We start from the raw sequence: 230,686 nt of genomic DNA, 5'->3' as shown, positions 1-230,686 counted from the left end.
AAAATGGATAGAGATTACATGAATAGAGGTTATTGCAGCGAAGCTATCGCATATACCATCCCTATTATTGCACGTGACCTTGGTATTCATCGCTTTGAAGCCTTAATCTTGCCTGATAACGACCCATCTATACACATGGTTAAAAAGTTAGGCTTCCAATTTGAAGGCGTCCTCCGCGATAAAATCATTATCAACGGACAACGCCTTGACCACTGTCTGTATGCATATCTTGCAAACAACTAACTATTTTAAAATCTTGCTACCATGAGGCTCCAGCACAAAGTCATAGTGCTGACCTCGATAGTCAAAGACCATTTGTTTTTCTTCGACTGTGTTATTTAATGCCACAATCACATATTCATCATTCCACACCCTGGCAAAAACTAAAGTTTCATTCTTAACCTGCACTTCCTCGTATACCCCTTGTTTCAGAGGATTTGAATTCTTTCTAATCTCCGCTAAGGTCTTTATATGATCAATTAAATCTGGATTACTCATTTTATTTGGATCTATTTCTGGGCGAAGAGCGTAGTCCCCATCTCCCGATTTTTTATCCCCTTCAATTGCCCACTCACTACCGTAATAAATGGATGGTATTCCAGGCATAGTAAATAGGAGAGTGTAAACAGGATAGATATTGGCCTTATCTGTCAGCAGATTATATATTCTATTTACATCGTGATTATCCACAAAGTTATATAGGTACTTACCTACATAGAGTCCACCTTGGCCCCACTGACGCTTCATTGCATAGTTTATCTCAAAATAATTATGATCATTGTGGCTCGAATATATTCCCTTCCAGCATTCATAATTTGTAACTGCATCTAGCATGTTTTCGTTTACATAAATATTGTAATCTCCATGGATTATCTCGCCCATTAGCCAGAAATTCGATGCCTTCTCTTCAGTGAAGTTCTTTAACCTATTAAAAAAGCCTCTCTCTATACAGTCTGCTGCATCCAGACGCAAGCCATCTATCTTAAAATCATCTATCCACATGCCTACAGCATTTAAAATGTGGTTATCCACATCGTTGCACCAATGATTCAACTTTACCAACTCTTCTGCACCGGACCAACATTCATATGACAAACCGTCTCCATGCCAGTTATTTCCCGACAGATTCAATCCTGCAATCCAATCTTTGTAGGTAGAGTTTTCCCGCTTTTCTAATACATCCTTGAACGCAATGTGGCCCCTACCCACGTGATTGAAGACGCCATCCAGGACAACCTTTATATCATTGTCATGACAAGCTTTTACGACCTTTTTAAAATCATCATTTGTACCTAATCTACTATCGATTTTATAGTAATCCCAGGTATCGTACCCATGGGTACCTGATTCCATAATAGGCCCCAGATATAACGCATTAACACCGATTTCTTTTAGATGAGGTATCCAGTCAATTAGCTGCAATATACGATGGCCTGCGGTTTCTTCGCCTTTATTCTCTCTAGGACAGCCAAACGCTCCCAGTGGATAAATATGATAAAAAACCGAATCTTTAACCCAACTAATATTTCTCATACAAACCTCCTATATGATGCAAAAAAGGGCAGGATTATCCTGCCCTCATCTTAGATCAATATACCTGATTTTTCTTTACTACTCTCAATTTTTTCATTTAATATTTTAAATGGATGATACAATGTTACTCCAATAAATACCGCAATAACGCCATAGATGATAAGTGTTAACATGCAGTTTCTATATGTATTTTCATAGAATCCTGCAATGCACTCTCTAAGTGCATTCATTGAATAGTTAAATGGCATAAACTTGTAGAGCAGCTGGAATACCTTTGGTAGTACTTCGATTGGGAATGTACCGCCTGCACCTGCAACCTGTATAACCATTAATACTACTGATAACGCTTCACCTACATTTCCAAATGAATATGTAAATGAATATAACAACAATGAATAAATCAATGATGTCCATGCACAAGCCAACCAGAAGTAGAATGGATGCTCACATTGAATTCCTACAAACAAGAATGCTCCTAGCACTGTGATGATTGTCTGAATCTGGCCTATCACAAAGGTGGTGAAATATCTTCCTAAGAAGCACTGCCAGTTCTTTAGGTTGTCCATACCTGTTGTGTCCTTAACAGTTGTCTTTAGAATGGTGGACATGATAAGTGCACCAACCCAAATAGAAAGGACGATGTAAAATGGCGCTGTCATTGAACCATTATTTTCCACTGGATAAATATACTCATCAGAAATATCTACCGGGCTACTAATAAAATCAGACAGCAAATCTGGATCTGACTGAAGCAATTCCATTATCTTTTGATATGCTTCGTTTTGACCAATGGCTTTTATCTCAGCTATCAATGCCGCTAATTGGCTTTCCATTTCCACAGCTTCATCTCTTGATTTTACTAGAGAATCCTTAGACTGCTCCATAATTACAGCGTAATTATCTAAGTTATCAGCTACCAAATCGATGCTTGTTGCATTGTAATTGATAAGCTTTTCTACTTCTTCAACTGCCTTTGATCCTGCATCGATTGCTTCCTGTCCCACTAAAGAAATTGCACCATAGTAATCACGAATGTTTTTTGTACATGCAAGGACTGCTGCCACATTATTTACTAATGTGTCTTTAGCTGCATTAAAATCCTCTTCGCCCTTTGTAGTGGCTGATTGTATATTTGCCACATCTTCATCTAATCCTGCAATCAAACCGTCTAATACATTGGCATACTCCGTGATTGCTTCTTTTGCTTTTGCTCCCTCTTCTGTATTAGGAGCATTTACATTTAATAATAACTGGTATAAACCTTGTTGGTCGGTTCCCCACATTTCCTGGATTGTGCTAACACTTGATTGTAGCTGTGTATAGTCAATATCAACGTCCAGGCTCAACCCCGCCACTTTTTCATTTAATGTATTTGCATCCGAATCTACAGCGCTTAATTTTTCATTCAGGTTTTCTATTTTTCGATCAGCATTTTTCTTACTTTGCTCAACATCATCTTTTACACCAGCTGCTTTGTTTTGTGAGTCCTCAGCCATTGAACCTGCCAGCTCTGTAATGCTATTTGCACTTTCTGTGATTGCTTCTCCAGCCTCTGATATGCTTTCTGTTGAATCCATAAGTGCAATATATGAATCCAAAATTGTAATCATTCCATTTAAGTCTGAATCAAGCTGTTCTAGCTTATTGATACCTGCGCCAGTGATATTGCCTTCTTCATCCAATGTTGCGAAATATTCACCGCCCTTAAGAAGAGATTCTGCCACTGTACTAACAAAGGCATGGTCCACCTCACGCTCGATTGTGGTCTTTACCTTTGCTGTAATCTTTGGTGCAATGGCATTTTTCTTTTCATTTTCGTAGTAAGTAATTACTGGATTCTCGATATCTCCGCTAAGGAAGCTTATCATGTTGGAACTAAACTCTTCGTCAATAACAAGAGCGGCATAGTAATCACCTGAATAAACGCCATTTACAGCATCCTGCGCAGTGTCTGTAAATACCCAGCCTATAGTGGTATTTTCTTTTAAATTGCTAATTATAATGTCCCCGACATTTAATTCCACACTGCCAATCATTATGCCTTCATCAGATGATGCAACGGCTACCTGCAAGTTTGATGTGGCACTTTCACCGTATGGATCCCAGTTAGATAGGATATTAAACCAGGCATATAGGCATGGAATTACTGTAAGTCCTATGATAACAACCATAGCAACTACATTTGTTGATAATCTTTTTATGTCTGAAACGATAATCTTAATAACGTTTTTCATCTTTTCAGCTTGTCTCCCATTGATTGAATATCAGTTTTAATCTCTTTTCTTAAATCCTTAATATCCTTTACCATTTCGTTTTTAGCGTTGTTTATTTCATCAATACTCTGGATAACTTCTTCACCAATAAGGGCTTGTGCCTCTGCCTCTTTTTCCATAATTCCAAGCTCCTTTAATTGCTCCTGAAGCTCAAAATCCATGTATTCCACATATAAAAGATAAAATGCAATGCCAAACAATGAAACAATCCAAAGTACTAAGAACACAAGCTTAGAACGGTCAGTGATAAAGCTTATTACCAAAAAGACAAGTGGCAATAAAATATTAACTTTTAACCCTACCTTTATCTTTTTCTGATTACGCTGATGAACCTGCTGCTGCAAATCCATGAACTTCTCATAAACGATTTCTTTTTCTTTTCCCAAAACTGCCTCCTACATCATTTCGGTATCTTCCATTCGCTCTTCCATGTAATGATTAAGCTTTTCAAATGGAATTCTTACCAAAAGACCTATCACAAGTGATATAGCCATAAATATAACGAGTGTACCTAAGTACTTTAGATAATCGCATTCGTAAGTTCCACATAAGCACTCTCGAATAGAGTTGATTGCGTATGGGAATGGGAAGAATATGTATACCTTTCTAAAGAACTCTGGCAAAAGCTCAATAGGATATGTTCCTGAACTACCTGCAATCTGGATAACTACAAGCACGACTGCAAGTGCCTTACCAGCGTCACCCCAAGTTGTTACAAGGGAATAGATTAGGATTGTAAATGTAGTAGCAATTACTGATCCAGCCAATAAGAATAACCAAGGATGCAAGCACTGCACATGCAATAGGAATATGTCTCCTAATACAATAATCACCGCCTGAATCTGTCCAAGCACCCAATATAAGACATATCTACCGAAATATAATTGTCTCTCAGACGCATTTGGATATTTGTTTTTATCTGGCTTGATTTTAATAATTGCCGTTAAAATCAATGCTCCTACCCAGAATGCCAATGTTGAATAGAATGGTGCTACTGCTGAACCATAATTCTCGATAGGGTATACAGCTTCTGTTTTCATTTCCACTGGTGTTGAGAAGAACTTTCCATATACTTCCGGGTCACCAGATAAGGCATTTACTAATACTTGAATCTTATCAGCTGAGCCGGCTTCTTCGATTTCGGCTATTGCATCAATCAATCTTCCATTTACGTATACGATAGCCTCACTTGTTTTTTGCAGGCTTGTATCTGCACAATCTACTGTGTTTCCAATTGCATCGAACATTACAACTAAATTGCCAAATGTTTCGCCAACAGTATTAAGAATCGCGCTTGAATTGTTAAGCATTCCCTCAAGTGAAGATAAGCCTGCATCGACCTTTTCTCTAAGTGGGCCAGATATTGTTTTATTTAACTCTTCACCCTTTGTTCGTGCGTCAGTAGCTGCTGACTTAAGATTCTCTGTACCAACTGATACTAATTCTTCTTCATTAACATTATTTAATGCATCTGTTGCTTCTTTGATAGCTTTGTCAGCTGCTGCTACCTGATTTTGATATTCTGTTGAAGATGGATTAATCGAATTTATAGCAGTCTGGACTGACTTTATCTTTGCTACCATCTCTTTCAAATTCGCTGGTATCATCTGCTCAGGAATACCATTTGTCAATTCTTTATAGGTGGCTAATATTTCATTAACAACAGTATTGAATTCTGTTTTTACCGCACTTAATTCTGTTTCATCAAGTCTAGTTGGCAGATATATAGCTACGTCAGCCATCTCTAAAGTATCAAGCATAGCCCCTTTTAGGCTTCTTGCCACTTCTGTTGCATCATCGCTTATCTTTGCTGTATCAAGGTTTTGATTCATAGAAGCTGCTTTTACTTCTATGAGAGTCATAGCTCTTTCAACAGTTTGTGAGTAAGAATTAATAGTTGTATCACTCTTGTCTGTAATATTCCCAGCTGTCTCAAGAGACTTAGCACTCTGCTCTGCCTGATTCTTTACGTTTGTTGCATCCTGCTCTGCAGCCTCTAAGGACGCCTTAAGCTGTGCATCATTTTCTATGATTGTAGTCATAGCATTTTGATATGTGGTTAAGTCTGCGCTAAGGCTTTCAAGCTTGTTTACAATCTCATCTACTCCGCCCTTTTCCTGCAAATCTTCTGACACATCTGAGGCACTAGAAAACACCTTGCTAACAACCACTTCTGTGAAGGCCACATTAATGTTATTCTGCAAGGACTGGGCTACTGTATCTGAAATTTTAGTCGCTACGGGATTCTTCTTTTGATTCTCATAGAAATGTAGAACCGGTCTTTTGACGTCGTCTGTAAGAACGTTGTACATGTTATATGTGAAATCTTCATCTACAACAATTGCTGCATAATACTCCCCGCTATAAACTCCATTTACAGCATCCTCCTCTGAATCGACAAACTGCCAATCCACAGAGGTATTTTCATGAAGGTTTTCAATTATGGTATCACCTTGATTGTGATACTCACCTTCTTCATCTGTGTATCCTTTGTCCAAAGATATAGCTGCGAACTTTAGCGCTCCTGTGTTGCCATATGGGTCCCAGTTAGAATAGATGTTGAACCATGCATACAGGGCTGGCAAGAAACAAATTCCTACCACAATAACAAGAGCGAAAAAATTCTTCACTAGACTGATAACATCATCAAAAAAAATCTTTTTAATGGTTTTCATTTTTATTCATCCTCTAGTTCTACTAAGTCTGTCGCATCGCAGATTTTAATTGCATTTCTGCTTTGCTGCTTAACCTCGTATAGCATTTTGTCTGCTCCCTGAAGATAACCAAACATGCTAGCATCTCTTTCTGGTATTCCATAACAGATACCCTGAGAAATGGTTACAATGTTGTCTGTAAGAGAAAACTTATGCTCCCACTTTTGCTGGTATATTCGATCTCTTAATTCATTTGCTTTGGCCTCCACCATTTCTTTGGTAAGACCTTCATAGATAACTACGAACTCATCTCCACCATATCTTGCTGTGAAAATGCCATCCTCTTTTGCCATCTCTATTAAAGTGCTGGCAATGAACTTGATACAATTATCACCTTCCTGGTGACCATAGTTATCGTTGTACTGCTTAAAGAAATCTATATCAAGGATTTCAACTGCTATACTAGATCTATTAATAAGGGCCTTTTCAAAGGCTTCCTCACTATACTCATTAAGCTTCAGTCTATTATACATTCCTGTTAATGGGTCTGTCTCTGAACGTTTCTGCAAGAATGTATTCTTCTCTTCGACTTTTTTATTGATTTGTGTAAGCTCCATATACGAATTACGCATAACGATCATATTGCTGACCATCAAGCGATTTTCACGTTCCATAAATTCTGATAGCTCGAAATACAAAACTGAAGCGATTTTATATTCTTCGATTTGTCCTACTCTTCTGTAGTAACGAATCTTAAGGGTAAGAAGCTTTCTTTCTAAGTTTTTGATAGAAGTGTGCTTTGTTAAATCATCAAGAACTGTGTAAGCTTTAAAGAAATCATCGTATTTTTCAATTTTAAGAAGCATGTGAAGATAATCATAGAAATCATCAAACACATCTAAAATAGGCATGCTTGTGCTGGCATGCTTATTAACCATTTCAATCCAATAGTCTCTTGCTTCATCCTCGCCTATTGCCTGATGAACTCGTGCAAAATAGCAATAGATGACTATTCTGTCCATCTCCATCAAATATGGAAGACAATCTGTTCTAAGCTTCTTCTCGATTTCAAGACATCTGTCCTCTCTATCAAGATTTAAGTAAGCTCGTCCCATGCCAAGTAGGATGGCTGTATAACTTTCAGTAAAACCATCCAAGCTCTTGTGATCAAGAATATATCTATATGCAATTTCAGTATGAGAAATGGATTTCTGGTATTCCTCGATGTTAAGGTACAATGAACCAAGATTCATGTGGATCATCCACTCTATATCTGGAAGTGAATAATCCTCACAAATACTGATTGCTTTAATGAAATAATCCAGGGCAAATGGAGCATTTCCGCGATTTAGAGAAACAATGCCTAGCATATTGTTTGCCATGGCAACATATCCCCACTCCTTTACGTGCTCCATAGGTCCCATGCAAGAAAGCATTTGAGAATAGAAATTTGATGCGTCATTTAAAAGATAATAGGTTTCGCCCTTTGAAAAATAAGCATACCCAATAAGGGCATCGTCCTTCATGCCCTTACCGTAAGCTAAAAGCTTATCGCAAGCTGATAAAACTGTACCTGAGTCCTTGCCCCTATTTTTTTGTATTTCACCTATGAGAAGCTGAACTTCTCTGCTGTAGCTACGGACATCCATTAATTAAGCTCTCCCTACTAGTCTGTTAATCTCCTAAGCCTGCTTTAATACATTTGTTAATTTGGCAAAATCTTCAAGTGATAACGCCTCTCCTCGTACAGTTGGTACAAAACCACACTGCTCTATAGCATCAGCAATTTGCTCCTTTGAAAAATGAAGCCCATTACTAAGACCGTTCAATAAAGTTTTTCTACGCTGATTAAATGAAGCTCTAATAATCTGGAATAAAAGCTTCTCGTCACATTCAACTGGCGGATTGTTGTGACATCTCAGCGATATTACTGTGCTTGATACCTTTGGCTGGGGCATAAAGCAACTTGGCGGAACCTCACATATTATCTCTGGATTTGAATAATACTGAACCGCTAAAGACAAAGCTCCGTATTCCTTGGAACCTGGTCCAGTTTTCATTCGGTCGGCCACTTCTTTTTGAATCATGATTGTAATTGACTCAAGTGGTACATGACTTTCAAATAACCCCATGATAATTGGAGTTGTAATGTAGTATGGCAGATTTGCCACTACTTTTATCGGCTTTCCACCGTTTTTCTCAAGGGCCAATTTGTTAATATCAACCTTTAAAATATCCTGATTGATAACTGTCCAATTCTTGTATGTAGATAGTGTATCATCCAAAATTGGGATAAGTGTTTTATCGATTTCCACTGCCACAACTTCCCTTGCTTCCTCGCAAAGACGTTGTGTCATTGTTCCTATACCAGGGCCGATTTCTAGAACAAAATCGTCCTTTGTAATGCCTGCTGCATCAATGATATTATCAAGGACATTGCCATCAATAAGAAAGTTCTGTCCATATTTCTTTTGAAATGAGAATCCATGAGCTTCCAAAACAGCTCTCGTATATGTTGGATTACTTAAATATGCCATATTTATTTCCTTTTGCTTTTAGTATACACCCTTAAGGCGTTTTCATAGGTAATATCTTCCACTTCTTTTACAGAAAGGCCCTTTAGCTCTGCAACCTTTTCAGCCACATGACTTAGATAGATTGAGCTGTTACGCTCGCCTCTATGTGGGACAGGCGCCATATATGGGCAATCTGTCTCAAGAACAATGTTTTCGATTGGAACAGCCTCTACTGTCTCAACTAGCTTTCTGCCGTTCTTGAAAGTGACTACTCCTCCAACACCAATATACCATCCCATTTTCACATATTCCATGGCTATTTCCTTGGAATATGAATAACAATGGACAATACCTTTTAATCCTTGTGTATTATACCTAATAATTGTGTTTAAAGTGTCTTCTGCCGCATCTCTAGAGTGAATAATTACCGGTAAATTCAACTCTAAAGCCAAATCCATCTGTCTGTCGAACCAAAGACGCTGTTTTGCTCTTTGTTCCGGCTCCTTCACCCAGTAATAATCAAGGCCGATTTCACCTATTGCAACAACCTTTGGATTTGATGAATTTTCCTTGAGCCAATTGATGACATCTTCGTTTATTTCATCTATTTCCTCTGGATGTATTCCTATGGCTGCGTATACATTATCGTATTCCTCAGCCAGTTTTATACTGTCCTTACATCCTCTAAAGGTTGCACCTACATTTACAATATTACCGATATTGTTTTCTCTCAATAAATGAGAAAGAAGTTCGACTCTATCCTCGTCGAACTTCTCATCATCATAATGAGCATGTGTCTCAAAAATCATATTAACAAATCTCCGCGCCTGATGGCATAGACTTCTCTGGTGTCATGAGTGAAAGGTTGCCTTCAGCATCCTCTGCGCAAAGTAACATTCCTTCTGAAAGAACACCTGCAAGCTTTGCTGGCTTAAGGTTTACAAGAACCATAACCTTCTTTCCAACCATCTCCTCTGGAGAGTAGTGCTTGCTGATACCAGAAACAATCTGCTTTGTCTGTGAACCAATCTTTACCTGTGAGCAAAGGAGCTTCTTTGAACCCTTAACTGCTTCACAAGAAACAATCTTACCAACCTGGAACTGAAGCTTCATGAAATCATCAAATGTGATTTCAGGCTTTGCTTCGATATCGATGCCTTCCTCATCATCAGCATCTGCTTCCTCTGGCTGTGCTGGATGAAGCTCTGCTACCTTTGCCATAACCTCATCAAGATCAAGACGTGCGAAGAGAATCTCTGGAGCATCTGTTACCTTGTCACCGTTTACATAGTGACCGAAAGTAGAAAGCTCATCGTAAGGAATTTCCTTAGCACCAATCTGAGCTAATACCTTTTCTGATGTCTCAGGCATGAAAGCCTTAAGAAGAGTAGCACCAATTGAGATACCCTCAACCAAGTTGTAGAGAACAGTAGCAAGTCTATCCTGCTTTGTCTCATCCTTTGCAAGTGCCCAAGGCATTGTCTCGTCGATATATTTGTTACATCTCTTGAAGAGATTGAATACTTCTGTAATAGCATCTGCAACACGAAGTTCAGCCATCTTTGACTCAACTGCTGCAACTGTGCCTGTAACTACAGCCTTAAGATCTGCATCAACATCCTCTGTAACACCCTTATCCTCAACAACTCCACCGAAGTACTTGTTGCTCATTGAGATTGTACGGTTTACAAGGTTTCCAAGTGTGTTTGCAAGGTCTGAATTTACACGCTCTACCATGAGTGGCCATGAAATAGCACCATCATTCTCGAATGGCATCTCATGAAGCACGAAATATCTAACTGCATCTACACCGAAGAAATCAACTAATTCATCTGCATAGATAACATTTCCCTTTGACTTAGACATTTTGTCATCGCCACCATCAGCTGACTTTGTAAGAAGCCATGGATGTCCAAATACCTGCTTTGGAAGTGGAAGATCAAGTGCCATAAGGAAAATAGGCCAATAAATTGTATGGAAACGGATGATATCCTTTCCGATGAGGTGAAGGTCAGCTGGCCATAAAGCCTTGAACTGATCAGATGACTCACCATCACACTCATAACCAATACCAGTGATATAGTTTGTAAGAGCATCAAGCCATACGTATACAACGTGCTTTGGATCAAAATCTACTGGGATTCCCCATGTAAATGATGTACGGCTAACGCAAAGATCCTGTAATCCTGGAAGAAGGAAGTTGTTCATCATCTCGTTCTTACGAGAAACTGGCTGAATAAACTCAGGATGTGTATTGATATAATCAATAAGCTTGTCAGCGTATTTGCTCATCTTGAAGAAGTATGCTTCTTCCTTTGCTGGCTGAACCTCACGACCGCAGTCAGGACACTTGCCATCAACAAGCTGTGACTCTGTCCAGAAAGACTCGCATGGTGTACAGTAAAGTCCTTCGTATGAGCTCTTGTAAATATCGCCCTTATCGTAGAGCTTCTTGAAAATCTTCTTAACCTGCTTCTCATGATCCTCATCTGTTGTACGGATGAACTTGTCATAAGATGTGTTCATTAAATCCCAAATATTTCTAACCTGACCTGAAACATTATCAACAAACTCCTTTGGAGTGATGCCTGCTTCAGCGGCCTTTAACTCGATTTTCTGTCCGTGCTCATCTGTTCCTGTCTGGAAGAAAACATCGTATCCTTCCTGGCGACGGAAACGAGCGATTGAATCTGCAAGCACGATTTCGTATGTGTTTCCAATATGTGGCTTACCTGATGTGTAAGCAATTGCTGTGGTGATGTAATAATTGCCTTTGTTACCCATTCTTAACTCCTACTCTTCAAAAATATCCTCTATTTTTTCTCCACATGCACTACAGTACATGGAGCCATTTTTGACTAATGCGCCACACTTATGGCAGGCTACACCGCCTTTAAGTGCCATGATATCATCTGATATCTCTTTGATTCGAAGAGTCACAGCGGTGATTCGTTTGATATCTTCGCTGTCCTCATCTTTGTGCTCTTGATAGTATTTCTTGCCAAGCTTTTCATAAAGCTTGATAAGTTCGCCTTCTTTGACCTTTTTGTCATACTGCAATTTGGTCATATCTGTAGCGTTTTGAGCTTTTTTTCCAAGGTCTTGGGTGGTACTTCTAATGCTATCTGAAAGATTGTCTAAAAGACCCATAAAATTACCTCCTTATTCAACCCTTTAAACTTTATGATTTTACCATAACACTGTACTTTTTACCACATTTAATCTATGCTACACCGCCATCTCTTACGATGATATAAGCAAGATATGCCACATAAAGTAGCAACATGATGATTCCATTAGCTCTATTAAGATTCTTTTTCTTTAAACACATGAGCCACACAACAGCTGAAAAAGCTACAAGAATCAATGTATCAATAGCGTTTACTGTAAGGTATGTCATAGGTGAAATAGCACCTGCTGTACCTAAAATCAAAAGAATGTTGAATACATTTGAACCAACAACATTTCCGATTGCCATATCAAGCTCGTTTTTCTTAGCTGCAACAATTGATGTTACAAGCTCAGGAAGTGATGTTCCAAGGGCAACAATTGTAAGACCAACAAGAGTTTCTGACATACCAAACTTAAGAGCTAAAGTTGTACATGAAGCGACAACCCAATCACCACCAAACTTAATTGCCACTGCACCACCAACGATATAGATAATGCAAAGCCATGTTGGAATATCTACAATTTCTTTTTCTACATCTTCTTCAGCAAGCTCTGCTTCATGTGCTCTGTGATTTTTTGCGGTCATTAGCATTGAACCAAGGAAAATAGCAAAAGCTACAAGAAGAATTGCTCCATCTAAATGTCCTACTGAGCTTCCGATTAATCCCATAACCATAAGAGCAATTGCACATGCTACTGAAAAAGGAAAATCCTTTTTAATAGTGTCATCAGCTACTTCAAGGGCTGAAAACAATGCGCAGCTACCTAAAACCACCATCAAATTAAAGATGTTTGAGCCAATTACGTTTCCAATTGCAAGCTGATTACTGTTTGCTAAAGAAGCTGTAACAGAAACTGAAAGTTCTGGAAGTGATGTTCCCATTGCAACGATTGTCATACCAATTACAAGTGCTGGAACATGAAGCTTTTTTGCTACTGCAGATGCACCTTCAACAAAGAAATCTGCCCCCTTAATCAAAAATACAAATCCTACTACCAAGAGAATCAAAGCTCCTGGTATTGTGCTAAAAAATGTCATTTATTCTCCTCCTTTAAAACCCAAATGATATTCCAAATAAATGCTCAAGCAAGATTTTAACGCCCAGGAAAATCAGGATAAATCCGCCTAATAACTGAGCCTTTGCCTTGAACTTATTACCAAAAATATTTCCCACATAAACACCACCTGCTGAAATAGCAAATGTTGTTAAACCAATAATTAAGATTGCACGAAGTATGTTAAATCCTTTATAGAATGAAAAAGTAACACCACAGGCTAATGCATCAATACTTGTGGCAATTGCAAGAAGTGTAAGCTCCTTGTAATCAAGTGGTGGATCCATGATTTCCACCTTATCCTCATCCTTCCATTCTTTGATTGCCTCAATAGCCATTTTGCCACCTATATACAACAGAAGTATGAAGGCTATCCAATGGTCATAGGCTGAAATCATATCAGCAAATGCACTTCCCAAAATGAAACCAATCAGTGGCATCAATGCCTGAAAACCACCGAAGAATAGTGCTATCATAAACATTTGCTTTTTGTTTACCTGCTTCATTGCCAGTCCTTTGCAGATTGCAACAGCAAATGCATCCATTGATAGACCTACTCCGAATAAAAATATGTCTACTACACTCATATTAAACTCCTTTTTTGTGAGGGCTAATATAACAAAAAAGACCCACGTGTAACCAAATCTATGGCTACACGTGAGTCTCACTATTTAATGTTTGCCAGGGTAAATCCCGAGTCTGTTGACAAACAACGCATTCGTTTAATAGCGCTAGCTACTCCCTCACGAGATGTATACAATATACTAAACATTCTCGCATGATGTCAACACCAGGATTTAGATTTCCCAAACACCTGCAAACCATGCTGGGACTCTCATCTCTTTTTCCAAATCCACATTATCGTAATTACGGATTAAGCATGCCTTTTCTTCCACCTCAAAATCCAGCTTGTATTGCACCTCATTGGCACTTACATTACATACAACAAGAATTTTTCTGTCCCCCAATTGTCTTGTGTATGCAAATATATTTTCATCTTCCTTATCCAAAAGCTGGTATGTTCCATATACGATAATGTCTGACCACTCGCTGTTTCTCCTTAGCTGGATAAGTTTTTGATAGTAATAAAAAACTGAGTTCTTATCTTCCAGTTCAGCCTTAGCATTTATTGTCTTGTAATTTGGATTTACCCCTATCCAAGGCTTTCCTGATGTAAATCCAGCTTCGCTGCTGTCATCCCACTGCATTGGAGTTCTGGCATTATCGCGGCCTTTTGCTCGAATGCCGTCCATTAAATCCTCCTCTGACATTCGGCCTCCGCCAACCAATTCCTTGTGAGCATTTAGTATTTCAATGTCTCTACATTCATCAATTGATTTGAAAGGATAGTTTGTCATTCCAAGCTCTTCGCCTTGATATATATAAGGCGTACCCTTCATCATGTGAAGAACTGTGGCGATGCACTTTGCTGATAATGGTGAGTCATCTCCAAGTCTTGATACGATTCTAGGCTGATCGTGATTATCCCAATACAACGAATTCCATGCCTGGCCCTCGAGCTCATTCTGCCATTTACTTAAGTTTGCCTTAAGATCTGGCAAGTAGAATCTTTTGGTGGTCCATTTTCCTCTTTCATCATAATCTAGCCCTGTGTGCTCAAACTCGAAAACCATATTCAGCTCAGAGTTATCAAGGCTTGCATATTTCTTTGCTTCCTCTATAGTTACGCCTGCGCACTCCCCAACTGTGATCAAGTCGTATTTTGAAAGCACTCGCTTTCTCATTTCCTGTAAATATTCGTGAACTCTTGGGCCGTTTGTTGTATTGGATAAATCCCCATATAAAGCACCCTCGCCCTTGTTTCCATCTGGCAATCCAGGTACTTTTGAAATCATGGAAATAACATCCATTCTAAATCCATCAATGCCCTTTTCGCACCACCAAGTCATCATGTTGAAAACTTCATCTCTGACTTTTTCGTTGTCCCAGTTCAAATCCGGCTGCTTTTTTGAAAAGCAATGTAGATAATACATACCAGTCTTTTCATCGTATTCCCATGCCGATCCAGAGAAACATGAGCCCCAGTTGTTTGGCTCTTTGCCATCCTTTGGCTCTCGCCAGATGTAATAATCTCTCTTAGGATTATCCTTTGAAGATCTGCTTTCGATAAACCATTTATGCTCATCCGATGTGTGATTAACTACCAAATCCATTACGATTTTGATTCCATGCTCGTGAGCCTCTTTTAATAGGGCGTCGAAATCGTCCATATTACCGAAATCATCCATTATGTCCTGATAATCTGATATGTCATATCCATTATCATCATTAGGAGATTTATATATTGGACTTAGCCAAATAACGTTAATTCCAAGCTTTTGTAAGTAATCTAATTTACTTCGTATACCATTTAAATCACCAATGCCATCACCATTTGAATCACAAAAAGATCTTGGATAAATCTGGTATATGACACTTTCTTTCCACCATGCCTTTTCCATTCTGTCCTCCTTTAGTTATACGAATAACCTTGTAACTAAAAATTAACCCAAGAATAATCTTGGGTCAAAGGTTATGCACATAACTATTACTATGTGACATATTTAGTTTTTAAAATTTATTAAAAATCTACAACTGCTTACAAGACTCTCTTACAACCAATTCTACAGGCAATTTTATGTTGTGCTCCACCGGCTTATTCTTTATCATTTTCATCATGCTATCTACTGCTGATTCTGCTTTTTGCTGCACATTTTGACGTATTGTGGTGAGCTCCGGCGTAGATAATTTTGAAAACAATATATCATCATAACCTGCTACTGAAATATCATCAGGTACTGTTTTTCCATGCTCGTTTAAATATTTTATTACTCTTAAAGCGTAAAAATCTGAAATACAAAATACAGCAGACTTTTTTATCAATGCAGGATAAATTCTATCTAATCCTTCCTGCAGTTCTTCCCTTTTCATATCGATAATAAAGTGAGAGCTTTCATCGATTTCAATACCATTATCGATAAAACTTTGTCTGAATCCACGCCATCTATGTCTTGTTTCTTCCTCATCATTGTCATCAAGCATGGCCACATTTGTATGGCCTATTGATGCCAAATAACTTCCAATTTTGTAGCCACCATCGTAATCGTCTATAAAGACCTGCACCAGCTTATCGTACTCATAAACAAAGGCGGCATCTATGGTAACTATTGGTTTTACAAACTCCTGGCTAATTGCAATCATAGCTTCTTTTGTGTAGTTGCTAAGGATAAGCCCATCTAAATTCCATCTTAAGGCATCCTTAACAACTCGTTCTGGAGACTGATCCAAAATTATTAAGATATATTTGTCTCTCTTTCTAAATTCCTTTTCAAGATAGGAGAAGAGAATACTAAAATATGGATCCCCCATAATATCCTTTTTATCGCTGGAGTCCATGACCGCTACGCCAATTAAGCCTGAGCATCTGCTTACCAGATTGATAGCAGATTGATTTGTAATATATCCGCTTTCTGCAATTTCTGCTTCAATTTTTTCTCTTACTTCCTTTGAGACCTTTTCATACTTTCCATGCAGCACATACGATACAGTTGCTGTACTTACCCCGCATGTTTTTGCAATGTCTTTGATTCTTACCATAGCATCTCCTCCTTGTTTTTAGTTATACGCATAACCTATTTACCTGTCAATATTTTTATGTTAGCGTTTACATAGAATAAACTAAGGAGTGGCTTTTACATGGAAAAAAAATGGTGGCACAACAAGGTAGCTTATCAAATCTACCCAAAGAGTTTTTATGATACCAATGGGGATGGTATTGGAGATATAAACGGAGTTATTGAAAAACTAGATTATTTGCGGGATCTTGGTATAGATATAATTTGGCTTTCACCAATTTATTGTTCGCCTTTAGCTGATCAGGGATATGATATTTCAGATTACTACGATATCGACCCACGCTTTGGCACTATTGATGATTTGGACCGTCTAATTGAAGAAGGGAAGAAGAGGGGTATAGGGATTGTAATGGATTTGGTGGTAAACCATTGCTCTGATGAACATGAATGGTTTAAAAAGGCCTGCGAAGACCCTGACGGAGAATACGGCAAATTCTTTTACATTGAAGATTACAAGGACGGTGATCCTTTGCCTTGCAATTGGCGTAGCTACTTTGGAGGCAGTGTATGGGAAAAATTGCCAGGACATGACGACAAAATCTATCTTCATGTATTCCACAAGAAACAGCCAGATTTGAACTGGGAAAATCCTAAGCTTCGCAAGGAAGTTTACAAGATGATTAACTGGTGGCTAGATAAGGGTATTGCTGGATTTAGAATCGACGCCATTATTAACATCAAAAAGAAACTTCCATTTTCAGATTATCCCGTAGATGGTGATGACGGACTTTCTTCAATCGACAATATGCTAAAAGAAGCAACTGGGGTAGGAGAATTCCTTAATGAATTAGCTGATGAGACATTCAGAAAGCATGATGCCTTTACCGTAGGTGAAGTATTTAATGAAAAGGATGATGAATTGCCTTTATTCATCGGGTCACATGGATACTTTTCTACCATGTTTGATTTTTCTGCTGAATCTACCAAAGAAGATATTTCGCCAGAGAATTATAAAAAGGCAGTCTTTAAGGCCCATGAGAGAGTAGATGGCATAGGTTTTCTTTCTAACATCATCGAAAACCATGACGAACCTAGAGGCGTTTCAAGGTTCATACCAAACGAAGATTTAGATGACACCAGCAAAAAGATGCTGGCAGGTATATATTTCCTTCTTCCTGGACTTCCATTTATTTACCAGGGGCAGGAGATAGGTATGGAAAACCTAGATAAAGTTAATGACATTAATGATTTGGATGACTGTGCAAATGCCAACATCTACGAAACAGCATTACATGAAGGCAAAACACATGCTGAGGCTCTTGCACATCTTATAAATGTGACAAGAGATAATGCCCGTACCCCTTTCCAGTGGGATGACTCTGAGAATGCAGGATTCACTGATGGTAGACCATGGCTTATGGTTAATCCAAAATACAAACATATTAATCTTGCTGAGCAGATTAATGATTCGGATTCTGTATTTTGTTTTTATAAGGAGCTCATTTCACTTAGAAAGAATCCAGAGTATGAATCAACTTTAGTATATGGCGAATTTGCTCCATACAAACCAGAGCAGAAAAACCTTCTTGCCTACAGTAGGGTAGGAGAGAAGAGTGTAATGGTTATTGCTAATTATCAGAAGGATGCCCAGACACTTAGTCTTCCTTCCAAAATAAAAAAGGTTTTGCTTTCCAATACAAGCAAAACCTTAGACAATTCTTCATCTAACAGCACAGAAATTGTGCTCTCTCCTTATGAATTGTTAGTTGTTGAAATGGTTTAGACACGGGCATCATCTAGACCATTTCTATTTAATTTTTTATAAATGAAATTCACAATGAAAAAGCTTGTGATTCCACCACAGATTCCTATCAAGGAACCTGCTAGCACATCTGTAGGCCAGTGTACAAACACATACAAACGGCTTATGGCGATTAAAGCTGCTAGTACAAGTGCTGGAATTCCAAGCTTTTTATTTCTTGTAAATATAGCAGTTGCCACAGCAAAGCTAGCGTTTGAATGTCCTGATGGGAATGAATAATCCTTTGGAATACTTACAAGCATCTGTACGTCTGGCTCAAGCCAACATGGTCGACATCTCATAATACTTGGCTTTAGAATCACATTACAGATAATAACTGTCATGATAAGTGATATTGCCGCCTGCACACCCATCTTTCTATTGAATGGCAAAATCAAGAGTAGGAGAGTAACAACTATCCAAAACCATCCGCCATTTCCTAAGGAAGTAATCTTTGGAACTATCCAGTCTAAAAATCCATTATGTATGCTCTGAAACCAGTGGAGTAAATCAAGCTCCCATTGAAAATAAAAAACGTTACCCATTATTTATATTCTCCTTTATACAAAAAAGTGCCAAGGTCTCTTGGCACTTTTATTATATCATTTTTAGATTTTATGCTTCAATCTTGCAGAACGATTTCTTGCCCTTCTTGAGAAGGAATTCCTCTGCAAATGCATCCTTTTCATATGATGTAAATGGATCAGCAACCTTATCTCCGTTAACTGAAACACCACCCTGCTGAACAGCACGACGAGCCTCTGCACGGCTAGCTGTAAGACCAGCAGAAACAAGGATTTGAAGGATATCTACCTTACCATCCTTGAAATCTTCATCTGAAAGCTTGTGGCATGGTACGTTTTCTGAGTTTGCTCCACCTGCGAAAAGTGCCTTAGAAGCCTCGCGAGCCTTGTCAGCCTCCTCTGTACCGTGAACCATCTGTGTAAGCTCATAAGCAAGGATATCCTTTGCTTCATTAAGCTGTGCACCTTCCCAGCTATCCATCTTTTCAATCTCCTCGATTGGAAGGAATGTAAGCATACGGATGCACTTAAGAACATCTGCATCACCAACATTTCTCCAGTACTGGTAGAACTCGAATGGTGAAGTCTTATTAGGATCAAGCCATACTGCGTTACCAGCTGTCTTACCCATTTTCTTACCCTGTGAATCAGTGAGAAGAGTAATAGTCATGGCGTGAGCATCCTTACCAAGCTTACGTCTGATAAGCTCTGTACCACCAAGCATGTTTGACCACTGATCGTCACCACCGAACTCAAGGTTACAATCATAGTGCTGGAACATGTGATAGAAGTCGTATGACTGCATAATCATGTAGTTGAACTCAAGGAATGAAAGTCCCTTTTCCATACGCTGCTTGTAGCACTCTGCACGAAGCATGTTGTTAACTGAGAAACATGCACCTACTTCTCTAAGAAGCTCAACATAGTTGAGGTCAAGTAACCAATCAGCGTTGTTAAGCATAAGAGCTTTGCCATCAGAGAAATCGATGAAACGCTCCATCTGACGCTTGAAGCACTCAGCGTTGTGATCGATGTCCTCACGTGTAAGCATCTTTCTCATATCTGTACGACCTGAAGGATCACCAATCATAGTAGTACCGCCACCGATAAGGGCGATTGGCTTGTTGCCAGCCATCTGTAATCTCTTCATAAGTGTGAGAGCCATAAAGTGACCGGCTGTAAGGCTATCTGCAGTACAATCAAAACCGATATAGAAAGTTGCCTTGCCCTCATTTATTAATTTTTTAATTTCTTCTTCGTTTGTTACCTGAGCAATCAGGCCACGAGCAACTAACTCGTCATAAATTGTCATTGCAAAATTCTCCTTTCTCACATTTTTGAATAGTTAGTTTTGTATAAACAAAAATCCCTCGCCCCCATTACTTAGGGTCGAGGGATTTAAATTAGAGGTGCCAACCAGATTTGAACTGGTGATAGAGGTGTTGCAGACCTTTGCCTTACCACTTGGCTATGGCACCTTATTAAGTAAAACGGAGAAGGAGGGATTTGAACCCTCGCGCCGGTTGCCCGACCTACACCCTTAGCAGGGGCGCCTCTTCGGCCTCTTGAGTACTTCTCCAAAGTTGTAGGTAAATTACTTATTTTGTTTCGACGCAAGTGTTATTCTACTAGAGTAAAGCACCATTGTCAACAATATTTTGGGGAAATCTTCACGATTTCCCCAAAAATTTTTCACACTTTAAAATCTAGTAAAAAGACTAGTTGATTGTTGCGTGATAGAAGTACTTCATTCCCTCTACAGTACCATATACACCATCTACATAATCCTTGATCATGTATGGATCGTTGTAGTAGTAGATAGGGATGATGCACCATGTATCCATAAGGTAATCCTCTGCCTCATGCATAAGCTCTGCACGTGCTGCAAGATCTGCCTCTGAACGGATATCAGAAATCATCTGATCATACTTAGCCCAATCAAGATCCTTGCTAGAATCCTTACCGAACTGTGGGTTGTTGTTTCCTGAAGATGTTGTGTACATTTCAAGCATGTTGATAGGATCGTTGTAATCCATGATCCAACCTTCACGAGCGAAGTCGTACTTACCAGCCTTACGTGTCTCCTGGAATACGTTCCACTCTTCCTGATCTATAGAAAGGTTGATTCCTACTGTTGCAAGGTCAGCCTGGATACACTCACCAATCTTTACGTTACCTTCTGAGTTGTTTGTAAGGTATGTTAAAGAAATATCCTGTGTAAGAGCATCTGAAGCTGTATCATATAAACCGATAGACTCAAGAAGTGACTTAGCCTCTTCTACGTTTGCTTCGTAATCTGTTGAGTAGTAATCCTTGTTCTTGAACTCACCACCGTTACCATCTGAGCATCCAGCTGGAACAAATGATGTAGCAACTTCCTGATTGTTCTGACCTACTGTGTCAATGATGTACTGACGGTCAATTAAAAGAGCGATAGCATGACGGAATACCTTTGCCTGCTCCTCATCAAGACCAAGCTCATCATAAAGATCTGTGTTGTAGTTGAATGATGCATAGTATGTACCAAGATTATCAAGTACTACATACTCTGAGCTTGTCTTAGCTGTTTCCATTTCCTCTACAGGAATATCATCGATGAAATCAAGATCTCCTGTTGTGTAAGCTGTGTAAGCAGCTGTTGTTTCAGCTGTAAGCATTACGTTAAGTGTTGTAACTGTTACTGAATCAGCATCCCAGTAATTGTCGTTCTTTACATATGTCATATCTGAATCATGGTTCCATGATGAAAGAACATAAGCACCGTTACATACGAAGTTTTCGCCTGCATCGTTAGCCCATGTACCAACTGGATCACCATCAGACATAGAAGCTTCTACAGCTTCCTGGTTAACTGGGAAGAAGAATGGGAATGCACATAAATCAAGGAAATATGGGCAAACTGCTCCAAGTGTTACTGTAAGAGTCTTACCATCTTCAGAAGCAACTACATCATCACCAAGACCTTCTTCATATGTGAAGCTTGGGAAGATTTCACAAAGGTAGCTGTAATCAGCTGCAACCTCTGGAGAAGCTGCACGCTTCCAAGAGTAAACGAAATCTGTTGCATCAAGATCATCACCGTTAGACCACTTTAAACCATCACGCATTGTGAATGTGTATGTAAGTCCATCATCTGATACCTCATAGCTCTCTGCGCAAGCTGGCTCAAGCTCGCCTGCTTCGTTGTAACGCATCAAACCTTCAAATGAGTTAACTGCAAGACATCCACCATCTACTGATGAGTTAAGAGCTGGATCAATGTGAGCTGGCTCACTAGACATCCAAATGTTAAGTGTTGTCTTATCTTCCTTTGTTGTTGCAACTGCTGGTGCTTCACCTGTAGATGAGCTCTCAGTAGATGCTGCCTTATTGCCACATGCAACCATTGAAAGTGCCATAGCAGCAACAAGTACTAATGAGACTAATTTCTTCTTCATACTATCCCTCCTATAATTTTAATCTCTTTATATTTCAATCCCTATAGGAATTAAAACCAATACCTTCTCTTATTTGTTCCAGCAAGCAACCATATGACCATTACCTCTATCTGTAAATGGAGGCATCTCACATGCACACTGCTCTGTAGCGTAGCGACATCTTGTTCTGAATGGACATCCGCTAGGCATCTTAAGAGGACTTGGAACATCGCCCTCAAGAATAATTCTCTGGCTCTTTCTAGCTGTCTCAGGATCTGGAATTGGTACTGCTGAAAGAAGTGACTGAGTATATGGATGAATTGGGTTGTCCATAAGCTCGTCTGCATCAGCAATTTCCATCATGTGACCTAAGTACATAACAGCAATTCTGTCAGAGATATGCTGAACTACTAATAAATCGTGAGCGATAAATAAGTATGATAAACCTCTTTGCTTTTGAAGGTCCTCAAACATATTTACAACCTGTGCCTGAATTGAAACATCAAGAGCAGATACAGGCTCATCACAAACGATGAATTTAGGATCTACAGCAAGGGCTCTTGCAATACCGATTCTCTGACGCTGTCCGCCTGAGAACTCGTGAGCATAACGTGTTGCATGCTCAGCATTAAGTCCAACTGTTTCCATAAGCTCCATAATTTTGTCATGGCGCTCTCCCTTTGATGTGTAAAGCTTATGCACATCAAGAGGCTCACCGATAATATCTTCTACAGTCATACGTGGGTTAAGAGAAGAGTATGGATCCTGGAATACCATCTGCATCTGCTTACGATATGGCTGCATTTTTACATCAATTTTTTTCTCGCTATCATAAAGAACATCGCCATCAAATACAATACGTCCGCTTGTTGGCTGGTAAAGACGTAGAAGAGTACGTCCAACTGTTGTCTTACCACAACCTGACTCACCTACAAGACCAAGTGTCTCACCTGGCTTGATTGTAAAAGAAATATCATCAACAGCCTTAAGAGGAACTGTTCTAAATCCATTTTTTACTGGGAAGTACTGCTTTAAGTGGCTTACTTCTAAAATATTCTCGCTACTCATTTACTACTTCCTCCTGCTTCATATTCTTAATATTCATCCAACATGATGCCATGTGTGTCTCGCCAACTCTGATTTCTTCTGGCTTTTCCTTTAAGCAAATCTTCATTGCTTCATCGCAACGAGGACAGAATGCACATCCTTCTGGCATGTTTAAAAGATTGATTGGTGTACCACCGATTGGTACTAATCTCTCTTTGCTGTTTGATTTTGTTGGAATAGAGCGGAGTAAGCCCTTTGTATATTCATGTGAAGGAGAGTAGAAGATATCATCTGCTGTACCTCTTTCACAAACACGACCACCATACATAACGATGATTTCATCACACATAGATGCGATTACACCAAGGTCATGAGTTACCATGATGATTGCCATACCAAGCTTTTTCTGAAGATCCTGCATAAGCTCAAGAATCTGTGCCTGGATTGTAACATCAAGGGCAGTAGTAGGCTCATCGGCAATAAGGATATCTGGTTCACAAGCAAGTGCCATGGCAATCATAACACGCTGTCTCATACCACCTGAAAGCTCATGTGGATACTGCTTGAGACGCTTTTCTGGCTCATTGATTCCTACAAGGCTAAGTAATTCCTTAGCTCTTTCGTTTGCCTGTTCCTTTGTTTTGTCTGTATGTAAAAGAATTGCTTCTTTTAACTGATAACCGATTGAAAATACTGGGTTAAGAGATGTCATTGGATCCTGGAAAATGATAGAAACGCATCTACCACGGAAACCTGCCATCTGCTTAGCATCCCAATCTACAATGTTTTCGCCTTTGTATAAAACCTTGCCCCCGGAAATGCTTCCGTTGTCAGCAAGAATCTGCATTATAGAATATGCAGTAACTGATTTACCAGAACCAGACTCACCTACAATACCAAGAGTCTTTCCTGGCTCAAGTGTAAAATTAACTCCGTTTACAGCACTTACATCACCGTTATCTGTAGTAAAGGTAGTATGTAGATCCTGTAACTCTAATATGTACTTATAATCTTCCATCACTATCACCTCTTATCTAGATAACTTTGGATCGAATGCGTCACGAAGACCATCGCCAAGTAAGTTTAATGCAAGTACAATCAAGCAGATTGCAAATGCTGGGAACAAAAGTCTTTCTGGATATGTCATCATACCGCTTCTTGCTTCGTTAGCAAGTGAACCAAGTGATGGCATTGGAGCAGAAACACCAAGTCCTACGAATGAAAGGTAGCTCTCTGTAAAGATAGCTGATGGAATCTGAAGGGCAGTAGTAATGATAATTACTGATAAGCAGTTAGGTAAAATGTGCTTCAAAATTGTACGTGATGTAGATGTTCCGATACATTTTGCAGCAAGAACATATTCATTCTGCTTGATAGTAAGAATCTGGCCTCTGATAAGACGTGCCATACCTACCCAATATAAAAGTCCAAATACGATAAACAAAGCAATCATATTTGTTCCAAGTTTTGCAAAAATAGTTCCTTTGATAATACTTCCAAGTGTTTCGTTTAAAACTACGGCAAGAAGAATTATCAACAACATGTCTGGTAAAGAATAGATGATATCAACAATTCTCATCATAACAAGGTCAACTCGTCCACCAAGATAACCTGAGATTGAACCGTAAAGCATACCAATCATTAAAACAAGGATCGATGCAAAGATACCAACTACAAGTGAAACTCTAGCTCCATAAATTACACGGATAAAATAATCTCTTCCAAGAGAATCAGTACCAAAGATGTGAGGGAATACGCTTTCCCCTTTTGCTATCTGCTTAAGCTCTGATGCACTGTATTCAAATGGATGTAAGTTTGCAGAACCCTTCATGATATCTGCATAACCGTAAGGAATAACAAGTGGTGCAAAAATAATAACTATGATAAGTGCTATAAGAATTCCAATAGCAAGCATTGCTAATGGATTCTTTCTAAGACGTCTCATACCATCCTTAAAGAATGTTGTAGATTCGCCCATAACATCCTGCTGTCTTTTTTCTTCGTCTGTTGCCTTTTCAAAATCCTGCATAGAAAACTTGCTAAGGTCAATCTGTGCAGAAAAAGGCGCCTTTTTAAAATTGTCCTTCATCGAATATAACTCCTTTTCAATTGATTCTTAGTCAAGCTTAATACGAGGGTCAACAATCTTATAAACAATATCTGTTATAAGGTTTGCAATTACCATAACTGTTGCAAGGAAGATGGTAGTTGCCATGATAAGTGTGTAGTCACGGTTTGTGATAGCACTTACGAACTTTGATCCAAGACCACCAAGGTTGAAGATTGCTTCTACTACCATTGATCCAGTAAGAATTCCAGCAACCATTGGTCCTACATAAGTAATAACTGGAATCAACGCATTTCTAAGACCATGAACGAAGATAACTTTTCTCGATGAAACACCCTTTGCCTTTGCTGTACGGATGTAATCCTGTCCAAGTGCATCAAGCATTGATGTCTTTGTAAGTCGAGTAATATATGCAAGTGGAGATAAACAAAGAGCAAGCACTGGTAAGAATACTAAGTTTTCTCCAGCAGAGAAGGCTTGTATTACACCAAGCTTTACACTAAATACGTAAAGCAAAATAGTTGCTACTACGAACGATGGCATCGAGGTAATTATCGTAATGAAGAAGATAATCAATCTATCCTGCCATTTATTTCTCTTAAGTGCTGCAATTGATCCAAGGATAATTCCAAAGATGATTGCGAAGAATGCTGCAATTAAACCAATCTTTGCAGAGATAGGAAAACTCTCTGCGAAAATATCTTTAATCTCACGACCGTTTTTAAGAGATACACCGAAATCGCCGTGTGCCATATTTTTCATATAAATTATGTACTGCTCCCACAGAGGCTTATCCAAATTATATCTAGCCTCAAGCTGTCTAATAACAGCTTCGTTGACAGCCTTTTCTTTATTGAAAGGACCGCCTGGAATAGCATTCATTGCGAAGAATGTAATCAAACTAATAATGATTACTGTAACGAATGCCAGCAAAACTCTTTTAACAACATATTTTGCCAATTTTTTATACTCCTTTTCTTGTACTACTTTATTTAAAAACCCCGCACAGTTTTTAAATCTAATTTAAAATTTGAAATTCCTTGATAGCTGTTTCGTATAGGTTGTTTCCATCAGAATCAATAACCACGATTACTGGAAAATCCTCTACATAAAGCTTTCGGATTGCTTCAGCTCCAAGGTCGTCGTAACAAATCACTTCTGAAGATTTGATACATTTTGATAGAAGAGCACCAGCTCCTCCAACAGCTGCAAAATAAACAGCTTTGTTTCTAACTATGGCATCTACAACTTCTGGATTTCTTTTGCCTTTGCCAATCATGGCCTTCATTCCAAGGTCAAGAAGCTGTGGGGCGTATTTATCCATACGGCTTGCTGTAGTAGGACCTGCCGACCCGATTGGTCTTCCTTCCCTGGCTGGGGATGGTCCCATATAGTAGATTGTAGAATTTTCAATAGGTATTGGAAGTTCTTCTCCCTTATCAAGAGCTTCTTTCATCCGCTTGTGAGCGGCATCTCTAGCAACATATATCTCTCCTGTTATGTAGACATAATCACCTGAATGAAGTGATGTTGCTATTTCTGAAGTTATTGGAGTTTGAATTTTATGCTCCATTAAATCTCCCTTGTAATATGCCTATTTACGTGGCAACAAATATTGATTGCCACTGGTAGTCCTGCAATGTGAGTTGCATATGTATTAATGTTTACTGCTAGAGCAGTAGTAGTACCACCAAGACCGCCTGGTCCAATGCCTAGATTATTAATCTTTTCAAGCATTTCATCCTCTAGGTCTTTCACCCATGGGGTTGATGGTCTATCGTCGAAGCTTCTTGTAAGTGCTTGTTTGGCCATGATGGCTGACTTTTCAAAAGTTCCACCTATGCCAACACCAACAACCATTGGTGGACAGGCATTTGGCCCAGCATCTTTTACCGCCGTAAGAATAGCTTCTTTAACTCCCTCGATTCCATCAGCTGGCTTCAGCATGAAAACTCTACTCATGTTTTCAGAACCAAATCCTTTTGGTGCCAATGTAATCTTTAATTTGTCCCCAGCTACATAATCGTAATGGATTACTGCAGGTGTATTATCTTTTGTGTTGATTCTTTCAATTGGATCTGAAACTACTGACTTTCTAAGGTATCCCTCAGTGTAACCTTTTCTAACGCCTTCGTTTATAGCATCTGTTAAAAGTCCACCGTCGATATGAACTTCCTGACCAATCTCCACAAAAAATACTGCCATTCCAGTATCCTGACAAATAGGAATCTGTTCCTTATCTGCTATATCAAGATTTTCTTGAAGCTGGTTTAAAATTTTCTTTCCAAGCTCAGATTTTTCAGTGTTAACAGAATTTTTTAATCGTGAATTCATATCATCAGATAGATAATGATTTGCTTGAATACACATTTCACTAACGATGTTAACAATATCTGCTGTTTTAATGTCCTTCATCACTATATCCTGTTAATGCTTTAATTTATCGTCACTTTAAATGAGTAAAGCAATAAGTTTTAAATAAAAAGGGCTGCTATTTTTAAAATAACAGCCCCATTGCTATTACACACTTTTATGATTCGGTTGTTGAACCTTCATTTAATTCTTCAACCTCTTCCGCAAGTATTGTATCACTTTTTCTAACTTTTGCAATACTAATTAACTTAGTATTTTCTTTTAAGTCGATTAATTTTACACCTGATGTAATTCTGCTAAGAAGAGCAGTACCGGCAACATTGATTCTGATGATTGTACCTGCATCATTAATGAGCATTACTTCATCATCTTTTTCTACTGCCTTTGCTCCGATAAGGTTACCAGTCTTTTCTGTAATCTTGTAACACTTAACACCCTTACCACCACGGTGGATTGTGTTGAACTCAGTCATAAGAGTACATTTACCAAGACCATTTTCTGATACAGTCATAAGGCTTTCACCCTGAGATATAAGCTGCATTCCAATAATCATATCATCTGCTGCAAGGTTCATACCGATAACACCCATTGTTGCACGACCTGTTGGACGAACCTCAGTCTCGCTAAAGCGTATTGCCTGACCATATTTTGTAACCATAATTACATCTTCATCGCCATCTGTAAGCTTAACCTCAATAAGCATATCATCATCACGAAGTGTAATTGCTGTAAGACCATTCTTTCGAATATTCTCGTATTCAGTTATCTTTGTCTTCTTAACAAATCCATCTGCAGTTGCCATGAATAAGTATTTATCTTCGCTGTAATCCTCAACAGGAATCATAGCAGTTACCTTTTCATCTGGCTGAAGCTGAAGGATATTTACTACTGCTATACCTCGGCTTGTTCTGCTGCTTTCTGGAATCTCGTATGCTTTGATTCTGTATACTCGACCCTTATTTGTAAAGAAGAGGAGATAGTCATGGGATGACATCATAAGCATTTCAACAACGTAATCGTCATCAATTGTATCCATTCCCTTGATTCCCTTACCACCTCTATGCTGAGTCTTGAAGTTATCCTCATTCATACGCTTGATATATCCAAGCTTTGTGAATGTAACAACTGTATTAGTAACAGGAATCATATCCTCCATATTGATATCGTACTCATCAAATCCGATTGATGTACGTCTATCATCGCCATATTTATCAGCGATTTCTGTAATTTCAGTTTTGATTACTGAAAGAAGTACCTTTTCATCTGAGAGAATAGCCTTCAATTTTCCGATTAATACCTGTAATTCATTGTATTCCTGCTGAATCTTGTCTCTTTCCAAACCTGTAAGAGCACGGAGACGCATATCAACAATGGCCTGAGCCTGAGCATCTGAAAGACCAAAGCGTTCCATCAATGTAGCCTTTGCTGTTGCTACATCAGCTGAACTACGGATAATCTGAATTACTTCATCGATATTATCAAGGGCAATAAGTAATCCCTCTAATATGTGAGCACGTTCCTCAGCTTTGTTGAGCTCGTACTTTGTACGACGAGTAACAACATCCTTCTGATGATTAAGGTAATGTACAAGCATTTCCTTAAGACTAAGAATCTTTGGCTGATTATCAACAAGTGCGAGCATGATAACACCGAAAGTATCCTGAAGCTGAGTGTGCTTATAAAGCTGATTTAAAATGATGTTAGGATTTACATCACGTCTAAGCTCGATACAGATTCTCATACCTTCACGAGATGACTCATCACGAAGATCAGTGATTCCGTCGATTCTCTTATCTTTGTGAAGCTCTGCAATTTTTTCAATAAGACGAGCTTTGTTTACCATGTATGGAAGCTCAGTAACAACAATTCTGTTTTTACCGTTGTCCATTGGTTCGATTTCTGAAACGGCACGAACTCTGATTTTAGCACGACCTGTACGGTATGCTTCTTCAATTCCAGCCTTTCCAAGAATTACACCACCTGTAGGGAAATCTGGTCCCTTTACAATATCAAGAAGCTCATCGATTTCTGTATCTCTATCTTCCTCGATTTGATTGTCGATGATTTTATTAACAGCACCAATTACTTCACGAAGATTGTGTGGTGGAATGTTTGTAGCCATACCAACGGCGATACCAGTTGTACCATTAACAAGTAGGTTAGGGTAGCGGGCTGGAAGAACTGTTGGCTCTTTTTCAGTCTCATCAAAGTTTGGCATGAAGTCTACGCCATCCATGTCAATATCTTTACCAAGGGTGAACTTTTCATCCTTGTAGTTGATACCAAACATTGTCATGGAAATCTTTGAGAGACGGGCCTCAGTGTATCGCATGGCAGCGGCGCCATCGCCATCCACAGAACCGAAGTTACCATGGCCATCTACCAGTGGATAACGTGTGTTCCATTCCTGTGCCATGTTGACAAGTGCGCCATAAATAGAACTATCACCATGAGGGTGATACTTACCCATTGTATCACCGACAATACGAGCACATTTTCTGTGTGGCTTGTCGGGACCATTATTAAGCTCAATCATAGAGAAGAGAACTCTTCGCTGTACTGGCTTAAGACCATCTCTTACATCTGGAAGAGCACGTGAGGCAATTACACTCATGGCATAATCGATGTATGAGGTTTCCATTGTTTGTTTCAGATCAACATCATGAATATTATCAAAAATTTTGTCGTCCATATTTTTCCTTCGTCTTTGCTATCGGGGCTTGCCCCGAAAATTTTTTACGATTAGATATCTAAGTTCTGTACGTATTTAGCGTTAGCCTCGATGAATTCACGTCTTGGCTCAACCTTGTCACCCATAAGAGTAGAGAATGTAACATTGATTTCAGAAGCATCTTCATCATCAATAACTACACGCTTAAGAATTCTCTTTTCAGGATCCATTGTTGTTTCCCAAAGCTGCTCAGCATCCATCTCACCAAGTCCTTTGTATCGCTGAATCTTGTTTGAGCTGTCACGGCCAACTTCTGTAAGAATCTGATTTAATTCTTCATCAGAATATGCATACCAAACCTTTTTGTTTTTCTCCAACTTGTAAAGTGGAGGAGTAGCAAGATATACATAGCCCTGCTTAATAAGCTCTGGCATAAATCTGTAAAGGAATGTAAGCATAAGTGTTGCAATGTGAGCACCATCAACATCGGCATCAGTCATGATAATGATTTTGTGATAACGAAGCTTTGAAATATCAAAGTCTTCGTGAATACCAGTACCGAATGCTGTAATCATTGCCTTGATTTCGGCATTGCTGTAAATTCTATCTTCACGAGCTTTTTCTACGTTAAGAATTTTTCCACGAAGTGGCAAAATAGCCTGTGTTGCACGGCTACGAGCTGTTTTTGCTGAACCACCAGCGGAATCACCCTCTACGATAAAGATTTCGCAGTTCTTTGGATCTTTGTCTGAGCAATCTGCAAGCTTTCCAGGAAGTGACATTCCTTCAAGAGCTGTCTTTCTACGAGTAAGATCACGAGCCTTTCTAGCTGCTTCTCTTGCTCGCTGCGCAAGCAGCGATTTTTCGCAGATATTTTTAGCAATTGTAGGATTCTGCTCAAGGAACCATGTAAGCTGTTCTGATACGATTGCATCAACAGCTCCACGAGCTTCTGAGTTTCCAAGCTTTTGCTTTGTCTGACCTTCAAACTGAGGCTCTTCAATCTTGATAGAAATAATAGCTGTAAGACCTTCTCTAATATCATCACCATCAAGCTGTGGATCAGAATCCTTTAAAATCTTGTAATCTCTAGCATATTTATTAAATACTTTTGTAAGAGCACCTCTGAAACCAGTAAGATGTGTACCACCTTCTGGAGTTACGATGTTATTTACATAACTGTAGGCCTGATCCTGATATCCATCATTGTGCTGCATAGCAACCTCAACATAGATATTGTCCTTTGTACCTTCGCAATAAATTACCTCATCGTAAAGTGCTTCGTTTCCACGGTTGATATACTGAACAAATTCCTTGATACCACCTTCGTAGTGGAAGCTTTCTTCGTGTGGCTCATCACCTCTTGTATCTGTAAGAGTGATTCTGAGTCCCTTTGTAAGGAACGCAGTCTCACGAAGTCTAACTTTAAGTGTTTTATAATCAAAAATTGTTGTTTCAAAAATTGTATCATCTGGAAGGAATGTTACTTTTGTTCCAGTCTCTTCAACAGGACATGTTCCAATTTCTTTAAGAGGATACATTGTCTTTCCACGCTCATATCTCTGCTTAAAGATTTTTCCTTCACGCTTGATTTCTACTTCAACCCAATTTGAAAGGGCATTAACAACTGAAGCACCTACACCGTGAAGTCCACCTGATACCTTGTATCCGCCACCGCCGAACTTTCCTCCGGCATGAAGCACGGTAAATACAACCTCTACCGCAGGGATACCTGCCTTACTGTTAATTCCTGTAGGAATTCCTCGGCCATCATCGACTACTGTAATCGAATTGTCAGGATTAATTGTTACTTGAATATGAGTACAAAATCCAGCAAGTGCTTCATCTACAGCATTATCAACTATCTCATATACTAAATGATGAAGACCTCTTTCAGATGTAGATCCAATATACATACCAGGACGCTTACGAACTGCTTCAAGTCCTTCCAAAATCTGTATTTGGTCTGCACCGTACTCCTGATTTACTTCCTTACTCACCTGTGTTCCTCCGTTATTAATTCTATAGAACCATCTGTTACTTTATAAACTGTGTTTAGCATAAATCTATTTTTTACAAATTCATCAAGACCTGTACAGGTAATGATAGTTTGTGTATCAATTAAATTATCAAGCAAATCACTTTGACGATTTTTATCAAGCTCAGATAATACATCATCTAAAAGTAATATTGGTTTATCGTTTATTGTATTTTCAACTAATTTTATTTCTGAAAGCTTCAGCGAGAGAGCGCAGGTACGCTGCTGTCCTTGACTTCCATATTTTCTAATATCAATTCCATCAACAGTAATTTTGATATCGTCCCTATGAGGACCAACAGAAGTTTGGCAAAACCTCATATCTTTTTCTTTGTTTTTTACTAATTCATCAAGGAAAAATATGTCCTCAATATTTGGATCATAGGTTACTTCAATGTTTTCCTTGCCAGAAGTAATCTTTGAGTGGATATCTTTGACAATAATGTTGATATCATTAATAAATTGCTGACGTCTTGTGATTATCTTTTTGCCATAGGATATTAGTTGTTCATCCCATAAGCTTAAAGTTTCTTTTAATTCAGGCTTATAAATCATCTCTTTAAGAAGAGCATTTCTTTGATTTAGAGCTTTGTTATAATTTGTTAAATCTGAAAGGTAGATTTTATCAATTTGGCAAAGCTCAGCATCCATAAATTTTCTTCTTTCTGAAGGACCATTTTTTATGATGTTTAAGTCCTCAGGAGAAAAGAAAATAATATTTATAAGTCCAAATAATTCGGCTGCTTTTTTTATTGGAACCCTATTAATAGCAATTCCTTTTGATTTGTTTTTCTTAAGGTGAATATCGATTTGATATTCCCTTTCGTTTTTTACAACAATTGTTTTGATATGACTTTCATCAGTATCAAACTTTATTATTTCTTTGTCACGACTTCCCTTATGGGATTTTGTTGTGCCACTTAAATAAGCAGCCTCTAATATATTTGTTTTACCTTGAGCATTATCTCCATAAAGAATAGTAGTATGATCATCAAAATTTATATTAAGTGATTCATAATTTCTAAAATTCTTAAGTTCAATGGATTTAATTATCATTAGTAACTGTTACGCTTTCTCCATTAAATTCAACAACATCGCCAGGATAAATTTTTTTGCCTCGACGAGTTTCTACTTCGCCATTATATTTAACAAGACCTTCCTCAATAACTTCCTTTGCCATCGCACCTGATTCAACAAGATTTGCAAGCTTAAGAAGCTGGCCAAGTTTTATAAATTCATCTCTAATTTGAATAGTTTCCATTAGTTTGCTCCTGGATTATTAAAGTTTACAGGAAGAACGATGTAAATAAATGAACCATTGTCATCCTTGATGAAACATGGGCTCTTTGCATTTAACATGTAAAGATTTATTTCTTCATCGTCTATTACCTTAAGGGCATCGATAACAAACTTTGGATTAAATCCAATCATGATATCTTTTCCCTCTTTTACAATATCAATATCTTCGTTCATTGATCCAATGAATGATGAAATAGAAAGTGACATTGTGTTGTTTGTTGCATTAACAATAATTGGCTTCTTGTCACCTTCGTTAACAAGAATAGTTGCTCTATCAATACAATCAAAGAATTCTCTTTTATTGATTTTGATTTTTGTTTCATAATCAGCTGAAAGCATCTGCTCAATTTTGAAGTACTCACCTTCAATAATACGAGATACAACAGTAGTCTGATCAAATTCAAAAATAATGTGGTTATCAGTAACAAAAATATTTACTTCATCATCAATACCACCATCAATGATTTTAACGATTTCATTAAGTGTCTTCTTTGGAACTACAACCTTTACATCAGGTGCATCGTTCTTTAATTCTACGTTTCTAATTGAAACTCTATGACCATCAAGTGCTACAACTTTAAGCTTATTATCTTTAATTTCAATAAGCTCACCAGTCATCATTTTATTATTATCATTATCAGCAACAGAGAAGATTGTCTGTCTGATGATATCTCTTAATGTAAGCTGTGATAAAACGATTGGCTGATTTCTAGGAATTACAGGAATATAAGAAAAGTCTTCTCCAGATTTTCCTACAATATCAAATTTAGCTTTTTCACATGTGATAGATGTTTTAAATGAAGAATCTGTTTCTATAGTAACTTCATTTTCAGGAAGCTTTCTTACAATCTCAGAAAACTTTTTAGCATCAAGAGCAATGATACCTCTTTCTAAAATGTTTCCATTAACAATAGTTTCAATTCCTATTTCCATATCATTAGCAGTGAGTTTGATTTCACCAGATGAAGCATCAATAAGAATACATTCAAGTATTGCCATTGTAGTTCTGGTTGGCACTGCCTTTGATACAATATTTACTCCTTTAACAAGGTCAGCTTTTTGACAAGTAATTTTCATTTGATACGCTCCCTTTCTTAAACATAAAAAATAAATAATTTTATTCTAAGTATTATTCTTATAGGTTGTTGATTTGTATATAACTGTGAAACACCAGTATTTATACGTAAAACATGAATTAATAACTCATGAAAAACTGTGAATTAAGTATTGATAATTTATGGATAAATTGTGAATAAAAAGTGTCTAAATTTTCAAATATTAACCGTTATGTGATGTAATAAACATGGTTTTAACAATTTATCCAAAGGGTTATCAACAAGTTATTAACATTAATTAGGATTAATCTTTTTCTTAATTGTTTCTACAAGGTTTCTTGTATTTTCATCTTTATCAATTTCATCCTCGATTTTATTAGCACCGTGAATGATTGTTGAATGATCTCTCCCTCCAAGAAGAAGACCAATTGCCTGTAAAGATGAATCTGTCATTGTGTTACATAAATACATGGCAATTTGTCTAGGTCTAACTACTGAACTAGAGCGGTTTTTAGATGCCATTTGATCAACTGTAATATTAAAATGCTCAGCAACAACTTCTATTATAAGCTGCGGAGTAATTTCTCTTGAAACATTAGGAGAGATGAAGTTTTGTAATTCTCTCTCTGCTATATCCATAGTAATATCAATCTTTTCAAGTCTTGAGAAAGCAATAAGCTTATTAAGAGCTCCTTCGATTTCTCTAATGTTTGATTGAATGTTTTCTGCAATATATTTTCTGATTGATTCATCAAGATTAAAGTTCTTTTCTTCAATCTTTTTATTAAGAATGGCCATACGTGTTTCATAATCTGGATATCCAATATCTGCCATAAGACCCATATCGAATCTTGATTTGAAACGATCATCTAATGTTTCCATATCCTTAGGAGGTTTATCAGATGAAATAACAATTTGTTTACCCATTGCATGTAAAGCATTGAATGTATGGAAAAATTCTTCCTGTGTAGATTCTTTTCCTATAATAAACTGAATATCATCTACCATTAAAACATCTACTGTACGATATTTATCGCGGAAGCGTTGCATAGCAGTAGCATTATTGTTTGTTCTAAGGTTTTCAATAACCTCGTTAGTAAATTCTTCTGATGTTACATATAATATGTGAGTGTTTGGATTTTGATTTTCGATGTAATTACCAATAGCTTGCATTAAGTGAGTTTTACCAAGACCTGGTCCACCGTAGATATATAGTGGGTTGTAAAATTCTCCTGGTGATTCAGCAACTGCAAGAGCTGCAGTTTGAGCAAATCTATTATTTCTACCAACGACAAAATTATCAAAAGTAAACTTAGGATTAATAGTAGAATTTCCCATTCTTTTTTCTTCAAAAGAAGGTGTTTCTTCTATTTTAATGTGTTCAATATTTTTTTCTTTTTTGATTTGGTTTGCATTGTCTTGAGATATAACTAAGATGTCATCATATTGAATTCCAGTAAGTTCTGCGATTGTGATACGAAGTGGAGTAGTAAACTTTCTGGTTACATAACCAAGTGTCATACTGTTTTGATCACCGTTATAGATGATATATAATTTGTTATCTTCTATTTGAAATAATTCTAGAGGTTTAAGCCAAGAATCATAAGAAACATCAGTGACTTTATACTCATTTTTTAAGTAGTCTAGGATTTCATCCCATTTTTTAACAAGTTCTTCCATATAATTTCCCTTTTATCCACATTTAAACTATTTTATATTCTACCCTAAATACGGCTTTTATTCAATAATTAGTGTAAAAACGTGTAGGGGGTAGTTTAAAGCCTAAAATGGCTTATTTTTTGAATTTGAGCGTTTAAAATTGATATTGTGAGTTATCCACAGTCATAGAAGAGAGTTTTCCACAATTTTAGCCTTTAAAATTCATATATTTTTCTGTTTTTTGTGGAAAAATGTTAATTATTACTATTTTATCCACATGGTTATCCACAGGCTGTAGATAAATAATAAATTTTTTTTTACGATTTTATACTACATTTAGTATTGTTTATTTTAGATTTCATTTATATCTTGTGTTTTTTAGTTATCCACATTCTTTCATTATTATAATAATGCTTTTTATTATTGACTTTATGGGCTTTTCCTTATATAATTTCAACTGATGTTTTCTCATAAAGAGGAGGTGGATATATTATGAAGATGACATATCAACCAAAAAAGAGACAGAGATCCAAAGTTCATGGATTTAGATCTAGAATGAGCACAGCAGGCGGACGTAAGGTTCTTGCTTCAAGACGTGCAAAAGGAAGAAAGAAATTATCAGCTTAGGCCACAGACCATGTGGTCTTTCTTTCTATTTTAAGGAAAATTTTTGTTATGGAATTTAGTGAATCTCTAAAAAAGAATAAAGACTTCACAACTGTATACAGAAGAGGTGTGTCTAAAGCTAATCGACAGCTTGTAATGTATATCTACCATAATAATACAGATCGAAATCGAATTGGAATTTCTGTTAGTAAAAAGGTTGGAAATTCAGTAGTACGACATCATTTGACGAGACTGATAAGAGAAAGTTATAGACTTAATGAAGAGATGTTCAATAGTGGTTTGGACATTGTAGTCGTTGCAAGAGAAGCCAGTGCATCTGCAACTTTTGATGAAATACAAAAATCTTTACTTCATCTTGCAAATCTTCACAGGGTAACTCGAAAATAAATGGAATCGTCGTTTCTATTATGTTGAAGAAGATATTTATATTTTTAATTAGGTTTTATCAAAAATATATTTCTCCAATGAAAACTACCAAGTGTCCTTATTATCCGACATGCTCTTGCTATGGCCTTGAGGCAGTTCAAAAGTATGGTGCTATTAAAGGCGGTGGATTAGCTCTTTGGAGAATTATCAGATGTAATCCTTTTTCTCATGGTGGATTTGATCCGGTTCCATAGTAACTGGAGGTTTTACATTGAGCGATTTATTTCTTACCGCTTACGGTGGATCTATCCTTGGACCTATTGCTAAGGTTTTAGGATGGATTATGGATAAGATTTATGTTTTTCTCGCTGGTTTAGGTGTTGAAAACATAGCTCTTACAATCCTTGTTTTTACTATTCTTATTTATGTTTGTATGTTTCCTATTACATACAAACAGCAGAAGTTTGCAGTACTTACTCGTAAGATGCAGCCTGAGATGAAGGCTATTCAGGATAAGTACAAAGGTTCTAGAGACCAGGCAACTATGCAAAAGCAGCAGGAAGAGACACAGGCTTTATATGATAAGTACGGCATTTCACCTACTGGTAGCTGTGTTTATATGTTAATTCAGATGCCTATTCTTTTTGCACTTTATAGAGTTTTCTATAATGTACCTGCTTATATTGGTTCTGTTAAGAACATTTTTACAGAATTAGTTAACGGTATTGTTGCTACTGATGGTTTTGCTACTACAATGCAGACTATTTACGATGAATCTGGAATCAGATTACAGCAGACACCTGAATTTGCATCTGCAGATCCTGATGCTGTTTCTAACTTTATCGTTGATGTTTTGTATAAGCTTCCTGCTTCAGGATGGGCTGAGGTCACAGACAAGTTCCCAAGCTTATCTTCATCAATCGATTCTGTTGTTGCAAAGCTTGAGCAAATCAACTATTTATTCATTTTAAATATTTCTGATACACCACTTAACCTTGTTAAGACTGGTTGGGCTGGAAAAGATTTTGGATTAATCATTGCAGCTTTAATGATTCCACTTCTTTCATATCTTTCACAGCTTGCTACAATTAAGCTTATGCCTACAAACACTGAAGGTCAGTCAGATCAGATGGCACAGCAGATGAAGACAATGAATCTTATGATGCCTTTAATGTCACTTTTCATTGGTTTCACTGTTCCTGTTGGTCTTGTATTCTACTGGATCGTCGGTGGTGTAGTTCGTATTACACAGCAGTACTTCTTAAATAAGCATTTTGAGAAGATTGATCTTGAAAGTATTATTGAAAAGAATAAAGATAAAGCATCTGCAAAGGCTGAAAAGCGTGGTATTCGCCAGGCTCAGATTTACGAAGCAGCTCGCATGTCTACAAAGTCTTCTTCTATGGCTGACAAGGCAAACCTTGTAAAAAATAATGAAGAAGCACTTAATGCAGCTAACGAGTTAAGAGCAAAAGCTAATGCTAATTCTCTTGCTGCAAAAGCAAATCTTGTAAAAGATTTCAATGAACAAAATAATAAGTAAGGGGGCAATAATCTTGGAATTCAAAGAATTTACAGGTAAAACTGTTGATGATGCACTTACTAATGCTACTGTTAGTTTAGGTGTTACATCTGATCAGATTAAATACGAAGTTATTGAAGAGGGAAGTACAGGTTTCCTTGGAATCGGTTCAAAGGATGCAATTATTAAAGTTGTAATTTCTGCAGATGAAGATCCAAAGGAAGTTGCTAAGGAATTCCTTGATGGAGTTTTTGAAGCAATGCAGCTTGAAGTTAATATTTCAATGTCATTTGATGAAGAAGATAAAACTCTTTCAATTGATTTAGCTGGTCCAGAGATGGGTGTTTTAATTGGTAAGCGTGGACAGACACTTGATTCACTTCAGTATCTTACAAACCTTGCAGTTAATCGTTCATCAGAAAATTATACTAGAGTAAAAATCGATACTGAAGATTACAGACGTCGTAGAAAAGAAACTCTTGAGAATCTTGCAAGAAATATGGCAAGCAAAGTTAAGAGAACAAAGAAGTCAGTTACTCTTGAAGCTATGAATCCTTATGAGAGACGCATTATTCATTCTGCACTTCAGAACGATAATAATGTTACTACTCATTCAGAGGGCGAAGAGCCATATCGTTATGTAGTTATTACTCTTAAGAAATAATTTTTGATTTTTTTAGGGTTAGTCTTTTAAATTGGACTAACCCTTCTCTTTGTTTTTAAAAGAATCTAGATAAATATCATTTTAAATAGTATTTTATAATTAAGTGTTATTTAAAATTATATTTATAATTTTTATGGAGGTTTGATTTGTACCAGTCAGATACTATTGCTGCAATCGCTACATCTATGAATAGTTCTGGAATAGGAATAATCCGTGTTAGTGGAGAAGATTCTATTTCTATAGTAGATACTATTTTCCGTGGTAAGAATAAATTAAAAGATTGCGATAGTCATACAATTCAATATGGTCATATTTATTCTGGTGATGAGATAATAGATGAAGTACTTGTACTAATCATGAAAGCTCCTCGTAGTTATACGACTGAAGATGTTGTTGAAATAGATTGTCATGGTGGTATTTTAGTCCTTAAAAAAGTTTTATCTCTTTTGGTTAAAGCTGGAGCTCGTATTGCAGAGCCAGGTGAGTTTACAAAGAGAGCATTTTTGAACGGACGTATAGATTTATCAGAAGCAGAATCTATTATGGATTTGATTTCTTCAAATTCAGAGCTTGCTATGAAAAATTCTATTAAGCAGCTTTCTGGATCATTAAATAAAATCATTGTTGATTTACGCGATAAGATTTTATATGAAACTGCTTATATTGAATCAGCATTAGATGACCCAGAACATTATGATTTAACAGGCTATCCGGAAGAACTTAAAGGTAAGGTTGAAGGAATTATTGATACTGTTGATGGATTAATAGATTCATTTAATTCTGGTCATATTTTAAAAGAAGGTATCAATACTCTTATTCTTGGAAAACCAAATGCAGGAAAATCTTCTTTGCTCAATACTTTATCAAGAAGAGAGAGAGCAATTGTTACAGATATTCCTGGCACCACTCGTGATACTTTGGAAGAGCAGATTACTATCAATGGTGTTAGTTTAAATATCATTGATACAGCTGGTATTCGTGAGACAGATGATGTCGTAGAGAAAATTGGTGTTGATAAAGCTATCGATTCTATTGATGATGCAGATTTAATTTTATTTGTATTGGATTCATCAAGACCGCTTGATGAAAATGATGAGTTCATTATCAATAAGATTTTGGATAAAAAAGTTATTATATTACTAAACAAATCTGACCTATCAACGGTAATTAGCGAGGAAGAAATATACAATAAATATAATAAATGCGTTATTTCATTCTCGTCAGTAAGCCTTGATGGACTTAAGACACTTGAATCTACTATTACTGATATGTTCTTTAGTGGTGAGGTTCGCAGTGATGATACTTTATACATTACAAACTCTCGTCAAGCAGCTTGTCTTTCTAATGCAAAGAGTAGTTTGGAAAATGTACTTTCTAGTATCGATAATATGATGCCAGAAGATTTCTTTTCTATTGATTTGATGGATGCCTATAGTTATTTAGGTGAAATTACTGGTGAAACAATAGATGATGATTTAGCTAATAAAATTTTCTCAGAATTTTGTATGGGAAAATGACACTTGAAATCGAGCTTTGCGATGATTTCGAGTGTCAGGAGGGCTTTGCCCGATTATAAGAAATAGAAGGAGTTATTTATGTCTGTAGTTGAAGAATCCTATGATGTAGTTGTTATAGGTGCAGGTCATGCTGGTTGTGAAGCAGCTCTTGCATCTGCTCGAATGGGATTAAATACAATTTGTTTTACTGTAAGCATGGATTCAGTTGCTTTAATGCCATGCAATCCAAATATTGGTGGTAGTTCAAAAGGTCATCTTGTTAGAGAGTTAGATGCACTTGGTGGACAGATGGGTATCAATATTGATCATACTTTTATTCAATCAAAGATGCTCAATTCTTCTAAGGGACCTGCAGTACATTCACTCAGAGCTCAGGCTGATAAGAGTGCCTATTCTCTTAGAATGAGAAAGACAATGCAAGATACAGATAATCTTACACTTAGACAAGCTGAAGTTACCGAATTAATTATGGATGGCAAAAAGGTTGCAGGTGTTAAGACTTTATCTGGAGCAATTTATCATGCGAGAGCAGTAGTAATATGTACAGGTACATATCTTAGAGCTAGATGTTTATACGGAGATGTAATTGAACATACTGGCCCTAACGGTTTAAAGGCAGCTAACCATTTAACTCAGTCATTATTGGATAATAATGTAGAAATGAACCGCTTTAAAACTGGTACTCCGGCAAGAGTTGATAGTCGTTCTATTGATTATTCTAAGATGGAAATCCAGCTTGGTGATAATCCTGTAGTTCCATTTTCATTTAGTACCAATAGAGAAGATGTTCAGATAGATCAGGTTCCATGTTATCTTACTTATACTAACGAAAAGACTCATGAAATTATTAGAGCTAATCTTGATAGATCACCAATGTATTCAGGTGTAATTGAAGGAACTGGTCCAAGATATTGTCCAAGTATCGAAGATAAGGTGGTTCGTTTTGCTGATAAAAATAGACATCAATTATTTGTTGAGCCAGAAGGTCTTAATACAAATGAGATGTATATTGGTGGTATGAGTTCATCAATGCCAGAGGATGTTCAGTACGCTATGTACCATACAGTTCCTGGTCTTGAAAATTGTAAAATTGTTCGTAACGCATATGCGATAGAGTATGATTGTATTAAAGCTACTCAGCTAAAAGCATCACTTGAGTTTAAAGATATTGATGGTCTTTTTGCTGCTGGTCAGTTTAATGGAAGTAGCGGTTACGAAGAAGCTGCAGCTCAGGGATTAGTTGCAGGTATTAATGCAGCGTTAAAATTACTTGGAAAAGAGCCAATGATTCTTGATAGATCAAATTCGTATATTGGCGTTCTTATAGACGACCTTGTTACTAAGGAAACTAAAGAGCCATATCGTATGATGACATCAAGAGCAGAGTATAGACTACTACTTAGACAGGATAATGCAGATTTACGCCTCTCTAAAATCGGTTACGAGGTTGGTTTATTACCTAAAAATCGCTATGATCATGTGGTAGAAAAAGAGCGTCAAATCGAAGAAGAGGTTGCTCGAGTTAAAGAAATTAATATTGGTGCTAGAAAAGAAGTTCAAAATCTACTTGAATCATATGGAAGTATTCCTCTTTCAAATGGTATTAAGCTAGTAGATTTGATTAGACGTCCAGAGCTTGATTATGACAAGCTTGCTCCTATTGATCCAGATAGACCAGAGCTTTCTGATGAGGTAAGAGAGGAAGTTAATATTTACATTAAGTATGAAGGATATCTTACAAGACAGGCTAAGCAAGTTGCTCAGTTCAAAAAGCTTGAGTCAAAGATGATTCCTTCAGATATCGATTATGATGATGTTTCTAGTTTACGAATTGAAGCTCGTCAAAAACTTACAAAACTTAGACCAGCTAACATTGGACAGGCATCAAGAATATCTGGTGTAAGTCCAGCAGATATCTCAGTACTTTTGGTTTATTTGGAAACTTATAAGAGTAAAGAAAAATAATCGGTCTGTTTTAAGGGTACTTCTATATACCCTCAAAACAATACAATTTTTTATTATAGGAGATTTATGAGTAGAGATTATTCATATTTGAAGAATACAATTATTGATTGGAATCTTACTTTAGATGACAAGCAAATAAATCAACTAGATTTATTCTATGAAATGTTAGTTGAAAAAAATAAGGTAATGAATCTTACTGCTATTACAGAGTTTGATGAAGTTATTGTAAAGCATTTTGCAGATAGTTTATCTATAGGTAAAATTATGCCATCAAACATTAATACTGTATGTGACCTTGGAACAGGAGCAGGTTTCCCAGGTATACCTATGGCTATAGCTTATCCTAATATTCAATTTACTTTAATCGATTCATTAAATAAACGTATCAAGTTTTTACAGGAAGTAGTAGATGCATTAGGATTAAAGAATGTTACTCTTATTCATGCAAGAGCAGAAGAGGCTGGTAGAAACAAACTATACAGAGAACAGTTTGATTTAGTTGTTTCTAGAGCCGTTGCTAATATTAGTACTTTATCTGAGTATTGTTTACCTTTGGTAAAACTGAATGGATATTTTATTAGTTTCAAATCAGGTGATATAAAAGAAGAGGTATCTTTATCTGGAAATGCTATTCAAAAATTAGGTGGCTCTATGGAAGAACCAGTTTATTTTTCTCTACCTGATACTGATATTAGTAGATCATTTATTATTATTGATAAGAAAAAATCTACACCTAAGGCTTATCCTAGAAAAGCTGGTACTCCTAGTAAGGAACCTTTAAAGTAATATTTTCACATGAAACATTAATATGGGGGATGGTTTATGGTAAATGACTTCCTAAAAAAATATCAGGAAGAACTTATTTCTGAAAAAATACAACTAAAAGAAGATATGGATTTATTAGAAACTAAGATAAAAGAAGAAAAAAAGTTTCTTAATGTATTAGAAGAATCTAATGAATCTTATTTTGTTGAGTTTACTCCTAGAGATATTAATGCCAAAAATAATGAAAAGGCAGCAGAAATACGTCAAATTCTTTCTGAGTTAGAATCACAAATGAGTAATAAAACTAAGCAAATGAAGTTTTATGATAGCAGATTAGTAGAACTTAATGCTTTAATAAACAATACTGCTGTTATAAATAGACCATCTGATACTAATAACAATCAAACTACTATTAACAATAGTATTGATGATAGTTTTAAAAATCAGCTTCTATCTATTAAAGATATTATAGTTTTGGACCCTTATAGAGCAAAAATTGAATTAGAAAAATTAATTTCTACACTATAAAATAGTTACCAAAACTAAATATAGAAAATGTTTCACGTGAAACATTTTCTATTTATTAGCATTATAAACACAAAATATAGTATAAGGATTTTTGAATCAACTTCTATATATTGCTATTTTTAACAATAATGTTTCACGTGAAACATTTCTAAAACAGATATAATTAATCAATATCTAGTAAATAAACATCCATATATCGTAAACCAAAACAGAAATTCTTGGTAGAATTGAATATATTGGAATGATATAATTTTACTGTTCACAAAATTAAATACTAAACTATAAAAGAGGGAGACAATAAATGAAGAGAGTAATTGCAATAGCTAACCAGAAGGGTGGAGTTGGTAAAACTACTACAAGTATTAATCTTTCAGCATGTTTAGCTGAAGCAGGAAAAAAGGTTCTTGTTATAGACACTGATCCACAGGGAAATGCAACAAGTGGACTTGGTCTTGATAAGGACGAATGTGAGAATACTGTTTATGATTTAGTTCTTGATCAATGTAGTATTAAAGAATGTATGTATAAGGTTGAAAATATTCCAAACCTTACTATTATTCCTTCAAATGTAGACTTGGCCGGAGCGGAGATTGAGCTTCTTGGTATTAATGAAAAGGAATATATTCTTAGAAATGCAGTTGACTATGTAAAGGATGACTTCGATTATGTAATCATTGATTGTCCACCATCTTTGAATATGTTAACTATTAATGCTATGACAACAGCTGACTCCGTACTTGTACCAATTCAGTGTGAGTATTACGCACTTGAAGGTATTAGCCAGTTGATTCACACAATCGATCTTGTACAGCAGAGACTTAATTCAAAGCTTAAGATTGATGGCGTTGTATTTACAATGTACGATAAGAGAACAAATCTTTCTTCTGATGTTGTTGATACAGTTAAGAATAATCTTAATGCAACAGTATATCAGACAATCATTCCTAGAAATGTAAGACTTGCTGAAGCTCCATCTCATGGACTTCCAATTAATTTATATGATGAGAAGTCTGCTGGTGCAGAAAGCTATCGTAATCTTGCAAAAGAAATCATTGGAAGAAAGGATTTATAATTATGGCAGCTAAAAAGGGAGGATTAGGTAAGGGACTTGATTCCCTTATTGTTAATAAGAACGAGGGTGTAGTAGTAGCAAACCCAGAGCAGCACGGTGCACCTGTTGAAGTAGAAATTGATAAGGTTGAACCAAATAAACTACAGCCTAGAAAAAACTTTGATGAAGATAAGCTTCAAGATTTAGCAGAAAATATTAAAATACACGGAATCATCAATCCACTTCTTGTTCAGGATAGAGGTTCATATTATGAGTTAATAGGTGGCGAGCGTAGATGGAGAGCTGCTAGAATTGCTGGTCTTAAGAAAGTACCAGTAATCATTATGAATCTTAGTGAGCAGGAATTCGTAGAGATTTCTCTCATTGATAATATTCAGCGTGAGCAGTTAAATCCAATTGAAGAAGCTATGGCTTTTGCAAGACTTATTGATGAGTTCAAGCTTAAGCAGGATGAAGTAGCAGAGCGAGTTTCAAAGAGTCGTACTACTATTACAAATGCTCTTAGATTATTAAAGCTTGATAAGCGTGTTCAGGATATGATTGTAGATGATAAGCTTACTACAGGTCATGCTAGAGCAATGCTTGCAATTACTGATTTAGATAAGCAGTATGAATTCGCTGAGAGAGCATTCGACGAAAAAATGTCAGTTCGTGATGTAGAGCGTGAGGTAAAGAAGCTCTTAAATGATAAGGCTGATAAAAAATCTAAGGCTGCTGGTCTTGATCCTCAGCTTGCTGCAGTATATCAGCAGACTCAGGAAAAGCTTAAGGGAGTACTTGGTACAAAAGTATTTATCAATGCAAAAGATAATAAATCAGGAAAGCTTGAAATCGAGTATTATTCTCAGGATGAGCTTAACAGAATCGTAGATTTGCTTGAATCTATAAAATAAACATATGTTCGATTGGAGAAATAATAATGATAGAACAATATCTTGGAATTAGTACAGACTACATTGTAATAGGACTTGCAGCACTAGTTCTGATAATGACAATACTTTTAATTGTATTTATCGTGCAAATGCATAAGCTTAAGAAGAGATATAAAATCTTTATGCAGGGCAGCGATGCAAAATCATTAGAGGATACACTTGTTTACAGATTAGAGCAGGTAGATGAGCTTATCGAAGCAAATGCTAGCAATGAAAGAAATATTGATGCAATCTTCAAGAACATGAAGGATTGCTTCCAAAAAATTGGTCTTGTTAAATACGATGCATTTAACGAGATGGGTGGAAAGCTTAGCTTTTCACTTTGCATGCTTAATGAAAAGAACTCTGGTTATATCATTAATGCAATGCACTCAAGAGAGGGTTGCTATACCTATGTTAAGGAGATTATAGATGGTAACTCTATAATTCAACTTGCAGAGGAAGAGGAGCAGGCTCTCAATCAGGCTTTAAATGTTTAATGGACGGTATATGATGCATAAATTTTTACCAGCAATTGGATTTAGTAAACTTAATAAAGAAACACTAGAAAATCTTATTCAAGAAATAATTCTTCGACCTGATTACCAGGAGTCTGCAATAGATTTCGAAGGTAATCAGTTTGTTGAGCTTAGATATATGGTGGCAGACAATGTTGGACTTGTTTTGCGTGGAATCTATAACGATAAAGATGAATTTATTTTAGATTACTATTATCCAACTTATCTTGGTGAGAGTATATCATCTAATAACGAGGTAGATGTAATAAAGCAATCTGATAAAGAATGCTATCATGTTATGGTGGATGAATTAAGATTAGGTGTTAATCTTATTTTTCATCTCCAAAACATGGGAGAGTATCTCAGAAGAAATACCACCAACGGTAAAGGTGTTAAGCGTGATATTAGATTGGCAGCATTATCTTTGGAGGGAAAAGTTATTCTTCCTCTTTACGATAATGAAAAAAGTCGTATAAAGGAGAAAATGAATAACAAGAAACGCATTGATCTTGTAGAGCAGGCTAGAGAGGGAAATGAAGAAGCTCTTGAAAGCCTTACAATGGATGAAATTGATTTATATCAGCGTATTACAAGAAGAGTTTCTCGAGAAGATATCTTGAGTGTTGTTACAAGTTTCTTTATGCCATATGGAATAGAGAATGACAAATACGAGATTATGGGTGACATTCTTGATGTTAAATCTGTTGTAAATCATCTCACAATGGAGGAATTATATCTGCTTGTAGTAGAAAGTAACGATGTAGTTCTTGAAGTGTGCATAAACAAGAATAATTTATATGGAGAACCTACAATAGGACGCCGTTTTAAAGGCACTATTTGGCTACAGGGAACTGTTGATTTTTCTTAAGCTTTAGATTAAAATCAAATAGTTGTCGAGTTTGAGTAGCTCAGCTGGATAGAGCGTCCGCCTCCTAAGCGGAAGGCCGTGGGTTCGAATCCCATCTCGAACATGATTGGAAGGAGTCTATGAAATAGGCTCCTTTTTTTAATTAGGAAATATAACACTTTGTCCACACAAAATTCGCAACTTTGGGGTAAAATACCTTTGTATGGAGAATTGTATATTGTATAATATAGAGGAATAACACAATTCTAGGAAAAGGGGGAAAATAAATTAGAGGAGGACGGTAGTGTATGGCAGATTTAAGTTTAACTAAAGAGCAACAGGATACTCTTGGAGAAATTGCGAACATCAGCATGGGTTCATCTGCAACATCTCTGAGTGCATTATTAAATAATTTAAAGGTAGATATCACAACACCCAAAATTGAATTAATTCGTAAAAGCGAATCGCTTGATGACTATCACAATGTTTGCGTGTTGGTACATATAAATTATATTAAGGGATTATCAGGAAGTAACGTATTAATCCTAAAAGAAAATGATGTAAAAATAATCGCTGACCTTATGATGGGTGGCGATGGAACAAATACAAGTGGTGAAATTGGCGAGCTTCAGCTTTCAGCTGTTTCAGAAGCTATGAATCAGATGATGGGAAGTGCAGCAAGCTCAATGTCACAGCTACTGAATAGAGTAGTAGATATTTCACCACCAAAAACAGATAATATCGACGTAGAAAGCGTAAAAATATTCGAGAGATTATTTGAATCACCTGAAATAGATTTTGTCAAAATAACATTTGATTTAAAAATAGGAACGATAATAGATTCAGTTATGGTACAGCTGTATCCTATTTCGTTTGCGAAGGATATGGTATCTCTATTTGAAAAAAAGGATTAACTAGGGGGCACAATGGACGAGAACACAAAGAAAATTCAAACAGAAATAGCCAAGGATAAGATTCAGATTATTCTATCCAGCATAGCACTTGCTGTGTTAATTATCATGGAGTTTTATATCATGATAAATTTCAAAAGCAATTTTATGGCTATGGCGGTAGGAATACTTCTGATGATAGTTGCTTTGTTTTTCCTTATAAGTGCCATGTTAGATATATCTCTTAAACAAAAGAACATGGAGCAGGAAAAGTATGAGGAAATTTACAATGCACAAAAGGCATCGTATCTCGTCATAAAGAAAAGCTTTGATGAAATGGATCAAAGACTTCGAGCAATTGAGGAAAATAGTGCTTTACCTGCAGAAGATATCATAAATGCACAGAAAGCAGTAGCAAAGGTTACTATTTCACGAAGCAAGGAAAATACAGATGCATTGATGAATTCAAATGATGAGTTGATCAATCAGTTGGTAAATATCCAGGAAAAGCTTGAAAACAGTAACAGCCAGATTCTTGAAAAACAGCAAACTTTATTAAAAGAAACAAACCTTGATATACAGCAAAAGATAGCAGCACTTACATCACAGATATCAAATATCGAAGGTAAAATTCAAAATGGAATTCCTGTTATGGCTCAGCCTATGCAGATGCAGATGACACCACCTCCAGTGATGCCAGTAATGCCTGAACCTGCAGTAGCACCTGAACCTGAACCAGAGTCAGTTATGGAAGAACCAATGGTTGAGGAAGTTCCATTAGAAGAACCAGTAGTAGAAGAAGCTCCAGTGGAAGAACCCCCTGCTGAAGAAATACCAACAGAAGAACCAATTGAGGATGTAGGCCTTGACTTAGACGCTGTAATCGAAGAAGAATCTACAGAAGAGCCAGTTGAAGACCTTGGTCTTGATTTAGATGCTATAGTAGAAGAACCTTCAGTGGAAGAGGAAATTCCAGTAGAGGAATTGCCAGAAGCTGAAGAACCAGTTGATGATTTAGGTCTTGATTTGGATGCAGTGGTTGAAGAAGAAGCTCCGATAGAGGAACTTCCAGAAGTAGAAGAGCCGGTAGAAGACTTAGGCCTTGATTTAGACGCTGTTGTAGAAGAAGAGCCAGTGGCAGAGGAAGCTTCAGTGGAAGAAGTAATTCCAGAGGAGCCAATAGTAGAGGAAGCTCCAGTTGAAGAAGTAGTACCAGAGGAACCAGTAGCTGAAGAAATCCCAGCCGAGGAGCCGGTTGTAGAAGAACCTGCAGCTGAAGAAGCTCCAGTAGACGACATAGGTGCAAACTTGGATGCTCTGTTAGAAGAGGTTGGAGATATTCCAGAAGAGGAACCAGAGCCGGAACCTGAACCGGAGCCAGAGCCTGAGCCAGAACCAGAAGATGATTCAATAGTTATTCCAGATGTAGGAATAGATTTAACTGATCCTAATAGGGTAATGAGTCCTGAAGAAATAGAAAAGCTATTTGCAAATATATAAAATTAAGATACCTGTCTCAAATCAGAGGCAGGTATTGTTATTTTTATAATCAATAAATTATAAAAAATAAGTGTGTTGGAATTTTCAGATAACTATAGTAAAAAAAGTTGTTAAAAAACGAAAAAAAATAAAAAAAAGACTTGCAAAAATGTTAATCAGGCTATATACTTATATTCGTTGCTGAGGCAATAACAAATAAATGAGCGCGATTAGCTCAGCTGGCAGAGCACCTGACTCTTAATCAGGGTGTCCAGGGTTCGAACCCCTGATCGCGCATTTGACCATCGAAGTTTCTTCGGTGGTTTTTTTATATCTAAAAAATATATAAAATAAAAGCCTTGATTGTAATAATCAAGGCTTTACTATTATCTACTTGTAATGAGCTTACAAATTGGATTTCCTTTACTAGAAAACTTTTCTTCATATTCAGTCATAATATTGCCGGCGTTCATAGTCTCATCATTATGTAAATCGTAAGTTACAGCATCAAGTTTCCATAAAGGATGATTGTCTATTTCTTCTACAGAAAAATCAAATAAATCTCTGTTGTCAGTTTTGAATTCAATATGTCCTTCTTTAGAAAGAATTGAATTATATCTGTTTAAGAAAGTAGAAGATGTAAGGCGACGCTTTGCATGTCTGTCCTTTGGCCATGGATCGCTGAAGTTAAGATAAATTCTATCTACTTCATGGCAAGCAAAGATATCAAGTATCTCAGCAGCATCAAAACAGATAAAGCGAAGATTAGGAATTTCTTCATCCTGCACCTTCTGAACGGCTCTAAGTAAAACAGAAGTATATCTTTCGATACCTATATAGTTGATATCAGGGTTCTCTTTTGCAAGAGTAGTGATAAACTGTCCTTTACCCATTCCGATTTCAATATGAATAGGATTGTCATTGCCAAATACTTCTTTTTTATATGAGCCCTTGAGCTTTGTAGGATTCTGAATGCAATAAGGACTATTTGCAACAACCTCATCAGCTCCTGGGATATTTCTTAATCTCATAATAACCTCCAAAAATAAAATCAAAATGGATTATAACATAAAAATCGTAAGATTAGTATTGCAACAGACTAAATAGAGAAGTTATACTAAATAGTCGTAAAGGAAAAAGAGTATGAATATAAAAAGAAAACTTGCAAAGGCATTAGCCTTTATTTTTATTGCTAATAGTATATTTACAATGAAATCAATCCAGGCCGAGGCTGCAGATTATTGGCCTAGTGGAGTTGATGTAGTGGCGGAATCAGCCATTGTAATGGAAGAGGAAACAGGAACAATCCTATATTCTAAGAATATGGATGATGTACATTATCCTGCTAGTATCACAAAAATAATGACTGCCCTTATCGTATTGGAAAACTGCGATTTGGATGAGACAGTCACATTTTCTGCAGAAGCGGTATATGGTACAGAGCTTGGTTCTTCCAGTATCGCCAGAGATGTTGGAGAGGAAATGACTGTTGAGCAGACGCTCTATGGAATGATGCTAGAATCAGCAAATGAGTGTGCATACGCATTAGGCGAGCATGTTGCTGGTGATATGGATAGCTTCGTTGATATGATGAACGCCAAAGCCAAGGAGCTAGGCTGCAAGAACACTCACTTCAACAATTCTAATGGTCTTCCTGATGAAGAGCATTATACAAGTGCTTATGACATGGCGTTGATTTCAAGAGCGGCATACAAGATTCCAAAGTTTGCAGAAATAGTTGGAACAAAGAACTACACAATCCCAGCTACAAATAAGCATTCAGATCCAACGCCACTTAATAACCACCATCAAATGCTTCATTACTACAAGACAAATCAGTATTTGTATGAGTATTGTCTAGGTGGTAAAACGGGATATACTGTAGTGGCAGGCGCAACACTTGTTACATATGCAAAGAAAGATGGAATGACACTTGTGTGTGTTGTAATGAAAGATACAACCACAGATGAGTATACTGATACAACAAACCTGTTTGAGTATTGTTTTGACAACTTTAGCAAATACGCAGTAGCGGATTTTGCTTCAATATCAGAGGATGATGTTAATGTAACAGGAATCCTTAGTGAAAACAGTGAATTAATAAAAGTAGATGAAGATGGAATAATCGTTATTCCAAAGACAGCCAGCATATTAGATGTAACCTCAACAGTAGTTCCTTATTCTGATTCAGAAGATTCGTCAGTTATAGGCCAGCTACAATACTCATATGCAGATAAGTCTGTAGGATATGCAAATCTGATATTTACAAACGCAGAAACAGCCGGAAGCTATCCATTCGATAATATTCCTGTAGAAAATGGTGGAAGCGGTAAAGAATATATACAAGTTGACTATCCAAAAATCGGATTAGTAATTCTTATAGTTCTTGCGGTTATTTGTTTGATTATGTTTATAAGAAGTAAATCAAGTGAGATACTTTTATTCAGACATCGATTCATGAGCAGACATCAAAAACAACCAAAGACCAATATGACTATCATTAGAGATAATGGTAAGAGAAGAAAAAGACGTAGATAAACGACAAGAAATGTCCTGATTCTTCATAATAACGACGAAGTATAATAAAAACGACAGCCTATATTTGTTAGACTGTCGTTTTGTATTTTTACAGACATTAAAATTATTTTCGCGTTTACAGAAAATATTTATCTATTTATCAGACTATTTATCAGAATTTCCAACTGATGCTTGTTGTTTGTAAACAATATGATTCCATTTGAAGAGTTAATCATGGTTATTACCTTGTCTGCAAATGTATCGGATTCAGAAAGAAGCTGGAATAGATAATCCTTATATTTTCCATCGGCCTTCAAAAATAAAGTTTCATAATTCTCAAAAGGAGTAAGCTCGCAATGAGACTTTGTCATAAGAAACGCAATTTCTTTATCCTGGCCAAGCTGTTCCTCAGTTTTGTTTATGATGAAATAGCCTCGATCATCCTTTGGCATACCAAGAGCTTTCACTGCACGTTGGACTTGCTTTGTTAAGCTGTCACTAGCAGGATATAGAGACTGGAAGTAGCTCATGAAATCAGAAGCGCTTTTGAAATGTTCATTTGTACCTCGCTCAAGGACCTCGGTCATTAGTATCTTCTTAATCACCTTCTCACATTCTTTACGAGAAGGATTTTTTCTAAGAGTGATTTTTTCTTCAGACATATATTCCTCCAAAAAGACAATATTAATTGCTATATTTGTATTATAGGACAATTATACGACAAATAGAAGACAAATTATAAAATATAATAGAACTAAGGATTAGTTGACACCTCAATAATAGAATGTGATAATGAAGAAAATAACCTCGTAAAGCAAGCAGGAGTGGAAAAAATGGAAAACTTATTTTCAAGAGATGAAAAGAAGCAGTATCAGCTGGAGCAGATTAATGATTTAGTAGAGGCTAACGGCGGATTAATTAAAACAAGTGAAATTGAAGCCCTGGGAGTAGACTATCGTCGCGTGCTTAAGTTCGTAGAAGAGGGATATTTAATCAGAGTAAAAAGCGGATACTACACTACAAAGTATTTTGAATGCAGTGAAGAGCAGTGGATTTATAAATTGTTTGGGGAAGATGGCATCCTCACAATCGAATCTGCATTGTGGGTGTATGGCTATTTGAAGGATAGACCATACAAGTGGAGTATTGCGATTAATAAAAACACAAGTAAATCCAGATTCCATATTGATTATCCAATTGTGGAGCCATACTATACAGAGCCAGAAGTTTTGGAGCTTGGTGTGACAGAGGCAGATTTCGCTGGTGGTCGTATGAAAATCTACACCAAAGAAAGATTAATCTGCGATGTACTGAAATATCAAGAAAAGATAGATAGAGAAATATTCAAAACAGGAGTATTAGCCTACATCATGGATGAGAAAAAAGATGTGGCGAAGCTTATGGAATATGCCAAGGAACGTAAGGTCCTTAAAAAAGTCCAGAATATGATAGGTGTGTGGTTGTAATGATTAACAAGGGCAATATAAAGGAAAAGTCGGAACAATTGAATATTCCTTTCAAGAATTTGCTTTCTGCAGCAGTATGTGAAATTGTAATAGAACTGCTTGCCAATGGAAAATATTGCAACGAGCTATATCTTTGTAATTCAGCAGAATTCAAATCCGATGTCTACAAAGATCTTTGCATCAGTAATATCTACTACGAGTATGTAAGAGACCTTGATGACAAAATGGCAATCCTTTACATGCGAGATATACTAAAAGAAATAATGGCTAAGGGTGCTTTAGAGGGTATGGTGGTAAACGGTTCTGTAGGTGAAACCGGAATCAGTTTAAAAATAACCATTGATGATATGTACATTCCGATAAATCTATATTTCAAAAAGCACGGGGCAAGCCATGAACCAGAAAAAATCACTTTGGAACTGATTGCATACGGAAATAGAAAAGTAGATGTGCTTATCAATCCAAAAGAGGAAGAATTGTCAAAGCATCTGCTTGAGATAATAGATAAACTAGAGCTTATAAATAACATGGATCATTATTATGATGCCTATGAAATCCTTACATCAAATCCAGTAAATGGGCGAAAGGTAAAGGATAGATTAAATGAGCTTGTAAAAGAAAAAGATATAGTCATCGATGACACAAGACTTAATATGCTCAAAAGCTACGGTGATTACACCTACATGAAAAGAAAGTGGAAGGTTGAGCTGAGGCAAAAAAAGAAGTCCGAGCCACAGTGGTCGGACGTTAATAATTGCATAATTAATTTCTTAAGCCCAATCTGGGACGCCATGGAAAAGAACATGGTCTTCCTTGGAGATTGGATGCCACAGCTTAAGCGATTCCTGGATTAAGGATTAGCAAACAAAGTTGTGTTTTAAAATGGAGAAAACAGCATAGTAATAAGACTTTCTGTCGTTTACTTTGTAAAACTGCTGCTCCATGGAAATAGAGGAAATGCTCTTAATAGTTTCCGTATCCACAAGATTGGTATAGCATCTAGCCTGAATGTAACTCTTGGTAGTTTTTTTGAAAAAGATACTTTTGAAAAGAGGGCCGATGCAACGCTTGTGATAAACACCACAGATGGTATCTAAAAATTCACCATCAAACTTAAAAGATGTGATGTCGTAATTATATGAATGGTCATAGAGATAAGCTGCAATGCGTGGATCCATAAATGGAGTGTCCACTGACATGAAAAATGCTCTATCTCCTGAAATCATTGTAAGGCAGGAAAGAATGGCGCCTACAGGGCCGGCGTTTCGATAGATATCAGGAATTTCCTGAGCATCAAGGCCCAAATGAGTAAGGTCACCACGCTCATTTACTGAAAGGTAAATCTTATCAAAAAATGGACTGAATTTATCGTAGATATATTCAACCATAGTTTTATCTTCAAAGGGTAAAAGTGCTTTCTTTGTACCCATGCGGGAACTATCGCCACCGCAAAGGATAACTAAAGTCCTATTCATAACATCCTCCTTGCTTTGATAAAATCCATTATATTGATTCTTTGTAGAAAATAAAAGCTAGAAAATGAGTTTAGAAAAAATATTAGAAGATTATTCAAAATCAAATATGTATCCATTCCACATGCCAGGCCATAAGAGAATGCTTGATGGACCATACAAAATAGATATGACAGAAGTGGACGGAGTGGATGATTTGCATGACCCGGAGGCGGTTATAGCGGAGGAGCAAGAAAGGTTAGCCAGAATTTATGGAGCAGATAAAAGCTTTATTCTGGTTGGCGGCTCCACGGTAGGAAACCTTGCTGCGATATATAGCTGTTGTTGTGAAAATGATTTAATTCTTATCCAGAGAAATTCTCATAAAAGTGTTTATAATGGTGCAATCCTAAGACACTTGAAGGTTGGATATATTAATTCTAGAGCAGATGAAAATGGAATATACAGGGCAGCAACTTTAGAAGAGATTAAATCTGCAGTAGAAAAATACGGTATGCCCAAAGCAATTCTTCTGACAAGCCCTACTTACGAAGGATATCATTGTAAGCTGGAAGATATTTCAAAATACTGTCACGAAAAAGGCATAATACTGATAGTTGATCAGGCTCACGGTGCTCATCTTGGATTTAATGAAGCATTCAAAGAATCCGCAGTAGGAAAAGCAGATATCACTATCCAAAGTCTCCATAAAACTTTGCCAGCGCTTACCCAGACAGCGGTAATGCACGTGAGTGGAAATAGAGTAGATAGCCGAAAGATTGCAGCAGCTTTGGATATTTTCGAGACTAGTTCACCAAGCTATGTACTGATGAATTCCATTAGTCACTGCATGGCCATTCTTGAACAATCCGAGGATATGTTTAGGAATTATGTGGATAACTTACAGGATTTCTACAAGATTAGTGGAAAATTAAAACACCTGAAAGTAGTGGTAGAATCAGGCGAAACAAAGGACCCAGGAAAGCTTGTAATAATTACAAAGCACACAAATATCTCTGGAGTAGAACTGGCTAGAATCCTTAGGGATAAATACGAAATAGAAACAGAGCTTTCAAGCTTTTCATACCTGCTTGCTATGACAAGCATTATGGATTCAAGAAAAGGCTTTGAAAGATTAAAAAAAGCATTGCTTGAAATTGACGAAGGTTTAGATGATGGCAATATTGATGTGCCAATGGTCTGGATTGATAGCGAAAAATTAATGGAGCCTTGGGAAGCTAAGAAAGGCGAAGGCCGCCAGGTCAACCTTTCAAAGGCCACAGGACTTGTATGTCAGGATGAGATTTGTCTTTATCCTCCAGGGGCACCTATTGTAGTACCAGGAGAAATCATTTCAGAGGAAGCAATCAAAATAATCCGCCAGGCAAAAGAAAGTGGAATACACGTAACGGGAATAAATAATGACTGTATCTACGTTGTCAATTAGCCTTGGCTGAATTATACTTTAGATACAAAAGAAAAAAGAGGACAAAATGGGAAGTATTTATTGCATAATGGGCAAAAGCTCATCGGGAAAAGACACTATATTTAAGCTTTTGCTAGACAAAGGGGATTTAGATTTAAAGCGAATTGTTTCATACACAACCAGACCAATCAGAAGTAATGAAAAGCCTGGAGATGAATACAACTTCGTTTCTATCGAAGAAAAGGATAAATTAGTAGAGGCAGGCAAGGTAATCGAAATTCGTAAATACGATACTGTTCACGGTCCATGGTTCTATTTTACAGTAGACGATGGGCAGATTGATTTATCGAAAAATGATTATCTTATCATTGGTACAGTTGAAAGCTTTGTAAAGATTCGTGATTATTACGGAAAAGACGCTGTTTTGCCGATATATATAGAAGTAGATGATGGTGTTCGTCTTTCAAGAGCACTTGAGAGAGAGCGCAGTCAGGAACACCCAAAGTACGAAGAGATGTGCAGACGATTCTTGGCTGACCAGCAGGATTTCTCACAGGAGAATCTGGATGCAGCGCAGGTTTCTAATGTTTTCAAAAACGATGATGATAGCAGAATCACTTGCGATAGAATCGCCACCTTTATAAAAGATAGAAGGGGTTAGCATGGATATTAGAGTAAATGATGTGAGCCAAGTTCAACCTACAGACCAGGCAAAATCCACAGCACCTGTAGATGACACATTCAAATTTACACTTGCAGCAGCCGTAGATGATGCTGAGCTTCAGGAAAAGCTCACAAATCTTTTAAACGACATAACCACTCAGGGAAAGCTTTTGTCTGAGCATATGGATATTCGTGACATGAAGCGCTACCGCGGATTGGTCAAGGATTTCCTTAACGAGGTTGTAAATCGAAGCCATAAGTTTTCACGAGAAAACTTTTTAGACAGACGTGGTCGCCATAGAGTTTATGGTATGATAAAGCTTGTAGATGAGCATATGGATGAGCTGGCAACAGCCCTCGTTCAAGATGAAAAAGACCACATTGATATATTAAATAGAGTAGATGAAATCAGGGGATTGCTCCTTGATATAATCACCTAGATTAGGAGAATTTTGTTAGATGAGCTTTGCGCAGATAGTAGGGCAGGAAGAGGCAAAGAGCCTATTAAGAAATGCAGTTAAAACAGGAAATCATAGCCATGCCTATATTTTCAGCGGTGAAAAAGGCTCAGGAAAGATGATGCTGGCAGAGGCATTCGCAGCAATGCTTCAGTGCGAGAATCCATCTGAAGATGACGCTTGTCTGGAGTGCCATTCTTGCAAACAAGCTCTATCGAGAAATAATCCTGATATTATTTTCGTTAGAAGAGAAGATGGCAAAAACAACATCAGCGTAGATGTAGTACGTGAGCAGATTGTAAATGATGTTGATATCAAGCCATACAGCAGCAAATATAAAATCTATATCGTAGATGAAGCAGAGCGAATGAATCCTCAGGCACAGAATGCCATTCTTAAGACTATTGAGGAACCACCAGAATACGCGATTATCATTCTGCTTACAGCAAATCATAATGCATTTCTTCAGACAATCCTGTCTAGATGCGTTCTTATCCAAATGAAATCCGTAGATACAGAAAGCATAAAGCGGATATTGCAGACACAGTATGAGACTGTTGATTATCAGTCTCAGATGGTGGCCAGCTTTGCCCAGGGAAATGTGGGAAAGGCCATTGCACTTGCTACAGATGTAACTTTCAATGATGTTAAAAATCGTGTTGTTGCCCTTTGTAAAAAAGCAAGCAAAATGGATGAGCAGCAGATAGCTGACGAAGTGAAATCCATCAAAGAGGACAACGATAGAGATAAAAAAGAAGATTCCGATAGTGAGAAATTTCAGCCATTTATCGAGCAATTGCTAGATTTAATAACTCTTTGGTATCGAGATGTGCTATTATATAAATCGACATCGAGGGATGATTTACTGCTATTTTCAGAGGATGCCTTCGATATTCACGACCAGGCACAGAGCCTGTCATATCATGGCCTAAACGAGATTTTCGATGCAATCTCAGAAACTAGAGCCAGACTTAATGCAAATGTCAATTTTGAATTGACCATTATGCTTCTTATACAGAGGATGAGAAATCCTGAAAACTAAAGGAGACACTAGATGATAAAGGTTATTGGAGTACGCTTCAGAGGAGGCGGAAAAGTATATTATTTTGATCCAAACGGCATAGAGCTTAAGCGTGAGGATCAGGTTATTGTTGAAACAGTTCGCGGTGTTGAAATCGGAACAGTTTTACTTGTAGACAAGGAGATTTCGGATGATGAGGTTCCAGGACCTATCAAGAAAATCATCCGCAAGGCTACAGAAGAAGATGCTAAAAAGGCTATCAAGAACATTGAAAAAGAAAAAGAGGCCATGCGAATTTGCGAGGAGAAAATCGCAAAGCGTGAGCTTGAAATGAAGTTAGTTGGTGCCGAGTACACATTCGACAACAACAAGCTTATTTTCTATTTCACAGCAGATGGACGTATCGATTTCAGAGAGCTTGTAAAGGATCTTGCAGCAGTGTTCCATACACGTATCGAGCTTCGTCAGATTGGTGTTCGTGACGAGACAAAGCTTATGGGCGGTATCGGAATCTGCGGTAGAGAGCTCTGCTGTAAAAGCTGGTTGGGAGATTTTGTTCCAGTATCAATCAAGATGGCAAAGGAGCAGAACCTTTCACTTAACCCTACAAAAATCTCAGGACTTTGCGGTAGACTTATGTGCTGCCTAAAGAACGAGCAGGAGACATACGAATACCTTAACAGCCGCCTTCCAGGAATCAATGATTCAGTTACAACTCCTGAGGGAATCAAGGGTACAGTTCAGTCAGTAAACGTTCTTCGCCAGACTGTCCGCGTTCTTTTTGAAGATGGCGATTTAAAAGAGGTAAAGGATTATCCTACATCAGTTCTTAAGTTTAAGCCTCGTAAGAAAAAGGTACAGGTTTCTAAGGAAGAGGCAAAGGAACTTGCCGACCTGGAGGATAATTAATGAATAATCTGTTGCAGGAAGACGAGCGACTAGATGATTTACAAATAAATGGATATCAAATAATTCAGCATCCTGACAAATTCTGTTTTGGCATGGATGCTGTCTTGCTATCGGGCTTTGCTAGTGTCAAGGAAGGAGAAAGAGTGCTGGATTTGGGAACGGGCACAGGAATTCTGCCTATTCTTCTTGAAGCCAAGACCGAAGGAAAGCATTTCACTGGCCTTGAAATTCAGCCTGAAAGTGCAGATATGGCACGACGTTCAGTATTGTTTAATCATCTGGAAGAGAAAATTGATATAATAGAAGGTGACATCAAAAGTGCTAGTGAAATCTTTGGGAAAGCTTCCATGGATGTTGTCACCAGCAATCCACCATACATGACAAATCATCATGGATTAAAGAATCCAAACGACGCAAAAGCTATAGCTCGACACGAGCTGCTTTGCACCCTGGATGATGTGGTGAGAGAAACAGCAGCTGTTTTAAGGCAGCGAGGCAGATGTTATTTTGTACATAGACCATCACGCATAGTAGAAATCTTTGAAGCCATGAGAAAGTACAAGCTTGAGCCAAAGAGGATGCGCCTGGTTTACCCATACGTGGACAAGGAACCAAACATGGTTCTGATAGAAGGTGTGCGTGGCGGCGGAGCCCAGCTTACAGTGGAGGCGCCATTGATTGTTTACAAGGAGCCAGGCCAGTACACAGATGAAATCTACGAGATATACGGATTAGATAAATAATTATCTTCCAATAGGAGATTATAAATGTCACAGACAGGAACAGTATATTTAGTTGCAACTCCAATAGGAAACCTTGAGGATATGACTTTTAGAGCAGTAAGAATCCTCAAAGAGGTGGATTTAATTGCAGCAGAAGATACAAGAAATTCAATAAAGCTATTAAATCATTTTGAAATAGACACACCTATGACCAGCTACCACGAGTTCAATAAAGTGGAGAAGGCCATCACTTTAATAGAAAAATTAAAAGAAGGTCAGAACATTGCGGTAATCACGGACGCAGGCACACCTGGCATATCAGACCCAGGGGAAGAGCTTGTTAGGATGTGTTACGACGAGGGAATCGAGGTCACATCGGTCCCAGGTCCAGCAGCATGTATCACAGCTGTTACCATGTCTGGCCAGGCCTGTAGACGATTCGCTTTTGAGGCATTTCTTCCAAAAGACAAAAAAGAACGTCGCAGAGTCTTAGAGGAGACCAAAAACGAGACAAGAACTGTCATTATTTACGAAGCACCACATCATTTGATAGGCACATTAAAAGAGCTTGCAGAGGTCCTTGGTGAGGATAGAGGCATCACTCTTTGTAGGGAGCTTACAAAGAAGCACGAAGAAAAAGAGAAGACCACAATCGGTGGAGCTTTAAAATCCTACGAGACCAAAGAGCCTAGAGGAGAGTACGTTCTTGTTATAGCTGGCAAATCTAAAGCAGAGGTTTTAGAAGAAGCAAGAGCGGCATATGAGGACATGACCATTGAAGAGCACATGGATATGTACTTAAGCAAGGGCATGGATAAAAAGGAAGCCATGAAGGCAGTGGCAAAAGATAGAGGAGTCAGCAAGCGAGATATTTACAACGCTTTGCTATAGGAGATAGGAGAATATAATGCATTTCATCGTGGATTTGTTTACAAACAAGATTTTTTTAGCACCTGCAGCAGGATGGTTTATTGCGCAGATTATTAAAATCATTATTGATACTGTAAAATCAGGTTTTTGCAAGGAGAGACTATACGGCGGAGGGGGAATGCCAAGCTCTCACTCAGCCACAGTTACAGCGCTTATGGTTGTGACTGGCGCAATTTACGGGGCTTCCTCATTTGAATTCGTAATGGCATTATTCTTTGGAATCGTTGTCATTTATGATGCAAGAGGAGTTCGATTTGAAACACAGCGCCAGGGCAAGGCACTGAACAATCTTAACGAAGAGCGTAAGGAAGAAGGCAAGCAGCCACTTGATATCAACAGATTTAAGGAAAAGATGGGTCACACCATTCCAGAAATTGCTGTTGGAATACTCATCGGAATCATCTGTGCTGCAGTTGTTTTACACCTTAACATTTAGAATTTAAGAAGGGGGGAAATGTTTTGGATAAAATTGAAGAACTGAAAAATATGATAGAAGATTCGTCGAAAATCGTATTTTTTGGCGGAGCAGGAGTATCCACAGAAAGTGGAATTCCAGACTTCAGAAGCAAGGACGGTTTGTACAATCAGCATGATGTCAGATTCGATATGTACCAGCCAGAGTATCTACTTAGTCACAGTTGTCTGATTAGGGAGCCAAAGGTTTATTTCGAATTTCATCGTCAAAAGATGGATACGCGAAACATCGAGCCAAACAATGCTCATAAATATCTGGCAAAGCTTGAAGAAATGGGTAAGCTCACAGGCGTGGTTACTCAAAATATCGACGGCCTACACCAGAAGGCTGGCAGTAAGAAAGTCTATGAAATCCACGGCAGTGCACTTCGTAATTACTGTATGAACTGTGGAACCAGCTATCCAGTAGATTTCATTTTCGATTCAGAGGATGAGATCCCAAAGTGCGATTATTGCGGTGGCACAGTCAGGGCTGATATCACTCTTTACGAAGAGGGATTGCCTGAGGATGCAGTGGAAGGCGCAATCAGAGCCATTTCAGAAGCAGATATGATGATAATTGGCGGAACATCACTTACAGTGTATCCGGCAGCATCATTTGTTAATTATTTCAGAGGAAAATATCTGGTAATAATCAATCAAACCGATTTATCCGTTCGCAGAGCAGAGAACACACTGGTGATTACCGACAGAATCGGACAGGTGTTTACAGAATTAGCAAAGCTTCAGGGAATAGAATTGTAATTCACTGAGAATAATACAAAAAATACAATAAAAATTCAGTTAAGCCTTGAAAAACGCACAGCTTCATGCTATTATCTTAATTCGTGGTATAAAACATTTATATCCTTGCTAGGCTAGCATTGCTAGTTTGGCCAATAGACCAAAAGGAGGTAGAAAGCATGAACAAGTATGAATTAGCACTCGTTGTTAATGCGAAGATCGAAGACGATGCAAGAACTGCCACAGTTGAAAAGGCAAAGGAGTATATCACTCGCTTTGGTGGACAGATCTCAGACGTCGATGATTGGGGCAAGAAGAGACTTGCTTATGACATTCAGAAGATGAATGAAGGATACTATTACTTCATCCACTTCGATGCTGAGCCAGGCGTACCTGCTCAGATCGAGGAGAATGTTCGCATCATGGACAACGTACTTCGATTCTTATGCGTTAGAGCTGACGAGGCTTAATAGTATAAGATAAGGAGATTAATTATGAATAAAGTTATTCTTATGGGACGTCTCACAAGAGACCCAGAAGTTCGTTACGGTGGAGCAAACAACAGCGCTGTTGCAAGATTTTCATTAGCAGTTGATCGTAGATTTAAGCGTGATGGAGATGAGCAGACAGCTGATTTCATTAACTGTGTTGCATTTGGCAAGACAGGTGAGTTCCTTGAGAAGTATGCTCGCAAGGGCACAAAGTTCGTAGTTGAAGGTCGTATTCAGACAGGCAGCTACACAAACAAGGACGGCCAGAAGGTTTACACTACCGATGTTGTATGTGAGAATGTTGAGTTCGCAGAGAGCAAGAATTCTCAGGGCGGCGGAAACAGCAGCTTCGACGGTGGCGCAGGTTTCGCACCAAGCTCAGATGCAGGCGACGGCTTCATGAATATCCCTGATGGAATTGACGAGGAATTACCGTTCAACTAAGTCAAGGCAACGAAAGCTTTGACTAACATCTATAGGAGGTTAAATCATGGCTTTTAATAAGACAGGCGATGGTCAGCAGAGAAGAAGACCAATGCATAGAAGAAAGAAAGTCTGTGTTTTCTGTGGTAAAGATAACGTTATCGACTACAAGGATACAGCAAAGCTTAAGAAGTACATTTCTGAGCGTGGAAAGATTCTTCCACGTCGTATCACAGGCACATGTGCTAAGCACCAGAGAGCTCTTACAGTAGCTATCAAGCGTGCTCGTCACGTTGCACTTATGCCATATGTACAGGATTAATTCTTGATATGATTATAAAGCACTTTCTAGGGAAACCTAGAGAGTGCTTTTTTATGTTTAAACATCTAAATCAGCCTTCCATAACTTGTTACTGGCTTTCTGAATTTTGCAGGATATAGCAAAGAAATAAGTGGTTAATATAATTATCGACTTTTTTATTCAAAGCCTAGTTTTTAGTAGGTCATAAATTTTCCTCAATTTTGTTGTACAATCACCATATACAATTATGTCCAAGGATGGTATCAACCTATGAAGCTTAGTCCTATGAGAAAAATTATATCTATAAATATTATTTCGCTAATTCTTGCTATCCCATTTTTTATATCCGGGGTTTCTTTTGCTGCTTCAAGCAATGAGAATACCATCATTGTCGGCGTTCCAGTGGATAGATGCCCTATGATTTATATAGATGATTCTGATGGTGCAATCATTGGAATTGGACCAGAATTACTTCGTATTGCCTGTGAGAATATCGGTTATAACGTAGAATTTATTGCTATGGAAGAATCTTCACTAAAGGATGCGCTAGATAATACCTCCTATGATATAGTCATGCCTTTAGGAAGCGAAATTGAAAGTGCATCTGGACAGTCATCAATCGTTTCTGACGATTTAATGCTAACTCCTCTCACTGTTGTAACTTCTGAGGGAGATAATGTATCAGACATTAATCATGCAAAAATTGGAATGCTTCAGTCTCAAGCTGGTATAGCAGACACAGTAAAAAGCCTATATCCAGATATTGAAGTCATACTGTATAAAGATATGGCCAAGTGTGTAGACGCCCTACGTAAAGACGAAGTTGACGCATTACTTCATAATTCCTACGTTTGGAGTTATGTCCTTCAGAAGCCTTCATATATCGATTTGCATGTTCAACCAACTACAATGCTTTCTATTGAATTTAGAGTTGGTGCTTTAGATACACCTGAAAATCAGGCTCTTATAGAAAAACTTAATGAAGGTATTGCTATGATTAGTGATACCCAGCGTCAGGCTGTTATTTTAGATTATACTTCTCGTAAACTGTACAAATATGATGTACAGGACTACCTTTACGCCGATAGATATGTCTTTATCATGTGTGCAATTGTAATTGTTCTTGTAGCACTTCACTTTCTAGCAAAGCAACAACTGTTAAAGAAAAGAACCAAAAATCAAATTCGCCAAATGATAGACTATGACTCACTTACTGGTGCTCTTAGTATGGCCGGATTCCGTGAAAAAGTAAAAGAACTACTACTGGAAAATCCTTCCACTCCATATATTATTTCTTACAACAACATTAAGAATTTCAAATTCATAAATGACAAAATGGGAATGAACTCTGCTGATGAACTTCTATGCTTCTGGGTAGAAAAATCATTGGAGTATTTCTCTGACAAAGAGGCTATGGCCAGAATTGATGCAGATCATTTTGCTGTTTTATGCTGCCTACCTGATGACAACGGTTTCGAAGCAATGGAAACAAATGTATTTGAACCAGTCAAAAAATATTATATTAATCAGGGCAACGACTATGAAGTTCAGATATCCAGTGGTCTTTATGTCTTAACTCCTGAAGATTATAAAAATATTAACGTTGATAAGATGCTAGACTGTGCTAGATTAGCTGAAAAGAAAGCACATCTATCTATTAACGGGGGGTACGAAGTATATAACATAGATCAATGGGAAGCAGGAAGACTGCTTTCAGATATCTGCGGTCATTTTTCTACTGCTGTAAAACAGAATGAAATAAAAGTCTGGTATCAACCTCAAGTCAACTATAGAACTGGTGAAATCATAGGCGCAGAAGCTCTCTGTAGATGGAACCACGAAAAGCTAGGTTGGTTGAGCCCAGGTCAATTTATCCCAATGCTAGAACAAACTGGTCTCATCTACGATTTAGATTGTCTAGTTTGGGAAATAGTTTGCAAAGATATTCATAGATGGAACGAGCAAGGATTTAAACGTTCTATATCAGTTAACCTATCTAGATTTGATATAGAAAAGAACAAAAACATCTCAAAGCACTTCAAGAATCTTATCGAAAAGTACGATATTGAACCTTCTCAGCTAAGAATAGAAATCACTGAGAGTGCCTATGCTGATGATAACGAATTACTATTAGAGACAACTGCTCAGCTACAGGATATAGGATTTGAAGTTGAAATGGATGACTTTGGCAGTGGCTATTCATCCCTAAATATGCTTACAGAAATTCCAGTTGATGGAATTAAACTTGATTATGTTTTCCTAAAAAATACTAAGAACTTTGAGAAAAGCAAAATTGTGGTCAAGCATATCCTACAAATGCTTCGTAACCTAAAATATAAATATATTGCTGAAGGCGTGGAAACTAAAGAACAAGCCGATTTTCTTATTGCTATAGACTGTGAACGAATGCAAGGCTTCTACTTCTACAAGCCAATGCCTGTAGAAGAATTTGAAATTCTCGATTTCGATAACATAAACAATAGACCACACTAATAAAAAATCTAATATTTTTCCATGGTCGGAATTAATTTTGCATTCACAGAGGCTGATTGCCTAAAGAAAGCACAAGCTCAATTCAAGAGAGACTACAAGAGCGTTGAGCTCACAGGTATCAGCATTTATATTAAGCCTAAAGAACATAGAATCTACTTTGTTGCTAACGGAGATAAAGTTGGTTCTACAGAGTTGTAATATTGTATTATAGGCTGCCGATGGCAGCCTTTTCTCATGGACTATCTTTCATTAATAGGATCAATACTGATATTCTGTGTGGGCTTAAATTTTTTTGGGGGCAAAGAGATTATGGGTTTTGTTATATTCTTGTAGGAAAATTGTAGGGTTTATGTAAGGGCCCAGAGTCTTTTTCTATGCAATAAATATATAAAAATATATGGGCATTACCATTTGGTAGTGCTCTTTTTTTATACAAAGGTTGTCATAGCAACAACCTTTTGTTGTCGGTTCATACATCGAACTAATAGGTATTACTGGTTATTATAAAGAAGTTAAGAAATCACTTTGAAATAGTCTTTAAATAGCTTTAAGTAGTTATACTGTCGTTATATATGGACATATGTATTCTTCAAAATAGTAAGCATAGACAAGTTGTGTTATCTAGGAGGAAGAAATGACAATACTAGTAGATTACGAAAATGTAACAAATCATAATGGACTCAAAGGATTAGAGTATGTGAATGATAAGGATATCTTGATAATTTTTTATTCTGCCGCGTGTAAGAGTATTAGGAAGGGTGACGTAACCTTAATTGAGCAAAGTGGTTGCAAATGGAGTACATATAAGTTACAAGCTCCTGGAAAGAATGCATTAGATTTTTATATATCAGTACAGGCTGGAATATTAGCGGAGCAGGGAGAAAGACATATTGCCATTATTAGTAACGACAAAGGCTTTAAGGCAGTTGTTGATTTTGTAAACATAAAATATAAATCAGATGGCATGATTATTGTTAAAGCACCAACAATTGAAGCTGCAATTTCTGCTATGAATGATCCTGATGATAATAAGCGAAAAGCCCTTGTAGATTCAAAAATGGCATTATTAAATATAGAAGAAGAGTTTGCCAAATATCAAGAAAAAGAGAGACTATGCCAAAAAATAAAGTATGCATTTGATGATACAGAATATGAAAATCTTGTAGATGAAATAATATCGTTTGTATCTATACATGATAAAGTCCAGAAAAAGCAAATGTATGCAGATTCTATGCATGTATTCGGAAGAGATAGCGGAAGAGAAATCTATAATATTATCAAAGAAGTGGTATAAAAAGAAGTTTAATAGGCAAGAGCAGATAATCATTTTATATGTTCTTATACAATAGATTCAATGATGGTATTAAGTTTTTTCATATGTGACGATATTATAACATGCTTCACATACAAAGCTGACTGAAAAACTTTATGATAGAAGAAAGATAAAAGAGAACTACCCTAAAGATTTTATGTTGGATATTGAAGAATTAAGAAGTTATATTATTGGAAATAGTAAAGAAGAATAGTTGTAGTTGCAAGTTGGCAGTCACAACATATAAAATATTTAGAAATGTAGCTAGAACAATTACTGGGAGGAAAAGATGTTAAGGCTTGAAAAAGTAAACGGGAATAATGTATGGGACATATTAAAACTTACTGTCAATGATTCGCAAAAAGAGTTTGTAGCTAGTAATGAGATAAGTATAATTGAGGCTTATACAGCTATTACTGCTCATGGATATGCTTATCCTTTTGGAATATATGATAGTGATGAGTTAGTTGGATTTCTTATGATTGGTTTTGATAAGGATGATTATTGGAATGATGCACCAGAAATAGCTACTAGTAATTATAATTTATGGCGATTGATGATAGATAAGGAACATCAACACAAGGGATATGGTAAACAAGCAGTAAAACTTGGACTTGATTTTATTAAGACATATCCATGTGGTCCTGCTGAATATTGTTGGTTATCTTATGAACCAGAGAATCAAGTTGCAAAGGATTTATATGCATCATATGGATTTGTTGAGACTGGTGATATGGATGGAGAAGAGATTATTGCAGTACTAAAATTATAAAAGAAAAGCATTAATTGTAAAGAATTAGGAAGTATATAAACATGGATCATTTTTATTTTATTAGACACGGAGAAACTGTTTGGAACGTAGAAAATAAGATTTGCGGTGAAACAGACATCGAGCTTACAGAAAAAGGGCATGAGCAAGCCATAGAAACTGGTAAAAAGATATTAGAGCAGGGAATTACTGCGGATGTAATCCTGGCATCACCTCTTGTAAGAGCAAAAGAAACAGCAAGACACATCTCTGAGATTACAGGAATACCTATGGAAATAGAGCCAAGGCTCAAAGAGCAGAATTTTGGAAGATATGAGTCTACGCCAAGAGATGGAGCAGAATTCCACGAAGCAAAAAAGGATATGGCAAGCAGATTTGGAACTGGTGAATCTATGCTTCATCTTGCTCAGAGAATATACAATCTTATAGATGATATAAAGGCATCAGATAGAGAGGTCATATTGGTAGCCCATAATGGAATTGCAAGAATGGTGGAATCCTACTTTACAGAAATGACAAATGAGGAGTTTTCATCTTGTGGAATCAAAAACTGTGAGGTTAAGAGATACGATTTTTAATATAAGTCAGTAATTATAACATCATGAAAGTTGAGGGGGATAGAATTATGAATAAGAAACTTAGCATAGCACATTTATTGATTATAGTAGCCTGGCTCATTCCTTATATTCCATTATTGGAACTACGTCAGATTGTAACGCCTTTCGTAGTAACGGTTGTTTTCATATTTATTGATGTAGTTAAAAGTAATGCACATAAGGAATATAATCAATATATTTTTAAAGTATTATGTGCCAATATCGTAGGAATGATAATTACGACATTAGAGTATGAATTCTCGAACTATGCATTTTGGCAGGATGCTAACTTTGGACCAGGGATGGGAATTGTCTTTGCTGGGATTTGGGATATTATATATTGTTTTTTATTGGCTATAGCACTTCTAATAGGTTATGTTGCAATCAAAATTAAGCTTAAAGCTTAATTGAATGAGTATAGTGTGTTATGGATAGGTGGCCATCAGAAGAATCAATGATGAAGCTCTCAAAGCTTACCAGGCTTCAAAACGTGGTGGATATGTACATTGCAGATTAGAGGATAATAATAGAATCACTATCAGTGGAGAAGCTACACTAGTTGCTATATCAGAGATTGCGGCTGAATTATAATTTACGAAGGGGCGCCTTATGAAAAGAACTAAAGCTATTTCCCTATATATCGCAGGAGCTTTAGGCCAGATTGCATTAGTATGTCTAGTTGTGTACCTGCTAAGGAATTTCGGATTTACGGTGGACTATACTTCACCATTAGGCATGATAGCTATTGCTATAGGTGGCATTTCATCAGCTTTATGGGGAATAATAGTTTCTTTAAAATATAGAAAAATAACTTTTAAAACAATCGTAGCTGATTTTTTCAATTTCAAGCAAAGCACAAAAGACTATCTACTGGTATTGATTTTTATATTCATCGATTTTCTACCAGTGATATTAGGTGGTGAATTTATAATTAATGCTTGGTATATTCCATTAATGATGTTTGTAAAACATATCGCATTTGGTGGACTTGAAGAGATTGGTTGGAGATATTTCTATCAGCCAGCATTACAAGAAAAGCTTAATTACATTTATTCAACGTTAATAACTTTTGTGTCATGGAGCATATGGCATTTCTTATACTTTTATATAGAAGGAACAATTGCTGGTGTAAGTGTAGTGCCTTTTCTTATTGGGTTATTAACAAACAGCTTTATTCTTTCAGCACTTTATGTAAAAACAAAGAATCTATGGCTATGCGTGATGACTCATTCTTTGATAAATGTATTCTCACAGTTAGCAATTGGTGGGGTTGAATATCTAGGCTATGTAAGTAAATTATTGATTATTTTAATAGCAATAAGAATTGCTTACAGTAGTAACAAAAAGATATAAGCCTGCAAGGAGTAATCTTTGCAGCTATTTACTTTACGGGGTGTGGCTCAGATGGTAGAGCGCTACATTCGGGATGTAGAAGTCGCGCGTTCAAATCGCGTCACTCCGATTATTAAAAAACTGGGAGGGAATTACTGATGGATATATCGACTCAAATCTATACTCCAAACACATTTGAATTCAAATATTTACAATGAGGTAAATCATGGCAGAAATCGATAGATTAAAAGGAATAGTAGAAACACTAAGAAGTGAAAATGGCTGCCCCTGGGATAGGGTACAAACCCATGAAAGCCTAAAGCCAGAAGTAATCGAAGAAGCTGCTGAGGTTGTCAGTGGAATAAACATCCTTGATAAAACGGGTGAGGCAGAAAATCTAAAAGAGGAACTTGGTGATCTGCTCCTTCAAGTAATGTTCCATTCTGTTATAGCAGAAGAGGAAGGCCTGTTTACATTTGAAGATGTAGCAAAGACTGTATCTGAAAAAATGGTCAGACGACACCCTCATGTCTTTGCTGGAGTAACCTATAACTCAAAGGAAGAACAGCATGCAGCCTGGGAAAAAATCAAAAAGGCTGAAAAAGCTGGTAAGGAATGGTACGCAGATTATCTTCCAGAAGCTTTTGAGGAAGCTAAAGAACTTATCGAAAAAGCTAAAGAGCGAAAGGGATATAAGTAGTAATGGAGATTATATTAGTAAATGAGAATGAGACATATTGGGATAAGCTAATAGCATTTTCTAGAAATTGCTCATGGAATCCAGGTAAGAATTTAGCTAATAGGATGGAAAAACATGACTTCAAAGATAAAGAGCAAATATTTGTTGCTATAGAGGCTAACCAGATAGCAGGATTTTGCGTTTTTGAAGAGAACGGATATATTCCACCTGAATATAATTACCACCCATTTATAAATCTAGTATTTGTAGATGAAGCATTTAGAGGAAAAAGAGTTTCAGAAAAGTTAATAGAAAAAGCCCTAAGTTATGGCAAAGAACTAGGATTAAATAAAGTTTATCTAAAAAGCGAACATCGTGGCCTATATGAAAAATATGGATTTAAAAAGATTGCAGATTTTACTCCTATTGTAGGTCTTGCAGATCAAATATTTGAAAAGAACCTATAAAAGAACTAAAAGGATTTTAAACACCCATATCGAAATTCATTCCAGAGAGGAGGCCAGCATCGGCTTCCTTTCTGTTTTTTTGATAAGGATTATCTTCGTTTGGATAGGCAATCTTAGTGTGGGTTGTGCCACCTGAGACATAGGTGCGGCCGCACTCAGGGCAGACAGCAGTATGGATAGAAACAGAGGCCTGAAGGACTTTGCCGCCACTTTCCTCAGCTTTGTCGTAGGCATTGTTTACGTGCTCTTGCTCATGGCCGCGGACACGAGCCGCAGCAGCATTAGGTGATATATGAGCAGCAGATTTAAAGGATACTTGCTCGTCAGATCCGTCTTGATATTTTCTGCTGGCGCAAGTTTCGCATTCAATTATGCCAGCTCGCTTTGCAGCGCGTTCGCTGGTAATATTCTTGGCCAAGGACTCATTTTTGCCCTCAGCACGCAGTTCATCTGCAATTTTAGAATCAACAGGAGTTGTAGCGCCAGAATTAAAAGAATTACTATATGGAGAAAAGTTAGTGTTTATGCCATTAATACCCAACATAGAATCACCACCTTAAAACGGACAAAGGTCATATATAAAGATAATAACATTAATGTACGTCTAAAGTATGAAGTTGTATAATAAGAGCTAAATTTAGCATTTTAGGGAGTTTGGAAGGAAAGCCAATGAAAAAAAGGATAGCTTTAACAATATGCTTGGCAATATTGCTTGCATCCTGTGGCAAGGACAGCACGCTGCAAGAGCAGGTGTCGGCCCAGGAGGCCAACTATAGCCAGCCACAGCCTGTGGAATCTACCACAGAAGATAATGGTGAATACGATTTCACGTTATGCTTCGCCGGCGATATCAACTTTGACGAAAATTGGGCCACAACCCAATATCTGAATACCTGCGCAAATGGTATTGCGGATTGCATTTCACCGGAGTTGATAAGTACCATGCAGCAGGCCGATATAATGTGGATAAATAACGAGTTTACATACAGCGACCGTGGACAACCACTGCCAGGAAAAGCCTATACTTTCAGAGCCAATCCGGCCAGAGTAGAGAACCTGAAGTTGCTTGGGGTTGATATCGTGGGCCTTGCAAATAATCATGTGTACGATTATGGAAAAGACGCATTGCTTGATACCATGAATACCTTGGATACAGCAGGGATTCCATATGTAGGAGCAGGCCATAATCTGGCCGAGGCTAGTGAGCCAGTATACATGGAAGTCCAGGGAAAGAAGATAGCATTCGTGGCTGCATCCCGTGCTGAAAAGAACAAGATGACACCACAGGCCACAGATACCGAGCCAGGAATTCTCAGATGCTATGACACAGCCCTCTTTGACGAAGAGATAAAAGAGGCTGATGCTAATGCGGATATTGTGGTGGCGCTACCTCATTGGGGCACGGAGTATTCCACAGTGCTTGAGCCGGTACAGACATCCACGGCCCACGAGTACATCGACGCCGGAGCAGATGTAATCATAGGCGCCCACACACATTGCCTTCAGGGCTTCGAGTTTTACAACGATGTGCCAATAGTCTACAGTCTTGGAAATTATTGGTTCAACGAAAAGACGTTAGATACCATGCTTATCACACTTCATTGCTATGGTGATAATGATGAGGAAAATATGGACGTTATCATTACACCAGCATTGCAAGCAAACTGCACAACACAGTACGTTGCTGATGAAGCAAAGCAGCGCCAGTTGTATGATAGGCTGGAAGATATTTCGGTGAATGCGCAAATAAGCGACGGCGGAATCGTTACACAAGAAAAGACAGAATAGAGGAGAATATCATGACAGAATTACAAACAGGAAGACCAGCGGACACAACAGGACGATTAGACAGGGAAGTCAGAGTATACGATTATTTGGATAACCTTGGAATTGAGTACAAGCGTATAGACCATGCACCCGCAGACACAATGGAAGTTTGCGCTGAAATAGATAAATCCTTGGGTGCATTAATTTGCAAGAATCTGTTTTTGTGTAATAGACAAAAGACAAACTTTTATTTGCTTATGATTCCAGGAGATAAAAAGTTCAAAACAAAGGAGCTTTCAAAGCAGATAAATTCAGCAAGGCTGTCATTTGCTGACCCAGAGGATATGCTTAAGTATCTGGATATCGAGCCAGGTTCTGTAAGTGTGATGGGGCTGATGAATGATAAAGATCATGCGGTACAGCTTTTAGTAGATGAAGATGTGAAAAACAGCGAGTTTATCGGCTGCCATCCATGCGTAAATACATCAAGCATGAAGATAGCGGCAAAGGATATTTTTGACGTATATCTTCCAGCAGTAGGCCATGAGCCAAGAATAGTTACATTGCTTGGTGAAGACTAGAATTTAAAGGATGGAGGAAATGACATGGACAAGTTGATACTTGGATATTTGGTCATTGTTAATATTGCAGGATTAGCTGTAATGGGAATCGACAAAGCAAAAGCCATCAAAGGAGCTTGGCGCATTCCAGAAAAGACACTGTTTTTATTCAGCCTAATCGGCGGCAGTATTGGAACTTGGGCAGGGATGTACCTGTTTCATCACAAGACAAAACACTGGTATTTTGTAATTGGCATGCCAGCTATTCTGATTATCCAGTTGGTTATAGCGGCATATTTTATGGGCTTGATATAGGAGAAAAATCATTAGTGAAATATAAAAATATAGTAGAAGCAAAGTTCATATCACGTCCAAATCGCTTTATAGCTCAGGTAGATATTGATGGGCAGGAAGTAACCGTTCATGTGAAAAATACTGGCCGATGCAAGGAATTATTGCTTCCTGGAAGGACGGTATACCTGGAAAAAGCCACAAATCCAGAGCGTAAGACCCCATATGATTTGGTTGCCGTTGAGACACCTATTGGGATAATCAACATAGATTCTCAGGCGCCAAATGCGGTGGTGAAGGAGTGGCTTGAAAAGCAGGATTACGATTATATTGATCCGGAGCATAAATATGGCGATTCCAGAATCGATTTCTTCATGAAAAAAGGTGAGGATGAATATCTTCTAGAAGTTAAAGGTTGCACACTCATTAAAGATGGTGTAGGCTATTTCCCTGATGCGCCTACAGAGCGTGGAGTAAAGCATTTGAGAGAGTTGGCAAAGGCTACAAAGCTTGGGTATAAGGCTATGGTGGCTTTTGTAATTCAGGTAGATGGAGTTACAGAAGTGCGCCCCAATGTGGAGACTCACCCGGAGTTTGGTATCGCTTTACAAGAGGCTCGGGACGCAGGCGTACAGGTGCTGTTTTTGCAGTGCCACGTAGAAAAAGATTTATTGGAGATTATTAATTAACAGATGAAACGTGATTATAAAGGAATATTGCTTACAATCTTGGGAGCCTCCTGCTGGGGGCTCTCAGGTTCTGTGGGCCAGTATTTATTTGATGTGCAGCAGATGGATAGTCAGTGGCTTGTGCCGATTCGTCTGGGCATGGCAGGAATTATCTTATTTATTTACTGTCTTATAAAATACAAAAAAGAAACCTTCAAACCATGGGCCACACCTGGTCAGTCTATAAACATGCTGATATATGGACTGCTAGGAGTTAGCTGCTGCCAGTTTCTATATTTCCTAACTATAGAGCTTTCAACCGCAGCTATAGGTACGATTTTGCAGGATTTAGCACCTATTTTCATCCTTCTCGTAACATGTATTCATGGAAAAAGATTACCAAGAGTCGGTGAGATATGCGCAATATTACTGGCAATCCTTGGTGTATTCTTCCTTACAACCCATGGAAACATCGAAAATCTTTCAGTAGCAAAGGGTGCGCTGATAGCCGGCATAGCAAGTGCGGTATGTGTAATGATTTACAATGTGCTTGCGCCAAGAATCACAAACGACACACCAGTAGTTATCGCCCAGGCATGGTCATTTTTGATGGGTGGCGCATTTGGATGCTTAGTCTTTAGAATATGGCAAATCCCTTACACACCAAATATTTACGGACTTCTTGGCATAGCCTTCGTAGTACTTGTTGGAAACATCGGAGCATTCACGCTATACATCAGCGGTGTTAAGCGAATCGGCCCAAACAAGGCCAGCCTTTACAGCTTCGCAGAGCCTATAACTGCTGCAATCATCGGAACTACAATCCTTGGAAATAAGTTCACATTGTACGATGCACTTGGTTTTGCGCTGATTTTCCTGATGCTGTGCAGTATTACGTTTTCTAAAAAAGAATAGAGATTATAAGACAACAGACAAAAACTGTTGTCTTTTTTATTGAAAAAATAGATGAAAGTGTCATACTAGAAAATGCAGAAAAAAGGAGACATAATATTATGAAAAAGAAAGCTTTGTTATTAATGTTAAGTGCAAGCCTTGTATTAACAGGCTGCAAAACAATTAAAATTTCAATTGAGGATGATGAGGATACACAGACTACAGAGTCAGCAGCGTCAGCGAATTCAGAATCAACAACTGATACAAAAGAAGGTTCAACTGAAACATCTGAATCTGCATTCGCAGATGATGATGAGCTTGAAAACAACGATGAAAATATCACAGAATCACCAGCAGCTATCACAATCAAGAATCCTTCATGGGATAAGTTTAATAACACTGGATTAAATGCTGATGATTACCCACATCTTTCCCTTACTAAGACAAAAGAGGAGAGTCAAGAGTGGCTTGATACCGATGTGTGGTGCCAAAAGAATGGTTTTGAGTATCAGAGACTTCCATACTCAGATGGAACATTTACATACATGGGGCTTTATCCAGATGATGATTATTCATGCACAGCACTTACAATTTCATCCGAAAGCACAGGGGATATCCTTTATTATTTGGATTTATACGAGCTTTGTTACGGCCCAGATGAATCAGGAAGATATTCACAGGCAGTACAGAATATTCAGTATGCAGTGATGGATGAAAATGCCAATATCCTTTATGTTTCAATCATGCACAATGGATATTCCAGCGAGAACCCATTATCAAGCCACATAGTAGCTATCGACCTTCAGAAAAATGAAGTGATTTGGCGAAGCGAGCCACTTGTATCAGGCCTTTGCAACTTCATCGTTGATGGCGATACAATCATCTGCGGATATGGTTTTACATCGGAGCCAGACTACATCTACTTGCTTGATAAGCACACAGGCGACAAGGTGGATGAGATTTCGATAAAATCAGCACCAGAGCAGTTTGATATCAAGGGTGACACACTTTATGTGGCCACATACAACACAGCCTACGAGTTCACAATTCAAAGATAAAAAAGGATAAATAAATGAGCGAAAACGAAAAACTTCAGTGGGAAGAGGTATCCTGCGAACATATCGTAAATGACGAATGGATAGATTTCAGAAAAAGCAGATACAGATTTCCAGATGGTAGAGAATTTGAGCCATACTACAGCTACAGCCGCCGCGACTATGTGGTAATAGTAGCCACAGATGAAGAAGAAAATTATATCTGTGTTAGACAGTATCGTCAGGGAATCAAGCGAGTGACCACAGAGTTTTGTGCTGGCGGAATTGAGCGAACAGATGGCAAAGAATACGGAAACCGCCAGGATGCTGGCAGCACAGAGGACGCTCTTGCGGCAGCAAAGCGCGAGCTTATGGAGGAAACAGGATACGAAAGCGACGACTGGAAGTTCCTTCTGACAGTTCCATCAAATGCTACTATGGCTGATAATTATGCCTATATCTATGTTGCAAAGAACTGCAGAAAGGTGAGCGGACAGAACCTTGATGAGACAGAAGTCTTAAACGTACATCTTTACAATAGAGCACAGATTGATGAGATGATTGCCTCGGGCGAATTCCCACAGGCTAATCACATTCTCGCGTTGCTCCTTGCAGATAAGGAAGAGAATAAATAATAAAAAAGTGATTACTCTGATAATACAGAGTAATCACTTTTTGAATTCCATAAAATCCATTCATCATAGCCGGCATCATAGACAGCTTGAATTTCGTTGTCGATGGCGGCTTTGTCATATTCTATGTGGCCTTCCACATTTTCAGCGGTGAAAGCCTGAAGCCATGGGCGAACGGTCGATTTATTCTCATCTGGGATGGAAGCAAGTGCATCTGCGGATCCAGATAAAGCAGCAAAGATGGTATCGTAAGGATTGGCATCAGGTACATCTAGACCGAAATCTCCGGCAGCATAATGAGATGGATAAATCATTGGGCTGATGCAATCAACAGTTGAGGCGAAGTCAGTGTAGCTTTGGCCGATGTGCTTTGCATCCACATCACTTGTAATAATTGTTCCGAAGACATTGGCGCTGACAGGAGTAAAAGCTTTTTCATGAACAGCAGAAGTGATTTGTGAAAGGAAGCTGTTGATGTATTCTTGTCTGCTTTCATCATCAGAGGCAACGCCATAAACAGCATCTTCCGAGTTCTGGCCTACTGGAAAACGAACATAATCAAGCTGAATCTCATCAAAACCGAGGAGAGCGCAATCTACGGCAATGTCTGTCACATAATCCCATACTTCCTGTTTGCATGGATTAACCCATGCATTTCCCATTGAATCAACCACTGGCTCACCAGTTGAATCCAGCAACGCCAGCTCAGGATGAGCCTCAGCTAAAACTGGGTCCTTAAAGCAAGAGATTCGGCCGATGACGTAAATATCGTTATCGTGAAGAGTTTGTAAAAGCGCTTTAATATCCTTTATGTATGGGATACAAGCTTTGGTTTCGTCGGTATCTGGATTGTCTAGATAAAAGGAGACGTTTCCGGAATCTTCCTTAATATCAAGTACAACAGCATTCAAATCAGTGGAGTTTATAAGATCTATTAATTCATCCATTTTTTCAGTGCCGGCAGTTGGCGCAGTCACATAGATGCCATGGACCTTAGGATGTGAGAAGGTATGTTCATCAGGTGAAATAATAGGAGCGGATCCATTATCATCACTATGTTCTTTGATAACGGTGGCTTTACTAACCGAACTTATAATCAGCACGGCAACAAGAATGGCCGCGGAAATTCCAAAAGCAATAGCTAAAGGTAAATATCGTTTAATATATTTCATAAAAAATCTCCCCAAATGTATGTTAGGTATAATAATACAACATATTTAAATAATTTTAAAACGCTCTGACAAAATAGTGTTAGAATTAGAACAAGAGATTTGTTGTAATGAGACCGATTCTATGATACAAAATATAGTAAAAATCTTAGGATAATAGGAGTGGATATGACGTATTTAACTTGTTTTTTTCTCGACAACGAGAAGGATATTATTGTAAATCTCTACAAGGATCTAGACAGGATGTACTATGTCCTGACCACGCCAAATCACAGTACAGGCAACCTTATTCGTAATCTTTCAAAGACCTGTAACCTCCCACTTTCACAGGATGACAATGGAATGCTTATCATCACAGATGAGATTCCATGCTTTATAGATGGAAATAATCAGGAGAGCTATATCTTCAAGCTGGCAGACACAGAGATTGCCAGCATTTATCCTGATGGCTCAGTAGATAGAAAAGCTACAATCCCAGCCATTGCAAAGACACTCATGAGCCAGACAAAGGATTTCAAGCTTCCTGCTGGAAAGACAATATTCAAGACATTCATCCGCAAGGATTTAAAATTCAGAGCAGATTTGCACACCCATATGAATGGCAATTTGACAGGCGATATCCTCATCGCACTGGGAATCGCTCATCAGATTCGCTATCCACTTTATTATGTAAAGAAGCTGGAGCTAGAGCTTACAGATGCTCAGTGGGAAAAGGTAAATGCCCAGCGTGAAAAGGTTGCCAGACAGTTCGTATCATCGGATTTGCAGGGCAAGTATTTGGACCGTAGAATCAATGATAATACGTTTATAAACTTCGCAGACCTAATCCTAAACAACCTGGACAATGCTGAGATGAACATCGTAAAGATTAGAAATTCTCTGGCAGTTATCAAGGATGGACAGGCCGTATTTACAAACCTGGAAAAGGTTTACCTGTATCGTTATGTATTCTGTAAAGGAAAGGAAAGCGAGGAGCAGATACCTTTTGCAAAGGTGGATATGATTCCAGATGAGGATGTTAAAAACGCCCTTAAACAGATGCTTCGTGATAGGGAAAATCCTGATTATTGCCACAATACAATCTTCCAGGATAAGCTTCTTTGGATTGCCAGAAGCTACAAAAAGCAGGGCGTTTGCTATGCAGAAATCAGTGACACAACCCTTGTTAAAAAGTACGAATCAATCGAAATGCTTAGACAGGTTCATGCCGTTATGCCAAGCATTTACCAGGAGACAGGTGTCATGATTCGATTCCTTGCAGCGATGCGTCGTATCCCTCTTACAATCGTTAAGGATGCCGTCACTCCAGCCAACTACCTGGAGCAGAACTTAGAAGTTCTTAAAGCAACAGCCCTTGATCCATATGTGGCAGGCTGCGATTTCGTAGGCGAGGAGATAAACGATATCATCACTCTAAAGCCTGCCTTCAAGGAAATCGTAAAGATTGCAAAGGCTGATCCAAGCTTTGTCATCCGTGTTCATGCAGGAGAAAATGATAGTCAAAAGGACAACATCGCCCATTCAATTGCCTGTGTAAAAGAATCATTGGAGCCAGGCCAGCAGATGCCAAGGATGCGATTAGGCCATGGACTTTATACATACAGCCTTGCTTCCAAAAAGGGCAAGGAGACATTAAAAGAGCTAAAGGAAAACAACGTGGTTCTTGAGTTCCAGATCACAAGTAACGTGCGTTTGAACAACCTGAACTCACTTCAGAATCATCCACTTAAGCAGTACCTTGAAAAAGGAATTTCCTGCGTACAGGGTACAGATGGTGCAGCCCTCTATGGTACAAACTCTATCGACGAGCAGCTTTCATTGGAGAAAATGCTTGGTCTTACAGACGAAGAGCTTAAACAAATGCACGATTCCGAAAGCAAGATAATCGAGGAGAGCCAGAAGGCATATTCTACTAAGAAGGCAGCCTTCGCCGAGCTTTTAGGTGACAGAGACATGGAGGAAGTTCTCCTTGAAAAGATGCAGGCCGTTACCATTTCAAAGGCAAAGGCCAAATCTGCACCAAAGCTTGATGCCAACACAGAGCTGAAGGACCAGATTGAGGAAATCACATGGGATAGAACACCAGTGGTTCTCTTGGGAGGAAGCTTTAACACTGAAAATAGAACTACAAAAATCAGCGCCAACGCTATAAAGCAAATGGACGACATGCTTGAATACATGAGCCCGGATGAAGTTTGCTTTGTCATAGGTCACAAGCTTTCTGGTTATGAAAAATATCTTTTAGACCACAACGACAAGGGCTTCAGAATCTATTCATTTGTGCCTGCTCTTATTACAAAGAAAGAGGCAGAAAAGATTAAGGAAGCTGATGTTAAGGTTCGAGTTTCAATCGAGTCTGAAGGAATGGGAATATACAAAAGTATTAACTATGAGATTTTCGAGCGTCGCCCATCAGTGGTAGTAGCCTTTGATGGAAATAGTGCAGCAGCCAATCTTATCCAGGAGGCAAAAAACGGAAAGGGCCGCTCAGCCATCCTTATTTGGAACCATTCCAAGACTCTTATGCAGAAGGCAAAATCCCTTCACGGTTATGTATATTCTTTCGATGGGGAGACACCTTTGACGGATATTTTTGATTCACTAAAAACTAAATTTAAAAGCAAATAAATAGCTCAAATTTATTTACTAAAAAATGCAAATGAGCTATATTTAAAGGAGCGAATTTTAGCGACATAATAACAAAAAGGAAGAATATTTGTTAAGGAGGAAAAAATGGGTTTTTTTGATGATTTTGGAAAAAAGATTTCCGATGCTAGTCAAGGAGCTATTGCTAAGACAAAAGATTTTGCAGATGTAGCAAAGCTAAACTCAAATATTTCAGATGAAGAGCGAAGAATCAACAATGCATATCAGCAGATTGGTAAGCTCTATTTTGAAATGCATCTTGAAGACTTTGAAGATTGCTTCAAGGATCACTTTGCAGCAATTAATGAATCACTTGGAAAGATTCAAGATTACAGACAGCAGATTACAAACATTAAGGGTGTTGTAAAGTGCCCTAACTGCGGAGCTGAGGTTCCTAAGGATTCAGCATTCTGTAGCTCATGCGGTACAGCAGTACCAAAGCAGGAAGCACCTGTCGATGTACCTGCAGCTGAGGCTGAGGTAGTATCAGCACCAGAGGTAGCTCCAGTAGAGGAAGCAGCTTCTGTTGAAACACCTGTAGAGGAGGCTCCAGCAGTAGAAGCCCCAGTAGAAAAGAAGTGCTCATCATGCGGCGCAACACTTGAAGACGGTGCATTATTCTGCACAAATTGTGGAACTAAAGTAGAGGAGAATTAATAGTTATGGAAAAGACAAAATTAGGTTTACCAGTAGGTTTATTTGGAGCATTTGCAATTGCAGCAGTTGGTTTTGGCGGATATGTAGCAACAGCTCTTGTAGTAGGATATGTTCTTCTTAGAGAAGAAAACACATGGTTAAAGAAGGCAGTAGTTAAGGCTGCAGCAACAATGGTATTCTTTGATTTCCTTATTGCATTAGTTGGACTTATTCCAGACGCTGCTGATTGGGTTGTATCTCTCATCAATGTATTTGGTGCAGATATCTACGGAAACTTTGTTTCAGATATCTTCAACCTTGTATGCCGTGTTCTTAGCATTTGCGAAGATATCATCTTCATCGGTCTTATCTTCAAGGCTCTTAACCAGGGCACAATCGCTATTCCATTTGTTGATGGTTTAGTTGAAAAGAATATGTAATACAAATTTCATCATTTAAACAAACTAATTTGTTATACTGACCCCACAGTAAAGGTGGGATGCAGTATGGATTACAATTGGGAAGACGAGAGCAAGCCTTACAGCTCGGATGATGCATACGAGGATTTAGAGAAGCTTAAAGAAATGCTTCACGAAGCTCAGCGCAAAATCAACAGAGGCAAGCTTGAGAAAAGCGATATTGATTTGAGTATCAATATCGAAATGGATGAAAATAATAAATAGTGTTTAAACCCCTGATTAATTTAATCAGGGGTATTTTTTTATATAAACCGTGAAAACTCGGTGAATTTTGTAAAAATGATTGCGTGCTACTTATTAAAAAATATATAATAAACCCGTAAATTAAATAAAGAAATGAGGAAATATTATGTGGTTATTTTTTACCCTCGCAACAACCTTTATCTGGGGTCTTGCGGAGCTATTCTATAAGAAGGGAGCTAACCCGGACGAGAAGTTCGCTCATTTGAAGATATGCGTTTCCGTAGGTGTCATCATGGGTATGCATGCAATCTTTACATTGCTTACTCAGGATATTGGATACAATCCAATCAACCTTGTTCGCTATCTTCCAGTATCCCTTTGCTACATTCTTTCAATGGCATTTTCATTCTTTGGAATGCGTTTCATTGAGGAATCAATCTCAGATCCAATCGAGAACACATCAGGTGCCATCGTATCACTTATGTGCGTAATCATCCTTGGTGAGACAATTGCAACAGGCTCAATCATCGCTATCGTAATCATCGTTATCGGTATTCTTGGACTTGGCTTCCTTGAGAACAACGGCGATACAGACAGAAAGAAAAAGCTTGGAAAGAAGATGGCAATTATCGCATTTGCGATGCCATTCTGCTATGCAACACTCGATGCACTTGGAACATTCCTTGACATCTATTATTTGGAAATGGAAACAAGCCCACTTGCAAACGTAAACGAGGCAACAATCGAAGAGGTAGCTAACACTTCTTACGAGCTTACATTCTTCATCTGTGCAATTCTTCTCTTACTTTTCATGTGGAGCCGCGGAGTGAAGTTTGAGCTTCCAAAGCAGAGAGACAAAGTACTTGCCGGTGTTTGCGAGACAGCAGGTCAGTTTACATACGTATATGCCATGAGTGGAAACGGTGCAATCGCTGCTCCAATCATTTCAGCAGTATGCGTAGTATCACTTACACTTTCAAGAATCTTCTTGAAAGAAAAGCTTACAAGAAAGCAGTATCTATTCTTGTTCTTAGTTATCGCAGGTATCCTTATTTTAGCGACAATTGAGGGAGACTAAAAATCGTAAATACGATATAATCAAGATAATAAAGGAGACAAAATGGGGCGTACATTATATTTAGAATGTAATTCAGGCATTAGTGGCGATATGACTGTAGGTGCGCTTTTAGACTTGGGGGCTGATAAGCAATACTTATCCGAGGTCCTAAGTACAATAAATGCTGAGGGCTTCAAGATTGCTTACAGCAGAGTGAAGCGAGCAGGCTTGGATTGCATGGATTTTGATGTAATCCTGGATGATGAGCATGATGGACACGATCACGATATGGATTATCTTTATGGACATCTCCATGAGGAGCATCATCATGACCACGACCATGAACACCACGATCACGAGCATCACCATCATCATGAGCATAGGGGCATGAAGGAGATAAATCAAATTATCGATTCTGCAGCCCTTACAGATAGAGCAAGAGAGATTGCCAAAAGAATTTTTAATGTGTTGGCAGAGGCAGAATCAAAGGCCCACGGGGTACCAGTGGAGCAGGTTCATTTCCACGAAGTAGGAGCAATTGATTCAATCGTCGATATCATTTCCATAGCAGTTTGCATGGACAATCTGGATATCACTGACGTGATTGTCCCAAAGCTTTATGAGGGCCAGGGAACTGTCAGATGTCAGCATGGCATTTTGCCAGTGCCAGTGCCAGCAGTAACTAATATTGTTTCTAAATACAAAATTGGATTAGAAATTCTAGACATCAATGGAGAGTTAGTTACTCCAACAGGAGCTGCCACAGTTGCGGCACTTAGAACAAGCGACAGCCTTCCAAAGGAATTCGTTATCGAAAAGGTTGGCATGGGTAGCGGTAAACGAGACTATGGTTTAGCAGGTTTTTTACGAGCAATGATTATTAAATAATCGGGGAGAAAAGGGGTTTCTACATGGAGAAGATTGAAGAATTTAAGGATTACTCAGCTAGTGAAGTTTTGTATATGCTAAAGGATTTGCCTGACGCATGCTGCGTTTTCAGGATTATGACAGATCCTTTTGGTACTGTACATGACATGCAGTTCATTTTCGTAAACGAAAAATACGCATCTTTAGTTGGAAAACCAACAGCGGAATTAATGGGTGCAACATACTATACAACTGTTGCAAACAGGGATGAGGATTGGATAAGGCTCAGCTATCAGGCTGCAGTCATGCGCCAATCTGTCATCAACCGCACTTTCAATACACAGTTCAATAAATGGTTCGAATTCTGGGCAGTTCCAGTTTATAAAAAAGGCTTTTGCGCCTTCATCATTCATGATGTTACAGCTGAAAAGCGCAAGGAGGAAACCCAGGAAATTGTATCTAATTCTAATAATCTAATCTTGGATTGCGCCAAGGTTCTTTCCACAAGCGATTTTAAAAGAGGTATCAAGGCTACACTTAAAGCACTTGGAACAAAAATAAAAGCAGACAGAGTCTATATTGTAGAGTCTAAGGACGGTGACCTGGGAGATATCTATGAGTGGACAGACAAAAAGAGTGGCACAGGCTTGCCAAACAGAAAAGACTTTGAGCGATTCGATTTCTTCACAATGTGGGATAAGCAGTTGCTGGAGAATAGAGTTGTAATTGTTGAAGATACGAAAGAAATCATTAAGAAAAATAAAGAAGTATACGAGGATGTGCTTCAGGGAACAATTTCCCGTTATATTATCACGGCTATACAGGACAAGGGTGAGACAATCGGCTATCTTGTTGCCGACAATTTCTCTTTGTACCTGGATATAAATCTGGCAGAAGTATTTGAGACAGTTGCCATCTTCATATCAGAGGAGCTTAGAAACTACATCCTTGGTCAGGAAATGCAATATATGAGTTCCCATGATGCTATGACAAACCTAAGAAACAGGAATGCATTTACAGCAACCCTCAACATGATAGAGGGTATGAAGATACCTGTTGGTGTGTGCTTTGCTGATATTAATGGTCTTAAGGCAATCAACGATGAGCAAGGCCATGATGCAGGTGACGAGCACATAAAAGAAGCGGGAGCCATTATAGAATCAGTCTTTAAAAAGAAATATAGCTACCGAATTGGTGGAGATGAATTTGTGGCAATCGTACCTCAGGTAGAAAAGGAATATTTCGAAGAGCTGGTAGCAAAGCTTCGTAAGAAATGTAAAAAAGTATCAATGGCCATAGGAGCAACATGGCAGGAAAATGCAGAAAATATGGAAGAGATGATTAACACTGCCGACAAGCTGATGTACAATGATAAGGCAGAGTTTTATTCTGCAAATAACGATCGAAGACACTAGGATTTATTATGGCAAAACAGAAAAAGCAGATTGAATACAGATATTATGAGATTCCAGAAGGCCATTATGTAATGGCTCTTTTGGGCGATAGTTGGGTTCGCAGTTACGGAGCGGAGCAGGAAAATCTGCTTCATTTCCACAACTACATGGAAATTGGTTACTGCTACTGGGGCAATGGCCAGCTCACAATCGAGGAGGCTAATGTTAATTACAAAGGCGGTATAATCACCATCATCCCAGAGAATATTCCACACGAGACAAAAAGTATCAACAACGGAATCTGCAAATGGGAGTATCTGTACATCGATATTAACAGCTTCATAAAAAAGGAGATGCAGTTCAAGCGCATGCTTCCTGAGGAAGTAATAAAGCGCCTTAACAGTCAGGGCTATGTAATTCAGTGGAATCAGAATAAGACATTGAATACCATTGTTAGAAACATTATTGAGGAGTATCGTGAGCAAAAGCCTTACTACAAGGAATCTGTAAAGGGCTATCTGAGAGCATTCATAGTGGAGCTGCTTCGTATCAACGAGGATATGAGCTCTTCCCTTACAATCGAGGAGAAACGCTTAAATAGCTACATCGAAAAGAGTATAAATTACTTTGCAGAACACTATGCAGAGGAAATAAAGATGGCTGATGTGGCCGATGAATGTGGTCTTTCTGAAAGTCATTTTAGACGAATATTCGAAGAGACCATGAGCATGAAGCCTCTTGATTATTTGAACATGGTTCGAATAGACAAGGCATGCGAGATAATCCAGAACAAGGATTATGCCATGGAAGAAGTTGGATTCAGAGTTGGATATCAGACTCCATCCACCTTCAATCGTAACTTCAAAAAGCTTACTGGTAAGACACCTTATCAGTGGAAAAAAGAAGAGAATCATTTAGGAATAACAAAAAAGAATTATCAAATCAGTGCCAAGAAGGGATGGTGATTTAGCTAACGCTAAATCACCATCCTTTTTTCACGTTCTTAACATATTTTCGTAGAAAAACAATTATTTAACAATCTTTGATAGTCGAATTTGCACTTTTTTAGAGCAAATTTGTCAGACAATAACTATATATAACTAGTATTATGACCATATGAGGGGTAGGTATTGGGTAATAAGTTGTGCATGATGCACAATAACCCCCGAACAATTTAAACAAATAAGGAGAAGAAGAGAATGAAGAGAAGATTACTTTCACTCATGCTTGTTGGTGCAATGGCAGCTTCTATGGTAGCATGCGGCAGCTCAAGCTCAGACACAGCAGCAACAGGCGATGCTGCTACAACAGAGGACGGCGCAGCAGCTGCAGCCGATGTTCAGTCAGATGACGAGAACACACTTACAGTTTATGCTTGGGACGAAAACTTCAATATCCCAGCACTTAAGGCAGCAGAGAAGGATTATCAGGATGTTAATCCAGATTTCCATCTTGAAATTATCACACAGTCACAGTCTTCAGACGTTGAGAATGCTGTAACACTTGCAGCAGAGGCTGGAGACTACAGCACATTACCAGATATCGTACTTTTCCAGGATCACTACATCCAGCAGTACGTTACAAATTATCCAGATGCATGGCAGGATGTTGACGATGCAGATTGCGATTGGTCAGGACTTGGAGCTGAGAAGCTTTCATACTCTACAATCGATGGCAAGCATTACGGATTCCCTGTAGATGCAGGAACAGCAATCTTTGCTTACAGAACAGACCTTCTTGAGCAGGCTGGTTACACAATCGATGATGTAACAGGTATTACTTGGGATGAGTTCGACAAGATTGGTGTTGATGTTTACAACGCAACAGGCAAGTACTTACTTTGCATGGATGGCGATGGAAACGACTTATTCTACATGATGCTTCAGGCTGAAGGCGCTTCACAGTTCAAGAACGGTGAGCCATACTTCACAGAGAACCAGCAGCTCGTAGATGTATTTAACGTAATCGTTAAGCTTGCTCAGGACAACGTTCTTTACCTTGCAAACGACTGGTCAGATTACACAGATCAGGCTATCCAGGGCGACATGGTTGCAGGTGTTTACAATGGTAACTGGATCATTCCTACAATCGAGCAGGTTGCAGATAACGCAGGTAAGTGGGAAATCACAACAGCTCCTACACTTACAGGTGCAGAAGGATACGCTTCAAACGGTGGTTCATCACTTTACATCACAGCTAATTGCTCAAAGACAGACCTTGCTAAGGACTTCTTAGCTTACACATTTGGTGGTCGTTCAGCAGAAGACGGACAGTCTACAACATATGATGAGGCACTTACAAACGGTGGTGTTATCGGAACATGTGCAGCAGCTGCAGAGTCAGATGTTTACCAGCAGGGTGTTGCTTACTTCAACGATCAGCCAATCTATGCAACAATCGTTGAGTACACACAGCACGTACCAACAGTTGAGCAGTCAGATTATCACTACTCAGCACGTACACAGCTTGCTACAGCTCTTCAGAGCGTACTTACAGATGGCGTAGATGTTGATACAGCACTTGCAAATGCTGAGCAGCAGCTCAGATTTGATATGGGATTATAATTCCAATCAATAAAAAAGTATTAAAAGATAATTTTTGGGGAAGTGGTAAACCCACTTCCCTTTTTTAAAAAGAAGAGGGAATCGCCGTGGAAAAGAAAAGAAGAGGAATGACGCTTGCTAATAAGCAATTAGCAGCGGGCTGGATTTTTCTTACACCAGCAACAATACTCATTTTCATAATGAGCTTTTATCCAATTATTAAAGCTTTTATTACATCATTAAAAACAGGTAAGGGTGTCAATATCGCATTTGCTGATCCACTTACCTACAATTACACTCGAATGCTACAGGATAGTATTTTCATGACATCCATGAAAAATACATTCTTTTATTTAATAATACAGGTCCCTATTATGTTGGTACTTGCCATCCTTTTGGCACAGCTCCTTAACAACAAGGACTTAAAGTTCAAGGGACTTTTCAGAACATGTATCTTTTTACCATGTGCTACATCACTGGTTTCATATTCTTTGATTTTCAAGTCAATGTTTGCAACACAGGGTCTTATCAATTCAGTTCTTATGAAGATTGGTATCATCAGCGAGAACATCAACTGGCTTGGAACTCCAGCAACAGCAAAGGCCGTAATTATCATTGCTTTGATTTGGAGATGGACAGGATACAACATGGTATTCTACCTTGCAGGACTTCAGAACATTGAATACTCAGTATATGAAGCAGCAAAAATCGATGGTGCAAGTGGTTGGAAGACATTCTGGTACATTACAGTGCCACTTCTTAAGCCAACAATCGTTATGACAGCAATCATGTCAATCAACGGTACATTACAGCTCTTCGACGAGTCAATGAACTTGACTAGTGGTGGACCTGCAAACTCAACAATCACAATGTCACACTACATTTACAACCAGGCATTTGGTCAGGGTGTTGGACAGTTAGGATACACATCAGCAATGTCATTTATCGTATTCATTTTGGTTGGAATTCTAGCATTTATTAGTTTGAAAGTAGGTGATACACGTGACTAAAAAGAGAAATAAATCAATGATACAGCGTAGGCTTATACCTACTTACATCTTTTTGATAATCTGCTCGCTAATATCAGTATTTCCACTTTATTGGATGATTGCAGCAGCAACAAATGAATCACTTGCAGTTGCTAGAGGTTCGATCACATTTGGAAATCAGCTTGCAGTAAACTTTGAACACTTAAAGAACGCGGTGCAGGGTACACTTTGGAGCAGTATGGGCAACTCATTCTTCTACTCAATTGTGCAGACTATATTTACACTTTTTGTTTGTTCAATCGCAGGTTATGGCTTTGAGCTTTATCACGACAAGGGAAAGGATAGACTTTTCGGAATCCTTCTTCTTGCAATGATGGTTCCAGCAGTAGCAACAATGGTTCCTTTGTACGGACTTATTTCAAAAGCAAAATTACTTAATAGTGTTTGGGCTTTCATCCTTCCAGGAATCTCAACACCATTTATGATTATGATGTTCAGACAGAATTCTCGTAATTTCCCACCTGACATCATGGAAGCAGCCAGAATCGATGGACTTCCTGAATGGAAGATTTTCTTCAAGATGTATGTTCCAATTCAGAAATCAATCTATGCAGCAGCTGCTGTTATCACATTTATGAACGCATGGAACGCATATATGTGGCCAAAGGTAGTAATGAGCGACAACCGTGCTCAGACAATGCCAATGTTCATCGCAAACATTTCAAGTGGTTACACCGTAGATTACGGTATGACAATGCTTGGCGTATTGTTCTGCTCAGTACCAACAATGTTTGTATTCTTCGTACTTCAGAAGCAGTTTGCAGAAGGAATTACAGGATCGGTAAAATAAAATGAATGAATTCAATTATGAAATTGTAAAAGACCCAAGAGTTTTTCAACAAAATAGATTAGATGCTCACTCAGACCACGAGTATTACGACAGCGAAGCATATGCATACGGTGAAAAATCTAATTTCAAGTACTCTTTAAATGGCACTTGGAAATTTGAATTTGCCAAGAATTATGAGTGTTGCGACAAGAACTTCTATGAGGATGGAAGAGATTGTAAGGGATGGGACGATATTAAAGTCCCAGCCCATATACAATTAGAAGGATACGATAAAATCATGTACGTGAACACTCAGTATCCATGGGATGGTCACGAGGCCGTAGAGCCTGGCGAAATACCAACAGAGGAGAATCCAGTTGGTAATTACGTCAAGTATTTTACAGTTCCAGAATTCATGAAAAATGGTCCAATCTACATCTCATTTCAGGGTGTAGAAAGTGGATTTGCACTCTGGCTTAACGGCCAGTATGTTGGTTATAGCGAAGATTCCTTTACTCCAAGCGAGTTCGATTTAACACCTTTCATCAGAGAGGGCGAGAACAAGCTGGCAGTTCAGGTGTTCAAATGGACAGCTGGAAGCTGGTGTGAGGACCAGGATTTCTTCAGATTTTCAGGCATTTTCAGAGAGGTTTATCTGTATACAGTTCCGGAGACACACATTCGCGACATCCGTATCCAAACCCTTCTAGATGACGATTATAAGGATGCTACTCTTGTAATTGATATGGATGTTGTGGGAGAGGGACTTGTTCAGATGACTCTTTCTGATGATGATGCAGATGTGCTGAACAAAATGGCAGTAGAAAATGGCAAGAATCACATGGAAATTCATGTGAGGGGGCCAAAGCTGTGGAGTGCAGAACATCCTTATCTTTTCGATTTACAGCTCAATGTATTCGGCCCAACAGGCAGACTTTCAGAGGTAGTAAAGGAAAAGGTAGGCTTTAGAAGATTCGAGATGAAGGACCATATGATGCATATCAATGGTAAGCGCATCGTATTCAAGGGTGTTAACCGCCACGAATTTTCTTCATCAACAGGACGTGCCCTTTCAGAGGAGGACATCCTCAAGGACATCATTACAATTAAGCAAAACAATATAAATGCAATCCGTACAAGCCATTATCCAAACCAGACATTCTTCTACAGATTGTGCGATATCTTTGGATTGTACGTAATAGATGAAACAAACTTAGAGACTCACGGAACATGGCAGACACCTATCCAAATCCTGAAAATGAGGGATGATAGCTACGCTGTTCCAGGAGATAGACCAGAATACACAGACAACGTTATCGACCGCGCCCACAACATGTTTGAGCGTGACAAGAATCATCCATGTGTCCTTATTTGGTCACTTGGAAATGAAAGCTACGGCGGAACAAACCTTAGAAAGATGCAGGACAAGTTCCATGAATGGGACAGCACACGTCTTGTACATTACGAGGGTGTTTTCAACGATAGAAGAGTAGATTTATCAGATGTTGAATCTACAATGTACGTCTACGTAAAAGATATTAAGAAGTGGCTTTCAGAGCACAGAGAGAAGCCTTACATCAATTGCGAGTACATGCATGCCATGGGAAACAGCTGTGGCGCCATGAGCAAGTACACAGAGTACGCTTATGAGGAGCCTTTATTCCAAGGCGGATTTATCTGGGATTACATCGACCAGGCCATCACAAAGAAAGATGTAAATGGCGTTGAATTCGAAGGCTACGGCGGAGATTTCGATGACAGACCAAACGACGGCAGCTTCTCAGGGGACGGCATCTGCTATAGCAAGGACAGAGAGCCTAGTCCAAAGATGCAGGAGGTTAAATTCGATTATTCAAACATCAAGATAACCTTTGATGAGGGCAAGGCCATCATTGAAAATAGAAATCTGTTTACAAACACAAACGAATACACAGCCATTCTTACAGTAGAAAAGCTTGGCGATTTGATAGCAGAAGAGGAGCTAGTGATTGATTGCCCTCCACTTGAGACTACGGAATATGCGCTAGAGCTTGATTTGCCAAGGGATGATGAGTATGTGGTAACCCTTTCATTTGTTCTTGCAGAAGATACAATGTGGGCAAAGGCAGGCCATGAAGTAGCTTACGGCCAGACAACAGTTGGCCGCTTCACCTTCGAAAGAGGACCAAAGCAGCAGCTTAAGGTTACTCAGGGATTCCACAACCTGGGCGTAAAAGGCGATGATTTCGAGGTGCTATTCGTAGGACAGAAGGGCCTTAGCTCGTACAAATATCACGGAAAAGAGCTGTTAAAGCGCATAGTAATGCCAAACTTCTGGCGCCCAATGACAGAAAATGATTTGGCAAACCAGTTGCCATTTAGAGCTGCTCAGTGGAAGTTAGCAAGCAAATACATCTCAACATCTGTTATGGATCAGGGAATCAACGAGTTCCCACAGGTAGATGCCACAGATGAGCGAGTAAAGGTAACTTATACATATCACTTGGCTACAAAGCCTGCAGGAACATGTCAGGTAGAGTATGTAGTATATGCAGATGGACTTGTTGAGTGTAGTTTAAGACTTCCTGCATCAGCGGAAATAGGCGAGCTTCCAGAGCTTTCAATGACATTTGCACTTGATAGTCAGCTTGAAAACCTGGAATGGTACGGCAAAGGTCCAGAGGAAACATACAACGACCGTGACCATGGCAAGCTAGGAGTATTTAGAAATAAGGTAGCTGATAACATGGCTAAATACCTAGTGCCACAGGAATGCGGAAATCACCAGGATACAAGGTACGCAAAGCTTACCGACAATCGAGGAGACGGAGTCCTCTTCCTTACAAAGAACAATGGATTCTCGGCCCTTCCTTGCACAGTACATGAAATCGACGAAGCAATGCATCCAACAGAGCTTCCACCAGTTCATTTCACACACGTGAGAATAGGCAAGCAAATGGGTGTTGCTGGAGACGATACCTGGGGTGCGAAAACACATCCAGAATTCATGTTAGATAATAGCAAAGACATGGAGATTTGCTTTAGTTTCAGGGGTATATAAGGTATAATTAGATTCGGCTACACACGTGGCCGGATCTTTTTATTTAGGAGGTAGGATAATGTTTGAATCAAACGACACATTCGTAGAAGAGGCAGTAAAGGTTATAGAAACAGCCCAGGATAAAACAAAAAAAACAGGTGCTGCTGTAGCAACATTCTGCTTATTGGTTGGTACTGTTGGCTATTCAAGAGGGATTTTAACACTTATAATGGCGATTTTGCTCATTATTATTGGTATATTTACGATAATCTTATATTCGAACAAAAACATCGAATATGAATATGACTACACAAATGGTAGCCTTGAGATTGCGAAAATCATCAATAACGAAAAGAGAAAAAAGGTTGTCACAATCGAGTCTAGCGAGATAAAGATGGTTGCAGCAGTTGGAACAAACGAATCACTTAAGTTTGACCATGTTCAGCTTAAGACATATGACTGCTCAGCACACAATGAAGAAGTAAAAGATTACATCTTAGTGGCTCATAGCGAGGCAAAAGGCAACGATTTCAAAGTAATATTCAACCCTTCAGACAAGTTGCTTACAGCAATGGAGAAATACAATAAGAGAGACATTTATCGTTAGAATTAAAGGAGAAATGTGATGAACGAGCAGGAGTTAAAAGTAATTTTTGAGGAAAAGTTCGGTCAGGGTGGCGATATTCGCACATATTTTGCACCAGGCCGTGTAAATCTTATAGGAGAGCATACTGATTACAACGGTGGTCACGTATTCCCATGTGCCCTTACAATCGGTACATATGCAGTTGCAAGAAAGCGTGAAGACAGAGTAATCAAGCTTTACTCAGCAAACATCGAGCATGTAGGAGTTATCGAAAGCTCGCTTGATGACCTTACAAATAAGGATGCATATCACTGGGCAAACTATCCACTTGGCGTAGTTTGGGCTATGATTGAGAAGGGTTCGGAAATTAAATCAGGATTTGAAATGTGTGTTTGGGGCAATATTCCCAACGGTTCAGGCCTTTCATCATCAGCATCACTTGAGGTACTTACAGGCACAGTAATCACTGATTTATTTGGTATCGACAAGACAATGACAGAGTTAGCCCTTATCGGACAGTACTCTGAGAACAATTTCAACGGATGTAATTGCGGTATAATGGACCAATTTGCGGTTGCAATGGGTAAAAAAGACCACGCCATTTTCCTTGACTGTGCAGATTTATCCTATAAATATGCCAGCGTAAAATTGGATGGAGCAAAGATTGTAATCACAAATTCAAAGGTAAAGCACTCACTTGTAGACAGCGCATACAACGATAGACGTAACGAAAGCTCACAGGCACTTGCAGATCTTCAGACAGTATGTGGCATCAGTACACTTGGAGAGCTTACAGACGAAGAATTCGAAAAGTACGGCTCTGCAATCAAGGACGAAGTAAACTATCGTCGTGCAAAGCATGCCGTAGCTGAGAACCAGCGTACAATCAAGGCAGTAGATGCTCTTAATAAAAACGACATCGAAACATTCGGCAAGCTTATGAATGCCAGCCACGTATCACTTCGCGATGATTACGAAGTATCATGTGAGGAGGTTGATTTCCTTGTAGAGACAGAGTGGAGCGTTCCAGGTGTAATCGGCGCCCGCATCACAGGAGGCGGATTCGGCGGCTGCACAGTAGCCATCGTAAAGGACGAGGCTGTTGAGAACTTCAAGGAGACAGTAGGTAAGGCATACAAAGAAAAGTACAACTTAGACGCAGAGTTCTACGTAGTAGACATCGGTGATGGAGCTAGAAGATTAAGCTAATAAAAGATTTTGTAGGGAGGCTATCCGAAAGGGTGGCCTCTTTTTTTATCTAAACAGTTGCATACAACTAATCCTTGTTTTAAAATTACAAAAGATTAAAAAGAATAATGGAGGTATGACATGATTAAAGTTGGTATTTTAGGATACGGAAATCTTGGACGTGGTGTAGAAGCTGCTGTTACTCTTAGCGAAGACATGGAACTTGTAGCTATTTATACTAGAAGAGATCCAAGTACAGTTACAGTAAAGTCTAACGCACCTGTTAAATCTACAGCAGATTTGGATACAGGAAAAGAAGATATAGATGTACTTGTTATTTGCGGAGGAAGCGCTACTGATTTACCAGAAATGACACCAAAGTACGCAAAGCTCTACAATGTAATTGATTCATTTGATACACATGCAAGAATCCCAGAGCATTTTGCAAACGTTGACAAGGCTTCAAAGGAAGCTGGAAAGCTTGGTCTTATCTCATGCGGATGGGATCCAGGAATGTTCTCATTGAATCGTCTTTATGCAACATCAATCCTTCCAAAGGGACAGGCTTACACATTCTGGGGCAAGGGCGTTAGCCAGGGTCACTCAGATGCAATTCGTCGTATCGAAGGTGTTGTTGATGCTAGACAGTACACTGTACCAGTTCCAGAAGCACTTGAGAGAGTTAGAAATGGTGAGAATCCAGAGCTTACAACAAGAGAAAAGCATACAAGAGAATGCTTCGTAGTTGTTGAAGAAGGTGCTGATAAGGCTCGTATTGAGAAGGAAATCAAGGAAATGCCTAACTACTTCTCAGATTATGACACAACAGTAAACTTTATCTCTGAGGAAGAGTTGAAGAAGAACCACAGTGGATTACCACATGGCGGAAGCGTTATCTACACAGGCGAGACAGGATTTGATGGCAACAAGCACGTAATCGAGTACAGCTTAAACCTCGATTCAAACCCTGAGTTTACAGGCGCAGTGCTTACAGCATATGCAAGAGCAATTTCTCGCATGAATAAAGAGGGCGCTACAGGTGCAAAGACAGTATTCGACATCGCACCAGCTTACCTTTCACCAATTCCTGCAGAAGAGCTTCGTGCTCATTTCCTTTAAGATACAAAAAAGCCATTATGTAGGCGTGTTGCCGTAACATAATGGCTTTCATTAATTCTAGATAAATTTATAAATTGTAGTTGAGTGAGCCTTCTGGCCTGCTTTTGCGATTGGCTGCTCAAACTCAGGTACGTTTACTGCATTTGGGAAGTACTGAGACTCGAAGCATACTCCGAAGCGCTTGCCGTAAGGGCAGTCACCCTTGCCTATGTGGCTGTCATCAAGGTAGTTACCAGCATAAAGCTGTACGCCAGGTAAATCAGTGTAAACTTCCATCTTTCTGCCGCTAGCAGGATCTTCAAGTGTACAACTTGGCTTTGTAAGAGATGGATTGTTGAGGCAGTAATTGTGGTCGAAACCGCCTGCCCAGTTGAGCTGGTCATAGTCAGCCTCTGTATCCTGCTTGAGAGCCTTAGGAGTAGTGAAATCCATTGGAGTTCCTTTTACTTCACGGCATTCTCCGTGAGGAATAGACTCTGAATCTGTGTGAGTATATCTGTCAGCATCAATCCAAACGATGTGATCCATAACAGAACCTGAGTCGTGACCGTTCAAATTGAAGTAGCTGTGGTTAGTTGGGTTGAAGATTGTATCAACATCTGAAACCCCTGAATATTCAAGCTTTAATGAGTTGTCATCACCAAGAGTGTATGTGATAGTGATATCCATTTCTCCAGGGAATCCGCACTCGCCATCAGCCTTGTGGCAAGTGAATGTGATATGGCTGTCATCTACGGACTCTACATTCCAGATGCGCTTGTGCATTGGATGGAAGCCTGAGTGAAGATTGTTCTTGCCGTCGTTGGCATCGAGCTTGTACTCAACACCATTTAAAGTAAATTTTGAATCGCCGATGCGGTTGCCATTAGGGCAGATGCAGCATCCAAATCCAGGAGAATTCTCAAAATAATCCTCAATATTGTCATATCCTAAAACAACATCTGTAAGAATTCCTTCCTTATCTGGAACCCAAAGCTCTAAAAGATTACAACCAAAATTCATGATTTTTGCCTGCATACCATTCTTATTGATAAGAGTATATGCAATCATGTCTTCGCCGTTTTTAGTAACGCCTACTTTTTCTTTTTCCACGATAAAAACCTCCCTATAAAAATAACTACCCTAATGATAAATGTATGTGGTTTTTAATACAAGAGATACAAAATAATTAATCAATTTATAAAGGTAAAAATGTCAAAGAAATGACATTATGGTAATATATTTATATCAAAACAAGGCGGTCCGCGAATGAAGGCCAATAACAAGAAAATCTTTCGACTAATCAAACTTCAAATAGTACTGTTACTGCTGCTGGTTTCGGCCGTCACCTATTACTATGCCAGCGGTTATGCAGCTCAAGTCTCTGAGTTAAAATCAGAGGCTACTTCTCTTGTAAAAAAATCCACGGAAGATACATTCAGACAGATAGAAACCAGTGAAGTGTACGATGCAAATGGCAACACAATTTCTGTGTTGAAGGGCGAAAAGGATGTGTACTACATCACCTACGACCAGATTCCACAGAATGCAGTGAAGGCATTGGTTTCCATTGAGGATAAAAAGTTCTTTGAGCACAACGGTATCGATTACAAGGGCATTGCTAGAGCTCTTTACACAATGCTAAAGGACAAGGAAATCACCCAGGGTGGAAGTACCATCACCCAGCAGCTTGCCAGAACAATCTTCCTCAGCAATGAAAAGACATGGCAGCGTAAGGTGGAGGAGATATATATTGCATCGGAGCTGGAAAAGAAGTATTCCAAGGAACAGATATTAGAGTTCTATTTAAATAATGTTTATTTCGCCAATGGATATTATGGCATTGAGGCGGCAGCCAAGGGCTATTTCAGCAAGGATATATCGGAGCTGACCCTTTCGGAGGTGTGCTATTTGCTTGCCATTCCAAACAGCCCAACCTACTACGACCCGGTAGTAAATCCGGAAAACACAATCACAAGACGGAACACTATTTTGTCGTCAATGCTGAAGGACAAGGTCATCAGCGAAGCAACCTACACGTCAGCAGTCAACGAAGAAATCGTGCTGACAAGACCAGATAGTATCAAGAATAATTACGTAGAAACATATGCATATTACTGTGCAACCAGGGCACTGATGAAGGCGAATGGCTTCGAATTCAAGACAGAGTTTGACTCGGATGAAGACGAGGAAGCCTACAACAGGGCATATGATGAAGCTTACAATCAGTGGAACACCACATTATTTACATCAGGATATCGAATCTACACATCCATAGATTTGAACATGCAAAATGAGCTGCAGGCGGCAATAGATTCCCACCTGGAGGATTTTACAGATGTGAACGAAGATGGCATCTATACAGTGCAATCCGCAGGAGTGTGCATTGATAACGAGACAGGTATGACCAAAGCAATAGTAGGAGGACGTAGCCAGGATGTGACAGGCTACACATTAAACAGAGCCTACCAAAGCTTCCGTCAGCCAGGCAGCTCAATCAAGCCGCTTATTGTATACACACCAGCCATCGAAATGGGCTACACTCCAGACAGTAAGGTGATGGATGTGAAGACGGCGGATGGTCCGGAAAATGCAACAGGCACCTACTCTGGAGAAATAACTTTGCGCCAGGCAGTGGCACAGTCAAAAAACACAGTCGCTTGGCAGCTGTATTCGGAAGTGACACCACAAAAGGGAATCCAGTATCTTAAAGACCTGGGATTTTCCCACATAGAAGATGACGACTATGGCATGGCAGCATGCCTGGGAGGTCTGACAGTTGGCGTAAGTCCTTTGGAAATGGCAAAAGGATATGCCACTATCCAAAATGATGGCTATATGCGAGAGCCAGATTGCATTTTGCAAATCACTGATTCTGAGGGAGAGGTTCTTTACGAAGCTCAGGAAGAAGAGGTGCAAGTTTACGAAGAAAATGCTGCCAGAACCATGACAGATATGCTACAATCGGTAGTGGCTGAGGGCACTGCCAGAGGCATCGACCTTGGTGAAATGCCAGCAGCTGGAAAAACTGGTACAACCAATGACAATCGCGATGGATGGTTCGTTGGCTACACCAGATATTACACCACAAGCATTTGGGTTGGTTCTGATCAGCCCAAGAAAATAGCGGGCTTGACTGGCTCATCTTACCCAGCTAAAATCTGGGAAGAATACATGAATACCATTCACGAAGGCTTGCTTCCTGCAGAGTTTAAAAAGCCAGTGGAATACATCGGCACAGAAGAGCAGCAGGACGAAGTGGAAACTGAGGAAGAGGGCGAATCAGAAGAAGAGCCATATGGTGTCTTTGATGAGGAAAATCCTGGGGAAACGCCTCAGGAGCCAAACACATACAAAATTATTACTGAAACTTTCGACGGCACGGAAGTGCCAGAGGGCGCAATACCAGATGGCGCCACAGATATAGAGATAACAACCACCACTGAAGAAGTGGAGAATCAGGTTGAATAGAAGTAATATGGAGGATTTTGAAAGAAATGGCAAAGTACGGATTTGGATTGGATCTGGGGGGAACAACATGTAAGTGCGGCTTATTCACAGCAGAGGGTGAGCTACTTGAGAAGTGGGAGGTTCCTACAGACACATCAAACGGCGGTGTAAACATCCTTAAGAATCTTGCACAGACAGTTGTTAAGAAGATGGATGAAAAGAACATTGCTGCTGACGATGTAGCAGGTGTTGGTATCGGAATTCCTGGACCTGTATCAGATGACGGTGTTGTAAACCGTTGTGTAAACCTAGGTTGGGGCGTATTCAATGTAGAGAAGGAATTCTCTGAGTGCCTCGGCGGTCTAAAGGTTAAGGCTGGTAACGATGCAAACGTTGCAGCACTTGGAGAAGCTTGGATGGGAGCTGCAAAGGAATATTCAAGCTCAGTTATGGTAACACTTGGCACAGGTGTTGGCGGTGGCGTTATCATCAACGACGATATCATCAGCGGTGCAGCAGGTGCAGCAGGAGAAATCGGTCACATCAGAGTAAACTACACAGAGGAAAACACTTGTGGTTGCGGCAATCACGGATGTCTTGAGCAGTATTGCTCAGCAACAGGTATCGCTCGTCTTGCAAAGATTCGCCTTGCACAGAATGATGATGCAAGCAGCCTTAGAGATGTAGAGACACTTGATGCAAAGGCTGTTTTCGATGAGGCAAAGAAGGGCGACGTAGTTGCAAAAGAAATCGCAAGACGTGCTTGTGAATACTTGGCACAGGGCCTTCAGGTAATCTCTTGTGTAGTAAATCCAGAAGCTTTCGTTATCGGCGGTGGCGTTTCAAAGGCTGGCCAGTATCTTGTTGATGAAGTAGAATACAGATTCAATCAAATCGCATTCCACGGCTGCAAGAGCACAAAAATCGTTCTCGCATCACTTGGAAACGATGCTGGTATCTACGGAGCAATGAAGCTTATCCTTTAAATAAGAAATAAAGCAATAAAAAAGGCAGGTCATCTCAAGACCTGCCTTTGATAATTCATATTTACTTTTTAATAACGCCAGCGTATCCCTTGCCAACAAGAACACTTGCAACATCTGTAAGTGTCTTGAATTCTACGTCGCGTCCACTTGCCAACCAATCCTTGTAAATAGATGTGATTGCCTTTGTGTATGAACGTACAATTGAAGGATGCTCAGTCTGGTTGAAGAACTTAGAAAATTCTTCACTGTTCAAAACCTTATCTACAACTGCATTGTAGAAGAATGAATATGACTCATCGCACATAAGCTTCTTCTGTACCTTGCTGCATGACTCAAGATATTTGTAGAAGTATGTGATACATCCACTAAGATCCATATCTAATGCATACTTTCCAATGTGCTCTAATAAGTCTGAAGAAACCTCTTCTTCAATTTCATCAATCAAATCATCTAAAGATGTATAGTGAAGATAAAATGTCTTTCTGTTGATTCCTGCTCTTTCTGTAAGATCGGTAATTGAGATTTCGCGATAGTCACGTGCTAGTACGAGTTCGTTAAATGACTTTCTAATTGCGGTAAGAGTTCTTCTTACACGTAAATCTTTGCTTCGTTCTCTCATGTTATACTCCTTTTCTTATTAATTACTTCCCTAAGGCGGATTAAGCAATAAATCCATTCTCTAACGTTTAGTACTCCCCTATTCAAGTCCTATCATTATGTCTATTGTCTACTATACCACGGATGAGGTCGCTCGTGGACTTTTTAATAGAATTTTAATATTTTTTTTGTTGCTTGGACACAATTTAGAGTGTATAATGCAAATTGTCCGAAACCGAATTGTCCGGAACCGAACATTCCGAAGTCGGACATTCCCAAAGCAAATTAAAGAAAGAAATTATAGAGGAAAGGAGAAAAAATGTGTGCAAAAGAATTTGACAATAAGACACATATAGGTTTTTTGTGCGGAAGCATAGGTCGTGAGGTTAAAGACGCTATTAACAGAGGCGCCAGCGACAACAAAATGGATCTTTGCACTACCAAAAACGGATGGCTTATTGGTTATTTCGTCAGACAGAAAGAGCCTATTTTCCAAAAAGATTTGGAAAAGATTTTCCACTTCCCTAAATCTACATTGGCAGATATGATTCAGACCCTGGAGCGAGATGGCTTGATTGCCAAGGTCCCAGTAGATGGTGACGGACGCAAAAAGCAAATCGTTGTTACAGACAAGGGAATGGAATTCAATCATCTTATAGAGAATCAGATTCTAGAAGTTGAAGAATACGTAACAAAGGATATCTCTGAAGAAGAAATCGCCACTGTGATTCGCGTCCTTGAAAAGATGCAGCAGAACGCTAGGGAATATAAATCTTACGTAGAATTAAAGAAGGAGGATTAAATTTGGTAAAGAGATTATTACAGGAAACAAAAGAATACACCGCAGCAGCACTAGCAACTCCTGTTTTTATGATTCTTGAAGTAGCAATGGAAATGATAATTCCACTTCTTGTAGCAGACTTAGTAGACAAAGGTGTTGAAGCGGGCAACATGAGCGAGATTTACCGAATCGGTGGCTACATGCTCATTTGCGCAGTTGTAGGTTTGTTTGGTGGTGTAATGGGAGCTGTTTACGGAAGTAAGGCTTCTGCAGGATTGGCCAAAAACCTTAGAAAGAAGATGTTTGAAAACATTCAGACATTCTCATTTGAAAATATCGATAAGTTCTCAACAGCAGGACTTGTTACACGTCTTACAACAGACGTAACAAACGTACAGAACGCATTTATCATGGTTCTTAGAATGGGATTCAGAGCACCAGTTACAGTTATTGTAGCTATGGTACTTTCTTTCAGAATCAATGTACATATTGCATCGAACTTCTTTTTTGCAATGGTCATCATTCTTGCATTCATGACTTTTGTACTTATCAAGACAAGACCATTATTCGAAATTCTTATGAAGAAGTACGATGACTTGAACGCATCTGTACAGGAAAATGTCACAGGTATCAGAGTTGTAAAGGCTTACGTTCGTGAAGCATTTGAAAAGACAAAATTCGTTAAGGGCAGCCAGGGCATATACAAGGCAGCAACAGCTGCAGAAAAAATGATCGCCTTCACAATGCCAATGATGAGTGCAGTTATTTATGTATGTATCATCCTTATCAGCTGGTTTGGTGCCCATGAGATTGTTATCGAGGGCACACTTACAACTGGTGAGCTTGTTTCGTTATTCTCATACTGCATGAACATTCTTACGTCACTCATGTTCTTCGCTATGATTTTCATCATGGTTACAATGTCAATAGCCAGCATGAAACGTATTTATGAAGTACTTGAGGAAAAGACAACAATCACAAATGGTGAGAATCCAATCTATGAAGTGCCAGATGGATCAATCCAGTTCAAGGATGTTGTCTTCGGATACAACAAAACAGCAGAGCGCCCAGTTCTTGACCACATCAATCTTCAGATTAACTCTGGCGAGACAATCGGCGTACTTGGTGGAACAGGTTCAGCAAAGACTACTCTCGTTTCAATGATTTCACGTCTTTACGATGTGGATGAGGGTGAAGTTCTTGTAGGTGGCAATAATGTTAAGGATTACGATGTTGAGACAATTCGTAATCAGGTTGCCGTAGTTCTTCAGAACAACGTACTTTTCTCTGGAACAATCGCTGAAAACCTTCGTTGGGGCGATAAAGATGCAACAGACGAGGAAGTAAAGCGTGCAGCAAAGCTTGCATGCGCAGACGAATTCATCGAGAAGTTCCCAGATGGCTACAACACACACATCGAGCAGGGTGGTACAAACGTATCAGGTGGACAGCGCCAGAGACTTTGTATTGCGCGAGCTCTTCTTAAGAAGCCAAAGATTCTTATCCTTGATGACTCTACATCAGCAGTAGATACAGCTACAGATGCAAGCATTCGCCGTGCTTTCCGTGAGGAAATCCCTGGCACAACAAAGCTTATCATCGCTCAGCGTATCTCATCTGTTATGGATGCAGACCGAATCATCGTTATGGATGATGGTAAGGTCAACGACTTCGGTACACACGAAGAGTTGATGGCTAGAAATGAGATTTATAAGGAAATCTATGAGCAGCAGACAGGCGCCGGTAGCGGCGACTTTGACAAGGCTCAGGAAGGAGGCGAGGACTAATGGCTAGAGGACCACAACCAGGATCAGTTCCTAAACTGACAAAAGAGCAGAAGGCCGCAAGACGAGGAGTTCTCGGCCGCCTTGTTAAATATGTAGGAAGCAGATACCCAGTACAGCTTGTACTTGTTATTATCTGCATCTTCCTTTCAGTAATCTGCAATGCAAAGGGAACAGCCTTCATGCAGGAGCTGATTGATTCATATATTTTGCCAATGATACAGACTGGCAGCACAGATTTTGGACCACTTGCAGATGCTATCAAGACTTTGATTGGATACTACGCAGTTGGTATCATCGCAATGTTCTCATACAATTTTATTATGATTTTCGTTGCCCAGGGCTCACTTAGAGACTTGAGAAACGAGATGTTTGAGAAGATGGAGGATTTACCAATCCGCTACTTCGATACACATGCACATGGCGACATCATGTCTGTTTACACAAACGATATTGATACACTTCGCCAGATGATTTCACAGAGCTTCCCACAGATGTTCAACAGTGCAATCACCATCATTACAGTATTTGTTTACATGCTTATGATGTCACCAACCCTTACAGGCGTGACAATCGTAATGATTGCTTTGATTACTCTTGTTACAAAGACACTTGCTGGTACATCTGGAAGATACTTCCGCAAGCAGCAGAAGGCCCTTGGTGCAGTAAACGGTAACATCGAGGAAATCATGAACGGACAGAAGGTTGTTAAGGTATTCTGTCACGAAGAAGAAGTAATGGAGAAGTTCAACGGACTTAACGAGGAGCTTTTCGAGAACGCTTATCGTGCAAACAGACTTGCAAACTGCTTAGGCCCAGTAAACATGCAGCTTGGTAATGTAAACTACGTTATCTGCGCAGTTGTTGGTGGAACACTTGCCCTCAATGGCTGGACAGGACTTACACTTGGAGCGCTTGTTTCATTCCTTCAGTTTACTCGTTCATTTATCATGCCAATCCAGCAGGTATCACAGCAGTTCCAGTCAATCGTTCTTGCTATGGCCGGTGCTGAGCGTGTATTCGAGCTTATCGACCAGGTACCAGAGACAGACGATGGCTACGTAATGCTTGTTAATGCAAGAGAAGAGAATGGCGAAATTGTTGAGTGCGAAGAGCGTACAGGAATGTGGGCTTGGAAGCACTTCCACAAGGCAGAAGGCACAACAACTTATAAGAAGCTTGAAGGTGATATCGTCTTTGATGACGTAGACTTCGCCTACAATCCAGACAAGACTGTCCTTCACAACATCAAGCTTTTCGCAACACCAGGCCAGAAGATTGCCTTCGTTGGTGCAACTGGTGCCGGAAAGACAACTATCACAAACCTTATCAACAGATTCTACGATATCGCTGATGGAAAGATTCGTTACGACGGAATCAACATCAACAAGATTAAGAAGGCGGACCTTCGCCGATCACTTGGTATCGTACTTCAGGATACACATTTGTTTACAGGCACAATTGCTGACAACATCCGCTACGGTAAGCTTGATGCTACTGAAGAGGAAGTAATTGCAGCAGCAAAGCTTGCCAATGCAGACGGATTTATCCGTAGATTGCCTCAGGGTTACAACACAGTAATCAAGGGCGACGGCGGCAACCTTTCACAGGGCCAGCGCCAGCTTCTTGCAATTGCCCGCGCAGCAATCGCAGACCCACCAGTACTTATTCTCGACGAGGCTACTTCATCAATCGATACTCGTACAGAGAAAATCGTACAGGACGGTATGGACAAGCTTATGCACGGCCGTACAACATTTGTTATCGCCCACAGACTTTCAACAATCCGCAACTCTGATTGCATCATGGTTCTCGACCAGGGACGCATCATCGAGCGAGGTAACCATGAAGAGCTTATCCAGGAAGGCGGTAAGTACTACCAGCTTTACACCGGTAAGATTCAGAATGCGTAAAGCTTTGGATTTTGGGCTGGCTCAGGCCTGGTTTCAGGCTGAGTGAGTTTAATAGATTTGGAAACCTTCGCAGTGCTTCGGCGCCGCGGAGGTTTTTTGTTGTGTAGGGGAGTGTAGTCCGTGGCGCATTTGGCTGTGTGGGGGAAATAGGCCTGATTTTTGATGCTGGTGATTATCGGCTATATTGGTTGACAAGTTTGATTTCAGCAGGTATAGTATCAAACGAGTTTTTGAAAGATTTGTTTTCATATAACAATCTAATTTGTGGGTTCATGTATCGAACCCGAAATCCCATTAATACTTTAAATTGAATTAAATCATCGTAGATATACTCTCAGTCTGCCAGCACCAAGCGGCGGCCTGAGGGAATGGGCTTTTCGCTTGTGCGTTGGCTTTTATGGGCTGGTTTAGCCTGGCTGTGATGATAGATGATTCATGTTGAGAAGGAAAATAGTAGTAGAAACCGTGGCTACGACAGTGCGGCTTGGTAAAAAGGAATAATAGGCAAAGATTATTGCTGTAAATGAGGGGCTGCAACCTGGTATAGCTGAAAATAGGTGTGCCGGCACCCGAATGATGCTCGAAAACACGAAGAAATAGGGCAAGGTGGGATTTACGTGTCCGGAAAGAGTCGAGAAGACACGAAGAAAGAGAGAAAGCTGGAATCTACGTGTCAGAGAGGAGGCCTGGAGACACGAAGAAGTAGAGAAGAGGGAGATTTACGTGTCCAAGAAGAGCATGGGAGACACGAAGAAATGAGGAAAGCTGGAATCTACGTGTCTAGGAAGAGACCGGAAGACACGAAGAAAAGAGGAAAGAGGGGACTTACGTGTCAGGGGAGAGGCCGGAAGACACGAAGAAAAGAGGAAAGAGAGAATTTACGTGTCTGAGAAGAGACCTGGAGACACGAAGAAATGAGGAAAGAGTGAATTTACGTGTCCGAGAAGAGGCCGGGAGACACGAAGAAAAGGGGAAAGAGTGAATTTACGTGTCAGCAGAGCGCGCAGGAGACACGAAGAAATGGGGAAAGAGGTAATTTACGTGTCTGGGAAGAGCATGGGAGACACGAAGAAATGGGGAAAGAGGTAATTTACGTGTCCGAGAGGAGGCCGGAAGACACGAAGAAATGGGGAAAGAGGTAATTTACGTGTCCGGAAAGAGACCTGGAGACACGAAGAAAAGAGGAAAGAGGGGACTTACGTGTCAGGGGAGAGGCCGGAAGACACGAAGAAAAGAGGAAAGAGAGAATTTACGTGTCTGAGAAGAGCATGGGAGACACGAAGAAAAGGGGAAAGAGGTAATTTACGTGTCTAAGAAGAGTTCGGGAGACACGAAGAAAAGGGGAAAGAGTGAATTTACGTGTCAGAGAAGAGCATGGGAGACACGAAGAAGTAAGAAAAGCGGGGGTTTACGTGTCAGCAGAGCGCGCAGGAGACACGAAGAAAATGAGAAAGTAAGAATCTACGTGTCGGAGCATAGGAAAGGAGACACGTAGAAAAAAGAAAAAGTAGGATTTACGTGTGAAAAAGGAGCAAGAGGATATGAAAAAGTTTTATGAAGAGTTAACGGAATTAAAGAATGTATTAAATCGAATTGAGAAACTTGAAAATAAGAATATGAATATAGATGGTCAAACAATTAGTTTTTCCAAGCGAAAAAGTGGCTACCAGTACTACATATACCACTCAGATGGAAGCCGCACTTATGTAAAGAAAAGTGATTTGGATATTATCAAGAATATGGCGCAGCAGGAGTACTATCGAGATTTGAAAGAAGCTGTGACTAGGCAAATAAGAGCGCTGGAGCAGTTCCTGGCTGACTATAACGCGGAGACAATAAATAAAGTATACGAGAATCGAAGCCACGCGAAGCAGATTCTGATAGAGCCGCTAATCCAGCCGGATGCAGAGTTTATCCAGCAGTGGTATCAACAGAATCCTGGGAATCAAAATCCATTCCCTGAAAAAGGGAAATATATAACTGACAAGGGCGAGTATGTAAGGTCGAAGTCGGAGAAGATATTGGCGGATATGTTTTACAAGCACAATGTGCCATATCAGTACGAGCCGGCACTTAAGCTTAAATCGGGAAGGACAGTGTATCCTGACTTTGTGTTGCTTAATACAAAGGAGAGGAAGACATATTACTGGGAGCACTTGGGTCTGGCTGCAGAAGATGACTATGCCAGCAAGAATCTGGAGAAGATTAATATGTATGATAAGAATGGAGTTGTTGCAGGAGAGAATCTATTGATTTCTATGGAGACAGAGTTCTCTTCGCTAGATATCAAACAAATTGAGCAGAAAATTAAAGAGAAGTTAGTGTAATCAATTGGAAAACTACAGAATGTGGAGAGGATGAGAGAGGCTACTGTAACTCATTTGGAAAATATAGAAGCAGTAAAAGATATAGAAAGAAGGCTGTTCTTCAATTATGTTGCATTAGTTGAGTCCAACATAAGTCAATACAATTAGAGTAACAGTAGGAGAAATAGAAGAAAATAATTGTCGTTACATAAAATGTAACGTATAATGATGCAAAGCAAAAAATAAGAAATATAGAGTTAACTAAAAAGTAATTAGAATTCATATAGGCATGTGAGAGCCAATCAGTACAAAGAAAAAGAAATGTTTAAAAATAACATATTGGGCTAAATGAATTCTATGAACTATTACATCTTATACAGTGGCAACCTGAAGCGACTGTGAATAGTAACAAGAAAAGATATAAAGAAATTACTGCAAAAAAGAGGGGACCTATGAAAGAGATAATCCTGGATACACCAGAAAAGAACAAAATCTATATGAATCCACAGCGCCAGCGCTTGATTCGTCTTATGCAGGTAAGTGGGGAGGCGATGACTCCAAAGCAGTTGTCAAATGAGCTTGGAATATCACCATCGGCGGCCACAGCCCACATCAAAAAGCTGGAAAGCCTGGGGGTACTGAGGCTTGATCACACGAAAAAGATAAATGGAATCACCGCCAAGTACTATGCGCTGGAGGATGTGAACATCTCCCTGAAAACTAATGAACAGCAGGATGATAGCGTAGTAAATGAGCAGGAAGTGTTCCTAAACTACATGATGAATGAAAACTGGCAGGGATTTTTAGAATATAAGAGAAATCTTTGGGCTAGAGGTGAGAAAAACACAGACGTACCTGCACCGGTCACTGGCGATGTGATAAGTTCAGTAGCATTCCTCACAGACGAAGACGCCGCAGAGCTGAAGAACTATATAATTGATTTCCTAGCGGCCCACGCCGATAAACAACCAAATACTAAGCCATGGAGCACAACACTCCTGGCCTACCCAGTAGATAAGAAGTAGCAAAACCAGAACTGTAAACAGCACACACAACGAGGTAGAGACATGAAAATTTTAACACAGTACAAAGGATTGACGAGGGCAAATTATGCGTTAGCTATCGGAAGAATGGTCACAAATATGGGTGCCATGATTATGCCAATGCTTACGCTGATTTTGAACCAGAAGTTTGGGCTTTCTGCATCAGAGACAGCCTTATGGATAATGCTAGCGGGCCTGATCAACCTACCAGCGAATCTGATCGGTGGCCAGCTGGCAGATAGAATCAGCAAGAAAGCAATGATAATTGCCTGCGACTTGGTATCCATAACTATTTATCTTATCTGTGGAGTAAAGGCCTTCAACTTTGCATCCTTCATTATGATAATGGTGGCAAGCTTTTTCCAGACAATTGAAGGCCCAGCCTATAGCGCGCTGGTGGCCCTTGTTACCCCACCGGGCAAGGAGGATAAAGCCTTTTCCATCCAGTACATGGGCGCAAACGTTGGCTTCATTCTGGCTCCAATCATCGGAGGCTTCCTGTTCAATAATTACCTGTGGCTGTGCTTCATTATTGACGCGGTTACAATTGCCATGTCCACAGTGCTGATTATTCTGTTTGTAGATGAAAAAGGATACCAGACAGAAGATGCAGAAACTACAACAAACAAAGCACCAGCAACCCAGGTAACTCCAACAACCCAGGTAAATCCAGCAGCTAAAGGTTTCATCAGCATGCTTATAAAGACTAACAAACCTGTAATTCTTTTCATGCTGGCCTTCGCATTGTACGAAGGTGGTTACAGCCAGTTCTCGTACCTGATGCCAATCGACTTCGCCAAGTATCACGGGGATATGGGCGCTACCATCTACGGAACAGTAATGAGCGTAAGCTGCTTCCTAGTAGTCATCCTGACACCGATAATAACTCAAATAGTTGAATCAAGAAGCAACCAATGGAAGCTTGTCGCCGGCGTAGCCGCTCAAATCCTTAGTTTTGGCGTATTTCTAGTAAGCCTTGGCCACATTCCAGCCTACTATATCGCCATCGCAATCTTCATCGTAGGCGAGATTCTTACCATGCTTTGCTTCTCACCATACATTGTGCAGGCAGTTGGGCCAGAGTACAGGGGCCGAGCATTTGGCTGGGTGAGCTTCCTGGGGGCAGTGGCCAGCGGTTATGTCATGTGGTACTCAGGCAGATATGTGGATGCAAACGACGACAGAAACGCCTGGATTTTAACCATTGTCATCTGCGTGGTAGCCCTCGCCTTATCGATTTTGCTTGATTTCGTCACCAGAACTAGGCCACAAACCGAAAAAGGCTGCCCAAACAGTCAGTTATAAACCATAACAAAACGATTAAAAAATGTGATATAATAGAGCCATAGATTAACCACCAATTAACAGTCGTTTCGGAATAATAGGTGAAAAATATGGTTTTTAATCCGATAAATAAGGAGAGATTAATGTCTACAGATGAGAAGATAGCTAGCGTCTCTGCCTCGTTTGCAATGGAGGACATGATACTCACACCGCAGGAGCTTGAACGCGGGAGAATGATCATTGAAAAAGAGATTGATGTGGAGGATGTGGTCCGCGAGATTACATCTAGGTATGTTTCAGTAGGATAAGCCTATGATGGATGAATATTACCGCTATGAGTACGAGGATAACGGTCAGTATTGTTATCCCCACACTCACATTCTCAAAAACAAACTTGATATACACGACAAGGAGCAGCTCTTCAAAGCAGAGCAGGAGCTTAGCTCCGCGCGGTACTTTGAAATCAGCCAGCGCCCAATTCCTGGAGATTTTTCTTTGCAACATCTTTGTGCCATTCACAGGTACTTGTTCCAGGATATTTACGAGTGGGCTGGCAAGATTCGCACCGTAGATATTTCAAAGGGCACGATCTTTTGCCTGACGCAATTCATTGAAATAGAATTTAAAAAGGTTCACGATTGGATTATTGCCAATAATTACCTGAAAGATATAGATGATAAAGAAGTGATGGCGAAAAAGCTGGCTTACCTGATTGGCGAGATAAACATGATTCACCCATTCCGAGAAGGCAACGGCCGCGCCCAGCGCGTATTCATCGAATACATCTGCAAAAACAGCAATCACTTTGATATAGATTTTTCTAAAACAACTAAAAACGACATGATTCTGGCCAGCAAAGAAAGCTCCGTTCTGAACTACGGTCCATTCGAGGAGCTTTTGTATAAATGCCTGGTAGAAATCACTGAAGAAGATTCATAACTCCTTCGGTAGAATGGTTGGCTTGCGCGAGCATTGCCTGACCGGCCTGCTGAAGGATATTATTTTTTGAGAGACTAACCATTTCTTTTGCCATATCTGTGTCGCGGATTCTAGATTCTGCGGCTTGGGAATTCTCCGTAACATTATCTAGATTCTTTATAGTATGTTCCAAACGATTCTGATATGCTCCCATCCTTGATCGTTCATCGCTGAGGTAATTGATGGCGAAACCGATTCTTGTGATTGCATCCTCCGGACCATTAGGTACCATGAAATCGACTGTTGTAATATTCATAGCATCACAAGAAACATTAGGAAGAAGGATGTAAATCTTGTTGTCCATGTCTGCTTCCGCACCGCTGTGAATATTGATGTCTGCACTGCGACTTGAAGGTTTTGTACCGTAAGTTGCATCAACGGGAACTGTTTCAGCGTAACCGAGCCCGAAAAGTCCATATCGCGAGGTGGCACGAGTGTTATAAGAATTTACATTTTCCCATCCCGCACCAGTTGAAGCACTAAATTTTTCAAAAGTAACCTCAGTAACGGTACCGGTTGAATCAATTGAAGACCAAACGGTTGCTTGAGAAGCAGAAGAACGGTCATCGTATATTACAAGTGTACTGCCTTCGATGGCGTATTTTGTATAGTGATTATCTGGATTGCCAAGTTCGCCGGAAAAATCTTTTGTTCCTTCCATTATCCTATTCAAAACATCTGTAGCGGAGGTGGCACCTTTTATACCGATTGTATAAATGTGGTGCTGTCCACTTTGTGTGGCAGTATTTGTTTCGGAAGTGGCATCAAACTTGATACTATATCTGTTTTGACAAGAACAACAGGTAGAATATATACCTTTACCATCCAGCTGTGACACAGAATCTGCAGAAATGCCAGAGAAGTCAATATATGTTGCAGAGTGTGGTATGGTTGCAGTGCCAGTAAGCTCTTCATCAGAGCCTTCTAGTTTGTAGGTTACATTAACTGTTGTGTTGTATGTGCTTGCCATATAGCCGTTAGTCAATGAAGCATTATCTATGCCGTTTTGTAACCATTCAGGTAAATCTGCACCTGAAGTTATAGTCTTTGTGTAGGCAGGAGTAATCATATCGCCCTGAATATTAACAGGGAGACCCTTAAGAACAGGAATTTTATTGAAAAATGTTCTAGAACGAACACCGTCGATTTCTTCTTTAATCTGATCAAGCTCGTCTTGGCATGTTTGACGGTCTGCCTGAGAAAGTGTGCCGTTTGCGGCGTGGATAGAAAGCTCATTGGCGCGCTGAAGCATGTCATGAATTTCTGACATAGCACCGTCCGCAATTTGAACTAGGGAGATGCCATTTTGAGAATTAACAGAACCTTCATTGAGACCACGAATTTGCTTTCTCATTTTTTCAGAGATAGCAAGACCTGCAGCGTTGTCTGCTGCACGGTTGATTTGATAGCCGGAAGAAAGCTTTTCCGTTGATTTCTCTATGAGGCCAGTAGTGTTACCAAGAACTCTGCTGCTATTTGATGATTGTAAATTGTGTGTAACAACCATTAAATAAATCTCCTTAATTAGTAACCAGTTATCTTTGATATCGACATTACATATTGAAATATTATAGAAATAATAAAGTTATAAAAAATAATTATCTGAGGTCATTTTTCTATAAAGAAAGCCGACATATGAAGTGTAACGTGGAAAAAGCCTAGAAAGGCGATACAAAGGGTGCGATTAATGGTAGTACAACACAATATGAACGCTAGTAATGCTAGCCGTATGTACAACTTAACAAATGATTCCCTTGGAAAGAGCATGGAAAAGCTTTCCAGTGGATATCGTATTAATCGTGCAGCAGATGATGCTGCAGGCCTTTCTATTTCAGAAAAAATGCGTCGCCAGATACGTGGATTGAATCAGGCTTCAACTAATGGTGGTGATGGCATATCTTTGGTTCAAATCGCAGATGGCGCTCTCAATGAAGTGCACGATATGCTTCAGCGCAGCAACGAGTTGGCGGTTCAAGCAGCAAACGGTACACTGTCAGACAGCGACCGCAAGAACATCAATGCCGAAATTGAAAAGATTAAAGATGAAATAAATTCCATTACAGCAAGAACAAAATTTAATGATATACAGGTGTTCAGCAAGGATGGCTTTGTGCCAAAACTAAAGTCAATCGACGCTACATCAACACAGGAAACAGCAGTAGATAAGCTAGCTGCGAAGATTTCTGATGAGTATTTTCCAAACGCAGTAAGTCAGATTTTGTCTGCATTCCCATCTCTTGGAAATAAGATAAATGAGCTGGCATCAGGGGACAAAACACCTTATGATACAAAGCTTTCAATTGAATATATAGATGGAGTATATGGAACCTTAGCATATATGAGCGCAAGCTTTAGAATATTAGGCTCAACACAGGAATTTGCATCAGGTTCCCTCGGCATGACCGTAGACGAGGAGGATTTTCCATCATTAAATTTAAGCGATTCTCAGTTGCAAGAATTAGAAAGTACCATCGCTCATGAGACCATGCACGGTATTATGGATGTAGCGATGCCAAGTGGAATGTATAGTCGCGATGGTTCTGCAAGTGATATGCCAACCTGGTTTGTTGAGGGTACTGCTCAGTTGGCAGGCGGCGGCTATACAACAGGATGGAATAACAGTCTCATAAATTTGGCTGGGAAGCTTACAAGCGCAGAGGATACCAGCCAGGATTCTGCAATCGCCGCATACCTGAGCCAGGGCGGTGACTATACGGTCGAAAGTAGACCATATGGTCATGGATATTTGGCGGCAGCCTATGCTAGTTACCTTGCAGCAGATGGCAATGGTGTGTCAGTAAGCAATCTGCGAAATGGTGCAGATAAGATTTTTGGAGCCTTGATTGATGATCAAACAGGCAGCTTTAGCTCGATTGTTTCAGGGCAAACTGGAGTTGCAGTAAGCGATATCATTAGTGCTATTGATTCGGGAAGTACGTCAAGCTTTTCGGAAAAACCAGACAAGCTAAGCGCTGTTGAATTTGTTCGTCAACTATCCTATTACAGTGTGGGAGGCGCTGGCTCGCTCATAACTGACGATTTGAAGATTGGTGGAACAGCAATCCTTGGCGATACAGCTAATAAGGACACTCAACCGATACGAATTACAAACGTTGAAAAGAATTACAGCACACTTACATCCACAACCACAAGCGGGGGAAATGCCAATGTAATTCTTCATCTGGGAACAGATGCTGATATGACAAACAAGCTAGAAATCAGGCTTTATAACATGAATTGCGAAGCACTTACAATCGATACAACAGAGGTTTTGACAGAGGATACAGCCACATCGGCAATAGATGAATTCGGCAAAGCGATAAGGATTGTCAGTGGTGTTCGTAGTTATTTTGGAGCCATGCAGAATCGCTTGGAACATACCATAAAAAACCTTGACAACGTGGTGGAAAATACTGATGCAGCAGAATCTAGAATTCGCGATGCAGATATGGCAGATGAAATGGTGACTTTATCCAAGGATAAGATCCTTGCCCAAGCAGGCGAATCAATGCTTGCTCAGGCAAATTCAAGTACAGATGGAGTCATGGCACTATTACAATTCTAAACATTCCGTGAAAGCGTCCATTTTGGGCGCTTTTTTCACATTAAATTAACATATTTTTTCCTGAAACAGGCTAAAGTTAATAATAAGAAGTGCCGATAATGAAATCGTAAAACTATATTTACGTCTATTTTTGCGTGCAAAAAGCACGAGAAAAGGGGAATTGGCCTATGAACAACAGCATGAATATCTTGAAAAGGATGATGGCATTTTTGCTAGCCATGTTGCTACTTACAACCATGGTGGGAGATGATTTCTTCTCATTGGCAGATAGCGATTTGGACATGGTAACAGAAACCATCCAAGACGACGGGGCGGCATCCGACGTAGAAACTACGGAAGGAGAAACTGCGGATACCACTACGCCTGAGCCAGAGGTAACGGAAGAAGTGACAGAACCGGCTGAGACAGAACCGGTTGAGACAGAACCGGAAGTGACAGAGCCAGAAGTAACTGACCCAGAAGTCACGGATGAAGTAACGAATTCAGAAGAAATAAATATAGACGATTCCCAGAATATAGATGAAACGGATGAGATTTTACCAGAGGAAGAGGTTCCAGAGGAGGACGCAGAGGAAGAGTGCGAGCACGATTGGAAAGCTGTGTCTAACGATGACGGAACACACACTTGGGTTTGTACAAAGTGCGAAGAGCAGGGCGAGACAGAAGACTGCGAATTTGGAGAAGACGGAATCTGTATTCATTGCGGTTATGAGCAGCCAGCAGAAGAGGAAGAGTGCGACCACGAGTGGGAGTACACTTCAAACGATGATGGAACACACACAAAGCGCTGCACAAAGTGCGGAGTGGAAGAAGTAGAGGACTGCGAATTTGACGAAGATTGGGTTTGCGTTCACTGCGGATATGAGGATATGTCACTTGAGTATCAGGAATACTCAAAGACAATCCACGGTGTAAAGGTAACTGTAGCCGGCGAAATGCCAAGAAAGTCAAAGGTTACTATCTACACAAAATCACTTAAAAAAGTAAACGACATTGTAAATGAAACAATAGATGAAGGCACATTCGAAGCATACGAGGCCTTCGATATCACAATCTACGACCGTCATGGAGACAAGTATCAACCAAAGGACGATGGCAACTCAGTTTCAGTAACATTCGAAGGTGTCTCAGAACTTGCCGACACTCCAGACGAAGAAATCGTTGCATACCGCATCGAGGACGACCAGGAAACAGTAACAGAAATCCCATCTGACGTAGCAGGTGAGGATGTTAGCTTTGATGCAGAGCATTTCTCGACTTATGTAGTTGGTACGATTAATAATTCAGAAAGCTACATTACGATATATCCTGACTTGATTGATGGAATAGGATATTTAAAGGAAAACGATGTAGCTTCAACATATACAAGTCCATATATAAGAATTAAATCTGCTGATTTTAGAATATATGCTGATACAAAAGGCACATATACTTTCACAGCTACAGTTTATAAAAACGTATCTACATCAAAGGCTTTAAGCTCGGCAACAGCAGTAGCAACTGGAACTAAAGACGTTACAGCTTCAAGTATTGGTTGGATTAATGTATCTATACCAGTAACAGTTAAATCTGGAGCAGATGAATACATCGCTTATGGAGACAACTATGCTGTAATCATCGAAGCAACAGCTACTCCAAATGGATATGTAGATTTTGGATATGGAGATGGAAATATTGGAACATACATCTTAGAAGATGGATGGGAAAACGATGCTCCAGAGGGAGTATTTACAGAAAAAACAAATATAGATTACTCAACTAACTATAATGTGGAAGTAGTTGAAACACCTAGTGATTCATATACTATTACAAGCATAACAGGACCAGACCCATCAAGTGCAACATCATCAGCTGAACAGTTGAATCCTTATACAACTGACACATATTTGTACAGTTTAGGGGATACAGGAACCTTTACTGCTACATTATCTAATACATCAGCGACTAGAACTATAACATGGTCGACATCGAATAGTGCTGTTGTTTCAGTAAATGCGACAACAGGAGCATTTGAAGCAAAGAAGTCTGGTGAAGCAACAATTACAGCTACTTATAAAAGCAGCAAGAAAGAAATAACTGTAAAGGTTATCGAGTTTACAATTGCGGGTTCAGATGACGGCACGACACCATCAGTTGATTATGAAGGTGAAGCAATTGTTCCAACAGTTGTAGCTTATTCAGATAAAGACCAAAATAAAACAGTATCAGTAGAAAGAAGTGCTTCAAACAATACTGATGCTACAACAAACGCAAAGTTAGCAATCAGCTACACACCAGTTAGTGGTAAAACATATACATTTAACAGAACATTTACGATTAGTAAGTTAGCCCTTTCTTCAGCTGCGTTTACCGATGCGACTACTATGACGATAGAGAGCGGCGCAATAACAGCTATTGATAATATTGATCCAACAAATGCTGTATATAAAGTAAAGGCTAAGCCAGTATTTGGAAAAGATTTTACTGCAACATATACAACTGCAACTACAATAGCAGGTAAGACATATACTGTTTCCATAGTTGCAACAAGCGATGGCAACTTCTCGGGAAGTACAACATGGACTAAGACTGTAACAGCAGATGCTGGGTTAACAGTAGAATTTAGTAGCAATTCAGCTTTAGAAAATTGCACTTACACAGGAGATAAACTTGCGCTTGCGTCAGGATGGCCAGAGGTAGTCTTTAAAGATTCTGAAGGACAAGTAGTTGATTATATAAATTCAGAAACTGCAGATTATGTAATAACTGATAGATCAGGTGCTACAAGTGATGCTATTTTAACTAATGCAGGAGAAAAAACAATTACATTCACAATCAAGGATGGATATGGATTGGCAGGTACAACCCTTTCGCTTGATTTTGAAATGAAGAAAGCAGACATAGGTGCTGCTGGTGTTGCTAAGATTGAATGGATTAATCCTACATTTAATCATGATGGAAATGAACATAAAGCTAAAGCAGGAACAGATTTTACTGTCAAATTCAATGAAAAGACTGTAAGTGAAGACGAGTACTCAGTTTCATATGATGAGACAGCTGATTATGTAAATATAACAGGTTCATCAAAGATACCTACAGTAATAATTACTGGTGCAGGTAAGAATTTTGATTCAGAGAGTAAACTAGAAGGAACCTATAAAATAGTTGCAAGCTATGCCAATGATATGCGAATTCGTATAACAGTTGGTTCGAACAATTATGACGGTACAAAAGATAATAATTATGTAATTCCATATACTATGACATACGACGGTTCAAGCACTAGACCATCTACAATTCGTATGTATATGAATGGGAAATACTATACTGTTGATACAGATTTTACACTAACTATATTAGATAAAAATTCAACAGAATTAACACCAAATGCTGGCACAAAGGTAATTACTGCAACACCAACATCTACTGGTGCGTTAAAAGATTATGTAAGTTCACCAATAACAGCTTACTACGAGATAGGTGCTAGAACATTAACAACTAGTATGGTTGATTTATCAAAGCTTTCTTCGAGAACATATACAGGAAGTCCGATAACATTAACTACTGCTACAGCATCTTCTTCATCTACAGATAACTATGATATTAAAGTATCATATGGTTCAAATGTGCTTACGGAAAGTACAGATGGAGGCGTAACAGGCGATTATACAATAACATATGAAAACAATACTAATGCTGGAAGAGCGACATTCTATATTGAAGGTGTTGGAAACTTTACTGGAAAACTTACATCATCAAGCTATAAGTTTACGATTGATCCAGCTGAACTAACACGTAGTGATACAGATGTAACAAAAGCATATGTTACATGGAAGGATTCAGTAAATAATTTAGTATATAACGGTAGTGAATTTACACCAGAAGTAAAGTTCATTATTGGCTCAAATGATATTACTGATAAGATTACTAAAGATGTAGACTACACAGTTAAATATGATAACAATATCAGTGTTGGAACAGAAACAGCAACAGTAACAGTAACTGGTAGCAATAACCTTACCGGTTCAGTTATATTGAAGTTTTCTATTCTTAGCAATACGTCTAGCGCCTATACAATTAAAATAAAAGGCGATTATGAAGCAATGTATCTCGGCGAGGCTAAAGATGTTACAGCCGGAAGTACAATAACAAGATATTATACTAGTGATGTTCCAATAACTTATACAGGAACAGCTTTTAATGGTAGCGTTGCAGTATATTTAGGAAGTACAAAACTAACATATAAGACCGACTATAAGTATTCCTATATAAATGCTACTAATGCAAAGATTTACAACGAAGCAGATGGCAATTCAAACCCATATTTATACATTACAGGCCAAGGTAACTATAAAGGCAGCAATGCGATTGTTTATTTATCAATCAACCCAATCGACATTTCAAGCGATGATGTAACTGTTACATTAAGCGAAAAAAACAACTTCGAAAAAGCCTACACAGGCAGTGACGTTGCCCTTGAAGAACTAGTTGTATCTGTAAATAACAAAGAACTTACAGTAAGTACCGATGGAGGAACAACCGGAGATTACACAGTAACTTACAATGCTACTGATAAGACATCCGCAGGTGAAAAAACTATCACTATTACTGGTATAAATAATTATAAAGGCGCCGTTGATAAAACATACACAGTCGGTACAGATATTAGCCAAGGTAAAGTATCTATCTTAGGTGCATACTATGACGCAAACAATAATGTTCAAGGAGAAGATTATGCCTGCATATTGGGAGAGATTTCTACATTAGAAGCTAACCCGGTATCTCTCATGTGGAGAAATAGTCAGGCTCCAAAGGTATTGTTATACGACAAACATAGTACAAAGATTTACGATGCTGACGACGGTACCGTAGGAAATGTCTCTATTGACTCTATCACAAGTAGTTTAGACTTAACAGGGGACAAGTTATATGATGCAAGAGAAGCAAAGGGAACAGGTAAGTCCAACCTAATTACTATTGTTGTATCCGGAGAAACCGGCGAAGGTTTCTATGGAACTGCAAAGATTTGCTATTATATCAATCCTCAGCCATTGGGTGGACAGAGAGTTAAGGCTACTACAACAAAAGAACAACCTTATACAGGTAGCGACATAACTGTAGATCCTTCATTTGTCTTTACATATTCATACAGTGATGCAAAAACACCTTATACAACAGTAGAAGCAAATCATTCTATGGCATTAACTGCTGATGATTTTACTTGTGAAGGCAATATTGGCTCAACAGTAGGTACTAACGCAACTTTAACAGTTACAGGTGTTGGGAATTATAGTGGTGATGCGTCTTTAGGATTTAAGATTGTAGAAGGTTATGAGAACGTATATGTTGACACAATCGCAGAAACTCAGTTAGTAGGAACAACTAATGCGGCTTCAAACGAATTCACAATAGCTGATACGGCACATAGATATATGTACACAGGCGAAGCTATTGAACCTAAGATTATTGTTACTAATATGTCGGGTACACCATTGAGCTCAACTGAATACAGCATTACTTATGCTAATAACGTGGAACCAACAACGGCTGACAATTTAGCTACTGCAACAATAACTGTTAATAGCTCTAACTACGCAACAAAGACAATTACAGTTAAGTATGCAATTAATACAAATGCAATCACGGGCTTTTATGGAACAATGAGTGATGTTACATACACTCAGACAACTCTTACTTTGAATGCAATCAATACATTAATTGACACAAATAAAGTCGAAGTACATTTGTATGAAACAAAGGGTGGTAAAGAGCTTACTAGAGGAACTGATTATGAAATAATTGGCGTCGAAACAACGTCGCTTCCTTCATATCAGACTAGTTATTTGACAGTAAAAGGTCTTAATACTTACAGTGGAACAGAGAAGATTTACTTCAATATTGTATTGGATTTGACATCGACAACAGGTTCAAATTCTTTGGCAAGTGTATCCTTTGCATCTAGCAGAAATTTGCTTGTCAACGAGGATACAATAGTTCCAACAATCAAGTATAAGACATTGAATTCAACAGAGTATGATGGAACTATTCCTACAACTATTTCTATTGATGGAAAAGATGAACCTACATATTCTATAGCAAGAACAAATCCGGGAGAGCCAGGTGAAGATCCAGCAGTATCAGTAACTGGACAGTACCTCTGCGTAAATACTGCAGCCCATGTACTAGCAGCTGATGGTTCCGAGATTTACTTCTTGGCAGATTTAGCAACATACTCAGGTATTTCATTAAAAGCAACGACTATTGAATACACAGGCTCAGTGCTGGACCCAACTACATTATTCAATGGATTATTAGGTGATGCAGGTTCGGCAGATACAAATGGCGATTATACAATAAGCTACAACTATAAAAAGACATCGTCAGCAACAGAAACTTCAAATCCAGATGATGCCAAAGAAGTTGGTGTATACAATGTAGTAGTGACAGCAACAGATAATAGTAAGTATTATGCAAAAGACTCTAATACAGGAGCACGCTTTACTTTCTACATTAAATACAATCTAACAAATGCAACTATCAAGATATATGATGAAGCTAACAATGAGATTACAGAAACTTCATACACAGGAAGTGCATTCTCAATAGTTGATCATGTAAAAGTATTTGTAAAAGATACAAGTGAGGCTTCAAAGACAAAGGTTATTTATCACAAGGCATCAAGCTTAGATAGTAATGCGTATATTTCTGTTACACCAGCGACAGTAACAAACATAGACACTTATACTATTAAGGCTCAAAAGGCTACTGGATATGATGATGTTGTATATGGTGAAAAATCAGTAACATTTGATGTTTCAGGAGTTAGCTTAAAGACAAAGGGTACATTTACAATTACTACCCCTGATGATGGATTTATATACACAGGTTCGGGAATTGAGCCTAAGGTAACAGGAACAGTTGATGTAGGCGGAACACCAAAGACACTTACAGAAGGAAAAGACTTCTCTGTAACTTACTACAATAATACAAATGCAACTAATGGTGGTGATAAGGCATACATAGGTATTACTGGACTTGGTTCTTATAAGTGCCCAACATTCTACCCAGATAGTCTTAAGTTTGAAATAGAAAAACTTGACTTATCAGATACAGACCATGTAGTTGTAGAGGTAGAAGATGCGACCTATAGCGGTTATTTCCTTGATCCAACTACAGGCGGAGATAAGGTTAAACTTACACCAGACTATGCTGTTTACTATGTTGATAAAGCTAATGGAATCAAGAACAAGCTTCAAGTCCAGACAGGAACAACAACTACAGGTGATTATTATGCACCAGGTGTTGTAGATGGATCGTTCTATTCAAATAATACAGTAGCAGCAAACAGCACAGATACTAATGCTCCTAAATTAACAGTAACTGCCGGTGCTTCTGGCAATACAAAGAATAGTGCATCAGGAACATTCAATATCAAAAAGCTTGATTTGAATAGTGGTTCAGTTTCCTTTGCACAGAGAACTGCAGAGTACACAGGTGGAGAAATAGATGTAGCCAATATTGTAAAAATGACAACAAGCTACACTGATGCATCAGGAAATGTAGTAACAGTTCCACTTACACAAAAAGGTGCATATCAAGCAGTGGATGATACTAAGTGTGACTACAATGTAACGATTAAGAAGGGTAATACAAATATTACCAATGGTAAGGTTACAGAGGTAGGAACTTACACTATTGAAATTAGTGGTTTAAATAGCTGTGAATCAAGTATTACTGATACATTTACAGTAACTGAGCGTTCACTTTCAAGCAATTATCACTACTACTATAGTGCTGGAAATGGATTCCAAGGAACTTGGACATATAAGAGTGATTTGGATACCAACACTACAACTGCAGAACCTGGATATATTACGACAGGTGGTCTTAAGGACTCAGCAGGTAACATAACTGATACTCTTACAATTATGGTATATGATGTGGTTACCAAAGATGCAAATGGTGGCGATAATGTACCAAAGATTGCCATTACAGATGTTTACAAAGGCGCAGGAACAAATGGCGCAGATGTAACCTATGAATTGGTTCAGAATAAAGACTTTACTCTATCTGTAGAAAATGCAAAGGATACAGGTTCTGCCGAGTGGAGTGCAACGGTTACAGATGATAAACATGCACCAGTTGCATCAACATCACCAAAAGTAATTATCACCGGTAAAGGTACATATACGGGCACTTTGGAATTACCATTTAATATTGGTAAGAATCTTAATAATTTAGGAATAACTGTAACATATAGGTATGGAAGCAACACTTATGAATACAATACTTCTGAGAATAATCCAGAGAAGTTTAAAGATCAGTGGACATACGATTATGATTCTAAAGCCCACAAGCCAGTAGTAGTAAGTGTTGGAAGTATATCAGCAAAGAATTACACAGTTACATATACAGATGAAAGTGGAAACACTGACGCATGTATAAATGCAGGTTACAAGAAAATTGTAATAACGGGTGAAGGCGATTACTGTGGAACAATAACACAGACGTACAAGGTAAATAAGAGAAAGATTAGTGATTCGACTACTTCTCTATTTGAGACTCAGAATCCAATGCAGTCATCTGATGGAATGTTGCAGTTCACAATTTCAGGAACAAATCTGTCAAGAATGACAGCTGCTGATGTTCAAACATATCTTGTGGACACAGGAAAGATTAAAACAACTGATACTGACAATCAGGGTATATTTGTAGGATACTATTACACTACTTACGATGGCGCTACAGTTAAACCAACCGTAAAGATAGAAGATTTAGGATTAAATACAGTTGTAGATAATACTAAAGATGTAAAGATTACATATGAACCTGATTGTGGTACCGCATCTACATTTATTTACGAAGGAAGTACATTAAAATACACCACTAGCACAATTAACATAGAGTTTAGGACAGATAACGATGCGGAGAATGTAGGAAACTATTATGCTCCTACAAATCCTATTACATTTACAATAAAATTCATTATTCTTGAAGATGCGCTAAGTGACTTTGATGTCAAGTTTGTAAATGGAACAGATGATAACATGTATGATTATGCTGATGGTGACGAGATTGAACCAGAGGTAACAGTATTTAATAATAAGAGAGAACTTGAATTAGGTACAGATTATACTCTTAAATATGATGATAATGTAATGCCTGGTAAGGCTACAGTCACAGTGACAGGTATAGGTAATTATTCAGGGGACAAGAGCTTGAATTTCTACATAACAGGAGATTTAAGCAAAACATCTGTATACTATTACGATGAGAATAATAACTTCGTAAAAGCTGGAGATGATATTGGACCAGTTCAAACATATCACGGTGAAGGTATTACAAAGGGTGATCCACAAATGTATCTCGTATTAGAGCGAGATGGTGGAAATCCTGTAGATGATAAGCTTACCTATGATGTTGAGTATAGCTGTGTTAAATCCGATTCAGGCACTCGAACAGGTGAGGTTACATATAGAGGTATTACTGATGCTTCCAAGGATATCTATTGGTCAGGCGACAAGACAGTAACATTCAATGTTGATTTTGATATTTCAAACATTGGTATTACAAACTATAGGTCTGAATATCAGTACACAGGATATCCAATAATACCTGCATTTAAGCTTGACTATAGTGAGTCAGTTGCCTCAATAGAGGATATCACCTATAAGCGTGATGGAAATGTAATTACTTATACAGGAAAAGGTGAGACTGTTACAGAAGCACCAGACTTTGTAGAACCTGGAACAATTGAAGCTACAATCAACTATGAAGTAAATGGTGAAGCAGGATCGAAGACTATTAAGTACAAGATTACACCAAGAAATGTTTCAGTAGCTGAAAGTGATACAAGCTATTGTACAGTAGTATTGGCAAGTGAGCAGAGATATACAGGATTACCAGTTATCCCTTCTTACACAATATTTATTACATCGTACAATTTACAGACAGATAAGAAGCAGATTTTCAAAAAGCTTGTTAAATACGATTCAGAAACTGGTGTTGGTGATTACGAAATCAGCTATCCAACAAATAAGCCTTATTACAGTACTTCGAATGAAGATTTTTACACATTTACACTCACAGGTAAAGGTGGAAGACTTACTGGCACCTACACAAAGAGCTACACGATAAAGCTTCAAAGTGTTGCTAATCTTGTAGTAACAAGTAAGACTTCTGAATCAATATCAGTAGAATGGGTACGTGATATATTCTCTGATGGAACAACATTGACTCTTGAGAAGATTAATTCATCTGGAGATTATGAGGTAATCAAGATTGCTGGTGCAGCAAAGTCGACGACATATACTTTTACTGGATTAACAGGAAGTACAACTTACAGAGTTAGTGCGACTGCATATGCTAATGATCCTGATGGAACAACATTACACAGTGAAGCCGAAACAGTAGAAACAACAACAGATATTTCTACATCAAGCTTTGATGCAAACAGTTATGAAACAGGTAATGCAACATTAACATGGAGCACAACAGGTAATGTGACAATTTACTACATTTACAGAGCAGAAGATGAAACAAGTGAAGGAAAGTTAGTAGCAATCCTTCCTGCATCTACTGGAGCTTACACAAATACTAAGCTTACTTCAGGTCAGACATATTACTATCATATAGATGGTTATGGTCGCGTAAATGGAGTGCGTCAAAAGATTACAGAGTCAGAACATAAGCCAGTAACTATCAAATAATATGTAGAATGAAGGCTCTAGGGCAGTATGCCCTAGGGCCTTTTTGTATATTGTCGAAAAATTTTTAATCAATTAATTGTGTGTTCCTATTGAATTTGATACAATATATTGTAGTATCATGTGCAATAGGAAGAACGATATATGTCAGACAAGAAAAGGTTTAGTATTGGTGGGTTTGAGTTTGAAACTCACTATGAATATCGTGCAGCCCAAGAGGACGTTAAGAAAATAGAGTGCATCAATGAGGAGCTTGATATACAAGATCCAGAGGTTGCCCTACGCCTATATAATGATATTCGTGATGGCATCATTACATTCAACAGTCCAATCGGTGCTCAGTACACAGAGCACGTGGCAGATATTGTGGCAAACAAATCCGCAGGACTTCTAGACGATAGAGAGATAATCGAAGAGGCAGCAACCAAGGCAAAAAGCTCCAGACGCCTGGGACTTGTATTCGTAGCCATGGCGGTGGTACTCATTGGAGTATATGCTGGGGTAGAAATAAAGGACGTTTACGAGACCAGAAAGATAGCTGCAGAGATACAAAATCGAGAAGATAATACCCAAAACACTAATATTTCACAAAATAACGTTAATATTGATAATGATAATGACGATATAGATTCTGTGGAGGACTCAAATGCAGAGGCTAATGAAATCACAGAGGATTTGATAGTAAGTCCTTGGGATAAGAATTATGCAGCAGATGAGCGAGAGATTCTTCCAGATATGACTGAGCTATACTCGCAAAATAGCGATTTCGTAGGGATTCTTGAAGTCGTTGACACGGATATCAACTATCCGGTATGTCAGACTCCAAACGACCCTGAATATTATTTGAGAAGAGATTTCTATGGAGAAACGAGTACCGCCGGTACTTTATTCGTCGATTATCGTTGCGACATAGTTAATCCGACCACTAACACCATCATATATGGTCACAATATGAGATCTGGAACCATGTTTGGTGGATTAAAAAGATACTTAGACTATGATTATTATCAGTCGCATAAGACGATAATCTTTAAAACTCTATATGAGGAGCAAGAGTACGAAGTTGTTGGTGTAGGCCTGTCAGCAGTGGGTTATGATGATGACGACAGCTACAAATACTACAATTTCATCGACGCAGTTACAGGCTCAGAGCTCCAGGAGTTTTTAGATAACATCCAAAGTTTATCGGTATACGACGAGACAATCGACATTAGTTCTACGGACAAGATTTTGACCCTTAGCACTTGCAATAGCTACACCGAAGACGGTCGCATGTTTGTAGTTGCAAAGAGAGTCAAATAAAAAATAACAGAGCCTAAAAACTTGGATTTAGGGATGGGAATGCTATGGTGAAAAAGAACAAGGGATTATTGAAAAAAATAGGATGTATTCTTATTAGCGCATCTATTCTTCTGACGGGCTGGACCTTCTTTGGCAGCTCAATTTCGATTGCAGACGGGGACACGACTATAGTGGACGAAGTTCTGAATGAGGACCCAGATACAACTGAAGAAGATGTTGAAGAGGTGGCAGAGACCGAGGAGACTGAAGAAACAGCAGACGCAGCTGATGCTTCAGATGAAACAACTACAACCTTCAGCACTGATTCATTAGAATTATATAGCTTACCAGCAGCTGCTCTTGGCGCATCGCTTGCATCAACAAATGATGACGGTACATACACAGCAGATGACGGTGCTACTTATGCTGATAGTAGCATGACAGAATTAGTAAAAGTCCCAAAATCAGTTGGTACATCATTTACAGTTCCTAGCTCTGTAACAGTAATTGACGCAGGAGCTTTTGATGGAAGCGATGTTAAAAATCTTACATTTGAAGATGGAACAAAAATCACATCTATTGGAACGCATAATTCTTGGCCAAACACAGGCTCTGTAGATGATATGACATATGTTTCTTGCTTAGGATGTTCTTCAACATCAGTAGTAGTAACCTATTTCCAGGATTTACAGGACGCAGGAAAGTTTATCGAGATTAATTTTGACAACTCAGGAACAACAACAACATTTACTATTACATATGACTATATTTTATTAGCAAAAGATGGTACAGTTCTCAGAACAGAAACTGGAGTTTCAAACGAAACAGTTGTTGCAGGAAAAATACCAAATGGAGTCACAGCTACAACATATACAGATGCTAATGGTGTTGAGTATGCTAGAGTGACAGATTTAGATCCTGATTTAGAGGTTGCGACAAAGAATAGACCTTATGAATATACATTCCAAGCTACAATAGATACATACGAGATTACTATCATATATCAGTTGAATGATGCTGATGGTAATAAAGTAAAAGATGTTACCGCTAAAACATTAGCTTTAGCTTCAGGCTCAACACCTACCTACACAGCCGATTCTACATACACAGACGGCACAACAACATACACACTTACATCTAGCCCAACATTTGAGGAAGTTACAGGCCCTGCAACATATACATACGTATACACAGCATCCTCATCCGGTGGAGAATCAGGTGGTGGCGGAACCACAAATCCTACCTACACAGTTACAATCAAGGGTAACTTCTACGAGAACGATGGCACAACATACATCGGCGAGCGTACAATCACATCCTACACACAGGAAGCTGGCAAGGTTATCACAGCTCCTACAGTAGATGGCTACACAGCATTTGGCACAACAACATACACTGTCACAGCTTCAAACAGCCAGACAGCCACATTTACTTATAAGAAGACCACAGCATCTTCATCTTCTACAAAGAAGTTTAAGGTCACAGTTTACGACGTATTCTACGACCAGACTATGACAAAGAAGATTGAGACAAAGACACGTCAGACTGATACATACTCTCAGGGCGACACATTCAGCTACGATCCAAAGACATACTCTGGATACGAATATGTAAGCGCAGAGAACCAGTCAGGCACAGTCAACGCAGACAGAACAGTTACATTCAAGTACAAAGCAACAACAGCTTCTGGCAAGACAACAAGCAACTCAAAGTATTCAGTTACAGCTGGTGCAAACCAGAAGGTACCATCAAATGTAGGCACAGTTACAATCACATGTGACGGCCCACTTGATAAGATCGTTGCAATCAAGGTTGATGGTGTAACACTTGCTCAGAACCAGTTTACTGTAGAGTCAGGCTCAACAATCCTCACTCTTACAGCATCATATGTTTCAAGCCTTTCAGCTGGCGACCACGTAGTCAGATTTGAGTACACAGACGGCTGGGCAGAGACATTACTTACAATCACAGGAAAGACAACAACTACAGTTACTTACAAGGTAAGCAGCGACGGTTCAATCTCTTCTGGACACACAAAGGATACAACACCTACTACAGCAGATGGATTCGATAGCAGATATTTACTTTGCTTAGCAATCTTCTTACTTGGAGCAGGTACAATTCTTTTCAGCAAGCAGAAGAAGCTTGAGGCTATTCTTGCAGGTGATAGAGACGACGAATAAGTCGGGTGAAAAATATGATAATAGAAACTATTATTTATGTAGCACTTATAATTGCATTATTTGCTGTATGTGATAATAGATTTTCAAGGAGATACTATGTCCCATTAAAGGTGATCTGTAGTATCTCCTTTTTGGTTATTCTATTTATCAATCAGTGGTATTCAGAAAGACTAGGCTTGCTTCTGTGGGCCCTATTAGCCTGTTTTATAGGCGATTTGATGATGGGCCTATACAATACCTATAGTCGCAAACAAGCCATGGAAATAGGCATTATAGCCTTTATGCTGGGCCATGTAGGCCTGCTTAATTACATGTGCCGCATCACGGTAGGCACCAACGTGCTTGTATACATCGTTCCAGTGATTCCATGCCTGATACTTATTGGCATGCAGAAGTGGTGTCACCTCCATATGGGCAGCCTCTTTGCGCCATGCATAATCTACTGCTACTTCGTATCCACAATGACTTTAAAGGCTCTGGAATGCGGCCTCAACGGCACACCAATCCTTGGCATAGCGGGAATGCTTTTCCTGTTCAGCGACTTCACAATATTGTTTTTGTATTTCTACCATTATAAAAACCGCAACAACAAGCGGTTGGTTCACTATGTGAATCTAGGCACTTATTATGCTGCGGTTTTATTATTCATATATAGTTTACTGTATGTATGACACGAATACATTTCCAAAGGATTCAAAATAGTCACTAGCTTCGGTTAGTGACATTTTTTGATTCTGGCTTGTCATAGGATCGAAGTATATGATGGAGCTTGCATCGTATCCTACAATAAGTACTGCGGTGTCATCACCGGTGTATGCGTACACTGGTGTGCCAAGGTTTACATAGTAGAGCACCTGGCTAAGCGACAATCCTGTTAAATCAAGAATGTCGTAATCCTTTAATGTCTTTGAAAGCACCGAAATAGGTGTTTCTCCTGATTCTAATAGTGTGTGCACCTGCACATTTTCCCCAGCCTGAACAAGCATAGCTGAAAGGGCTCTGGCGCTGCCGGAAGCCTCCGAATCACTTGAACCAACAGCGATTCCTGTGATTGCATTCTGATATGACTTACGGCCTCGTTTCCACACATATTTAGGTGTGTTATCAAGCACGATACCCATGTTTTCATCGGCCTCTGTGATTGCGCGATTCAAATCATCAGTGGCCAGCGAAACCTTGCTGCCTACATATACAAAGTACTGTGTAGAGCTTGTGGCAGAGGCAACAGAGATTGAGTGGCTGCCATCAGCAAGTACCAGGCCAGGTACATCGTAATCAACCTTGCCAAGCTTTTCATCTTCCTCCAGCTCGGCCATGGTGAGAACAACAACCTGTTCCTTTGCATCGTCTGATATTGTGCTAACATCAACGGCTTTGTTTTGCTCACCGGCACTGTTTTTGATGGTGTCCCCATCAGCGGCGGTGATAATTCCTTCAGAATCTATCTGAATACGATCCAGATAAATTGTGTAGGACTCGATTGAAACATCTGTAATATAGTAACCGCTCTTCTGATATGTCATCAGCTCACGTCCTGAGCCAGAAGAGATATCTGCGATTGTCAGTTTGTACATTGGATAAATAGTAGAGCCGGCACCGTCAGTAGTGATGTCGTTCTCATTTAAAGTACCGTAAATCAAATCGTCATCCAAAAAGGCCAGTGGCTTTAAAAGCTGTCCTGTGCCTGCTGTAATATCGTAGGAATCTCCAGTCTCCAAATCCATGATGTGGATTGAATCTGACATATCCTCCTGATCCATCCAAGCCAGGTATCTGCGGGATGCAGACACAGCATACTGAGCATCGTCAAGGCCGGTCATCAGCTCCTTGGTAGTAAGCTCGTTTAGATTCATATATAGAAGAGTTCCGTTTACCATGATGTAGAACTGGTTGTCAGCTGTCTCGTACAAAAGCTCAGAGAAGTTGGCGTTCAAAATCTGGTAAGAGCTTGTAGAGGTGATGAACACCTGCTCAGTGGAAGTATCTTCGATTGCATCGTAGTGGTAAAGGTTGATTCCGCATTCGCCTTCGTGGCTACCGGAATTCATGTATCCATAAACAACATAGTCCATAGTACCGGATTCATCGATATTCAAAAGAAGAATCTGGTGTTGGTCATAAATAGAACGGCTGTCAGTAGGGTCCTCCACAAAGCTGAAAATTTGCTTAAGTGTGCGGTCCGTCTGATTGTATTCGTAAAGTGAACCATTCTGTACAAATGAAACAATGGTACCAGTTTCGTTTGACATGTACTGCAAATCAGGATCAGTGATGCCGATGTTCAGCACATTTTTGCTATATGAAACGGACTGGTCATCCAAAATCTGCTCCATTGTTCTGTCGTAAGAAAGCAGGTACAATCTGTCGGAAGTATAGCGGATTCTAAACTCCTCTACGCATGTGTAATATTCTGACTTGCCTGAGTTATCTCTATTTAATAGGTAAGTGAATGTGAGGCTGATGTAGTTGCTACTGATATCAGTGAGAGCTGTATTTACATCACCAACCTGTGTGCCATCAAATCCTCCATAGGAAATCTGAGCAAGATTTGAATTGATAGTAACGTGGTTCAAATCCTCAGATGCAGAAGATGAAGGCTCAATATATGTAGCTAAATCTGTTGCATCCTCTGAAAGAGCAGTGTTGTGGAAATACTGAGCAAAATCTAATATCTCTTCTTCGTTACATCCTTCTGGCTGCATGATTCTGGTGTAGTAGTAGATTTCATCATTACCGCTTGTAATTGTAAGAATAAGAAGATATTCTTCGTTCTTTTCAATCAGGTTTTCAGCCTGGAAGCTGGCGGTAAGAATGCCGTCCTTAGATGTGAATTCCAGCTCATTATTCGAAATGTTTCGCTGTGTATCCAAAGAGCGTATCTCGTATGACAATCCATCCACATCGTAATCCTTGGAATCAACTGTGATAGATACGTTTCTTTCAGAGTCCAAAGGGATAATGGCGTCTCGCATGTAGGCTGGGTCCATCTCTGTCACATAGCCGTGAAGCTCTGTTGTAGCATCACCCAGATAATCGATGGTGACAGTTGGCAGCGTAGGAGAGGACTGGGCGGTCACTTCCTGGGGCTCGCTGATATTTGTGACTATCTCGAAAAACACCACTGAAACCACAAAAACAACCACTAAAATACCCACTCGCTTAAGGATTTCTGTAGGGATGCCCTTCTTATAGAATTGTAACTTCATATATTCTCGCTTTCTTGATTAAATATCTTTTAAGTGTTATAATCCGTTGGAATTTTGATTTTAAGATATTCAGATGTCCTATCTTTAATAAGAAATGATTTTCTTTGATAGGCTCTGAATATTTAACATTTTATCACTATTTTTTCATACTGTCTTGATTAAATTAGATTAGATGTAATTTGTGCTAATCGGAGGATTCATGAAAAGATTTTTTTCAAAAATAAAGTCTGGCTTTGTATGGCTGGGAAAGAACATAAAAAAGCCATTTATCAAACTGGCTAACTCAAAGGCTGTTCAGTCTTATCTAGGAAGTAAATTCCATAAAACATGGTTGATGTTGTGGGATAAATACTCATTCTGGATGCACATTCCACTGGCTATGCTTCTGATATTTGTTATGGAGTGGATGTCTCGTCATTCATTCACAGAGGCATGGGGCTTCGTAGTAAATCACACAGGACCTTACCTATTCAATTCATATTGTATATTCGTAGCACTTTCGATTGTGTTCCTTAGTAAGAGACGTGGTTGGTGGCGAGTATTCATCAGCATGATATTTATAATCCTTGGTATTATAAATTGCGTCATTCTGTTGAACCGTGTTTCACCATTTGGTTACACTGACCTATACATGATCAGCGATTTGCTGACAATGCAGGATTCCAACTACTTCTCAGCGCAAGAAGCTATGCTTGCAATCGCAGCCTTGGTAATCTACATAATCATCATGATTATCTATTTAAAGAATGGCAAGAAAAAGCAGAACGGCAAGCCATTCTGGCAGAGATTGATACTTGTGGTGGCCCTTTGGGTTTCCCTTTATCCATCCACATTGCTTCTTAGAAACTCGGGAATCATGACATCCTACTTCGGCAACCTTGCCCAGGGATATTTGGATTACGGTTATTTATATGGCTTCTCTACTTCGGTTCTTGACCGTGGTATGAATCGCCCATTTGGTTATTCAAAGAGCAAAATCGAAAGCATCGTTAATGAAGATTCTGCTTATGTAAGCACACTTGAGATTCCATCTGAGGACGACTCACAGCCAAACATCGTTGTTATCTTGCTTGAGTCATTCTACGATGTATCTGAGGCAGATTTCATCGAGACAAGTGAGGACCCAATTCCTTACATTCACTACCTTGAGCAGAATTACTCTACAGGCCACTGTATCGTACCTGTAGTTGGTGCTGGCACATGTAACTCTGAGTTCGAAGTTCTTACAGGACTTAGCTGCAACTTCTTCGGCCCAGGTGAGTACCCACAGAAGACCATCCTTAAGGAGACAGATGTTGAGAGCTACGCTGATGTACTTTCAGAAGATGGCTACAGCACTCATGTTGTCCACAACAATGGTGGGAACTTCTATTCAAGAGCAAACGCATTCTCCATGATGGGATTTGATACATTCACATCTAAGGAGCTTTTAGATATTACAGATTACACTCCACTTGGAAACTGGCCTACAGATGACATCCTTATTGATGGTACTCTCGATGCCATGAATTCCACACCAGAGAGTGATTTCGTATACACAATCACAGTTGAAGGCCACGGTGCCTACCCAACATACCAGGTTGAGGAAGATCCAGCTATCAAGGTCAATGCTGTTGGCAAGACAGAAGAAGAAAACTGGGCTTGGGAATATTACATCAACCGTATCTACAACGTAGACGATTTTGTTAAGCAGTACATCGAGGCACTTGATGCCAGAGGTGAGGATACACTTGTCATCATGTTTGGTGACCACCTTCCAACAATGGGTCTTACAAACGATGAGGTTGCAACAGGTGACCTTTACCAGACAAAGTACTTCACATGGAACAACTTCGGTATGGAAAAAATCGACGAGGATTTGGCTTCATACCAGCTTGTATCAGAGTTCTTAAACAGACTCAACATTCACAACGGAAACATCAACGCATACCACCAGACAGCAATGGCTGAGGGCAAGCAGCGTGGAACCAGCGAATACATGAACGACTTACGTATGCTTCAGTACGATATCATGTACGGAGATCGTTACACATACGAAGTCGGCACAGAGTACGGCCCTTCAGACTTAGTAATGGGTGTAAATGATGTCACAATCGACAGTGCATACTTCTTCAACGGAAGGCTGCACATCTACGGTGATGAGTTTACCAAGTGGTCTAAGGTATACGTAAATGACGAACAGGTTTCAACTAAATACGAATCTGGACAGGTTCTTTCAATAAAGGCTTCTGACGTACAAAACGGCGATACAATAAAGGTTTGTCAGGTAGGTAGTTCAAATACCATCTTCCGCGAATCAAATGAGTACACCGTATTTGATCCAAACTATGTAGAGGAAGAAGAGGAAGCAGAATTAGAAGAATCTGAAACATCAGAAGATGCAGATGAATAAAAATAAGGTCGCAAGGCATTAAGCTTTGCGACCTTTGTTTTTATGTGTGATTGCTGCGATATTCGCTAGGCGACAGATTGCTGTATCTTTTGAATGCCTTTGAAAACGTGAAGGAGTCAGAATACCCTACATTAAAGGCAATGGTATTGACACTTTCATTTGATTTTAAAAGCATTTCGGAAGCCTTTTTCATGCGGTAGGTGGCCAGGTAGGATTGAGGTGTGTAGCCGGTGGCATGTTTGAACACACGGGTCAAATAACTTCTGTTTAATCCACAGGCATTGGCTATGTCTTCCACATTTATAGGCTCAGAATATTTCAGCCTGATATATCTGATGGCGTTCTTTACATAGGCAAGGCGAGGGTCCACCTCAGTTGACTCAGTCTTGGTGCTGGATTTATCTAAAATGCAGCTAAACATCTGATAAACCATGGCGTAGCAGTAGCATTCATTGTCATAATTATCGTATATACGATTTATACATTCTACAATTTCACTGGCATCCCCATTAGGAGTAAAGATAGGCTGGTCCAAAGAAATACCGGCTGAATTAAAAAGCTCTGTAACACGTGGTCCATCTACATGTATCCAGGTGTACTCCCAAGGGTCATTGGAATCCGCTTCATAATAGGCTTTCACCTTGGCCGGAATCAGGAAGCCTTGGCCTGCATGAATCTCATATTTCTTATCATTCATATACAGATATCCCACACCGGAAATAACATAGTGAAAGATAGTTCTAGTGCGGATGATAGGGCCATAATTATAATGTGGCTCACATTTATATCGTCCCACCTCAAACAGATAAAAATCATTTGAGGTAGTGATGTCTACAAATCGACATTTATCAACGCCTCTAATTTCCATATGATTCTCCCAAATGTCACATAGTGACATGAAAATGAATAATTGGAACATCTTAATTGTTCTACGTAATCAATATAATGATTATAGCAAAAAAGAAGGGCAAAGGAGAAAATATGGGAATAATTTTTAATGAGCAGGAAAAGCAATTTCATATATTTAATAAATCGCTAAGCTATGTAATCGGCATTTGTCAGGATGGAGATATTGGCCAGCTGTATTTTGGAAAGCCAATACATACAGAACAAAGATTGCAGGATTATCAATCATTTGGCATCAGACCGCTGTGCTGTAATGAAAAGGATGATGAGAAATACACTAAAGAGCTGGCCCTTTTGGAGTACCCATCATTTGGCGATGGAGATTTCGGCTCAAGTGCATATGAAGTGCTTCAGGACAATGGTTCTAGAGTGACAAAGTTTACCTACCAGTTTCATAGAATCTACAAAGGCAAGGCACCTATTCCAGGCCTTCCAGCTACATACACAAATGAGGATGATGAGGCAGAGTCATTAGAGATAGTTTGCAGGGATTTGATATCTGGCCTTGAAGTGACTTTGTGCTATACAGTTTGGGAGAATTATTCTGCCATCTGCCGTCATACAAAGCTAAAGAATACTGGAGACAAGAAGCTAAAGCTTGAGCAGGCACTTAGCTGCAATGTGGATTTTCCAGATACCAAGTTCACATGGCTTCAGTTTGAAGGTGCATGGGGCAGAGAGCGCAGCCCAAAGGAAAGAGATATTTCATCAGGCATCACTGCCATCGAAAGCCTTCGTGGCCATTCCAGCGCAAACTACAATCCATTTGTAATTATCAAAAGAAAGAATGCAGATGATTTCCAGGGAGAGGCTTTTGGCTTCAATCTGGTATACAGCGGAAACTACATTGCAAAGGCACAGGCTGACACTTTTGGAAAGCTTAGATTCAATATGGGAATCAATCCAAAGTGGTTTCAGTGGCCACTTGCGCCAGGAGAAGAGTTCCACACTCCAGAGGTTATCATCACCTACACTTCAAATGGTCTCAACGATTTGAGCCAAAACATCCACAGGCTCATGAACAACAACCTGGTGAGAAGCGCCTATAAAAACAAGCCACGTCCAATCCTTCTAAACAACTGGGAAGCAACAGAGATGGATTTCGATGAGGAAAAAATCCTTAAGATTGCCAGAAAGGGAAAGGAAGCAGGTGTAGAGCTTTTCGTCCTTGATGATGGTTGGTTTGGAAAGAGAAATGACGATTTCGCTGGACTGGGAGATTGGTACGTAAATACGAATAAGCTTCCAGATGGCATTAGCGGATTATCAAAAAAGATAAATGATCTTGGATTAAAATTCGGACTTTGGATTGAGCCAGAGATGGTAAACGAGGATTCCGATATGTACCGCCAGCATCCTGATTGGGTACTTGCAGCACCATACAGACCACGCACATTAGGCCGCCATCAGATGGTTCTGGATTACTCAAAGCCAGAGGTTGTAGACAACATCTACAATCAGCTTCACGAAGTGATTTCAAACGCAAGCATCGACTACATCAAGTGGGATATGAACCGCTCAATTACTGAGTGCTACAGCCAGGATGTAGATAAAAACCAGCAGGGCATGATATATCACAAATACATCATGGGCGTGTACAGCCTCTATGAAAGATTGAGAAAGGCATTCCCTCATATCCTGTTTGAATCATGCGCCAGCGGTGGTGCCAGATTCGACGCAGGTATGCTTTACTATGCGCCACAGGCTTGGTGCTCAGATGACACAGATGGACATGAGAGAGTGAAAATCCAGTACGGCACAAGCTACGGCTATCCAGTGTCTATGGTGGGCTCACATGTATCTGCATCCCCTAATCTGCAGACACATCGCGATATGACTATAGACGATAGAGCTAATGTGGCTTACTATGGCACATTTGGTTATGAGCTTGATTTGAATGAAATATCTGAAGAGGATTTCGAAAGTGTAAAAGAGCAAATCAAGTTTATGAAGGAGTACCGTGAGTTGTTCCAATATGGAAATTATTACCGTCTCCAGTCTCCATTTGAAAACAATATCTCTGCATGGATGGTTGTTTCCGATGACAAACAGACTGCAATCGTCACCACACACAAAACAGAAAACATTCCAAACTGGGGGATAGAGAGAATAAAGCTTCAGGGGTTAAATCCAGATATCGTATATACGATAAATGATAAGGATGATATTTATGGCGACTACCTGATGAACGCAGGAATTTCTCTTATGAACAAGGAGAGAAACTGGTATGAGAGCGATGGAGACTACACAACACACATGTATATCCTAAAAGGGAAAGTCACAAAATGACATCTTTTGGAATAATAAATCCATATAAAGATATGCTAAAGAAAGCTAATATGAATTTAGAATAAAAATCGGCAAAACCGAAAGGGAGGTTATTATGAAGGTAAAGAAAGTAACTAGTTTATTGCTTGCTTCATTAATGGCAATGTCAATGATGGCATGTGGTGGCTCTGGGGAAAGCACATCATATGCAGGATCAGACAGCGGTGATGCAGCAGCAACAGAAATGAAAGGCAGTGTAGAAGGCGAACTTACAGTATCTATTTGGGATGAAAACCAAAGAGCAGGTTTGCAGGAAATTATTGATGAGTGGTCAGAGCAGTCTGGCGTAAAGGCTACGATCCAGGTAGTTGGCTGGGATGACTATTGGACACTTCTTGAGGCAGGTGCTTCAGGAGGTGAGCTTCCAGATGTATTCTGGATGCATTCAAACCAGGCACAGAAATACATGGAAAACGACATGCTCATGGATTTGACAGATAAGATTGAAGCTAGCGACAAGATTGACATGGCAAATTACTACGAAGGTATCGTTGATTTGTATCAGTCAGGTGGCAAGCAGTACGCAGTTCCAAAGGATATCGATACAATCGCCCTTTGGTACAACAAAACAATCTTTGACGAGATGGGCGTTGACTATCCAGATGACACTTGGACATGGGATACATTCGTAGATGCAGCAGCAAAGCTTACAAACGATGAGCACTGGGGATATGCAATTGCACCTTCAAACAACCAGGACTCATTCTACAATGCAGTATATTCAATGGGTGGAGAAATCATCAGCGACGACAAGAAGTCTTCAGGCTATGACAACCCTAACACAATCAAGGCAATTCAGATGTTTGTAGATATGGTTCAGGACGGCTCTTGCCCAGACCTTAACACAATCTCTGAATCAGGCGCAGATGTACTTTTCGAGTCAGGAAAGGTTGCAATGGTAACACAGGGTTCTTGGATGGTATCAGCTTTCAAGGACAACGAATACACAGCAGCAAACTGTGACGTAGCAGTTCTTCCAAAGGATGCTACAACAGGTAAGAGAGTTTCTATATACAACGGACTTGGCTGGGCAGCATCAGCAACAACAAAGAATCCAGATGCAGCATGGTCTCTTATCGAATGGCTCGGCTCTAAGGAAATGCAGGAGAAGCAGGCAGAGCTTGGTGTAACAATGTCAGCATACGAAGGATGCTCAGACCTCTGGGTTAACTGCACAGACGTATTCGACTTAAGCGGACATATGGATATGCTTGATGCAGACTTAGTATTCCGTCCATATTCAAAGTACACAACAGTTTGGGAAGATATGCAGACAGAAAAGCTTAAAGAAGCTTGGACAGGCGAAAAGGACGTAGAAACAGTTTGTCAGGAAATTTGTGACAGCATGAATCAGACTCTCAGTGAGGAATAACTTCTTCTTTATTATTGTTTAAATTGCAGATAAAGGTGCAGTAGTCCATACTGCACCTTGTCTGTCTTAAAGCAGGAGACTAATGTTATGAATAAAAAAAGAGTTACAAAGCGCGAAAGAAGCGAATTTATTTGGGGATGGCTTTTCATTGCGCCAACAATGATTGGTTTAATCATCCTAAACATCATTCCAATTTTTCAAACTATATATCAGAGCTTTTTCAAAACAGGTGATTTCGGCAAAGGAAATATTTTTGTTGGACTCGGTAATTATCAAAGGGTTTTCTCAGATACTGAAGTATGGCAGGCACTATGGAACACAATTAAATATGCAGTAGTTGAGGTACCAATCTCTATCATAATTTCGTTAGTATTAGCTGTATTTTTAAATGGGAAAATAAAAGGTAGAAGTGTTTTTAGAACCATTTTCTTCCTGCCAATGGTTGCCGCTCCAGCAGCAATCGCTATGGTTTGGAGATGGTTATATAATTCTGAATTTGGACTATTGAATCATATCTTGCCAGGAAAGACCAATTGGATTTCAAATCCAGACATTGCAATCTATTCAATCGCAATCATCGGTATCTGGTCAATCATCGGCTACAATATGGTTTTGTTTTTGGCAGGCTTGCAGGAAGTCCCAAGAGACTACTATGAGGCTGCATCTATAGATGGAGCAAATGGAATTCAGCAGTTTTTCAGCCTTACAGTTCCACTTATTTCTCCAACAATCTTCTTCGTATTGGTTACAAGAGTTATTGCAGCTATGCAGGTATTCGACGTTATCTACATGGTAATCGACAATAACAATCCAGCACTGTTTAAAACGCAGTCACTTGTTAGCTTGTTCTACAAATACTCATTTACACAGGGCAACAAGGGCTACGGAGCAACAGTTGTGGTAGTGCTTCTTGTAGTAATTATGCTTTTGACTGTATTACAAATGGTTGGTCAAAAGAAGTGGGTTCACTACAACTAATGTGAGGTGAGAAAAATGGGACGTAAAAATAAAATAATTATTTATATAATTCTAATAATCATGTCGTTTATAATGCTGGTGCCATTTGCATGGATGGTGCTTACAGCATTCAAGACAGTTGGCGAATCTACTCAGATGGATCCATTCGTAATCTTTCCATCAAAGCTTCGGGTAGAAAACTTTGTAAAAGTATTGCACAACGTAAACTTTGGAAGACTGTATTTCAACACAATCATGATGATAGCCCTTCGAGTTTTGTGTGCCGTTTTAACAGCCACACTTGCAGGATACGCCTTTGCAAGACTTCAGTTTAAGGGAAGAGATTTTATGTTTGGATTGGTGCTTTTCCAGATGATGATTCCATCACAGATTTTCATCATTCCACAGTACGTAATGGTAAGTAAGCTTGGCTGGACCAACTCCTTACTTGGACTTTTATTCCCTGGTCTGGTATCAGCCTTTGGTACATTCCTTCTTCGTCAGGCCTATATGGGCTTGCCAAAGGAACTGGAGGAAGCAGCACGACTGGATGGTTGCAATATTGGTCAAACCTTCCTCTTTATCATGGCACCCCTTACAAAGTCAGCCATGGTAGCCCTTGGAATCTTTACAGCAGTATTTGCTTACAAGGATTTGATGTGGCCAATGATTGTTTGTCCTGATACAAACAAAACAACCCTTGCCAGTGCACTTTCAAAGATGCAAGGACAGTTCTCATCGAACTACCCAGAACTTATGGCGGCAGCATTAATCGCATGCCTCCCAATGATTGTTCTTTATGTCATTTTCCAGAAGCAATTCATCGAAGGTATTGCTACATCCGGTGGAAAGCTTTAATAAAACCCAAATACATGAAAGGAAGCCCAAGCATGATGCTTGGGCTTCTTTTGTGTGAAAGTACTGTCAGGGAAACTGAAAGCCAGTCTATAAACATGAAAGAGGTTTCAGAGTAGGGCGATTTCGTTGACACAGATTTTATCAAATGACTATAATTTAGGTAGTACTTAATAAGGAATCTTATTAGGGAGTTAGGGGATAAAAAGGAGGATAATGTATGAAGTTTTTACAAAAACTTGGTAAAGCCCTTATGTTACCAGTAGCGGTATTGCCTCTCTGTGCTCTTTTGATGGGTATCGGATACGCTTTATGCCCAGCAACAATGCAAGGAGGAGATATCACCGGAGCAAAGATGCTTATCGGATTGTTCCTGGTAAAAGCTGGCGCAGCTTTAATTGATCACATAGCAATACTTTTCGTTATTGGTGTAGGTGTTGGTATGTCAGATGACCATGACGGTACAGGCGGATTAGCAGCTCTCGTTTCATGGTTAATTATGACAACACTTCTTGCTACAGGATTTGTTACAACAATCATGCCATCAATCGCAGAAAGTGCTACACGTTCAATGGCGTTTGATAAGATTGAAAATCCATTTATCGGTATTCTTGCCGGTGTAATCGGATCAATGTGCTACAACAAATTTAAGGGCACAAAGCTTCCAGATTGGTTAGCATTCTTCAGTGGTAAGAGAAGCGTAGCAATCATTTCAGGTTTGGTTTCTATCTGTGTTTCTGCTGTATTGCTTTTTGTATGGCCATTACTTTTCACAGGTCTTGTAGCACTCGGTACAGGAGTTTCAAAGATGGGAATCGTTGGAGCTGGTATCTACGCATTCCTTAATAGACTTCTTATTCCAACAGGTCTTCACCACGCACTTAACAACGTATTCTGGTTCGACACAATCGGACTTGGTGATTTAACAAACTTCTGGGCAGGCAAGACATCTGCTGATGTATCTTGGGATTTAGGACTTTACATGTCAGGCTTCTTCCCATGTATGATGTTTGGTATTCCTGGTGCTGCAATCGCAATGATTAGACGTGCAAAGACAAATCAGAAAAAGGTTGCCATTGGTATTCTTTCATCTGCTGCAATCTGCGCATTCGTTTGCGGTGTTACAGAGCCATTTGAGTTTGCATTCATGTTCCTTGCTCCAGGTCTTTACGTAGTATACGCACTCCTCTATGGTGTGTTTACAATTATCACAGGCTTGGTAGGATTTAGAGCAGGCTTCTCATTCTCAGCTGGTGCTACAGACTTAATCTTCTCTGCATCACTTCCAGCTGCTAAGAACACATGGATGATTATTCCACTTGGTATCGCAGCGTTTGTAGTATTTTACCTTGTATTCTATTACATGATTGGAGCATTCAACCTCCAAACAATTGGACGCGAGGACGACGAAGAACTCTTCGGTGAAATCGATAAAGATGCAAAGCTTTCAGATAACAACTACGCTGTAGTAGCATCAAAGGTTTTAGCTGCTCTCGGCGGAAAAGAAAACATCACATCAGCTGACTACTGTGCTACAAGACTCCGACTTGAAGTAAAGGATCAGTCAGTGATTGATGAAAAAGCTGTAAAAGCTGCTGGTGCTGCCGGCATGATTCGCCCAGGCAAAACCTCAGTACAGGTAGTCATCGGAACTCAGGTACAGTTCGTATATGACGAATTCAAAAAATTACTATAATTCACATTCCCATAACTCCATTCTAGAATGTAAAAAGGCCACAGCGAAAGCTGTGGTCTTTTTCTATGTTGTTCATCAAAAAAAGAACGTAGTTTGTCAAAGCAGTATTGAGAATAAATATCGATTAAGTAACATATTTAATATAAGGAGGCAGAAATGAACTACGTAATAAGGGAAGCTTGTATTGAGGATACAGATGAGATTTTTCGATTATGGAAATGTTTGGCAGAGGATCATACATTCAAATTAACTGGGGAAAAGGTGACCTTTGATGATGTTGAAAATAATTATGCCAACTTGATAAATGATAAAGACACAATCATATATGTTGCAGAAAGTGAAAACAAAATAGTTGGATTTATTGAAGCATATAGAAAAGAAAGACTGCACGATTTTGATGAACCAACTATATATGTTTTGCATTGTTATATAGAACCATCATTTAGAAATTCAAGAATGGTGCATAGATTTTTGGCAACGGTGATGCAAGTAGGAAAAAAAGAAGGAATCCAACATATATCTGCGCATGTTTTTGCAAGTAACGAGAAGTTTTATAAAAACATAAAGGTTTTAGGCTTTAACGAATATAAAACATTATTTTTAAGGGAAATATAGATGAAACAAAATAGGTACATAGCTTTTATTGCTGGGTTACTGAATAGGTATAAAAGAAAAGAATGCTTGGGGCTATTAGTTACTTTTTTATATTCAGGTATGGTTTACATAGGTCCTGTGTTATCCCAATACATAATAGATGATGTTTTATTTACCAAGGAGTACATAAGACTTACAAAGTGTTTTGGCTTATTTTTTATTGTTCTAATATTACAGCCCATATTGTCATATATACAAAGTAGAATATTCATCAATATATCAGAACGAATTACAAAGGATTTACGAAATGAAATGTATTCGGGAATTATCAGTAAGAGAATTACTTTTTTTTATGACAATAACGATGGTGAAATATTGTCTAGGATAATAAATGATTCTAGAATGCTAAGCGATTTTGTATCAGATGTGTTTGTTGTATTACTGAAAAACAGCTTACTGATTTTATGTGTGCTTGTTGGAATGATGGTGATATCTGTTCCAATCACATTATGCATCGGGGCTATCTTGATAGTAGGAATTGTTATTATTGATAAATTAAGCAAAGAAAATATAAGGCTTTCATTAGAACGTCAGGAATCATTGGATGATGTGACAGCTTTAATAAGTGATAGTGCAACAAACATATTATCCATTAAAATATACGAACTTCAAAAAATAGCTAGAAAGCTATTTGATGAAAAGATAGAGCTAAATAAGCATAAAAACATAAGAATAAGAAACGCCAATACATTGTTTGCATCATTACTGGAAGCAATGACGGTTATATGCATTATGCTAATTTATGCAATCGGAATAGGCTATTATGCAAAAGGAACATTGACCATAGGAAATATTGTTGGATTGATACTTTACTTTCAACTTATAGTAGGACCAATTATTAGTTTGCTAAATTGTAATCTTGATTTTAAAGCAATCCAACCAATCATTGATAGAATAGATGAATTTGTACAGGAAGAAAGTGAAGAAGAGAGGAATAACACATCCTCTGATGGAAAAAAAGAAGAAAAAAATGTTATTGCTATAAGAGATTTAAAATTCAGATATGACCAATCTGAAGAGATATTCAATGGCTTAAATGTAGATATTGGTTTAAACAAAATATCATGTGTAGTAGGAAACTCAGGTTGTGGAAAGACTACATTGAGCTACCTGATTATGGGAATGCTTAATCCAGATAAAGGCCAAATATTAATTGATGGTAAAGATAGGGCCAACTCAAATAAAAAGATATCTTATGTGCCACAGAACAATCAATTATTTAATGTATCTATAAAAGAGAATATCCGATTATTTGATCCATCTATTTCAGATGAGCAGATATATGAGATATGTAAAAAGCTAAATGTATATGACGATATATGCCGATTGAAAAATGGATTTGAAACAATTATCACAGACAAAATTAATATATCCGGAGGTCAAGCTCAACGAATATTAATAGCGCGAGCATTAATTAAAGAGGCAGACATAATCATAATGGATGAACCAACATCAGCGTTAGATGTAGGAAACCGGGAATTGATAGGCAATGCTTTAAAGGAATTAGTACCGGAATACACATTTGTGATTATTACTCATGATGAACAACTAATGGAGAATGCTGACGAGGTAATAAGAATTGGATGAAAGGAGACAGTATGAAATACATAGTAAAAGCAAAGAGAAGTAGAAACTTAATATCTACAGATGCATATTGTTATAAATGCGTACAGTGCGATTATCAGTGTGACCCTCATTATGTAAAGTACTAGAAAGAATAACTAAAAAGGAGAATAGGGAAATATATTATGAAAAAATCAAAGTATAACATTATTAATGAATTGGAAAATGGAGTTAAACTGGCATTTAATTCCTCAAGCTGTGCATTGGCAGAGGTGGAAGATGATTTCATTAACATATTAGATGAAATCGAAACAATAGATGTTAATGCTCTATCGCCAGAAAGAAAAGAACTAGTTGAAGATATGAAAAAGGGTAATTTCATAATTGAAGATTGCGTAGATGAAATTGAACAACTTAAGTTTATAAATAAAAGAGGAAAATATTCAAATAACTCATTTGGACTAACAATCGCACCTACATTATTTTGTAATTTCAAATGCCCTTATTGTTACGAGACACCACAGAATGAGCAAATGTCTGAGGAAGTACAGAATGGAATAATTGAATTAGTAAAAGAGAATGCAAAATATCTTGGAGATTTAAGTGTTACATGGTATGGCGGAGAACCATTAATAGGAAAAGATGTGGTATTTGCTTTGTCAGCAAAGCTTATTGATTTATGTAAGGAGAATGGAATTGAATACTCCGCATTCATGGTTACAAATGGATATTTGGTTACCGAACAGGTAGTGGAAAAAATGAAAGAAGCTCAAATAATGAGCTGCCAAATTACAGTTGATGGTCCAGAGAGAATTCATAATACAAGACGTATTTTGAAAGATGGAACAGGAAGTTTTAATCAAATCATTAAGAATATAAAGCTGCTAAAAAAGAATGATATTAATGTAAATATCAGAGTGAACATAGATAAAACAAACTTGGATTATGTGGAGGAGCTGCTTACATTTTTGGAAGAAAATGGTTTGCAGGATTTACATATCAATTTTGGACAAGTAACAGCATATACTGAGGCATGTAGCTCTATCGCTGGAAATTGCTTATCAACAAAGGAATATTCCTCTGCAAATATCAATTTACAAAAATTATTACATAAGCACGGATTTAATGCAGATGATTATCCATATTATCCAGGAATAAAGAGTAATTATTGTTGTGCAGATCAGATTAATTCTTTTGTTGTTGATCCTAAGGGATTTATTTACAAGTGTTGGAATAATATCGGTTCAGAAGAAGATGCTGTAGGAAATGTATTACGTCTTAAGGATCCTAAAGTGGAGGAGACAATGAGAAGTATAAAATGGGTTGAGGTTAATCCATTCGAAGGGGAGTGCTTATCATGTAATCTGTTACCAATATGCATGGGTGGTTGTCCTTATATGAAATTAAAGGATGGAAAAAGCGCTAATTGTGAAAAGTGGAAGTATCATTTTAATGAAATGATTAAGTATACATATGAATATAAGTCATTAAAGGAAAAAGAATGTGTATAGAGAAAGGAGTTAAAATGAAAAGTTTAGTAGCAATGCTAGTGGGGCTGAATATACTTCTGTTTGCAGGAGTAGGATCATGGTTTGGATCATGGTTTGGTGGAAATAACGACAACTATGACAATGAAAAAGTATTAATAAGAGACAGTAGTAGCTATTCATACTGGGAAAAGGATGGTGTCGCAGATTCAGAAACTGCCAGCATTAAGTTTTCATTTACTGGAAACGACGTAATCTGGAAAATGGATGCATCCAAAGCAGCAAACGTAGAATGTGCGTACAACGTAAATATTTCATCTGGAAAATTCAAAATAATAGAAATAACAACTGATAAAAAAATAGAAACTTTATGGGAAAACACAGATGGAAATAAGGCTAATGGTTCATTTACGATTTCGCTTAATAAGGGAACCAGTAGAATCAAAATTGTAGGTAAGAAAGCTAAAGGCTCACTTACAATGACATTAACTCCAAATGAAAATGTTAATGTTGAAGCGATTTCTTATTCGCAGGAATAATAATGTGTAGCTACATTTATTATAAAAAAATGAAAGGAGAGACTAGGATATGAAATATATTGTATTGAATGAAACAATTAAAGAGGCATTTTGCTATGCTTGCACAAAGCAAAGGCATAATGATTGCCGTAAACAGTGTTTTGATAAGGGGTAAATATGCGTTACATAATATTATCAACAAATAATGTTCAAGGATACTGCTACACATGTACAAAATGCGATGTACAATGCAAAGGGCTTTTTGAATGTGTAGAATGTCCGAATGTGGCTTATGCTTAAGGAGGTAAAAATGAGATTTATTGTTTTAAACGAGAAATTCACAGTTGCTGGATACTGCTATGGCTGCGGTGGACAGTGTGTAAACGTTTGTGGTACTCAGTGTGTAAAAGATAGGACCAAAAATTAATAGAATGAGGGTAAGCAGATGAAGTATATAGTATCAACAGATAAGTCATACAAAGAGGCATACTGCTTCGCATGTGTTTCTCAGAATGTTAATAAATGTGATAAACAGTGCTTGGATAAGGGCTAGTTAGTATAAAAGTGAATAGAAAATGGAGATGGGGCATGAAATATATAGTGTTAAAAGCTAATAAAAATGTAGATTCATATTGTTATTCTTGTAGTAAGAAATGTCATGTGCAGTGTCTCGAACATTAATATGATAATAACGAATAAAGAGCTGCGAATATACTATTCACCAGAGTTTTGTCTATATTTGATGAAAGGGATTGGAGATAAGATTAAGCATATCAGAGATATGTTTGATTATAGGGATAGTATAAACATTACCGTGACATCTCAAAACGAAATTAAAAACCCTTTACCAGATTGGGTAGTTGCCTTTGCATATGATAATACGATTTATATATTAGACAAACTACTAGATGCTCCAGTGCATTATCAGCAAGAAATTATTATTCACGAGTTTGTGCATTTAGCAACGGAGAGATATAAAAAAAACATGCCACTCTGCTTGTATGAGGGAGTGGCAATGTATCTAGCAGATCAAAAGGAAAAGCTAGTAGACATTATAGAGGTGAGTAAACAAATTGATTTAAATAATGTTGATTATAGCAATCCATTATTATATGTTTATTCATTTAATATTACTTATATGCTTGTGCAAAAATACTCATTATCAATATTGGTAGAGCTAATAAAGAATGGTTGTATTAAAAAAATATACAATTATATATCAAAGTGAAAGGGGGATAAGAAAATGTGGCCTGATATCGGAATTTTTCCACCAAGACATTAAAATGGTTAACGTAAAAAGTCTGGCAAATGCTGGACTTTTTATTTATCTTGAGGCTTATTTATAGTAATATTCTAATAGAGGAATAATGTGAATGAATAATAGATTTACAGTTGTAGTCTGTGATGATAACAAAGAAAGCAGAGATGAGATTAAAAAATATGTCTCAAATTTCTTTTCGTCAAAAAAAGCAGAATATGAAATAAAGGAATATACATCGGGTGACGAGCTGATTGGTTCTTTAAAAGAAGAAAAGAATCAAATAAATCTGGTGTTTTTAGACATAGAAATGCCTGGAATCAATGGGCTTGAGGTGAAAAATATTCTTTGTGATGATGAGAAGGTAGAAAGAATTGTTTTTGTCTCAAACCATATAAATGTGATGCAGGATGCTTTCGGTATGAAGGTTATGGGATTTGTCGTAAAACCGATAACAGTAGACAGCATTAATAAATGGCTCACTCATGTATATAACGTCTATTCCCAAGCAGTGAGAGTGGATTTTGGAAACAATAGAGTAAGAGCGACAGAAATATCATATATTCAGGCAGATGGTAATTATACAAAAATAGCGTTAAACGACGGAACTGTGAGCGATTTAATGCACGTTTCAATTATAAATTGGATAGACGAATTAGGAGATTCATTTGTCAGATGTCATAAGTCATTTCTAGTAAACATGGATTACATTCTAAAAATCAAATATAAAGAATTGGTTTTGACGAATGGAGTAGTACTGCCTGTTGGGAGAAAGTATTATAACGAGTTGAAAGATGATTATAGCAAATATTTGGTAAATAATATTAAAGGGAGATTAGGTTGGGGCGAATAATTTACGCGGTATTATTAGAAGGCCAATTCTTATTCTTTTATACCATTATTTTGAATATAAAATTCATAATGCCTAAATGGAAAAAGCATATAGTGGGACTGCTTATTGTCCTTTGCGCTGTATGGCTGTACAAGACTGGGATCGTTACATTAGATTTGTTTTGCTTCATAATGGGATTATCGTTTCCGATGATATACGATATTGATTCAAAACAGGCATATGGAATGTATTTTCCTATAGTAGGAATCTGCGCTTCATGTAACACTATATGGGATTACTTTTTGTATGATAAAAATATAGTGAATGGATTTGGAATTAGAAAGATTCTATGCCTAGGAATTACGTATGTTATTTTACTGATATTATACGGACTAAAAAGGTATTATAAATATCGTGTTGAAATGAACTTCACAAGAAGTGAGATGATACTCTTTAACGTATATACGATATTTATAGGTATATCTATGGGAGGCCTTGGAATACTCCAAAGGGGGCAATATAATCACAGCACTTTGCAGATATATATAGTTGCAACAACTATAATTTGCGTTCTGATATATTACCTCAGCATAAAATCAATACTTTTGAATCGAAGGATTCTTGAAGAGCAAAATAAGCTAATACATCAGCAGGTTTCTATACAATCACAGAAGGAACAGGTAGAGGCAATCATTGAAAATGAGCAAAGACTTCATGCCTATCGACATGATTTAAATGCTCATCTAAATGCGTTATATTCCTTGTCTCAGAAAAAAGATATAGAGGGAATTAAAGAATACTGTGAAAAATTGCTGGAGCATTCTAAGACATTAAACAATGTCGTTATTTCAGGAAATACTGTAGTAGATGGTATTTTAGGACGTAAATTAGAAAAGTGTGATGAACTTGGAATAAAATTGAATTTGCAAGTGTCATTACTTCAAAAAAATAAAATCGCAGATTATGAGCTTTGTATTATCTTTTCAAATATATTGAACAATGCAATTGAAGCTTGTGAAAAAGGGGATACAATTGATTTAGTAAGCTATCCATACAATGAATACTTATGCATAATAGAAAAAAATCCAACACATAGAACACTTAGTATTCAGGATGGAACAATTCAAACAACAAAGAGTGATAAGATATCACATGGACACGGCTTGTCAAACGTAAAAACCGTCGTAAATAAATACGACGGTAAAATGAATATAAAAGATGATAACGGTGTATTTAGTATTGAAATACTCTTATAACAACGAGTTTTTCTCAATCTCCAATGCTGATAAAGTACGTTTATATTTCTCAGCCTTAAAGAAAGAGTCGTTAGCAAAATAGTAAGAGTATAGAACGTCTATTAATATCAGCAGAGATATTTGTGGCGAAATCTTGGTGCCTTTTTCAAGTTCCTTGAGGTAGGCAACTTCAACGATTTCATCGCAAAGCTCTGCTAATTTTTTGTCCTTAGAGGCGGTGAAAAGAACTACACGTGCTCCGTTTTGCTTTGCCTTTTTGATGCCGTCGATAACAACTTTTGTAGTACCACTGATAGAAAAAGCCAAAACTAAAGATCCTCTTTTAACTAAAGAGGCATTCATGGCAATCATCTGGGAATCCGTAATTGCGATAACATCAAGACCCAGTCGCATGAAGCGAAGCTGGAACTCTCGGGCAACATATCCACTTGAACCCATGCCGTACACAGGAACAGTGTATTCGGTGTTGCTGAGCTTGGTGGCGATGCGTCGCATCTGATCTTCATCAATCAAATCGAAGGCTTTCACCATAATGTCTTTATAGTTTTTGCGAACAGAGCGAGTGATATCAGAGATTTCTTTTTCTTCCTTTTCAGTGAAGTAATCCTTGAAATCCAGCTCGTACATGTAAACAAATTCGCGGTAGCCCTTAAACCCGCATTTCTTGGCAAAACGTGAAAGTGTAGCCTCAGAAACGTATAGCAGCAAGGAGATATGCTTTGATGAAAAATCGCTGATTTCAGTGTTCTCCAAAAAGTAATCTGCAACCTGCTGCTCTGATTTAGTCAAGTTATCGTAGGCTTCTCGAATTTTATCTTTAGTTGTATCAACTGTTGACATATTTACCTCTTACTATGACTTTTTTAATACTTAGATCGGATTTATTAATTATAACAAAATCCGCCTGTTTGCCAATAGTGATGGAACCGACGGTGTCGTACACACCAATAGCTCTAGCGGGATTTCTAGAAGCACAAAGAATGGCATCTGCAAGAGGAATGTTCATTTCCTTAACAGCTGTCATCATGCAGTCGAAGAGGTTAGTGGCAGAACCGGCGATAGTGCCATCGTGAAGTGTGGCTCTGCGGCCCTTTACAATTACAGGCTGGCCACCCAGTTCGTATTCTCCATCAGGCAGTCCTGTGGCACGCATAGAATCACTAATCATAATAAGTCTGTCTGCACCGAACACCTTGTACATTATATTTACTGCAGCAGGATACACATGGACACCGTCGCAGATAAGCTCTGGTGTGACATTTTCATTTTCTGCAGCAGCACCTATTGGACCAGGAGCACGGTGTGTAAATGCTGGCATTGCATTGAACAGGTGAGTAAGATGCTTTGCGCCGAGCTTAAAAGCTTCTTTGCAAGTGTCATAGTCTGCAGTGGTATGAGCCAAGGATATTCTTGTTTCGTCCTTTGCCTTATCGATGAACTCCATTGCGCCATCAGTTTCAGGGGCGATATCGCATAAACGAACTGAATTACCACTGGCTACGTTTATACGGTGGAACATATCGTAATCTGGGTTTTGTATATACTTAGGATTCTGAGCGCCCTTCTTTTCAGGTGAAATGAATGGGCCTTCCATATTTATGCCGTGAATAGTAGCAAATCCTTCTGTATCATTATCGTATTTACGATAGTCTGCTATAGCCTTAGCAATAGTAGTAAGAGTCTCTTCCGGATATGTCATGGTCGTTGGCAGGATAGAAGTGACGCCTACGCTTGCCTCGTATTTTGCCATGGCAGCAAGTGCTTCCTTTGTGCCATCACAAGCATCAAAGCTCATGCATCCATGGAGATGTATATCACACAAACCAGGGATAACATAGCAATCGCTGGCATCAAATATTTCTGTATCGATAGATGAAGCAACATCCTGGCCGATATCTGAAATCAACCCATCCTTACAAACAACATCAACTTCATCAAATTTTCCGTCTTCCAAAAACACGCTACCGTTAATTATTTTCATTTTTAATCTCCTTGATTGAATCGGTAAATCGTTTTGTAATCAGCTGTGGCCTGGTGATTGCGCTGCCAATAACAGCGCAGTGACATCCAAGCTCAAAGGCCTTTTGAAGCTGAGCCACCTCCCAAATGCCGCCTTCGCAAATTACAGGAATACTGAGTGTGGCGACAAGCCTTTCAAGCATGTCAAAATCCGGTAATTGGCGCCCTGCGGTTTCCTTGGTGTAACCAGCTAGAGTAGTGCTGACAATATCGAACCCAAGCTCCTGGGCTTTAACACCTTCTTCGAAAGTAGAGCAATCTGCCATAAAAAGCATATCCGGATACTTTGCTCGAACCTCTTTGAAAAAGCTGTCAAGTGTAATGCCACCTGGCCTGATCCTATCTGTGGCATCAGTAGCAATGATATCCACCCCAGCTTCAGCGAGAGCATCGATTTCTGTCATGGTAGGAGTGATGTAGATTTCTGAATCATCGTATTCCCGCTTCCACAATCCAATAATAGGAACATCGGTAGTTTTTTTTATCTCGGCAATGTCATCAGGCCCGTTTACTCTGATTCCAACTGCGCCGCCTTCCACAGCCGCCTTCGCCATCCTTCCCATAATGAAGCTACTATGGAGAGGTTCGCTTTCAAGGGCTTGGCAGGAAACCACTAATCCACCTTTTATTTGATTTAAAATTTGAGAATTATGATTCATAGGTAACTCCTTATGTCTCTATTGTAAGAAACATATTTCTATTCCTCAATGATTTAGCATGTTTATGAAAGTACTAACATCAAATTTATATCATCGGATTATTTATATGAAAGCCGTTTCAGAAGTGCTCCGTTTAATTGACGCTAAACTCTGGCGGTCCATATAATGAGTTTACGAAAGAGATAGCGCAAACTCTAAACACATATTGTTAGTACAATAATAACATAATAAAACTGAGGTATTTACGAAATGAAGATTTACAAAGAAAAAGATTACGATGCTGTAAGCAAGAGGGCAGCGGCTCTTGTAGCAGCTCAAATAAAAGAAAAAAATGACAGTATCCTTGGCCTTGCCACTGGCTCATCACCAGTAGGCATGTACAAGGAACTAGTAGAAATGTACAACGCCGGCGAAATATCATTCAAAAACGTCCGAACCGTAAACCTGGACGAATACGCAGGCCTTGCAGACGATGATGTAAACAGCTACCACTACTTCATGAATCAGCACCTATTCTCAAAGGTAGACATTGACCATGCAAACACCCATTTACCAAACGGCTTAGCAGCAGACCCTGATACAGAATGTGCATCCTACGAAGAAATGGTACAATCCCTTGGTGGAGCAGACCTTCAGATCCTCGGGCTTGGCGAAAACGGACACATCGGTTTCAACGAACCAGGCACACCCTTCACCGAAACCACTCACTTGGTAGACCTTACCGAAAGCACCATCCGCGCCAACTCCCGCCTCTTCGAAAAAATCGAAGACGTCCCAAGACAGGCCTACTCCATGGGCATCAAAACCATCATGAGCGCCAAGCGCATCTTACTCATCGTAACCGGCACCGCCAAAGCAGACGCCCTTGCCAAAGTCCTAACCGGCCCCGTCACCGAAGCCGTGCCAGGCTCAGTCCTCCAAACCCATCCGGACGTAACCGTAATCTGCGACGAAGCCGCCGCATCCCAACTCTAAACCGCACCCTACGGCCCCAGGTACCACACCCGGGGCTCTTTTTATGCCCGCACCCGCCCAGCCCCCAATCCCCTGGCGGGGTGGGTGCGGGCAATAAAAAGAGCCCCTCATAAGAGAGGGGCCCAGAAGGGTGCGGCTTAGTATTCGCCGTTTTTGTACTTTGTGATGAGCTTTTCGATACGTCCGTATGGGTTGAGGAGCTCTGAGATTGAGCACTCGTGGTTGAGGGTATCGATGATGTATGCGATGTACTTTGACATGTCGCACTTGATGAAGTAGTCCTTGTTGAGGACTTCATCTGTAAGGTATGTAAGGTTTGTTGTAACAACCTTGTAGATGATGCCGTCAGCTACGGCCTTGTCGAACTTCTCCATTCCGTTTGTGAAGAGTCCGAATGTAGCTACTACGAAGATACGCTTTGCGTTGCGCTTCTTGAGCTCTGTAGCTACGTCTATCATTGACTCGCCAGAAGAAATCATGTCATCTACGATGATAACGTCCTTGCCAGCTACGTCATTTCCAAGGAATTCGTGTGCTACGATAGGATTACGTCCGTCTACGATGCGGCTGTAATCACGACGCTTGTAAAACATACCAACATTTACGCCAAGGACAGAAGCCATGTATACGGCTCTCTTTGTACCACCTTCATCTGGAGAGATGATCATAAGGTGATCATTGTCGAGAGTAAGGTCCTTGCAGTTCTTGAGGATAGCCTTAAGGAACTGGTATGTAGGAGAAACTGTCTCAAAGCTGTGAAGTGGAATAGCATTCTGTACACGTGGGTCGTGAGCATCAAATGTGATGATGTTGTCTACACCCATGTTTACAAGTTCTTGAAGTGCCATTGCACAGTCAAGAGATTCACGAGCACTTCTGCGGTGCTGTCTGCCTTCATAAAGGAATGGGATGATAACTGTGATACGCTTAGCTTTTCCCATTGCTGCTGCGATGATACGCTTTAAGTCACAGAAGATATCGTCTGGACTCATGTGGTTCTCGTGACCACAAACGCTGTATGTAAGGCTGTAGTTTGTAACATCTACGAGGATGTATAAATCAAGTCCTCTAACTGACTGGTTGATGATACCCTTTGCTTCTCCTGAACCGAAACGTGGGCAATCAGCCTTTACGATGTAAGAATCGCTGCGGTAACCTGCGAGAGTAATGATTGACTGATCACTCTTGCGTTCCTGTCTCCACTGAAGAAGATAGTCGTTAACGCGTTCTGCGATGGCTGTACAGCTCTTGTGAGGAATAATTCCTAGCTCTGCCATAGGTGGTGTGTTTTCCAACACGATTTCATTGTTTGGCATGTTTTGCTCCTTGCTAATATTAAATTAATTATTTTGATATTACTTTTTTGATGCGAATATCATTTCCAATGAGCTTGATAGTCTCATAGTTAGAGAATACTCGCGAAGTAATACGTTCGCTGTAGGTGTCTCTTAAATCTTCAAGAGAAAAATTAGTTGAAATTATAGTTGATTTACTACGAAGTAATCTTTCATTTAAGCATTGAAATAGGCGTGCTGTAGTGAAAGAATTCTGAAACTCTGTGCCTAAATCATCGATGATTAATAAGTCACAATCGAATATTTGATCATGAAGATCCGCTACGTTTGCGTTCTTCTTAAAAGTCTGTTCTTCAAAAACTCTGAAAAGCTCTGACGCTGTGAAGTAAATAACAGATATGCCTTCGTCTAAAAGAGCTTTTGCGATACAGTTGGAAAGAAAGGTTTTTCCACACCCTGTCTGTCCAAGCAACAAGAGATTACCACCTTTTTCCCTAAAATTCTGCACAAAGTTTTTCGCTCTTTCTAGCGCTATTTTAGCATTTGAACGAGCATCTATATCAGAATTATCCTCATAATAATCCTCATCGTATACATTTAAATCAAATGCATTGAAGTTTTCCTTGGCAAGAATGTTGCTGATATTAGACTGTCTGTAGACAATGTTAATAGCTGCCTGCTTGAAGCAATGGCAGCGTTTTCCATTGATATAGCCAGTGTCTTTGCAATCAGGACAATCGTATGGTGGCTCAAGATAATCTACAGGGAAACCTGCAGATTTAATAAGCTGCATACGACGTTCCTTAAGCTGAGAAAGCTTGCGCTTTGAGTCAGCGGAAGCTTCAGAAATACTTTTACCTTCAAAGATAGCAGTAATAGAAGATACTGAAACCTTTGATACTTCGTCATCTAGCTCTGAAAGGGCTGGAATAGCAGAGTATAACTCGTTTGTGCGGTAAGAAACAATCTGGTTGTTACGTGACTGCTTGTGATTGTATTCGCGCATAAGTGCGTCATACTGCTCATTAGATAATGCCATAAATTAACCTCCCTTTAGTGCCCAAGAAGCTTCTTTTCAAGTGCTTCAAAATCATAATCTCTCTGCGAGAAATTGTGGAACTTGTTGTTGGCCTTTGCACGAGCCGCTGTGGCGCTGTTTGTCTGAGCTGCCTTTGCACGGTTTGCAGAAGAAAGCTTAGCAACAGATGCCTTTGTAAATTCCGAATCAAGCTTAGCAATGTCATCAAGAGACTTTACCCCTGAATTGTGCCAGCTAGTGATGATTGTATCTGCGTATTTAAAGCTTGGTTTATTAGTCTGTGTGATGGTGCGTTCACATGCTTCTGTGATGATATCAAGTGAAAAGTTGTAAACGTTAACCCATTTGTCGATGTAGTTTAACTCTGAATCAACTAAATCGCGATTTCCGATGCCAAGTGCACGCTTGATTGTGTAAGCTGCGTTTGTATGTGCACTGCTGGATTTAATTGCTTCAGCTACTGTAGTGATTCCATCGTCGGCCCAGTTACGGGCAACAGTGTCCATGTAGTGGATGCTGCTGTGACCTTCGTCGATGCTAGTCTCAATGAGATACTGAATCAAATCAACAGACATGTGGAGACTGTCGTACCAGAATAATAGTGTGTTCATATCTGTTACAGAAAGTGGTCTCTTGAAGTAAGTCTGTGTAGCGAAAATAAGATCGCTAACCTCGTCGTTCTCCTTGAAAGCATCAAGCTGGTCTGAGCTGTAGCTTGGTCTGAATGGTACAGTGTTGTTAATAGCCTTATCTGAAACTGCAGGTGCGCCTGTGGCAGCAGCGACAGAAGCTGGAGCCGCAGTGGTAGGTGCAGTGTAGTTTACTGATGTGAATGAGTGCATATCATTCACATCCACTAGACAGATTCCTGAAAGCTCATTATCTGCAGAGTACTCAAGACGAAGCAAGCCTACTTTCTCCCAATAAGTAAATGCACGCATTACATCTTTTTCTGTGTGGTCTAAGCAGTCCGCCAACTGCGAGATGGAAAAATCAAAATCCTCTCGATTAAGACAACGAAGCAGATAAAGGTAAATCTTTACGTACTCTCCATTGGCATCTTTCATGTAATCGTCAATAAAAGTATTAGAAATGCAAGTAAAACCAGTGTTAGTGCTGGTATGTAGCATGATGTCAGCCATATTCAAATCCTCTCCCTCTTAATGAACCGAATTATATCAAAGTAATTCTGAAAAGAAAAGAGGCGAGACCCCGCAAACCCTTGTAAATAAAGGGTTTGTGGGGTCTGTGGATAATGTGGATAACTATTATGACCCATTGAAAATAGGGCATAAAAAAATCCACATTTTCGAGGGGGATAAATCCGTTCAAAAATGTGGATAATGTGGATAACTATTTCTGAAGTAGGTGTTCGCCTACTAAATACACATTTCCTGCGCCCATAGTTATCAACAAGTCATTGTTTACAATATTTTTTTCTAAAAATTTTTCACATTGGTCAAAAGAACCCAAATAATGAACTTCGGTTCCTAGCTTTTCGATTCTATCTGCAATGTCCTTTGAGCTAACACCGTAGATATCTGGTTCTCTAGCTGCATAGATGTCTGCAAGAACAACAACATCTGCTGCTGAAAGAGCTTTAGCGAAATCGTCAAGGAAGCTAAGTGTACGAGTGTATGTGTGTGGCTGGAAGCAAACAACCACTCTGTTGTGTGGATAGTTTGCAGCAGCTGCAAGGCTGGCAGCGATTTCTGTTGGGTGATGAGCGTAGTCATCAATTACAGTTGCACCATTGAAATGTCCCTTAAGCTCAAAACGTCTGTGAGCACCGCCGAACTTTGCAAGTCCTGCCTTGATATGGTCAAATGAAATGCCCATCTCAGTAGCGAGTGCGATAGCAGCAAGTGAATTGCTGATGTTGTGGTCGCCAGGAACATTTAATGAAACTCTTTCCATAGCCTTTCCGTTGAATACAGGAGTAAAGCTTGCAAAGCCCTTTTCATTATATGTAATGTCTGTAGGATAAATATCAGCGCCTTCCTTAAGAGAATAGGTGATAACCTGACACTTTAATCCCTCAGTGAAATACTTAACGTCATCAATCTCATTATTAATAATAAGAATACCGTCGTCTGATGTGTTGCCGGCAAACTTCTTAAATGAAGCGCGATAGTTCTCAAGATTCTTGAAGAAATCAAGGTGATCTGCTTCTACATTAAGAATAATGTTGTATTTAGGGAAGAATGAATGGTAGCTGTTTGTGTATTCACAAGCTTCTGTAATAAATACATCGCTGTCGCCAACATGAACATTGCTTCCAATAGCATCCAAGATACCGCCTACAGAAATAGTAGGGTCGTCTGCAGTCTCAAGGAGAATCTGGCTAACCATTGATGTGGTTGTTGTCTTGCCGTGAGTTCCTGCAACGGCAATTGAACGACCGTAGTTCTCCATAATCTCACCGAGGAGCTCAGCTCTTGTAAGCATTGGCTTGCCAGAAGCTTTTGCAGCAGCAAACTCAGGGTTATCCTCACGGATTGCAGCAGTATAAACAATAAGGTCGATATCTGATGTGATATTTTCAGCTGCCTGTGGATAACTAACCTTTGCTCCAAGTGATGCTAAATGAGCTGTGAGATCACTTTCTTCTCTATCAGAACCAGAGATAGTAAAGCCAGCGCCAAGCAATATCTCAGCAAGGCCGCTCATGCTTATTCCACCGATTCCAATAAAGTGCACGTGTATCTTGTTATTAAAATCAATTTTGTACATGAAAAATTTCCTTCTTTATATATTATTATACCCTCAATAATTTAAACCTAAAAACCTTGAGTTTCAAGGTACATTATATGAATTAGTAAAATTTACGGGGAATTGTCTAACTATTAACGATGTTATAGTAAAAAATTATGAATATTATTGCACCAAAATATTCACTTTGTTATACTAAATGTACAAGATTGTGAATTTAATTACAATTCACAACGGGGAGTGCGTTATGCACATCCTTAACTGACACCATGAGAAAGGCAGATGATAGGATGATTAGAAAAGAAATGATTGCCATGCTTCTCGCTGGCGGGCAGGGAAGCAGACTGGGGGTTCTAACTTCAGATGTAGCGAAGCCAGCAGTTTCTTTCGGAGGTAAATATCGAATAATCGATTTCCCTCTGTCAAATTGTATCAATTCAGGAATTGATACCGTTGGCGTACTTACTCAGTACCAGCCATTAGTACTTAATTCACACATAGGAATCGGTATTCCTTGGGACTTGGACAGGAATAATGGTGGTGTGACCGTTCTTCCTCCTTATGAGAAGAGCGACACAAGTGAGTGGTATTCAGGCACAGCCAACGCCATTTTCCAAAATCTTAAGTACATGGAGAACTATAATCCAGAGTATGTATTGATTCTCTCAGGAGATCATATCTACAAGATGGATTATGAAGCCATGTTGGATTTTCATAAGGCAAAAGGTGCTGATGTTACAATCGCGGTAATTCCAGTACCAATCGAAGAAGCATCTCGATTTGGAGTTGTTATTGCTGATGATGAAAAACGTATCAGCGAATTCGAAGAAAAGCCAGAGCATCCAAGAAGCAACCTTGCTTCAATGGGTATCTATATATTTAGTTGGAAGGCATTAAAGGAATCGCTCCTTGCTCTTAAGAATCAGAGCAATTGCGATTTTGGTAAACACGTTTTACCATACCTCCACGAAAAGGGAGCTCCAATGTATGCCTACGAATTCAACAGCTATTGGAAGGATGTAGGAACACTTGGATCATATTGGGAAGCCAATATGGAGCTTATTGATTTGATTCCAGAGTTTAACTTATATGAAGAGTTCTGGAAGATTTACACTAATCAAAATATCATTGAGCCACAGTTTGTTGCATCTACTGCAGTAGTTGAAAAAGCAATAATTGGAGCAGGTGCTCAGATTTATGGAGAGGTGTACAACTCAGTTCTAGGCGCAGGTGTAGTAATTGATGAAGGCGCGGTGGTTCGCGATTCAATTATTATGGAAGGCGCAGTTATTGGAAAGAACTGTGTAGTAGATAAATCGATTATCGCCGAGAATACAGTCATAGGCGAAGGAACAAAAATCGGACAGGGAGCCGAGGCTGAGAGCAAGCTTAACGCCAGCATCTATTCATTTGGATTGGCAGTTATCGGGGAGAACTCAGTTGTTCCAGCAAACGTTACTATAGGTAAAAACACAGCTATCAAGGGCGAGACTAGCGAAGCAGATTATCCTGACGGACAGTTGGCTAGTGGCGGCTATATTATCAAGGCAGGTGATCGAGTATGAAAGCATTAGGTATTATTCTAGCAGGTGGAAACAGCAGTAGAATGCATGAGCTTACTGAGAAGCGCGCTATCGCAGCGATGCCAGTAGGTGGAAGCTATAGATGTATTGATTTTGTCCTTTCAAACATGACAAACTCACACATCCAGACAGTTGCTGTGCTGTCGCAGTACAACGCACGTTCATTGAACGAGCATCTTAATTCAGCAAAGTGGTGGAACTTTGGTAGAAAGCAGGGAGGTCTCTTCCTATTTACACCAACAGTTACAACAAACAATAGTTGGTGGTACAGAGGTACAGCCGATGCCATTTGGCAAAATATTGATTTCTTAAAGAAAAGACATGAGCCATATGTTATCATTGCAAGTGGTGATTGTGTTTACAAGCTTGATTTCAATAAGGTACTTGATTACCACATTAAGAAACAGGCAGACATCACAGTAGTGTGTGCAAAGTTGCCAGAGGGTGACGACATCAACCGCTACGGTGTTGTAGAGATGGATAGAGACGGCAGAATTACAGAGTTCGAAGAGAAGCCAATGGTTGCTACTTCTGATATTGTTTCAGCTGGTGTCTATGTCATCAGAAGAAGAGCTCTCATCGATTTGCTTGAGGAGTGCAATAGAGAGGGCAGGTACAATTTTGTAACAGATATTCTCATCAGATACAAAAACATGAAGAGAATCTACGGCTACAGAATGGAAGGTTATTGGGCAAATCTTGCAGACGTAGATAGTTACTTCAAAGCAAACATGGATTTCCTTAGAAAGGATGTCAGAGATAACTTCTTCCATACTGAACCAGGAGTTTTCTCAAAGACACACGACCTGCCACCTGCTAAATACAACACAGGTTCAAAGGTTACGAATTCATTGGTTGCAGGAGGATGTATCATTAACAGTACGGTTGAGAATTCTGTACTATTTAAAAAGGCCTTTGTTGGCAACAATTCAGTTGTTAAGAATTGTGTCATTTTAAATGGAGCATACATAGGGGACAACGTGCACGTAGAGAATTGCATTGTTGAAAGCCATGAGACATTGCTCAGCGGATCCACATATATTGGGGAAAACGGAGTCCGCATAGTTACCGGAAACAAAAACAGATACGATATGCCAGTTGGGGAGGTATAACAATGCAAATCACAGACATTAGAATCCGTAAAATCGAAAAAGAAGGTAAGATGAAGGCAGTTGTTTCAGTAACAATTGACGAAGAGTTTGTTATTCACGACATCAAGATTATTGAAGGAGATAAGGGACTTTTCATCGCTATGCCATCTAGACGTGGTTCAGAAGGCGGCTACAAGGATATTGCTCATCCTATTCGCTCAACAACAAGAGAGCAGATGCAGACAATGATCCTTAATAAGTATAAGGAAGAGTTCCCAGAGTAAGATTTATGTTTTTAATTGTTGGTCTAGGCAATCCTGAAAGGAAATATGAAGGAACAAGGCATAATGTTGGATTTGAAGCCATCGACGCCATCTCAAAAAAGTTTGGGATAGAAGTCTCTCACAAGGAGCACAAAGGCATTGTAGGAAAGGGCGTTATAAATGGCCACAAGGTTATGTTGGTAAAGCCTCAGACATATATGAACCTTAGCGGAGAATGCGTTCGCGAGATGTGCGACTATTACGAAGTGGACCCAGAGACAGAGCTTTTGGTTATCTCTGATGATGTATCACTTTCTACAGGCAACATCAGAGTTAGAAAAAAGGGAAGTGCTGGTGGTCACAATGGACTAAAAAATATAATTGCACATACCGGTTCGAATGTGTTCCCTCGAATTCGTGTGGGAGTTGGAGAGTGTGAAAATGGTGACATGGTTAGCCATGTGCTCGGTCACTATGACGCTGAGGACAGAGAGCGTGTTGACGCCTCGATGGACAAGGTGATTGGAGCGTTAGAGTTGTTTTTAGAAGATAATTTGGATGGAGCCATGAACCAATTCAATGTCAAAGAAAAAGTTGAATAGCTGTTATAGCCTGCAGAAAGCTGCAGGCTATTTGGTTATTTACAATAACATTTTGTTATTTTATACTTTTATTTGTAATGAAATGGATTAGCTAAAAAGGGAGAACTATGTACGATTCAAAAATTCTTATTAAAGCAGATTTTTTAGGTAAGTTAGATATCACATGTAATGATGTGCCTATTGTACTAGAACGTAATAACACAACTAAGGTAAATCAGCTTTTCCAGATGCTGGTTTATTACACAAACGGTATTGCTAGAGATCAGGTTATTTACAATCTTTTCCATAATGAAGAGATTGCTGATGAATCTAATAGCCTTAGAGCTATTGTATTTAGATTAAGAAAATCCCTGGCTGCCCTTGATATTCCAGATGAAGACTATGTTTACATCAAGCGTGGAACATATTCTATCAATCCATTTGTGACTATCGAGTGCGACGCAGTCAAATTCGAAGAGCTTGCAAAGAATGCCCTGGGTGCAGAGGATGCAAAGGAACAGCAGAAGCTTCTTGAGGAGGCTTGTGCTCTTTATAATGGAGATTTCCTTGCTACACTTAGTGGCTACGAGTGGGTTGTAACTACTCAGGTAAGGCTTAAAAAGCTTTTTGACCGTTGCTTAAAGCAGCTTTTAGAAATATACGAATTACAAAAAGAATACAAGAAAATGTATGAGCTTAGCCATAAGGCTAACGATATCTATCCTTACGATGGATGGCAGACATACGAAATGCGTGCCCTCATCGAGGTTGGTAACACAAAGGATGCATTAAAGTTATACGAGGATACTGAGACTCTCATGTTTGAGGAGCTTGGTGTTTCCGTTGCATCAGCTATGAACGACCAGCTTGATAGACTAGGCGCACAGATTAAGAACAATACAGATATGATTAGCGAGGTTAAGAGAAACCTCGATACATCTAAGGAAGAAATACAGGGTGCATTCAACTGCACATACCCTACTTTCGTTGAGACATACAGATACATCAAGCGTGTCATCAGACGTTCAGGCCAGGCAGCATGGCTTATGCTTTGCACCATCACAGATGGCAAGGGCTTTGGTCTTAACGATTCCGACAGATTAGAAAATCTTGCTGAGGAGCTTTCAGAAGCAATCCGTACATCAGCAAGAGGTGGCGATATGTACGCCAGATATAGTAACAATCAGTTTGTAGTTTTACTTTTAGATATCACTCAGGAGGACTGCGTTTTGGTTCAGGCCAGAATCAACGAAAACCTTAGCAAGGAATCTAGAAAGCGCTACATCCAGTATCATCTTGCACCAGTTAATCTTGCAAGTGCTGGAACAGATTCAGACACAGCAGAGCTTCAGGATATGGTTAAAGGGGAATAGCTATGAACATCTCTGATAGAATGAAAAGAATGCACAATTGTGTTGGCATCACCATAGAAAGCAAGGATAGCTTCAGTGGCAAGCTGTACAGCTGCTACGACAAGTCGCCAATCAGCTATACCGATGTTGATGATTTCTTCAATATCATTAATAGCTTTCTGGATACTGTTGAGTTCCCAGCGCAAAAATTTAGATATAGAGCTTTCAAAAAGACATATCCTACTCTCAAGATTGTAGATATCGATCCAAAAGAAAAGCTTTTTGAAACTATGGATTTACTTCCTATGATAGGAAATGATAGCTTCATCCTTATGGTGACAGGCAGAGATAATGCTTCATGGCAGGGCAAAATCTACAGTGTTGCAGATGATGAAGAATATGATTTTAACAGTGAAGTGGAGTTAATTAGAATTTTAAATAAATAAGGAACAGTGGAGGAAGCAAGTGAAGAAATACAAATATTTGCTTTCACTGATTGTTCTTACTCTTAGCTTTATGGCTTGTGGCGATCAACAGCCAGCCTTTAATTCCGAATCATCCACCACAGAAAGCAGTTCAAGTGGTGCCATGGCGAAGGAATCAAAGGGCTCCAGGGACAACACCATCCGGGTGCTTACACCTGAGGCAAGTGGCGTGGAGGTTTATTCCAATGTGGATGCATCCATCGATGCAAGCAACGCCTCCGAAGGCTACGTTATGGTGAAATACACAGGTTCAGCGGCTAAGGTTAGAATGCTAATAGAAACGCCAGCAGGAAACACTTACAACTACCTGATGGATTTGGATGGCAACTACGATGTCTATCCTCTATCCGAAGGCAGTGGCACCTACAAAATTGGTGTCTATGAGAACTTGCATGATGATCAATATGCGGCGGCATTTACTCAGTCAGTGAGCGTAACACTAAAAGATGAATATAGTATGTTCCTGTATCCAAATGCTTACGTGGATTTCAATGCAAATTCCAAAGCGGTGAAAAAGGGCCAGGAGCTGGCGGCCAGCGCAAACAACGACATTGAGGTGGTGCAGAACGTTTACCATTACATCACCAAAAATGTTAAGTACGATTATGACAAGGCCGAGACAGTTCAGTCTGGATACATTCCAAATGTAGACAGTACATTGGCTACCAACACGGGAATCTGTTTTGACTATGCATCCCTTATGGGGGCGATGCTTAGGTCCCAGGGTATTCCAACACGGCTTGAAATCGGATACGCCGGCACGGAGTATCACGCATGGATATCCGTATATACGAAGGAGACAGGCTGGATAGATAAAATCATCCAGTTTGATGGAACTGATTGGACGCTTATGGACCCAACATTAGGTTCGTATGCAAGCAACAGTCAAGTAAAGAAAACTTTAGATGACACTACTTACTATCAACTGAAGTATAAATATTAAAGGTGTAACTATGAGCGAAAAAATTAGAAAACAACTTACTCCCGAGGAACTTTATGCATTCTCAGATGAAATGGGAATGATGATTTCCAGTGGTGTTTCAGCAATACAGGGAATCACAATGATGCTTGATGAGTCCCAGGGTGGAGAAGAAAAAGAGCTCCTTACAGAGATGGAGCAGGTAGTTGGAGAGACAGGCTCACTTTCAAAGGCAATTGAAAGTGTTGGCGTTTTCCCAGACTACTTCGTAGAAATGGCAAAGATGGGCGAGTCTACAGGTAAAATGGATTCAGTTCTCATCAACCTTGCAGCACACTATTCACGAGAGATGGCAATTTCAAATGCAATCAGAAGTGCAGTTACATACCCACTTATGATGGTTTGTATGATGCTTGTTATCATCATCGTGCTTGTAACAGAAATCATGCCAGTATTCAACAGAGTATTTAAACAGCTTGGTGGCACAATGGATGGCCTTTCAGCTGGTTTCCTTGCTGTTGGTACATTTATGAAGTCAAACGGTGTGATTCTTTTATTGATTCTTCTTGCAATTATTATTTATGTAATCGTTCTCAATAAAACAGAGTGGGGCAAGAATCATCGTAACGACATCCTTTACAAGAGTCGTCGTTTCAAATCAATCCATTCTAAAATTGCAACAAGCCGTTTTGCATCTGCAATGGCTATGACACTTTCAAGTGGAATGGATGTTATGCAGGCCCTTGATGTCAGCGGTAATATCGTAGAAGCTCCTGATTTCGAGGACAAGGTTGAAAAGTGCAAGGATTCTTTTGCAGAGACAATGGATATCGGAAAGGCATTTTCTATGTCAGGTATTTTCGGTGGTCTCTACGGACGTATGGCAATCCTTGGTGCTAAAACAGGTAATATGGAAAACGTTCTTGAGAAGGTTGCAACAACCTATCAGGAAGAAGCTGATGAAGAGATTAACGATTTAATCGCAGTAGTGGAGCCAACACTTGTAATTATTCTTTCAGTTATTGTAGGAATCATTTTACTTTCAGTTATGCTACCACTTTTGAACATTATGTCGGGGATGATTTAATATGGCAAAGACAAGATTTGGAAGCCTAGACGGCATTCATCAAATCAAACAGAAGAACGTGGCCGGCAGCACTATGATTTCTGCGGGGCTGTTTCTTCTCATATTTATCCTGTTTTTGTTTGCAGTATCAAAGGCATCAGCTGGCTCAGTTACCGAACAGCGCCAGAGCTTAAGTGATGCCATCGACAGGGCAATCATCCAGTGCTATGTCACTGAAGGCAGATACCCTGAAAGCTTTGAATACTTACAGGAAAACTACGGAATCATCTATGATGATGACCGTTTTAGAGTTGATTATGTTATCTATGGTTCGAATATGCGACCAGAGGTTACGATTATAAATCTGGAGGATTAACGTTGAAACAGGGACGACTTAGAAAACATAATATAGACATCATGTTTCTAATGGTCTTATTTTTGATATTCACCTTTTCTGCGGTGAGTGTTCTTTTGATGGCTGTAAATTCCTACAGATCAGTAGTACTAGCAAATGAAGCCAACTCAAGTGCACGTACAGCAATCGCCTACATCCGCGAGGAGGTTAGACAGCACGATTCTGATGGAGCAGTTACCCTTGATACATTTGATGGTGTTGATTGCATCAAAATGTCTGAGGGCAGTGGCTTCAATCTCTACATCTACGAATACGATGGATATTTGATGGAGCTAGAGGCAAAGGATACAGCCGGCGCCACAGCAGATTTTGGAAATAAAATCATGGAAGTTAACAGCATCAGCTTTAGCCAGGGAGAAAACGGCACTATCAATGTGCAGCTTGAGGATTCCCTTGGTGCAAAGCAGGATGTGGTAATAGGTGTCAAGTCAAAGGAGGGCCAGTCTAATGAAGAATAGAAATAACGGCTCTCGAATTTTCATGACTGAGCTTATGTTTGCAATTTTCTTTTTCATTATCGTATCGGCAGTTTGTATTCAGTGCTTTGCTGGAAGCTTTGCAAAAAGTGGTGAGGCAAAAGAAATCACTGAGGCAGTAAATCTTGCAAGTAATGCAGCAGAGGAGTATCTCTGTAATGATGACTATACCGGATTTACGGATTACTACGACGACAACTGGAATCTAGTGGACGATTCAGAAGCAACATACAAGGTTACAAGCCTTGTTATTGAGCCAGAATCAGAGGGCATGTGCCAGACAATGCACGTGGTAGTTTCCACAATTTCAGATGAAGAAATATATAGCTTAGCAGTTGAGAAAGCTCTTAAATAGGAGTGGCAATGGAGCATACAAAAAGAGAAAACAGGACAATAATAAATATAGGTACCTCGCTGATGGTTGTTATCCTGATTGGCATGGCATTTGCAGTAATTGCAGCCCTTGCCATCTCATCCAGTCACAACAACTACAATCTCAGTATGAAGCTTCGTAATCATACTGATGAATATTACAGCGCATCCAACCAGGCATACGAGATAATTGCTGATTCAGATTGGGCGGATCAGGAATTTACAGTTGATATTAATGAAAATCAGGTGTTAAATGTAAAGGTTGAATCTAAAGAGATTACTTGCTGGCAGGTGCAGAATGTTTCATCTTGGGAAGCAGACAGTACACAGCCAGTTATAACATTGGAGGATTGAGGGGGATAAAATGAGTACAAATATTGTAACTTACTTAACAGATGCAGTTAGAAAATACAAGGCTTCAGATGTATTTATTGTTACAGGCCGTGAGGTTTCATTCAGAGTAAACGACCTCGTGCTTACTCGTTCAGAATTGGAGCAGGGCTACACAGAAAAAGCTGAGCCAGATGACGGTCCAGTTATGCCAGCAAAAGCAGAAGATTTGGTTCGCCAGATTTATGAGCTTGCAGGCAGAGATATTACAAAATACATCGAAGGCGGCGATGACGATTTCTCATTTGCAATCAAGGATGTTTCTCGTTTCAGAGTTAATGCATTCATGCAAAGAGGTACTTTTGCAGCAGTAGTTCGTGTCATCACATTCACACTGCCAGATTACAAAGAGTTACTCATTCCAGAATCTGTAATCAATCTTTCAAATGAGTCAAAGGGCTTGGTGCTTGTAACAGGTCCTGCCGGAAGTGGTAAGTCTACCACTTTGTCTTGTATTGTTGACAAGATTAATAAAAACTATAACAAGCATATTATTACCCTTGAGGACCCTGTGGAATACCTTCACAGACACGGCAAATCAATCGTGTCTCAAAGAGAAATCCACTTAGATACAGAGAACTATGTGACTGCACTTCGTGCCTCACTTAGACAGAGTCCAGATGTTATTTTGCTTGGAGAGATGCGTGATGCTGAAACAATTTCCGTTGCAATGACCGCGGCTGAGACAGGACATTTAATTCTGTCAACATTGCACACCATTGGAGCAGCAAACACAATCGATAGAATTATCGACGTATTCCCTTCTGAGCAGCAGCACCAAATAGCATTACAGCTTTCTATGGTTATAAAGGCAGTTGTATCTCAGCAGCTTGTTCCAGCTGTTGACGGTTCACTTGTGCCTGCATTTGAAGTCATGACAGTGACTCCAGCCATCAGAAATATGATCAGAGAAAACAAGGTACCACAGATCGAAGGTGTCATCTATTCAAGTGACACAGACGAAATGGTATCAATGGATTCTAGCCTTTTCAAATTGGTGCGTGAAGGCAAAATCACAAAGGAGACAGCTATGGAATTTGCTGTCAATGCAGAAATGCTAGGAAGAAGATTAGGAGTTTAGTTAGAAATGGAAAGTTTTAAACCTATGCTGTTTACTTGCATGAAGAAGTATAGCAAGGAGCAGTTCTTTAAAGACTTAGTATCTGGAATCATTGTGGCAATCATCGCATTGCCACTTTCTATTGCCTTGGCTTTGGCCTCAGGTGTTGGCCCAGAGCCAGGTTTATATACAGCAATCGTTGCTGGATTTTTGATTTCCTTCTTCGGAGGAAGTACAGTTCAGATCGCTGGACCTACAGCAGCCTTCGCTACAATCGTAGCAGGCATCATTGCAACTGATGGAATGGATGGTCTCATCATTGCAACTATCATGGCTGGTATTATTCTTATCATCTTAGGTGTGGTAAAGGCCGGCGCACTTATCAAATTCATCCCATACACAATCACAACTGGTTTCACAGCCGGTATCGCAGTTACAATTTTAATTGGTCAGTTCAAGGATTTCTTCGGTGTAGATTTCCACGGTGAAAAGCCAATCGAAACAATCGACAAATTAAAAGTATTCTTTGGCAACATTGATTCACTCAACTGGCAGGCAACACTTGTTGGCGTTGTATGTCTTGCAGTGCTTATCATTTGGCCAAAGTTCTTCTCAAAGATTCCTGCATCAATCATTGCTGTATTCGTAAGCATCGCGATGGTACAGGGACTTCACCTTAACGTAAACACAATCGGAACTCTTTATCCAGATTTAAAGGCAGGCTTGCCAACAATCTCAGTTCCACATTTTTCACTTGCAGTAGTTAGAAACGAAATGCCTAACGCATTTACGATAGCAATTCTTGCAGCAATCGAGTCACTTCTTTCTGCAGTAGTTGCAGATGGAATGGTAAACAGCAAGCACAGAAGTAACCAGGAGCTTATTGGTCAGGGTATCGGTAACATCGGATCAGTTCTTTTCGGTGGTATCCCTGCAACAGGAGCTATCGCTCGTACAGCTGCCAACATCAAAAACGGCGGTCGTACACCAGTAGCAGGTATGGTTCATTCAGTTACACTTCTTATCGTACTTGTTGTACTTATGCCATATGCAAAGTTCATCCCAATGCCATGTATCGCAGCAATCCTTTTCCAGGTTGCATACAACATGTGCCAGTGGAGACCTTTCGTAAGACTTGTAAAGTTTGCTCCAAAGTCAGATATCATCGTACTTGTACTTACATTCGTTCTCACAGTAGTATTCGACCTTGTTGTTGCTATTGAGTGGGGTATGATTGTTGCATGTATCCTCTTCATCAAGAGAATGAGCGAGGAGACTCATGTCAGCGGATGGACATATCAGTCAGACGATGCAGAGTTTGTTGATGATTTACGTCCAGTTGAAAAGGAAATCAGAGTATTTGAAATCACAGGACCACTTTTCTTTGGTGTTTCTGATATGCTTGCAGAAAGCATTAACGTAAAGGATTATACAAAGGTGCTTGTCATCAGAATGCGTTCTGTTCCAGCCATCGACGTTACTGCTCTTAGAGCACTTCGCGATTTGGTTGAGCGAGCAAAGAAAAAGGGAGTTACAGTTGTATTCTCACACGTAAATGAGCAGCCACGTCACATGATGGAAAAGGCTGACTTCGTAAATACGGTAGGAGCTGAGAACTTCCAGCCAAACATTGATGCAGCACTTGATAGAGCTGAAAAGATTATAGGCAAATAATTATGAAAACTTTTTTGGAACCATTTAAAAATTTAACAGCTGTTGAGTCTCTTCGCGAGGCTCTAGCTCGTTATGGCAAGGTTTACGATATCACGGGGTGTGCTGATAAAGCGCACCTCATTTTTGGTATTGGGCATGATGTCAGCCACAATCTGATTATCACATCGGACGAGCTGAAGGCCAGAGAATTATACGAGGAATATCGTTTTTACGATAATGATGTGGTATATTTTCCAGCCAAGGATTTTCTTTTTTATCAGTCCGATATCAGAGGTAATGCCCTTACTCGTGAACGAATGAATGCTATTGAGGCAGTTATAAATAACAACAGCTGTACCGTCATCACCACTATCGACGCCCTTATGAATAAGCTACCGGATGTGTCTTATTTTGAGGATGGTGTTGTTGCCATTTCCGATACTGATACTATTGAGCTTGAGGCTTTGCGCCGCAAGCTAGTTGCTATGGGCTACGAGGCAGTGGGCACCTGCGAGCATCCTGGAGAATTTGCAGTGCGAGGTGGAATCATTGACGTGTTCCCTCTTACCGCAGATTTGCCAGTACGTATCGAGCTTTGGGGCGACGAGGTTGATAGCATCCGTTCCTACGATGCCAGCAACCAAAAGTCAATCGAGAATATCAGCTCGGTAATCATCTTCCCAGCAGTTGAGCTTATCCTTTCCGCTGACGAGGTAGAGGCAGGTCTTGCTAAAATCGAGGCCGAGCGAGATGAGCGCTACGAAGCATATCGCAAGGAAATGAAGACAGAAGAGGCATATCATTTGAAAACATATGCCGATAGGGTAGTGGAAGAAACCAGAGAATGGGGCCTTAGCCAGGAGCTTGAGACAAATCTTACTTACTTCTGCGATAAGCTTGGCTCATTCATCGATTTCATGCCTAAGGGCACTTATGTCTTCATCGATGAGGTTCAAAAGGTTATTACCAAGGGTGAAGTTACTCAGACAGAGTTTTCCGATGCCATGACTCGTCGAGTAGAGGCTGGCTACATGCTTAAGGGCCAGATGGAAATGCTTTACGGTGTGGAGGAGATTTTTGCCAAAATCGAAAAGTGCCCAACCACACTTATGTCAGTTCTCGATGCAAAAAACAAGCTCCTTAAATCTGCAGACCATTTCAGCATCGCTGTGCAGGGAGTAAACGCATACAACGGCAGCTTCGAGCTTCTCACCAAGGAGCTCCTTCAGTACAAGAAACGTAAATACAAAGTGCTTCTTGTGACAAGCTCATCTACCAAGGGACAGCGCCTGGCAGAGGATTTGTTGCAGGAAGGATTAAATGCATATTTCACATCAGATTTGGATCATCAGATAAATCCTGGTGAAACTATGCTTTGTGTAGGAAATATAAAGCGCGGCTATGACTATCCTGATAGTGCCTTTGTAATGCTTTCAGATGGTGATATTTTCGGCCACGTCCGCAAGAAAAAGCATCGTGTAAAGAAGTACGAGGGAGAGTCAATTTCATCCTTCTCTGATTTGCATGTAGGGGATTATGTCGTTCATGAAAACTATGGCCTCGGTGTCTACAAGGGTACCGAGCAGATGGAAATAGACAAGGTTATCCGCGATTATATCAAGATTGAGTATGCAAAGGGCAGCAATCTTTATGTCCTTACATCTCAGCTGGATATGATTCAAAAATATTCCGGCCCGGACGGTAAAAAGCCAAAGCTCAACAGCCTCGGCGCAGGTACTCAGGAATGGACTAGAACAAAGCAGAAGGTTCAGTCTGCCGTTGGAGTTGTGGCAAAGGAGCTTGTGGATTTGTACGCTCTTCGCCAGAATACAGATGGTTTCGTATACGGTCCAGATACTGTATGGCAAAAGGAATTCGAGGAAAGCTTCCCATACGAGGAGACGGAGGGCCAGCTTTCAGCAATCGAAGCTGTTAAGTCGGATATGCAATCTACTAAAATCATGGACCGCCTTATCTGCGGCGATGTTGGTTTCGGCAAAACAGAAGTTGCCATGCGAGCAGCCTTCAAGGCAGTGCAGGAAGGAAAGCAGGTGGCATATTTGGTTCCAACCACTATCCTTGCTCAGCAGCACTACAACAACTTTGTTCAGCGTATGGGAGGCTACCCAGTAAACATGGGACTTTTATGCCGATTCAGAACAGCAGCCGAGCAAAAGAAAACAATCGAAGGATTGAAGGCAGGCACAGTAGATATTGTTATCGGAACTCATCGCTTGCTTTCAAAGGATGTGGAGTTCAAGGATTTAGGACTGCTCATAATCGATGAGGAGCAGCGATTTGGTGTAAACCACAAGGAGCGCATAAAGCAGATGAAAAAGACTGTAGATGTGCTGTCACTTTCTGCTACACCAATTCCTCGTACACTTCACATGTCGCTAGTAGGAATACGTGATATGAGTGTTTTGGATGAGGCCCCAATGGAGCGCACTCCAATCCAGACATTCGTATTTGAATATAATGAGGAAATGGTTCGTGAGGCAATCGTTCGAGAAATGGCCCGCGACGGTCAGGTATATTATGTTTTCAACCGTGTTCGTGGAATTCAGGATATGGCGGCAGAAATTGAGCGACTTGTACCGGAGGCAACGGTGGGCTACATACACGGCCAAATGACTGAGGCCAAGGTTGAGGATGTTATGATGCAGTTCATCAACCATGAAATCGATGTGCTTGTTGCTACAACCATCATTGAAATTGGCTTGGATATTTCTAACGTAAATACGATAATCATACATGACTCAGACAACATGGGATTGTCTCAGTTGTATCAGCTTCGTGGCCGAGTTGGTCGAAGCAACCGTACCGCATATGCCTTCTTAATGTATCGCAGAGACAAGATGTTAAAGGAAGTTGCCGAAAAGCGTCTTGCTGCTATTAAGGAATTTACAGATCTTGGCTCAGGCTTCAAGATTGCCATGCGTGATTTGGAAATCCGTGGCGCCGGCAATCTGCTTGGAGTGGAGCAGCACGGCAACATGACAGCAGTAGGTTACGACCTGTACTGCAAGATGCTGAACGAGGCAGTAAAGATTGAAAAGGGCGAAGTCAAGGAAGAGAGCTTCAACACATCAGTGGACATCAACATCGAGGCTTACTTGCCAGATACTTACGTATCCAACGAGGAGCAGCGAATCGACATCTACAAGCGTATTGCGGCCATCGATTCTGAGGAAGCTCGCGACGAAATGCTGGACGAGCTTGTGGACCGTTTTGGCGAGCCAAAGCGATGCGTACAGAATCTTCTCTGGGTGGCAATGCTCCGCGTAAAGGCTCACGACGCATACGTCACAGCCATCGAGCAAAAGGGCGATTTCATCCGCATCGTAATGTACGAAAAGGCCAAAATCGACGTGGCTCAGATTCCAGCCCTCCTGGAGCGCAACAACCCACACATCACATTCGCAGCTGACCCAAAGAACCCGGCCTTTATCTTCAACACCAAGGCCAACACCCGCATAAAGCCAAACGAAGTGTTTGACTACCTGCAGGACTTCTTATTGGATTTGAAGTCTATAAAGGTGGAAGAATAGAGCAAGGCAAAGGTGTGATAGGTGCTAGGTGGAAAAGCTGTTGGAAATAATTGAGGTTGTTTCAACCTGCTAGCTACAGCATATCAGCAGCTGTCTTGCGTCAAGAGCAAGGCCTTGCGGCGCTTCGCCTCTTGACACTGCGCCAGCATGCAGATATGGGGTAGCCAAGCAGGTTTGAAACTGGGAGTGTGGCGACACCACCAGTGCTGATTACTATCTGAGAGGGAAAATAGAGAGTAGATAGTAAGGAAAGGGCAGAAACTTACTATCTGAATGAGAAAATGGATATTAGATAGTAAGAAAAGGGCAGAAACTTACTATCTGAAAGGGAAAATGGAGAATAGATAGTAAGAAAGAGGAAGAAACTTACTATCTGAATGAGAAAATGGGTATTAGATAGTAAGAAAGAGGAAGAAACTTACTATCTGAAATAGAAAATATAAGCTAGATAGTAAATAGAGAGAAGGAATATGGAGACCAGTAAGTATATTCACATAGTGCAGTACTATGAAACAGATAAAATGGGGATAACACATCACTCTAACTACATTAGGTGGATGGAAGAGGCAAGAGTTGATTTTCTTAATCAAATTGGCTGGCCATTTGACAAGTTGGAAGCTCTTGGAATTGTATCCCCAGTTTTAAATGTTTCTTGTGATTATAAGCTTTCCACTGTTTTTTCTGAAAAGATTGCAATAGCAGTAGCAGTGAAGGAGTTCAAAGGAGTAAAACTCTTTCTTTCATACACAATGGAAAATGAAGAAGGTAAAGTGGTTTGTACTGGCACAACAAGTCACGCTTTTTTGAATACACAAGGTAGACCAATCAGAATGAAACAAGAATATCCCGATTTCTACCAGTGCTTAATGAACATGGTTGAAGACCAGTAAATCTATATTAAGCGCTAGCTTTTACAGGGAAGATATTTGCCTTGTAGAGAGCTGGGCGCAATGCATTGTATAAAATTACACCTACTACAGAATTAATAGCGGCGTTGATAATTGTTGCATAAGTAGTTACAGCTACTAGTGCAGCGATTGCAGCAGTCGCTTTTTCTGCGTCTGGGGTTAATAATGTATACCAAACATATTTCAATACAGGCTCAAAAATACAGTTGAAGCCTAGACCTGCAACAGCAGCAATAGCAGACCACTTGATGATATATGAGCTTTTGTGTGACTCATTAATTTTTGCAATTCTGTGAGCAATCAATCCCACAATAAGACCAATTACAAGCTTTGTAATAAAAGTTCTAGGCGAAGATGCAGCATATCCAGATAAAATATCAGCCAGTGAAAGTCCTACAGCTCCGGCTAATCCTCCATATAAGCCTCCAATTAATAGTGCTCCCAAAACAACAAAAGCATTGCCGAGGTGAACTTTGGTGCCAGAAGCATTGATAGCTGGAAATACAGCGTAGCCAACATAGCAAAGTGCAGCTATTAAACCTGAAATTGTTAGTCGTGTTATGTTTTCGTTTTTCATAAATATCCTCCTGTTCAATTGATTTGTTGAAAAGAATACTAGAGTATTAATGACATTAAAAAAAGTGATAATTTTGTGAATTTTCTGGGGGACAGACATAGATTTATTGTAGATGAATTTAGGAAAGAGTATAATCTACATTATCGTTGTGTTGAGCACAACAGAAAGTCTGGGGAGCAGTAGTTTTATGTTAAATTCACAAAAATTATATAACGATTTATTTTACATGGGAGTGTCCAAAGAGGAATTCAACCAGGTAAAGGATGTGGTTTTCGAGGACAACAGACGAACTGTTGGGGCCGGATCCATGTGCGCAATACAGTTCTGTGTAATGAGTCTATTGATGTCATTGAGGGCTAGCGCGTACAACGCCTGTCGATTAGTCTTTATATTTCACTGATTCTTAGTATTGCAATTTTCATAACTAGTCAAACCATTGCAAGGAAAAACAAAAGAGTAATCAAATTATTAGTGGCTACATTTTCGTTCATGATATTGATGGCAGGTATAGCAATCGCATATTTCCAGCCAGATGTTAGAACAGCAACAATGATTGCATTCACTATCATTGTGCCAACGCTAGTTATTAAAAATACCTTTACAGACTGTGTGATGGAGACAATTGCTATTATCGTATATGCGATACTTTGCAGAAATGTCATCGAGCCAGAGATATATTCTTGGGGATTCACAAACCTGATTATATTCGCCATTGCTGGTATCCTTATGAGTCATGTTATCAGCAAGGAAAGATGTGCTGGATTTGTATATGCCGAGTCTAAAAAGGAACTTGCAAATATTCAGATGAAGTACGCTTACTACGATCAGCTGACAGACCTAAAAAATCGACGTGCATTTGAAGAAGATTTACAAAAGATAGAGGCGCAGCAGGTTGATTTTAGTTTAGCTATGCTAGATTTAAATGGTTTGAAGCAGGCCAACGATACACTTGGCCATGATGCAGGTGACGAATTAATTGTAGCAGCAGCACAGTGTTTGAAAAAAGCATTTGAAGGAAATGAATATATTTATCGCTTCGGTGGAGATGAGTTCTGTGTGATTCACATTGGCACTGCTAATGAGGCGGCAGAAAGCCTAAATACATTAGATGAATTAACTGCTAACTGGAAAGGAAATCTTGTTAATGGATTTACCATTTCACATGGCGTTGCTTCAAGAAACGGCCACAAAGACATCTCAACAATCATCAAGATTGCAGATGAAAAGATGTATGAAAGCAAGCGAGATTATTATAAAAGATGCGTATAAAACAAAAGCCTGACCGGCATGGTCAGGCTTTTGTTTTATTAGTTAATCTCGTGAATTCTAGAGGCATCGAAACAATCCTGCTGGAATTCTAACAATCTCAAAATACTGAGAGAAATATCGAGCCCCAAGAAGAAAATAATGATTAAAGTAAAATTAAAAGTATTAAAATGAATCAATTTTAAAATTTAATACCTGAAAATGGCATAGATTATTGTTATTAAGTATTAAAATAAAGAAAAACTTAAATTCAATACTATATTAATGCTATATTAATACTCATATTACAAAGCAAGTTGAATATCATAATTTTTTAAGTATTAAATCTCAAAATAAATCAAATTCAATACTTTCCGCCCAAGATGACAATGAAAAAAGAATACAATCAATAATCACAGTCCAAGTCAACTATAGAAACAAAAGATTACTATACTTTTAAATCAGAATACGCCCCAATAATTGATTAATTCAGCAGGATTAACTATAATAAAAAGGCTTGAAAAAATATGGGTGGGTTCACTCAGGAGGAATTTATAATGAATAAAAATATGATTAAATCAGCAGGTATTGCTGCACTTGCAGCAGCAGTTCTTTTTACAGGATGTAGTAAGTTCAATCCTGACACTACTCTTGTAACAATAAATACAGGAGATGGCACAAAGGATACAATCTCCCTTGGCTATGCGAATTTCGCAGCCAGATATCAGCAGTCAATGTACGACCAGTATTTGCTTGCATACTATGGTGAGGGCATGTGGTCAACAGATATGACTGGTACAGGCTCTACAATGGAGGATGACACAAAGGAAGGTGTCTTAGAGGATATTGAGAACCAGTATTTAGCAAAGCTTCACGCTAGCGATTACGATATCACTCTTACAGATGAGCAGAATACAGCAATTGCAGAAGCAGCTGCAAAGTTCATTTCAGACAACCCAGCAGAGACACTTGAGGTGATGGGTGCTACAGAGGAATATGTAAAGCAGTACTTAGAGTACAGAACATACTATTCATTAGTTTCTAATGCAGCAATGGAAGAAGCAGGCGAAAGCATTTCTGATGAAGATTGCTGGATGCGTACATTCTCATATGTGCTTTTCGATACAACAGGCACTACAGATGAGGAAGGCAACGCAGTTGAATACACAGAAGAAGAAATCGCAGATTTAAAGGCTAACGCTGAAGAGCTTGCAGCAGCTGATGATTACGCAGCAAAGGCAGAGGAGCTTGAGGCAACAGCATCTACATATTCTTACCTCAAGGGCGAGGAAGAGGATGACACAATGGATATGGCTATCATCGAAGCAGCAGAGGCACTCGATGAGGGCGAGACATCAGATGTTATCGAAATCGAAGGCGTTGGTTACTATGTAATTCACCTTGATGCAGATCACGATGAGGATGCTTCTCAGACAAAGAAAGAATCACTTGAGTCAGATGCATTCGATGATCTCCTTGAGACATGGAAGGCAGCTATCACATGGACAGTTGATGAGAAGGCTTGGGCAAAGGTAGAGTTTGATACATTGTTCAAGACACTTGAGACTGAGACAGAAGAAACAACAGAAGAAACAACAGATGATGCAACTACAGAGGAGACAACTGATACAGAAGAATCTGAAGATGCAACAGAAGACACAGAAGTAGAAGACACAGAAGATACATCAGCAGAAGAGGATACTGAAGAAACATCTGCAGAGTCAGATGAATCAACTGAGGAAACAGAAGCAGAGTAATATGAGTTTTATACTTACTTATCTCAAAAAATATAAAATACGAGCAATACTTGCCCCACTATTCAAAATGCTAGAGGCGATATTTGAGCTTTTGGTACCACTTGTTATGGCGTCAATCATTAACAAAGGTATCGCAAGCTCAGATACCCACTACATCATTAGGATGAGTGGGGTTTTGCTTTTGCTGGCAGTTGTAGGACTAGTGTTTTCGCTTACAGCCCAGTACTTTAGCGCAAATGTAGCTGTATATGCAGCAGCCGAAATCAGAAGAGATCTTTTTGCAAAGATTCTTTCATTGTCTCAGGGTACAAAAGAAAAGATTGGTGACGAGGTGCTGACAACACGAATCACCAACGATATAAATCAGATTCAAAATGCCATTAATATGGTCCTTCGCTTATTCTTACGTTCACCATTTATCGTGTTCGGTGCAACTATAATGGCGTTTATTGTGGATGTTAAATCAGCACTTATTTTCCTGCTGGTAGTTGGCGTGCTTTCATTGATTGTGTTCATTATTATGAAGTACACCTTACCTAGATACAAAACTATCGCAGCAAGGCTTGAAAAAGTACTTCACGCAACATCTGAAAACCTGGAGGGAGCTAGAGTTCTTCGTGCATTCAATCAGGTGGATAAGGAAAAGAAGGGATTTGAAGCCAAGACGGGAGAGCTTGCTTCCATGCAGATTTCCACAGGAAAGATTTCTGCACTTTTAAATCCGGTCACATACGTGGCAGTAAACCTTGGAATTGTTCTTTTGATTTATGTTTCAATGAGACGTGTAGATGGAGGCTTTATCCTCCAGGGTGATGTAGTAGCATTAGTAAACTACATGAGCCAGATTTTGGTAGAGCTAATTAAGCTTGCCAATCTCATCGTCCTTCTTATGAAGGCATTCCCTTCAGCTGACCGCGTGCAGGAGCTGATGGAAATGAAGTCCGATGAAAGAATGCATTTGAACAGCACTGGCAATACTCAGAAAGAAAATGCCGGTTCAATCCAGCTTTCCAATGTATCATTTAGCTACAATGGCACAAATGATTACGATGTAGAGGATATTACGTTGGACATCCCAGCCGGAAGTGTCCTTGGTGTAATCGGAGGCACCGGTTCGGGCAAGAGCACATTGCTCAAGCTTATGAACCACACTTATGATGCTTCAAAAGGGCAGGTATCCATCGACGGAACAGATGTAAAATCCATGACCGATGGCGAGCTATCAAATCTGTTTGGAATCGTTCCACAGAAGGCATCCCTCTTCAGCGGTACAATAAAGTCCAACATGACTATGAAAAAGCAGGATGCTGATGATGAGGAAATTAAATCGGCACTTAATATAGCACAAGCTATGGACTTCGTGGAAGCAAAGGAAGGCGGCATTAATGCAGAGGTTTCCGGCAAGGGCACAAACTTCTCAGGCGGCCAGCGCCAGCGACTTACAATTGCAAGAGCTTTAGTAGGCCAGCCAAGAATCCTTGTCCTGGATGATTCTGCCAGCGCCCTGGATCTTGCCACTGAGGCAAAATTGAGAAAGGCACTTCACAGCCTGCCATGGAAGCCAACCATCATTTTGGTTTCTCAGAGAGCATCATCTGTAATGGATGCAGATCAAATCCTCGTATTAGAGGATGGTAAGGCAGTAGGCCTTGGCACACACAGCCAGCTTTTGGAAAGCTGCGACACATATCAGGAGATTTACTACTGTCAGTTTCCTAGAGAGGAGGCTTGCAATGAATAAAAAGTCTCAATCTCGTATGTTAAATCGCGTTTTAATAGAGCTAAAAACATACAGTTTTAAAATATTTATTTCACTTATCTGCGCCCTGGCAACAGTTTACCTGACCCTGAGAATTCCAATTCTCACTGGTCAGGCGGTTGATTGCATAGTTGCTCCCGGCCAGATTGATTACGACAGATTAATCCAGGTGCTAAAGATTATGACCGTGACAATCGCTGCCACATTCTTCACCCAGTGGATTATGAATCGTGTAAATAATGACATAACATACAGCGTTACAAAGAGCCTGCGAGACAGAGCATTTGTAAAACTTCAGCACATGAAGCTTTCCACCGTGGACTCACATCCACATGGTGATTTCGTCAGTCGAATAGTTTCCGATGCAGATACTTTTGCAGATGGACTTTTGATGGGCTTCACACAGTTTTTCACAGGAGTACTTACAATCCTTGGCACCATCTATTTCATGCTGATGATTTCAGTAAAGATTGCGCTGATAGTAATTATCGCAACACCAGCATCTTTGTTTTTGGCAAAGTTTATTTCCGAGAAAACTTACAAGTTTTTCGGAGAGCAGGCAAAATTACGTGGAACAGAAACTTCTTATATAGAAGAAATGATTTCAGGCAAGAATATCATCCGAAATATGGATTACGAGGATGATGTCTTAGAACGATTTGAGATGATGAATAATAGACTTGCAGATGCATCTATGAAGGCTACATTTTATTCATCAACAGTTAATCCTAGCACACGCCTTATCAACAATATTATCTACGCCGCAGTTGGTGTGTTTGGTGCAATCATGGCAATTGGTGGCGGCATTACAGTAGGTGGCCTCACAAGTTTCCTGTCATACGCCAGCACATACGCAAAGCCATTCAATGAAATCTCAGGTGTAATCACTGAGTTCCAGAATGCATTGGCCTGCGCAGCCAGATTGTTTGAAATGATAGATGCAGAAGTTGAAGTGGATGAAGGCGAAACAACCATCCCTGAAGTAAAGGGCGAGATTCAGTTCAACGACGTTTGCTTCTCTTATGACAAGAGCAAAAAATTAATCGAGCACCTTAACTTAAATGTTAAAAGTGGACAGCGAGTTGCCATTGTTGGACCAACTGGTGCTGGAAAAAGTACAATAATAAATCTTTTGATGCGCTTTTATGATGTTGATGCCGGCCAGATTCTAGTAGATGGCGTTGATATCAGAGATTTGTCGCTTGAAGATTTGAGAAGCAAATTTGGAATGGTTCTTCAGGAAACCTGGTTAAAGAATGCATCTGTAAGAGAAAATCTTAGAATGGCAAAACCAGATGCCACAGACGAAGAAATAATTGAGGCTGCAAAGGCAACTCATGCCCACAGCTTCATTAAAAGAATGCCTTATGGATATGATACAATACTTTCATCGGTGGGCGGCTCATTATCCCAAGGCCAGATGCAGCTTTTGTGTATCACAAGAGTAATGCTAAATATTCCACCAATGTTGATTCTGGATGAAGCGACCAGCTCAATTGATACTCGCACAGAACAGAAAATACAATCAGCATTTAATAAGATGATGAAAGGCCGTACTACATTCATTGTAGCCCACAGACTTTCAACAATTAGAGAGGCTGACGTTATTCTGTTTGTAAAAGATGGAAGCATCGTAGAGCAGGGAAGCCATGTGGAGCTATTGCAGAAAAACGGCTTTTATGCTAAATTATATCGGAGTCAAATTGAGAATTGTTAGGAGTTAATATGGAGCAGTATGTTATAAAAGGCGGCACAGCCCTTTCAGGAGAGGTTGAAATCAGCGGTGCCAAAAACGCAGCTCTCGGTATTTTGGCTGGTGCCATCATGACAGACGAGACTGTTACAATTGAAAATCTGCCAAATGTTAAAGATATAAATGTTCTTATTGGAGCAATCGAGGATATTGGAGCATCAGTTACACGTGTGGATGAGCACACTGTAAAGATTAATGGCTCTAGCATCTCTCGTCTTTCAGTAGATTATGAGTACATCAAAAAGATTCGTGCTTCTTATTATTTAATGGGAGCACTTCTTGGCAAATATAAAAATGCAGAGGTAGCACTTCCAGGTGGCTGCCTTATTGGTTCGCGTCCAATCGACTTACACGTTAAGGGACTCAAGGCTCTTGGTGCCAATGTAGACGTGTCTTATGGTCTTTGGTCTGCACGTGCTGACAAGCTTGTTGGTAACCACATCTACCTTGATAAGGTATCTGTTGGTGCCACTATCAATATCATGCTTGCAGCTGTTCTTGCAGAGGGCAAGACTACTATCGAAAACGCAGCTAAGGAGCCACACGTTGTAGACGTGGCATCATTCCTTAACAGTATGGGTGCAAATATCCGTGGCGCTGGTACAGATGTTATTCGTATCGTTGGTGTTCCAGAGCTTCACGGCACTACTTATGCAGTTATTCCTGATCAAATTGAGGCAGGTACATATATGTGTGCGGCAGCAGCTACACACGGTGATGTTCTTATCAAGAATGTCATCCCTAAGCATTTGGAGGCTACATCAGCAAAGCTTATCGAGGCAGGCTGTGTAATCGAAGAATACGATGATGCTGTTAGAGTTATTGCAAAGGGACGTAAGCTTACACATACTCACGTTACCACATTGCCATACCCTGGCTTCCCTACAGACATGCAGCCAGAAATCACTGCTGTTCTTGCTATTGCAGAGGGTACTAGCACAGTTTCAGAGTCAATCTTTGAAAACCGCTTCAAATATGTAGATGAGCTTGCTCGCATGGGCGCAAGCATCAAGGTCGAAGGCACAGTTGCTATCGTTACTGGTGTTGAGCGTTACACAGGTGCTCAGGTACAGGCATCAGATCTTCGTGCAGGTGCAGCACTTATCATTGCTGGTCTTGCAGCTGATGGCATCACAGTTATCGACGATATCAAGTACATCCAGCGTGGATACGAAGATATCGTTGGCAAGTTCTCAAAGCTTGGCGCAACTTTAGCAGAAGTTGATTCTGAGCATGATCTTCAGAAATTCAAATTAAAAGTTTCATAGAATAGTTAAGGCACTGCGATATGCAGTGCCTTTTATAATCTAGATTTTATAATTCATATTTTGATTTCTTTTTATTTATCTCATTCATATAGGCTGCCGTAATGATACCTGACGGCAAAGCTATCACAGCTACACCCACCAAAGCAGATATCATAGTAATCATTCGACCTATTGGTGTCACAGGAGATATGTCTCCGTAGCCGATAGTTGTAATGGAAATAGTAGCCCAGTAGAGGGCATCGAAAAAGTTGTTGAAAAGCTCAGGCTCCAGTTGGAAAATCAACATGGCTGACATAAAAATATAAACAGTAATCAGAAGTAGAACTGCCATCAGCTGCTTCTTTACCTTCCTGATTACATTAGAAATGACAATCATTGTCTTGGAATAACGTACCAGCTTTATTGCCCTGAAGGCTCTGAATAGACGTAGAAGTCCAATCCAGGATTTAACTGGAGTAAACCAATAAATAATTGGAAGAATTGATATGAAATCAAATAACGCAAGTGGTGAAAGAATGTAGGCAATGTAGGCCTTATAGCTCTTGTAGCCCATCTTATAGTCAGCAGTGTAAACACGAGCAGCATAGTCTATTAAAAAGATAATAGTGACAAATATTTCAAGCCAAAATGTCATTGCCATATCCCTTTTAAAAGTCATAGGAATTAAACTTACGATGATGGCGGTGTTCATCATAACATCGTAAGCTCGGCTAGATTTGTCTCCCATGCTGGAAACTTCTACAACTTCATAGACTCTTCGCTTAAAATCTTCCATATTTCCCCTCAAATATTTCCGTATATCAGATTCAGTACACCAAGAACAATAAGAATGACTGTAACGAGACGACACAGTCCTACAAAGAAGGTTATCTTTTTTACTTTTGTATCTTCATGAATACCAGTGTCATCCACCAGAGTATGAGATTCTTTTTCGTGTTTAAACATACTTTTTACCTCACATAGGTGTTTATAGGGCAATCCTAACAAATAGGTGTGAAAAAATAATGTAGAACTGATGTATAATAACAGTAGGCTTTTTCGAGCAGAGCGATGAAAATACCCTGCTCTAGTAGGATTTTTCGAGCAAAGCTTATAGATAGAGGTATACATATGGAACATTACAAATATTTTCAAAATAGAGAGTGCGAGTATTTCCCTTGCCACAAGACAGACGACCCAGACAATTTCAATTGTCTGTTCTGCTACTGCCCACTGTACCATCTAGGAGACAAGTGCGGCGGCAATTTCACATACACAAGCAAAGGGGTAAAATCCTGCATCAATTGCATGAGGCCACATCTCAAGGAAAACTATGACCTCATCAAGGAGACACTTGTGAAGAATTAGTGAAATAAATAAAACCTTCCTATTAGTTAACAGAAAAGTAACAAATGTGCGCAATAATAGTGAAAGTGAACATATGCAGATTGCGAATCTGTGAAAATAGGAGGAGGGCATCATGGCTAAGAATGGAAAAGAAATGGCTAATGCGCCAAAAGTAAAACGCAGTATAGGAACAACACTGTTGATGATTCTGCTTCCAATTATTGCGATTGGTATTGCAGGAATCATTGTTTTTATTTCCTATAATGCAAGAAAGATTATCACAGAAGTATCTCTTATGGATTTACAGGCTGAGGGCCAGTACAATTCACTGAGATTAGGTTCAGATATCCAGATGCTGACTGCAAAGGATGGCCAGTACTGCGATACATTGGAAAATGTATATTTTGAGGACCATGCAGCAATGCTTCGTTATGTGGAGCCATCTGCAGATTATGATGCAATAGATAATACTGGTATTTATATTGGATTCTCAGATGATTCATATTTCTTTGCAAATCACCAGACTCAGCCAGCTGACTGGAGACCAACAGAGCGTGGTTGGTACGCCGAAGGTGTTGATGAAGAGACCTTTGTATGTACAGAACCATATATCGATGCTAATAACGGCGAGCTTTGCGTTACATTTGTACGAAATGTAAATTTTGCAAACGGCGAATTTGGTGTTGCAGCTGTTGATGTTTATTTAACAGCTCTTCAGGAAGAAGTGGCAGCTCTTACACCTATGAAGACTGGTGGTTCTATGGTGCTTGATGGAGATTATATCGTATCCTACTTTGATACAGCACTTAATGGTGGTCAGGTTTCCACATCAGGAAGTAAATACCTCGAAGATGTAAAGGCATATGTGGAAAGCGGTGCAACAGAACCAGTTATAATCAATCAAGATTCAACAAACACAGATTATTATGTTTGTGCAGCTTCTATACCAGGTACAACATGGACACTTATTTCATCAGTAGCAGTGGATGATGTTATGGCAGAAGCAAATAGCTTTATGCTTATATCACTTGGAGCTATGTTTGCTCTTATTATTGTAATTATCGCTGTTATTCTTATTACAATTAATAAGGTTATTACAGCTCCAGTTAATGGCCTTTCAAATAGCATTCTTAAGATTTCAGATGGTGACTTTACAACAACGATGCCAGCTGATAAGGGTGATGAGATTGGTCTTATCAGCCGAGAGATGACAAGGTTCGTTCAGATTATGAACGGTGCCATTGGTTCAATTCAGGGACGTGCTGAAAAGCTTCAGGAAGATTCCGAAAGTTCAAAGACTGCTTCTGGCAAGATGAGCACTCAGGCTGGGGATCAGTCAGTATCTATGGGCCAGATTCAGGAGACAATGGACGATATTTCAAATGCTGTTGGCGAGCTTGCTGAAAACGCAACAAATCTTGCTCACGCAGTATCTGATTTGACTGATAATGGAAACAGCACAAACGAAACCATGATGGCTCTTGTAGACCAGGCAAAGATTGGTCAGGAAGACATGACAGAGGTTCAGCGCAGCATGGACAACATCAACGAGTCTATGAGCGAAATGAACGACGTAGTTGTAACTGTTGGAGATTCTGCTAAGCAGATTACGGATATTGTTCAGATGATTGATTCTATCGCAGAACAGACCAACCTCCTTTCACTTAATGCCTCAATTGAAGCAGCCCGCGCCGGTGAAGCTGGTAAGGGATTCGCGGTTGTTGCAGATGAGATTGGAAAGCTTGCTCAGAATTCTCAGGACGCTGCCAAGGAAATCGGTGACATCATCAGACAGATTACAGGCCTTATCACAGACTTGGCTGACAAGTCTCAGAGAAACATGGATTCAATCAATGCAAGTGGTGAGGTTGTAGAAAAAGCTGGCACAAGCTTCTCTAAGATTTACGAAGATCTTAACGAAGCAGCAGAGGTTATGAAGCAGATGATTAGCATGATGGGCGAAGTAAACGACATCGCATCATCAGTAGCTGCCATTTCAGAAGAGCAGTCAGCAAGCTCAGAAGAAATCACCGCTACAATCTACACATTGGCAGAAAGTGCAAACGAGATTGCCACAGAAAGCCAGGGCGTAGAAAACGTAGCCAACTCAGTATCAGATTCTGCACTTGCTATCAACGATGAGCTTTCTAAGTTCAAGATTGAAAGCGACATGCCTCAGGAATAAAGCGAATAGTATAAATGTAAAAGGATTCAGAAATCATGGATTTCTGAATCCTTTTTTTACTTTATAATATCCTCATACTCAACTCTGATAATCTTAGAAATATCTTCTACTGCAATTTTTACTTGGTGGCCAACCTTGCCTGCTGAAAAATAGATTTCGTCGAAGTTTTCAGCAGAGGCGTCGATGACTGTGGTAAAGAATTTCTTCATGCCTATAGGAGAGCAGCCTCCGTGTACATACCCAGTAAGTGGGAGTAAATCTTTTTGTTTGAGCATTTCTATCGATTTTTCTGAGACAGCGCTGGCTGCCTTTTTTAAATCAAGCTCAGCGGCTACAGGAACTACGAATACATAGTGATTGCCAGTTTTGCCTGTTGTAACAAGTGTCTTGAATGCCTGGGCTGGGTTTTCTGAAAGCTTATCAGCTATCTCTTCTCCAGAAAGTCCATCGGCATTCTCAAGTGAAAAATGTTCATAAGGAATTTTCTTCTGATCAAGTAATCTCATTACGTTTGTTTTGTCTTCTTTTTTAGCCATATATATGTAAACTCCTTTTATAAAAACAAAAAAATACAAAAAATATTTTAAATCATAGGAATAAAATTCACAAAATGAAAAAATTTATGATTTATACTCTAGTATGACAGTGATTTCATGTGGTACAGTTAATAATATATCACATATTAGTATGGAGGACACAATAATGGGTGAGGCAAATGAAAACATGAGCATCCAAACAAGACAGATGTTCGAAAAAAACAGACTAGCTAGATATTGTGGAACAATCACAGCCATGGCATTGGTATTTTTCAATGTTAGAGCACTGGTTGTGACAGGCATCAATGTGCTGGATATTGTCAGATTGGCTGTGGCAGTACTTGATATCATTTTGTTCCAGGTTTGCTTTAGTGCATTTGGGGAGAAGTATCGTTATAAATATTGTGTAACATTATCAATGGTAGCGCTTTTCTTAATGACGATTATCCGTCCTAACGATGAGCACATGTATGTTTTCATGTATGCCATCATCCTTATTGTAATGATATACGGTGAGGCTGGAACAGTTCGAATTGGCGTTATTATTGCAAACTTTGGACTGCTATTATCGGGAATAAATGAGATTTTAAGAGGTAATCTAGAAGTAAGAGAGCTTGTCACACAGCTTGTATTCAGTTTGATTGCATGTACAATCGCAGTTATCGTTTGTAAGCAACAGCGCCGTCAGACAACAGAGACTCTTGATACTATTAAAGAGCATGCAGCGGATATCAAAGAGACTTCAGAAACAATCGTTGATTTGGCAGAGCAGCTCAATAAGAAATTTGAGGAAGCTAATGAAGTTTCTACAAACCTTAATGATTCAATGAACACTGTTAATGATTCAGTTACGGAAATCGTTGAAGGTACAAAGAATATTGCAGAGGCTATTGAGAATCAGACAAACAAGACTGCAATCATTCAGGAAAGCATTCAGACAGTTGGTGAGGAAGCTACTACAATCGATGAGGTTTCAAGCCGAGTAGAAGAATCTGTAAATGAAGGTGTTGATCTTATCAACCAGCTTAAGAGCCAGGCTGAAAAGGTTGCAAATATCAATATCGAAACAAGTACAACCACACAGGCTCTTAACGATAGCATTCAGGATATCCAGGGTATCACAGAGACAATCCTTGGTATTTCAAGTCAGACAAACTTGCTCGCTCTTAATGCTTCAATCGAGGCAGCTCGTGCTGGTGAGGCTGGTAAGGGATTCGCAGTAGTTGCTGATGAGATTCGTGCACTTTCAGAAAGCACTCGCGAGGCTACAGAAGAAATTGCAAAGATTATCGAGCGCCTTACATCCGATGCTCGTTCAGCTGCATCTGCAATGTCAAAGTCAGCAGAGTATGCTAACAAGCAGAACGAACTTATTTCTGAGACAGGTACAAAGCTTGATACTATCAAAGAAGGTACTGATGAACTTCGTAACGGAGTTGTTCAGGTTAAGTCTTCTGTGGATGAAGTCATTTCAGCAAACTCACAGATTATGGACAACATTACAAATCTTTCTGCAACATCAGAAGAGGTTGCAGCAGCTACAGATACAGTCGGTTCTGTCAGCGAAAACGCAATGGATGCTCTCCATGATATGAATGATACTCTTGAAGTAATTAACCGCATCGCTCGTGAGATGGAAGAGATGGCACTCAAATAAGAAAATTAGTTACAGACCAGCTCAGTCAGGGCTGGTCTTTTTTTGCCAGAAATCAGACATTGTTAAAAATTTATTGTTCTTCTGAAAAAAAGATGGTAATATATGGTTGCTACGCTTTACGCAAGGTTTTACTAGGAGGAGACCCGTCGAGGCTTCTACCAAAAGGAGGAACAAATGCAAAGCAGAAATTCTAAGACCTATGAGCTTGTGCTCACAGCGTTATTCACAGCCATTATTGTAGTAATGGCTTCAACACCACTCGGATTTATTCCACTTGTAGTTATTAATGCAACAACACTTCATATTCCGGTTATCATTGGTTCTTTATTCTTAGGACCAAAGAAGGGCGCATTTCTTGGAGGCGTATTCGGACTCAGCAGTTTCATTAAGAGTTCAATCGCACCAGCAGCATCAGCATTCATCTTTTCGCCTGTAGCTGCGTTGACAATGCTTCCACATGATTCAGTTGGAGCAGCACTCTTAATCGTATTCAAGAGTACATTCATCGCTATCGTACCAAGAATTCTTATCGGTGTGGTACCTTACTTCGTATATGTTGGTATCAAGAAGGCAATCAGCTCTGATAAGAAGGCTGTAGTTGGTTCAATCATCAATGCAGTTGTGTCATTCATTCTTGGATTTGGCGTGTTCGCATTCATTAATAAAATGATTTCAGAAGGCGTACTTGGAATGTCAGTTTCAGTTGCAAGAGTAATCGGTATCGTTGTTGGTATAGCAGCATTCGCTGGTATTGAATACCTTTTCATGAACAAGGATGCAAAGGCTCTTGGCTTTATCACAGCTGGTATTGCAGGCGCAATGACAAATACACTTCTTGTTATGGGAAGCATCTATCTTTTCTATAAGGTTCCATACGCTGAGCTTTTACAGATTGACCCAGATGCTCTTATGGCAGTAATCGCTGGTGTTATCAGCTTCAATGGTGTTATCGAAGCTATCGTTGGTGCCGTAATTGTTTATTTAGTAGGCATCGTACTTGATAAGATTCAGCCAGCAGGTGTATATTCAGATAAGACAATGAAAATCAAAGCTGTAGCTTCTGATGATTCAGCAAAGCAGGCAGCACTTTAATATAAACAACTAGGGAGAAATAAGCGTAAAGTAGCAATCTAGTTAGTAGTTTTCGGAGGTATCAAAAGGATTATGTTAAAAGGTAAATGTGTAGTCCTTGGAGTAACAGGCTCCATCGCAGCATACAAAATTGCAAGTCTTGCTTCGGCACTTGTAAAATTGGGAGCGGATGTAAATGTCATCATGACAAAGAACGCCACCAATTTCATCAATCCAATTACCTTCGAGACTCTTACTTCAAATAAATGTTTAGTTGACACATTCGATAGGAATTTTCAGTTCAACGTTGAACATGTGGCACTTGCCAAGAGAGCCGATATTTTTATGGTGGCACCCGCTAGCGCCAATGTAATTGGCAAGATGGCCCATGGCATAGCAGACGACATGCTTACTACAACAATTCTCGCAGCAAAATGCAAAAAGCTTGTCAGTCCAGCTATGAACACAAACATGTTTGAAAATCAGATCGTTCAGGACAACCTTGAAACACTTCGTAAATACGGATTTGAAATAATCAATCCAGCTAATGGATATTTAGCATGTGGAGACACAGGGGCAGGCAAGATGCCTGAACCAGAAGTACTCCTTCAGTACATTCTTCGAGAGCTTGCCCACGATCACGATTTGGTTGGCAAAAAGGTGCTTGTTACCGCAGGCCCTACAGAGGAGGCAATCGACCCAGTCCGCTACATCACAAATCACAGCACTGGCAAGATGGGATACGCCATCGCCAAGGCTGCCATGGAGCGCGGCGCCGATGTCACACTTGTGTCTGGCCCAGTTGCAATTGAGCCACCTATGTTTGTAAATGTTGTTAATGTACGAAGCGCTGCTGAAATGGCTGAGGTAGTTAAAAACGCGGCCGGGGAGTGCGACATTATCATAAAGAGTGCAGCAGTTGCAGATTACAGACCTATCAATGTTGCAACGGAGAAGATAAAGAAAAAAGATGGTGAAGCTAGCTGTATAGAGCTTGAGAGAACGGAAGATATTTTGGCATACCTTGGTGCCCACAGAAAAGAAGGACAGTTTATTTGCGGATTCTCAATGGAGACGGAAAACATGCTTGAGAATTCCAGCGCTAAGCTGAAGAAAAAGAATGTGGACATGATCGTCGCCAACAATCTACGTACATCGGGGGCAGGCTTCGGCACAGACACCAATGTGGTAACTCTTATCACGGCTGATGGTGCCAAAGAGCTTCCAATCATGACAAAAGAAGAAGTGGCACACGCCATTTTCGATGAAATAGTAGGGAGATAATAAAATGGGCAACCCTTAAGTGGGTTGCTCATTTTTTAGGTAGTTTACTTTTAGAGGTCAAATTGATAAAGTGAACAGGTAAGAAAATGACATACATAGAGGAGGCAGAATATGTTAGACAATAAAGGTTTTGATTTATGGGCAGATGGATATGATGAGGCGGTTGGATTATCAGAGGAGAGCAATGTTTATCCATTTGCTGGCTATAAGAATGTGCTAGGGTATATCTATGAAGTGATTATGGAAAAGCCTGGTGCAGCAGTACTAGATATCGGCTTTGGAACAGCCACACTTACTTCTAAGCTATATGAGCATGGCTGTGAAGTATATGGTCAGGATTTCTCGGCTCGTATGATTGAGCTTGCCCAGGAGAAGATGCCAGATGCAAAGCTTTATCAAGGAGATATCACTAAGGGATTGGTGCCAGAGTTACATGAGAAGAAATTCGATTTCATCGTTGGTACTTATTCAATTCACCATCTTAATGATGAGCAGAAGGTGGAGTTCATCAAGGAACTCCTTGGCTTGTTAAATGACGGCGGGAAAATCCTATTTGGAGATGTTGCTTTTGATACTCGTGAAAAGCTTGAGCAGTGCAAGGTAGAAGAAGGCCAGCGCTGGGATGATGATGAAATCTACTTTGTGTTGGATGAATTGCAGCAGCATTTCCCAGGAATCAAGTACGAACCAAAGAGCTATTGCTCTGGAGTTGTGGTTATTGAGAAGTAGAGGTAGTGGAGTAGCTTGTAGGCTAGTTGATTCTTTGGTGGGGTAGGTTGAGATAGCATTCAGTGCTGTTTCAACCTGCTAGCTACAGCATATCAGCAGCTGTCTTGCGTCAAGAGCAAGGCCTTGCGGCGCTTCGCCTCTTGACACTGCGTCAGCATGCAGATATGGGGTAGCCAAGCAGGTTTGAAACTGGGACTGTGGCAAAGCCACCAGTGCCAGGAGGGGCTGAAGGCGCTAAATGGCGAAAATGTATGGGAAATGGAATAGAAGTAACGAATCCCATACAAAAAAGAGCGATTATCAACTCTTCGCAAGGATTTTGACACGAAGAAACGCCGATAGGCTGGTTTTTCGTGTCATTTTTTAAGGAGAAAGACACGTAGAAATGGGTAAACATCAAATCTTCGTGTCAGGAATAGAGCAGAAAGACACGTAGAATGGAGAAAAACAGAGAATTACGTGTCTAAGAGTTATAAATTAGACACGAAGAAACAGTTGTAGGCTAAATCTACGTGTCTGAAGAAAGAAATGTGGACACGAAGAATAGAGAAAACATCAAATCTTCGTGTCGGGAATAGAGCAGCAAGACACGTAGAATGCTGAAATGCTGAGAATTTCGTGTTGAAAGGAAAAAATGAAGAAGATTTTGTTTATTGGCAATAGTCATACGTACATGAATGACATGCCGGAGCTGGTAAGGCGTATGGTAGAAAATGCTACAGGTGAAGAATGTCAGGTGTTTATGCTGGCTTACTCAGGAAGAAGCTTGAAGTGGCACATGGATGAGGAGTATTTCTCAGAAAGATTTAATATCCTGCATGGCCGATATGATTACTGCATCATTCAGGAGTGTGCGCATCCTATGACAGACTTTGAGGATACAATCAAGTACACTCACGAGATTATAGAACTATGTAAGAAAGTGAATACAACTCCAATTATCTTTGAAACATGGGCGGAGAAGGATAAGCCGGAAAATCAGTCGGAGATGAATCGCAGATATAGAAAGATTGCAGAGGATGAAGGCGCGAAGCTAGCTCCTATTGGAGAAATCTGGAGCAATGTTCTGAAGGAATTGGTAAATGAACCTGATGCAGATTTGTATTACAAAGATGGAGCCCACGCATCGGGCATAGGCGATTATCTAGTGGCAATGACTCTTACAAAGACAATCACAGGAAAGCTTCCAGATGCAAGCTTCAGAGAGTCATTTGATTTTACACTATCAGATGACGCTTGGAATCATGTAAAATTATCCGTAGAAGATGAAGGAATTACTATTCCAGAAAACATAGTATCAATCATCAGAGATAATATTGAGAAGGTATTTTCATAGAATCAGATTCCATAAACAAGGGGGAGAAAATGTTTGATTTATTTTTCATAGTGCCCGTTGTAATGGTGGCGGGAGTGTGGCTATTCATATTGGTAAATGTGGGAAGCAATAGCAAAAACATATTGAGGGATGATATAGCCTGCGCAGATAGAAATACAGAAGATGCTGCCAAAAAGTCACTGCGGGTTGTGAGAATAATGGGGGTAGTCTGGGCTGTAGTGGTTGCAGCAATTGTCATTTATTTTATGAACTCACACTCTCTAATTTTTGAATTTGAGGAGGGTGATCTATTCCTGTTGCTTATGGGGATTTTCTTTACAGTTCTGGGATTTGCTTTGGGAAGGGTATTTTCAGTAAGCAAAAACAACTCGCAGGATAAAGATTTGAAGCTGGTAGGAAATATTTTTATGATTTCATTTATGGGGGCAGGAATTATAATGCTGGCGATAGTTGTGGTGAATTGTGTTCAGCTGCCGGGTTAAGTAAAAGTTAAGTTAAAAAACTTGATGCATTTCTAATTCTAATGGACTACAATAATGACAATAGATGTTTTACAAAAGGGAGGACATTTTATGGGATTTTTAATTGTTGTATTAGTCTTAATTTTGATTGCAGTTGGATTTGGAATCCGCATTGTACCACAGGGATACGTATTTGTCATTGAAAGACTTGGTAAGTATCACAACACATTGGTACCAGGTTTCCATGTAATCATTCCATTCATTGATCGTGTTGCAAAGCGTGTTTCATTAAAGGAGCAGGTTGCTGATTTTCCACCACAGGATGTTATCACAAAGGATAACGTTATCATGAAAATCGATACTGTAGTTTATTTCAAGGTACAGGATCCAAAGCTTTACGCTTATGGTGCTGAGCGTCCAATCCTTGCTCTTGAAAATCTTACAGCTACTACTCTTCGTAACTTGGTTGGTGAGTTGGAGCTTGATCAGACACTTACATCTCGTGACAACATCAACTCAAAGATGCGTGTTATCCTTGATGAGGCTACTGATCCTTGGGGTATCAAGGTAGGTCGTGTCGAGCTCAAGAACATCATCCCACCAGAAGAGATTCAGCGTTCAATGGAGAAGCAGATGAAGGCTGAGCGTGATCGTCGTGAGACTCTTCTTGAGGCAGAAGGTCACAAGCAGGCATCAATCACTCGTGCAGAAGGTGATAAGCAGGCTCTCGTTCTTAAGGCAGAGGCTGAAAGAGATGCTGCTATCGCAAGAGCAACAGGTCAGGCTGAGTCAATCCGTCTTGTATACGAGGCAGAGGCTCGCGGTATTGAAATGCTCAAGGAAGCAAACATGGACGAGAGAGTTCTTCTTATCAAGAAGCTTGAGGCTCTTTCAAAGCTTGGTGATGGCCGTGCTACAAAGATTGTAGTTCCTACAGATCTTGCAGGTGCTGCATCAGATCTTACATTCAAGACAGAGATGCTTGGATTTGGCAACAACACTCCAGTAGACAAGGCTCCAGCATCAAAGCCAGTTGAAAAGAAGGATGACCCTTGTTGCAATGATGGAGAGAAGAGTGCCACAACACAGCACTTTGCAACAACACATACAGATTTTGATGGACAGAACTAATCCTATAAATCATAAATAGAATGCAAAAAGCCGCACAGCACCGCTATGTTGTGCGGCTTTACAAATGTTTAAATGGAGAAATATATGAAAAAGAGTTTTATATGCCTGATCCTGGCTACATCAATGGCATGTGCAATCACAGGCTGTAAGAAGGATGAGGCTAAATCAGAGGCTTCCGTTCAGGAGAAACAGACAGAGGCCAAGACTGAAACCACAACTGAACAAGACAAACAGCTTAATGATGAGTATTTTTTTGAATCGGATTATTACACTGATATTTTCTATACTGTCGACGCCGATGGAAATAAGATGAACACCTATGACAGAAGCGTCATTACAAAGATTTTAAAAGACAATGGCTGTGATGAAGATGCAACGATTGAAGCAATCCATGATGGAAAGATGTACTTAAGACAGTATGCCACTGATGATAATGGAAACAGCACATACGAATTCATCTCGCTAGATTTAAGCACAGAAAAGGCTGATGTGTTCTTTGAAATGGACTCAAGCTATTGGTCTAATTACTCAGATTTTTATGACGGAAAGCTGTACATTGCTGGCATAAACAATGATGATGAAAAGTTCAAGGAGTTCTGCTTTGTTCCATCCGATGATGGAACGATGACTGAGGATAAGGATTCTGAGACAGAGATTGACGGATATTCAGTGGACACAAATGATAGCGGTAGAGGAGACTGCATTGCCAGAGAAATAGATATGTTCGGCTATGTTGAGTTGTCCTCATATGATTATGAAAATAAGCGGTTTGCCACAATGGATGCCGAAGGAAACATCACTGAGCTGGATGCCCTTAATAGCAATGCCTCATATGTGATGGCCTACAATGACAAAGTTATTATTTATGACATCGACGATGGTGACGATTACAAAAGCACGTCATATGTCTACAATATTGAAACTGGCGAAGCAAAGCAGTTTGGCGATGCTGAGTCTGTAATAGTAGTTGGCGTGACAGATGACAAGGTATATTACGCTACCACAATCGAAACTGACCAGTACAATGTAACTACAAAAAAGATTACAGAATACGATGCGGTAGCAGATACCTATAGTGAGATGTACGAAAGTGAGTTTGCGCCAGGAGCTTCATATATTGATAATGTAATCTTTAGAGCAGGAAAACCATATGTAATGAAGTTGGAAGGGGCCGATGTAAAATGGTACAGAGTAGATGGAGCTGACAAGCTTACAGATATCGACATTTTAAGTGATACAATCCAAGCATACGAATACGGCACCATAATCTACGGAACAAGCAATTTTGTCTGCCCATATTGCGGCACACCTTTATATTCATGCTATGCAGAAGCATTTGTTCTTGATGGCAAGTACTCACCAGTGGCAGACCAGATTAATGCAAAGCTGAAAGAGCATATGGATGGAGAGGTTTCTTATGAGCCAGTGTCAGTTGCGGAAGCAGCAGAAACTGACTGCGAGGACCATAAGGAATATCCAGACACATACCATGAGACAGATACATATAATGTTTCAGGTGTGAATATCATAAATGACAGATATCTCATTGTGGACTTCAACGGATATTGGTATGGTGGCGGCGCCCACGGCATGCCTAGCATGTACGAGTACATCTTTGATTTGCAGACAGGCGAGGAGCTGACATTTGCAGATTTCTATAAAGGCACTGAGGAAGAGTTTAAGACCTTGGTTGCTGAGAAGGTTCGCCAGGATTACCTGGAAAACAGCACAGATGGTGATAATGGCGGATATTTTGCAGCCACAGATCAGGATGCATATGACACTGCGTACGAATATGCATCTATTAATTCAGGAAATGTTGCATTCCAGGATGATAAGGTCCTTGTATATTTCTATCCATATGATTTAGGTTCATACGCAGATGGTTTCAAGTTCTATGAGTTCTCATACCAGGAGCTATTTGGAACAGCCACAATGGTTAGATAATATGTTAAGTAGTAAAATTGTACTTATTCAAAAACAATGTGAGTATTATTATACTACCTATTGACAAGCGATATAATAATTATTATGATGAATACAGTTCTTAGATAAGGAGAGAAAAATATGAACAAAGGACTTAGAAAGATTTACGACGAAGTAGGTCAGGCAACAGGTTTACGCATAAACGAACAAACAGATACATTAATGGGAGAGGCCAGCGGTTTCCATCTCAAGGTGGATATGGCAAACAATAATTACATGGTCTACGCTTCAGTTCGCAAGAACGGTCAGCTTCCAGACAAGGAATTGTTAAAGAGCATTTGCAAAGCAAATAAGGGCATGATGTCTCTTGGAGTTCAAGGCAATTATGTAATTGCAACAGTCAGAGGCATGACAACTAAAAAGGTCATCGCTTACCTTATCAACGCAATTAAGGCTTTGACAGAAGCTTTCAACATGTACGGTTTTGAGGATGTTTGCGAATCTTGCGGCAAGCCTCACACAAACTTAGGCAGCTATTGCGTTTCAGGTAGCGTATCATTCCTCTGCGATGAGTGTTACACACAGGTGACACAGTCATTGCAGCAGAGTGAAGTAGAAATGAGCAACACAAAAGAAAGTGTTGTTGCGGGAGTTGTAGGAGCTTTCCTTGGTTCAGTTATCGGCGTGATAACAATCATTATTCTTGGTCAGCTGGGTTATGTAGCAGTTATTTCTGGTCTCGTTATGGGTGTTTGTACTGTAAAGGGATACGAAATGTTAGGTAAAAAGATGAGCACAAAGGGCATCATCATTTGTTCAATCGTCATGATTATCATGACATACTTCGGAGAGAAGCTTGATTGGATGATCACCATGATGACAGAGGCAGACTTCTCATTATCAGAAGCTTCCTTCTATTTCTGGGATATTTTGGAATACGCAGATGCAACATCATCATTCATCGGTGATCTTGCTCTTGTATACCTCTTCACAGCAGGTGGCGCAGTTCCAACAATCTTGAATGTTATCAAAGCTAGAAAGCAGGCATTCACTTCTTATCAGATTGGATAAAAACTAAATCTATGCATCTTAAAAAGGAGACAACCCCTTATTTTCAAAAGAAAAAAAGGGGTTGTTTTTATTTTGGGGATTAATACATTTGCACTGTTTTGGAAATGGAAATGCGAGCTTGCGATTAAGAATTAAATATTTTATAATGAATTAAAGGTTAGTGAAAATGTTTTCAGTGAAAACTTATTCAGTGAAAAATAATTCAGTATAGCGCAATAGAGGTAGGAAGTATGTTTGTAGGTAGAGTTGAAGAATTATCTAAACTAAAAGAACAATTAAATAGTAGAGATAAGGCTGCCATACTGATATATGGTAAACGTCGAGTAGGAAAATCTACGCTTATCGCAGAAGCATCAAAAACATTTAATGGTAAAGTCATAAATTATATGTGTGTTCAATCCACGCTTGAGGGTAATTTAACATTAATGTCTAGAAGTATTTCTATTGCTCTTGGAATTCCTGAAATTAGATTTCAAACATTGAAGGATATATTCGATTACTTGGGAAGTCAGAATGGAACATTCCTATTTGTAATTGATGAATATCAATATTTAAAGCAGGCTGGAAAGAAAAATGAAATTGATTCTTACATGCAGATAATAATAGATATGCTTCCTAGTAACGTGAAACTTATTATGTGTGGTTCATATATCACAATAATGAAAGAATTAATGGAAGAAGGCAATCCATTATTTGGAAGATTTACAGAGATAATGCACATAGAAGAGTTCGACTATTACGACGCTTCCCTATTATATCCGGAGGCTGAATTAAGACGTAAATTCGAAAATTATGCCATATTTGGTGGAAGTCCATATGTGCTATCTGCAATAGATTCAAAAAAATCGATAAAAGAAAATATAATAAAGCTGCTGCTTCCAGAAACGAGTATTTTAAGAACATACATCGAAAATGTAATCTTGAAGGAAATTCAAAAGGTGTATGATATTAGGATATTCCAGATTATTGGTAATGGTAGCAAGAAGTATTCAGATTTAACATCAGGATTAGGAGGGGGTGGCAATGGGCTTCTTGATAAGCAATTAAAGAATTTAATTAATATGGAAGCCATAGAAAAAATTGCCCCAATAAACAAACTTGATGACAAGAAAAAGCAGTTTTATGTTATTTCTGATAATCTTATGAGATTCTATTTTACATATATTTTTGGAAATGACATGGTTATTAAGATGCTTGGTGAAGAAGTATTTTATGAAACATATATAGAGAAAAGTATAGATGAATTTATACAGAGGCGTTTTGAAGGGATTGTTGTTCAATATTTCAAAAGAAAAGTTAGATCTCGTTCAATAAAAGGAGTCCTAAATATTGGTTCGTACTGGTATGACGACCCTAAAGAAAAAAAGAACGGACAATTTGATGTGGTTCTACAGAAAGAAGACGAGTATCTCATTTATGAATGCAAGTTTTTTAACCGTAAGATGACGTTAGAGGAGTGCGAAGATGAGGAGAAGCAAGTAAAAAACATCGGAAATCTAGGTGTTATAGAATTGGGGTTTGTTAATCTCAACGGCTTCGAATTTAAAAGTAATAAATACAGTCTGATCGATGGTGAAATGTTGTTATTTACCTAATTCTGAGCTTTTAGTAGAAAATATATTAGAAAGTTATAATTAACAATAACAAAAGGAAGAGAGAAGTTTTGAAGACTTCTCTCTTTCTTTTTAGTAGAAAATCTATTTTTAACCCTTGACGAAAAAATCCAATCGTGCTATAAGTGTATTAGAACACGTAATACAGTGTCATACACACATACCTAGTAGGGGAGGTATTAGATGATTCAGTTAAACTACCGAGATTCGAAGCCTATATATGAGCAGATAAAAGACGGGCTTCGGCGCCTAGTAGTATCTGGTGCGGTAAAGCAGGATGAAAAGCTGCCTAGTGTAAGGGAGCTAGCCACCAACCTGTCAATAAATCCAAATACTATTCAGAAGGCGTATCGAGAGCTAGAGCAAGAAGGTTACATCTACACGATTGCGGGCAAGGGAAGCTTCGCTGCACAGCGAGCTGACGTTGCATCAGGGAGGAATGAAGAATTGATGAAAGAATTCGATGAGATTGTAAAAGAACTTCTGTATCTGTGCGAAGATAAGGACATTCTTATCAAACGTATTGAAGAGCTTGCGAAGGGAGGGACTGAACATGATACAGGTAAATAACGTAACTAAAAAGTTTGACGATTTTGCAGCCCTCGACGGATTAAATATGCATGTTGAGCGCGGCGCCATCTATGGTCTCGTGGGACCAAACGGCGCTGGTAAATCAACAATTATTCGCCATCTTTGCGGTGTATATAAGCAGGATGCTGGTGAAATCACAATCGATGGCAAGCCAGTATATGAAAACACTGAGTTGAAAAAGATGTTCACTGTAATTCCAGATGATATTTTCTATTTCACTCAGGCCAACACCATGGATATGATGAAATTCTACAAGGACATGTATCCAAAGTTTGACGAAGTACTATTCAAGAAAATCATGGATTGTTTCCCAGCCATCAACCCAAAGAAAATGGTTCGTACACTTTCAAAGGGTATGCAAAAGCAGGTTGCATTCATGCTTTCCATTGCAGCCCGTCCAGAGCTTATGATTTTGGATGAGCCTGTGGATGGTCTTGATCCAGTTATGAGACGTCAGATTTGGAGCCTTATCATGTCTGATGTTTCGGAGAATGGTCTTACAGTTTTGGTCAGCTCACACAACCTTCGTGAGTTGGAGGATGTATGTGACCATGTGGGAATCATGAATAATGGAAAGATTCTCATCGAGCGTTCACTTGATGAGTTGCAGACATCTATCACAAAGATTCAAATCGCATTTGATGGTGATATGCCTGCCCTCCCACCAGAAATAGAAGTGCTTAAGAAGATTACAAATGGACGAGTACACACACTTATTGTTAAGGGCGAGCCTAGAGCAGCCGAGCGTGCAATTGGTGCACTCAATCCACTTTTGATGGATGTGCTTCCACTTACATTGGAAGAAATCTTTATTTACGAGTTGGGAGGTGAGAACTATGCAGTCAAAGACATCATTTTTTAACATGGCTTTGTTTAAGAAAAATCTTAGTAGGACTTGGATAGTAGGACTGTTATACTTCATCGCCTTATTACTCATGATTCCTATATCATTTGTGCTTACCATGGCTGATTTTGATAATTCATGGTATGTCGAATCAGGATACACACGTGAAATTATGCTTTATCAGCATATGCAGTATGTGCCAAAGTCAGGACTGGCACTTACAGTTGCCATTGTGGCCACAGGCATTACATTCTGGTTCTTATTTAACAAGCGCGACAACTACATGATGCACGCATTTCCTGTTAGCAGAAAGAGCTTGTTCTTTACAGGATTTACAACAGCATCCCTTGTGAGCCTTGTGCCACTTGTAGTAAACAGCATCATCATGACAATCGTTGCCTTTGTTGAAAAGGCACCAGCTATAGATGCTATCTGGTACTGGACATTGATAGTTGCAGTTGCAACAGAGCTGTTTATTTCCATAGCAGTTTTCTCAATGATGACATCAGGCCAGATTATTACAAGCGTAGTATTCTACTTCATCTTCTGTTATTTATACACACTGATGGAAGTTGCATTTAGAATCACAGCATCATTCCTGATGTTTGGTATGTCATCAGCATTGTCTGATTTAGACTCAACAATGTTGACGCCATCATTCTTCATTAGCGCAAACTGTGGAATAAACGCAGTTGTCGACACAGATGATTATGGCAAACTTATAGGCTTCTCATATGAATTGACTGGAGCCAAATATCTTGCTATTTACGCAGTAGCAGCAGTAGTGATTACATTCATCGCTTACATGCTTTACAAATACAAGAAGCTTGAAACAGTACACGATTTCATTGCCGTACCATTCCTCAAGCCAGTATTTACTGTTGGAATGTCATTCTTCATTTCAATGGTTGCAGGTGGATTTGTTGCAGAAATGATCAATGCGGCAAAAACACTTACATACAGCACAAAGTTTGCTATCGCTATCGTATCGGCCATTATCATCGGATGCATACTTTTCTACGCGACACAGATGATGATAGAGAAGACTGTACGAGTATTCTCAGCAAAGAAGTTTTTATACTGTGCAGGTTATTCTGCAGCAGCTTTGGTAGTTCTTCTTTGCCTTAGACTTGATGTTTTCAAAATCGAAAACAAAGTGCCAAATGCAAACGACGTTGAATGGGTAGGTTTCAACTGTGATTACGCTATGGTATTTACTGATGAAGACGAAATAGGCACAATGATTGAGCTTCACAAGAACTTCCTTGAGGACAAAAAGGAGCTTCGTGATGTAAACGTGCTTTACTCAGATGTACCTGGCAACTCATTTACAATCAAATACAAGCTCAAGAATGGTAAGACAATCATTCGTGACTACTCAGTTGTAGACACAGAATCAGAAGAGGTTAGCGCACAGTATGTTGCAGCTACAGAACCAATCCTTGATTTTGTAAATTCACCAATCCAGATTAAAGAGCATGTCATCGGCAACATTTACGATGATTGCACAATCACAGAGATGAGCTTTAGCGGCTACCTCTATGATGAAAGCCTTGAAGATTATTACTCTACATACGTAGATTTTGATTATCTTACAGACCGTGAGAAGCAGGAAAAATTCGCAAGAGTTTACGAAGCAGTATTGAAGGACGTAGATGCCGGCAAATTATTCACTACAAGCTTTGGCACTGACTACTACAATAACGAAGACCAACTATACAACGACTTCAGCTTCACAATCCAAAACAAGAAGACTCCATACTTCTCAGACACAGACTTCTTCTGGGGCTACGAATACGGAAGCTCATATGTCAGATATGAGCAAAGCATCTACGTACAGCTCACACGAGACTGTACAAACACATTGCAGGCCCTCAAAGAAGAAGGTTTCTACACCGATGATGAGGAAATCCTCACATACGGCGAGTATAACCAGCGTATGGGTTATGACTACTATTAAATTGCTTACATCTTAATTCTCTATCCGATACAATTCTCTAACAGCCCCAGGGACCTCTCACCCCTGGGGCACTTATTTTGCCCAAATCCCGCCGCCCCATGCCCCGCCTGGGTAAATGTGGGGCCCTCATCCCTCCCTATCGTTATACAAAGAGCCTCCCTCCCCTCGCCTAGGCCGTGACACCCTTGCTTATTTACTTGCATCGTCTGCGGATTATGTTTTTCTAAGTATCACGTGTCGCATTTTTTATGGTGCGTGTTCTTTAAATTCTTTGCACTTCTAACGCCGCTGTTGGTAGAGTAGGCAGACACACACTATTTATAAGTATTAATCTCCACAGCAAGCTTAGGAATAATTGCCGCGACATTTGTAATCTACATATGTCTGCCCTCTACCCACAGTGGCTTCGAAGTGCAAAACCAATTAAAGGACACGCACTTAATGCTCCCTTGTGATGCTAAGAAAAACTATAATCCTTGCGCTGTCAGCGTAAATAAGCAAGGGTGTCACGGCCCAGCCGGGGGAGGGAGGTTCCCACAAAATACATAGGGAGGGATGAGGGCCCAGCCAACTAGAGGGGGCGGGGCGGCGGTCCAAGTGTGATTTTTTCAGAAAAATTTGAAAAAAATTTAAAAATGCTCTAAAGTTTTGGTTGGGAGTACCGATAAATGAGTTGTAAAGAAAAGTGTATCTAGAATTAATGTGACATAAAACGACGTAAACACAGGGAGGAAAGGAGTGTGGCGATATGCGTATAGAGGCTTACAACCAGGTAGCTCAGCTCTATCAGACATCAAACACTAAAAACACATCACAGGCTGCAAAAACAAACAGCATGGGTCGCGATGAGGTTCAGATTTCATCTACTGGTCGTGATTTTAATGTTGCAAAGGCAGCAGTATCTGAGGCTTCAGATATCAGAGAGGATCTTGTAGCTGATATTAAGGCTAGAATTAAGGCTGGCACTTATGAAGTTAGCACAGAGGACTTTGCTGATAAGCTTATGTCTCAGTTTGGTTCTATTCTTTAGTTTTGTGAGGGAAAAGCGTGGCTAGTTTACTGGATGAATTGATCCTAACTATGGATGGTGAAAGGTCGAAATATGAAAAGTTAATTAATCTTAATGGAGAAAAGAAGGATTCTATTATCCATAAGAAGCTTGACGTACTTGAAGCTATTACCATTCAGGAGCAGGCCATTGCAGACTCCCTGCTTAAACTGGAGGATAAACGCGCCCATTTGTTGAAGAGTATTGCTTCGGTAATGGGGCATGATGGTGAGCAGGTTACTGTTTCATGGATGATAAATAATCTGGCTAACCAACCTGTAGAGCAGGAAAGGCTTACTGTAGCACGAGATCAATTGGTAAAGGTTGCTGATGAAGTTCAGGTGCTGAATTTTCAGACTCAGAACTTGCTGAAGCAGGCAATTGAAATGGTGGAGTTTGATATTACTCTTATTAAGAGTGTGAAGCAGGCGCCACAGACAGCAAATTACGGAAAAGATGCTACAACTACAGGCGAAATATTAGGTAATATACGATTTGATGCTAAACAGTAGGAAAAGGATGTCCTTAAAGTTTTAGTAAGACTTTGGAGGATAGACTATGGCTAATAGTTTTGGAAGCTTATATGTTGGGGCATCAGGCCTACAGTCAGCATCACATGGATTAAATACAACTGCAAACAACCTTTCTAACGTAAATACTGAAGGGTATGTACGTGAGCAGGTTGTTTACGAAGACAGAGATTATAGAAAAATAGGAAACGCATCGGTCAGCACACAGTACGCTGGCCTTGGTGTGCAGGTAGGAACAATCGTCCACGCTCGCGATATCTTTTTAGATAAAGCTTATCGCTCAGAGAATGGACGATATTCTTTTTATAGCGCTAGTTCAGAAGCAGTGCAGGAGGTTCAGACACAGCTTCAGGAGACCCAGGGCGAGGCTTTCAAGCAGGCAATTGCCGATTTCGAAGAGGCATTTGAGGAGTTCGCCAAGGATCCTTCTGATACAGTTAATCAGAACCTTGTATTGCAGAAGGCTAGTCTTTTTTTGTCTAGAGCTCAGGCTGTAGAGGATGGATTTGAAGATTATCAGACTATCATCAACTCGAAGATTCAGGAAGATTTGGAAACAATCAACGATATCGGAAAGAAGATAGTCGATTTAAATAAAAGAATACAGGCGATTGAAGCAGCTGGTGTTGAAAAGGCCATGGACCTTCGCGATACCAGAGATTTACTTTTGGATAAACTTTCAGGCCTTACAAAGATGAGCTACCGTGAGGATTACAACGGTATCGTTCATGTTGAAATCGAAGGTGTTGAGTTTATTGATGAAAATAACTACTACGAAGTAGGTATTTTAAAAGATAAGAAGACAGGTTTCATCACACCTTACTGGCCTCAGCTTTCAGATATTGTAAGCGAGGATGATGAGTCTCTTAACACATATTATCCTATTTTCAACTTAGGAAATGTAAGTGCTGAAAGAGATACAGATAAAGGTGAAATAAAGGCCCTTCTTCTTGCAAGAGGAGATAGCTGGAGCAATTACCTTGGCTACTGCGATGAGAATGGAAATACCATTTCCGCTGATGTATACGAGGATGGAATTGCAAACTCAATCATGATGAATTCAGAGGCAGAGCTTGATACATTGATTCATAAATTGGTAGTTGATATCAACAATATCTACAGCCCACTTACATCAATGTCATCTGCATTAGGAGATGTTACAAACGTTTCCTACACATATGTAAACGAAGAAGGATATCAGGTTACAGTCAACCCTACTGACGCCCAGATGAAGAACATCCAGGTTATGGATGAGGCAAATTGTTCGGTTGGATCTGATGGAGAGCTTCCACCACGTGAGTTGTTTGTAAGAAATGGTTGCAGCCGCTATACAACAGCGACAATCACTTACACAGACGCAAATAATGAGACTCAAACAAAGACGATATATCTTTACAACGAAGAGGATATTACAGACACATCAAAGTGCTACACTCTCAAATCTTTGACAGTTAACGAAGATTTGATTAAGCAGGAATCTTACATTCCACACAAGGTTTACAAGGACCAGACACAGGTGGATATGACACTTGGTCAGAATCTTAGTGCTATTTGGAACAAGACAGATTTCAATTTGAATCCAAGCGATACAACACCATGTGGATACAACGGATTCTACGTAAAGTGGATTGGCGAAATTGCCAACACAGGTAGCGTTTACTCTAGCACAGAGCAATCTCTTGAAGGCACAAAGGAAGAAATCGAATTCAGCCGTCAGGGTGTTATCGGAGTATCTTCAGACGAAGAGCTTACAATAATGATTAAATATCAGTCAGCTTACAATGCAGCTAGCCGATATATAAACGTAGTAAATGAAATGATAGAACATCTGCTTACATCTTTGTAAAGCAGGAAAGGAAATAGCTTATGTCATCAACATTCTTTGGATTGACAATTGCATCTTCTGGACTGAACACAGCTCAGGCTCAGATCAATACAACTGCAAACAATATCTCCAATGTAAATACTACTGGATATAGCAAGCAGGTTGTAAACACAGTTGCATCATCTGCACTTCGAGTTTACCAGGCATATGGTACAACCGGTACAGGTGTTGAGGTTGAGTCTGTAACTCAGAGCCGTGATTTATATTACGATGAGAAATACTGGAACAACAGCACAGCTTTGGGCTTCTACGAGAAAAAGCAGTACTACATGAATCAGATTCAGGATTATTTCAATGAGACTAATAAGGAATCTGGATTCACCACTATCTACACAAAAATGTTTAACGCCATGAGCACCCTTCAGGGAAGCCCTGGTGACGATACAGTTAGAAAGCAGTTTATTTCTACTGCAAAGCAGCTTACAGAATACTTCAACCAGTTATCCACAAAGCTGCAGGATTTACAGAACTCTATCAACGATGAAATCAAGACTGCTGTTGATGATATCAACTCTGTTTCAGAAAAGGTGGCCATCCTTACAAAGCAGATTAACGTTATCGAGCAGGGCGGTGGTCATGCAAACGAGCTTCGAGATCAGCGTTCACTTTTGATAGACAAGCTTTCAAAGATTGTTGATGTAAAAGCGGTTGAGACACCCGTTACAAACACAAACAACCCAGATATGTACACAGGTGCAACATACTTCCAGGTATACATCAACGGCCAGCAGCTGGTAGATACATACGAGTACAACAGACTCAAGGTTGTATCAAGAGAAACTGACCAGATGTACAACCAGTCAGATATCGATGGTCTTTACGACATTGTTTGGGAAGAGGATGGAAATGCATTTAATGCTACTCCAAGCTCAAGCGGTGGTGAGCTGAAGGCTATGTTCGAGGTTCGTGACGGAAACAACAATGAAAACTTGCATGCAACAGTTTCATCTGCAACTGCAACTTCAATCACAGTTACAAACCTTAGCATCACTGATATAAACGAGTTCAACATGCCAAAATGTGGACAGATAAGCACAAACAACATGTTGTTCAGCTATCAGAGTTTTGACTTCACAACGGATTCAAAAGGCAATGTGGTTTCTGTCACATTCAATTTGGATGACGCAGATGCCATCACAAGCGATGTAGCAAGCAAGCTGGCAGGCCGTTCACTTCAGGTTGGTGACGATGTGGACTACATGGGTATCCCATATTATCAGAATCAGATGAACATGTTCCTGAGAAACTTCTGCCAGAAGTTTAATCAAATCGAGCAGAGCGGTGTGGATTTGGATGGAAATGCAATGACTGCATTCTTTATTGCAAAGGATGATTTGGATTCCAGCTCAGAGCACCAGATGAGAGACGAGCTTGTAGATACAGTAAAAGATACAGATGGAAATGTAGTATCTGTCACAGGAAAAACATTTTCAAATTCTTATGAAACATATTATTTAATGACCGCCGGCAACGTATCCATCATCAAGGAAACTGATAAGGATGCAAGAAAGTTTGCTACAACAACACAGGAAAACTTTACATCAGGTGTTGATGCAGCGGATTTGGTAGTTGAGCTTCAGAAACTTCAAAGCAAAACAACAATGTTCAGAGGCGGCGGTGGTGATGCATTCCTTCAGTGTATCTACGCAGATGTAACAATCGACACACAGGAATGCCAGATTTTCACAACAAACTTTACCAACATCCAGTCTTCAATTTCTCAGCAGAGAATGTCAGTTGCGGGTGTTGATGAAGATGAAGAGGCTTTGGACTTAATCAAGTTCCAAAACGCATACAACCTAGCATCTAAATGTATTTCCGTATTCTCCGAAATATATGATAGGTTGATACTAAATACTGGTGTGTGACAATTCGAGTAAATAGAACAATTTAAGTTTTTCAATGAGTTAGTAGCTATCAAGCTATCATGTTACTCAAGTGAAATGTGTATTGAACTGAGTAATATGATGCTTGAGAGCGTAACTAACGGACTAGAGGTAAGTATTATGAGAGTAACTAATAAGATGATAATGAATAACTCGGCGTCAAACATTAATAGCGCTAAAGAGGTAGTCAACACTAGAAATAAGCAGATGACATCTCAGAAGAGAATTGACAAACCATCGGATGATCCTGTAATTGCTGTTCGTTCGCTGAGACTTGCAACAACATTATCACAGGTATCGCAGTATTATTCAAAGAACATCCCTGATGCAAATCAGTGGCTTGATATTACTGAGACTGCTCTCATTAATATCAGCGATGTTGCTACAGACTGCAAGACAATCTGCGTAGGCGGTTCTACTGGTTCTTACAACAGCCAGAGCGATAGAAAGACAATGCTTACTCAGCTTGAGTCACTTCAGAAGGCTCTTTTTGCAGAGGGCAACGCAGACTATGCAAACCGTACTGTTTTCACAGGATACAGAACAAATAGCAATCTTACATTTACAGAAGACGAGATGAAGACAAAATATCGAATCGACCAGACTCTTAGCATTGAGGATTTAATGGAAGAGCACAGATATTATTCTGGAAATGTAGTTGTTCCTACAACAGAGACAGAGGTTCTTGCACCAAAGAATAATGCAGCTTTGATTTCTGACATCACAGAGACTGACTATTACAGACTTCGCCTTAACTACAAGGATATAGATTCTGTAAATAGTATTAATATAAAGTACGAGGGCAATACCACAGATACACCTGATATATCTTTTACGTTTACAGAAACAAACGGAGTATACAATGATGATACTTCTGGTGGAGCGTTAACATCCAATGGTTTTTCATTGAGGGTATACGAGAATGAAACTGATTGGGCTAATGCAGATACAACCGATAAGATAAAGAAGGTTGACGATAACGAAATAGTTTTCATTAGAGAAACAGGCGATATTATTTTTGGCGATACTGTTGCATCAACTCTTAAGACTAACAAAGCTGAACTTGCAGTGCAGTACGACAAGACAGGCTTCAACGAGGGCCAGCTTCGTCCAGAGTATTACTACAACTGCACCAAGATGATTGATAGCACAGGTGCAACACTTACATCTAACAATGAATACACAAAATTCGATGCAAATGGAAACGTTATCCACTTTGACATCGAATATACAATAGCTGCAAATCAGACTATCGCAATCAACACTGAGGCTTCAGATGTTTTCGACAGCTCGCTTCAGCGCGACATTGATGAAATGATGAATGCAGTACAAAGAGTTATCGCTGCATACGACAAACTTGATACAATCCAGGGGATGAAGGGTGAAACTCAGTATGCTTCTGACGAAGATCAGGAATGGCTCGACAAGTGGGAAGATGCAGCTCAGAAGGAATATGATTACTATAATAACAATATGATAAAACTTTTTGACTCAGAAATAGGCAATATTCAGTCATATTGTGATAAAATATCATTAGCTATAACTGATTTGGGTTGTAAGGAGCAGTCTTTAGACCTCACAAAGGTACGAGTAGGTGATCAAAGAGAGACTGTTCAGCAGTTACAGACAGAGAATGATGATGTAGATCTATCCCAAATCATCATCGACTACACAGCAGCTTACACCGCATATCAGGCTTCGCTCACCGCAGCAGGAAAGCTGGGTGATTCGACATTACTAAATTACATCTAAAAAGGAGAAGGGATAATGCAGGTAAAAACTAGACTGTTCGGCGAAATTGAAATTGCAGAAGAAAAAATCATCAATCTCATCCATGGTCTTATTGGTTTCCCAGACATGAAGAGATACACACTCATTTTCGACGAAGAGAAGAAAGACAAAGGTAATATCATGTGGCTTCAGTCACTTGATGAGACAGACTTTGCTATGCCAGTAATGCTGCCTCACGTGGTTAAGCCAGACTATGCACCTGAGCTCAACGTTGATGCACTTGAGCAGCTTGGCGAGCTCACAGCAGACAATACTTACATGCTTGTCACAGTCAGAGTACCAAAGAACCCTAAGGAAGCATCGATTAATCTTAAGGCACCTATCATCATCAATACAGACACAAACATCGGTGACCAGATTATCATCGAGGGCAATGAGCCAGTACGCTACCTTATTCATGACGCAATACATGGAAAGGATGGTGAGTAACGATGTTGGCATTAACAAGAAAAACAGGCGACGCTATCATGATCAACAACAACATCGAGATTACAGTCCTTGAGGTTCGCGGTGATCAGGTAAAGATTGGTATTTCAGCTCCAAAGGAAGTATCTATCTACAGAAAAGAAGTATACTTAGAAATTCAAAAAGAAAACGAGGAAGCACAGGCAATCAGCATGGACGACCTGGAAGCACTCAAGAATTTACTTTAGTAATAAGGATAAATCCAGCAACTGCGGTTGCTGGATTTTTTTATTTTAGTAGGAAATTTCTCCTGCGGAGAAATCTTTATTTAAAAAGGCCTAAATATAGCATTCTACCAAAAGTAGAGTGACAAAAATGAAAACTTGGTGCATTATAAGGGCATAGATTCATGGATAGTGCTTGGAATTTTTAAGTGAAAAATTATTATGGATGTTTTTCACTTAAAAAGTCGTAGTGCGGTTAAGTTTATTCTAGAAAAATATAAATAAACTTAAAATAGGTTAAAAAATTTGAATTAAAGTTAAGTTAAATTTCAGGATGTATATTTTCACTTAACTAAAATTAAGATAGAGTTAAGTGGAATCTCATTTCTTTCGTATAAACTTAAATCGGTCGAGAATTGAGAAGAAAAAGTTAAGTGATATTATATTTATCCTATTTTCACTTAAGAGCGAAGAGCGATTTTAAGTGGAAATAATCCAAATAGAAAATCCACTTAACTTTCACCCGAGAATTATATAAGTGAAAATTGAAAATACTGAAATCCACTTAACTCTGGCCTCTGAAGCCAGCAAATCATTAAAAACCTCATCAAAGAGCCACCTCAAAGGCCACCCAAAAGCCCATCAATTGAAAGCACACATCAGAACATCATCATTCTTTTCTAAGAAAAAAGAAAATTTTTTAAATTCTCTATAAACTTTAATATCCCACCGGTCGATATAGCAATTAGAAAACTAATAATTTCCCATAGTACAAGGATGTATATTGTCCAAACGGAGTTTAGAATGGGACTAAATTCCCTTGGGCGTAAGGAGGAAAACAATGAAAATAGGCGAAGTAAGTAGTGCAGTTAGCAACTACCAGGGACAGGGAAGTTCAGCAAAAGCGGCGCCAGCACAAGCAGTGCAAAAAGATAATGCTATAGTTGATTTTTCAGCTGCTGTAAAAGAAAGCAAAGCTGCTGAATTTGAGAATAGAAACTATTCTACAAACCCTGAAATCGAAGATGAGGAAAATTCTTCTAAGCAGGCATCTTCTTCTTTGAAAGAAGCTGTAGAAAAAATTAATTCTGCACAAGGAAATGCAGAGGCTGTATTTGGTATCCATGAGGGAACAAATCGCGTAATGATTAAGATGGTCGACAAAAGGACAAAGGAAGTCATTAAGGAATTCCCAGCAGAGCAGACACTTGACCTTATTGCAAAGGCATGGGAGCTTGCAGGAATCATGGTCGATGAAAAGAGATAGGAGGTAGGGTTATGCCTATTAGATTATCTGGCTTGGCTTCGGGCTTAGACACCGAGGCGATTGTAGGTGCCCTCGTATCTGCATACAGTTACAAGAAAGACAAATATGTAAAGGCGCAGACAAAGCTCTCATGGAAACAGGAAGCTTGGAGCACCCTAAATAGTAAAGTATATAGTTTGTATACTAGCGTTGGTACTATGCGCTATTCTTCAAACTATACAGCAAAAAAGACTACAGTTAGCGATACCTCTAAGGCTACAGCAACAGCCAGTGGTAGCGCTATTAATGGTACCCAGTCACTTGAAATCAACCAGCTTGCAAAGACTGCTTTTATCACAGGTGGAGAGCTTGATGGATCAGTTACTGGCTCATCAACTATGGTTTCACTTGGAATAAAGAACAGCAATGCATTAGATAAAGCAAGTATCGCTGTAAGAACAGGTACTAAGACTACAAACATCGAGATCGATAGCTCTATGACTATCAATCAGTTTGTAAATAAGCTTAATGAAGCTGGAGTTATTGCCAATTTCGATGAGAAGAATCAGCGTTTCTTTATCAGTTCCAAAACGTCTGGTAAGGAAGGTGATTTCTCTATTTCTGCAAATAGTTCACAGGGACTTAGTGCGTTAAATAAGCTGGGATTGATGTCTAACACTGAAATTGAAGATATCACTAAAAGCACCAGCAACACTTTGGCTAAGAAGCTCTTTGATTTTACAACTGCAAAAAATTACTATGACCTGTCAGATACAAAGAGTCTGTTAGCAAAAATCAAGGAATATAAAAATGATTCATCAGCTACAGCAAACACTGAGTATGATGAAATTGTTTCATATATCGCAAGCGATACTGATAAATTTGGCGCAGTAGATTGGTCGACTGTTTCAGAGGATGATTTATCTACATTAGCTACAAAGCTTTATAACTCTGCAACATACGACACAACAGGAACAAAGAGTACGGCTATTACAAGAACTCTTAAGTTCTCGGTTGGCGAAGGGGACGATAAAAAAGAGTACTCATTCCAGAAGAATCTTGATGGCTGGAAAGAGTTGCTTGCAGAAATAGGTGACAGTACAGATGAAGATGTTGTTGCCCTCAGAGATTATCTGAACAAGACATTTGCAGGGGAAGTGTACAAGACAGAGACCACAGATGCTGGAATTCAAGTATTGAAGTTTGGTACTGATGGCGAAATAGATTGGTCTGAGATTGCTGGTGACTCTGATAAATTAGAAGCATTGGCAAAGCAGATTTATTCTAAATCAACATATGATATTTCTAATGATGCAACCTATCAGGAGATTTCAAAGTCTATCAATGAAATCAGAGATGGGTATGTGGCAGTAGCTGAGGCAAAAGCTCTTCCAGCTACTACATCAGAAGAAATCGCAATCAGATCTGCTAAAATGCAGGCTGCTCAGGAGCAACTTGATGCTGCATTAGCTGACCCAACAAACCAAAAGTGGAAGGAATATGTAGAAACTAACTTTGGTGTAAAGAATTCAGCTTATGATAGTAGCTACAGCGACTTCTGGATTCAGAGCGATAACCTTGAGTTAGTCCAGAGTGTATTCTACAGAGTAGATTTGGCTGCTAATGTTACAGCAGGAAATATTGCTCTTGATAACTCAAATACTGCAACAAAGGTAAATGGCGAGGATGCAATAATCAAATTAAATGACGTTACATATACATCAAACACTAATTCAATCACTGTCAATGGCCTTACAATTGAAGCTTTAGCAAAGACTACAAGTGCAATCTCAGTAAACGTTTCCAACGATACTGACGCTCTTTACGACAAAGTTAAGGATTTCCTTACATCATATAACAACTTGATGAACGAGATGCAGAAGCTTTACAATGCAGATTCTGCTAAGGACTACGAGCCACTTACAGATGATGAAAAGGCAGAGATGTCTGAGACAGAAATCGAGAAGTGGGAGCAGAAGATTAAGGATTCGCTTCTTCGTAGAGATACAAGTTTGAGCGGTATCATTTCTGCAATGACTATGTCAATGATGTCAGTGTATGAGGTAAATGGTGAGAAAATATCATGGTCTACATTCGGTATCCATACACTTGGTACATTAAATGCAGAAAAGAACGAAGGCTATGCATACCATATCGATGGTGACTCAGAGGATAGCAAAACATCTGGTAATGAAGAAAAGCTCCGCGCAGCCTTAGCTGAGGACCCAGATAGAGTTATTGAATTCCTTAAGCAGATGACATCTGGCCTTTACAAGTCGCTAGATGAAAAGATGAAATCTACGGCAGTTAAATCTGTTTACACTGTTTACAATGATAAGGAAATGGCATCTGAGTATTCAAACTACAGCTCATTGATTAAGACATGGACTGATCGTGTTCAGGACATGGAAGACGCTTATTATAAGAAATTTGCCGCAATGGAGTCTGCGTTGGCTACATTACAAAGCAATTCTTCTTCAATATCATCACTATTAGGTGGTTGATAGTAAGTAATACAATATTAGATTTTTGGAGGCGGTACTATGACACCAACAAATGGTTATGATGCATACGCAAAAAACAGAATACTTACAGCTAGCCCTGCTGAGTTAACATTGATGCTATATGAAGGAGCAATCAAGTTTTGTAACATAGCAATCGTAGCTTGCGAGAATCACGATATTGAGAAAGCACACATCAATATCAGAAAGACAGATAGAATTATCGAAGAGTTTGAATTGACTCTCGATGAGAAATATCCTGTGGCAAAGGATTTCCATGCAGTGTATACTTATCTTAGGAGCTGCTTGAGACATGCCATGATCACCAAGGACCCAGCACAGCTCGAGGAAGTGCTTAAGCACCTTCGAACAATGCGAGATACTTGGAAGGATGTAATGAAGCTCACCGCCAACGGCAAAAAGCTTGACGGTACTTCAACAAATATAGCAGGTTAAAGGATGGCCCCTCGCTCGAGGGGCTGTCTTTATGTGGAGGGTAAGCTATACACTTGCGCTCGTGGAAATCTAGGAGGGAACCATGGATAACAGAGATTACGTAATAATGCTTAGAGAGTCGCTGGAAAAGAAGGCAGATATTCTTAGAGTTCTTCTTATTAGAAACAAGGAACAGGAAGCCATTCTTAAGGATCCTAATTCCACTCCAGACGATTTAGAGAAAAACATGAACATGAAGGCTGAGCTCATCGATAGAATCGTAATGCTTGACGATGGCTTCCAGCAGCTGTTCAACAGAGTGAAGGCAATCTTGGACGAGGACCGCGCTTCTTATGCAGATGAAATCAAGCTCATGCAGGAGCTCATCAAAAAGGTCACAGACCTTACAGCAGATGTGGAGGCTACAGAATATCGCAACAAAGAGTATGCCAAAACTCGCTTCGCCAATGTAAAAAAAGAAGCCCGCGAAATTAAAAGATCCGGCGATGTTGTTTCATCATACTACAAGCACATGATGAGCCCACAAACCACCGCCGACCCAGCTTTTTTGGATAAGAAAAAATAAGGGTGCGGGAGCTTTTGTCCGATGGGCTTCTGAGACTTATGTGGATACTAAGACCTTGCAGCAGTGCAAGGTCTTTTTTTAGTTCTGTCAGCAAGAAGTCTCAGATTTTTGTGTTAGGATTCTCTGTTAGCCTGTGAAAGCTGATTAAAGTGAGGACTGAAGTTTCTTTTGGGAAGTGAGCGTGTTAAATGAACCTAAGTAGAGAAGATAAATAGTCCCAGATACCTGGTTAAGATTATTCTGTCACCCTGTGCAAGCTAATTAAAGTGAAGACTGTAGCTCATCCTGGAGAGGAAGCATAGAAAAGGAAGTTAGGTTGAGAAAAGAATAGGCAGAGATTATTGTGCTGGGACTATTCTGTCATCCTGGTGAGGAAATAGTTAAGTGAAAAAATAAATTCTCTAGGCTTCACTTAAAAACTGAGGGAGCTGTTAAGTTTATATGAGAAAAAATGAAATAAACTTAAAATAGATTAAAATATTTGAATTAAAGTTAAGTTTATTTTATAAGTATGTGTTTTCACTTAACAAAGTGTGATGTGAGATTCAGTTTATTTCTAATTCTGTAGAATAAACTTAACTTGCTCTCAAATCAAAGCAAAAAAGTTAAGTGGAATTATATAGAACATAAATAAACTTAACAGCAAGTTGTACTTTTAAGTGGAGATTATATAGATTTGAAATTCACTTAACTTTTTACTAATTTCTATATAAGTGAAAATGAGGAATCATTAAATTCACTTAACTCAGGCACTTTTTATCAGAGTGAGCCATCTGTTAGAGACAATGTGTATACCATGTTCTGTAAAAAGTTAAGTGAATTTACAAGAATATAGTGAATCACCTACTAATATATAGAAATGAATAAGCTCTATATCTGGCTAGTACTGATGGATAGTCCTGTAAAGCAGGATTATTGCTGACAATTTCATTGTTTTGTCTTGAAAATAGGCATAGATACTTGGTTAAGACTATTCTGACACCTGTGAAAGCTGAATAAAGTGAGGACTGAAGTTTCTTTAGGGAAGTGAGCTTGTTAAATGAACCTATGTAGAGAAGATAAATAGGCATAGATGTCTGGTTAAGATTACTCTGTTATCCTGGTAAGGGAAAATAGTTAAGTGCATTTCACAGTAATGCCTATAAAGCTTACTTTTTTCCGAAAAAGTTGAGTGTATTCATGAGGAATAGTAAAAACACTTATAGGAATTTACATACTATAAAAAGAAGTTGAGTGGTTTTCATGAGAAGCAGAAATAAGCTTTTCTTATACTATGGCATAGTTAAGTGTTTCCTACAGGGATTGATAAAGCACTCATATCTATATAAGTGTTTATCAACTGTAGCAGGATTCCACTTAACATTTCTCGGAGAAAGTAAGTTTTTTCGGGATATGGAATAATCCCGCTTAACTATTGGAACAAACAGGTAAGTGTTTTAAGGAGAAAATACAATATCACTCAACAATTCATCTAATTTGATTGGAAAAACAAGAAGTAGATTACAGCAAATATATAAGAATCCAGATAATCCAGTTTTAAATCTCAAATCTAAATACAAACAGCTATATTCCTGAAAACAAATTCCTGACACAGCATTTGAACTTCCCAAACACAATGAAAATTCCAATCTAAAAACACTCTGAATCCCTCTCAAATTCACCCTCAAATTCCCGCCAATTTACCCACAAATTATGAGAATATAATAGAATTTATAGCAAATTTTACAAAAATTATGTTATAAATTTTAACAAAAATAAAAGCCTCAAAAATCCAGTAAAATCAAGGGCTCAGCGACTTTTTCCTATTGCACAAAAAATAAGAAAATTGGAACAAAATTAAAATTTTTTGCTTAAAGGGGTAAAGTTTTTTTGCCCCAGAACGATAAATAAGGTGTAAGGAACAATTGAACACAAAAACTTTACCTTACAAATCGAATTCGAATCTTTTTAAAAATCAAATTTAATAACCAGGCCAGACACGGATGTTGGGCTATCACAAAAAACGGATTTAAATGCTAAAAGGATTTAGCAGAATCTCATGGAGGAATTTATTATGGTAGTACAACACAACATGCAGGCAGCTAATGCTTCAAGAACATTGAACATTACAACTGATTCTCAGTCAAAGAGTACAGAGAAGCTTTCATCTGGATATAAAATCAACAGAGCAGCAGATGATGCAGCTGGACTTTCAATTTCTGAGAAAATGAGAAAACAGATTCGTGGTTTGACCCAGGCTTCTACAAACGCATCTGACGGTGTTTCATCAGTACAGACAGCTGAAGGTGCCCTCACAGAAGTTCACGACATGCTCCAGAGAATGAACGAGTTAGCAGTACAGGCAGCTAACGGAACAAACTCAGAGTCAGATCGTGATGATATCCAAAACGAAATTGATCAGCTTTCACAGGAAATCGATAGAATCGCATCTACAACAAAGTTCAACGAGACTTTCTTATTAAAGGGCGATATCGGATTAAAGAGAATGTATATCTCAGCCCATGATGCTGGTCTTGATGGAACACTTATCCAGAATACAACAAAGGCTACATTTACAATGGAATCTCTTGAAGCAGGTGAGAGATATCGTATTGGTGGTGTTCAGTATACAATCGGTGCAGAAGATAACTTAGAAGTTGTTAAGGCACTTAAGTTTACATCAGATATGTATACAGATAATGGAGACGGCACAGTAACATGGAAGATTGCAGCTGGCGATACAATCTCTATAGATGGAAAGACATATACAATTAACTCGGATGATGTCGGAACAGATGTAGCAAATGCAAAGGTAACAAACGGATACCTTGATAAGCTCATTACTAAGGGTTCTACAATTAAGTATAACGGTAATGAAGTAACAAGATTCTCTGATAGCTACAATGAAAGCACAGGTATTGATGATGCTAATGTAACATTAGTTAAGGCAACAGCAGCATATAGCATGGTAGCAACAGAGCTTAAGGCCGCTTCTTCAGTTGGTGCAACAGATGGTTCGGCACAGCTTGTAGATATGGATAAAAGTGATAAAAACGGAACAGGTTCTATTTGGGAAGTAAGAACTATTAGTAAGACAATTGCTGGCGAGACAGATCCTGTAAAGACAACATCTATTAGCTTCACACTTACAAAGGGACATGTAAATGTTCAGAACGCACTTACACTTAACCTTCATGTTGGTGCTGACGCAGCCATGACAAACAAGATCAACGTTACTATCGAGGCTATGAACTCTAAGTCAATCGGTATCAACGGTATCAACGTATCAGATGCAACTGGTAAGGCAGCTACATACGCAATCGACGCTATCGCAGATGCAATCCAGAGAGTATCAGCACAGCGTGCAGAACTTGGTGCTATCCAGAACAGATTAGAGCACTCAATCAAGAACCTCGACAACGTAGTTGAGAACACAGAAGCAGCAGAATCTCGTATCCGTGATACAGATATGGCTGACACAATGGTTGAGTACAGCAAGAACAACATCCTCCAGCAGGCAGGTCAGTCAATGCTTGCTCAGGCTAACCAGGCTACACAGGGTGTTATGAATCTTCTTCAGTAACCTAAGGTTTGAAAAACCATAAATAAAATGTCCCCACCTCTTTCACAGGGGTGGGGATGATTTTAAAAAGAAAATTGAATAGTAACTTTAAAATCGACTGCAACTCCTTCGAAAGAGGGATTTATAGAATAGAGGTAAGGCGTATGGCATATTTCACAAGAAACAAGATGTTAACAATGGTATTAGAGCTTTACACAGCAAACCATAGATTTGCACAGGGAAGTACAGGCGATGACGCAGCAGATTTACAGGTGCTCATCGGATGTCAGCAAAAAGCCTTAGTATTGGGAGAGTACCTGGAATCCATGGGAATGGATTACTCGGACATCGTTGAAAAGTTTGAAAAGTACTGCAATATGATATACGATATAAGTGAGAACTTAAGAGATACAGCATTGATCATGGATCACAAAGCCAGAATCGACATGGTTCTCAGCGATATCTTAAGTGAAATCGAAAACAGAATAATCGAAATTAGAAGTATCGATGTATATGACTTCAGAGGCTTGGTTGAAGCACCTGGCGAAAAGCTCATCGTTAGCAAGGAAATCAATCGCTTGATTGATAGCTGCCTCGGCAAGGTGGAGGGCCTCGTGGAAGGAGAGGAAATGTACAGACCACTTGTAATTGGAACATATTAATATAAATACAGTAAGGCTCGTCAGATGACGAGCCTTTTAGTGATTAAAGGGTGGGAACAATATGAACAACAAACCTAAAACTAAATTGCTTACAATTTCACTTCTTTGCTGCGGCAGACCGGAGACAACCGAGCGTTGCCTCCAGTCCTTGATGCCAATCAGAGAGGCAATCGATTCTGAAATTCAGGTTGTAGATACAGGCTGCAGCCCAGAGACCAGAGCGGTTATTGAAAAATATGCAGATGAAGTTTTTGAATTTGAATGGTGCAACGATTTTGCCAAGGCCAGAAACTTCCAGTTGGATCAGGCCAACGGCAAGATGTTTTTGTATATAGACGATGATGAGTGGTTCCTTGACTGCAAATATATCATCGAATTTTTCCAGCAGCCAGACTGCACAACCTACAATATCGGCGGCTATTTCCAGCACAATTATCTTGATTTTGACGGCAAGGAATACCAGGATATTGAGGTTTGCCGTATGTGCTCTGTTACTCCAGAGACCCATTTCGTAGGCAAGATTCATGAGTACATCGAGCCTTCTTATGGCAGGGCAATGTTCATGGATGCCAAGGCTGCCCACTTCGGATATGTGTACGCCACAGAGGAGGAAAACATCAAGCATTCCATGCGAAATGTGCCTCTCCTTAGGGAGATGATGGAGGAGGACCCAGACAATCTTCGCTGGCCATATCAGCTTGCCCAGGAGCTGAAAGCTATCAAACAGTTTGATGAAATGTACGATGTTTGCAAGGCTGCAGCTGAAAAATCCCTGATTAAAAATGATAGTGACGATATGCGCTATCGCGGAAGCTTTATTTGCGGTATGGCAATCGCCCTTCATCAGACTGATAAGAATAAAAAGTTGGAGGAGCTTTACGAAACACAAGCAAAGAATCCAACAATCATGGAGCTCCCACTTGCCTGCCTGGCATTTTATGTTTCCACTGCATATTTTAACGAGCAGAAAAATGATGAGTGCCTGGCAGCCTGCAATTATTATTTGAAGATATGTGACAAGCTTGCCAACAACAAGGCCGAGATGTTTATCCAGGGCGGCCTGTTTTCAGCGGACACTTTCGATACCACAAAGGTCAATATGGTTTACTGTTTCATCATGACCATCGGCATGGAAAACGACGACTTTGGCCCACTGGTTCATTATTACAGACGCATCGCCTGGGATTCCCCAATCGTTCGTCTGAACCGTGGATTTATTGTTATGCTTCTTAAGAAGTGTTCGGAATTAGGCTATAAAAAAGAACTTCGCGATGTATTGAACAAGTTCTTTACATCCTCAGGCTTCCGTGACATGATTGAGTTCCACATTGATAAGGTGACGCCAGATCTTAGTGAGCAGGAGCTTGAAAACATAGCAGCCGCATTTAAGACAACTGACGGCGAAAAGGAAATTCGCCTATATATCGACATCCGCTTGCTGGAAAAACAATTTGCAGGCATCGAATATTGGGATAGCTATGATGAGCTTATTGAAGCTCTTGCAAACTACGGCAACATGACTTTGACATGGCAGCAGATGCATGACAGCTGGCTCCTTGATGAGGATGATGACAAGCCATTGAATCACTCTACAAAGCTTGGCCAGGGCTTGCAGCAGTTTATTGCAGAGGCAGATGTGGATGTGACTGCTAGCCTGAAGATTCTCAAGAATCTCTTCGGATTTAGGCCAGCCATGACTGGGGCTCTTGGCGAGCTGTCCCGCCTATACACAATGCGAATTAAGATTCGCGACGCTAAGCGCAATGACCCAGATAAATTCAACGAAATGTATAAGCTAGAGGAAACCATCCTGGCTCAAATCGCCGAGCTTGATGCAGCAGGCCGCAGCGACGAAGCCGTAGCTACCTATAAACAGCTGGTGGGTATCCTACAGGGCTCATACGGGGTCGATACGCTACATATTTAGATGAGCTAGTAGACAACAAGCTCTACTATTTCTCAAGTGAGATATGTTATCGAACGGAGAAATCAGTAGGCTTGTAGGCGTAACTAGCGGACTAGAGGTATGAGAACAACATGAAGATTTTGATGTACAGATGGAAGGCGTACAATTACAAAGACATTAAACACACATTTGAAGAATTGGGTTATGAAGTTGAGGAGGTTTACCAGGACCTCCTCAACTATGATGTAGATGAAGAGTTCGCAGAAAAGCTCCGTGGCCTTATCCAGGCGGGCAATTATGATTTTTTCTTTACGGTAAATTATTTTCCTCTGATTTCAAATGTGTGCCAGGAGCAGGGCCTCCGCTACGTTTGCTGGAGCTGCGATAACCCGCTGATTTCTATGTATCACAAGTCAGTTTTCAATGATGTGAATCGCATTTTTTTGTTTGATCTTACAAATGTAGAGGAATTCCGTGGCATGGGAGTGGAGTATGTTTATCATCTTCCCCTGGCGGTGGATTGCAACAGACTTGATTACCTGTTCGGCAACTCAACAGATTTGGAGGCCTACAAAAACGAAATCAGCTTCGTAGGCTCTCTTTACGAAAAGAATTCCTACGACAAAATGGAATACACTTTGCCAGAGTATCTCCGTGGATATTTCGAGGCAACTATGGAAGCCCAGCGTGATTTGATGGGCGTGAATATCATCGACAGGATGCTTACACCAGAGATTCTCATGGAACTTGAAAACTATTTTGAACTGGAGAAATCGGAAGACTCACTTTCAGACCTAAACTTAATCTTTTCAGTAACAACTTTGGGCTTCAAGATAGCTCAAAAGCAGCGCAGACGAATCCTAATCGACCTGTCAAAGCATCATGATGTGAGCATCTACACCAATTCCTTCACCAGGGATTTGCTCCGGGTAAATTACAAGGGAAGCGTTGATTATTGGAGCGAAATGCCAAAGGTATTTAACCAGTCCAAAATCAACCTAAACATGACCATTCCAAATATCAAAAGTGGAGTTCCACTTCGTGTATACGATATTTTAGGAGCAGGTGGATTTTGCCTGACAAACTTCCAGGCGGAGCTGCCAATGTTCTTTGAAAATGAAAAGCATCTGGTCTGGTACTATAACAATGAGGATTTATACGACAAAGTAGACTTCTATCTAAAGCATGATAGCGAGAGAGAACGTATTGCAGCAGCTGGCCAGGAGTACGTCAGGGAAGCCTGCACCTACGAAGCCAGAATCAAGGAAATGCTAGAACAAATATAGACTAAGAGCACATCGATAAGATGTGCTTTTTTACACTCAATTTTTGTAAAAACGTATTTTCACAAAAAATTTATAATTATTACACACAATTTGATTATACACATTATAAAATCAATATAGAAATTTTTCTTTATTTTAAGGACTGACTAAGGAGGTTTCTATGAGTAAGGTGCAAAAAAAGTCTAATAAAAATCTAGCTGGTGGCATTAAACCAAAGGATAGCATTAAAACGAAACTAATTCTTTTGATGGCTGCTTTGGTGGCTGTGCCATTATTAATTTCTATTATTATCAGCTACAACAGCTCTACCTCGAAAGCAGAGGCAGATGCGCTGGAACTTTTAAATTCTAATGCACGAGTTGTTGAGGCAAAATTTGCTGAAATTGTTGAGAAAAATACATCCATGTTGGAGGCAATTGCAACTTCTCCTAGTGCGATAGTTTTTGTTGAATCCTATGGCACAGAAGGACAGGCAGTTCCGGATTCTGCGATGTTGGCCCAGCTTGACGAGTTGAATGCTTACATGAACGATGGTAACGACAATATCATCATCAGTAAAGTCTCGGGTGATCAGCTTGTACGAACAGATAGAGCAGAACTTACAAATATATCAGACAGAGATTACTTTGTTCAGGCCGTTACCACCGGAGAACCAGCTATATCGGATGTTGTTGTCAGCAAGAGTGTTGGAAATAGAATAACAATCATTTGCGTACCAATTTACAACGAAGCCCACACTCAGGTGATTGGTACAGTTCAGCGAAGCTTTGACTTAAATGTGCTTCATGAATTCCTTGCTGAAAATGTTAGTGACGGTTACATTGCCGATACACAAGGTATGATGGTTGCTCATGCTCAGTTCGAAATTAGCCCTGAGGATGAATATGATTTAAGCTCTTTCGGTTTCGTAGAATCAACAGATACTAGTGGACTGATGACATCGAAATTTGATGGTAAAGTTACATATATGTCATGGGTTCAGGAGCCTGTCAGCGGATACTACGTTGCAGTTTCAAAAACCAGAGATGAAATTATGGCGTCAGCAATAAGATCGGCACTTATTACAGTACTGATTGGAACAATAATGCTGATTCTTGGTATAGTTATTTCCCTCGTAGTTGCAACAAGCTTCACAAAACCAATCATGGCAGTAACTGATACCATCACAAAGCTTGCCGATGGTCGATTCAAGAAGATTGACGGATATGCAAAACGTAAAGACGAATTCGGTGAAATTGTTCGAAGCACCAATTCCGTTATCGAAAAATTGGGAAGCATAGTTGCCGCTATTAAGCAATCGGCTTCTACAGTTACAGTTTCTTCTGAGGATTTGGCAGACATGGCAAACCAGATTGCAGCCACAACAGATACAGTTGCAAATGCAGTCCAGGAAATCGCTACAGGTGCTGTACAGCAGGCTGAAGAAATTCAAGAAGCGGCAGAAAATGTTGGAAAGATTACAGACGCAGTCGGTGGCGTACAGGCATCTACAGATAATGTTGAAAGCTTGGCAGGCAGAATGAAGGAGGCATCACAGACATCCAGCAAATCACTTGTCAGTCTTCAGGATTCTAGTAGCGATATGACAGCTAAAATCGAGGAGATTGCCAGAACAATTTCTGCTACCCAGAATGCTGTCGCAAATATTAACGAGCGAGTTGAAGGCATTTCCGGCATTGCCGCTCAGACAAACCTCCTTTCTTTGAATGCTTCTATCGAGGCAGCTCGTGCTGGTGAAGCAGGTAAGGGATTCGCAGTCGTTGCCGAGGAAATTAGAAAGCTTGCCGACGATTCTGATAGCATGGCTCAGGATATTCGTACAGAGATGGATGAGCTTTTGAAGCAGGCAGAAGCAGCCGTGGAGGCAGCAAATCTTGTTAAGCAAGGCAACCTTGAGCAGCAGGAGGCTATCGGAGGCACACTTGAATCTGTAAATGGAATGCTTGAAGATATTGATGGAACAGTTGATGGTATTAGAGATATCGCCGGTGGCGCATCTACATGCGTAACCTCCAACGACGTTGTATCAGATGCTATGTCATCACTTTCAGCAATCTCAGAAGAGAATGCAGCTTCATCTGAAACTACAGGCGCATCTGTACAGGAGCTTTCTGCTACAGTTGCAAGCCTTGCTAATTCAGCCGACGATTTGAAAGACATCGCAATCAAGCTGAACCAGGAGATGGAATTCTTCAAGGATGATGCAGAATAATGGATAATCAATAATGAAAAATCCCCTGTTACATTCACAAGCCTTAGTGTTTCTCAATTCGACAACACGTCTCATTTGAGAAGCCTAAGAGCTTGTGAATTACAGGGGATTTTTAATATCCTATAATCCGTAGTTCATCATCATACCTGAATAAGCGCTTGACGCGTATGGTGCGCTAAGGGTCTTACCAGGATTCTTGTACTCTACAATCGATTTATCTACGTAATTCATCGGATTGATAGAGGCCTTTGATGCAGCTTTTGAAATTGAATTCTTAAGGTTGTTAAGAGTTTCAAAAGCGCTTTCTTTGTTTTCGCTGTTTATCACATCGGATAAAACATCTTTGTCTAAGTACAGGTGATTCATAGAATCGCTCTGAATTCCTACTGCAGCAAGCTCGCTTGCATCGTTCTTTGCAATGGAAGATATCTCATTGAAAAGTGTACGATTCTGATGAGCTTCGTTGTACTTCAGTCCGATATCAAGCATTCCATTGTAGCTGTCTAACAGCTGCGAGATGCCATTTGAAAGAGCTTCAGTATCGTTCATAAGACCGATACTTACTTCGCCATTGGATGGTCTCTTTAAAATAAGCTCGTAGGTCTTGTTTACTGTGAAAGTGTTGGACAATGACTGATGCGAAACTCCATTCAGCTTGAAATCTGAGTTGGAAGGCTGCTGTGTAACATTGTCAATTCCCAGTATGTTCAGCTCTCTCCAAGAGATTGATGAGGAAATATTAAACAATGTGTTTTCATCATCAGCAACACCAGTAGACTTGGAAACAATCTGTATAGCCTTGCTTCCGTCTCTGTCATTTGAAAGTAACTTTGCACTCAAGCCTACATCTGAAGTATTAAGCAAACGCACAATCTTATTCTGAACGGTAAGATTGGTTTCGTTCTTATTTACATTGAACTGGAACTCATATGAGTGATTTCGAATATCCAAATCAAATGAGTACTGGCCTTCTTCAAAATCATGTGCATCTGAAAGAAGGAAATTGCCGGTGTTCACCTGAGGCTTTGCCAGTGCATCAACTTCGATTTTGAAATCCTCAGCGCCATCTGCACTATCGCCAACGTAAAGAACATCAACAGAATTTGGATCTGATGAAGATGCAATTCGCTTCTCTAAAACAGAAGAAATATCCTCGCCGGTAGATGTCAAATTTGATACTGAAAGAGTCATAGCATTGGCGTGCTCTTTAATATCAATTGCAAACTGACCGATGTCCTCAGAATCATTTATCTTGTACAGAGGAGCTTCTTTGTTCGCTTTAACTATTTTGTTGTAAGTGTCGCGTAGTTCGCTTTTCTTATGAGATTCGTAACGTGATCCTATGTTATTACCATAGGTCGTCATGAAATAATTATACGCAGCATCAATGCGTGCCATAAGACGCCCCTCCTTTCTTCCTTGAAAATTGAGTCATCGACAATCCTTTGTCTACGCCAGGGCAAAGATTTCGATATTTATAGTTACTATCATAATACCACAAGTCAAACTATTTGAAAACCCCATAGATTTAGAAATATTTTCAGATTATTCACAATATGTAGGTTGTGGCTAGCCTAGTACGCCTGTTACGTTCACAAACCTGATGAATTCTTCGCTTGACGACATGTCTCGCTTAAGAATTATCAGAGTTTGTGAACTACAGGCTTATAGAATAATCTCATAAGTAGCCTCAGAGCTTGATGCCTACAGACTCATAGGATAATTTAAACATTTAGAAACCAATCACATAATCAACACTTTTTAGTACCGTTAATTTTCACAATCCGGTGGTTAACTATAACTCGTAACGCGCTGAGGTTGGAGCGCAGATAAATATTGACCATTGGGGAAACCCGATGCAGATAACGGAGGACATAAAATGAGGAAAAGACTTACTGCATTAATGATGACTGCAGCACTTGCTTGTGGTTCATTGATAGCTTGCGGATCAGATTCCACAACAGCTTATGCCAGTGAAACTATCTACGGCGAGGTAACAGCAGTCAGTGATACGGGATTTACAATCACCGTAGGAACTTATGAAAACAACGAACTTACATTGGGTGAGGAAACAGCAGACATCACAGTAAATGATGACACAACTTACTCTATGGCAATGGGCGGAGGCGAAGCTCCATCAGGTGATGGCGAAGCTCCTACAAAGCCAGATGATGCGGCAACAGAAGAGTCTACAGATGAGACAACAGATGAGACAACAGAGGAAACAACAGAAGAAACTACAGACGAAGAGACAACAGAAGATACAGAAGATACAGAAGATTCTTCAGATGATACAGCAATGACAGAAGCTACTGTAGAAGCAGGCGCTGAGGCACCAGCAGATGGTGAGGCTCCTTCAGGAGACAAACCAGACGGTGAAGCTCCATCAGGAGACAAGCCAGAGGGCGAGGCTCCATCAGGTGATGGCGAAGCAGCAGATGGCGAAGCACCAGCAGACAGTGAGGCATCAGCCGACGGCGAAGCTCCATCAGGTGACGGAGAAGCACCAGCAGATATGGGCGATGCTCAGACAGAACTTACACTTTCTGATATCGAAGTAGGTACACAGGTTGCAGTTACATTCGATGCAGATGGAAATGTAGAATCAGTAGAAATTCTTGGTGGTACTCAGTCAGCCATGGGTCAGCCAGGTGGAAATATGACATCAGCTGCAGACATTACATACTCAGCATTATATGAGTACAATGCAGATGAGACTGTAGAGGGCGAGACAATCGCCTCTACAGGCACTGATGAAAATGCAATCCTTGTAACAGATGGTGAAGTTACAGTAAAGGATTCAACAATTACAAGAACTTCAGATGACAGCACAGGTGGCGACAATTCTAGTTTTTACGGAGTTGGCGCTACTCTTTTAACTACAGGTGGAACACTTACAGTTGACAATGTGACTATTGACTCAGATGCAGCAGGTGGTGCTGGCGTATACGCATATGGCGATGGTGTGGCTTATGTATCTAATTCAACAATCACAACACAGCAGGACACATCAGGCGGTATCCACGTTGCAGGCGGCGGTACACTTTACGCTAACGACAACACAATTGAAACAAACGGCGAATCTTCAGCTGCAATCCGTTCAGACAGAGGCGGCGGAACAATGGTAGTTGATGGTGGTACATACACATCAAACGGTACAGGCTCACCAGCAGTTTACTGTACAGCAGATATCACAATCTCAAATGCCACACTTACAGCAACAGGCGCTGAGGCCGTATGTATTGAAGGTCTCAACTCACTTACACTTACAGATTGCGATTTAACAGGTAACATCCCAACAAACGAGCAGAATGACTGTGATTGGAACATCATCCTTTACCAGTCAATGTCAGGTGATTCAGAAGTAGGTAACTCTACATTCTCTATGACAGGTGGTAGCATCACTGCAAAGAACGGTGGTATGTTCTACACAACAAATACAGAGTCAACATTCGTTCTTGAAAACGTTGATATCACATACGCTGATGAAAATGATTTCTTCCTTAAGGTTACAGGAAACACTAACCAGAGAGGTTGGGGAACAAGCGGAGATAACGGAGCACAGTGCTCATTCACAGCTATCAACCAGGAAATGGAAGGCGATATCATCTGGGATACAATCTCAACCCTTGATATGGAAATGACAGATGGTTCAGTTCTTACAGGTGCATTCATCGATGATGAGTCAGCTGCAGGCAACGGTGGCGACGGCTACGCAAACCTCACAATCGATTCTTCATCTAAGTGGATTGTTACAGGCGATTCAGTTCTTACATCACTTACAAACAACGGAACTATCGTTGATGAAGACGGCAACACAGTTTCAATCGTTGGTACAGACGGCACTGTATACGTAGAGGGCACAAGCTCATACACAATTACAGTATCTGAGTACGCAGACTAACATACCCTATAAGCACATTTGAATTCTCTTGTGCTTCGGCCAGCCTACGGGCTGGCCTTTTGCTATATATGAGGGGCTTTTCCTGATTTTATAGCAGAAATAGAGTGGGGTTGCTATAAGATGCTGGAAAAGCTTAGGATTATAGCAGTTTTATATTCTTGCTTGCTATTAGATTAGGAAAAAGGCTGAGATTATAGCAGGGATGAAAGTGGGATAGCTATAAGAATAAATAAAGTCTCAAAGTTATAGCAGAAATAGAATTCGAGTTGCTATAAGAATTGGAAAAAGCTTAAATCTTTAGCAGAAATAGAACTTGAGTTGCTATAAGAATTGGGAAAAACTTAAATCTATAGCAGAAAAAGAATCCGGGTTGTTATAAGAATTGGGAAGCGCTTAAATCTATAGCAGAAAAAGAATCCGGGGTGCTATAAGAATTGGAAAAAAACTTAAATCTATAGCAGAAATAGAATCCGAGTTGCTATAAGAACTGGGAAAAGCTTAAATCTATAGCAGAAATAGAATCCGGGCTGCTATAAGAATTGGAAAAAAACATAAATCTATAGCAGAAAAAGAATCCGAGTTGCTATATGATTTGGAAAAAATCTAATCTTATAGCAGAAAGCTGAGAAAATCTGCTATTAGATTAGAGAATTGCTCAAACTTATAGCAAATCCCAAAAAGAAAATGCTATAAGATTGCAGATTAGCCGAATCTTATAGCAAATGACTACATTTCGCGCACGATAGAAAAATATATAGTCCCACACAGCAATTTATGACTATATAAACAAGAAAAGCTGAAGAGATATAGCCCGAAAGAGTCAAGATGACTATATATACTAAAACTAATAAAAAGGTATAGTCAGATGCAGTCAGAACATAACAAAAATGACTATATTTCCCGCACAATAGATAAATATATAGTATCACAAAGCAATTTGTGACTATATAAACAAGAAAAGCTGAAGATATATAGTCAAAATCAACCTTCATAACTATATAAATCCAAAGAGTTTAAAAAGATATA

At 39.4% G+C, this 230,686-nt stretch carries 197 protein-coding genes and 5 tRNA genes (1 of these 202 cut by a window edge); 150 read left to right on the top strand and 52 right to left on the bottom strand.

Annotated elements, in window-relative coordinates; all coding sequences use genetic code 11:
* On the top strand, positions 1 to 243 hold the 3' portion of the coding sequence (locus T375_RS12935; protein WP_044939330.1) for a GNAT family N-acetyltransferase. Its footprint begins 306 nt before the window's first position; only the last 243 of its 549 coding nucleotides appear in the window; its start codon lies beyond the left edge, outside the window; the stop codon is at positions 241 to 243.
* Here the strand turns inward: T375_RS12935 and T375_RS12930 are convergent, their stop codons facing one another.
* The 13 genes from T375_RS12930 to T375_RS12870 form a co-directional block, all read right to left on the bottom strand.
* On the bottom strand, positions 244 to 1,533 hold the full coding sequence (locus tag T375_RS12930) for an alpha-amylase family glycosyl hydrolase (RefSeq protein WP_044939327.1): 1,290 nt from the start codon (positions 1,531 to 1,533) through the stop codon (positions 244 to 246).
* A 50-nt stretch (positions 1,534 to 1,583) separates the two neighbouring features.
* Entirely contained in the window at positions 1,584 to 3,767 is a 2,184-nt protein-coding gene (locus T375_RS12925) for a YhgE/Pip domain-containing protein (RefSeq protein WP_044939324.1), read from the bottom strand.
* The gene (locus T375_RS12920) at positions 3,764 to 4,192 is read right to left on the bottom strand and encodes a hypothetical protein (RefSeq protein WP_049960444.1); all 429 of its coding nucleotides are present in this window, start codon (positions 4,190 to 4,192) and stop codon (positions 3,764 to 3,766) included. The genes T375_RS12925 and T375_RS12920 overlap by 4 nt, the downstream gene beginning before the upstream one ends.
* A 9-nt stretch (positions 4,193 to 4,201) precedes the next feature.
* Positions 4,202 to 6,481 carry a YhgE/Pip domain-containing protein gene (locus T375_RS12915; protein WP_044939322.1) on the bottom strand — a complete coding sequence of 760 codons (2,280 nt, stop codon included), beginning with the start codon at positions 6,479 to 6,481 and terminating at the stop codon, positions 4,202 to 4,204.
* A 2-nt stretch (positions 6,482 to 6,483) separates the two neighbouring features.
* Positions 6,484 to 8,109, bottom strand: coding sequence for a tetratricopeptide repeat-containing diguanylate cyclase (locus T375_RS13380; RefSeq protein WP_049960443.1), 1,626 nt, complete (start codon positions 8,107 to 8,109; stop codon positions 6,484 to 6,486).
* A gap of 33 nt (positions 8,110 to 8,142) precedes the next feature.
* On the bottom strand, positions 8,143 to 8,997 hold the full coding sequence (rsmA, locus tag T375_RS12905; protein WP_044939319.1) for a 16S rRNA (adenine(1518)-N(6)/adenine(1519)-N(6))-dimethyltransferase RsmA: 855 nt from the start codon (positions 8,995 to 8,997) through the stop codon (positions 8,143 to 8,145).
* 2 nt (positions 8,998 to 8,999) lie between these two features.
* A complete protein-coding gene (locus T375_RS12900) occupies positions 9,000 to 9,785 on the bottom strand; it encodes a TatD family hydrolase (protein WP_044939316.1) in 786 nt (261 codons plus the stop codon).
* Between the two features lies 1 nt (position 9,786).
* Positions 9,787 to 11,760, bottom strand: coding sequence for a methionine--tRNA ligase (gene metG, locus T375_RS12895; protein WP_044939313.1), 1,974 nt, complete (start codon positions 11,758 to 11,760; stop codon positions 9,787 to 9,789).
* A 9-nt stretch (positions 11,761 to 11,769) separates the two neighbouring features.
* On the bottom strand, positions 11,770 to 12,126 hold the full coding sequence (locus tag T375_RS12890; protein WP_044939310.1) for a zinc ribbon domain-containing protein: 357 nt from the start codon (positions 12,124 to 12,126) through the stop codon (positions 11,770 to 11,772).
* A gap of 73 nt (positions 12,127 to 12,199) precedes the next feature.
* A complete protein-coding gene (locus T375_RS12885; RefSeq protein WP_044939308.1) occupies positions 12,200 to 13,186 on the bottom strand; it encodes a calcium/sodium antiporter in 987 nt (328 codons plus the stop codon).
* A gap of 13 nt (positions 13,187 to 13,199) precedes the next feature.
* Positions 13,200 to 13,790, bottom strand: a complete 591-nt coding sequence (locus T375_RS12880; RefSeq protein ID WP_044939305.1) for a manganese efflux pump MntP — start codon at positions 13,788 to 13,790, stop codon at positions 13,200 to 13,202.
* Between the two features lie 210 nt (positions 13,791 to 14,000).
* Positions 14,001 to 15,665, bottom strand: coding sequence for a glycoside hydrolase family 13 protein (locus T375_RS12875; protein WP_044939301.1), 1,665 nt, complete (start codon positions 15,663 to 15,665; stop codon positions 14,001 to 14,003).
* A gap of 127 nt (positions 15,666 to 15,792) precedes the next feature.
* Positions 15,793 to 16,800 carry a LacI family DNA-binding transcriptional regulator gene (locus T375_RS12870; protein ID WP_044939298.1) on the bottom strand — a complete coding sequence of 336 codons (1,008 nt, stop codon included), beginning with the start codon at positions 16,798 to 16,800 and terminating at the stop codon, positions 15,793 to 15,795.
* Between the two features lie 99 nt (positions 16,801 to 16,899).
* Here T375_RS12870 and T375_RS12865 point away from each other — a divergent pair, with 99 nt between their 5' ends.
* Positions 16,900 to 18,561 (top strand): alpha-glucosidase, encoded by a 1,662-nt coding sequence (locus T375_RS12865; protein WP_044939295.1) that lies wholly within the window; start codon positions 16,900 to 16,902, stop codon positions 18,559 to 18,561.
* Here T375_RS12865 and T375_RS12860 read toward each other — a convergent pair.
* From T375_RS12860 to dnaA, 17 genes are all read right to left on the bottom strand, one after another.
* Entirely contained in the window at positions 18,558 to 19,124 is a 567-nt protein-coding gene (locus T375_RS12860) for a phosphatase PAP2 family protein (protein WP_044939292.1), read from the bottom strand. The genes T375_RS12865 and T375_RS12860 overlap by 4 nt on opposite strands.
* Before the next feature lie 70 nt (positions 19,125 to 19,194).
* Entirely contained in the window at positions 19,195 to 20,415 is a 1,221-nt protein-coding gene (gene tyrS / locus T375_RS12855; protein ID WP_044939289.1) for a tyrosine--tRNA ligase, read from the bottom strand.
* 95 nt (positions 20,416 to 20,510) lie between these two features.
* Positions 20,511 to 20,581 (bottom strand) — tRNA-Cys (locus tag T375_RS12850).
* Positions 20,582 to 20,594: 13 nt separating this feature from the next.
* Positions 20,595 to 20,682, bottom strand: a tRNA-Ser gene (locus tag T375_RS12845).
* Positions 20,683 to 20,821: 139 nt separating this feature from the next.
* Entirely contained in the window at positions 20,822 to 22,540 is a 1,719-nt protein-coding gene (locus T375_RS12840; protein WP_044939286.1) for a peptide ABC transporter substrate-binding protein, read from the bottom strand.
* A 69-nt stretch (positions 22,541 to 22,609) separates the two neighbouring features.
* Complete coding sequence (locus T375_RS12835) at positions 22,610 to 23,587, bottom strand: ABC transporter ATP-binding protein (protein ID WP_033152540.1); 978 nt, start codon at positions 23,585 to 23,587, stop codon at positions 22,610 to 22,612.
* Positions 23,580 to 24,584 (bottom strand): ABC transporter ATP-binding protein, encoded by a 1,005-nt coding sequence (locus tag T375_RS12830; RefSeq protein ID WP_044939283.1) that lies wholly within the window; start codon positions 24,582 to 24,584, stop codon positions 23,580 to 23,582. Before T375_RS12830 ends, T375_RS12835 begins: the two co-directional genes overlap by 8 nt.
* 12 nt (positions 24,585 to 24,596) lie before the next feature.
* Positions 24,597 to 25,655 carry an ABC transporter permease gene (locus T375_RS12825; protein ID WP_044939280.1) on the bottom strand — a complete coding sequence of 353 codons (1,059 nt, stop codon included), beginning with the start codon at positions 25,653 to 25,655 and terminating at the stop codon, positions 24,597 to 24,599.
* Positions 25,656 to 25,682: 27 nt separating this feature from the next.
* Positions 25,683 to 26,594, bottom strand: coding sequence for an ABC transporter permease (locus tag T375_RS12820; protein ID WP_044939277.1), 912 nt, complete (start codon positions 26,592 to 26,594; stop codon positions 25,683 to 25,685).
* A gap of 58 nt (positions 26,595 to 26,652) precedes the next feature.
* The gene (locus T375_RS12815; RefSeq protein WP_044939274.1) at positions 26,653 to 27,207 is read right to left on the bottom strand and encodes a Fe-S-containing hydro-lyase; all 555 of its coding nucleotides are present in this window, start codon (positions 27,205 to 27,207) and stop codon (positions 26,653 to 26,655) included.
* Entirely contained in the window at positions 27,207 to 28,049 is an 843-nt protein-coding gene (locus tag T375_RS12810) for a fumarate hydratase (RefSeq protein WP_155952527.1), read from the bottom strand. The genes T375_RS12815 and T375_RS12810 overlap by 1 nt, the downstream gene beginning before the upstream one ends.
* Positions 28,050 to 28,164: 115 nt before the next feature.
* A complete protein-coding gene (gene gyrA, locus T375_RS12805; protein WP_044939267.1) occupies positions 28,165 to 30,699 on the bottom strand; it encodes a DNA gyrase subunit A in 2,535 nt (844 codons plus the stop codon).
* Positions 30,700 to 30,749: 50 nt separating this feature from the next.
* On the bottom strand, positions 30,750 to 32,678 hold the full coding sequence (gene gyrB / locus T375_RS12800; RefSeq protein ID WP_044939265.1) for a DNA topoisomerase (ATP-hydrolyzing) subunit B: 1,929 nt from the start codon (positions 32,676 to 32,678) through the stop codon (positions 30,750 to 30,752).
* The gene (gene recF, locus T375_RS12795) at positions 32,675 to 33,772 is read right to left on the bottom strand and encodes a DNA replication/repair protein RecF (protein ID WP_044939263.1); all 1,098 of its coding nucleotides are present in this window, start codon (positions 33,770 to 33,772) and stop codon (positions 32,675 to 32,677) included. Before recF ends, gyrB begins: the two co-directional genes overlap by 4 nt.
* Positions 33,762 to 33,977 (bottom strand): S4 domain-containing protein YaaA, encoded by a 216-nt coding sequence (gene yaaA / locus T375_RS12790; protein WP_033152527.1) that lies wholly within the window; start codon positions 33,975 to 33,977, stop codon positions 33,762 to 33,764. Before yaaA ends, recF begins: the two co-directional genes overlap by 11 nt.
* Positions 33,977 to 35,092 (bottom strand): DNA polymerase III subunit beta, encoded by a 1,116-nt coding sequence (gene dnaN / locus T375_RS12785; protein ID WP_033152526.1) that lies wholly within the window; start codon positions 35,090 to 35,092, stop codon positions 33,977 to 33,979. Before dnaN ends, yaaA begins: the two co-directional genes overlap by 1 nt.
* A gap of 272 nt (positions 35,093 to 35,364) precedes the next feature.
* Entirely contained in the window at positions 35,365 to 36,750 is a 1,386-nt protein-coding gene (dnaA, locus tag T375_RS12780; protein WP_033152525.1) for a chromosomal replication initiator protein DnaA, read from the bottom strand.
* Positions 36,751 to 37,221: 471 nt separating this feature from the next.
* Between dnaA and rpmH the strand changes: the two genes are divergently transcribed.
* The 17 genes from rpmH (at position 37,222) to T375_RS12700 (ending at position 50,697) form a co-directional block, all read left to right on the top strand.
* Positions 37,222 to 37,356 (top strand): 50S ribosomal protein L34, encoded by a 135-nt coding sequence (gene rpmH, locus T375_RS12775; protein WP_044939261.1) that lies wholly within the window; start codon positions 37,222 to 37,224, stop codon positions 37,354 to 37,356.
* A gap of 48 nt (positions 37,357 to 37,404) precedes the next feature.
* Complete coding sequence (gene rnpA, locus T375_RS12770) at positions 37,405 to 37,743, top strand: ribonuclease P protein component (RefSeq protein WP_044939259.1); 339 nt, start codon at positions 37,405 to 37,407, stop codon at positions 37,741 to 37,743.
* Between the two features lie 20 nt (positions 37,744 to 37,763).
* Entirely contained in the window at positions 37,764 to 37,976 is a 213-nt protein-coding gene (gene yidD / locus T375_RS13480) for a membrane protein insertion efficiency factor YidD (protein ID WP_081822058.1), read from the top strand.
* Between the two features lie 17 nt (positions 37,977 to 37,993).
* Entirely contained in the window at positions 37,994 to 39,265 is a 1,272-nt protein-coding gene (locus T375_RS12765; protein ID WP_044939256.1) for a YidC/Oxa1 family membrane protein insertase, read from the top strand.
* Between the two features lie 13 nt (positions 39,266 to 39,278).
* Positions 39,279 to 39,908: an RNA-binding cell elongation regulator Jag/EloR gene (gene jag / locus T375_RS12760; protein ID WP_044939253.1), complete on the top strand. Its 630-nt coding sequence runs from the start codon at positions 39,279 to 39,281 to the stop codon at positions 39,906 to 39,908.
* Positions 39,909 to 40,054: 146 nt separating this feature from the next.
* Entirely contained in the window at positions 40,055 to 41,425 is a 1,371-nt protein-coding gene (gene mnmE, locus T375_RS12755) for a tRNA uridine-5-carboxymethylaminomethyl(34) synthesis GTPase MnmE (protein WP_155952526.1), read from the top strand.
* A 78-nt stretch (positions 41,426 to 41,503) separates the two neighbouring features.
* A complete protein-coding gene (gene mnmG, locus T375_RS12750; RefSeq protein ID WP_044939250.1) occupies positions 41,504 to 43,390 on the top strand; it encodes a tRNA uridine-5-carboxymethylaminomethyl(34) synthesis enzyme MnmG in 1,887 nt (628 codons plus the stop codon).
* Between the two features lie 66 nt (positions 43,391 to 43,456).
* Positions 43,457 to 44,176 (top strand): 16S rRNA (guanine(527)-N(7))-methyltransferase RsmG, encoded by a 720-nt coding sequence (gene rsmG, locus T375_RS12745; protein ID WP_044939247.1) that lies wholly within the window; start codon positions 43,457 to 43,459, stop codon positions 44,174 to 44,176.
* Positions 44,177 to 44,212: 36 nt separating this feature from the next.
* Positions 44,213 to 44,683, top strand: coding sequence for a hypothetical protein (locus T375_RS12740; RefSeq protein ID WP_044939244.1), 471 nt, complete (start codon positions 44,213 to 44,215; stop codon positions 44,681 to 44,683).
* Positions 44,684 to 44,984: 301 nt separating this feature from the next.
* Positions 44,985 to 45,755 (top strand): ParA family protein, encoded by a 771-nt coding sequence (locus T375_RS12735; RefSeq protein ID WP_033152516.1) that lies wholly within the window; start codon positions 44,985 to 44,987, stop codon positions 45,753 to 45,755.
* A 2-nt stretch (positions 45,756 to 45,757) separates the two neighbouring features.
* The gene (locus T375_RS12730) at positions 45,758 to 46,648 is read left to right on the top strand and encodes a ParB/RepB/Spo0J family partition protein (protein ID WP_033152514.1); all 891 of its coding nucleotides are present in this window, start codon (positions 45,758 to 45,760) and stop codon (positions 46,646 to 46,648) included.
* A 26-nt stretch (positions 46,649 to 46,674) separates the two neighbouring features.
* On the top strand, positions 46,675 to 47,166 hold the full coding sequence (locus T375_RS12725; protein ID WP_033152513.1) for a DUF4446 family protein: 492 nt from the start codon (positions 46,675 to 46,677) through the stop codon (positions 47,164 to 47,166).
* 10 nt (positions 47,167 to 47,176) lie between these two features.
* The gene (locus tag T375_RS12720; protein ID WP_177175708.1) at positions 47,177 to 48,052 is read left to right on the top strand and encodes a DUF3881 family protein; all 876 of its coding nucleotides are present in this window, start codon (positions 47,177 to 47,179) and stop codon (positions 48,050 to 48,052) included.
* A 29-nt stretch (positions 48,053 to 48,081) separates the two neighbouring features.
* Positions 48,082 to 48,155 (top strand) — tRNA-Arg (locus T375_RS12715).
* A 184-nt stretch (positions 48,156 to 48,339) separates the two neighbouring features.
* A complete protein-coding gene (gene fliY, locus T375_RS12710) occupies positions 48,340 to 48,945 on the top strand; it encodes a flagellar motor switch phosphatase FliY (protein ID WP_044939240.1) in 606 nt (201 codons plus the stop codon).
* A 12-nt stretch (positions 48,946 to 48,957) separates the two neighbouring features.
* The gene (locus T375_RS12705) at positions 48,958 to 50,421 is read left to right on the top strand and encodes an ABC transporter permease (RefSeq protein ID WP_044939237.1); all 1,464 of its coding nucleotides are present in this window, start codon (positions 48,958 to 48,960) and stop codon (positions 50,419 to 50,421) included.
* Between the two features lie 203 nt (positions 50,422 to 50,624).
* Positions 50,625 to 50,697: transfer RNA gene (locus tag T375_RS12700), tRNA-Lys, on the top strand.
* Between the two features lie 89 nt (positions 50,698 to 50,786).
* Here the strand turns inward: T375_RS12700 and trmB are convergent.
* A complete protein-coding gene (trmB, locus tag T375_RS12695; RefSeq protein ID WP_033152503.1) occupies positions 50,787 to 51,431 on the bottom strand; it encodes a tRNA (guanosine(46)-N7)-methyltransferase TrmB in 645 nt (214 codons plus the stop codon).
* 112 nt (positions 51,432 to 51,543) lie between these two features.
* Between trmB and T375_RS12690 the strand changes: the two genes are divergently transcribed.
* Positions 51,544 to 52,938: a D-alanyl-D-alanine carboxypeptidase family protein gene (locus T375_RS12690; protein WP_049960442.1), complete on the top strand. Its 1,395-nt coding sequence runs from the start codon at positions 51,544 to 51,546 to the stop codon at positions 52,936 to 52,938.
* Between the two features lie 128 nt (positions 52,939 to 53,066).
* On the opposite strand, the gene T375_RS12685 is transcribed toward T375_RS12690, so the two are convergent.
* Entirely contained in the window at positions 53,067 to 53,579 is a 513-nt protein-coding gene (locus T375_RS12685; protein ID WP_044939235.1) for a hypothetical protein, read from the bottom strand.
* A gap of 171 nt (positions 53,580 to 53,750) precedes the next feature.
* Here T375_RS12685 and T375_RS12680 point away from each other — a divergent pair, with 171 nt between their 5' ends.
* Together T375_RS12680 and T375_RS12675 are read left to right on the top strand one after the other, a co-directional pair.
* Positions 53,751 to 54,383: a type IV toxin-antitoxin system AbiEi family antitoxin domain-containing protein gene (locus tag T375_RS12680; RefSeq protein WP_044939232.1), complete on the top strand. Its 633-nt coding sequence runs from the start codon at positions 53,751 to 53,753 to the stop codon at positions 54,381 to 54,383.
* On the top strand, positions 54,383 to 55,237 hold the full coding sequence (locus T375_RS12675) for a hypothetical protein (protein WP_044939230.1): 855 nt from the start codon (positions 54,383 to 54,385) through the stop codon (positions 55,235 to 55,237). The genes T375_RS12680 and T375_RS12675 overlap by 1 nt, the downstream gene beginning before the upstream one ends.
* A 3-nt stretch (positions 55,238 to 55,240) precedes the next feature.
* Here T375_RS12675 and mobA read toward each other — a convergent pair whose 3' ends face one another.
* Positions 55,241 to 55,858, bottom strand: a complete 618-nt coding sequence (gene mobA, locus T375_RS12670; RefSeq protein WP_044939227.1) for a molybdenum cofactor guanylyltransferase — start codon at positions 55,856 to 55,858, stop codon at positions 55,241 to 55,243.
* Between the two features lie 64 nt (positions 55,859 to 55,922).
* On the opposite strand from mobA, the gene T375_RS12665 reads away from it, so the two are divergent.
* The 23 genes from T375_RS12665 to T375_RS12565 all read left to right on the top strand — a co-directional run bounded on the left by T375_RS12665 (position 55,923) and on the right by T375_RS12565 (position 72,023).
* A complete protein-coding gene (locus T375_RS12665) occupies positions 55,923 to 57,281 on the top strand; it encodes an aminotransferase class I/II-fold pyridoxal phosphate-dependent enzyme (protein ID WP_044939224.1) in 1,359 nt (452 codons plus the stop codon).
* 46 nt (positions 57,282 to 57,327) lie between these two features.
* A complete protein-coding gene (locus T375_RS12660; RefSeq protein WP_044939221.1) occupies positions 57,328 to 57,921 on the top strand; it encodes a nucleoside/nucleotide kinase family protein in 594 nt (197 codons plus the stop codon).
* A 1-nt stretch (position 57,922) separates the two neighbouring features.
* Positions 57,923 to 58,363: a YaaR family protein gene (locus T375_RS12655; RefSeq protein WP_033152486.1), complete on the top strand. Its 441-nt coding sequence runs from the start codon at positions 57,923 to 57,925 to the stop codon at positions 58,361 to 58,363.
* A gap of 19 nt (positions 58,364 to 58,382) precedes the next feature.
* On the top strand, positions 58,383 to 59,423 hold the full coding sequence (holB, locus tag T375_RS12650; protein ID WP_044939218.1) for a DNA polymerase III subunit delta': 1,041 nt from the start codon (positions 58,383 to 58,385) through the stop codon (positions 59,421 to 59,423).
* A 12-nt stretch (positions 59,424 to 59,435) separates the two neighbouring features.
* Positions 59,436 to 60,311 carry a PSP1 domain-containing protein gene (locus tag T375_RS12645; protein WP_044939214.1) on the top strand — a complete coding sequence of 292 codons (876 nt, stop codon included), beginning with the start codon at positions 59,436 to 59,438 and terminating at the stop codon, positions 60,309 to 60,311.
* Positions 60,311 to 61,054, top strand: a complete 744-nt coding sequence (locus tag T375_RS12640) for a tRNA1(Val) (adenine(37)-N6)-methyltransferase (protein WP_044939211.1) — start codon at positions 60,311 to 60,313, stop codon at positions 61,052 to 61,054. Before T375_RS12645 ends, T375_RS12640 begins: the two co-directional genes overlap by 1 nt.
* 24 nt (positions 61,055 to 61,078) lie before the next feature.
* Positions 61,079 to 61,924: a 16S rRNA (cytidine(1402)-2'-O)-methyltransferase gene (rsmI, locus tag T375_RS12635; RefSeq protein ID WP_044939209.1), complete on the top strand. Its 846-nt coding sequence runs from the start codon at positions 61,079 to 61,081 to the stop codon at positions 61,922 to 61,924.
* Positions 61,925 to 61,940: 16 nt separating this feature from the next.
* Positions 61,941 to 62,399 carry a divergent PAP2 family protein gene (locus T375_RS12630; protein WP_044939208.1) on the top strand — a complete coding sequence of 153 codons (459 nt, stop codon included), beginning with the start codon at positions 61,941 to 61,943 and terminating at the stop codon, positions 62,397 to 62,399.
* A 23-nt stretch (positions 62,400 to 62,422) separates the two neighbouring features.
* The gene (locus T375_RS12625; protein WP_090481942.1) at positions 62,423 to 63,181 is read left to right on the top strand and encodes an NAD-dependent protein deacylase; all 759 of its coding nucleotides are present in this window, start codon (positions 62,423 to 62,425) and stop codon (positions 63,179 to 63,181) included.
* A gap of 158 nt (positions 63,182 to 63,339) precedes the next feature.
* A complete protein-coding gene (gene rpsF / locus T375_RS12620; protein ID WP_044939204.1) occupies positions 63,340 to 63,630 on the top strand; it encodes a 30S ribosomal protein S6 in 291 nt (96 codons plus the stop codon).
* A 24-nt stretch (positions 63,631 to 63,654) separates the two neighbouring features.
* On the top strand, positions 63,655 to 64,095 hold the full coding sequence (locus tag T375_RS12615) for a single-stranded DNA-binding protein (RefSeq protein WP_033152471.1): 441 nt from the start codon (positions 63,655 to 63,657) through the stop codon (positions 64,093 to 64,095).
* Between the two features lie 46 nt (positions 64,096 to 64,141).
* Complete coding sequence (rpsR, locus tag T375_RS12610; RefSeq protein WP_028234190.1) at positions 64,142 to 64,396, top strand: 30S ribosomal protein S18; 255 nt, start codon at positions 64,142 to 64,144, stop codon at positions 64,394 to 64,396.
* Between the two features lie 264 nt (positions 64,397 to 64,660).
* A complete protein-coding gene (locus T375_RS12605; protein WP_242839287.1) occupies positions 64,661 to 66,868 on the top strand; it encodes an EAL domain-containing protein in 2,208 nt (735 codons plus the stop codon).
* Positions 66,869 to 66,889: 21 nt separating this feature from the next.
* Positions 66,890 to 67,066, top strand: coding sequence for a DUF6465 family protein (locus T375_RS13665; RefSeq protein ID WP_155952525.1), 177 nt, complete (start codon positions 66,890 to 66,892; stop codon positions 67,064 to 67,066).
* Between the two features lie 436 nt (positions 67,067 to 67,502).
* Complete coding sequence (locus T375_RS12600; RefSeq protein ID WP_044939199.1) at positions 67,503 to 68,162, top strand: PIN domain-containing protein; 660 nt, start codon at positions 67,503 to 67,505, stop codon at positions 68,160 to 68,162.
* Between the two features lie 307 nt (positions 68,163 to 68,469).
* Positions 68,470 to 68,952 carry a GNAT family N-acetyltransferase gene (locus tag T375_RS12595; protein ID WP_044939194.1) on the top strand — a complete coding sequence of 161 codons (483 nt, stop codon included), beginning with the start codon at positions 68,470 to 68,472 and terminating at the stop codon, positions 68,950 to 68,952.
* A 41-nt stretch (positions 68,953 to 68,993) separates the two neighbouring features.
* Positions 68,994 to 69,527: a histidine phosphatase family protein gene (locus T375_RS12590; protein WP_044939190.1), complete on the top strand. Its 534-nt coding sequence runs from the start codon at positions 68,994 to 68,996 to the stop codon at positions 69,525 to 69,527.
* Positions 69,528 to 69,574: 47 nt separating this feature from the next.
* Positions 69,575 to 69,952 carry a hypothetical protein gene (locus T375_RS12585; protein WP_044939187.1) on the top strand — a complete coding sequence of 126 codons (378 nt, stop codon included), beginning with the start codon at positions 69,575 to 69,577 and terminating at the stop codon, positions 69,950 to 69,952.
* A gap of 28 nt (positions 69,953 to 69,980) precedes the next feature.
* On the top strand, positions 69,981 to 70,136 hold the full coding sequence (locus tag T375_RS13660) for a hypothetical protein (RefSeq protein WP_155952524.1): 156 nt from the start codon (positions 69,981 to 69,983) through the stop codon (positions 70,134 to 70,136).
* 18 nt (positions 70,137 to 70,154) lie between these two features.
* Positions 70,155 to 70,898: a CPBP family intramembrane glutamic endopeptidase gene (locus T375_RS12580; RefSeq protein WP_044939184.1), complete on the top strand. Its 744-nt coding sequence runs from the start codon at positions 70,155 to 70,157 to the stop codon at positions 70,896 to 70,898.
* A gap of 36 nt (positions 70,899 to 70,934) precedes the next feature.
* A tRNA-Pro gene (locus T375_RS12575) sits at positions 70,935 to 71,007 on the top strand.
* 96 nt (positions 71,008 to 71,103) lie between these two features.
* Positions 71,104 to 71,577 (top strand): MazG nucleotide pyrophosphohydrolase domain-containing protein, encoded by a 474-nt coding sequence (locus T375_RS12570; protein WP_044939181.1) that lies wholly within the window; start codon positions 71,104 to 71,106, stop codon positions 71,575 to 71,577.
* Between the two features lie 2 nt (positions 71,578 to 71,579).
* On the top strand, positions 71,580 to 72,023 hold the full coding sequence (locus T375_RS12565) for a GNAT family N-acetyltransferase (protein WP_044939179.1): 444 nt from the start codon (positions 71,580 to 71,582) through the stop codon (positions 72,021 to 72,023).
* A 16-nt stretch (positions 72,024 to 72,039) separates the two neighbouring features.
* Here the strand turns inward: T375_RS12565 and T375_RS12560 are convergent, their stop codons facing one another.
* On the bottom strand, positions 72,040 to 72,567 hold the full coding sequence (locus T375_RS12560; RefSeq protein ID WP_044939177.1) for a hypothetical protein: 528 nt from the start codon (positions 72,565 to 72,567) through the stop codon (positions 72,040 to 72,042).
* 125 nt (positions 72,568 to 72,692) lie between these two features.
* Here T375_RS12560 and T375_RS12555 point away from each other — a divergent pair, with 125 nt between their 5' ends.
* The 7 genes from T375_RS12555 to T375_RS12525 all read left to right on the top strand — a co-directional run bounded on the left by T375_RS12555 (position 72,693) and on the right by T375_RS12525 (position 77,872).
* Positions 72,693 to 73,811 carry a CapA family protein gene (locus T375_RS12555; protein ID WP_049960441.1) on the top strand — a complete coding sequence of 373 codons (1,119 nt, stop codon included), beginning with the start codon at positions 72,693 to 72,695 and terminating at the stop codon, positions 73,809 to 73,811.
* 11 nt (positions 73,812 to 73,822) lie between these two features.
* Positions 73,823 to 74,371, top strand: a complete 549-nt coding sequence (locus T375_RS12550; protein WP_044939173.1) for a prolyl-tRNA synthetase associated domain-containing protein — start codon at positions 73,823 to 73,825, stop codon at positions 74,369 to 74,371.
* Between the two features lie 24 nt (positions 74,372 to 74,395).
* The gene (locus T375_RS12545) at positions 74,396 to 74,665 is read left to right on the top strand and encodes a DUF1294 domain-containing protein (RefSeq protein WP_044939170.1); all 270 of its coding nucleotides are present in this window, start codon (positions 74,396 to 74,398) and stop codon (positions 74,663 to 74,665) included.
* Between the two features lie 14 nt (positions 74,666 to 74,679).
* Entirely contained in the window at positions 74,680 to 75,330 is a 651-nt protein-coding gene (gene sfsA / locus T375_RS12540) for a DNA/RNA nuclease SfsA (RefSeq protein ID WP_044939166.1), read from the top strand.
* Positions 75,331 to 75,333: 3 nt separating this feature from the next.
* Positions 75,334 to 76,224 carry a DMT family transporter gene (locus tag T375_RS12535; protein ID WP_044939164.1) on the top strand — a complete coding sequence of 297 codons (891 nt, stop codon included), beginning with the start codon at positions 75,334 to 75,336 and terminating at the stop codon, positions 76,222 to 76,224.
* A 98-nt stretch (positions 76,225 to 76,322) separates the two neighbouring features.
* A complete protein-coding gene (locus tag T375_RS12530; RefSeq protein ID WP_044939161.1) occupies positions 76,323 to 77,261 on the top strand; it encodes a hypothetical protein in 939 nt (312 codons plus the stop codon).
* A 14-nt stretch (positions 77,262 to 77,275) separates the two neighbouring features.
* Complete coding sequence (locus T375_RS12525; RefSeq protein ID WP_044939159.1) at positions 77,276 to 77,872, top strand: NUDIX hydrolase; 597 nt, start codon at positions 77,276 to 77,278, stop codon at positions 77,870 to 77,872.
* Between the two features lie 11 nt (positions 77,873 to 77,883).
* Here the strand turns inward: T375_RS12525 and T375_RS12520 are convergent, their stop codons facing one another.
* On the bottom strand, positions 77,884 to 79,041 hold the full coding sequence (locus T375_RS12520) for a putative glycoside hydrolase (protein ID WP_049960440.1): 1,158 nt from the start codon (positions 79,039 to 79,041) through the stop codon (positions 77,884 to 77,886).
* 165 nt (positions 79,042 to 79,206) lie between these two features.
* On the opposite strand from T375_RS12520, the gene T375_RS12515 reads away from it, so the two are divergent.
* The 15 genes from T375_RS12515 (at position 79,207) to T375_RS12450 (ending at position 96,573) form a co-directional block, all read left to right on the top strand.
* The gene (locus T375_RS12515; protein ID WP_044939156.1) at positions 79,207 to 81,666 is read left to right on the top strand and encodes an amidohydrolase family protein; all 2,460 of its coding nucleotides are present in this window, start codon (positions 79,207 to 79,209) and stop codon (positions 81,664 to 81,666) included.
* Between the two features lie 105 nt (positions 81,667 to 81,771).
* On the top strand, positions 81,772 to 82,341 hold the full coding sequence (locus T375_RS13375; protein WP_049960439.1) for a zinc ribbon domain-containing protein: 570 nt from the start codon (positions 81,772 to 81,774) through the stop codon (positions 82,339 to 82,341).
* Positions 82,342 to 82,346: 5 nt separating this feature from the next.
* The gene (locus T375_RS12505; RefSeq protein ID WP_049960438.1) at positions 82,347 to 82,760 is read left to right on the top strand and encodes a hypothetical protein; all 414 of its coding nucleotides are present in this window, start codon (positions 82,347 to 82,349) and stop codon (positions 82,758 to 82,760) included.
* 66 nt (positions 82,761 to 82,826) lie between these two features.
* The gene (locus T375_RS13655; protein ID WP_155952523.1) at positions 82,827 to 83,003 is read left to right on the top strand and encodes a hypothetical protein; all 177 of its coding nucleotides are present in this window, start codon (positions 82,827 to 82,829) and stop codon (positions 83,001 to 83,003) included.
* Between the two features lie 145 nt (positions 83,004 to 83,148).
* On the top strand, positions 83,149 to 84,060 hold the full coding sequence (locus T375_RS12500) for a DMT family transporter (RefSeq protein WP_044939153.1): 912 nt from the start codon (positions 83,149 to 83,151) through the stop codon (positions 84,058 to 84,060).
* Positions 84,061 to 84,102: 42 nt separating this feature from the next.
* Positions 84,103 to 84,927, top strand: a complete 825-nt coding sequence (locus tag T375_RS12495) for a nickel pincer cofactor biosynthesis protein LarC (RefSeq protein WP_044939402.1) — start codon at positions 84,103 to 84,105, stop codon at positions 84,925 to 84,927.
* A 23-nt stretch (positions 84,928 to 84,950) separates the two neighbouring features.
* On the top strand, positions 84,951 to 86,321 hold the full coding sequence (locus T375_RS12490) for a sensor domain-containing diguanylate cyclase (RefSeq protein WP_044939151.1): 1,371 nt from the start codon (positions 84,951 to 84,953) through the stop codon (positions 86,319 to 86,321).
* 8 nt (positions 86,322 to 86,329) lie between these two features.
* Positions 86,330 to 87,265 (top strand): AraC family transcriptional regulator, encoded by a 936-nt coding sequence (locus tag T375_RS12485; RefSeq protein ID WP_044939148.1) that lies wholly within the window; start codon positions 86,330 to 86,332, stop codon positions 87,263 to 87,265.
* Between the two features lie 234 nt (positions 87,266 to 87,499).
* Entirely contained in the window at positions 87,500 to 88,864 is a 1,365-nt protein-coding gene (locus tag T375_RS12480; RefSeq protein ID WP_044939145.1) for an ABC transporter substrate-binding protein, read from the top strand.
* 107 nt (positions 88,865 to 88,971) lie between these two features.
* Positions 88,972 to 89,853, top strand: coding sequence for a carbohydrate ABC transporter permease (locus T375_RS12475; RefSeq protein ID WP_044939399.1), 882 nt, complete (start codon positions 88,972 to 88,974; stop codon positions 89,851 to 89,853).
* A gap of 16 nt (positions 89,854 to 89,869) precedes the next feature.
* Complete coding sequence (locus T375_RS12470; protein ID WP_044939142.1) at positions 89,870 to 90,682, top strand: carbohydrate ABC transporter permease; 813 nt, start codon at positions 89,870 to 89,872, stop codon at positions 90,680 to 90,682.
* A gap of 1 nt (position 90,683) precedes the next feature.
* Positions 90,684 to 93,701: a beta-galactosidase, LacZ type gene (locus T375_RS12465; protein ID WP_044939138.1), complete on the top strand. Its 3,018-nt coding sequence runs from the start codon at positions 90,684 to 90,686 to the stop codon at positions 93,699 to 93,701.
* 58 nt (positions 93,702 to 93,759) lie between these two features.
* The gene (locus T375_RS12460; protein ID WP_044939134.1) at positions 93,760 to 94,287 is read left to right on the top strand and encodes a DUF6106 family protein; all 528 of its coding nucleotides are present in this window, start codon (positions 93,760 to 93,762) and stop codon (positions 94,285 to 94,287) included.
* A gap of 18 nt (positions 94,288 to 94,305) precedes the next feature.
* A complete protein-coding gene (locus T375_RS12455) occupies positions 94,306 to 95,475 on the top strand; it encodes a galactokinase (RefSeq protein WP_044939131.1) in 1,170 nt (389 codons plus the stop codon).
* Positions 95,476 to 95,595: 120 nt separating this feature from the next.
* Positions 95,596 to 96,573, top strand: coding sequence for a diaminopimelate dehydrogenase (locus T375_RS12450; protein WP_044939128.1), 978 nt, complete (start codon positions 95,596 to 95,598; stop codon positions 96,571 to 96,573).
* A gap of 57 nt (positions 96,574 to 96,630) precedes the next feature.
* Here the strand turns inward: T375_RS12450 and T375_RS12445 are convergent, their stop codons facing one another.
* Positions 96,631 to 97,665 (bottom strand): aldose epimerase family protein, encoded by a 1,035-nt coding sequence (locus tag T375_RS12445; protein WP_242839286.1) that lies wholly within the window; start codon positions 97,663 to 97,665, stop codon positions 96,631 to 96,633.
* Positions 97,666 to 97,821: 156 nt separating this feature from the next.
* Here T375_RS12445 and T375_RS12440 point away from each other — a divergent pair, with 156 nt between their 5' ends.
* Both T375_RS12440 and T375_RS12435 read left to right on the top strand, forming a co-directional pair.
* The gene (locus T375_RS12440) at positions 97,822 to 100,023 is read left to right on the top strand and encodes a transglycosylase domain-containing protein (RefSeq protein WP_044939123.1); all 2,202 of its coding nucleotides are present in this window, start codon (positions 97,822 to 97,824) and stop codon (positions 100,021 to 100,023) included.
* A gap of 26 nt (positions 100,024 to 100,049) precedes the next feature.
* The gene (locus T375_RS12435) at positions 100,050 to 100,988 is read left to right on the top strand and encodes an ROK family glucokinase (protein WP_044939121.1); all 939 of its coding nucleotides are present in this window, start codon (positions 100,050 to 100,052) and stop codon (positions 100,986 to 100,988) included.
* A gap of 61 nt (positions 100,989 to 101,049) precedes the next feature.
* Here T375_RS12435 and T375_RS13370 read toward each other — a convergent pair whose 3' ends face one another.
* Positions 101,050 to 101,607: a TetR/AcrR family transcriptional regulator gene (locus T375_RS13370; protein ID WP_049960437.1), complete on the bottom strand. Its 558-nt coding sequence runs from the start codon at positions 101,605 to 101,607 to the stop codon at positions 101,050 to 101,052.
* Positions 101,608 to 101,904: 297 nt separating this feature from the next.
* On the opposite strand from T375_RS13370, the gene T375_RS12425 reads away from it, so the two are divergent.
* The 8 genes from T375_RS12425 to T375_RS12385 all read left to right on the top strand — a co-directional run bounded on the left by T375_RS12425 (position 101,905) and on the right by T375_RS12385 (position 111,635).
* On the top strand, positions 101,905 to 102,387 hold the full coding sequence (locus T375_RS12425) for a MarR family winged helix-turn-helix transcriptional regulator (protein ID WP_044939118.1): 483 nt from the start codon (positions 101,905 to 101,907) through the stop codon (positions 102,385 to 102,387).
* Between the two features lie 2 nt (positions 102,388 to 102,389).
* A complete protein-coding gene (locus tag T375_RS12420) occupies positions 102,390 to 104,153 on the top strand; it encodes an ABC transporter ATP-binding protein (protein WP_044939115.1) in 1,764 nt (587 codons plus the stop codon).
* Positions 104,153 to 106,063 carry an ABC transporter ATP-binding protein gene (locus T375_RS12415; protein ID WP_044939112.1) on the top strand — a complete coding sequence of 637 codons (1,911 nt, stop codon included), beginning with the start codon at positions 104,153 to 104,155 and terminating at the stop codon, positions 106,061 to 106,063. The genes T375_RS12420 and T375_RS12415 overlap by 1 nt, the downstream gene beginning before the upstream one ends.
* Positions 106,064 to 107,604: 1,541 nt before the next feature.
* On the top strand, positions 107,605 to 108,390 hold the full coding sequence (locus T375_RS12400; protein WP_044939104.1) for a hypothetical protein: 786 nt from the start codon (positions 107,605 to 107,607) through the stop codon (positions 108,388 to 108,390).
* 377 nt (positions 108,391 to 108,767) lie between these two features.
* Positions 108,768 to 109,394 (top strand): winged helix-turn-helix domain-containing protein, encoded by a 627-nt coding sequence (locus T375_RS12395; protein ID WP_197019861.1) that lies wholly within the window; start codon positions 108,768 to 108,770, stop codon positions 109,392 to 109,394.
* Positions 109,395 to 109,436: 42 nt separating this feature from the next.
* On the top strand, positions 109,437 to 110,717 hold the full coding sequence (locus tag T375_RS12390; RefSeq protein WP_044939100.1) for an MFS transporter: 1,281 nt from the start codon (positions 109,437 to 109,439) through the stop codon (positions 110,715 to 110,717).
* Positions 110,718 to 110,839: 122 nt separating this feature from the next.
* The gene (locus T375_RS13650; RefSeq protein ID WP_155952521.1) at positions 110,840 to 111,004 is read left to right on the top strand and encodes an antitoxin VbhA family protein; all 165 of its coding nucleotides are present in this window, start codon (positions 110,840 to 110,842) and stop codon (positions 111,002 to 111,004) included.
* Between the two features lie 4 nt (positions 111,005 to 111,008).
* Positions 111,009 to 111,635 carry a Fic/DOC family protein gene (locus tag T375_RS12385; RefSeq protein WP_049960436.1) on the top strand — a complete coding sequence of 209 codons (627 nt, stop codon included), beginning with the start codon at positions 111,009 to 111,011 and terminating at the stop codon, positions 111,633 to 111,635.
* On the opposite strand, the gene T375_RS13850 is transcribed toward T375_RS12385, so the two are convergent.
* Complete coding sequence (locus T375_RS13850; protein WP_044939097.1) at positions 111,616 to 113,181, bottom strand: flagellin N-terminal helical domain-containing protein; 1,566 nt, start codon at positions 113,179 to 113,181, stop codon at positions 111,616 to 111,618. The genes T375_RS12385 and T375_RS13850 overlap by 20 nt on opposite strands.
* 180 nt (positions 113,182 to 113,361) lie before the next feature.
* Between T375_RS13850 and T375_RS12375 the strand changes: the two genes are divergently transcribed.
* The 5 genes from T375_RS12375 to T375_RS13900 all read left to right on the top strand — a co-directional run bounded on the left by T375_RS12375 (position 113,362) and on the right by T375_RS13900 (position 130,059).
* On the top strand, positions 113,362 to 115,239 hold the full coding sequence (locus T375_RS12375) for a flagellinolysin (RefSeq protein ID WP_044939094.1): 1,878 nt from the start codon (positions 113,362 to 113,364) through the stop codon (positions 115,237 to 115,239).
* Positions 115,240 to 115,406: 167 nt separating this feature from the next.
* On the top strand, positions 115,407 to 125,927 hold the full coding sequence (locus tag T375_RS12370) for a hypothetical protein (protein WP_044939091.1): 10,521 nt from the start codon (positions 115,407 to 115,409) through the stop codon (positions 125,925 to 125,927).
* Positions 125,928 to 126,068: 141 nt separating this feature from the next.
* Positions 126,069 to 127,226, top strand: coding sequence for a class B sortase (locus T375_RS13365; RefSeq protein WP_049960435.1), 1,158 nt, complete (start codon positions 126,069 to 126,071; stop codon positions 127,224 to 127,226).
* Positions 127,227 to 127,270: 44 nt separating this feature from the next.
* The gene (locus T375_RS12360; protein ID WP_044939088.1) at positions 127,271 to 129,388 is read left to right on the top strand and encodes a hypothetical protein; all 2,118 of its coding nucleotides are present in this window, start codon (positions 127,271 to 127,273) and stop codon (positions 129,386 to 129,388) included.
* A gap of 14 nt (positions 129,389 to 129,402) precedes the next feature.
* On the top strand, positions 129,403 to 130,059 hold the full coding sequence (locus T375_RS13900) for a lysoplasmalogenase family protein (RefSeq protein ID WP_081822056.1): 657 nt from the start codon (positions 129,403 to 129,405) through the stop codon (positions 130,057 to 130,059).
* Here T375_RS13900 and T375_RS12350 read toward each other — a convergent pair.
* Positions 130,045 to 132,594 carry a hypothetical protein gene (locus tag T375_RS12350; protein WP_044939082.1) on the bottom strand — a complete coding sequence of 850 codons (2,550 nt, stop codon included), beginning with the start codon at positions 132,592 to 132,594 and terminating at the stop codon, positions 130,045 to 130,047. The genes T375_RS13900 and T375_RS12350 overlap by 15 nt on opposite strands.
* 199 nt (positions 132,595 to 132,793) lie before the next feature.
* On the opposite strand from T375_RS12350, the gene T375_RS12345 reads away from it, so the two are divergent.
* Positions 132,794 to 134,986: an LTA synthase family protein gene (locus tag T375_RS12345; protein WP_044939079.1), complete on the top strand. Its 2,193-nt coding sequence runs from the start codon at positions 132,794 to 132,796 to the stop codon at positions 134,984 to 134,986.
* Positions 134,987 to 135,026: 40 nt separating this feature from the next.
* On the opposite strand, the gene T375_RS12340 is transcribed toward T375_RS12345, so the two are convergent.
* Entirely contained in the window at positions 135,027 to 135,854 is an 828-nt protein-coding gene (locus T375_RS12340; RefSeq protein WP_044939076.1) for an AraC family transcriptional regulator, read from the bottom strand.
* A gap of 113 nt (positions 135,855 to 135,967) precedes the next feature.
* On the opposite strand from T375_RS12340, the gene T375_RS12335 reads away from it, so the two are divergent.
* The 13 genes from T375_RS12335 (at position 135,968) to T375_RS12280 (ending at position 150,668) form a co-directional block, all read left to right on the top strand.
* Entirely contained in the window at positions 135,968 to 138,181 is a 2,214-nt protein-coding gene (locus T375_RS12335) for an alpha-galactosidase (RefSeq protein ID WP_044939073.1), read from the top strand.
* 94 nt (positions 138,182 to 138,275) lie between these two features.
* Entirely contained in the window at positions 138,276 to 139,592 is a 1,317-nt protein-coding gene (locus T375_RS12330) for an ABC transporter substrate-binding protein (protein WP_044939070.1), read from the top strand.
* An 87-nt stretch (positions 139,593 to 139,679) separates the two neighbouring features.
* Positions 139,680 to 140,570: a carbohydrate ABC transporter permease gene (locus T375_RS12325; protein ID WP_044939066.1), complete on the top strand. Its 891-nt coding sequence runs from the start codon at positions 139,680 to 139,682 to the stop codon at positions 140,568 to 140,570.
* Positions 140,571 to 140,585: 15 nt separating this feature from the next.
* A complete protein-coding gene (locus T375_RS12320) occupies positions 140,586 to 141,407 on the top strand; it encodes a carbohydrate ABC transporter permease (protein ID WP_044939063.1) in 822 nt (273 codons plus the stop codon).
* Positions 141,408 to 141,624: 217 nt separating this feature from the next.
* Positions 141,625 to 143,100 (top strand): PTS transporter subunit EIIC, encoded by a 1,476-nt coding sequence (locus T375_RS12315; protein WP_044939060.1) that lies wholly within the window; start codon positions 141,625 to 141,627, stop codon positions 143,098 to 143,100.
* 156 nt (positions 143,101 to 143,256) lie between these two features.
* Entirely contained in the window at positions 143,257 to 143,715 is a 459-nt protein-coding gene (locus T375_RS12310; protein WP_044939057.1) for a GNAT family N-acetyltransferase, read from the top strand.
* On the top strand, positions 143,716 to 145,341 hold the full coding sequence (locus tag T375_RS12305) for an ABC transporter ATP-binding protein (RefSeq protein ID WP_044939055.1): 1,626 nt from the start codon (positions 143,716 to 143,718) through the stop codon (positions 145,339 to 145,341).
* Between the two features lie 161 nt (positions 145,342 to 145,502).
* The gene (locus tag T375_RS12300; RefSeq protein WP_044939052.1) at positions 145,503 to 146,828 is read left to right on the top strand and encodes a radical SAM/SPASM domain-containing protein; all 1,326 of its coding nucleotides are present in this window, start codon (positions 145,503 to 145,505) and stop codon (positions 146,826 to 146,828) included.
* 14 nt (positions 146,829 to 146,842) lie between these two features.
* The gene (locus T375_RS12295; protein WP_155952520.1) at positions 146,843 to 147,343 is read left to right on the top strand and encodes a hypothetical protein; all 501 of its coding nucleotides are present in this window, start codon (positions 146,843 to 146,845) and stop codon (positions 147,341 to 147,343) included.
* Positions 147,344 to 147,632: 289 nt separating this feature from the next.
* Complete coding sequence (locus T375_RS13635) at positions 147,633 to 147,749, top strand: Clo7bot family Cys-rich peptide (RefSeq protein WP_177175661.1); 117 nt, start codon at positions 147,633 to 147,635, stop codon at positions 147,747 to 147,749.
* Positions 147,750 to 148,064: 315 nt separating this feature from the next.
* Positions 148,065 to 148,550 (top strand): hypothetical protein, encoded by a 486-nt coding sequence (locus tag T375_RS12290; protein WP_143085486.1) that lies wholly within the window; start codon positions 148,065 to 148,067, stop codon positions 148,548 to 148,550.
* A 145-nt stretch (positions 148,551 to 148,695) separates the two neighbouring features.
* The gene (locus T375_RS12285) at positions 148,696 to 149,433 is read left to right on the top strand and encodes a LytR/AlgR family response regulator transcription factor (RefSeq protein WP_044939046.1); all 738 of its coding nucleotides are present in this window, start codon (positions 148,696 to 148,698) and stop codon (positions 149,431 to 149,433) included.
* Between the two features lie 188 nt (positions 149,434 to 149,621).
* Positions 149,622 to 150,668, top strand: coding sequence for a sensor histidine kinase (locus T375_RS12280; RefSeq protein WP_197019860.1), 1,047 nt, complete (start codon positions 149,622 to 149,624; stop codon positions 150,666 to 150,668).
* Here T375_RS12280 and T375_RS12275 read toward each other — a convergent pair.
* The 3 genes from T375_RS12275 to T375_RS12265 are packed head-to-tail and all read right to left on the bottom strand — an operon-like array spanning position 150,663 to position 153,346.
* Positions 150,663 to 151,508, bottom strand: a complete 846-nt coding sequence (locus T375_RS12275; protein WP_044939039.1) for a MurR/RpiR family transcriptional regulator — start codon at positions 151,506 to 151,508, stop codon at positions 150,663 to 150,665. The genes T375_RS12280 and T375_RS12275 overlap by 6 nt on opposite strands.
* Positions 151,495 to 152,649, bottom strand: a complete 1,155-nt coding sequence (nagA, locus tag T375_RS12270) for an N-acetylglucosamine-6-phosphate deacetylase (protein ID WP_044939036.1) — start codon at positions 152,647 to 152,649, stop codon at positions 151,495 to 151,497. Before nagA ends, T375_RS12275 begins: the two co-directional genes overlap by 14 nt.
* Entirely contained in the window at positions 152,636 to 153,346 is a 711-nt protein-coding gene (locus tag T375_RS12265) for an N-acetylmannosamine-6-phosphate 2-epimerase (RefSeq protein ID WP_044939033.1), read from the bottom strand. The genes nagA and T375_RS12265 overlap by 14 nt, the downstream gene beginning before the upstream one ends.
* Positions 153,347 to 153,595: 249 nt before the next feature.
* Between T375_RS12265 and nagB the strand changes: the two genes are divergently transcribed.
* On the top strand, positions 153,596 to 154,321 hold the full coding sequence (gene nagB, locus T375_RS12260) for a glucosamine-6-phosphate deaminase (protein ID WP_044939031.1): 726 nt from the start codon (positions 153,596 to 153,598) through the stop codon (positions 154,319 to 154,321).
* 137 nt (positions 154,322 to 154,458) lie between these two features.
* On the opposite strand, the gene T375_RS12255 is transcribed toward nagB, so the two are convergent.
* The 4 genes from T375_RS12255 to murC form a co-directional block, all read right to left on the bottom strand.
* Complete coding sequence (locus T375_RS12255) at positions 154,459 to 155,637, bottom strand: ribose-phosphate pyrophosphokinase (RefSeq protein ID WP_044939028.1); 1,179 nt, start codon at positions 155,635 to 155,637, stop codon at positions 154,459 to 154,461.
* Between the two features lie 28 nt (positions 155,638 to 155,665).
* On the bottom strand, positions 155,666 to 156,655 hold the full coding sequence (locus T375_RS12250) for an ATP-binding protein (RefSeq protein ID WP_044939024.1): 990 nt from the start codon (positions 156,653 to 156,655) through the stop codon (positions 155,666 to 155,668).
* A 14-nt stretch (positions 156,656 to 156,669) separates the two neighbouring features.
* The gene (locus T375_RS12245; RefSeq protein ID WP_044939021.1) at positions 156,670 to 157,797 is read right to left on the bottom strand and encodes a DnaD domain protein; all 1,128 of its coding nucleotides are present in this window, start codon (positions 157,795 to 157,797) and stop codon (positions 156,670 to 156,672) included.
* A 211-nt stretch (positions 157,798 to 158,008) separates the two neighbouring features.
* Positions 158,009 to 159,388 (bottom strand): UDP-N-acetylmuramate--L-alanine ligase, encoded by a 1,380-nt coding sequence (murC, locus tag T375_RS12240; RefSeq protein WP_044939018.1) that lies wholly within the window; start codon positions 159,386 to 159,388, stop codon positions 158,009 to 158,011.
* A 269-nt stretch (positions 159,389 to 159,657) separates the two neighbouring features.
* Between murC and T375_RS12235 the strand changes: the two genes are divergently transcribed.
* From T375_RS12235 to T375_RS12160, 16 genes are all read left to right on the top strand, one after another.
* The gene (locus T375_RS12235; protein ID WP_044939391.1) at positions 159,658 to 160,932 is read left to right on the top strand and encodes a glucose-1-phosphate adenylyltransferase; all 1,275 of its coding nucleotides are present in this window, start codon (positions 159,658 to 159,660) and stop codon (positions 160,930 to 160,932) included.
* Positions 160,929 to 162,062 carry a glucose-1-phosphate adenylyltransferase subunit GlgD gene (gene glgD / locus T375_RS12230; protein WP_044939015.1) on the top strand — a complete coding sequence of 378 codons (1,134 nt, stop codon included), beginning with the start codon at positions 160,929 to 160,931 and terminating at the stop codon, positions 162,060 to 162,062. The genes T375_RS12235 and glgD overlap by 4 nt, the downstream gene beginning before the upstream one ends.
* A gap of 2 nt (positions 162,063 to 162,064) precedes the next feature.
* The gene (spoVG, locus tag T375_RS12225) at positions 162,065 to 162,325 is read left to right on the top strand and encodes a septation regulator SpoVG (protein ID WP_028235339.1); all 261 of its coding nucleotides are present in this window, start codon (positions 162,065 to 162,067) and stop codon (positions 162,323 to 162,325) included.
* Between the two features lie 5 nt (positions 162,326 to 162,330).
* Positions 162,331 to 162,906 (top strand): aminoacyl-tRNA hydrolase, encoded by a 576-nt coding sequence (gene pth, locus T375_RS12220; RefSeq protein WP_033152292.1) that lies wholly within the window; start codon positions 162,331 to 162,333, stop codon positions 162,904 to 162,906.
* Between the two features lie 107 nt (positions 162,907 to 163,013).
* Positions 163,014 to 164,258, top strand: coding sequence for a BTAD domain-containing putative transcriptional regulator (locus T375_RS12215; protein WP_044939011.1), 1,245 nt, complete (start codon positions 163,014 to 163,016; stop codon positions 164,256 to 164,258).
* Positions 164,259 to 164,260: 2 nt separating this feature from the next.
* Positions 164,261 to 164,683, top strand: a complete 423-nt coding sequence (locus T375_RS12210; RefSeq protein ID WP_044939008.1) for a hypothetical protein — start codon at positions 164,261 to 164,263, stop codon at positions 164,681 to 164,683.
* Between the two features lie 19 nt (positions 164,684 to 164,702).
* The gene (locus T375_RS12205) at positions 164,703 to 165,665 is read left to right on the top strand and encodes a transglutaminase-like domain-containing protein (protein ID WP_242839285.1); all 963 of its coding nucleotides are present in this window, start codon (positions 164,703 to 164,705) and stop codon (positions 165,663 to 165,665) included.
* A gap of 10 nt (positions 165,666 to 165,675) precedes the next feature.
* Positions 165,676 to 166,728 (top strand): type II secretion system F family protein, encoded by a 1,053-nt coding sequence (locus tag T375_RS12200; protein ID WP_044939005.1) that lies wholly within the window; start codon positions 165,676 to 165,678, stop codon positions 166,726 to 166,728.
* Position 166,729: 1 nt separating this feature from the next.
* Complete coding sequence (locus T375_RS12195) at positions 166,730 to 167,083, top strand: hypothetical protein (RefSeq protein WP_081822054.1); 354 nt, start codon at positions 166,730 to 166,732, stop codon at positions 167,081 to 167,083.
* A gap of 2 nt (positions 167,084 to 167,085) precedes the next feature.
* A complete protein-coding gene (locus tag T375_RS13360; RefSeq protein WP_049960434.1) occupies positions 167,086 to 167,580 on the top strand; it encodes a DUF4860 domain-containing protein in 495 nt (164 codons plus the stop codon).
* Entirely contained in the window at positions 167,570 to 167,953 is a 384-nt protein-coding gene (locus tag T375_RS12185; protein WP_044939002.1) for a hypothetical protein, read from the top strand. Before T375_RS13360 ends, T375_RS12185 begins: the two co-directional genes overlap by 11 nt.
* 8 nt (positions 167,954 to 167,961) lie before the next feature.
* Positions 167,962 to 168,324 carry a hypothetical protein gene (locus T375_RS12180; RefSeq protein WP_044939000.1) on the top strand — a complete coding sequence of 121 codons (363 nt, stop codon included), beginning with the start codon at positions 167,962 to 167,964 and terminating at the stop codon, positions 168,322 to 168,324.
* A gap of 10 nt (positions 168,325 to 168,334) precedes the next feature.
* Positions 168,335 to 169,441, top strand: a complete 1,107-nt coding sequence (locus T375_RS12175; RefSeq protein ID WP_044938996.1) for a type IV pilus twitching motility protein PilT — start codon at positions 168,335 to 168,337, stop codon at positions 169,439 to 169,441.
* A gap of 6 nt (positions 169,442 to 169,447) precedes the next feature.
* A complete protein-coding gene (locus T375_RS12170; RefSeq protein ID WP_044938993.1) occupies positions 169,448 to 171,094 on the top strand; it encodes a SulP family inorganic anion transporter in 1,647 nt (548 codons plus the stop codon).
* 2 nt (positions 171,095 to 171,096) lie between these two features.
* Positions 171,097 to 174,624: a transcription-repair coupling factor gene (mfd, locus tag T375_RS12165; RefSeq protein ID WP_044938990.1), complete on the top strand. Its 3,528-nt coding sequence runs from the start codon at positions 171,097 to 171,099 to the stop codon at positions 174,622 to 174,624.
* Between the two features lie 470 nt (positions 174,625 to 175,094).
* Positions 175,095 to 175,514: an acyl-CoA thioesterase gene (locus tag T375_RS12160; protein ID WP_044938987.1), complete on the top strand. Its 420-nt coding sequence runs from the start codon at positions 175,095 to 175,097 to the stop codon at positions 175,512 to 175,514.
* 7 nt (positions 175,515 to 175,521) lie between these two features.
* Here T375_RS12160 and T375_RS12155 read toward each other — a convergent pair whose 3' ends face one another.
* On the bottom strand, positions 175,522 to 176,109 hold the full coding sequence (locus T375_RS12155) for an ECF transporter S component (protein ID WP_044938985.1): 588 nt from the start codon (positions 176,107 to 176,109) through the stop codon (positions 175,522 to 175,524).
* 471 nt (positions 176,110 to 176,580) lie between these two features.
* On the opposite strand from T375_RS12155, the gene T375_RS12150 reads away from it, so the two are divergent.
* From T375_RS12150 to T375_RS12130, 5 genes are all read left to right on the top strand, one after another.
* Positions 176,581 to 177,378, top strand: a complete 798-nt coding sequence (locus T375_RS12150) for a GGDEF domain-containing protein (protein WP_155952519.1) — start codon at positions 176,581 to 176,583, stop codon at positions 177,376 to 177,378.
* 533 nt (positions 177,379 to 177,911) lie between these two features.
* A complete protein-coding gene (locus T375_RS12145; protein WP_044938980.1) occupies positions 177,912 to 179,111 on the top strand; it encodes a hypothetical protein in 1,200 nt (399 codons plus the stop codon).
* Position 179,112: 1 nt separating this feature from the next.
* On the top strand, positions 179,113 to 180,852 hold the full coding sequence (locus T375_RS12140) for an ABC transporter ATP-binding protein (protein WP_049960433.1): 1,740 nt from the start codon (positions 179,113 to 179,115) through the stop codon (positions 180,850 to 180,852).
* On the top strand, positions 180,845 to 182,587 hold the full coding sequence (locus tag T375_RS12135) for an ABC transporter ATP-binding protein (protein ID WP_044938974.1): 1,743 nt from the start codon (positions 180,845 to 180,847) through the stop codon (positions 182,585 to 182,587). Before T375_RS12140 ends, T375_RS12135 begins: the two co-directional genes overlap by 8 nt.
* 8 nt (positions 182,588 to 182,595) lie before the next feature.
* Positions 182,596 to 183,891 (top strand): UDP-N-acetylglucosamine 1-carboxyvinyltransferase, encoded by a 1,296-nt coding sequence (locus T375_RS12130; protein ID WP_044938972.1) that lies wholly within the window; start codon positions 182,596 to 182,598, stop codon positions 183,889 to 183,891.
* A gap of 46 nt (positions 183,892 to 183,937) precedes the next feature.
* Here the strand turns inward: T375_RS12130 and T375_RS12125 are convergent, their stop codons facing one another.
* Positions 183,938 to 184,666, bottom strand: coding sequence for an ion transporter (locus tag T375_RS12125; RefSeq protein WP_044938967.1), 729 nt, complete (start codon positions 184,664 to 184,666; stop codon positions 183,938 to 183,940).
* Between the two features lie 8 nt (positions 184,667 to 184,674).
* The gene (locus tag T375_RS13630; RefSeq protein WP_155952518.1) at positions 184,675 to 184,836 is read right to left on the bottom strand and encodes a hypothetical protein; all 162 of its coding nucleotides are present in this window, start codon (positions 184,834 to 184,836) and stop codon (positions 184,675 to 184,677) included.
* A 165-nt stretch (positions 184,837 to 185,001) separates the two neighbouring features.
* Between T375_RS13630 and T375_RS12120 the strand changes: the two genes are divergently transcribed.
* Together T375_RS12120 and T375_RS12115 are read left to right on the top strand one after the other, a co-directional pair.
* Positions 185,002 to 185,238: a cysteine-rich small domain-containing protein gene (locus T375_RS12120; RefSeq protein ID WP_044938965.1), complete on the top strand. Its 237-nt coding sequence runs from the start codon at positions 185,002 to 185,004 to the stop codon at positions 185,236 to 185,238.
* Between the two features lie 112 nt (positions 185,239 to 185,350).
* Positions 185,351 to 187,402: a methyl-accepting chemotaxis protein gene (locus T375_RS12115; RefSeq protein ID WP_044938962.1), complete on the top strand. Its 2,052-nt coding sequence runs from the start codon at positions 185,351 to 185,353 to the stop codon at positions 187,400 to 187,402.
* Positions 187,403 to 187,458: 56 nt separating this feature from the next.
* Here the strand turns inward: T375_RS12115 and ybaK are convergent, their stop codons facing one another.
* The gene (gene ybaK, locus T375_RS12110; protein WP_044938959.1) at positions 187,459 to 187,938 is read right to left on the bottom strand and encodes a Cys-tRNA(Pro) deacylase; all 480 of its coding nucleotides are present in this window, start codon (positions 187,936 to 187,938) and stop codon (positions 187,459 to 187,461) included.
* A 166-nt stretch (positions 187,939 to 188,104) separates the two neighbouring features.
* Between ybaK and T375_RS12105 the strand changes: the two genes are divergently transcribed.
* The 29 genes from T375_RS12105 to T375_RS11965 all read left to right on the top strand — a co-directional run bounded on the left by T375_RS12105 (position 188,105) and on the right by T375_RS11965 (position 225,756).
* The gene (locus T375_RS12105; protein WP_044938957.1) at positions 188,105 to 189,595 is read left to right on the top strand and encodes a methyl-accepting chemotaxis protein; all 1,491 of its coding nucleotides are present in this window, start codon (positions 188,105 to 188,107) and stop codon (positions 189,593 to 189,595) included.
* Between the two features lie 174 nt (positions 189,596 to 189,769).
* A complete protein-coding gene (locus tag T375_RS12100; protein WP_044938954.1) occupies positions 189,770 to 190,687 on the top strand; it encodes an ECF transporter S component in 918 nt (305 codons plus the stop codon).
* A gap of 72 nt (positions 190,688 to 190,759) precedes the next feature.
* A complete protein-coding gene (coaBC, locus tag T375_RS12095; protein WP_044938951.1) occupies positions 190,760 to 191,950 on the top strand; it encodes a bifunctional phosphopantothenoylcysteine decarboxylase/phosphopantothenate--cysteine ligase CoaBC in 1,191 nt (396 codons plus the stop codon).
* 111 nt (positions 191,951 to 192,061) lie between these two features.
* Positions 192,062 to 192,679 (top strand): class I SAM-dependent methyltransferase, encoded by a 618-nt coding sequence (locus tag T375_RS12090; RefSeq protein WP_044938948.1) that lies wholly within the window; start codon positions 192,062 to 192,064, stop codon positions 192,677 to 192,679.
* 634 nt (positions 192,680 to 193,313) lie between these two features.
* On the top strand, positions 193,314 to 194,015 hold the full coding sequence (locus T375_RS12085; RefSeq protein ID WP_044938945.1) for an SGNH/GDSL hydrolase family protein: 702 nt from the start codon (positions 193,314 to 193,316) through the stop codon (positions 194,013 to 194,015).
* A gap of 29 nt (positions 194,016 to 194,044) precedes the next feature.
* A complete protein-coding gene (locus T375_RS12080; RefSeq protein ID WP_044938942.1) occupies positions 194,045 to 194,497 on the top strand; it encodes a hypothetical protein in 453 nt (150 codons plus the stop codon).
* Between the two features lie 90 nt (positions 194,498 to 194,587).
* Positions 194,588 to 195,607 carry an SPFH domain-containing protein gene (locus T375_RS12075; protein ID WP_044938939.1) on the top strand — a complete coding sequence of 340 codons (1,020 nt, stop codon included), beginning with the start codon at positions 194,588 to 194,590 and terminating at the stop codon, positions 195,605 to 195,607.
* 84 nt (positions 195,608 to 195,691) lie between these two features.
* Positions 195,692 to 197,554: a DUF4163 domain-containing protein gene (locus tag T375_RS12070; RefSeq protein ID WP_044938936.1), complete on the top strand. Its 1,863-nt coding sequence runs from the start codon at positions 195,692 to 195,694 to the stop codon at positions 197,552 to 197,554.
* Positions 197,555 to 197,674: 120 nt separating this feature from the next.
* A complete protein-coding gene (locus T375_RS12065) occupies positions 197,675 to 198,604 on the top strand; it encodes a hypothetical protein (protein ID WP_044938933.1) in 930 nt (309 codons plus the stop codon).
* A 230-nt stretch (positions 198,605 to 198,834) separates the two neighbouring features.
* Positions 198,835 to 200,199, top strand: a complete 1,365-nt coding sequence (locus T375_RS12060; RefSeq protein WP_044938930.1) for an AAA family ATPase — start codon at positions 198,835 to 198,837, stop codon at positions 200,197 to 200,199.
* A 201-nt stretch (positions 200,200 to 200,400) separates the two neighbouring features.
* Positions 200,401 to 200,787: a GntR family transcriptional regulator gene (locus T375_RS12055; RefSeq protein WP_033152230.1), complete on the top strand. Its 387-nt coding sequence runs from the start codon at positions 200,401 to 200,403 to the stop codon at positions 200,785 to 200,787.
* Positions 200,771 to 201,670 (top strand): ABC transporter ATP-binding protein, encoded by a 900-nt coding sequence (locus tag T375_RS12050; protein ID WP_044938927.1) that lies wholly within the window; start codon positions 200,771 to 200,773, stop codon positions 201,668 to 201,670. Before T375_RS12055 ends, T375_RS12050 begins: the two co-directional genes overlap by 17 nt.
* Positions 201,645 to 203,612, top strand: coding sequence for an ABC transporter permease (locus T375_RS12045; RefSeq protein WP_044938925.1), 1,968 nt, complete (start codon positions 201,645 to 201,647; stop codon positions 203,610 to 203,612). Before T375_RS12050 ends, T375_RS12045 begins: the two co-directional genes overlap by 26 nt.
* A 748-nt stretch (positions 203,613 to 204,360) precedes the next feature.
* Positions 204,361 to 204,642, top strand: a complete 282-nt coding sequence (gene flgM, locus T375_RS12040; protein WP_033152224.1) for a flagellar biosynthesis anti-sigma factor FlgM — start codon at positions 204,361 to 204,363, stop codon at positions 204,640 to 204,642.
* A 17-nt stretch (positions 204,643 to 204,659) separates the two neighbouring features.
* The gene (locus tag T375_RS12035; protein ID WP_143064540.1) at positions 204,660 to 205,172 is read left to right on the top strand and encodes a flagellar protein FlgN; all 513 of its coding nucleotides are present in this window, start codon (positions 204,660 to 204,662) and stop codon (positions 205,170 to 205,172) included.
* A gap of 46 nt (positions 205,173 to 205,218) precedes the next feature.
* Positions 205,219 to 207,036, top strand: coding sequence for a flagellar hook-associated protein FlgK (locus tag T375_RS12030; protein ID WP_044938922.1), 1,818 nt, complete (start codon positions 205,219 to 205,221; stop codon positions 207,034 to 207,036).
* A 20-nt stretch (positions 207,037 to 207,056) separates the two neighbouring features.
* Positions 207,057 to 208,943, top strand: a complete 1,887-nt coding sequence (gene flgK / locus T375_RS12025; protein WP_044938920.1) for a flagellar hook-associated protein FlgK — start codon at positions 207,057 to 207,059, stop codon at positions 208,941 to 208,943.
* Between the two features lie 138 nt (positions 208,944 to 209,081).
* On the top strand, positions 209,082 to 210,713 hold the full coding sequence (locus T375_RS12020) for a flagellin N-terminal helical domain-containing protein (protein WP_044938917.1): 1,632 nt from the start codon (positions 209,082 to 209,084) through the stop codon (positions 210,711 to 210,713).
* Between the two features lie 15 nt (positions 210,714 to 210,728).
* Positions 210,729 to 211,181: a flagellar assembly protein FliW gene (locus T375_RS12015; protein ID WP_044938915.1), complete on the top strand. Its 453-nt coding sequence runs from the start codon at positions 210,729 to 210,731 to the stop codon at positions 211,179 to 211,181.
* A 2-nt stretch (positions 211,182 to 211,183) separates the two neighbouring features.
* A complete protein-coding gene (gene csrA, locus T375_RS12010) occupies positions 211,184 to 211,405 on the top strand; it encodes a carbon storage regulator CsrA (protein WP_033152215.1) in 222 nt (73 codons plus the stop codon).
* A gap of 817 nt (positions 211,406 to 212,222) precedes the next feature.
* The gene (locus tag T375_RS12005; protein ID WP_044938913.1) at positions 212,223 to 212,648 is read left to right on the top strand and encodes a flagellar protein FlaG; all 426 of its coding nucleotides are present in this window, start codon (positions 212,223 to 212,225) and stop codon (positions 212,646 to 212,648) included.
* An 11-nt stretch (positions 212,649 to 212,659) separates the two neighbouring features.
* Complete coding sequence (fliD, locus tag T375_RS12000; RefSeq protein WP_044938911.1) at positions 212,660 to 215,131, top strand: flagellar filament capping protein FliD; 2,472 nt, start codon at positions 212,660 to 212,662, stop codon at positions 215,129 to 215,131.
* A 39-nt stretch (positions 215,132 to 215,170) separates the two neighbouring features.
* Entirely contained in the window at positions 215,171 to 215,584 is a 414-nt protein-coding gene (gene fliS / locus T375_RS11995; RefSeq protein ID WP_044938909.1) for a flagellar export chaperone FliS, read from the top strand.
* Positions 215,585 to 215,666: 82 nt separating this feature from the next.
* Positions 215,667 to 216,149, top strand: coding sequence for a hypothetical protein (locus T375_RS11990; RefSeq protein WP_049960431.1), 483 nt, complete (start codon positions 215,667 to 215,669; stop codon positions 216,147 to 216,149).
* Positions 216,150 to 218,202: 2,053 nt separating this feature from the next.
* A complete protein-coding gene (locus tag T375_RS11985; protein ID WP_044938907.1) occupies positions 218,203 to 219,711 on the top strand; it encodes a flagellin N-terminal helical domain-containing protein in 1,509 nt (502 codons plus the stop codon).
* Between the two features lie 143 nt (positions 219,712 to 219,854).
* Entirely contained in the window at positions 219,855 to 220,352 is a 498-nt protein-coding gene (locus T375_RS11980) for a hypothetical protein (protein ID WP_044938905.1), read from the top strand.
* A 61-nt stretch (positions 220,353 to 220,413) separates the two neighbouring features.
* A complete protein-coding gene (locus T375_RS11975) occupies positions 220,414 to 222,279 on the top strand; it encodes a glycosyltransferase (protein WP_044938903.1) in 1,866 nt (621 codons plus the stop codon).
* A gap of 110 nt (positions 222,280 to 222,389) precedes the next feature.
* On the top strand, positions 222,390 to 223,544 hold the full coding sequence (locus T375_RS11970; protein ID WP_044938901.1) for a CgeB family protein: 1,155 nt from the start codon (positions 222,390 to 222,392) through the stop codon (positions 223,542 to 223,544).
* A gap of 160 nt (positions 223,545 to 223,704) precedes the next feature.
* Positions 223,705 to 225,756 carry a methyl-accepting chemotaxis protein gene (locus T375_RS11965; protein WP_044938897.1) on the top strand — a complete coding sequence of 684 codons (2,052 nt, stop codon included), beginning with the start codon at positions 223,705 to 223,707 and terminating at the stop codon, positions 225,754 to 225,756.
* 120 nt (positions 225,757 to 225,876) lie between these two features.
* On the opposite strand, the gene T375_RS11960 is transcribed toward T375_RS11965, so the two are convergent.
* Complete coding sequence (locus tag T375_RS11960) at positions 225,877 to 227,154, bottom strand: hypothetical protein (RefSeq protein WP_044938894.1); 1,278 nt, start codon at positions 227,152 to 227,154, stop codon at positions 225,877 to 225,879.
* Between the two features lie 481 nt (positions 227,155 to 227,635).
* Here T375_RS11960 and T375_RS13355 point away from each other — a divergent pair, with 481 nt between their 5' ends.
* Positions 227,636 to 229,660 carry a right-handed parallel beta-helix repeat-containing protein gene (locus T375_RS13355; RefSeq protein ID WP_049960430.1) on the top strand — a complete coding sequence of 675 codons (2,025 nt, stop codon included), beginning with the start codon at positions 227,636 to 227,638 and terminating at the stop codon, positions 229,658 to 229,660.
* Positions 229,661 to 230,686 lie beyond the last annotated feature (1,026 nt).

The organism is Pseudobutyrivibrio sp. LB2011, from assembly GCF_000701765.1.
In the GTDB taxonomy this organism is placed as follows: Bacteria; Bacillota; Clostridia; order Lachnospirales; family Lachnospiraceae; genus Pseudobutyrivibrio; species Pseudobutyrivibrio ruminis.
The sequence above is the reverse complement of the archived record's forward strand: the minus strand, read 5'-3'. Positions and strand labels throughout refer to the sequence as shown.

Excerpts from the sequence above, each read along its gene's own strand:
- T375_RS12930 (WP_044939327.1), bottom strand. The coding sequence starts at position 1,533 with ATGAGAAATATTAGTTGGGTTAAAGATTCGGTTTTTTATCATATTTAT.
- T375_RS12925 (WP_044939324.1), bottom strand. The coding sequence starts at position 3,767 with ATGAAAAACGTTATTAAGATTATCGTTTCAGACATAAAAAGATTATCA.
- T375_RS12915 (WP_044939322.1), bottom strand. The coding sequence starts at position 6,481 with ATGAAAACCATTAAAAAGATTTTTTTTGATGATGTTATCAGTCTAGTG.
- T375_RS13380 (WP_049960443.1), bottom strand. The coding sequence starts at position 8,109 with ATGGATGTCCGTAGCTACAGCAGAGAAGTTCAGCTTCTCATAGGTGAA.
- rsmA (WP_044939319.1), bottom strand. The coding sequence starts at position 8,997 with ATGGCATATTTAAGTAATCCAACATATACGAGAGCTGTTTTGGAAGCT.
- T375_RS12900 (WP_044939316.1), bottom strand. The coding sequence starts at position 9,785 with ATGATTTTTGAGACACATGCTCATTATGATGATGAGAAGTTCGACGAG.
- metG (WP_044939313.1), bottom strand. The coding sequence starts at position 11,760 with ATGGGTAACAAAGGCAATTATTACATCACCACAGCAATTGCTTACACA.
- T375_RS12890 (WP_044939310.1), bottom strand. The coding sequence starts at position 12,126 with ATGGGTCTTTTAGACAATCTTTCAGATAGCATTAGAAGTACCACCCAA.
- T375_RS12885 (WP_044939308.1), bottom strand. The coding sequence starts at position 13,186 with ATGACATTTTTTAGCACAATACCAGGAGCTTTGATTCTCTTGGTAGTA.
- T375_RS12880 (WP_044939305.1), bottom strand. The coding sequence starts at position 13,790 with ATGAGTGTAGTAGACATATTTTTATTCGGAGTAGGTCTATCAATGGAT.
- T375_RS12875 (WP_044939301.1), bottom strand. The coding sequence starts at position 15,665 with ATGGAAAAGGCATGGTGGAAAGAAAGTGTCATATACCAGATTTATCCA.
- T375_RS12870 (WP_044939298.1), bottom strand. The coding sequence starts at position 16,800 with ATGGTAAGAATCAAAGACATTGCAAAAACATGCGGGGTAAGTACAGCA.
- T375_RS12865 (WP_044939295.1), top strand. The coding sequence starts at position 16,900 with ATGGAAAAAAAATGGTGGCACAACAAGGTAGCTTATCAAATCTACCCA.
- T375_RS12860 (WP_044939292.1), bottom strand. The coding sequence starts at position 19,124 with ATGGGTAACGTTTTTTATTTTCAATGGGAGCTTGATTTACTCCACTGG.
- tyrS (WP_044939289.1), bottom strand. The coding sequence starts at position 20,415 with ATGACAATTTATGACGAGTTAGTTGCTCGTGGCCTGATTGCTCAGGTA.
- T375_RS12840 (WP_044939286.1), bottom strand. The coding sequence starts at position 22,540 with ATGAAGAAGAAATTAGTCTCATTAGTACTTGTTGCTGCTATGGCACTT.
- T375_RS12835 (WP_033152540.1), bottom strand. The coding sequence starts at position 23,587 with ATGAGTAGCGAGAATATTTTAGAAGTAAGCCACTTAAAGCAGTACTTC.
- T375_RS12830 (WP_044939283.1), bottom strand. The coding sequence starts at position 24,584 with ATGGAAGATTATAAGTACATATTAGAGTTACAGGATCTACATACTACC.
- T375_RS12825 (WP_044939280.1), bottom strand. The coding sequence starts at position 25,655 with ATGAAGGACAATTTTAAAAAGGCGCCTTTTTCTGCACAGATTGACCTT.
- T375_RS12815 (WP_044939274.1), bottom strand. The coding sequence starts at position 27,207 with ATGGAGCATAAAATTCAAACTCCAATAACTTCAGAAATAGCAACATCA.
- T375_RS12810 (WP_155952527.1), bottom strand. The coding sequence starts at position 28,049 with ATGAAGGACATTAAAACAGCAGATATTGTTAACATCGTTAGTGAAATG.
- gyrA (WP_044939267.1), bottom strand. The coding sequence starts at position 30,699 with ATGGACGACAAAATTTTTGATAATATTCATGATGTTGATCTGAAACAA.
- recF (WP_044939263.1), bottom strand. The coding sequence starts at position 33,772 with ATGATAATTAAATCCATTGAACTTAAGAATTTTAGAAATTATGAATCA.
- yaaA (WP_033152527.1), bottom strand. The coding sequence starts at position 33,977 with ATGGAAACTATTCAAATTAGAGATGAATTTATAAAACTTGGCCAGCTT.
- dnaN (WP_033152526.1), bottom strand. The coding sequence starts at position 35,092 with ATGAAAATTACTTGTCAAAAAGCTGACCTTGTTAAAGGAGTAAATATT.
- dnaA (WP_033152525.1), bottom strand. The coding sequence starts at position 36,750 with ATGGAAGAACTTGTTAAAAAATGGGATGAAATCCTAGACTACTTAAAA.
- rpmH (WP_044939261.1), top strand. The coding sequence starts at position 37,222 with ATGAAGATGACATATCAACCAAAAAAGAGACAGAGATCCAAAGTTCAT.
- rnpA (WP_044939259.1), top strand. The coding sequence starts at position 37,405 with ATGGAATTTAGTGAATCTCTAAAAAAGAATAAAGACTTCACAACTGTA.
- yidD (WP_081822058.1), top strand. The coding sequence starts at position 37,764 with ATGTTGAAGAAGATATTTATATTTTTAATTAGGTTTTATCAAAAATAT.
- mnmG (WP_044939250.1), top strand. The coding sequence starts at position 41,504 with ATGTCTGTAGTTGAAGAATCCTATGATGTAGTTGTTATAGGTGCAGGT.
- rsmG (WP_044939247.1), top strand. The coding sequence starts at position 43,457 with ATGAGTAGAGATTATTCATATTTGAAGAATACAATTATTGATTGGAAT.
- T375_RS12740 (WP_044939244.1), top strand. The coding sequence starts at position 44,213 with ATGGTAAATGACTTCCTAAAAAAATATCAGGAAGAACTTATTTCTGAA.
- T375_RS12735 (WP_033152516.1), top strand. The coding sequence starts at position 44,985 with ATGAAGAGAGTAATTGCAATAGCTAACCAGAAGGGTGGAGTTGGTAAA.
- T375_RS12730 (WP_033152514.1), top strand. The coding sequence starts at position 45,758 with ATGGCAGCTAAAAAGGGAGGATTAGGTAAGGGACTTGATTCCCTTATT.
- T375_RS12725 (WP_033152513.1), top strand. The coding sequence starts at position 46,675 with ATGATAGAACAATATCTTGGAATTAGTACAGACTACATTGTAATAGGA.
- T375_RS12720 (WP_177175708.1), top strand. The coding sequence starts at position 47,177 with ATGATGCATAAATTTTTACCAGCAATTGGATTTAGTAAACTTAATAAA.
- fliY (WP_044939240.1), top strand. The coding sequence starts at position 48,340 with ATGGCAGATTTAAGTTTAACTAAAGAGCAACAGGATACTCTTGGAGAA.
- T375_RS12705 (WP_044939237.1), top strand. The coding sequence starts at position 48,958 with ATGGACGAGAACACAAAGAAAATTCAAACAGAAATAGCCAAGGATAAG.
- trmB (WP_033152503.1), bottom strand. The coding sequence starts at position 51,431 with ATGAGATTAAGAAATATCCCAGGAGCTGATGAGGTTGTTGCAAATAGT.
- T375_RS12690 (WP_049960442.1), top strand. The coding sequence starts at position 51,544 with ATGAATATAAAAAGAAAACTTGCAAAGGCATTAGCCTTTATTTTTATT.
- T375_RS12685 (WP_044939235.1), bottom strand. The coding sequence starts at position 53,579 with ATGTCTGAAGAAAAAATCACTCTTAGAAAAAATCCTTCTCGTAAAGAA.
- T375_RS12680 (WP_044939232.1), top strand. The coding sequence starts at position 53,751 with ATGGAAAACTTATTTTCAAGAGATGAAAAGAAGCAGTATCAGCTGGAG.
- T375_RS12675 (WP_044939230.1), top strand. The coding sequence starts at position 54,383 with ATGATTAACAAGGGCAATATAAAGGAAAAGTCGGAACAATTGAATATT.
- mobA (WP_044939227.1), bottom strand. The coding sequence starts at position 55,858 with ATGAATAGGACTTTAGTTATCCTTTGCGGTGGCGATAGTTCCCGCATG.
- T375_RS12665 (WP_044939224.1), top strand. The coding sequence starts at position 55,923 with ATGAGTTTAGAAAAAATATTAGAAGATTATTCAAAATCAAATATGTAT.
- T375_RS12660 (WP_044939221.1), top strand. The coding sequence starts at position 57,328 with ATGGGAAGTATTTATTGCATAATGGGCAAAAGCTCATCGGGAAAAGAC.
- T375_RS12655 (WP_033152486.1), top strand. The coding sequence starts at position 57,923 with ATGGATATTAGAGTAAATGATGTGAGCCAAGTTCAACCTACAGACCAG.
- holB (WP_044939218.1), top strand. The coding sequence starts at position 58,383 with ATGAGCTTTGCGCAGATAGTAGGGCAGGAAGAGGCAAAGAGCCTATTA.
- T375_RS12645 (WP_044939214.1), top strand. The coding sequence starts at position 59,436 with ATGATAAAGGTTATTGGAGTACGCTTCAGAGGAGGCGGAAAAGTATAT.
- T375_RS12640 (WP_044939211.1), top strand. The coding sequence starts at position 60,311 with ATGAATAATCTGTTGCAGGAAGACGAGCGACTAGATGATTTACAAATA.
- rsmI (WP_044939209.1), top strand. The coding sequence starts at position 61,079 with ATGTCACAGACAGGAACAGTATATTTAGTTGCAACTCCAATAGGAAAC.
- T375_RS12630 (WP_044939208.1), top strand. The coding sequence starts at position 61,941 with ATGCATTTCATCGTGGATTTGTTTACAAACAAGATTTTTTTAGCACCT.
- rpsF (WP_044939204.1), top strand. The coding sequence starts at position 63,340 with ATGAACAAGTATGAATTAGCACTCGTTGTTAATGCGAAGATCGAAGAC.
- T375_RS12615 (WP_033152471.1), top strand. The coding sequence starts at position 63,655 with ATGAATAAAGTTATTCTTATGGGACGTCTCACAAGAGACCCAGAAGTT.
- rpsR (WP_028234190.1), top strand. The coding sequence starts at position 64,142 with ATGGCTTTTAATAAGACAGGCGATGGTCAGCAGAGAAGAAGACCAATG.
- T375_RS12605 (WP_242839287.1), top strand. The coding sequence starts at position 64,661 with ATGAGAAAAATTATATCTATAAATATTATTTCGCTAATTCTTGCTATC.
- T375_RS13665 (WP_155952525.1), top strand. The coding sequence starts at position 66,890 with ATGGTCGGAATTAATTTTGCATTCACAGAGGCTGATTGCCTAAAGAAA.
- T375_RS12600 (WP_044939199.1), top strand. The coding sequence starts at position 67,503 with ATGACAATACTAGTAGATTACGAAAATGTAACAAATCATAATGGACTC.
- T375_RS12595 (WP_044939194.1), top strand. The coding sequence starts at position 68,470 with ATGTTAAGGCTTGAAAAAGTAAACGGGAATAATGTATGGGACATATTA.
- T375_RS12590 (WP_044939190.1), top strand. The coding sequence starts at position 68,994 with ATGGATCATTTTTATTTTATTAGACACGGAGAAACTGTTTGGAACGTA.
- T375_RS12585 (WP_044939187.1), top strand. The coding sequence starts at position 69,575 with ATGAATAAGAAACTTAGCATAGCACATTTATTGATTATAGTAGCCTGG.
- T375_RS12580 (WP_044939184.1), top strand. The coding sequence starts at position 70,155 with ATGAAAAGAACTAAAGCTATTTCCCTATATATCGCAGGAGCTTTAGGC.
- T375_RS12570 (WP_044939181.1), top strand. The coding sequence starts at position 71,104 with ATGGCAGAAATCGATAGATTAAAAGGAATAGTAGAAACACTAAGAAGT.
- T375_RS12565 (WP_044939179.1), top strand. The coding sequence starts at position 71,580 with ATGGAGATTATATTAGTAAATGAGAATGAGACATATTGGGATAAGCTA.
- T375_RS12560 (WP_044939177.1), bottom strand. The coding sequence starts at position 72,567 with ATGTTGGGTATTAATGGCATAAACACTAACTTTTCTCCATATAGTAAT.
- T375_RS12555 (WP_049960441.1), top strand. The coding sequence starts at position 72,693 with ATGAAAAAAAGGATAGCTTTAACAATATGCTTGGCAATATTGCTTGCA.
- T375_RS12550 (WP_044939173.1), top strand. The coding sequence starts at position 73,823 with ATGACAGAATTACAAACAGGAAGACCAGCGGACACAACAGGACGATTA.
- T375_RS12545 (WP_044939170.1), top strand. The coding sequence starts at position 74,396 with ATGGACAAGTTGATACTTGGATATTTGGTCATTGTTAATATTGCAGGA.
- T375_RS12535 (WP_044939164.1), top strand. The coding sequence starts at position 75,334 with ATGAAACGTGATTATAAAGGAATATTGCTTACAATCTTGGGAGCCTCC.
- T375_RS12530 (WP_044939161.1), top strand. The coding sequence starts at position 76,323 with ATGAAAAAGAAAGCTTTGTTATTAATGTTAAGTGCAAGCCTTGTATTA.
- T375_RS12525 (WP_044939159.1), top strand. The coding sequence starts at position 77,276 with ATGAGCGAAAACGAAAAACTTCAGTGGGAAGAGGTATCCTGCGAACAT.
- T375_RS12520 (WP_049960440.1), bottom strand. The coding sequence starts at position 79,041 with ATGAAATATATTAAACGATATTTACCTTTAGCTATTGCTTTTGGAATT.
- T375_RS12515 (WP_044939156.1), top strand. The coding sequence starts at position 79,207 with ATGACGTATTTAACTTGTTTTTTTCTCGACAACGAGAAGGATATTATT.
- T375_RS13375 (WP_049960439.1), top strand. The coding sequence starts at position 81,772 with ATGGGTTTTTTTGATGATTTTGGAAAAAAGATTTCCGATGCTAGTCAA.
- T375_RS12505 (WP_049960438.1), top strand. The coding sequence starts at position 82,347 with ATGGAAAAGACAAAATTAGGTTTACCAGTAGGTTTATTTGGAGCATTT.
- T375_RS13655 (WP_155952523.1), top strand. The coding sequence starts at position 82,827 with ATGGATTACAATTGGGAAGACGAGAGCAAGCCTTACAGCTCGGATGAT.
- T375_RS12500 (WP_044939153.1), top strand. The coding sequence starts at position 83,149 with ATGTGGTTATTTTTTACCCTCGCAACAACCTTTATCTGGGGTCTTGCG.
- T375_RS12495 (WP_044939402.1), top strand. The coding sequence starts at position 84,103 with ATGGGGCGTACATTATATTTAGAATGTAATTCAGGCATTAGTGGCGAT.
- T375_RS12490 (WP_044939151.1), top strand. The coding sequence starts at position 84,951 with ATGGAGAAGATTGAAGAATTTAAGGATTACTCAGCTAGTGAAGTTTTG.
- T375_RS12485 (WP_044939148.1), top strand. The coding sequence starts at position 86,330 with ATGGCAAAACAGAAAAAGCAGATTGAATACAGATATTATGAGATTCCA.
- T375_RS12480 (WP_044939145.1), top strand. The coding sequence starts at position 87,500 with ATGAAGAGAAGATTACTTTCACTCATGCTTGTTGGTGCAATGGCAGCT.
- T375_RS12475 (WP_044939399.1), top strand. The coding sequence starts at position 88,972 with ATGACGCTTGCTAATAAGCAATTAGCAGCGGGCTGGATTTTTCTTACA.
- T375_RS12470 (WP_044939142.1), top strand. The coding sequence starts at position 89,870 with ATGATACAGCGTAGGCTTATACCTACTTACATCTTTTTGATAATCTGC.
- T375_RS12465 (WP_044939138.1), top strand. The coding sequence starts at position 90,684 with ATGAATGAATTCAATTATGAAATTGTAAAAGACCCAAGAGTTTTTCAA.
- T375_RS12460 (WP_044939134.1), top strand. The coding sequence starts at position 93,760 with ATGTTTGAATCAAACGACACATTCGTAGAAGAGGCAGTAAAGGTTATA.
- T375_RS12455 (WP_044939131.1), top strand. The coding sequence starts at position 94,306 with ATGAACGAGCAGGAGTTAAAAGTAATTTTTGAGGAAAAGTTCGGTCAG.
- T375_RS12450 (WP_044939128.1), top strand. The coding sequence starts at position 95,596 with ATGATTAAAGTTGGTATTTTAGGATACGGAAATCTTGGACGTGGTGTA.
- T375_RS12440 (WP_044939123.1), top strand. The coding sequence starts at position 97,822 with ATGAAGGCCAATAACAAGAAAATCTTTCGACTAATCAAACTTCAAATA.
- T375_RS12435 (WP_044939121.1), top strand. The coding sequence starts at position 100,050 with ATGGCAAAGTACGGATTTGGATTGGATCTGGGGGGAACAACATGTAAG.
- T375_RS13370 (WP_049960437.1), bottom strand. The coding sequence starts at position 101,607 with ATGAGAGAACGAAGCAAAGATTTACGTGTAAGAAGAACTCTTACCGCA.
- T375_RS12425 (WP_044939118.1), top strand. The coding sequence starts at position 101,905 with ATGTGTGCAAAAGAATTTGACAATAAGACACATATAGGTTTTTTGTGC.
- T375_RS12415 (WP_044939112.1), top strand. The coding sequence starts at position 104,153 with ATGGCTAGAGGACCACAACCAGGATCAGTTCCTAAACTGACAAAAGAG.
- T375_RS12400 (WP_044939104.1), top strand. The coding sequence starts at position 107,605 with ATGAAAAAGTTTTATGAAGAGTTAACGGAATTAAAGAATGTATTAAAT.
- T375_RS12390 (WP_044939100.1), top strand. The coding sequence starts at position 109,437 with ATGAAAATTTTAACACAGTACAAAGGATTGACGAGGGCAAATTATGCG.
- T375_RS13650 (WP_155952521.1), top strand. The coding sequence starts at position 110,840 with ATGTCTACAGATGAGAAGATAGCTAGCGTCTCTGCCTCGTTTGCAATG.
- T375_RS12385 (WP_049960436.1), top strand. The coding sequence starts at position 111,009 with ATGATGGATGAATATTACCGCTATGAGTACGAGGATAACGGTCAGTAT.
- T375_RS13850 (WP_044939097.1), bottom strand. The coding sequence starts at position 113,181 with ATGGTTGTTACACACAATTTACAATCATCAAATAGCAGCAGAGTTCTT.
- T375_RS12375 (WP_044939094.1), top strand. The coding sequence starts at position 113,362 with ATGGTAGTACAACACAATATGAACGCTAGTAATGCTAGCCGTATGTAC.
- T375_RS12370 (WP_044939091.1), top strand. The coding sequence starts at position 115,407 with ATGAACAACAGCATGAATATCTTGAAAAGGATGATGGCATTTTTGCTA.
- T375_RS13365 (WP_049960435.1), top strand. The coding sequence starts at position 126,069 with ATGTCAGACAAGAAAAGGTTTAGTATTGGTGGGTTTGAGTTTGAAACT.
- T375_RS12360 (WP_044939088.1), top strand. The coding sequence starts at position 127,271 with ATGGTGAAAAAGAACAAGGGATTATTGAAAAAAATAGGATGTATTCTT.
- T375_RS13900 (WP_081822056.1), top strand. The coding sequence starts at position 129,403 with ATGATAATAGAAACTATTATTTATGTAGCACTTATAATTGCATTATTT.
- T375_RS12350 (WP_044939082.1), bottom strand. The coding sequence starts at position 132,594 with ATGAAGTTACAATTCTATAAGAAGGGCATCCCTACAGAAATCCTTAAG.
- T375_RS12345 (WP_044939079.1), top strand. The coding sequence starts at position 132,794 with ATGAAAAGATTTTTTTCAAAAATAAAGTCTGGCTTTGTATGGCTGGGA.
- T375_RS12340 (WP_044939076.1), bottom strand. The coding sequence starts at position 135,854 with ATGGAAATTAGAGGCGTTGATAAATGTCGATTTGTAGACATCACTACC.
- T375_RS12335 (WP_044939073.1), top strand. The coding sequence starts at position 135,968 with ATGGGAATAATTTTTAATGAGCAGGAAAAGCAATTTCATATATTTAAT.
- T375_RS12330 (WP_044939070.1), top strand. The coding sequence starts at position 138,276 with ATGAAGGTAAAGAAAGTAACTAGTTTATTGCTTGCTTCATTAATGGCA.
- T375_RS12325 (WP_044939066.1), top strand. The coding sequence starts at position 139,680 with ATGAATAAAAAAAGAGTTACAAAGCGCGAAAGAAGCGAATTTATTTGG.
- T375_RS12320 (WP_044939063.1), top strand. The coding sequence starts at position 140,586 with ATGGGACGTAAAAATAAAATAATTATTTATATAATTCTAATAATCATG.
- T375_RS12315 (WP_044939060.1), top strand. The coding sequence starts at position 141,625 with ATGAAGTTTTTACAAAAACTTGGTAAAGCCCTTATGTTACCAGTAGCG.
- T375_RS12310 (WP_044939057.1), top strand. The coding sequence starts at position 143,257 with ATGAACTACGTAATAAGGGAAGCTTGTATTGAGGATACAGATGAGATT.
- T375_RS12305 (WP_044939055.1), top strand. The coding sequence starts at position 143,716 with ATGAAACAAAATAGGTACATAGCTTTTATTGCTGGGTTACTGAATAGG.
- T375_RS12300 (WP_044939052.1), top strand. The coding sequence starts at position 145,503 with ATGAAAAAATCAAAGTATAACATTATTAATGAATTGGAAAATGGAGTT.
- T375_RS12295 (WP_155952520.1), top strand. The coding sequence starts at position 146,843 with ATGAAAAGTTTAGTAGCAATGCTAGTGGGGCTGAATATACTTCTGTTT.
- T375_RS13635 (WP_177175661.1), top strand. The coding sequence starts at position 147,633 with ATGAGATTTATTGTTTTAAACGAGAAATTCACAGTTGCTGGATACTGC.
- T375_RS12290 (WP_143085486.1), top strand. The coding sequence starts at position 148,065 with ATGAAAGGGATTGGAGATAAGATTAAGCATATCAGAGATATGTTTGAT.
- T375_RS12285 (WP_044939046.1), top strand. The coding sequence starts at position 148,696 with ATGAATAATAGATTTACAGTTGTAGTCTGTGATGATAACAAAGAAAGC.
- T375_RS12280 (WP_197019860.1), top strand. The coding sequence starts at position 149,622 with ATGATATACGATATTGATTCAAAACAGGCATATGGAATGTATTTTCCT.
- T375_RS12275 (WP_044939039.1), bottom strand. The coding sequence starts at position 151,508 with ATGTCAACAGTTGATACAACTAAAGATAAAATTCGAGAAGCCTACGAT.
- nagA (WP_044939036.1), bottom strand. The coding sequence starts at position 152,649 with ATGAAAATAATTAACGGTAGCGTGTTTTTGGAAGACGGAAAATTTGAT.
- T375_RS12265 (WP_044939033.1), bottom strand. The coding sequence starts at position 153,346 with ATGAATCATAATTCTCAAATTTTAAATCAAATAAAAGGTGGATTAGTG.
- nagB (WP_044939031.1), top strand. The coding sequence starts at position 153,596 with ATGAAGATTTACAAAGAAAAAGATTACGATGCTGTAAGCAAGAGGGCA.
- T375_RS12255 (WP_044939028.1), bottom strand. The coding sequence starts at position 155,637 with ATGCCAAACAATGAAATCGTGTTGGAAAACACACCACCTATGGCAGAG.
- T375_RS12250 (WP_044939024.1), bottom strand. The coding sequence starts at position 156,655 with ATGGCATTATCTAATGAGCAGTATGACGCACTTATGCGCGAATACAAT.
- T375_RS12245 (WP_044939021.1), bottom strand. The coding sequence starts at position 157,797 with ATGGCTGACATCATGCTACATACCAGCACTAACACTGGTTTTACTTGC.
- murC (WP_044939018.1), bottom strand. The coding sequence starts at position 159,388 with ATGTACAAAATTGATTTTAATAACAAGATACACGTGCACTTTATTGGA.
- T375_RS12235 (WP_044939391.1), top strand. The coding sequence starts at position 159,658 with ATGATTAGAAAAGAAATGATTGCCATGCTTCTCGCTGGCGGGCAGGGA.
- glgD (WP_044939015.1), top strand. The coding sequence starts at position 160,929 with ATGAAAGCATTAGGTATTATTCTAGCAGGTGGAAACAGCAGTAGAATG.
- spoVG (WP_028235339.1), top strand. The coding sequence starts at position 162,065 with ATGCAAATCACAGACATTAGAATCCGTAAAATCGAAAAAGAAGGTAAG.
- pth (WP_033152292.1), top strand. The coding sequence starts at position 162,331 with ATGTTTTTAATTGTTGGTCTAGGCAATCCTGAAAGGAAATATGAAGGA.
- T375_RS12215 (WP_044939011.1), top strand. The coding sequence starts at position 163,014 with ATGTACGATTCAAAAATTCTTATTAAAGCAGATTTTTTAGGTAAGTTA.
- T375_RS12210 (WP_044939008.1), top strand. The coding sequence starts at position 164,261 with ATGAACATCTCTGATAGAATGAAAAGAATGCACAATTGTGTTGGCATC.
- T375_RS12200 (WP_044939005.1), top strand. The coding sequence starts at position 165,676 with ATGAGCGAAAAAATTAGAAAACAACTTACTCCCGAGGAACTTTATGCA.
- T375_RS12195 (WP_081822054.1), top strand. The coding sequence starts at position 166,730 with ATGGCAAAGACAAGATTTGGAAGCCTAGACGGCATTCATCAAATCAAA.
- T375_RS12185 (WP_044939002.1), top strand. The coding sequence starts at position 167,570 with ATGAAGAATAGAAATAACGGCTCTCGAATTTTCATGACTGAGCTTATG.
- T375_RS12180 (WP_044939000.1), top strand. The coding sequence starts at position 167,962 with ATGGAGCATACAAAAAGAGAAAACAGGACAATAATAAATATAGGTACC.
- T375_RS12175 (WP_044938996.1), top strand. The coding sequence starts at position 168,335 with ATGAGTACAAATATTGTAACTTACTTAACAGATGCAGTTAGAAAATAC.
- T375_RS12170 (WP_044938993.1), top strand. The coding sequence starts at position 169,448 with ATGGAAAGTTTTAAACCTATGCTGTTTACTTGCATGAAGAAGTATAGC.
- mfd (WP_044938990.1), top strand. The coding sequence starts at position 171,097 with ATGAAAACTTTTTTGGAACCATTTAAAAATTTAACAGCTGTTGAGTCT.
- T375_RS12160 (WP_044938987.1), top strand. The coding sequence starts at position 175,095 with ATGGAGACCAGTAAGTATATTCACATAGTGCAGTACTATGAAACAGAT.
- T375_RS12155 (WP_044938985.1), bottom strand. The coding sequence starts at position 176,109 with ATGAAAAACGAAAACATAACACGACTAACAATTTCAGGTTTAATAGCT.
- T375_RS12145 (WP_044938980.1), top strand. The coding sequence starts at position 177,912 with ATGAATAAAAATATGATTAAATCAGCAGGTATTGCTGCACTTGCAGCA.
- T375_RS12140 (WP_049960433.1), top strand. The coding sequence starts at position 179,113 with ATGAGTTTTATACTTACTTATCTCAAAAAATATAAAATACGAGCAATA.
- T375_RS12135 (WP_044938974.1), top strand. The coding sequence starts at position 180,845 with ATGAATAAAAAGTCTCAATCTCGTATGTTAAATCGCGTTTTAATAGAG.
- T375_RS12130 (WP_044938972.1), top strand. The coding sequence starts at position 182,596 with ATGGAGCAGTATGTTATAAAAGGCGGCACAGCCCTTTCAGGAGAGGTT.
- T375_RS12125 (WP_044938967.1), bottom strand. The coding sequence starts at position 184,666 with ATGGAAGATTTTAAGCGAAGAGTCTATGAAGTTGTAGAAGTTTCCAGC.
- T375_RS13630 (WP_155952518.1), bottom strand. The coding sequence starts at position 184,836 with ATGTTTAAACACGAAAAAGAATCTCATACTCTGGTGGATGACACTGGT.
- T375_RS12120 (WP_044938965.1), top strand. The coding sequence starts at position 185,002 with ATGGAACATTACAAATATTTTCAAAATAGAGAGTGCGAGTATTTCCCT.
- T375_RS12115 (WP_044938962.1), top strand. The coding sequence starts at position 185,351 with ATGGCTAAGAATGGAAAAGAAATGGCTAATGCGCCAAAAGTAAAACGC.
- ybaK (WP_044938959.1), bottom strand. The coding sequence starts at position 187,938 with ATGGCTAAAAAAGAAGACAAAACAAACGTAATGAGATTACTTGATCAG.
- T375_RS12105 (WP_044938957.1), top strand. The coding sequence starts at position 188,105 with ATGGGTGAGGCAAATGAAAACATGAGCATCCAAACAAGACAGATGTTC.
- T375_RS12100 (WP_044938954.1), top strand. The coding sequence starts at position 189,770 with ATGCAAAGCAGAAATTCTAAGACCTATGAGCTTGTGCTCACAGCGTTA.
- coaBC (WP_044938951.1), top strand. The coding sequence starts at position 190,760 with ATGTTAAAAGGTAAATGTGTAGTCCTTGGAGTAACAGGCTCCATCGCA.
- T375_RS12090 (WP_044938948.1), top strand. The coding sequence starts at position 192,062 with ATGTTAGACAATAAAGGTTTTGATTTATGGGCAGATGGATATGATGAG.
- T375_RS12085 (WP_044938945.1), top strand. The coding sequence starts at position 193,314 with ATGAAGAAGATTTTGTTTATTGGCAATAGTCATACGTACATGAATGAC.
- T375_RS12080 (WP_044938942.1), top strand. The coding sequence starts at position 194,045 with ATGTTTGATTTATTTTTCATAGTGCCCGTTGTAATGGTGGCGGGAGTG.
- T375_RS12075 (WP_044938939.1), top strand. The coding sequence starts at position 194,588 with ATGGGATTTTTAATTGTTGTATTAGTCTTAATTTTGATTGCAGTTGGA.
- T375_RS12070 (WP_044938936.1), top strand. The coding sequence starts at position 195,692 with ATGAAAAAGAGTTTTATATGCCTGATCCTGGCTACATCAATGGCATGT.
- T375_RS12065 (WP_044938933.1), top strand. The coding sequence starts at position 197,675 with ATGAACAAAGGACTTAGAAAGATTTACGACGAAGTAGGTCAGGCAACA.
- T375_RS12060 (WP_044938930.1), top strand. The coding sequence starts at position 198,835 with ATGTTTGTAGGTAGAGTTGAAGAATTATCTAAACTAAAAGAACAATTA.
- T375_RS12055 (WP_033152230.1), top strand. The coding sequence starts at position 200,401 with ATGATTCAGTTAAACTACCGAGATTCGAAGCCTATATATGAGCAGATA.
- T375_RS12050 (WP_044938927.1), top strand. The coding sequence starts at position 200,771 with ATGATACAGGTAAATAACGTAACTAAAAAGTTTGACGATTTTGCAGCC.
- T375_RS12045 (WP_044938925.1), top strand. The coding sequence starts at position 201,645 with ATGCAGTCAAAGACATCATTTTTTAACATGGCTTTGTTTAAGAAAAAT.
- flgM (WP_033152224.1), top strand. The coding sequence starts at position 204,361 with ATGCGTATAGAGGCTTACAACCAGGTAGCTCAGCTCTATCAGACATCA.
- T375_RS12030 (WP_044938922.1), top strand. The coding sequence starts at position 205,219 with ATGGCTAATAGTTTTGGAAGCTTATATGTTGGGGCATCAGGCCTACAG.
- flgK (WP_044938920.1), top strand. The coding sequence starts at position 207,057 with ATGTCATCAACATTCTTTGGATTGACAATTGCATCTTCTGGACTGAAC.
- T375_RS12020 (WP_044938917.1), top strand. The coding sequence starts at position 209,082 with ATGAGAGTAACTAATAAGATGATAATGAATAACTCGGCGTCAAACATT.
- T375_RS12015 (WP_044938915.1), top strand. The coding sequence starts at position 210,729 with ATGCAGGTAAAAACTAGACTGTTCGGCGAAATTGAAATTGCAGAAGAA.
- csrA (WP_033152215.1), top strand. The coding sequence starts at position 211,184 with ATGTTGGCATTAACAAGAAAAACAGGCGACGCTATCATGATCAACAAC.
- T375_RS12005 (WP_044938913.1), top strand. The coding sequence starts at position 212,223 with ATGAAAATAGGCGAAGTAAGTAGTGCAGTTAGCAACTACCAGGGACAG.
- fliD (WP_044938911.1), top strand. The coding sequence starts at position 212,660 with ATGCCTATTAGATTATCTGGCTTGGCTTCGGGCTTAGACACCGAGGCG.
- fliS (WP_044938909.1), top strand. The coding sequence starts at position 215,171 with ATGACACCAACAAATGGTTATGATGCATACGCAAAAAACAGAATACTT.
- T375_RS11990 (WP_049960431.1), top strand. The coding sequence starts at position 215,667 with ATGGATAACAGAGATTACGTAATAATGCTTAGAGAGTCGCTGGAAAAG.
- T375_RS11985 (WP_044938907.1), top strand. The coding sequence starts at position 218,203 with ATGGTAGTACAACACAACATGCAGGCAGCTAATGCTTCAAGAACATTG.
- T375_RS11980 (WP_044938905.1), top strand. The coding sequence starts at position 219,855 with ATGGCATATTTCACAAGAAACAAGATGTTAACAATGGTATTAGAGCTT.
- T375_RS11975 (WP_044938903.1), top strand. The coding sequence starts at position 220,414 with ATGAACAACAAACCTAAAACTAAATTGCTTACAATTTCACTTCTTTGC.
- T375_RS11970 (WP_044938901.1), top strand. The coding sequence starts at position 222,390 with ATGAAGATTTTGATGTACAGATGGAAGGCGTACAATTACAAAGACATT.
- T375_RS11965 (WP_044938897.1), top strand. The coding sequence starts at position 223,705 with ATGAGTAAGGTGCAAAAAAAGTCTAATAAAAATCTAGCTGGTGGCATT.
- T375_RS11960 (WP_044938894.1), bottom strand. The coding sequence starts at position 227,154 with ATGGCACGCATTGATGCTGCGTATAATTATTTCATGACGACCTATGGT.
- T375_RS13355 (WP_049960430.1), top strand. The coding sequence starts at position 227,636 with ATGAGGAAAAGACTTACTGCATTAATGATGACTGCAGCACTTGCTTGT.